Source organism: Chitinophaga sp. 22308 (genome assembly GCF_052045305.1).
Taxonomy (GTDB): Bacteria; Bacteroidota; Bacteroidia; order Chitinophagales; family Chitinophagaceae; genus Chitinophaga; species Chitinophaga varians_A.
The window spans coordinates 350,503-581,188 of sequence record NZ_JBQEOP010000003.1; the positions used below are offsets into that span (position 1 = coordinate 350,503).

Below are 230,686 nucleotides of genomic sequence, written 5' to 3' on the forward strand. Positions count from 1 at the left end.
CCTACCTGCTGGGCTACAAATACGAGACTTCAGACGGACTTTCTGATGCCTACGATTCCACCGGCAAAGCAGGCTTCGATAAAGACGGCTTCCGGCAGCATAGTGTATTCGCCAAACTGGGCCTGCAAGCCACCTCCCGCTGGCGGCTTCAGTATCTGTTCAATTACAGCGACTACCACCATGATCTCGACGAAGGCGCTTTTATTGATGACCGCGATTATACCGGCCAATCCAACAACCTGCTCAATGGTTTCAGCAGCGAGTACCAGTTCAAAAACGGCAGCTGGCATGTGCTGTACAGCTACCAGCGTACCAAACGCCATATTCTGAATGACTCCGGCTATGTTGCTCCCAGCGGCTTCAGTAAATATGACCTATCAGACTTCACCTCCAACATACACCAGGTAGAAAGCTATGTGAACTGGAATGCTTCACATATCGTGCGGCTGGTGGCTGGCGGCGCCTTCTCCGCTGCCAATATGGACCAGTTCAATCAGCGTTTGGGCCAGCCCGCTCCGTGGGACCCCAATCCGCAGATGGAAGTCACCCGCCTGTCCTACGACAGCGCCCATGCCCGTCAGACCAGCGTGTATGCCTCCCTGTTACTGCATAACCTGGGCGGATTTAACCTGGAGGCAGGTGGCCGGTACAATTACCATAACATCTATGGTAACAACCAAACCTTCACCTTCAATCCTTCCTATCTCATCCGTCAAAATCATAAAGTATTTATTAATATATCTTCTGGTTATAAAATTCCCTCCCTGTACCAGCTGTATACTTCGATATATGGCAATAAGGACCTGAAGCCGGAATCCACGGTGAGCTACGAAGCAGGTTACCAGGCTACTGTTGCCAACCAGGCGCTGGATTTCCGGGTGACCGGTTTTGCCCGCCGCACCAAAGACCTGATCCTTTTTACCACCAACTATGTGAATGCCGACAAACAGTGGGCTTATGGCGCGGAGGTGGAAGCAGACTGGCACATTACCCGTCAGCTGGACCTGAATGTCAATTACGGTTATACTGATGGCCGTTTACATACCAGCCAGAACGGGAAAGATACCTCCTGGTATAATCTTTACAGGATTCCCAAACATGCAGTGAATGCCACTTTAGGATATCAGATCACACCGGCCCTCTATACCAGCGCCTCTTTCCGCTATACCGGTGAGCGCTACCAGGGCACGAAGCCGATGGGAGATTATTACACGCTGGACCTCTATGGTGAGTATAAATTTGGTAACTTGCTTAAAATTTACGCCGGGTTTCGAAATATTACCGATTATCAGTATTTTGATATCCTTGGTTATAATTCCCGCCGGTTTAACTGTAACGCCGGTGTTGTGTTGAATTTGTAAACATTAAAACCAACATAATGTCTTTAAAAAATCTTAATCCCCGGTTTGGTATACTGCTGCTGTTTATGCTGGTAGCAGGTATTATACGAGTAGTGTTGGGAGCTGATCAGTCTACTCTCCAACCGATCGCCATGTTTACGCCTGTAGGCGCTATGGCGCTGTTTGGCGGAGCTGCCTTTTCCGAAAGATGGAAATCCTTTGCTTTTCCACTGCTGACTTTATTTCTCAGTGATGTTATCCTGATGCAGGTATTTCACCGGGAGTATGCGCAGGGCCTGTTGTACAAAGGCTGGGCGGCCAACTATATCAGCTTTGTGTTTATCGTGCTGATTGGCCAGCTGGTGATCCGCAAGATGAGCGCAGGCCGTATTGCTGTTGCCTCTGTAGCAGCTGCGCTGACCCACTTCCTGGTTTCCAACTTCGGCGTATGGATCAGCGGTTCCACTAACATCACCACTGGTTTGCCATTTACCAGAGACATGGCTGGCCTGACTGAATGCTATATCCTGGCTATTCCTTTCATGAAGTATTTCCTGATAGGCACCCTGGTATACAGCGCCATCTTCTTCGGCGGCTATGCCATCGTAGCACGTAAGCTGCGTCTGGCCCACTAAAATATTTCCTCACTTTAGTTTAGAGATTTAATTATTGTTACAGAGCACCGGTTGTTTTTATACAGATAAAAATAACCTGCTCTGTAACAGTAGCTAAATCTCTAAATATTTAGACCCAACAAACAACCGTACCATGCGTAGATTTACATGCCATCTGCAACAGCTCTTTCTCCTGGCAGCAGCTGCATTGCTGACTTTTTCCGCCTGTCAGAAAGATAATGTGGCAGAAGTGGTCATTCCTGTTATCAGCAACCCCGGACTTAAAGATGGTAAAGACACTATTGCCGTTGGTGATACCCGTGTATTACGCCCTCAGCTCACCAATGCCAAAGAACCTACTTTCCTCTGGCTGGTAAACGGAGTTGTCGCAGGCACTGATTCCACCTATACCTTTAAGCCCACCGCTTCCGGCAATTATACGATCTCTTTTAAGGTAAGCGCGGGCAACAGTCTCAATTCCTATTTTTACCAGATCAAGGTAATTGACAAGTATGACAATGGTTTCTTCATTGTGAATGAAGGCTGGTTCGGGCATTCAAACGGGGATGTTAATTTCTACCGCTACGGAGAAGACACCCTGTACCAGAACGTCTACTCCCGGGAAAATCCTGGTAAAACACTGGGCACTACTGCCGAATACGGCGTTATTTTCAACAACCGGATTTACCTGGTGTCCAAAGACGCGCCGATGGTAGCCGCCGATGCTCATTCCATGAAAGAGCTGGGCCGTACTGCGCAGCCACCGGCCACCGCCAACGCATTTTGTCCTGTAAACAACAGTACCGGCCTGCTTTCCACCACCGACGGCGTGTACCCGGTAGATCTCGGCTCGCTTGCCATAGGCGCTAAAATTGCCGGTATCACCGGCCAGGTGGGCGGTATGCTGAAAGCCGGCAATTATGTGTTTGTGATGTCTGAGTCAGCCGGTATCGTAGTCCTCAATGCCAGTAATTTCAGCATTGCGGCCACACTGGTAAAGGCAGACATCGGCCTGGCAGCCACTCCTGACGGCACCGTATGGGCAGGCCAGGGCCAGAACCTGTATGCCATCAACTCCACTACGCTGGCGGTCAACACCATCGCGCTGCCCTTCCCGGTATATGGCGCATGGGGCGCATGGAACGGAACAATGATCACTGCCTCCACCATCGAAAATGCGGTCTTCATTGCGAAAACCAATGATTGGGGCATCAATGGTAAAGAAATCTATAAATACCTGCCTGGTAATGCAGCCTCCCTGCAGACGCCTTTCGTTACCCTGCCGGCCGACAGAGAACTGTATGGCGCAGGGTTCCGGTACAACCCGGGTAACAACACGCTGGTGGCTACTGGTGTAGAACCCGGCTATGGTACTCATTTTGAAAAGAATACGCTCTTTATCTATAACGCCACTTCCGGCGCTGTGGTGAAAAGCATTCCATATACCGGCTATTTCTTCCCGGCTATTCCCGTATTCAATTAGAAATTACGAATTACGAATTGAGGGCTCCCATTTGGAAAGGTTAATAAATAACCGCTCGATAAGGGAGCCCTCAATTCGTAATTCATAATTCGCAATTTATCTATATGATCACACTCGTTACAGGTGGCGCCCGTTCCGGTAAGAGCCGGTATGCACAAGATCAGGCGCTGGCTTCCGGCCAGCCGCCGGTGTATGTGGCCACCGCCAAAATATGGGACGAGGATTTTGCGGCCCGTATCCGGCAGCACCAGTCAGAGCGCGGCCCTTTCTGGACCAACTATGAAGAAGAGCTGTATGTAAGCCGGCTGCCGCTGGCAGGACGGACAGTAGTGATAGACTGCGTAACGTTGTGGCTCACTAATTTTTTTACGCTCCACGATTATGACATTGACAAAGCACTGGCATCGCTACAGGCGGAGATCGACGCGCTGCGGGAGCTGCCAGGGCATTTCCTCATTGTAACCAATGAACTGGGAATGGGGCTGCACGCCGAAACAGCCGTCGGCCGCAAGTTCACAGACCTTCAGGGCTGGGCCAACCAATATATTGCACGTATAGCCGATACCGTCATATTAATGGTTTCCGGTATTCCGGTTGTAATAAAGAAAAGAGACCTATAAAACATAACATGATGCAGATTGTCGTCTCCCCTTTGTCCGAAGCGCTGAAAGCTGCCTTACAGGACAAGATCGATCAGAAAACAAAACCGCCCGGTTCCCTGGGCAGGCTGGAACAGCTGGCATTACAGGCCGGATTGATCCAAAACAGCCTTACTCCCGAATTACGCAATCCCCACCTTATTGTTTTTGCCGGCGACCATGGCATTGCCGCCGAAGGGCTGGTCAATCCTTTTCCGCAAGCTGTTACCGCGCAGATGGTATATAATTTCCTGCAGGGCGGCGCGGCCATTAATGTATTCTGCCGGCAGCACCAGTTGCAGCTGACGGTAGTCGATGCCGGCGTGAATCACGAGTTCCCGGCCCATCCGTTGCTGCATGACCGTAAGATAGCCTGCGGCACACAGAACTACCTGCATGGCCCCGCCATGTCGCCGGACCAGTGCCGGCTGGCCATGGCCGCCGGCGCCGAAGAAGTGAAGCTGGCCCACGCGGCGGGCTGCAACATCATCGGGTTTGGTGAAATGGGTATTGGCAACACCTCGTCGGCAGCGTTGCTCATGAGCCACTTTACCGGTATGTCCATTGCCGATTGTGTAGGCACCGGTACCGGCAGCAACGCCCAGCAGCTGGCACAGAAAAAAGCCATCCTGCAACAGGTGCTGGCCCACCATCTGAAACCACCTACCCCCGAGCTGGCACTGGCGACTTATGGCGGTTTTGAAATTGCCATGATCACCGGCGCCATCCTACAGGCCGCGGCCCTGAAAATGATGGTGGTGATTGACGGATTTATTGTTTCGTCCGCGCTGCTGGCCGCCGTAGCCATGCAACCTGCCGTAAAGGATTATTGTGTGTTTGCACATTGCTCAGAAGAAAAAGGCCACAGGGCCATGTTACAGTCTCTCGGCGTAAAACCATTGCTGGAGCTGGACATGCGCCTCGGTGAAGGTACCGGCGCTGCCATGGCTATTCCTGTCATCCAAAGCGCTGTGCTGTTTCTGCAGGAAATGGCCAGCTTCAACAGCGCCCAGGTTTCAAACCGTACGATATGAAGAAACAGTGGCAGCTCCTGCTAACCGCCATCATGTTTTACACACGTATACCCGTTACCGTTAGCGCGCCCTATAGTCCTGAAATGCTCAATAAAGCCACCCGTTATTTGCCCCTGATAGGCTGGATCACCGGCAGCTTCATGCTGGCCGTGTTATATGCTTTCGGCGATATCGCTCCCCGGCTGGTAGCGGTACTGCTGTCTATCATTATCAGCATCTGGGTGACCGGCGCTTTTCATGAAGATGGTTTTGCCGATATGTGTGATGGCTTCGGCGGCGGCTGGACCAAAGAAAAGATACTGGAAATCATGAAAGACAGCCGCATCGGCACTTATGGCATGCTGGGGCTGTTACTGCTGATGACCCTGAAATATATCTGCCTGGTGCCGCTTACGCTAAACAAGGTGATGCTGGCCGTGATCATAGCGCAGCCGTTGAGCCGCTTTGTGGCCGTTAGTATTATCTACACCCATCAGTATGTCAGGGAAAATGAAGACAGTAAAGCCAAGCCCGTATCCAAAGGCATTCAGTTGCCTGACCTGGTACTGGCAGGCGCTTTCGGGCTGCTTCCCCTGCTGGCGGTAATTGCCTTTACAGGCAACTATGCCCTCCTGCTGATACTGCCATCACTATTCCTGGTACGCTGGTACATGGCCCGTCTCATGAGCAAATGGATTGGTGGTTATACCGGCGATTGCCTTGGGGCCGTACAGCAGGTTTCTGAAACAGTCATATATTTGTGTTTTTGCATTCTCGCATGGAAATATACCTCATAAGACATACTACGCCGGCTATCGAAAGCGGCATCTGTTACGGTTTTTCAGATATTGACGTAGCTGACACTTTTGAAACGGAAGCCGCCGCAGTAAAGGCGAAACTGCCGGAAGGCGATTTCGACGTATATAGCAGCCCGTTACTACGTTGTCATAAACTGGCCACCACGCTGTTTGGCGACAAGGTGATTACCGATGAACGGCTGAAGGAAATGAACTTCGGCGCCTGGGAAATGCTGGCCTGGGAAGCCATTGGCAAGGAAGAGCTGCAAACCTGGGCCGATGATTTTGTGCAAGCGAAAGTGCCGCAGGGCGAAAGTTATGAAGAGCTCTATCTCCGGACCATGGCCGTAGTGGAAGAAATCATCGAAAAAGGCAATAATGCGGTGCTGGTCACACATGGCGGCGTCATCCGCTCCATTCTTGCCCACGCCACCAATACGCCCCTGGTGGATTCCTTTGATCTGAAGGTCCAATATGGCCGGATTTCACAACTACAAGTGGAGAACGGAGATATAAAAGTTATTTTTTATAATTCGTAATTTATTGTGTTTATGAGAATTAGATTAAAATTCTCAAATATCTGGGCAAAAGTCGAAAAAACTCTGATTTCGTGCTAACTTTATGTCTGGAATCGCCGTATATTAAAAGCACACAATAAAAAACAGTTTATAATGGCAACATCACTTTTGAATATCCCGTTTTTGTTTCTGCAGGAAATCGGTATCAAAGAATTACTGCTGATCGCACTGGTAGTTCTCCTCTTGTTTGGCGGTAAAAAGATACCTGAGTTAATGCGTGGTTTGGGTAGTGGCATACGCGAGTTCAAAGATGCCAAAGATGAACCTGCAAAAAAAGACTCTAAAGAAGCACCTAAGGCATAAATACGTGCATAAGAAAGCTATTAAAAAAGCGAAACTGAAATTTCAGTTTCGCTTTTTTTATTAGTTCACCATTCCGAGTTTGAGGCTGTCACCGTTATACTTTTTTTTAAAATACCAGGAAGATACCACCATCATTACAATTCCTGTGACACAGACTCCTACTACAGCGTCGCCAAAAAACTGGCTCCATGACAGGGGCAGATGACTGGCGTTCTTGAACAGCATCACCCCTACGCTGCCCAGGTATCCGAAGGAATCAGCCACATACATGATAAAGCCCACATTGCTGGCGTATTTAAATACCGCTATCAGTCGTTCGAAGAATATACAGTTGAAGGGAATATATCCCATATACAATCCCAGTCCTGTCAGTGTCATCCACCACACCGGGTCCAGGCGATGCTGCCGGAAAGCCAGTGTGCTGACGAGCGCTATCAGAAACCCGGAAATCACGATCACATGATTCAGCATAAATGCCTGATAGTTGTTCTTCACAAAAACCAGCATTCCCATGATGGCGATAATAGCCACAGACACGGGTATTTCAGTACGGGTGAAGATACCGGTATCTGCTCCGTAGCCGAGGTCTTTCCAGATGTCGGCAGCGAAGTTGTCACGCATGTCACGCAGCACGGTCAGCAACACATAACTGCCAATCAACAGTACCAGGCCGGGCAGGAACGTTTGCAGAAAACGTCTGCGTTCCTGTTTGTTCATGGGCACTCTTTTCGTACGCATTTGCACATCTTCCGCGCCTGGCGGTGGTATCTGCTCCAGCAGCAGGATGAAAATGAAAATAGGTACCAGAAACAACAGGCCCGTTACAAAAGGCATCCAGGATTCAGATATATGCCAGGATATGATGGTCATCTTACCGGCAGATTTCACAAACCCGGAAGAAAAAATAAAACTGATGGATAATACAGCGCCCATAAACTCTGTGCTCCGCCTGCCTTCCAGGTAGCTGAACACCAGCCCCCAGATCATGCCCAGCGGAAAACCGTTAATAAAGAGAAAGGCTATATTAAACGGCGCCGGCACCAGGGCAAAGCCCAGCAATGCCGCCCATGAAATCAGGATTAGCATCATAATATACTGCGCCCTGTTGCTGCCCTTCATTTCCGCAATAAAACGGATGCCATAGAACTTGCTGCAGGCATACCCGATCGTCTGACTGATCACCAACCAGATCTTATAGTCCACTCCCAAAAAAGAAAGCCCTTCAAATATGCCTGCCGTAAATGGTTTCCTGAAAGCATACATGCAGGAATAGGTCCCAAAGGCCACCAATGCGGCGTACAAAGACAAAACAACATTCGGCGCCCGCTCCAGCCGCTTCTGTATCCAGGGAATAGTCAGCATTTCCATTCAATATTTGGGTCAAAGGTGCCTATCCAATGTAAACTAATTGTTAAGCAATACTGAACTAATTGTTAAGTATTACTAAATAACGGTATAGCCAGACGGCCATAAAAAAGGCCCGGACAGCGATCTGTCCGGGCCATCAGGCTTTATGTTGTTTTTGTTATTGTATGAGCCACATAGCAGCATTAATATCATCGGTGGTGCCGCCGAACTGGCTCTTCAGCGAAGCGGTCCAGTTAACGGTATTGGCAGACCGCTCTGTGTCCGGATATTTGAAACGTTTGGGGAGCACGCCACTGTTGCCCGTGCCTGCGCCCGTCAGGAAGGTAGGCACTCCTGTGCGGCGCCAGTTGAAATACGCCTCCCAACCGGAGTTTTCAAAGAACGCCAGGTATTTCTGTGTCAGGATCTGCGTCAGGCCCTGGGCATTGTTGCCCTGGTACTTAACGGTCGCCTGTTGATAATAACCGTTCTCAAAATCGAAAGGCACGTCATAACGGATACCCTTATACGTTTTGCTGACAGTACCGGCTACTTCAGTAGGAATACTGTAAAAGCCCAGCGATGCTTTGATACCTTTTTTATACCAGGCCTCCGCATCTCCCGTGATCCATCCACGGTTGATAGCTTCCGCCATGTTAAAGCACAGTTCCGGGAAACCGATGATCACACCAGGCTCGGCGGCATAGCTGCTATAGTAACGGCTTCTGCTGCGCAGGGAATAAACGGCCGTATCCACGTTAGACATCTTAGAAGACATATCTTCCTGGCTCTCACCGGAAGAAGCGCCCACATAGGCCGTAATATCAGAAGGCAGCTTATGCAGCTCATTGATCTGTTTGGTGGCCGGCTCGGCGGTCACGTAAGCCCTCGGATCATTAAGCCCCACCAGCGTATTAAGGTAAGTAGCCGACATATTGTATCGGGTAGCGTCAAAGCCGAGGTTATCCGGGTTGGACGGGTACTTGTTGATGTTATTGTAGATGAACTGCATGTTGTGGTCCATCGATTCCATCAGCGGGTATTTGGCAGGATTACCAACGATATTTTTAAATTGTTGCGCCACATTGATATCTGCATCACCGGATTTTTTGCTCAGTGCGATTAACACGCGCAAACGGAACGTGTTTACCGCGCGCTGCCATTTGGTGAGATCGTTGCCATAATAAAAATCACCTTTCAGCACCTGTCCTTCTGCGGTATTGGATTTGTCAGGGTTGGCTATCTGTGCGCCCAGCTGGGTATTGGCATCTTCCAGCCATTGCAGTATCTGTACAAATACGGCTTTCTGCGCGTCGTAAGTTGGGGTGATGTTGTCTTTGCCCAACAGCGCTGATTTCATTGGCACATCCCCTACGAGGCTGGACAGCCGGTAGTAGAAAAAGGCACGGGCAAATTTACCCAAAGCAGTATATGGATTTACGTCCTTTCCTCCCAGCCGGGCAGCTTCTGTTTCCATCTGCTGTATATTGGTCAGAGAGAAATAGCTGGAAAAATCAGCACCGTTCCAGTCGTAGCGCTGATCGCCATAGTAGTTATAGTTACAGCAGTCAAACTGGTTCCAGCGCATCACCGCGCTCCATGGCTTATCTGCGTTCATATCTCCCAAAATGCCTCCCAATACCAGGCTGGGCGGAACTTTGGCGGGTTTATTAGTATTGATGGAATAATCTTCAAACTTTTTATTGCAACTGCTGAAGGCTATACCAGCCAACGCAGCAAAGGCAACTATTTTCAGTGATTTCATACAATTCATGTTTAAGCGGATCAGAAAGTGAGATTAACGTTAAAACCAAACCGGCGCGTGGTAGGCGTTTGCAGTGTGGAAGAGCCCTGATCGGCACCAGGGTACTGGTCCAGGTCCACATCTTTGTTTTTAGCAAAATAGAGCAGGTTTCTTCCTACAAAAGAGACGTTGGCAGAGCGGATAAATGTGCCTCTCAACAGGCTCTCCGGCAATGTGTAGCCTAACGTTACTTCGCGCAGTTTGGCGAAAGTTTTACTGATCAGATTAGCTTCGTTGGTTTTGTAATACACGCTGATATAATCCTGCAGGAAGGTTTTGGTGGTGTTAGGCGCAAACTGCAGTTTGTCTGCGTTGGTGACATTCCCGTTGTTATCGTATTGAATGGGCACATTGTTGGTAATCACCACACCTTCTCCCTGCCATGATTTCACGCCTTTATAGTCCTGGTAGCGGGCATCTCCCATAGCGCCTTCCGTAGTAAGGATGTTGCGGCCGCCACGGAAAGTCTGCTGCTGGATATAGTCTATCATCTGTCCGCCTACGCGGCCGTCGAACTGGAAGCTGAGGTTAAACCCTTTATAGCTGAAGCTGTTGTTGATGCCCCAGGCCCAGTCTGCGCTGGCATTACCGAGGTATTGTTTAGTTGGATTAACGATCGGGCGACCATCAGGACCGTTGATGATCTGGCCATCGGGTGTTCTTACGAATTTGGTACCGAAGAATTTATCGACGCGGTCGCCTACACCGATATAGGCGTCAAGCTTGTTATAGTCACCGTATATGCTTACGTATTTTTCCTGGAAGGTAGACCAGTTGGCGGTTACTGTCCAGGTAAGGCCACGCGGGTTTTTAACGGGCGTAGCATTTACAGATACTTCATAACCGGTTTTACGCGTGTTTACACCATTCACCAGGTAAGCGGAGTCGCCGGTGCTGGGCGCCAACAGCAGGGTATAAATGCGCGGCCCGTTGAGGTTGGTGAAGTAGGTAGCGTCCACGCCTATACGATTTTTCAGGAACCGTACGTCCATTCCCACTTCTGTTACTTTACTGGTAAAGGGTTGCAGGTCGGGGTTGGCGATCACGCGGGCATAATAAGCAGCGGCCTGGTTACCATATACCGGTGATACGCTGTATACCGGCATGTTATAACGGGGACCATCATACGAAGACTGATATTCCGTGCCATATCCCAGCGGGTAGTTGGCCTCCGGCGTAGCGCCGATAGTGGGTACGGTGAAGCCGCCTTTTACGTTGGCGTAGGAGCCACGGAATTTCAGGAAGGAGATGACTTCCGGCAGGTGTACATAATCAGATACCACGGTACTGAGTGAAACAGACGGGTAGGAATAGGTATTATGTGTTACCGGCAGGTTGGAAGCCTTGTCCAGCCTGTCGGTCAGGGACAGCGTGGCGTATTTGCCCAGGTCGATGTCCACATAACCGTAAGCGCTGAGCACCAGCATAGGTGCGCTGTAACTGGTAGCATACAATGGATCGCGGGAGTTTCCGAAGCCATACCATCCCGGAGCGTTCAGGTAGTTGGTGGAAACGAAGCTGGAATTATATTTATACGAACGGGCATTACCGCCAACAGATGCTCTCACACCAATTTTGTGGGGGAACACGTTGGCATAGGACAGCATAACGTCGGTATTGTTTTCGTAGAGGGAGCGTTTGTCTTCGCGGTAGTCGCCTTTTCCTTCCTCGCGGCCGTAGGGGTGCGCGGAGAACGGCATTTTCTCTGTGCGGATAAGGTCGTAGCTGGTCACCTGTGTGCGGGCCATCAGTTCCAGTTTGTTGGACAGTTTGTACGTCAGTTTAGCATAGCCGTTGAGGTCTGTTTTGTGGTGGCCGCGTAACCATTCGTACGCCATGAACCAGGGGTTATGGTAACGCTGGTATTCGGCATAGATGGACTGGATGCCTTCTTTTCCAGGCTGCCAGTAGTTACGCATGTCGTCCATGCTCCAGTCGGCGCCGGCCCAGATAACGGTATTGTAGATAAGGCTGTTGGGGCCGTAGGTCACGTCCGGGAAGTTGTCGCTGGACTGGCGGTTGTAGTTCAGGTACCCATCCAGGCGCAGTTTGGGCGAGAAGCTATATCCTGCGGAGATATTAAAATTAACGATATCGAGCGCTGTGTTAGGCACAATACCTTTCTGGTAGGAATTGGACAGGGAAAAGCGCAGATCGGCTTTATCCGTATGAGCGGACACCGCGAGGTTGTTGGTGCTCAGCATACCTGTGCGAAGGAAACGTTGCAGGTTGTTTTTACCGCGGGCGATCCACGGAGTGCCGGTACGTTTGCCGGTGGCCGGATCGATAGGGCTGTCATACTGCGGGATGAGCTGGCCTTCAAATTTAGGTCCCCATACGTCATAGTCCGCATCGTTCACACCGGCGCCTTTACCGTCCACGAAGGCGTATTTACCATGGTCACCGGGGCCATAGAGGTCCTGCACTTTCGGAATGGCGTTGAAGCCTTTTTCAAACATAGTGCTGGAGTTGAACTCGATGGAGTAACCTCTTTTATCTTTGGAGCCTTTTTTAGTGGTGATCATGATAGCGCCGTTGAGGCCGCGGGAGCCGTAAAGCGCAGAGGCGCTGGCGCCTTTCAGGACAGTATAGCTTTCGATATCGTCCGGTGAGATATTCCAGGTATCGGAGTTGATGGGCACCCCGTCCACCACGTAAAGGTTGATGTTGTTGCCGCGGAGCTGTACCATGGGAGCGGCCAGCAGTTCAGCGGACGCACCTACCGTAAGGCCGGCCACTTTACCTACCAGGCCGTTGATGGGGTTCGGTTCACGGGCTTTTACGAGGTCGGCGCCCTTTACTTCCTGTACGGCGTAGCCTACCCTTTTTACTTCTTTACGTATACCCAGTGCTGTTACCACTACTTCGTCGAGCGCTTTTTTATCCTGTTGGAGGAGCACTGATATAAAGTTGTGATTATTGACCGGATATTTTCCTGTCAGGAAGCCGATAGAGCTTACTTCGAGGATATCAGTACCGTTGGCGGAGATGCTGAAGTTACCATTGGCATCGGTAACAGCGCCTCTATGGGCGCCGGCCACCTTTACAGTAGCGCCTATTACCGGCTGGTTGTCGCCGGCGGAAAGGACTTTTCCGGTGATGGCTTGTTGAGCTGTTGCTGTTGTTACGTTCAGCAAAAGCAGGAGCAGGGCACATAGCTGCGTAAGTGCCTGTCGTAGGTTTGATTGCATGGCAATTTAGATTAAGGGGGTGTTTATTACCATGCAAAGGTTAAGTTCGAATATGATGGGAATGTTAAGTTATACTAAATTTAATGTTAAGTATTTGTATATAATACGTCAAAAAAGTTTACTATCTACTTTTCGTTTTCGAGGAAGAAATAGACGACAAGGATTTGTGCGGTGTCTTCGCCGATATTGGCGGGTTTATGTCCCAGGCGGCCGTCAAAGAAGAGGGAGTCGCCTTCTTCGAGGATATATTTCTCGTTATCGATCAGGTATTCCACTTTGCCTTTGATGATATATTTATATTCATAGGCATCGGTTTTAACGATCTGGGAGCGGCGGGCGCCTTTTTTCAGTTCCAGCATTACGATGTCTACCGGGAAATGTTTGACATTTTTGGTGAGTATTCTTTTGTACTGGAATCCTTTGGCTGGTTCTTTTTCGAATTCCTGGTAGGAGGATTTTTGTTTGATGATGACCCTGGATTGTTGTGACTGCTGGTCTATTTCATTGAAGAATTCATTCAGGTCGAGGTTCAGTGCGCGGATGATATTGATCAGCACCAGCAGGGAGGGCACGGTACGGTTGTTCTCAATCTGAGAGATAAGGCCTTTGCTGACTTCTGCCTTGTCGGCCAGTTCCTGTATGGTGATGCCTTTGGCTTTCCGCTTTTCCTTGATCCTGTTACTGATCTGAATGATAATGTCCTCGGTCATATAGGTCGGTCTTGGGACAAATATAGGGAGAGAAAGCTAATGCATTACGTTATATATTTGTCGCATGTTCAGTATCGACCAAATTCTAGCCATTGCGTTCACGTTATTTGCCGTAATAGACATCGTTGGCTCTATCCCTGTGCTGGTGTCCCTGAAGGAGAAACTGGGGCATATAGACGCCGGCAAAGCGACCCTGGCATCCGGTTTCCTGATGGTATTGTTTCTGCTGGTGGGCGAACAGTTTCTCCGCCTGTTCAGCGTAGACGTGCATTCCTTTGCAGTAGCCGGCTCCATCGTTATCTTTGTCATAGGCCTGGAGATGATCCTGGGGCTTGAACTTTTCAAGAGCGGCCAGGATGTTAAATCCGGCAGTATTGTGCCCATCGCCTTCCCTATGATCGCGGGTTCCGGAACGCTGACCACCATTATGTCGCTCAAAGCCAACTTCGGGGAGTACAATATCCTGGCCGGTATTGTGCTGAACCTGCTGATTGTTTTTCTGGTCCTGAAGAGCCTTAATTACATAGAACGCTTGCTGGGAAAGGCCGGACTGATGGTGTTGCGTAAGTTTTTCGGGGTTATCCTGCTGGCTATAGCGGTAAAAATTTTTAAAAGTAATATCAATCTTTAACGTAATTTGGGATTATTCCGGAGAAAATGTACCTTCGCGTTCCCTTTTGGCCTCGTAGTACAATGGATAGTATAAGAGTTTCCGAAGCTCCAGATTCAAGTTCGATTCTTGACGAGGCTACTAAAAGATTAATCCGCCCAAACTTAGCTTTGCCAGGTTTGGGCGTTTTTCATTTATGGACGTGGGTATTCATCATTTCCGATACAACCTCCCCAGATCAAACCCCATTTCCTTCGCCAGTTCATAGTAGCTTTTGTCAGGATCGATTTTCAGGTCGTGGTAAATTTGTTGTCGTGCCTGGGGATGGTAGTGTAAATCCAGATCTGTCAGGCTTTCGGGATAATACTTCCCCTCAATTAAGTCTTCCCTTCCCTGCAGCCAGAGCGCCGCATCCAAAATAACAACTGGGAACTCTGCGCCTGGCAGTATACCAGGATGTGCAACCGGGTCTTTTATACTGGTTTTAAAATATAACTCTCCTCTCATCAGCCTCACTTCATTGTAAGCATTTCCTACCACCTCGGGAAATTCAACTTTAGTGAAATCTACCGCCATATATCCGGCTTTCCCCCATTGGAGTTTATTGGCCTTTACATCAATACGGAAAACAAACACTCTCGGAATCAGTATTTCCAGTGTATCAGGGACCTCCGGGCAGGTATATATCCCTTTATATATTTCCACAAGCTGACAACCAGTATAACATGTAAAATAACTTTCGCTGTTGCCGATAGGTTTCTCTACCTGCAGGTCCACATCAAATAAAATCCTGCCGAAAATAAACAGGGACTGGCTTTCCAGCTTCCAGTAAAAAATATCACCTGTCTCGATTTTTTTTGCCATTTGAATTGAACATTTTAGACTAACAAATAGATACGAAGAAAATTGCCCGCTCAGAAAATTGAACGGGCGATTTTGCTTTTGGGGCAACGTTACTAACAGTTGGATGATCTTGTGCTTCGGTATTCATGAAGCCTTCGATCAGATATCTTTTGGGGTGTCTTTCAATGAATGTATCCGTAGGTCCTTTTCGGCTGATGATGTAAAAGTACTGCGCCCGCTACGATTATACGTTCCCGTATTAACATCTGCCACAGGTGCTTCAATATTTGCCGTTATCCCTCCAATTTTCGCAGCATGTTCATCTGCGGCTGATATACATCTTCCGTAAACTTTCCTATAACACCAATGTGTTATGCTGAATAGCAGGGTTTTAGCTATATTTGGGATCATGCGACTAGATAACCAAAATCTGATTTAATCCTTATTGCCCAATAACATTTGCTGAATTGTTTGGAACCAAGTCCATTTCATTATTGGCGAAATAATCATAAAGTCTAAAAAAAATTGTGCTGTTGCACCCTCGACGGGAATAGAGAAACTTTTTCAACCTAAAAAATCTAAACAACCTATGATCAAAGCGTTATTAAAAGCATCGTAGAAACACTTGTTTTTCGTTTTTTAAAAGACATACTGTCTAAGATTTATACTGTCATTTCGGGCTATGCCAGGCCTGCGTTATTTTTTTTGCCATTTGCAAACGTACTCGTGAGTAACCCACAGTAATCAAGGGGGAATTTGCCTTTATTCTTTACTGAACTCGGAGCCATGTCCTGTAGATGGTAGGGGAATTCCTGTCTTTAAATGTTATCTCAGAAAATCAAATCTAAATTGCTCATGAAAAATTTGCTACTCTTATGGCTGTTCGTGGCCAGCAGTATTGTGCATAGTTATGCCCAGACACGGACGATCACCGGCAAAGTCTCAGATGGAAAAGACGGAACGCCAATACCAGGTGTGACCGTTAGTATCAGCGGCTCCAGAACAGGTACCATGACTGGTCCCGACGGAGGTTATAAGATCGCGGTAGGAGACAATGCCTCTCTCGTTTTCTCCTATGTAGGTTATCTCAGCCAAACAGTATCCACCAGTGGTAAAAGCCGCGTAGATGTGGCAATGCACGTAGACACCAAAGGCTTACAGGAAATAGTTGTAACCGGTGTGGGCGCAGCCACCGACAGAAGAAAAGTTGCTATCTCGGTCGAATCTCTGTCAGGAAAAGACCTGCCCAAAGTACCAGCAGCTTCTATTGACCAGGCGCTGGTAGGTAAAATAGCCGGCGCTCAGATATCGTCTGTTTCCGGTCAACCAGGCCAGCAGGCACAAATCATCCTGCGTGGTATCAACTCACTTGGTGGCACACAACCGATGATTCTCCTCGATGGTGTGCAAGTTAATGCCGGCAACAGTGAAAACGGCTCTTCCGGCAACCTCTCTTCCAGGCTCGCGGACCTTGACCTGTCCAATATTGAAAGAGTGGAAGTGGTACAGGGTGCGGCTGCCGCTACTATCTATGGTGCACAAGGTGCTAACGGCGTTATCCAGCTATTCTCCAAAAAAGGTTCCCGTACAGGTAAAATAAATGTCAACTTCAGCTCCAGGGCCAGCTTCGACGATGTGCTGAAAGGCAACTTCAAATATCTTAACAAACACTATTATCCCACCGATGCAGAAGGATACATCATCGATCCTTCCGGGAAGCGCATCAAGCCGGACGCCAGGGGTATCTGGACACAACCAAACCGTGATATCACCCCTAACACTGTAACAGATAAAAGCTTTAAGGAACCTACCTATGACCACGTTGACCAGTTGTTTAGAAACAGTGCTCCTACCTATAACAACTCCATCAACATTTCAGGCGGCCGGGAAGGATATGATTTTGCACTCAACCTGTCTAATCTCAAACAGCAGAGTATTATTAACGGAGATTACAGCAGGACAAACCTGTCACTGAACGTAGGCGCAGACATCCTGAAGAACCTCAAGCTCAGGTCCACCACACAGCTCATTACCTCCAAAAACACTACCGGCGCCATCACAGGTCAAAATAACATCTTCAGTGGCCTCGGTACTGCTATGGCCTCCTATCCATATGAGGACCTGCTGTTCAAAGACTCCATTGGCAATTATCCTTTCAATACCAGCCTGACAGACAACTCCGTATATCCCTACTACTCTTTCCAAAACAGAACGTACGAAGCTAAAACAAGCCGTATAGTACAGGGTATTAACCTTAACTATCAACCTATCAAATATTTGGAAATAGACTATAAATACGGTATTGACTATTATCGCTACGACTTCTCCGACTTTATTCATAATCAGGAAAAAACACTGACTCCGGGTAAAGGAATCGATCCATTTACCGGAAAACTCCGTTATGACAGAGATAATGAAACCACTCAGAACTCGCTGTTGACATTGTTTGTAAAAACAGACTTTGAACGCGACTTTAACATGAAAGTGCCCATCACTACTACCACTCAATTCGCATATGACTGGCGTAAACGTGTGTATGGCAACGTAATCATGGAAGGCGTTGGCTTCGCTCCTTTCCCTCCTTTTACGATGGCGAACGCCGCTTCCAAAAGCAATGATGAAACCCGCGAAGAATTCGTTACCTATGGCTATCTGGTCAACCAGCGCGTTGATTATGGCAACCTGTTTGGTATCTCCGGCGGTGTGAGGGTAGACTATTCATCTGCGTTCGGCCGTGGTACCAAACCATTTACTTTTGGTCGTGGTGACGCCTATTTCAGACTGGGCGAATTATTAAAAGTGCCCAGCATTTATGAACTGAAGATCAGAGGCGCTTACGGCGCTGCCGGTATACAACCAGGCGTTTATGACCGCCAGATCACCCTCGAAAAAGGTGCTATCGGCAATTCAAACTACCTTATCCTCAAAGGCACTTTGAACAACCCCGACCTCACCGTGGAAACATCCAAGGAAACAGAGGTGGGCATCGACTTTGGTCTTGAGTTAAGCAAAGGCAGATGGTTCAGAAAAATCTTCATCAATCCCACCTACTGGACCAGAAAATCCAGTAATGTTATCCGCGCTATCGACCTGTCTCCTTCCACCGGAGCAAGCGGCATCCTGACCAATGCGCTGGGTCTTAAATCCGATGGCTTCCAGTTCTCCTTCGATCTGGATGTATTGGAAAGCAAAAAAATGTACTGGAATTTCGGCGTAAAATTCGGCAAACAACGGTCCATTGTTGATTACATCTCTAATCACAAACCTATTACCATCGGCGGTTCCGGTGAAGGTCAATTCGTGTTGAAAGAAGGTGAAAGCATTGGTGCTTTCTTTGGTGTTACTCCGCTCACCAGCCTGGATGAACTACCTGCCACTGCTGTAAAAGGCAACTATGAAGTAGGTCCTAACGGATACGTGGTAAACAAAACTACCAAATCCGTTATGTTCGGTACCGAGAACAAAAAAATCGGCGATCCCACTCCGAAATTCAACATGAGCTTTAACAATACCCTTACCTTCAATGGCCAGCTCACACTGTCATTCCAGCTGGATTGGGTATATGGCGGCCAGGTTTATAACCAGACACGCCAATGGTTATACGCTGACAAAATCAGCAGTGACCTGGAAAAACCAGTTACCATCAACGGTCAGACAGGTGCATTCGTAGCGTACTACAACAGTCTCTACAATACCAATACCACTAACTCTGTATTCGTGGAAGATGGTTCCTTCCTGAGACTGCGCGACCTGACCCTGACCTACAGGCTGGATAAATACCTGACCAATAAATTCATCAACAACGCACAAATCAGCCTTACAGGAAGAAACCTGTTTACTATCAGCAGCTATTCAGGATTGGACCCTGAAGCCAGTGCACGTGTGAACAATCCGATAAGAAGAGGTATCGATGTATATTCCTTCCCTAACTTCAGGTCTATACAGATTGGCGTAACGTTCGGTTTCTAAAAACAAAAAATCACGATCATGAAGAAAATATTCCTTACAATATTATCAGCATCCCTTCTTTTTAGTTGCAGCAAGAGCAGCCTGGACCTGTTGAACCCGAATGAACCAACACCAGCGGTATTGAAAACAGAAGAAGGGCTCATCAGAGGCACCCTTGGCATCTACAATAAATTCGGCCTTGAATTCTGGTGGATAGCCCTGGCCAATCATGATGTCATGGGAGACAGCTATACTATCAGTGCCGGTAACTTTTCATGGAGATGGGTGAACCAGGTCTCCAAAATCACCTTGTCGAACGGCACAGTGCTCACCCCGCCCCAGGGAGGTCCGCAAGGTACAGAGCTCAAAAACCGTAATGACCGCTCCTTCGGCAATGACAATGCATTCTACAACGAATGGGCAGCTCTTTATTTTGTAAATAACCAGGCGAACCTGATCCTTGACATCACGTCAAAAGACGACCTGTCAATGACAGGCGGCGCTGACGAAGTTGCCACCAAAAAAGCCCTTATCCGTGCCTTTGCTTACTGGTGGAAGGGATTTGCCTACTCCCGCATCGGCTCCATCTATATCGCCGGCGTGCAGGCCGATAAGTTTGTGGACGGCACCCTGATGAACAGTGAGTTCGTTACACATGATGCTATCGTAAAATTAGGCAACGACAACTTCGACGCCTGTGTTGCAGAGCTGAACAAAGTAAAAAGCATCAGTGCCTATAATGCGCTGTTCCCACGTCTTATTCCGGACTTTACCGCTACCGGTAAAGGCGGCGTAATAAGCCCCGATGCATGGAAACGGCATATTGCCACCTACAAAGCCAGAAACCTGCTGGTGAACAAAAAAGTGGCGCAAATGACCAATGCGGACTGGACCAACGTGCTGACACTGGCCACTGCCGGTTTAACCAAAGACGATAAGATCTTCACTATGCGCAGCGCAGATGTGAATGACCTGGTTTCCATCACCGCCTGGTCCCCTTATCGCTTACAGATTGGCTGGGCCAATGTCAGCGAACGTCTTGTTCAGGACTTTAAGGCTGGAGACAAGCGTTATGAACGTAATATAGACGGTCCTTACGCACCATATGGCAACGAAAGAAACAGGGGTGCTCAATATGCCACCAGATGGTACCTCTATGAAATTTCTGACGGAGGAGACTGGGCTTCTACTACCACCGGTCTCGCAGAATTGCCTGTTGCCTGCTCTTATGAAGAAAATGAGCTGATGATCGCTGAAGCCAACATCCGCCTGGGTAACATTGAAGAAGGACTGAAACACATTGACAACGTTCGCGACTATCAGAAATCAGAACTGCCACATGTAGCCGGCACCGGTCTTACCCAGGCAGATGCACTGGAAGAATTACGCAGCGAAAGAAGAATTGGCCTCTTCCTCAAAAATGTGGCGTTCTATGATGCCAGAAGGTGGGGCGTTACCGCACCTGCTACACAAGGTGGTGGCCGCCAGCATGCATGGGTGATAAAATCAGACAATAAACTCGATAACGATGCCACTATCGAATATAACTACCTCGATTACTGGGACGTACCACAGAACGAACTGGACTTCAATACCCCCAGTGGCACTTCTGCACCGGTAAAATCCAACTAATCCTCTTTTCTCTTTTAATACAAACGGGGACGGCTATACGCCGTTCCCGTTTTTTATTCTCGGGATAGCGGTGATAATTGCTAGCTTTGTAGCCATTTATATCTTAATTCAACTTATGTCATGAAAAAATCGTTATCCCTTTTCCTGTTCATTCTTTTCTTATCCCCTGTTGCCTATGCCCAGCTGCAAACCGTTACCGATAGCGGCAATACCACCAACAACGCCCTTTTCATTAATGGGTCCGGCAAATACAATATTGGCAACTATACAGGCCTGATGCTCCATTTTTATAATGGAGGCGGTTATATAGATGTCTTGAACCCCAGCACCAGCACCTTTCAGCCGTTGTTTCTGAGAGGGTCCGCCATCTATACCAACAGCAGATTTCTTATCAATAATGCTTCAGATGACGGCATTACCGCCTTACAGGTAAATGGTAATACAATTGCCGACAGATTCCGGAACAACACTTCTTCCTTCAGGAAAGATAATTCGCGCAATTCTTTCAACAACTTTGTCGCCCAGGGCGCTGAAATGTCCTATGGCTGGATCGCAGCCGACTTTGGCAATAACGACAATACCGGCAACCGGGTAGTTATCGGGAATGCGCTTAATGGGAAAGCCATCATAGGCGCGCATGACAGTTCGCTGGACAATTGGGCCAACCTCATACTTCAACCGGAACGGCTATATGGCAACCTGGGCATCGGCACAGTTGAACCTTCAGAAAAACTGACCGTTTCCGGCAATACCGCCTCTGACCGTTTCAGGAATATGGAAGCAAGCTGGTCAGGCAACTCCAGGAATTCATTTACCAATCTGGTTGCGCAGGAAACCAGCAGCATCTCACCAGGATGGATCGCAGCGGATTTTGGCAACAACAAAGACGCCGGCAACCGTGTGGTGATTGGCACCGCAGCCAATGGCAGCGCTATTATAGGCGGGCACAATCATAATCTCACACAATGGCAGGACCTTGTGCTGCAACCAGTAAAAGACGAGGGCAACGTTGGCATCGGAACTACTACGCCACAGTCCAAACTGGCCGTGGCCGGAACTATTACCGCTCAAAGGGTAAAAGTAACCGCTACTGGATGGCCGGATTATGTATTCCATGCCAATTATCAGTTGCCAACATTACAGGAAATAAAACAATACGTCAATACGCATAAACACCTGCCTGATATCCCGGCAGCGGCCGAAGTAGAGAAAAACGGACAAGACCTGGGAGAGATGAATAAACTGCTGCTTCAGAAAGTGGAAGAACTCACCCTTTATATTATTCAGCAACAGGAGCAGATTGCCGCTATGAACGAACGGCTGAAGAAAATTGAAAAGAATTAGTTGCTAAAAGTCCGGCACATCTGATGCCGGACTTTTTCTATGAATGACTAACGATGCCATAACCTTTGCCATCCGTGTTTGAGACGTTGCCACGGAGTAGCTTTCACTACACGCACACCACCGGCTACTACCACATCACCTAACAACAGGGTCTCGTCAGGTTTTAATACCACATCCACGATCGGTTGTGCTGTTACGGGCACCTCCAACCGCTCATATCCTATATAAGAAAAGACCAGCACTACCTGTTGCGACGGAACCACCGTTAATTGATAATGGCCATTTGCGTCTGTTAACACACCTCTATTCGTTCCTTTGATGCTTACTGTTACCGCCGGCACGATACTTCCATTTATATCTGTTACTTTTCCAGTAAGGATACGGGACGTGGTAGTGTCCCTACTTACGTATTGTGGTCTGTTATCTGTTGCTGATGCAACAGCCGGTATGCCGGCTGCCAGCATTAACCCCAGCACAGCTGCTGGTAACAACGATGTCGCCTGCTGCTCCGGCAGGACCAGCCTGTCCAGCTGAGAATTCTTAAAACGGCCACAATACTTTTTGGAGGTATCAGACAACAGCGCCAGGATCTCGCTGTCAGAGAGATCGGAGAAATCGATGACCGACTTTTGGCAGTTGCCGCAGAAACGGCCATGGGCTTCAGGAGTCATGTCTTCCCAGGGTTGCCGGCACGGCTGCGGTATAGAAACAGTAAGGGGGACCTTTCGCATAACTTAACAATATACTTTAAGTTACGCCTTTTGACTGAAAACGTACGACCGGCACCGTGGTAACGGCACCGGTCATATGATTTAGCCACTATTTCTCCAACACCAGCTTATCCAGTTCTGCAGAAATAAAACTGATTTCCTCTGGCGAGAGGTGAATATTGGCAGCTTTAGCGTTTTGCACTGCCTGTTCAGCATTGCGTGCGCCTACCAGGGCAATGGTGATACCCGGTTGTTCGATCGTCCAGCGGATGACCAGCTGTGAAAGCGTAGCATTTTTTGCTAACGCCAACGGGTATATCTTTTCCAGGAACGCATTGGTCCTTTTCAGGTTCTCGTCCCGGTAAAAATAGATGCCGGCCCGGTGATCGCCGGGGGCAAACTGGTGACCGGGTTTCATTTTACCGGTCAGCAAACCACGCTCCAGCGGACTGTAAGCCAGGATGGACAGGTTGTTTTGTATGCAATAAGGCACATCTGTTTTTTCGATGCCGCGTTTCACCATGCTGTACGGCACCTGGTCGGATACCAGCGGCACGTACTTACTGGCTTCTTCCAATTGTTCTGCGTTGTAATTACATACTCCGGCATAACGCACCTTGCCCTGTTTAATAAGCTCCGCCACGGTTTCCATCGATTCGCCGATGGGCGTAGTGGAGTCCGGCCAATGGATCTGGTACAGGTCAATATAATCGGTGCCGAGACGGCGTAGCGTATCTTCACATTCTTTGATAATGCTGGCCTTACCGGCGTATTTGTAAATGTCGATATCCCTGCCCTGGTTGTCCTGGCTCTTAAAAGCAAAATCTCCCCGGGCAAGGTCCCAGCGCATCCCAAACTTGGTCAGGATCTGCACCTTGTCACGTGGAAGGCCTTTGATCGCTTCGCCTACAATTTCTTCGCTGGTGCCCTGTCCATATATCGGAGCGGTATCGATGGCTGTAACGCCTTCATCGTAGGAGGCCCTGATGGCCTTTACAGCGTCTTTACGCTCGGTTCCGCCCCACATCCAGCCACCGGCAGCCCAGGCGCCGAAAGTAACCACAGAAGCTTTTAAATCAGAATTTCCTAATTGCCTGTATTCCATAATAGCGTGCTTTGTTTTTGGTCAAAAATAAAAGAGTCCGGAGACATATTCCCCGGACTCCCTGATATATAACTCTTATTTTATCCATTGAGTTCACTGAGTTCCAGCCACCGCATGCCCTTTTCATCCAGCAGTTGTATCACCTCTCCTATCCGGTGCGTGAGCGGCTCCATTTCCTCATAAGGCAGTGTACCGCTGGCCAGTTTGGCTTCAATTGCCTTTTTCTCTTCCTCCAGGGATTCCATCTCTTTTTCCAGGTTTTCAAACTCCCTTTTTTCCTTGAAGCTCATTTTGCGGGGGCCTTCTGTTGGTGTGGCGGCCGGCGCCTGAATGGCCTCTGCTTTGGCCTCCTTCTTCTCATCTGTCTTCCGTTTGTCTTCTTCCTTTTGCCATTCCCGGTACTGGGTATAGTTGCCGGGGTAGTCCCTTACGACGCCGTCTCCTTCAAATACAAAGAGGTGTTCCACCAGCTTGTCCATGAAGTAACGATCGTGGCTGACGATGATCACGCAGCCCTGGTAGTCCAGCAGGAAATTTTCCAGGATGCTGAGCGTAGGCAGGTCCAGGTCATTGGTAGGCTCATCAAGCACCAGGAAATTGGGGTTGCGGAAAAGGATAGACAGCAGGTGCAGCCTTCTTTTCTCTCCCCCGCTGAGTTTAGAGATATAGGTGTATTGTTTTTCCGCAGGGAACAGGAAGAGCTCCAGGAACTGTGCGGCGCTTACCTTGGTACCATCGGCCAGGGGGAAGTTTTCAGCGATGTTTTTCACAAATTCAATCACCCGCATGTCTTCTTTCACCACCAGTCCGGTCTGGGAATAGTTACCAAATACAATAGTCTCCCCTACGTTGATTTTACCTGAATCCGGCTGTTCAGTGCCCAGCAGCATGTTCAGGAAAGTCGATTTCCCCACGCCGTTTTTACCGACTACGCCTATACGGTCTCCTTTTTTGAAGGTATAGTCGAAGCCTTTGAGGATCGTCAACTCACCATATGCCTTATAGACTTTTTTAAGTTCAAGGATTTTGCCGCCGAGGCGGGTCATTTTCACATTCAGTTCCAGTTGCTGGTCTGCAATTCTGGTGGAAGCCTTGTCCTTTACCTCATAAAAAGCGTCCTGGCGGGCCTTGGATTTGGTGGTGCGGGCTTTAGGCTGCTTACGCATCCATTCCAGCTCTTTACGGTAGGTGTTACGTGCCTTTTCCACGCTGGAACGGTCCATTTCCTCCCGTGCAGCTTTACGTTCGAGGTAATTTTCATAATCCCCCTTGTATATAAAGAGCTGTTCCTGGTCCAGCTCCATGATCTCGTTGCAGACGCTGTCGAGGAAGTAGCGGTCGTGCGTTACCAGCAAGAGGGTTACCCGTTCCTGGTCGAGGTAGTTTTCCAGCCATTCGATCATGCCTACGTCGAGATGGTTAGTAGGCTCGTCCATGATCAGCAGCACGTGTTTGTGTTCGAACCCTATGTCTATCAGCACTTTAGCGAGTGCAACACGTTTTTGCTGGCCACCGGAGAGAGAGCCTACCGGCTGATCGAGGTGGTGTATATTGAGTTTTCCGAGGATCTGTTTTACTTTGGCGTCGAAGTGCCAGGCGTTCAGCTCGTCCATGCGGGCGAAAGCGGCGGTGAGTTTTTCCACGTCCGGCTCGTGGCCTTCTTCGGTCAGGAGTTCATATTCCTTGATAGCGTTGAGGGTGGGATTGTCATGATCGAAGATGTTTTCGATCACGGATTTGGCGGGGTCAAAGTTGGACTGCTGTTCCAGCATTACAACGGTCACATCCTTATGTATCCATACTTTTCCTTCATCGGGGGCTTCTTTGCCCAGGATAATCTTTAGCAGGGTGGATTTGCCTGTTCCATTGAGCGCCACCAGCGCTATTTTATCGCCTTCTTCGATATGAAAAGAGATATTCCGGAATAATGGCTTAACGCCGTATGATTTAGTGAGCCCTTCTACTGTAACGTAATGCATAACTGCGAAGTTATACATATTCAGGAAAACTCCCCCAAATCCGGAATTATGTATTTGATATTATGATTTTTTTCGTATATTCAGTATAGGAATGGATAGCCGGACGGATAATCCTACACCTGATGATAACGATTTTTGTTGTTCGTTTTATTTCGGCCTTTGTCCATTATCCTTGCCCCTCTTTTGCGTAAAATAAAAAGCCCTTGCGCGTGAAGCGGAAGGGCTTGCGTGTTTTTAGCACTTACTTATTTTAAAAATCGTAATAGAACTGCCTGAAGGAGCTACGGAGGCCAAAATTGAATATCAGGTCCGTTTTGGAGCCGGTGATGTCATTTTTGAGCCTGCGGGCGGCCAGGGAAGCCTCCACCCGTAAGTTATACTTTGGGTTCAGGACGTAGGCAACAGTACCTTGTGCGTAAAGCAGATTGGTTTTAATGCCTTGTCCTATCCAGTTGCCGTATTCATTAGGGTGAGTGGTATATGGCTTGGAGATGTCGTGGCCGAAGTTAGTTTGAGCATCCGGATCATCCCCGTATTTGGCATACATGAGCTCCCCGCGGCCATACCAACGTTTATAACGGTAGGTAGCAATACCCAGCACTTCCTGGAAATTGGCGCCTAATGGGTGTGCCAGCGACTGGTTATAGTGTTCATAGTTGATCATGGTACTTCTATAGCTGTAGGTATAAGGTCTTACAGCATTGTATTCCCCCTGCAGGTCAAGGTTCTTCACCTTAAACAGGTCGAAGGAGCGGAAACCCAGCTGCCAACTTTGTTTATTGGCCCACCAGCCTTTTCCGCCGAACACCTCTTTCAGTTTGAATTCATCCAGTACCAATTGCCCATAGATAGTGGTTTTAGGGAGGAGTTTATACTTAAAATTGGCGCCTACCAGGGCGTTATCTGAGGAACCTTCAGAGAACTCAGCAGAGCGGAGAAAAATGATCGGGTTCATGTAACTCCAGTCGAAACCACGTTTACGGCCGGAAGAATCAGCGTCTGGCCAGATCACGGCGTCAAAGAGCCCGATGGTCAGGCGTTTGTTGACGTTCCAGTCGAGGAAATGGAAAACGCCCCATTTTTTATAGTAGCCGAGATCGTTATAGGCAGATGCAAAGCTCTTACTGTGTTTATCCATGAACTGCGCCCACATGGCGGTGTATTGCACGCTGCCCAGGTTGCCGGTCAACCGGAGATAAGGATAGCTGAACTGGATATCAGATAATATCAGGGATCGATAGCCGTCTCCGATGAAATTCTGCCCATAACCGGCGGTGACATTCAGATATTTATTCGGTGTATAGGATAACAAGGCGTTGGCATAATTATAGTCAAAAGCTTTGCCTTCGCTGTAATCCTTGATACCTCCCTGCCCGGGAACGATGTCATTTTTGCGGATATACTGATCGAGATAATAGGGGAACTTACCCTGGTTCTCGTAGAAAGAAGATTCAAAATAGAACTTAGTACCGATATTCGCCTGGATGATGGCGCCACGGGTATTCAGCCAGTTGGTCCTGCTGCCTTCCCGGCTTTTGCCGATCTGGAAGTCCGGAAGAAAATCAATGAAAACATTATACTCCTTATTTCTGAATTCCAACAGATGCTCATTAAACAGCTTACGATGTAATAAACTCCGTTTTGTTGTATCCGGAGACGTATACATTGCTGAGGTATCAACATGCAGGATTGGTTTGAATGCTGTATGATGATTAGATGTATCCAGGTAGAGTTCTCTAATGTTCTGATAATTGTATGGCAGGATTACCGGCAGCTTTTCTTGTGCAAATAATTTATTAGCCCAAAGCAGCAGTAAAGCACAATACAGGTATTTCATATATTAATTGCTATTTGTTTTGCTGGTTAGAAAATAGTCTCCACTACCACATGACATCTTTAACAAACTCATAAAAAAAACAAATATAGTTTATATCCCTGATTTAGTATGCTAAATAAATCAGGAGAAACGGGCATTTTTATTTTGCCTGACTTTTAAATGGGAATCGATTTATGATGTTTCCCAATGGCGAATACTTTTTCTGGCTTGTAAAGGACCGATGATCTTCGGGCATTAAAGAAGACGTATTGATCAGGAGTCAAAACTAACTCTGGTTACGCTTCTTGTTTTACTTTATCACGGAGCTGTCGTTTTCATGGCAACAGCGATGGGCTCTCCCGGGGCAAAATCCAAAACAATTTCCTGATCAGTAGTTGTTCGTGAAACTCCTGTAATCTTTGTCCATGAAGGTTGTGTCAAACTATTTTTATAAACTGAGTGTTGGGCCGAAAGGGACCGGAGCTTCACATGGACGCCTTTCAGGGGTGTTTTGGCTTTATTCACAAAAATGGCATAGTATTCATTCTTCTGTGCCTTAAAGACACCAGTAACAAGCTCCTGAGATCCTATAGAGAGTATATATGGGCTCTGTGCATTCAGCCTGGCAGCTTCGGGCAACGCAACATGGTTATCATAACAATAGGTGGCCACACAGGTATTATTCATCACTATTGGCCCCAAAACATTACCGATATATTTGTTATTTCTGGCAGCAATCGGCAATCTTTCAGTCGTTTCATTAAATTTTGAGATTAATGCAGCATTAAAGTTGTCTTTAACGGTTTCATACGTAAAGTAGATTATCCCTTTTACACCATAAGCAATCGGGCAAAAGGTCATAAAATTTATTTGATATTCATCAGGAAAAGCATATCCGGCATGTTGTGTAGTCAAAACATACGTCCAAACCGGCCTTCCCCCGGCAAGAGATTTCACTATGCTTAAATTATAAAAATATCCGGGCCGAAGGCTTCCCTCCTTCCCTAAAAAAGGGTAGTAGTCAAAAGACACTACATCTGGTGTGACTGTCCGGCTTTGGTTAACCAGGATCTTCCTCAGGTAAGCCTCATAGGCTGCTCTGGTGGGAAAGCCATATTCAGGGAGCAGATTTACATAGGCCAGCTTGCCAGTTTGAGCTTTGACGAGCTTAATTAATTGCTGCATTATTGGCACATGCCTCATTTCGGGCTCATCGCCGACATTATACCCCAGGATGACACGCTGATAATTTAGAGGGAGTTGTTGATAGTAATTGAGAAGTGATCTGACAGCAACCTCAGACACAGCATCATTATGCAGTTCCATCGCTTTGTCTGTAATCAGAATTTTCAAGCCGCTTGCACTTGCTGCCTGCAGATACCGTTGCATCAATTCGCGATCAGTTCCCTTCACGCGTAGTTGATATCCGGTCAATAAATTAAACCCTGCTTGCCGAGCCTTACTGAAAGATGCCCTATCTCCCTGCGGACTATTATTATCGGACAAATTGGGATCTCCAAAAGTCCCAATAACAAACTCCTGCTGCCGCCATTGAGCAACAGACTCAGATAAACCGACAAGAAAAATCAAACTTACTAACAATATGAATCGCATATGCAAATATTTAGCTCCATTCGGATTTTTTTGCATTGTATATTTCAGTTATACCATTTCTCAGGGAGATGTTATGTTTCCAGCCTAAGTTGTGTAAAAATGAAACATCCATAAGTTTTCGTGGAGTACCATCTGGTTTGGAGTGATCGAATTTCAGATCGCCGGTATATCCTACAATTTCCTTAATGAGATTTGCCAGTTCCGCTATTGATAAATCTTCCCCCACACCAATATTAACAAGCTGTTCTCCATTATAGTTTTTCATCAGAAAAATACATGCATCCGCCAGATCGTCTGCATGCATAAACTCTCTTTTGGGGCTACCTGTACCCCATATCTCTACAAATGGAAGCCCTTTTACTTTAGCTTCATGCATTTTCCGCAGAAGGGCAGGCATTACATGTGAGTTCTTCAAATCGTAATTATCATTGGGGCCATACAAGTTGGTAGGCATTACAGAAATAAAGTTGCAGTTATACTGTTTCCGATAAGCCTTACACATCTCAATGCCGGCTATTTTAGCTACTGCGTATGCTTCATTAGTGGGCTCCAGTTTGCCGGTCAGTATGTACTCTTCCTTCATGGGTTGTGGTGCTAATTTAGGATAAATACAGGATGACCCCAGAAACAACAGTTTTTTCACGCCAGCCTTGTATGCTTCATGAATGGTATTGGATTGAATCATCAGGTTATCATAAATAAACTCACCTGGGCGTGTATCATTTGCAATAATCCCTCCAACTTTCGCTGCCGACAGAAACACGTATGCAGGTTTTTCCTGGAGGAAAAATGATTCCACCTGCTGTTTATCCCGAAGATCCAATTGTGTGCTCGATTTCAGAATCAGATTGGAATATCCCAGATACTCCAGCCTCCTTGTAATGGCAGAACCAACCAATCCACGATGTCCTGCGACAAAAATTTTATCTGATTTTTCCATGTTAATCAAACTGGTTTATAATCTTAAAACCGGCATCAGCCAATACCCTTTCTTTTTGAAATAATTCCACGTCTGCCACAACCATCTCCTTTACGAGTCCTGCCAGATCATATGTAGGTTTCCAGCCAAGTATTTCCTGAGCTTTTACAGGATTACCGATAAGCAGCTCTACTTCGGTAGGCCTAAAATATCTTGGATCTACAGATACAACAGTTTGACCGACAGTTAATCTCGACTCAGGATTGTTAATGGATTTCACTTTTGCAACTTCATTAATTCCCTCGCCTTCAAATAATAATTCAGCTCCAACTTCCCTGAATGCCAGTATAATAAATTCTCTTACTGAGCTGGTAACACCGGTAGCAACAACAAAATCCTCAGGTTGCGATTGCTGCAGCATAAGCCACATCGCCACAACATAATCCTTTGCATGCCCCCAATCCCGCTTTGCATCAAGATTCCCAATATAGAGCTTTTCCTGAGTTCCGAGGTGCATCCTGGCAACAGCACGAGTAATCTTCCTGGTAACAAATGTTTCACCTCTTAGTGGGCTTTCATGGTTGAATAGTATTCCATTGCAGGCGTATATACCATAAGCCTCCCGATAATTCACCGTAATCCAGTAAGCGTATTGTTTGGCAACAGCATACGGGGACCTGGGGTAAAACGGTGTTTTCTCGGTCTGGGGAATTTCCTGCACCATGCCATATAACTCAGACGTTGAGGCCTGATAAAATTTTGTCTTTTGGGTTAATCCCAGGATACGTATCGCCTCCAGAATCCGGAGAGTACCCAGTGCATCAACATCTGCAGTATACTCAGGTGTATCAAAGCTCACCTGTACATGGCTCATTGCTCCCAGATTATATATTTCATCCGGCTGTACCTGTTGAATGATGCGGATAATATTTGTACTATCCGATAAATCACCGTAGTGCAATGTCAGATTCACATGTTGTTCGTGTGGGTCCTGATACAGGTGATCAATTCTGTCGGTATTTAATAATGAGGTTCTTCTCTTTATGCCGTGTACTTCATATCCTTTCTTCAGCAATAAATCTGCAAGGTAGGCGCCGTCCTGACCTGTAATACCGGTAATTAATGCGACCATATTTATTTATTTTTATGCACGTGTGCCTCAGATGCATCACATGCCTGGTTTGACAATTGGAAAATCTCTTCAATCCAGCCTGTCAGAGAATACTTATGCCTGATATCAGCAGCAACAGGGACAGACGGAGTAGTAAAGAAATGTGCCGGTACTTCCGGCTTCTTTCTGTCTATCACCCATATATTATCGTTTTCGTAAAAATCATAATTTACGATGTCCGGATTGGTTGTAATCATTTTTTTACCCATACCCAGGATTTCAAAAGTCCTTATGGTAAGCCCGGTCTGATCGTAGTGCTGGATATCAAGCACCGCCACAGATGAATTCACTATTTCTGATATTTCCGTTCTCGTCATCGGGCTAAAGGAAAACTCTTCTATTTTCGCGCCAGGTAAACTTCTTTCAAATAATTTGCGGAAATAAAACACGAATTTCCCCTGAAGGTACATAAATACGAATACTCGCATATTCATCTCACCGGACCTCCGACAGAGATCTCGTATTACACTGTAACGATCACTATGTACAGTACCGAAAAAACACCAGTCATATCGGTTTTGCACAACAGCTTTCTCACCTGCTATATCAAATTCATCAGTAAAAAAAAGAGGCCTGAATTTGATAGATGGGTTAATCAAAGTATCATTCCTGTCAAAGGAATAGATCCGATTAAAATAAGGTAGCAGCTCCCGGGCAACAGGCTTAATACGGAGTGAGTCCCACATATATAGAATAAACCTGGCAGTCTGGAACTTCTCCCTGAATTTTTCTAACAATTCAGGTAATACCGTTTCCGGATTTACAAAAAAGATATAGTCGAATTTTGTTGAGGCCGTTTCAACCAAAATATTATTATAATACTTTGTAATTCTTTTTTTGATACCTCCTCTGAAAAAACGAATTGCAATTTTGGCCGTCGCAGTATTTTTCAGCCGTTCATCATAATAAACAACATCTGCGCCGAGCTCCTCAAGTTTAGCTACGATCTTCTTCTCGTAGCCAAAAAACCGGGGGCAGATCATTAGAATTTTTTTGCCTGCTAAAATCGCCATTACTTAAACATTCCTTTTAAGCGCATCTCTGCAATAGACTTTTCATAATCATCATTTTGAACCTCCTGCTCATTTACCCATGCCACAAACTGTGTGATACCTTTATCGAAATCATATTCAGGAGTAAAATCCAGTAAACGCTGTATCTTGGAAAGATCAGCGTAATTATGCCTGATGTCACCCAGTCTGTAGTTACCGGAGACCGTCACATCCACGACCGACCCATACAGCCTTTTCAGCGTTTCCGCCACAGTGATAACGTTTGTAGCGGTCCCACTTCCAACATTAAAGATCTGATTATTGGCTTCCGGCATTTCCAGTGCCTTAATGGTGGCGGTTACAACGTCATCTATAAATACAAAATCCCTGCTTTCCAAACCATCTTCAAACACATTAATTCCGTTATTGTTTTTTATTCTGGTTGAAAAAATGGAAAGAATACCTGTATATGGATTTGAAAGAGATTGTCCTGGCCCATAAACATTTTGATAACGTAAGGCAACAGGCTGAATATTGATGGTTGGACAAACCGTCATTACCAGTTGTTCCTGCGTTTGTTTTGTAATGCCATACACAGAAGATGGATGTATCTTTGAATCCTCATCTGTAGGCTGCAAAATAAGCGGTGTTTCAACTCCCGGGTATTTCACTTCAAAATCGTGTTTATCCAGGCTTTCAGCAGTACGATGAGAGGGATAAACAACGCGTCCGTCGGCTGTTTTATACTTACCTTCACCGTAAATCGAACGGCTGGATGCCACCAACACTTTTTGGACACTGTTCTTTTTAGCAGAAAGAACATCCAACAACAATGCGGTACCGTTGATGTTTATATCAACATATTTATGAATCTCATACATTGACTGCCCAGTGCCGGTTTCCGCTGCAAAATGCACAATAGCATCCTGACCTTCGACAGCATTTTCAAGAGCAGCCCTGTCATTGATGGATGCATGAATAAAATTGACTTTTCCTGAAATAGACTGAAAGAGCGGGGAGGTCACTTCAGGGTCTGAACCATGAATCTGTGAGGATAACGAATCAAGCACAGTTACGTTGTATCCTTTATTCAGAAGCTTTAAAGAGAGATTAGATCCAATAAATCCTGCACCTCCGGTGATTAATATATTTTTCATGAAAATCAATATTGTTACGGTTTATATTTTTGCCATTCTCTGCTGGATGGGTTAAAAATTTTTATAACTTTTGCCGGAGAGCCTACAGCAATACAATTTGCAGGTATCGACTTTGAAACAACCGACATTGTACCAATAATTGCGCCATCGCCAATGGTCACGCCAGGTAGTATACTTACAAATTCCCCAATCCATACATTCTTCCCAATATGCACCTTTCTGGAAGATAGCGGACGATCTTGTGGCGGCATGTCCGGTGAGTCATGAATATCATTTGTCCCATAAGAACCATGATTCAGATCGGAAATAAAAATTTTCCCGGCAAGCAATGTATTATCTCCGATGGTAACCCCCGAACTTCCCACAATATGTACACTGTCATTTATCTGGACATTATCCCCTATCCAAATGCACACATCCTTTGTTTCCTGATTGGGGTATGCTTCCAGCCTGCAATATTTACCGGTCGTAAACCCCTTTCCAATTCTGATATACTTCCTGTTGCGGATTTCAAAGGGTTGACGGATCAGTTTGGCACCTGGATAGAACATCCGGGTCAATAAAAGGCTGAAAAGAAGCTTAACCCTCTCCAGTATAGTATATTTAGATAATTCCATCAATGCAGCATTTTAGTTAGTCTAGATAAAATCACCGTTTTTCTCTGTTGCTCTCCAGACTGCGGCAGTAGTATCATACCGTTTCACACAAACTCCCGGAGAGCCTACAATCACACTGTAAGGAGGAAAATTCCCCCGGACCACCGCATTAGCTCCTACAATACATTGCTCCCCCAGGACGGTACCGGCAAGAATCATTGCTCCTGCCCCAATCATGCAATTGGGCCCGATATGCGTATCTTTTATCAATAGTTGCTGGTGAATAATAGGAACCCCGATTTCTGTATAGACATGATCGATATTGGTGATTGTTACATTGGCAAGTATGGCGGCATTCTTTTCAATAATAAGCAGTCCACCGGAAGTTATATGTACATTCTGGGCAATAGACACCTCATCTCCGATCTCAATAAAAGACTGCTTCGATGTAGCTTCCATCCGGACGCCAGGAAATATTCTTGTTTTTCGGCCAATGGATATTCTGGACGCACCGCTTAGAAAAACAGGCTTTCCTAAATAGGACAGGCTACCTATTTTCTTAAAAACAAACTTGTATATCATCGCCCTTAAGATCCAAAAGACTTTATAATACATATGTTTTGTTGATTTTTGAAACAACAATACGCCTGATGTATTTTACATAGGAGAATACGTGAAAAAAGATAAATTCCGGCCAGGTTATCTGATGCAAACTGTACATCTCATTGATGTTTTTTCTGACGCCTGCTTCCATTCCATTCAGATTGGCGGACAAACCGGAAACGCCAAAGTTCTTTTTACCTCCTCCTGTAGTAACAAGGCTTTTCTGCAGCACAATCATGCGTCGAACCATGCTAATCCGAAGCCAGTAATTACCATCCTCCGCATACCGTTGCTTTTCATCATAGTATCCAACCTCACTTAAAATTACGCTCTTAAATACAGCTGTGGAGGTTTGTGCAACGGTCTTAAACAGTAACTTCCGCAAAGAAACTTCGATAATGCCATCCTTTTCCTTATAAGGAAACCCTATTACTTCATCATTCCGGTTACAACCAATGAAATCAATTGTCTTGTCTTTCTCAAAGTACTGCATCTGAGTTGCAAGTTTTTCCGGTTTCCATTCATCGTCAGAATCCAGTAATGCGATGTAAGTCCCTCGTGCTGCACGTAACCCCGCATTTCTGGCGGCTGAAACACCGCCATTGGGCTGGTCAATCAGCTTTATATCAATAGCGGTAGTGTTTTCCTTGATTATTTGCTGGATAATGTCTCTGGAGCTGTCTGCTGAGCCATCGTTCACCAGGATGACTTCCGAAATTTTCTTGTAAGTCTGGTTCAGTACAGAATCAATGCAGTTCTTGATGGTTTTTTCGCTATTATAGACAGGTATGACAACAGACACATCCATTATTTAAATATTTTATACCATTTTTCAACTATATCACTATCCTTCCATTCAAGGCTGGTCGTAAAGGCAGCTTCGCTGAACTTTTGCCTCAAGGTGGCATTGGTCATTAATGACAATAGTTTGGAGATAAACGAATTAAGATCGTTCAAAGGTACTAAAAACCCATTACAATTGTCTTCAATAAGATCCCTTGGGCCTGAAGGGCAGTCGAAGGAAATACAGGGCACACCAAAAGACATTGCTTCCAGTAAAACCATTCCAAATCCCTCACTGCTGGATGTCAGTGCAAATATTTCTGCTTTGGCGTATAGTTGCTCAATCTCCCTGGTTGGCGGCAAAAAAGTCACACTATCTATCAAATTGTTGTCTGACACATAACTCTTTAAAACTGATTCTAGTTCTCCTTTCCCCACAATAAGCAGCTTCCAGCCATTGGTTTGGCCTTGATCTGCTATAATGCGCCAGGCTTTCAGCAACATCAGTTGTTGCTTATCCGGCGTGAATCTGCCAATATTCAATACGACTTTGGAACGAACCGGCTTTATTTCATAATTTAGTTCAGATCGGAAATGTGGGACATATACAGCCGGGAAGCCCTCCCGTACATAATCTGCTGTATCTGTTCTGGTGGGTACAACATAAACCAGTGCCTTAGGATACAGCAAGTCTTTTATTTTTCTATAGATAAAGTTATAATTGGTACGCGCACCGTGCTCTGTTATGACCATTTTCTTCATATCCGCACCTGCCAGGCGAAACTCCAGCACACTCAACGGATGAACGAGATAATAGTAGTCAAAATGCCGTCCTTTGAGATATTCCCGAATGCTCTTGGCTGTTGTATAGGTGGCAGAAAAAATACTCAACATCCTGCTGACACGGCTACTCATATTCAGTTTCCTCGGCAGCCCAAGGGAATTTATCACAACATTTTCTGGTAAGGGGTAGAATGATTTAGGCTCATCCTTAACCAGTAAAGTTAACTGATACTCCTTGGAAAACCGGTCAAGCAAGGTGGATATCACCCTCTCAATTCCCCCCGCCGGAGCCATGCTGTTTATGTAAAAAAGGATACTTTTCATTGGGAGAATCTCAGAATTGAAGAAATGTTTTATAAGGGAAAAAGTAATCACCCCTTGACGCAACTTCACTTATAAAGTTGTTCATGCTATATAAATATATTAAGAATAGAAACAAGTAACATACACAAATAGGATAGAACTTATTACTAAAAAGATAATGGATCAGATATACAATAAGGAGAGATTCCGCCCAGAAAAAATACCACTTGAACCGATAAGACAATTCTGGAAGCCCGTTAAAAAGAGTGGCAAACAAAACACCCAAAACAAACAGGTTCACGGTTAAATTCAACATAGGTTTTCCAAATGATGATTTGTCCCGTATGTAAATAAACGCGAAAGCTAATAACAGCTGCTTGGCCGAGACAAATGCAAATTCGCTCTGGCCGCTATACACATTTACTTTAGCGGCGGTTACCTCCGGAATTGGAAGAAACCCCAATAATGTCTGAACTAAAGGTACCTGGTACTTCAGAAGGTTTATTGCCGTACAAATTCCAACAATCAGATACAGCAAGGTCTTATTGTACCTTCTACCAAAAAAGAAATAACCTGGTATCAGGATGTAAGCGGATATATGAATTTGAGCAGCCAGCAGAATCCATAAAAAATAAGGGAAAAACCTGCGTTCCAGAATGTAGGGCAGGCAACACATAAAAATCGACAATGTTACCGCTTGCCTGATAGCAATAAAATCCAGCAGAAAAAAAATAGTACTGTAATATACCAAGACGGAAAACAGATAGTTAGGAGAATACTTCTGAAAGAATACTACCTTGGGAATAACTGATAGTAAGGCCATTACAAATATCACCGCCTGGAACGGAGCACCAAGTATATATAGCAGTTTGTTTAAGTAAAAGTACCCTATTTCAATATTCAAATCAGAGGAATATGCCCCTCCTGCCCAGCTAAAGATATTCTGATAATTTGGATAATCAGGATCAATAGCGCCCCTCAACCCAACAAGTAAGGTCAATGCTAAAACTGTAAAGCAAAAAATAAAAAAATAGAGTGACTTTGACAGCTTTGCAATACCAACAATGCTGAAACTAGCTAATAATGCAAAAAGTAAATAATATACCATTTAATGTAAACTAGGCGTCAGAAGTCAATTCTATTGTCTTTCAATCTATCTGCTGGCTGTGTAAGCGGTTTTCTCCCATTTAAGAAGTTGCTTCCAGTATTCTTCTTTTTCCTTTCTTCCAGTCAACGTAAAAATTCCTATTCGTTGATAGGCCTGCAGCATGAACAAAAAACGGGAAATCTGAATGGCACCTTTTTTATTTGTTTTTCTGAAGAAGATGTATTTACTTTTAAAAGACCGCAAAGCAGTTCTTTCTTTCATTTGTTCCGACCCTCCTTCAAGATGTATAATCTTCGCAGCTGGTACCGAAACGATTTTATATCCCTTTTTTCTAACTCTCCAGGTCAGCTCTGTTTCTTCATAGTACATAAAAAACTCCGGATCAAATCCCCCTACTTCGTCAAATACTGCTTTTCGAATCATCATGTCAGCACCTGAAATATAACCTTCAATTTGAAGAGGAGCCTCTGAATAATTATAAATTATATTTTTACCAAACTTCAGCTTTGAAATCATTCCTCCCAGCAAATAATCAATATCTGACGTTAATCCTGGCATTTGCTGACAAAATGATATAGCCGGTTTATGGTCGGCGGTATACAAATTCCCGCCTGCAATTGCAATTCTCTCATCCGCATCCATATAATCAGCAAGAATTTTCACCGCATTGTTCATACACAAGGTATCGGAATTGAGGAAAAACAGATATTTACCCTGAGCAGCTTTACTACCCAGATTGTTGGCTCTCCCAAATCCAATATTATCACCACTTTCAATCAAAACTACCTGAGGGAAGCCTGCCCGTACCATTTCTCTGGAGTTGTCCCTGGAATCATTATCCACAACTATCACCTCGTATTCAATTCCCGACAGGGTGGAATAGATCGATTCAAGGCACGCTTTTAACAGTGTTGCTGTATTATAGTTTACTATGATAATAGAAACATCCATTTCAATTGTCTTTCGATTAATTAGGTTAATCCTGTATGATTTTCATCAGACGTTGGACTATATTAGGCCAATAAAAGTATTCATATGCAAAATCCTGAATTTGACGACACTTTTCCAATTCTCCATTTTTCTCTTCCATCAGGTCAGACATAGCCGAGGCAAATGTCTCAGGGGTAGCGTCGGTAACTATCACACCCAACCTTCCATTATCTGTCACATCATATGCGGATAACAAGTCTGTTGACAATATTACACAACCACCTTTCAACGCCTCCAGAAAAACAAGTGGGAAGCCCTCTGTTCTTGAACTGAGTGCAAATATTGAAGCAGCCGCATATTCTGCCTCCAGCATATTACGGTCCTGTATCGGACCTGTTAATATTACCCTGTCTTTCAAATGTGGATATTTTTGATAATATTTGTCCAGATATCGGTCAAACCCTTCCGCGACCGGACCCACCAGCTTTACACGCCACTCAGGATGCTTCGCGGCTATTAATGCGAAAGCATCTAACAACAATTCATTGTTCTTCTGGTGCGTTCCTATACGTCCTACAGTCAACAGCACTTTTTGCTTGTCTTCTGGCTTTATAACAACTCTGCTACCTCCATCATAAAAACCATTGGGAATATACTCAACCGATTTACCTAACAAACGGGTTTCATTCAGTATTGTATGATATCTCCTGTTTTCAATAGAAATAACGTCAACATTACCTATCAGCCGCAATCGTAAGACCCCCGAGAGACCTTTATACTTATTCGTGATGATTTGCTCATCGGCATCCAGTTTCAAATAGATTTTTTTCCCTCTGAAAGCATTTATCATTCTAAAAACGCTGGCTAACACTAGCGAGCTGATTGTTAGATGATACAAGATAAGTATATCATACTTCCTTCCATGCCTCAGTAAATACCATACCGAATCAATTGTAGTATTCCGAAAAATCCGTTTTATAAACGATAACTTCAGACCAGGCACTGTCTTGGATAATCCCGGATACTCCCCATTCTTGTAGGTTGCTATCGTGGCATCCCATCCACCTTCCTGATGAAGCATAAACGGAATCATTCCCACATCTTTCGCCAGATGGACGTTCTGACACAAAGAAAACAAATTCAAAACTTTCATACTTACTGTCTAAACAATTTTTGCACAGCCTTTTCAATCATAGATCTTTCATTAAGTCTGAATATAAAAACGCTTATAACAAGTAAAATCAATAGTGATATCCCATTTATAAAAATTCGCCAAACGGAGCTGATTTCCATCGAGATAACATTGTTGAAGATATATAACATTGCAGTAACAAAGCCCAACATTGCAAAATATCTCAACAACGTTTTCAGAAGGTCATTTTTCTCAATCGGCAGCTTCCTGAACATATAAACTCCCATTATAAGGTGGGATATAAGCAAGGACAACGGGAATATATATACATCCGCAAACTTGAATAAAGCCAGATTTACTATGATGGTAATAACCTGGGCCATTACACTGCAACTCGCGTACACCACAGATTTTCCTGCTGACATTAAAGCCAGGCCGGTTATCAGATAAAGAAAAATTCCGAGCGAACTCCAGGCATAGCATGTGGTCAGCCTTGTGATATTCCAGAGGTCCACACCACTTATATCACCTTTATTATATAAAAAATCAACTACAGCACCCGGACAGGCAGTTAGAAAAGCAATGACAAGCGTTAGTATTATTATGCCCGTACTGGAAGTCTGCTCCAGTTGCCGGGCGAACTCTTTTTCATTTTTTTCCAGAAAACACTTAGACAATACCGGAACCATTACCGTAGCCAATACACTGGTTAATACTCCTACTGATATATCAGTAAACTTCCGGGAATAATCCAGCATAGACACCTTACCATCTCCCAACAGGCTGGCCAATGTCTTTTCCAGCATGGTCGATAACTGACCTGTAAAATACGGGATAAAAAATGGCAGTGAATAAACGATAAATGGCCAGGCCATTTTACCATCACGGACAACCGAAAAGGAAAATCCCCAGATGGCGATCCGCTGCTTCCTTATTTGTATTACCAACAATATGCCTAGCAAAAACAAACCAATGTAAGTTGAAACAGCCAATGAGTAAATACCGATTTTTCTGGCAAGCAATAGCAATAATACCACATTGAGCACCGCCGATATCGTACCGGCTATTTCGGGAACGTAAAATACTTCATATGCATTTAGAACACTTGTCCAGATTTTGGTCAATTGAGTAAAAAGAAAAATCGGGGCCGCAATTTGCATCATTAACGCCAAATTCTGTAACTCAACACCACTATAGGATGGAGCTATCAATTTTGAAATAGGAACCGGGAAAATGAGGATTAAAACAACAATGGCTATACTAAGCAGGGTACTGACACTTAGCAGCGAATTAGTACGGCAAATCGCCATTTTCTCTCCCTCTTCCTGCTTCATAAAAAGAAACTTAGGCCTGAAGACTTCGTCAACCGGGCCAAGAAGTGCCAAATTAAGAACGGTAACGAAGTTAAATGCAAGAAGCCATATATCTCTATCCTTTGAAACCCCGAAATATTTTGCCGCCAATGCCAGATTTAAAATTGAAATTGACATCCGAAAAAGCCGCAAAAAGAATAAAATAAATGTAGTTCGTTTCATGATCAAAGATCTATAAGCTGCCCGCTGAAAACAACCAATTCTTACAATTAATTGTAATAAAGCTTATGATATTGCTTTGGATCGAATCAGATGTCAAAATCCCTTAAATAACTTTTTAATAATTTAGATACAGTTAATACTATTACACATAATATACCTCCAAGCAGTCCTCCAATTACCACACCTTTTACTAGTCCAACCTGTATCTTTTTTAACGGCAAAATAGGCGTATCAATTATTTGAATAATCGGAGTTTCCTGGCTTAATGCCACTTTACTCATCTCCAGGTTTTTGATTACCTCACCATACATTGTCTGTAAAATTATCTTATCTCTCCCTGCTACCTCCGCGCTCACCAGTGCCACTCTTCGCGCCGGATTCTGATTCAAATCCTGCATGGTTGCAGCAGCATAAGTTTTTTTATCAAGAAGCACCTCCAGTGAATCCGCCTTTCGCTGTAAGTAGTCAACTGAAGTTTTTGAACGTTTCGTTTTTGTTTGTACATAAAATGAAGTAGCCTGACTTACCAGGTTTTCCACAAATTGTTTTGCAAACAACTGATCTTCAGAAATGAACTTTACTTCTATAAACGCCAGCTTCTTATCAGGCTTTGATGCAGTCAAATGCTTGGCGATAATTACCTGATAAATAACATTTAAGGCACTATCCTGAATGATTGATAGTTTAGCATCACCTTTGACAGGAAAAGTAATGTCTTTAACACCCGGATCTTTCTGCCATTTATTCCGTAACCCGGAAATGTCCAGAAAACGGTCGGCCATACTGACCACCTTCCCGTTTGTATTTATTGGCAACAACAAAGTACGTTGTACCATTAAGCGGGTTTTCAAAAAGGTTAAAATATTGTCTCCTACAAAAACCCCTTCTCCGCTACTACCTCCCAAATCAATACCGAACTGACTCGCGATCCCCGCATAGGAAGCAAGCGGATTTGATTTGGATTCCTCCAAGATGAATGTGAGTGCAGCTTCATATTTGGCTTTGTAAGTCTTTGAATAGATAAATCCAAGAATGGCAAATACGATTACTGCAAGTAAGACAATAAACCACTTTTGTAATATATACCTCAGTAGTCTTATGATATTGATTAAAATATCTCGAAGACTAACTGTTTGCGTAAACGAAGCTTCAATATTAGGATGTTCTGCTGGCATGACACCAATTATAGTTTATGAATTGACTCTTACTTAACCGTATTCAGAATAGTTACAATGACCAACGCTACAGAGGCCAGCGCACTGGCCATACCGACAGCTTCTCCCGTGGTAATTCCTTTATGTTCTCTTTTCGATGGAACATAAATCTCCGCTCCTGGTTTCACTTTCGGATAAGTATTGAAGAGAAACACCTTCTTGGTATTTCTTACCTCTCCATTTGCATACACGATATAACTTCTTCTTTTCATCGCCTGAGTTGTAAACCCACCAGCTCCATATATGTAATCCTTAAAGTTGTACTTATTGTCAAATCTTACTTTTTTCGGAAAATATACCTCTCCAAACAACTGCACCGTCTGCAATTTCTTGGGAACTCTGATCACATCCCCTTCTTCCAGCAACAGGTCATATTTAGATCCGGGATGTTTCATGATATGGTCCAGGTTGATACCCAACAGTTGCTCCTTGCGGTCTACGGCCGCCTGTACGCGTGCAATGTCCGTACTGTCCTGCAACTTATTATAGAATACCTGCAACTTGTTGGCAAGCAGCGAACTGTCGCTTTCATTGATAAACGTCTTACGCATCATTACTGCGCCTTCCGGGTATGCTTCCGGACGGAGGCCACCTGTTCTTTTTATCAAATCAGAAATACGCTCAGAACGGTTGTTGATCGTATAATCACCAGGATATACCACCTCTCCGCTGATCATCACATTGGCTTGTGAGGCATACGCCGGAGAACGCCTTACTACCACTTCATCAAAAGGTTGTAATACAAAAGCCTTTGCTTCCGGATTGTTGCTGAGGTCTGCATTGATATTGAACCGTTCTACAATCGCTTTGGTACTGTCTTTCGGATCATACATCCCACCACGTTTCCTGCGGGAAATTTCTACCTCCTGCAGGGAGGCTGCATCTGTAAGACCACCAGCCATCAGTATGAGGTCTTCCAACCGCATGCTGTCTGCATAGTTAAAATAACCCGGTTTATTCACCTCTCCGTCAATTCTCACTTCATATTCTTCGCGAAGATCAAATTTAGAATAGATCATCACACTGTCTTCCTTCTGTAACCGCATGGCAGACTTACCTGACAGCGCATCCTGTACATTGAAGTTAATAAAGGAGGGTGTATAGTCCGATTGTAAACGACGGATCAGCCCTCTTGACAGAGCAGCATTTTCTTTCACGCCATCGGCCCGTTTGATCAGGTCGCTGATGGTCATATTATCTTCCAGCGCATAGTTGCCAGGGTGAAAAACGGCGCCGGTAATGGTCACCCGGTTGCTGAAACGGTTCAAAATAGAATCAATAAAAAACTGGTCCCCGGATTTTAATTTAAACGAAGCTATTTCACTGGCCGGAACATTCACCACTTCCCGCTCTTTATTGTTTACGCGGTAAGCCCGGATAACATCGCGGAAAGACCTGTCCGTATAGCCGCCGGCGTAATCGAGAATTTGCTGGAGCGTTTCATTGTCCTTCGCTTCAAAGATGGCCTGCCGCTTCACTTCCCCAATCAGTTCCACCCGTGTCTTATAGGGGTTTACCTTCACAATGTCCTGGTCCTGCAACACAATATTATTGCTGAGGTCGCCCCGGGCAAGGAAATCGTACAAGTCAAAAGTAGCTGCGGTTGAGCCATTACGGATCACCTGTATATTACGGAATGAACCATTTTCAGTAGGGCCTCCTGAAACATACAACGCATTTGCCACTGTAGCCAGTGAAGGGATCGTGTAGGAACCAGGGTTCACTACCTCTCCAATCAACAATACCCGGATACTACGGATATTACCCAACGAAATCTGAACGGAAGTGTTGCCAGACTTTATACCACTGTAAATGGTCGCTAATTGCTTGGTAATCCTGTTTTTAGCTTCCTCCATGGTTAATCCGTTCACATACACCGGCCCCAGGTTGGGGATACGGATATAGCCGTCAGGCGTTACTTTCAGACGATGCTGTACCTCGGAATATCCATATACGTCTATGAGAATTTCATCATTGGCAGCCAGACGATAATTGGGCGGCGTTGGCATTTTGAGGTTGGGTTCAAACGTCAGGTTCTTATTGTTAAAAAGTTCCGATCCGAAAATCTTCTTACGACGCTTTTCCCTTTCCCGCTCTTCCCGGGTTTGTGGCTTTTCTTTGCTCCCAGTCGTGGTGTCTTCCGTCATATCATCATCGACCTTGCGGCTACCTTCCTCATCCTCCTTGTCCTTTTTGTTTTTCTCCTTATTCTTCTGGTTCTGGTCCAGCTCTTTGTCCAGGCCCATCTGCTGGATACGGCTTTTCAGCTTGCTCACCTCAATATCAGGAATCCCCTTTTGTTGTGCATAGGTGTCAATATCTGAAAAAGACATATTATTCTTTTTCATCTCAGCCACCAGCTGACGCACCTGATCATCGCTCAGATTGTCAACCTTCATCTGCCGGATTTGTTCTTTGGATAATGCTGGATTCTGCGCGGTCACACAATAGCCAATAAACAGGAAAAGCTGTAGCAGCAATAATTTTCTGAACATGTATTAATAGGATAAAAACTTCTCGAATACCTTTCTGGAAAACACTTGTAAGGTGCCATTCCCCGGAGGGGATAGCCAAACAAGCTGCAAATCTATTAAAAATAACATATAAATGTGACAGGAATCGGTTTAGCTAACCGTTTTGTTTTGAAATCGTTAGATAATTTCCGATAAGCGTTGGAACATATACCCGCTTCCTCCAACAAGGTTAACAAAAATAAAAGTACTTCGGTAAGTTCCCTATTAACTTTAAGTATATTATAATATAAAAAAATTATTAATTCATCACCCTCAATATAACTGAAACATTTTCAATCCATTTTTCCCTTTTTCTCGTTAATACTATCGGAGAGTCATGCTGATCAGACCTGTTGTTTTTTTCAGACCACCCAGAATCAATTTTTAAGGCACCGGACCACTCAAAAAACCATATAGCAACCAATAACATATCCTTAAACCATTGTAAACCAGTTTTTTATTAAATATTCTGTGAAAGCTTGACGCTGTGCGGTTCCGTTCATTTCAGTTAAGCCAAAACCTGAAACATGATGTCATCTGTTGAATTTAACACCTTGCTTGTCGGAAACGCTGATTTCCTGAAACCCTTTGCGTTTACCCTTACCAAAGATGCTGAACAGGCTAAAGACCTATACCAGGAAACCCTGTTCCGGGCCCTCTCCAACCAGGAAAAATACCTGGAAGGCACCAACATCCGCGCCTGGCTGTTTACCATTATGCGTAACATCTTTATCAACCACTACCGGAAAAAAGCCAAAAACCGGATGATAGCCGAACCCAGTGTCAGCGATTTTTTCCTCAATTACCAGCAAAGCCCCACCAGCAACAAAGCAGACACCAACCTCCGGATGAAAGACATACACGTCGCCGTCTATCACCTCCCACAAATCTTTAAACAACCGTTCCTCCTGTATTACGAAGGATACAAATACTTTGAAATAGCAGATATCCTCCAGGAACCGCTCGGGACCATCAAAAGCCGGATCCACTTCGCCCGTAAAATACTCAAGACCCAGGTGCTGCGGCACTAACTTACCTGTTGCGTTCCTTCACTATAATAGTTATCTTGGCGAATTACCAAACAACCAAATAATCCTATAGTGACTGCATCGCAACGTTTCTTATCACTGGACGTCTTCCGCGGACTGACGGTAGCCGCCATGATCCTCGTCAACAATCCCGGTAGCTGGGAGTATGTGTACGCGCCGCTGGAACATGCCAAATGGCACGGCTGTACGCCCACCGACCTGGTATTTCCCTTTTTCCTCTTTGCCGTAGGCAACGCGATGAGCTTTGCCATGAAAAAATACGCCGAAGCGGGCAACGCGGCGGTTATCCGGAAAATACTCACCCGTACCCTGCTGATATTCGGTATCGGCCTGCTGCTCAACTGGTTCCCCTTCGTGAAATGGGCCGATGGCCAGCTCGTCATGAAACCCCTCAGCAACCTGCGCATCCTGGGCGTATTCCCCCGTATCGCGCTTTGCTACGGCGCTGCAGCTTTCATTGTCCACTACCTGAAAGACAAAGGCGCCTTCGTGACAGCCTGCGTTATCCTGCTCGCCTACTGGTTCGTCCTGATAGCTTTCGGCACCGGCGACCCGTATAGCCTCGAAGGTTATGCCGGCCTGCCGCTCGACAAGTTGATCCTCGGAGAAAATCACATGTACAAAGGAGAAGGCGTACCCTTCGATCCGGAAGGCATTCTCAGCACTTTCCCCGCTATCTGCAATGTTATCTTCGGATACCTGGCCGGTAAATTCATCCAGGAAAAAGGTAAAACCTATGAAATGCTCGCCCGCCTGATGATCATGGGATGTATACTCATCTTCGCCGCACTCTGCTGGGACATGGTATTTCCTATCAACAAAAAAATATGGACCAGCTCCTATGTGCTCTACACAGTAGGCATCGCACTGCTGCTGCTCTCCATCCTCATGTATATCGTAGAGTTCCGCGGGCTCACCCGGTGGACGACCTTTTTCACTGTATTCGGTAAAAACCCGCTCTTTATCTACGTGCTGTCCGGCGTAGTGGTAAAGTTATACCTGCTGATACGCCCTGTGCCCGGCCAGAATATGTATTCCTGGCTGTACCAGAACGTCTTTCAGCCCATCGGCGGCAATATGGTAGGCTCCTTCCTGTTTGCCCTCTTCCATGTATGCGCGTTCGCCGCCATAGGCTACTGGATGGACAAAAAGAAAATCTACGTACGGGTATAACCGTATACCAGCCGGTAATACCGCTCTTTCAGCCGCGACTGGAAATAAAGCGCGGTTGTTAATACCAGCGCCGCCAGTGTAAGCAGGGAAGGATGCGGCCAGTAATAGTACAAGGCAAAACACAAAACGCTGTAACGGGCATACTCCAGGTAAAACACCCAGCGTTTCTGCTCCAGGATGGCGCCACAGTTCATCAGCGTAAGCAGGATCAACAGTGAAACACATACCTGTACAAATACCGGCACATAGTGCTCCAGCAATAAAAAAACAAACAATAATGTGAGTGTGGCAGCCATCTGCCACACCACATAATTATTTAGCCTGGGCGTTTCCGTTATAGTACGGTCCCTTACCAGGAACGTTTCTTCCAATACCTCCCGCGCCGCAGGATCTACATAATCAGGCTTTCCGAAAACCACCCGCAGCTTGCTCCGCCATCCGTTCGCCCTCCTGACGGAATACCACATTTCCAGTATAAAATGAAAATGCTGCCAAAGGAAACTGTTGCTCTCGAGCGGCTTGGTAAGACCATATACGGGCTCTTCTTCCTCTTTCTGAAAAGTACCAAACAGCTTGTCCCAGATAATAAATACATCGCCGTAGTTTTTATCCAGGTACTTCGGGTTGCTGGCATGATGCACCCGGTGATGTGACGGCGTTACCAGAATGTATTCCAGGATGCCCAGCTTCCCAATGGTACGGGTATGAATGAAAAAAGGATACAGCCCATGCACCAGCAACATACTGGTGATCATTGCCGGCGGAAATCCGATAACCGGCAATACCGCCCAGAACCCCGTACGGATAAACGCCTGGAAAACCGTGATACGGGCAGATACTGTATAGTTGAACTCCTCGCTTTGATGATGCACCACATGCGCGCACCAGAACAAAGTCACCTCATGTGCCAACCGGTGATACCAATACCAGATAAAATCAGTACAAACCAGCAACGCCACCCATAGCAACACGCCGGGTTTGATATCAAACAAGGCGTAGTTCCGGTGCAGGTACTCATATAGAAAATAAAAAATCCCTACCGTGAAGGTATCGAGCAACCGCTCAGCGATGCCTACACTGATGTTGGCCACGGAATCCTTGAACTTAAAATAACGCTTCCCTTTTTTGTGTGCCACCAGATACTCCAAACCCATGAATGTCAGGAAAAAAGGAACCGCCAATGCCAGAAAATTCAAATGCACTTTGATAAAAATTTTAGCTGCTAAAAATGAAAACACAGGTGTCCCCGCATGGTGCCAGCCCATGTGCAGGGGGTTTTGTAAATCTTGTTATTGGTGGTAACTGGTAACAATATTAGAAAATATATTTCTAATATCCTACTAAATTTGTAGACTATAAAAAACAAAGGGCGGAAAACAGCTGACAGCCGTCTCCCGCCTTTGCGACATTGCATATATCTATTTAGTCATCAACTAGTCTTCCGCTGGTCCGCCATCGGCCATCCGCACCATTTTAGGCTGGAACTGTCCTACAACCTCCACCAGGTCGGCCTGCGCGGCCATCACGGTATGGATGTCCTTGTAAGCCCCTGGCGCTTCGTCCAGTCCACCCCCGATCAGGGTTACGCCATTGTCTTGCAGCATTTTTCTCATTTCCTCGTTGGTGATGGAAGCGATGGCTTTTGTACGCGACATCTGCCGTCCGGCGCCATGCGACGCGGAATGCAGGCTGGTAGTTTCACCTTTTCCCCGAACAATAAAGCCGGGCGCTGTCATAGAGCCGGGAATAATACCCAGCACGCCTTTCCCTGCGGGAGTAGCGCCTTTACGGTGTACGATCAGCTCTTTGCCATGGTGCATTTCCTTCCAGGCGAAGTTATGATGGTTCTCCACCCGCGCCAGCATAGTGGCGCCCATCTCAGCGATCAGCCGTTTATGGATCAGGTGGTGACATGCAGAAGCGTAATCACCGGCCAGGTTCATCGCCAGCCAGTACTCCTGCCCTGCTTCTGTGTTCAGGTCCAGCCACGCCAGGTGTTGTGCGTCTTTTGGCAACACACAAAGCTCTTTGGCCAGCCGGGTATAATGTCCGGCTACCTGTGCACCCAGGCCACGCGACCCGGAATGCGACAACACGGCCACATAATCACCTGGGGCCAGGCCCCATTCGTTGCTGGCATCGGTGATGGTCACCACGCCCCATTCCACAAAGTGGTTGCCGGAACCGGAAGTTCCCAGTTGACCGGCGGCTTTGGCCTGCAGGCTACGCAGTATCTGAATTTCCCTGAACTCGTTTCTTTCCAGTACGGCATCGTCGTCATTCCTTTTCCACTCGGCGCCGGCGCCGAACCTGGTTTTGTTCTTCAGGGCCTTTTCATATTCACCGGCTTTGGTGTTCAGGCTATCTACCGGCAGGTCCAGTATGCTCAAACACATACGGCATCCGATATCCACGCCAACGCCGTAAGGTATCACGGCGTTCTCTGTGGCTAATACACCACCTATCGGCAAACCATAACCCTGATGAGCATCTGGCATCAGTGCGCCGGCAACGGCAACGGGCAAACGCACAGCATTGTTCAGCTGACGGATCGCGCCTTCTTCAATAGCGTCGCTACCAAAAATGGCGTAATCTACCGCCTGCTCGCGCAATGGTATGATTTCAGGACGCTCCTCCGGTATCAGCGCGGTAGCTACCTCCGCCCATACCGCATCTTCGGTATAAGCGGCCGGATCAGCCAGCACCTTGGCCAGTGCGGTTTCGATTTCTTCAGCTGTAGCCGTTGCGTAATGTTGGGCAATAACGTCAATGGCTGTACTAATTACAGGGCCCTGTGGGTAACCTAAGGCGCGTAATTGTTTCCCGGTCATTTTCAATTCAGACATAATGGGGGTTTATTCAATCAATGATATCATAATATTCCTCCTGCATTATCTGCAGCAGGTTTTTATTTTTATACGGGTCTTTGTTTTTCCCGGCAGGGTTCCAACGCTTCCAGCTATTGTGCCTGCTTTGTGTCAGCCAGTGCATGCGAGGCTCCAGCCGACGGCTGGTAATATAGTTGTTCAGTTCCTGTATCTGCGATTCCAGCACGGGATCCACTATACGCTGATGGGTTAATATATGAGGCCGTACACGCAATACGAAACGCCAGGGCTCTTTAAACACCATAACAGGCACTTCTTTGTTACCATACCTCGGCATTTCCATCCGTTCCTCAAAAAGGGCGGCTTCCTCGTGTGTAAACCGGAGCTTTTGAAACTCCGACAGGGAAAGGGTACGCAGAAACTGTCCTTTGTCTACCCATACCTTTTTACCACGCACCCGCTTCTTCTTTTTAAAATCCTTGCGATGAAAATATTCCTTTGTGTTGATTTTAAGAAGAATATTCTCAAAAAATGAAGCCTGTTTTCCACGGGCCACATCATCTCTCAACACAAAGAAACGCACATACCCTTTCTGTACAGGCGGCTTCAGCGGCACATAAAGCGGTTCGCGGGTTTTGCGCCAAAGCGCGCGCTGGTATTTATCCAGCCTCAGCAGCTCTTTATCTCTTGCTGTAATTACTGCACGGCGTTTTTGTCTCGCTGTTTTAAGCCGTGCAGACGCGATATAATATTGTAATTCGTCTGAAAATAACTTGTCCATAACACATGGTCTGGTGAGTTTTTAATCTCGTTCACCGATCGGTGGAAACGATGTACCATCGGGTTGTATACAGACAAGTAATTCTTTTTCATGACTAATAATATTTTTAATGAGATGATGAATGTTTGTTTATACTGTTTCTTCCAGCAGCGTTCTCCTGAAACCGATCACATTCTTCGGACTTTCAAAAGAAGGCTCGTGCTGATTGGCTATTTCTGCGATACTCATGGATTTGTTGATCACGGTATCATAGCCTAAATGTTTGGACAGCTTTTGTGCTTTCGCCGCAGAGAGCTTCTTAAACTCATACTTGGCGATCAGTCTGCCTTTGCGCAACAGCGCGCTGTCAATGGCAGACAGGTCACTGTTGAAGGAGCACACCAACTGTATGTTCAGGCAATCCGCCAATAGTCCGTCGGACAAATTAAGCAGATTGGACACAGATGAATTGCCGCTGAACTTCCTGTCCATGATCACGTTTTCCGCGTCTTCAATAATCACTACGCAATTAGGATTATCAATCAGCAGTTCCATGAATTCCGGGTTCATGATATTGTGCGCCAGGTCGGGCGATACGAACAGGATACGTTTTTTGATTTTGCCGATGAGATAACGCAGATACGTGGTCTTGCCGGTTCCCGGGATGCCATGCAACAGCACAATGCCTTTGTCTTTGTCTTTGCGCAAGCGCTGTTGTATCACCTTGTCCACTTCGCGGAAATCATCTTCATAAAACAGTCCGATGTCCAGCTTGGTGCGTTTGATCTCCATGCTCTTCAATTCCAGTCCTTTGCGACCACTGACGATGAGATTGATTTCATGCGGTTCACGGCGCTGTTTTTCTTTATAGCGTGTAACCGTCTCTGTTATCTTCGCCACAAACGCGGCGTCTTTACCATCGTGCAATATCTCCACCCAGGAATGCCAGAAGGCCACTACACTGTTGTTATTGAGCACCAAGACAGTTTGAGCGTGTTTGTATTTTTTCTTTTTCGTATCATAATCGGTATAGCGGTAGGTATGCAGTATCATGCCTTCAAATGCTTTCACAAATGCAGCTTCTGCTTTTTCTCCGTCTATATCGTAGATGTTATTGATATTGGGTATACTGTTAAAATGAACGGTATACACTCCTTTGGGCGCAAAATATTCTCCATCGGTTATATCTATCTGGTTATTGACCATCGCTTTCATTTACTGTTGCACTTTTAAAATTAGTCTTCCCTGATAGTGATTTACCGGAGCCCTGTGGGCTCCAGGCAAATCATGCTTATCATTTCCGGTACATATAGGTACCTCTTTTGGGGGAAAGTTACAAGTTATCCTCTTGATAACCTGAAGATGGGGGTTAATTCAAACAGAGACGAAAAAAAATATCTTTAAAGGAGATTAGTCAGCGGAGCAGGATTACTCCGCTACCTGTTTATAAAATGTACCTCCTCAAATAATCTTTTTACGGTGAACACAAAAAAACCCGGTCTGTTTTACACGGACCGGGCTACTAACGTCAACGTATATACTACGTTAAGGCATGCCGGGTCCGATTAGCGTCAATGCGATTGATGCTATCTTCAAATCCTTTACTGCGAAGCATTTCAGCGTTCAGTAGCCGGTTTTTTATGGTGTTCCGTGGTGATATCATTATCAAAATCAACATAAAAAAAGCCCGGACCAATTGATCCGGGCTTCTGTTATATGATACAAATATATTTGCACTACCTGTAACTATGAAACGCCCGGAACCCGCCCCGATCTTGCGTGCCGCAAGGGATTGCTGATTCCATATTTAAATTAAAGCGTAGCATTTTTTACAAGTGTTTACCTATTATCAATTTTTAACGATGCAAAGATAATGTGATAAATAGTGATAATGCAAATTTTTAACAGACTTTTTTCAAAAATTTTTTCTATGTAGATAAAAATAGTGTCGGATCCTGACTGCATAAAAAAACCGGAAGTACGCATACTTCCGGTTGCTGTAATCGAATAAGGATAACAAAAACAGATGTTGTCGGTCGACCAAAAAAAATCAGATCAGAACGGCGCTTTCTTCATATTCCTTTTCCAGTCTTTTCATCTGGCGGATATGACGTTCTATATGTTTAGTCAGGAAATAGATGTACTGATAGATATCGAGCTTGCCCAGATGGTTAACGGACATGTTGGTGAATACCAACACTCCTTCTCCGTTTTTAAGCAAAGAAAGATTGTACATGCATTGTGCATACTGTTGTTTCAGCAGCGCTTTTACTTCCTGCATATCTTTAAGGCCTGTAGGCTCCATGTGTTCGGGTCTCACCCATCCGAAAGACTTGCTGCTGATCACATCGATCTGGCTGAATTTCTCCTGGTAATCTGCCGGCAACACAACAGTATGGCCGTTTCTTTTACGGTCAAGCGCCCTGCGGGTACTTTTGTTGATGATCAGTAACAGGAAGTAATTAGTGAGGGTAATATGTTCCAGCACTTCCCGTATGCTCCATTGATCGCGGTCCGGTTTGAAGTCCAGCAATGCTGGTTCTTTGTCAAACCAATTGTCCAATTCTCTGAAATTGGTGAGTAAAGCCTCTCTTACAACTTGAATAACGTTCCTCATATACTAACGTTTTTGGGGTTATGCACTGTACCTGTCTATACGAAATCAAATGGGCTTAGCACATAACATTCATAAAAAAATTGTTTGCCATTTCTGTGCCGGATTTCCCGTGAAATAAAAAACCCGGCCGTATTTACGGACCGGGCAATCATGTAATGGGTTACGTTACATTACTGCATACCATGTCCGTATGGCTTTTTTAAGGCAAAGCCATCCCCTTTACACCAGATGGTGTATTGAATATTTTGACCAGTTATCGTCTGAAGTTCTTTCACTGTCGTCATTTCAGTACTGCTTCAAAAGCAAAAGGTCCCGCCTTTTTAAGTGCGGGACCTTTGTTTATATCGTTTGATAACTATCGTTAACAATCGGTGCAACGTGCCCGCAATCCGTCGTAGACCTGCTTTTGCTTGCAGGCCATCGCAATAATCTTATATGTTGACAGAAGTTGCACTAAGAAATTTGTTGTTTGCTACAAAGGTAGATTTTATTTTTTTTATTACACAATAATATAGCCTACTTTTTTTATAGAGTTAACAATTAGTTTATATTCCCGGGCCGCTCATTTTTTCATTTGCTGCATCTGTTGCAGGATTTGCCGGTTTTGCTGCTGTAATTTTTCAATTTCCTCCTGCTGGCGGATCAGATGCAAGGTCAGCTCCTCTACCTTTTTCAACAGCCGGGCGTTCATATCCCCCAGGTCCAGCCCCGTACTGTCCACCTCTTTGGCGGATGGCATTTCCGGCAGGTGCTTGTGCTGCTGTATAAAGGCAGCAGTGCTTTTCAGCGACGGGAGCGGGTAGTCTTTCTCAAATACATAGTCCGGCCAGGTGCCTTTGGCCTTTACCTTGACACGTTCAGCAATCATGGACCCGGCAACAGCCAGCTGGTAACCCGCCGTCTGATGGGTACCTATGCCAACGGTGTTATCCTGCGCAGATACGAAAAGGGCAGGCTTGGCTGCATATTGTAAAGCGGCATAGCTGTCTGCCTGAGGAGCTGCTTGAAAATACAATCCATACCCAAACCGGTCTATATTAGCGCCTATCTTCACACCATAAGCGTCGTTCAGGGTTGAATGATTCACAAACTCAAGTGCATAAGCACCGTTGTTGCCATCCTTTCCAATGTTAAACCGCTCGAAGTTATAGACCCCCGGAAAGCTGATCAACCCATCCCGCTGCAACACCACCTTTGACCAGGGAGTAGCCGGATCATTATTGGTTTTGCGGAAATACAGGTCCTGGTCGAAGAAACTGCCGGAAAACTGCATCGCAAAATTGTTGCTCAATTCAGAGTGTCGCACGTCCAGCAAATGCCACCAGCTAGTGGCACCTGTAGGGAAATTGACAGGTGCATTGGCCTGGAAGAACCCGGAAACGGCACCATCTTTTCCTTGCAAACCGGCATTATTCCTATAATCAGTACGGGAAGAGGACTCGCCCCACAGTACAGGCGTCTGCGCTACAGCAGCCACAGAACTGCCCACCAACAGGGCTAACAAGCATAATTTCTTCATAGATAAAGGGTTTTATAAACGGGTAAAACAATTTCACCCAAGATACTCAATCCCTTAAAACAAACTCAACTGACTGGTAGGCCTCCGGAAAGACTCCGTATTAAACTCAAACCGCTCCTGGTTTAACCCGTTCTTCTTTACGTGTAGCCGGAACTGTTGGCGTATCAAATCAGCGATATTCCCTTCCCCGCGCATCCGGCGGCCAAACTCACTATCGTTCACATTGCCGCCATGCATGCTCTCTATCTGGTGCCATACTTTATCTGCACGGTCAGGGAAGTTTTTATAAAGCCAGTCATTAAAGATGATCTTCACCGCATCATTCAACCGCACTACGGTATAACCGGCATATTTGGCGCCATTGGCAGCAGCCATCTCCAGCAGCCGGGGTATCTCATGATCATTCAGCCCGGGAATCATAGGTGCGGTCATAACACCAACGGGCACACCAACTTCACTCAGCTCCTTCACAATTTTGAACCGCTGTGCCGCAGTCGTGGTACGGGGCTCCATCTTCTGCCGCAGCTCCTCCTGTAAAGTGGTGACAGACACATACACACATACCAGTTTCTCCTGTGCCAGCTGCTGCAGCAGGTACCGGTCTCTCAGTACCAGCGAATTTTTAGTGATGATGCCCACCGGTTGTTTATATTCCAGCGCTACCTCCAGCAACTGCCGCGTAAGCCACATCTTACGCTCCACCGGCTGGTAACAGTCCGTATTCCCCGAAAGAGAGATAGGCTTGGGCACCCAGTTTTTGTTGTCCAGGAACTTGCGCAGCAGCTCCGGCGCATTATGTTTGACAATAATCTTCCGCTCAAAATCCAGCCCGGCGCTCAGTCCCCAGAACTGGTGGGCGTTACGGGCATAACAATAAATACAGCCATGCTCACAGCCCTGGTAAGGATTCATGGAATACCACATCCCTACGTCCGGACTATCCACTTTGTTGACCAGCGTCTTGGCATGCTCCTCAAATACCTGGGTAGGTACATCTGCCTGCCACCACTCGTCAATCCCCTCCACATGCTCCTGTACATATTCTCCCTTCAGGTATTTGTTCCGCGGATTTAACTGCGCACCACGTCCTTTGTAATAAGGGGTTTCAGATCCTCCTTCCTGGAATGGCAATGTCATACACTAAATATTTTAGTAAAAATACTAAATATTTTGTCATTTCTTTATTTAGGTATTTTATTATTTGATCAAGCCAGGGCTTACTAAAGGCTCCTATCAAAATAATCAAATAACAAAATATCTAAATAATCTCCATCTGTTTCATCAGGAAAGTTGCGTTTTTATTACGCGCAATGCCAGGCCGGATACGGTAATCAAAGAAAAGGTGATTGTCCTGGATAGTGCTTTCAAAGCAATAGTTCCGGATCTTATTCGGGTAATTATCTTCCAGATGCCCCAGCTCGAGGTCATGGGTAGCAATCATGCCCAGACAGTTATAGGAAAGAAAATGTTCTATCAGGCTGCGGGAACCGGACAACTTATCTTCTGAATTGGTGCCCTTCAGGATTTCATCGAGAAGGATAAACACCCGCTCCCCTGTTTTCAGCTGGACAATAATATGCTGCAACCGCAGCAGCTCCGCCTGGAAATAAGAGGTGTGGCTGGCGATGGAATCTTTAATACGCATGGAAGTCATGATACGCATAGGGGTAAATACCAGCCTGTCTGCACATACCGGCGCACCGCACATGGCCAGCAGCAGATTGGCCCCCACACTGCGCAGGAAAGTGCTTTTGCCCGACATGTTGGAACCGGTAATGATCAGGAAACTGGCGTCCCGGCCAATATGGCCGTCGTTTTTTACAGACTCGGTTTCCGGAATCAACGGGTGTCCCAAACCCACTGCTTCCAGCAGCATCGGCTCGGCCTGCGGCTGTGGATAGGCATATGCAGGATGGTTAAAAGCAAAAGTGGCCAGGCTGTTCCATACCTCCAGCTGTGCGACTACGCCGAACCATTTGTCTACGGCCGTTTTATACTGTTCCTTCCAGCGCTCCAACCGCAGGATGCAATGCAGGTCATAGAGAAACAGCGAATTGAGGGCAATACCCACCAACAGGTTCAGACGCTGGTCAAAGGCAGAACTGATGCGGGACAACTGATGCAGCGCCACATCGGCCTCCCGGGCCGTCTCCTGTTGCTGCCGCAGCAGTACTGACTGCTCAAAGGAACCTTTGCGTATCAACCCCAGTAACAGCGCAAACTTCTCCAGGATACGCTCTTTCTGGGAAATCAACTTGTACTGCTCCAGCAGCTTCGGCTGAATGCTGAGCAATACCAGCCAGTTGACCATGATCATACCAATGAAAAGATAATAGTGCCCCAGGTAGGAACCTGTTGCCACTGCCGCGACAGTCAGCAGCGGGAACAGCCACCGCGCTATCCCCATAAATTTGTTATGGATGAACGAGAACGGCATATCGAGCCACAATGCCAGCTCACGGCGATCGCTCGCCTCTTCTTTGGCCAGCATGGCATTGGCGGTAAGATGCTGACGGAAATCTATTTCCGGCGCCAGTACTTTCAGGGCCTCCTGTGTGTCCAGGATCTGCGCTATGTTCAGCATGGGCGCCCCCAGTGAAGCAGCCAGCTGCTGCTTACCGGACAAAGTCCCTGTACGGTTGATCGCCTGAAATATCGACGCCGGGCCAAACACGTCCAGGTCCCCGGAGTAATCATGCTGATCATTGATAAACTCATGGCCGTCCTCAAAAGAGGATGTCCAGGTAGTGGCTTGCTGAAGCTCTTTCTGGTTCAGGTCCAGCAGCGTTTTTAACAGCGCCAGCTGCTGCAGCGACTGGTTATGCCGTTTAAGGAAAAAGCCGAAAGCCACCACACCCACGGCTGCCGCCAGCAACCACACGACTTCCCTCCCCTGGCGGAAATACAGCACCACCCCTGCAACGATCAGCAGGAAACTCAGTAACCGGGACCAGGACAACAGCGATGTCCGCCGCTTCTCCTTATCAATAGCCTGCTGAAATTCGTTGATCCGTTGCTGGTATAGATGAGGGTGTTCCATTACACACATTTTTAAAAGTGAAATGCAGCTGAAGACAACCGTCTCCGCTGCATTCCAAATATCAACATAAAAAAATAATAAAATAAAAAAATGATCAGGCGTACTGTCTTTTCAGCAGGTCCGGATACTCCTGGCTCACCTTCAGGATAAGTTCACCAAACAGTGTACAGGCCCAGGCAAACCACTTACGGGTAAATTTCGTAGGGTCGTCCTTGTGATAAGACTCATGTATGAAACCGGTGTTACCGTCGGTATTACGAAGTGTTTTGATACACTCGGCAATTTCCTCCTTGCTCTGGCTGGTCAAAGCTCTCATGATGATGCTCATAGGCCAGATATAGTTTTCGCCGGTGTGCGGACTGCCCACGCCATCACCATATTTGCCCTTATAGAACCACGGATGGAAACCGCTCCATACAAAATGGCGGGAAGCCTGGTACAGCGGATCATCGGCAGTGGTATAACCGAGGTATGGTATAGACAACAGGCTGGGAACGTTGGTATCGTCAATGAATAAACGATTACCGAAGCCGTCTACCTCAAATCCGTACATATTGCCCAGTTTCGGATGCTCTACGATCGCATAGGCTTTGATGGCGCGGTCCACTTCATCGGCCAGGTCAGCGCACTCTTTTGCGAAAGCAGCGTCTTTATAGATCTCCGTGCTGATTTCCGACAGCTGCCGCAGGGACACCACCGCAAACATGTTGGACGGGATCAGGAAAGGGAATACGGTAGCATCGTCCGAAGGACGGAAAATAGAAACAATCAGGCCTACCGGCAACATCGGCGAGCCGTAACCGGAATTGGGAACGGTGTCCGACTGCCAGGCAGTCACACGCTGAAACTTATAAGGCCCTTTACCTTCCTTACGCTGCTGCTCCTTGAAGGTTTTCACGATCAGCTGGGCAGACTGCTTGTATTTGGCATCAAACACACTGGTATCACCACCATGCTTCCAGTAGTGGTAAGCCAGTCGCACCGGGTAGCAGAGCGAGTCTATCTCCCATTTGCGTTCATGCAGTTCCGGCTTCATGTCTGTCAGGTCTTTTTCCCATTCGCTGCCAGTAGGACCATCATTGAAAGCGTTGGCGTACGGGTCTATCAGGATACATTTTGCCTGACGGTTAATGACACCGGCCACCATCTGCTCCAGCTTCTTGTCTTCCTTAATGAGCGGAATATAAGGCCATACCTGTGCGGAAGAGTCGCGCAGCCACATGGCGTTGATATCACCGGTGATCACGAACGTATCAGGGCGGCCTTCCAGCGTTTTGAAATTAACAGTCGTATCAAGGGTATTTGGGAAACAGTTCTCAAACATCCAGGCCAGTTTGTTGTCGGCAATCTGTTTTTTAACGTTGATGATTGTTTTTTCCACCGCGTCGCTGGTGAACTTACGTTTCGCCAGTGGCGGACGTTGGGACGAATAACCATCCCAGCCCAAAACGGTTTTGGGCATTCCCAGTCCAACAGCACCTGCCAGCAGCGCGCTGTTCCTGATAAAATCTCTCCTTGCTACCATACTGTTTATTACGTTTAAGTAGGGCTAAAATAGAAAAGTTTCCCGGATTTGCTTAAACGATTTATCAATCGTCATCATCTTCCTTTTCCTGCAGCTTCACAAAGGCACTCCGACGCGGGGCCGGCATCACCGCATTTTCGCCACGGACGGCCTTCCACACCACTTCGTTCAGTTCCAGGTCAGGCACCCTGTCTTCATGCGCCAGGTCAAAAGCAGCGGAGCGGCGGGCGCTCTCGTTCCAGGCGGTATTCCGTTCACGGATGTCCACATTGGCTTCCAGTGCCACATAAGGCGTCAGGTCAGGCGTAGCGGTAAACAGTTCCCACATGGGCGTAGCGGCGGCGTCATACTGGCTCATCGGCGGCAGGCCGAGAATCAGCTCCATGGTACGCAGCATGCCGGAAGTAGAATACATATTATGGTTCACCGTATTCCGTTTTACATAGGGACTGATAACATACGCGGTGGAACGGTGCGCATCGATATGGTCAGGACCATTCTGGGCGTCGTCTTCCAGGATAAAAATGGCGCTCTCTTTCCAGATACGGCTATGGGAAATATATTCGATCAGCTTGCCTACCGCCAGATCGTTGTCTGCCACGGAAGCATAGGGAGAATAAGCGCCTTTACGCATACCGCTGGTATGGTCGTTGCCCAGGCGGACAGTATTAAAACGAGGCACCGCATCAGCAGCGAGCAGAGAATCAAAATCACGCTGCCAGATCTGCTGACGGTCCACATCGAGAACGCTCAGGTCAAAAGGCGGATAATCCTTGCAGTAGTGGCCTTCCAGCGTTTTCAGCGTAGCAGAACCTTTGCCGGTAAACTCCCCGTAGCTGCGGAAGCTCACGCCGGCACGGGCACAGTAATCCCAAATGAACCCTTTTTTCGGATAGGCGATTTTACGGCTGCCTTCATAATCATACGTGCCGCCTCTGCCACCGTAACTGGTAGGCCAGGTCTTTTCCGTATAGTCGGTAGCGTAGGCAGCGGTGCTCCAGTTGTGGCCATCGGCGCTTACTTCTGCATCTACGTAAAAATTGTCCAGCAGCACATAATCCTTTACCAGCCTATGCTGATTGGGCGTGATACGCTCGGGGAAAATACAAAGGCTGCTGTCACCATTACCACCTTTGATATCGCCCAGCACCTGGTCGTAGGTACGGTTTTCCTTGATGACATAAAACACGTATTTGATCGGAGACGTTTGTCCGGCTTCCTGTGGAATGGGGTTTCCTTTTTCACCGGGAGCACGCAGCTCTTTGTTTTTCGTATAGGGGGTGTTGTCATACACCAGCTTCGACCACTGGCCCAGCACCTTCTCTTCCGGTTCGCGGAAAATAGACAGCGTGCCTTTGAACAGGCCCGCGATATATTGTACCGGCCGGTCTTTGCGGGTATTGGCCTGGTGCGATCCGCTGGCATCCTTACGGCTGATAGGATTAGGGCCCTCTGGGTTGGCCATGGAAGTGAAACCTTTACCGTTTGCCACCAGTACCTTCTTGCCGGTAACACGCACACAGGTGGGATACCAGCCCACAGGGATAAACCCTTCCGCATGGCTTTTGCCTGGTGTGGCCACATCAAATACCGCCAGGCAGTTATTGTCTGCATTGGCGATGTACAGGGTTTTATTGTCTTCAGACAGCGCCAGCCCATTGGTAGTAGAACCTGCCGGCGCATCGGGATACAGCGCGGCGTGCAGGCTCTCGATCACCTTACCATCTGCAGTGGTAACAACAGATACGGAGTTATCATTGGCATTGGCCACATACAGGTATTTACCGTTCTTCGATAAAATAATTTCATTAGGATGACTACCTGTTTTAATCTCGTTTACTATTTTATCGGACGTAACATCATACACTGCGATAGCGTCGCCTCCCCACAGAGAGATATACAGCGTTTTATTGTCTTTAGACAACAGGCAGGTAAAAGCCTCTGCTGACAATGGAATGCGCTTGATCACTTTTTTCGTTGCCAGGTCCAGCAGGTAAAGACTGTTGTCCTCTTTGGTCACTACGTATAACCTGTTACGTGAGTTATCCATTGCCATGCCGGTAGGACAGATTTTCTCCTTGGGCCAGGACAGGCCAAGGCGGATACTGTCGGTAGCGACCAGCTTGTTCTCCCGCAGCTGGTATTCCCTGATCACGTTGTCATTGGCGCCGGAAGCGTAAAGCGTTTTCTCATCCCTGCTGAAGGCCAGCCCATACCATGATTTGGGGATGGCCACCTCGTCCAGCAGTGTTTCCCGCCGGGCATCTATCAGTTGCAAGGTGTGTTTGCTCTGGCCATTGTTGTTTACGGCGAGGTATTTTCCCGAAGCGGAAAGCACCATATTCAGGGGCAGGTCTCCCAGTGGAAGGGAGTGTCCTACCGGCGTCAGGGACCATCCGTTTGGCAATAGTACCCGTTTGGCCACGGTGTCAGGCGTTTGTGCTGTGGCCTGTAATGAGGCCAGTAACAGCACACTGAAAAGCATCTTTTTCATATGCATGTCGATAATCGCAGATAATAAATCAATAAGACTGATAAAAATAGAACAGGCGTCCAGAGCGACACAATAGCCATACGATTGATAATACTAATATAACATTTCCCGGGGCTAAAGCCCAGGACTAATATGTTGTTCCTGGTTCGTAAAATGAAAGTTTTTTAGCACCGGGAGACTATCCTTAACATATCCCAAAAACAATGGGCCGGCCCAAAAGGCCAGCCCATATAATAAATCAGTGATTATCTTCTTTTTATCTCATCATGTCCATCACAGTTACATGTTGCGGCGGTACTGCCCTCCTACTTCATACAACGCATGGGTAATTTGTCCGAGGGAACAGTGTTTTACTGTTTCCATCAGTTCCGCAAAGAGGTTTCCGTTATTGATGGCCACCTGCTGCAGCTGTTTGAGCGCAGCGGCGTTTTTATGTTGGTGGCGGTGCTGGAAGGCTTCCAGCGTTTTAATCTGGAAATCTTTTTCCTCTGTGGTGGAGCGGATCACCTCTGCCGGGATAATGGTGGGTGAACCGTTTTTATTCAGGAACGTATTTACGCCTACGATAGGATATTCACCGGTATGTTTCAGTGATTCATAGTAGAGGCTTTCTTCCTGGATTTTATTACGCTGGTACATTCTTTCCATTGCGCCGAGGACGCCCCCGCGTTCGGTGATACGTTCAAATTCCGCCAGCACGGCCTCTTCCACGAGGTCGGTCAGTTCTTCGATAAAGAAAGAGCCCTGTACCGGATTTTCGTTTTTAGCGGTGCCCAGTTCGCGGTTGATGATCAGCTGTATGGCCATGGCCCTTCTCACGCTTTCTTCCGTAGGCGTGGTGATAGCTTCGTCATAGGCGTTGGTATGGAGGGAGTTGCAGTTATCGTATATGGCGTACAGTGCCTGCAGCGTGGTGCGGATATCGTTGAAGTCGATCTCCTGTGCGTGGAGGCTTCTGCCGGAAGTCTGAATATGGTATTTCAGCTTCTGGGAACGATCGTTGCCCTTGTATTTGTATTTGATGGCTTTAGCCCAGATACGGCGTGCCACGCGGCCTATGACGGCATATTCAGGGTCCATGCCGTTGCTGAAAAAGAACGACAGGTTAGGCGCAAAATCGTCGATATGCATGCCGCGGCTCAGGTAGTATTCCACATAGGTAAAACCGTTGGCCAGCGTGAAGGCCAGCTGCGTGATCGGATTGGCGCCGGCTTCTGCGATGTGATACCCTGAAATGCTGACAGAGTAGAAGTTGCGGACTTTCTGTGTGATAAAATATTCCTGTACGTCGCCCATGAGTTTGAGGGCAAACTCGGTGGAGAAGATACAGGTGTTTTGGGCCTGGTCTTCTTTCAGGATATCTGCCTGTACGGTACCACGGACGGTGCTGAGAGCATGTGCACGGATTTTCTGGTACACTTCGGCCGGCAGCACCTCTTCGCCGGAGATGCCTAGCAGAGACAGGCCCAGACCGTCGTTTCCGGCAGGCAGGTCGCCGTTATAATGCGGCAGCGGATGGTCTTTGAATTTCTCCCGGATAGTAGCCTGTACCTGTTCGGTCAGTCCATTTTCCCGGATATATTTTTCACACTGCTGATCGATGGCAGCATTCATGAAGAAGGCCAGCAGGATGGGTGCCGGACCGTTGATGGTCATAGACACCGATGTTTTCGGATCGCAGAGATCGAAGCCGCTGTACAGCTTTTTAGCATCATCTACTGTAGCGATGCTTACGCCGGAGTTACCGATTTTTCCGTAGATGTCCGGACGCACGGCAGGGTCCTCTCCATAGAGCGTTACGCTGTCGAATGCGGTGGACAGGCGTTTGGCCGGCTGATCGAGTGATACATAGTGGAAGCGTTTGTTTGTCCTTTCCGGACCGCCTTCACCGGCAAACATACGGGTAGGGTCTTCGCCTTCGCGTTTGAGCGGGAACACGCCGGCGGCATATGGGAATTCTCCCGGCAGGTTTTCAGTGAGCTGCCAACGCAGGATATCTCCCCAGTCGTTGTACTTAGGCAGACTTACCTTCGGAATGCGGCTATGGCTGAGGCTTTCGGTGAACAGTGGTAGTTTAATCACCTTGTCCCTTACCTGGAATTCGTAGTTGTCTGCCGCATATTTTTTCAGCAGCGCCGGCCATTCGTCCACCAGTTTTTTGCATTCCGGATGGAGCGCTTCGGACAGCTTCGTCTGGATATCGGCCAGCAACGGGGCTTTGGCAGCATCGATGGCGATTACGCCGGCAATCTGGTACAGCTGTGTGGCGATTTTACATTGTTCATCCACCCATTTGCTGTAGTCGGCGATAGCTTCGCCGATTTCCGCCAGGTAACGTACCCTGGCAGGCGGAATGATCTGTGATTTGGTAGTGGTGGATTTCAGGCTTTCATGCGCCATCGGGCCGAAGGGGGCGCCGGTTTTCTCCACTACCTTTTCCATCACCCTTTCGAAAAGCAGGTTAATGCCTGCATCGTTGAACTGGGAAGCGATAGAGCCTACCACCGGCAGCTCTTCATCTTTGGCCGTCCACAGGGTGTGGTTGCGTTTATATTGTTTGCGCACATCGTGCAGGGCATCGAGGGCGCCGGCTTTGTCGAACTTGTTGATGGCGATCACATCTGCATAATCCAGCATGTTGATTTTTTCCAGCTGTGAAGCCGCACCATATTCCGGTGTCATCACATAGAGGGACACGTCGCAGTAGTCGGTGATAGCAGTATCGCTTTGACCGATACCGGATGTTTCGAGGATGATAAAATCGAAGCCTGCCAGTTTGCAGATATCGATGGCTTCCTGGATATGTTCGCTGATGGCTTTGTCGCTCTCGCGGGTGGCGAGGGAACGCATATAGGCCCGCGGGTGGTGGATGGCGTTCATCCTGATACGGTCGCCCAACAGGGCGCCGCCGGTCTTTTTCTTGGATGGGTCTACCGAGATAACGGCCACCGTCTTATCTGAAAAATGGGTCAGGTAGCGGCGTACCAGTTCGTCTGTCACGCTGCTTTTACCCGCACCACCGGTGCCGGTGATGCCCAGTACCGGAGAGGTTTTGTCTGCCGGCGTGCTGGTGATATGTGTCCCTTCTTCGGCATCTACGGTCACGGCTCTCCGGGCTTTGGCGCCGCTCAGCAGTGCCACCGGCATGTCGTTTTCCGCGAGGCTGATAGCGCGGGCAATGATTTTCGGGTTTTTACTTTTTTTCAGCTGGGGGATGTCTTCCACGTTGCCGCCGCTGGTCAGTGGGGTAACAGCAATATCGCATTGGCTGATGAGATCTTCAATCATGCCTTCGAGGCCCATCTGGCGGCCATCATCAGGGGAATACAGGCGGGCTATGCCATAGGCGTGCAGTTCCTCTATTTCAGCAGGCAGGATGGTGCCGCCACCGCCACCGAAGATTTTAATGTGTCCGCAGCCTTTCTCCTGCAGCAGGTCATACATGTATTTAAAAAATTCCACGTGCCCGCCCTGGTAGGAGGTTACGGCTATTCCCTGTGCGTCTTCCTGTACCGCACAGTCTACTATTTCCGCAGCGGAGCGGTTATGTCCCAGATGGATCACTTCGGCGCCCTTGGCCTGCATGATACGCCGCATGATGTTGATAGCGGCGTCATGCCCGTCGAACAGTGCTGCTGCGGTTACAATGCGGACCTTATGTTGTGGTGTATATGACATATGAGATTCTTTTTCACACAAAGGAGCTGTCCTTTGCCGGATTACCAATCTTTGCGAGCTATGCAAGTTACGGAAAAACTGCCTGAAATACAGGAGTAACAGGGGTTTAGAAGAGATCAAACGGAAAAAGATTCCTGTTGCAAATTATTTAAGCATATCCGGAATGGGTTAGTTTTTCCCTAAAACAACTTTCCCCTGTACAAACCACTGTACAAGGGAAAGCGTAGAAAATAAGACACTTACAAAAGTGCTCAGCGGCCTTCTTGTTTCATAACGTGGAACTATAAAATCAAACTATTGATAAAATACTTTATTGATTTCTTTCTGGCATACTTGATAAATGGAAAATATCTAACTCCGACTTAATGGCAAAAACGTACAAATACGATTTAAATTCTGGTTTTCATCCCACCCTTATTTTCAAGGTGTGTATATTTTACACAATCTTACTTAAATTTTTGTTAAAAACAAACTTTTTTTCTCTTTTTATGGAGAAATAAGTTCAAACCTCCGCGCCACGGGGCATAACGCGCTTAATCCTTCATGGCAAAGGATTTCATCGACATATATATTAACAGGAATCTGGGTGGATATCCACCGGAGGGCTAAAAAAATATCATGTCAAAATAATGACCGGTATCATGTGTTCACTGACTGTCTGCTGGCTACACCGGGAGCTCAAAAACCAATACCCAGGTAGCGTTTTTTACGCTGGTCATATTTATCAAAGTTGAACTTGTATAGTTTGGCAGGACGGTGCGGCACATCCTCTTCTTCCTCATTGAGGTCCATCAGCAGGTCCATAGACAGGAACTTCTTCCGGAAATTACGACGGTCCAGCTCTACGTCCAGGATAGCTTCATAGAGGTTCTGCAGCTCACGCAGCGAGAACTTTTTGGGCAGCAGGTTAAAACCGACAGGCTGCACCATCACCTGCTGTTTCAGGCGCTCATGGCACGTGTCCAGTATCTGCTTATGGTCAAACGCCATGTTTTGCAGGTCTTTTACCGAATGCCAGTGCAGGTCGTTATTATGTTTTTTCAATTCCACATGTTCGATGTTCACCAGCGAATAATACGCTACTGTGATCACGCGGCCTGCAGGGTGACGATTGATCGCGCCAAATGTCTGCACCTGCTCCATATACAAATCATCCAGCCCTGTACGTGCTTTCAGTACCCGGTAGGCAGCTTCGTCCAGCTCTTCGTCCGGCCGCACCACATCTCCCAGCAATGACCATTTCCCTTTATATTCCTTCAGGTCAGACTCTATCAGCAGCACTTTCAGCTCATTTCCGTTAAACCCGAAAATGACGCAATCTACCGATATGGCAACCTTGAAATAACTCTTAATCTCAACAAGGTGAGTATTGATGTTTTTGGTGTACATAGACATCATAAAAATGCGTGGAATTACTGTTATCGTCTTAAACCTTGTGATAAGGCAATCATAATTCAAATGAAAGAAAAAAACGGGACATTAAAAGCAAAAAGACCGAATTTTTTGCTTTGTTTTAGCGAAGCGGAAAGATAAGTTTATTTTTACAGCTCAGTATCAAGCATTATGTACACAAAGGAAATAGAAATAACCCTGGCACAGCTGGCCAAAGACCTGCTGAAGCACCAACAGCAACAAACATTGCTCCATTCCATTGACGAAACCCTGGAGGCATTACGCCGGGTCATTACCTACAATGACTGGCGTTATTATGTACAGAGTGATCCCATACTCAGCGACTATGAGTACGACCAGCTCTTTGCCTGGCTGAAAAAACTGGAAACAGCACATCCTGATCTGATCAGTCCCGACTCCCCCACCCAGCGTGTGGCCAAAGGCCTTACCAAAGAGTTTGTGACCGTACAGCACCTGGTGCCCATGCTTAGCCTGGAGAACTCCTACAATGCGGACGACCTCATTGACTGGGACCGCAAAGCCAGGGAGGCCGCAGGATTACAGGAAATAGAATACTGTATAGAACCTAAGTTCGACGGCGCCAGCATCTCCCTTATTTACGAGAACAACCGGTTGTCCAGAGGCGCCACCCGCGGCGATGGCATCGCTGGTGAAGACATCACCACCAACATCCGCCAGATCCGCTCCATCCCGCTGTCTGCCAGCTTTTCCAAATATGGTATCCATCAGATAGAAATACGGGGGGAAGTGCTGATCAATAAAAATACCTTCAAAGCGTTCAACGATAAACGTATCGCTGAAAACCTGCCCCCGCTGGCCAATCCACGTAACGCCGCCTCGGGCTCACTGCGCATGGTAGACCCTAACGAAGTGGCCAAACGTGGCCTGGAAGCGTTTCTCTATCACATGAGCTATCATACCATGGAAACCGGCCAACAGGAACCGGATGCCATCAAAACGCATAGCGGTACCCTGGACCTCCTGTCCACCCTCGGTTTCCGCAGCCCTGCCAAAGAGAAAAAAGTAGTGAAAGGCGTTCAGGCTGTCATCGATTACTGTCTTCAGTTTGAAGCAGAACGCGACAACCTGCCCTACGAAATCGACGGTATGGTGATCAAGGTAAATGACTATGCCCTGCAGGACAAACTGGGAATGACCACCCACCACCCCCGCTGGGCCATCGCCTATAAATTCAAAGCCCGTCAGGCTACCAGCCGCCTCCGCGCAGTGGAATTCCAGGTGGGCAGGACCGGCTCCATCACACCGGTGGCCAAGATAGACCCTGTTCATATCGGGGGCGTCACGGTGTCTTCCATCTCTCTTTTTAACGAAGATGTTATACGGGAGAAAGACCTGAAACTGGGCGATATGGTGCTGGTAGAAAGGGCCGGCGACGTAATCCCGTACATCGTTAAGTCCGTGGCCGACCTCCGCACAGGAGAAGAAAAGGATATCGTGTTCCCCACCCAATGCCCTGTTTGTAACGATCAACTCGTAAAACCGGAAGGGGAAAGCGTTTTGCGCTGCACCAATATCAACTGTGAAGCACAGGTAGTGGAACGGATGATCCACTTCGTGAGCAAAGATGCTATGGACATCAAAAGCTTCGGGGAAAGCAACGTCCGTAAGTTCTATGCCCAGGGCCTCATGAAAGATATTCCCGGCATCTATGAACTGGACTTCGAAAAGATTGGCGCCATGGAAGGCTTTGGCAAAAAATCGCTCAGCAACCTGCAAACAGCGATCGAACAATCCAAGTCGCAGCCCCTGCACCGCCTCATTTTCGGCCTCGGTATCCGCTACGTGGGCGAAACAACCGCCAAAACATTGGCCAACGCTGTCACCAACATCATGGACCTGCGCCACTGGACAGAAGAACAAATCCTGGCGCTGGAAGATATCGGCCCTAAAGTTGCGGGCTCCATCCGCGCGTTCTTCACCAATGATGACAACATTCATATGCTGGAGAAACTGGCATCGCTGGGCATCAACATGACCAATACCAAGAGTGAACGCCATACCGGCGGTAATCTCGCTGATCAAACCTTCCTCTTCACCGGTACGCTGCATAAGCTGAAACGCAGTGAGGCAGAAGAAATGGTAGAACAACAGGGCGGCAAAATCATGAGCGGCGTCAGCAGTAAGCTCAACTACCTGGTGGTAGGCGACGACGCCGGCAGCAAACTGGAGAAAGCAAAGAAAATCAACACCATCAGGATTATCACAGAAGATGAGTTCCTCGAGATGATTAAATAGGATTATGATTGACGATACTTACTATATGAAGCAGGCGCTGAAAGAAGCGCACAAGGCTTTTGAAGACGGAGAAGTGCCCATCGGCGCCGTAGTGGTGCTCAATAACCATGTGATTGGCCGCGGACATAACCAGGTAGAGCGGTTAAATGACTGTACCGCTCATGCGGAAATGATCGCGCTGACCGCCGCCTTTAACACGCTGGGCAGCAAGTACCTGATGGAAGCCACGCTCTATGTCACCGTAGAGCCGTGCCTGATGTGTGCCGGCGCCCTGTACTGGAGCAAGATCGGCCGCATCGTTTACGCAGCCGCGGACGATAAGAACAGCTACCGGCGCGCCACCGGCGAACGGTCGCCCTTCCATCCCAAAACAAAGCTGGAAGCAGGCCCCTGCAAAGAAGAAAGCCTGCAACTGATGAAAACCTTTTTTGAACAAAAACGCTAACCATATTTCTGAACCAGACGTTTATTGAGAGACCGGAATTTATGCAAAGAAAAAACATCGTTGTCATCGGCTCCTCCGGCCATGGCAGGGTCGTAGCAGATATCCTTTCATTGATGCCCGGTTACCGGGTAACAGGGTTTATTGATGCCTTCAGGGAAAAAGGGACCGTATGCTTTGATGACCTCACCGTTTTGGGAGGGGAACAAGACCTGCCCGAACTGATGGCCGCACATCAGATAACAGGCGGCATTGTCGGTATCGGTGACAACTGGGTGCGTAGCAAGGTAGTGGCCAAAATACAGGCCATCGTGCCTTCTTTCGAATTCATCAATGCCATTCATCCTTCCGCTGTAATATCCAATACAGCCAACATCGGCCATGGCAATATAATTGCCGCCAATGCTGTGATCAATACCAACACCGTTATCGGTAATCATTGTATTGTCAACACCGCTGCCTCCATAGACCACGATAGCCATATGGACAATTATGCCAGCGTAGCCCCACGGGTAGTGACCGGCGGCAATGTGACCATCGGCGCGTATACAGCTGTCAGCATTGGCGCGGTGGTAAAACATGGTATCAGCATTGGTGAACAGAGCATCGTTGGCGCCGGCGCCGTAGTGCTTAAACCGGTACCGCCTTTCAGTATCTGGTATGGGGTCCCTGCCCGTAACATGGGAGAACGCAAGGCGGGAGACAAATATCTCTGATTCAATTACAAATTACAAATTACGAATTACGAATTGAGGGCTGTCTATTGGCGTAGGTTACTAGTAACTTTTCCAATAAACAGCCCTCAATTCGTAATTCGTAATTCGTAATTTGTAATTATTATTTCTGGTTCTGGTTCTGCATCAGTTTATTCATTGCCATCATCTGTTTCATGGTTTGGTCCATGCCTTCAGACGAACCATCGAGGAAGATAACGTTGCCTTTGGAATTTTCCGCAAAGTTCTTGATGGCTTCTGTCCACATAGAGAAGAGGATCACAGAGGTATCGAGGTTGGCCTGCTGCATCTCTTTGGCAGCGGTGGTCATACCTTTGGCCACTTCCTCCCGGAACAGCGCCACGCCCATACCGCGCAGTTGTGCGGCCTGACGTTCTGCTTCCGCCGCAATTTTGATGGCGTTACCATCTGCCTCGGCAGCTTTGGTTTTAGTGATCAACAGTGCCTGGCCTTCGTTTTCAGCGGCAGCTTTCAGGTTGTTGGACGCTACCACCTGTGCCATGGACTTCATGATCACTTCATCAAATGTAATATCGTTCATCTGGAGGTCCAGCAGGTGGAAGCCCCATTCCTCCAGGGTTTTGTCTATCTGTTCCTTTACGTGTTCTGTAATGTCTTTACGCAGGCCCAGTACTTCCGCCTGCCTTTTGGTAGCCACAAATCCACGGATAGAACCTTCGATGGTGCGTACCAGCGCCTGCATGAAGCTTCTCTCGTCCATGAATTTAAAGGCCACGTTTTTCAGGGTTTCTTCTTCCTGGTTCCAAACGGAATACAACAGCATCGCTTTAAAATAAACGTTGGCCTGGTCTATAGTGATGGCCTGAAACTCCAGCTCCACTGATCTGTTCTGGATGGAAATTTTCTTAAAAACTTTTTCAATCAGGGGTATTTTCCAGTTCAGGCCAGGGAACAAAATCCGGTTATACTTACCGAAAATGGTGGTGATAGCCACATTGCCCTGCTGTACGGTCACAAAAGAAGATAAGATTACTATCAGTGCCAGAAATCCCAGGATCATCAGAAATACATTCATAATGCGTGTTTTTGGTTAGGGTAGGGTTTGATGGCCTAAATATAATCAATTAAAACACAATGTTCGGGAAGGGCAAGGGAATACCGGCAAGCTGAAAGCAGGTTAAATTTTGAGGGTGTTTGTTTGAAGACAAACAATGGATGAAAAACTGAGCTTAAAAAGACAATGAATGAAAATTATAAAAAGCTGCGTTAATCAGATCCGTTGTTTTCTTCTGAAGTATATGAACACATCATCCAGTTCAATTTGTTTCAGCTGGTAGGCCAGCCGTGTCCTCAGATCTTCCGTCTCGTCCTTGATCTTTCTGTACTGGTCCTTCAGATTTTCATAACGCTCCACGATCTCTTCTGCGGTGGCAGTTTGGTCCAGTTGTAAGATATAAAATGCTCTTTCCTCGGTTATCATAGTGATAGGGGGTATTTCAGCCAATAATCATGTCCGGATGTTTAAAAAACATACTTCTTTTTGATTCACTAAATTAGTGGAGATACAAAAGCAAGCAAATACCCAAGCTTGGGTATTTTTATGAAAATTTAGCAAAGTTTAGCAACAAAAAATTTGCACTTTTTGCACCGATAATGGTTGACAATCAATAATATACAATTTAATAATATATTTTTCATCCTTAATGGTAAATGCTGAGGGCCATGAAAAATCAATGCTAAAACAGAAAAAACTGATATTATTTTAACATCAGAGAATATTATTGAAAACCTATCTTCCGGGCAATCGCCACTAGTTCAGTGGTATTACGCACCTTCAGTTTCAGGCGGATATTTTTGCGATGGGTCTCTACGGTATAGCGGCTTAAGTTCAGAGAGTTGGCGATCTCTTTGTTATTAAGGCCCTGCACGGCCAGTCCCAGCACGTCTTTTTCGCGCGGGGTGAGCTTGTTCAGCAGGTTTTCATTCTGCCGGCGCAGTATCTCATTGAGTGCCACTGTCAGTTGGGCATTGGTATCAATGGCATTGGTAAGGTCCAGGAAAGCGCAGATGATTTCTTTCACCTTCCCATGGTTGTCCCACGTAAAAGGCACTTCCATCCCGAGGAGCCAGCGGTAGTCGGTGTCCCCTTTCTTACGGATACGGGCCACGCCGCCGAAATGGCTTTTATTGTCAATAAATGACTGCTGAGCTACGCTCGCCATCTTAAAATCGTCCGGATGCATGATATGCCGGAAAAAATCCATCCCCAAACCGGTCATCTCCGGAGGAGTATAGCCAAATGCCGCTGCCAGGTAATGATTGCACCACGTAATGGTTTTGTTATTGTTATCATAACAATAAAGCATGGCAGGAACACTGTTTACAATGTTCTCCAACCATTGATGACGATCTTTTAGCTGCTCATTTTCCTTTTGCAAGGCGGTGAGGGAAAGGTTTTGCCCTAAGTCCGAGCCTGTATGCATACTATACGTTTTAAACAAACAATAGGTAAACAACTGTCAGGCACATACGAAAAAACATGTCTGATGTTACGTCCTGTTAAACCGAGTCTATGTAAATATAAAATAATTTTCCATATGACACAGCATCGGACGGGGCCTAATTTAGTAATTGAAAATTGAAATTGATTTTTAACGGATTGGCAGTAAATTTGGCGACTATCAGTAAATAATATTTTCAAACCCAATAAAAACAAGAGTTATGGCATTTACACTCCCGAGCTTACCCTACGCTACCGACGCGTTAGAGCCGCATATTGATAAATTGACGATGGAAATTCACCACGGTAAGCACCATCAGGCATATGTTGACAATCTGAACAAAGCGATTGCCGGCACTGAGAATGAGAATAAATCCCTGGAAGAACTGGTGGCAAATGCTGGGAAAATCAGCCCTGCTGTAAGAAACAACGGCGGTGGCCACTGGAACCACAGCTTTTTCTGGACCAGCCTCGCTCCTAATGCAGGTGGCCAGCCTACTGGTAAACTGGCTGAAGCCATCAACAGCACTTTCGGCTCTTTTGACGCCTTCAAGGAGAAGTTCAACACCGCCGGCGCTACCCGCTTCGGTTCCGGCTGGGCATGGCTGCTGGTGAAAGACGGTAAACTGGAAGTTTCTTCCACACCTAACCAGGACAACCCGCTGATGGACGTTGCTGAAGTTAAAGGCACTCCTATCCTGGGTGTTGACGTATGGGAACACGCTTACTACCTGAAATATCAAAACCGCCGTCCGGAATACCTGAATGCTTTCTGGAACGTGGTTGACTGGAACGCTATCAGCAAAAGATACGAAGCTGCTATCTAATAAACGTTTTAGCGCTATAAACAACAAACCCCGCCATCATGTGGCGGGGTTTGTTGTTTATAGCAGGAACTACCTGTTACAGTTCTTTGATTTTAATGTTCTTGAACCAGATCTCGCTGCCATGGTCCTGTAACGCAATGTGGCCTTTTTGGGACATTCCGTAGCCCTTGGCATCTTTCCATTTGCCTTCTGCTTTGTGTTTCTTCCACTCGTCTGTCCAGAGGTCATATTCAGCTGTTTTCTGACCATTCAGCCAATGCTCCACATGTCCTTTGTTCACGATGATTTTGGTGGTATTCCATTGTCCGATAGGATTGGAAGCAGCCACCAGCGGAGGGTTCATAGCATAGTTGGCGCCGGTTTTCTGCCAGTCTTCCAGCTTCTCCGGGAAGTTGTTATCATCAATGATCTGATACTCCGGACCGCTCAGGTAGGGCGCATCAAACTCTTCTGTCACCATGTACAGGATACCGCTGTTGCCTTTAGGCGCCAGCTTCCAGTCGGCAGTCAGTTCAAAGTTTTCGTATTCTTTATTGGTGATCAGGTCGCCACGTTTATCACTTTTATCGGTAGTGCTGCCCAGGCAGTGCAACACGCCGTTTTCCACTATCCATGGTTCTGTGGGTTTGTTTTTGAAACCACGCCAGCCATCTTTGCTGGTGCCGTTGAACAACAGTTGCCAGCCGGCAGCCTTGTCAGCATCGCTGAGAGCAGTAATGGCCGTAGTGTCCACCGCTGTTGAAGAGGGAGTGGCAGTTATCACCGAGTCCTTTACGACTGTTGAATCTTTTGCTTCTTTGGTAGCGCCGCCGCCGCATGACATCACAGTCACGGCCATTACGGACAGGGCAGGTACTAAAAACTTCTTCATATGGTTCACTTTTTTATGGATTATACAACTTTCAGGTTCTGTGGGTCCCACTGAATGATCTTATTGTTGAAATAACTTTCGTTACACAGTAACGCCGGAGCGGCCGCACGGAAACCGAACAACGGATCTTCCGCTACTTTACCGCCGGTGCGCATGGCATTGAACAGGTTGTAGAAGTGATCAAAATGTGCGCCTTTATAGCCTTTGTCCGCCTCATATACCATTTTATCGGGAGGCAACATCTCCGCACGGTGATAGGTATACGATTTGGCCGCATCGGCAGCAGCGTTGGCAGCGGCCAGCGGATCATTCTCGTCTACAGCTATCCGGTTGCGGTACAACGTTACACGGTCCCACTCTACTGTCATGGAGCCTTCGCTGCCTACCATGCGCAGGTAGTTGGTACCACCGGTACCGTCTACGAAGTTAACGCGGAGTGACAGGTTAAACGCAGGGTGGACCGCTGTTTCAGGATAATCGAACATGCCAAGCATGATATCCGGTACTTCACGGCCGTCTTTCCAGTAACGCAGGCCACCGGTAGCCATTACTTTATTAGGCCCGATGGAGCCGGTCACCAGGTGGAGGCTGGAGAACAGGTGTACGAACAGGTCGCCGGAAACGCCGGTACCATAGTCTTTATAATTACGCCAGCGGAAGAAACGCAGCGGGTCAAAAGCGCGCTTAGGGGCGTTTTTGAGGTAAGCGTCCCAGTCAACTGTTTTAGTGGAAGCATCAGCCGGAATAGGATACTGCCAGGCACCCGTGGGTGACATACGTGCCCAGAAACCTTCGGCGTAGTTCAGCTTGCCGATAGCGCCGTCTTTCAGCAGCTGCCGGGCTTTTTCGTTGCCCAGTGAGCTCATGCCCTGACTGCCTACCTGGTACACTACCTTGCCGTTTCTTTTCTGTGCCTCTACTACGGCAGGTCCTTCACTGACGTCGTGTACCATCGGCTTTTCGCAATAAACGGATTTGCCTTTGTTCATGGCTGCCACTGAAATGTCCTTATGCCAGAAGTCCGGCACTGCAATGATGACCGCGTCGATATCTTTACGGTCAAGGATTTCATTGTAGTTACGGGTCGTGAAAATATCATTGCCCCATTTCTTTTTGGCATCCGCCAGACGGCCGTCATACAGGTCACAGGCTGCCACCAGTTTCACACCAGGTACGGTGATAGCGGTGTTGGCATCTGCTGTGCCCATGCCGCCGGCGCCAATCAATGCCACCTGGATCTGGTCATTGGCACTGTACTTTTCGTTTAGTCGTGAGAGTGATTCAACGTTCCGTTTTCTGTCAGCTGCTGTAATGATGTTAGGCAATAAAGAAGCCCCCACCACACCTTTGGCAAATTTGCTGATAAAATGCCGGCGTGAGCTTTCGTTGGAATTTACTGGCATGTATATCTTTTTACTTTAATGGAAGAAATTGATGAATGCGTTTGTTAAAATATAAACAATAAATGGGAAATCATAATTTTAAACATACGAAAGCCTGCTCCGGACAAGGGAAGCAGGCTTTACGGTAATATTTTTATGCAGGCGGATTTACTTGCGGCTGGTGCTGAGTGCCTGTTTATATGCGGCAGGGTCGCGCAGCAGCGCTGCCGCAGTAGTTACCTCACGGTCCCATGCCAGCGACTTGGCAATGCGGCCATGCTGTGAATAATAACGGTTGGTGATCTCTTCTTCCAGCAGGCGTTTGATCTCGGTTTTATTTTTCAGGAGGTCCTGTTTCTTATCATGTTTCATCTTCTGCTCCAGCTGCTCCAGCTCTTTAGACACAGCATCGTAGTACTTTTCACGCTTTGCGGTGTTCTTGAAATTCTCCAAAGCATCTTCACTGCGGGTTTTATAACTGTAGTCCTTGTTGTCCAGGTAACGCTCGAAATCAGCAAACTCCTCGTCGGTAAGTGCGAAATCAGCTGCAGGCGCTATTTTGGGATGACTGTAATAGTAGTTGGTAGCATAGTCGAAGATGAACTGTTTGCGCAACAGGGTGGCAGACACCTGGCTGATATAGGTGGGAGACACCAGACTGTCCGGTTCAATACCGCCGCCGTCTTTTACCGTACGGCCGTTGGCGGTATGAAATGTTTTCTTCAGGGAATCGGGTACATAGTCCACGCTGCCATCATCATTGCGGTGGGAATAGTCGATAGCCTGTATACAGCGGCCGCTGGGCGTATAGTATTTGGCGGTAGTGACTTTCAGTTTGGTGTTATAAGGCAGCTGGCGGGTAGTTTGCACCAGGCCCTTGCCGTAGGAGCGCTGCCCGATCACCAGGCCCCTGTCGAGGTCCTGAACGGCCCCTGCCACGATTTCTGCGGCGGAAGCGGAAGAATGGTTGGTCAGCACAGCCAACGGAATATGTGTGTCCAGCGGTGTTTCAGATGTTTCGTAGTTGCGGTCCCAGTTTTTTACCTTGCCTTTGGTGCTTACTATCAGTTTGCTTTTGTCCACAAAAATATTGGACACTACCACCGCTTCGTCGAGCAGGCCGCCGGGGTTGCCGCGCAGGTCGAGTATCACGCCTTTCAGCCCTGGGTTGGCCTGTTTCAGTTGTTGGAAAGCGCTGCGTACCATGGCGCCGCTGTTTTCGGTGAACTGGGTCATCCGGATATAGGCGATGTCTTTACCTACCAGGCCGGAGTAGCTGACAGGTTTTACATTGATTTCCTCGCGTATGATTTTTTTGGGTGATTCCTTCCCTGATACCGGGTTCCTGAACAGGATATCGAGGGACGTGCCGGGAGCGCCTTTCAGCATTTTGCTGATATCTTCCTGCGGCGTGTCCTTCACTGATTTACCGTCCATGGTGACGATGATGTCGCCGGGCTTTACGCCGGCCTTGTCCATCGGACTGCCTTCATATACATCGGTGATGGTGGTCCACTCCCCGTTTTTATTGATGGAAGCGCCTACCCCGCCGTATTTACCGGTGGCCATGAACTTCAGGTCGTCCAGGTTCTCTTCGGTCACGAAATCGGTGAACGGGTCTGTTTCCTCAAGGATGGCTTCAATGCCACGATGCATTACTTTTTCCGGGGGCAGGTCGTCTACGTAGTAGGTGTTCAGCTCCCGGTAGAAGGCAGCGAAGATGTCCAGGTTTTTGGCGATCTGGAAGTAGCGGTCGCTTTCGTTATAGGCGAAGAGGCCGCCGGCGGTGACCAGCAGCAGCAGGGCCGCCAGTAATTTTTTTCTTTTATTCAAAAAAGCACGCATGCAAAGAGGGTATAAGATGAATGATGATGATCGTTGGCGCGTGGATACGGAACAGTGTCAGGGAACCGGATCATAACCGTGCCCTCCCCAGGGATGGCACGACAAAATACGTTTTATCGTGAGATAGCCACCTTTAAAAACGCCGTATTTCCGGAACGCTTCCAGTCCATATTGGGAGCAGGTGGGCGTATAGCGGCATTTGGCGCCCAGCAGCGGAGAAATCAGCCACTGATATACTTTGATCAGGAAAATAAACGGGTAACTTAACCAGCGCTTCATAGTAGCATCGCTTTTAGGCCAATAACCGGCAGGGGTGTCGGCTTTTAGTAAAACAACTTCCCAGCATTCCCTAAAAGCTAACAGCAACAGGCTAATAGCTATTCTTCAATTTCTCTAAAATTACCGAAATTTTGTGGTGCAGGGTAGAAAAATCCGCGATTTTTTTGTCGGTATAGACGAGGAAAACGGCCAGTTGACGGGATTCAGTGCGCAGGTGATCATATAATCCCTGCTTTTGGAGGCGCCAGGCTTCACGGGCGAGGCGTTTGATGCGGTTACGGTCCACCGCATGGGGAAAACGCCGGGAGGAGGCGCTAAAGCCCACCTGCACCGGATATTTATTTACCGGCAGCTCCTTGACGGGCAGGTAAATGATACGGAACGGGAAAACAGAAAACGCTTTTCCTTCACGAAAAAGCGTTTCAATAAGTTTTCTGCTCTTTAACCTTTCCTCTTTTGTAAAAGAATAAGTTTTTATGGCAAATAGTATTTAGCTACTGGATTATTTCAGCTTACGCTCGTCAGAAACAGTCAGCTTCTTACGACCTTTTGCTCTACGGGAAGCCAGTACCTTACGGCCGTTGGCAGTTTCCATTCTCTTTCTGAAGCCGTGAACGCTCTTTCTGCGTCTGTTATGCGGTTGAAAAGTACGTTTCATTTCTTTTTTATGTTTTTACCTGTACTATACTAAAAGATTCCCCTTGCGGAGACACTATTTTTAAAACGGAAGGCAAAGGTAGCAGAAATAATTCAAAAAGTAAAATAAATCCCAAAATACCTGTCTTCTGAATAAAAAATGGAATACAGCACAAGCCGTATTCCATCTCTTATATTAATAACGTTAATTATTTGATACCGAGTTTGGTTTTTACTGCAGGCAGCAGGTCGTCAGCAGAAGGAGACACCAGCAGCAGACCGGCAGAGCTGTCGATTACATAACCGTAACCTTTTTCTTTGGCAACATCTTCGATCGCTTTGCGGGCTTTATCGTAGATAGGTTTCAGCAGCTCCTGTTGTTTCTGCTGTACTTGCTGTTCAGCTCTTTCACGGTAGTCCTGGATACGTTTCTGAGCGTCCTGGATTTCACGGCCTTTGATTTCTTTCATATTTTCAGTCATGCTGGCCGCTTTGTCGTCGAATTCTTTTACTTTTTTAGTGTACTCGTCCACCATTGTTTTGCCCTCAGCTTCCAGGCTTTGTGCATAAGTCTGGAGATCAGTCTCTGCTTTTTTGGCTTCCGGCATGCTACCTACGAGCGCTTGCGCATTGATATGTGCTACTTTGGACTGGGCCATTGCATTCACGCTGAACAAACCGGTAACTGCTACGAAAGCAATAATTACGAACTTCTTCATGATGTTGTCTGTGTTTAAAAAAATTTTAATACTTATTAGTTAAAAAATAGGTACAAGATAATTATTTCTTTACGCCCAGCGATTTCAGTATTTCCTCGCTTTTATCCAGTTTAGGATCTGAGAAAATCACGGTAGTGCCGCCTGCCTTGTCCAGTACAAAGTCATACATTCTGCTCGCAGAAAGCTTCTGGACAGCATTGTAAATCTTGTCCTGGATCGGTTTTACCAGCTCTTCCCGCTTTTTAAACAGGTCCCCTTCATATCCGAAACGTTTCTTCTGCAGGTCCTTGGCTTCTTTCTCCTTTGCCACAATCTCGTCTTCCCGCTTGCGTTTCAGCTCTTCTGTGAGCATCACCTGCTCCGCCTGGTAAGACTTGTACATTTTATCCACTTCCTGGAACTTGACATCAATTTCTTTCTGCCATTGTTCCGCCACTGCATCCAGCTTTTTCTGGGAGTCCTTGTATTCAGGAATGCTCTCCAGGATATATTTGGTATCTATCACACAATAGCGCTGTGCACTCGCTGCACCTGCCATGGCCAGTACTAAGGCCGCTGTAATAAATATTTTCTTCATGCTACTATAGATTTTTGGCTTCCGGGGAAAACCGGTTAATCTTTGCAATATATAAATTTATTTCACAATTATTCTGGTTCAAAGCCGAGCATGAAGGTAAACTTAGCTGCATCCTTCAGGCCACCGCCGGGCTGGATACGGTCAAATCCTATACCATAATCAAATCCAAGCAGGCCAAACATCGGCAGATAAAAGCGCATACCTATACCAGCAGAGCGACGCAGCCTGAAAGGATTGTAATCCTGCATGTCGCGGTAACCGTTGGCCGCCTCTACGAAAGCCAGGCCAAAAATAGTGGAACTGGGGTTCAGGCTGAACGGATAACGAAGCTCCATCACATATTTGTTGAACACAGTAAACCCGCGGTAATCTGCCGGCTGGCCGGATTCAGGGTTCAGGCTCGGATCGGAGGTATAATACACCGGATAACCCCTCTGGGAGATGATATCACGGTCATAGATCGCAAAGTTGCTCAAACCATCGCCACCCAGCTCAAAGCGACCGAACGGAGACAGTGTTGTGCGGTTATTGTACCGGGAGATATAACCGAATTTGGCAGCTACCTTCAATACGAAAGTTTTGTTGTCGCTACCCATCGGACGGCTCAGGGGAACATACCATTCAGCATTGAAGCGGTATTTCTGGTACTCGATAAAATTAAACTGCTTGGAGATCGGATCTTTCGTATAGTCCTTGCCCGGGTCAAACACGGAGTACGGAGGCGTATACTGGGCAGACAGCATGAAGTTGGAACCACTGCGCGGGAAAATCTGCTGGTCAACAGAAGAACGCGCCAGGGTGAACTTCAGGTTAAGGTTATTGGAAGTACCGTTGTCAAAACCCGGGATACCAAAGTAGTTATAGTTCTTCAGCTTGTATTGTTGGTAGTTGACAGAATAAATCAGCGTGAAGAAGTCATCCGGCCATTTCAGCTGCTTACCGAGTGATACGGAAGCACCCAGCACTTTAAAGTGACCGTCGGTGGTAGTGCTGTTCTGATTATAAATATTCGCGTAGTAGTTGCTGTAGGCGTAAGGGTTCTGATAGCTGCTGTAGAAGCTAACGGAGAACTGGTTACGTTTTTTACCGCCCAGCCAGGGCTCTGTGAAGGAGAAGTTGTAAGAGCGGTATGCTTTACCGTTAGAAGATACGCGGACAGAGAGTTTCTGGCCGTCGCCGCTTGGCAGCGGGTCCCATGTTTCTTTACGGAAGATGTTACGCAGCGAGAAGTTGTTGAACGTTACACCCAGGGTACCGGTCAGACCGATATAACCACCCCAGCCGGCAGACAGCTCCAGCTGGTCATTGGCTTTCTCTTCCACGGTATAATCGATGTCCACTGTACCGTCGGCCACGTTAGGCACTGGGTTCATACCGATCTTCTCCGGGTTGAAGAAGCCAAGGTTGGCAATCTCACGGTTGGAACGGATCAGGTCAGCGCGGCTGAATTTTTCACCTGGGATGGTGCGCAGCTCACGGCGGATAACGTGTTCATTGGTTTTTTCGTTACCGGCAATACGTACTTCCTTGATGGTGGCCTGCGGTCCTTCACGCAAACGGATCTCATAATCGATGGTGTCGCCACGGATGCCGATTTCCACCGGGTCGATCTGGAAGAAGAGATAACCATAGTCCATGTAGTAGCCGGTGATATCGCCGCCTTCCTGGGACATTTGTTTACCCAGTCTCTTTTCCAGCAGTTCGAGGTTGTACACGTCTCCTTTTTTGATGCCGAGGATACGGGTCAGTACGGAGTCGCTGTAACGGGTATTGCCTTTCCAGGTGATATCGCCGAAATAGTATTTTTTACCTTCGGAGACAGCCAGGTCGATATTCAGGTTGCTGGCGCTGGACTTATAGGTAGTGTCCTTGAGAATGAGCGCGTCCCTGTAACCTTTGGAGTTATAGTAGCTTACTACTTTGCCTTTATCTTCGAGGTATTTGGATTCATTGAATTTGGCAGAGCTGAAGAGTTTAAAGCGGAAGTAAGGGTCCAGCTTGTCCAGTGCGCGGGTCGGCTGCAGGAAACCATAGGTTTTCCAGAAGTCGTCCGGCTGGGCCAGAGAATCCACATACACCTGTTTGGTATCAGGGTACAGGGTGAAGCGGGTGCGTTCTTTGGTGCCCTTCATTCTCTTTTTCAGCTTGGAATCGGGGATATTGTAGTTGCCAACGAAGTTAATGTTGTCGATACGTACCTTGTTGCCTTTATTCACGTAAAAAACGAGGCCCATGGAGTTTACCTGGCCGCTGTCCTTTCTTTCTTCTGTTCTTACGGTAGCGTTGCCGAAACCTTTGTCGGCATAAAATTTATGGACCACGCCGATCACGTTCTGTTTCAGGGCGGGAGTTACCACAGTGCCTTTGCGAAGGCCTGCTTTGGTGGCGATATCGTCAGCTTCTGTTTTTTTGATGCCTTTGAACTGAAAGCTGTTCATACGGGGCATTTCCGTCAGGCCGATTTCCAGCCAGATTTTACCATCTTCGATTTTGGTAACGTAGATGGTGACGTCAGCGAAGAGGCGCTGGGACCAGAGGCTTTGGATAGCTTTGGTAAACTGGTCTCCCCCGGGGTATACCACCTTATCGCCTACACTGAGGCCGGAGAGTGACAGCAGTAATGCTTTATCCAGGTATTGGGTACCGGCAACGGTGATATCTGCAATTTCGTACTGTTGCGGATTAGCCATGCTCGGGGAAATTGCCGGCGGATTAGCGGGTGGCTGCACAGGAGGTACGGTATCTTTCTGTTGAGCGGATACACGTATGCCTGCACTGCAACATAATGCTATAGCCAGAAGGCCCTTAGGAAATAATTTCTTCATTCTGCTGAATTTGTTCGCTTGTTTTGCCAAAGCGCCGTTCTCTGGTTTGATAATTTAAGATGGCTTGGTAAAGATGTTCATTGCGGAAGTCCGGCCAACGGGTTTCTGTAAAGTACAGTTCCGCGTAAGCCAGTTGATATAGCAGGAAATTGCTGATCCGGCATTCTCCACTGGTACGGATCATTAATTCCGGGTCGGGCAATCCTGCAGTACAGAGATATTTTTCCCATACATCCGGCGTTACGGAAGCCGGGTCGAGGGTTCCTTTCTTCACATCCAGAGCGATTTTCTGGGCAGCATTCACGATTTCCCAACGGGCACTGTAGCTGAGGGCCATGATAAGATTAAGGCCGGTATTGTGGCTCGTAAGGGCAATAGCCTCTTCCATTTCCTGTTGGGCCTGGGGAGGCAGCATGCTCATGTCTCCGATGACACTCAGTCTGATATTATTTTTGGATAAAGTCCCTACCTCCTTCCGGATGGTATTTACGAGCAATTCCATAATACCGTTCACCTCGTAAACGGGGCGGTCCCAGTTTTCAGTAGAGAAAGCATACAGGGTCAGGTAGCCTATTCCAAGTTCTGCACAGGTTTCTACGATATTGCGCACACTTTCCACGCCTTCGTGATGCCCATACAGCCTGTCTTGTCCACGCTCCTTAGCCCAACGGCCATTACCGTCCATGATGATGGCAATGTGACGGGGTAACCGTTGTAAGTCTAATTTATCCTTCAAGCTCATTTTGTGTCAGGCGTATTATATCAGTTTATACAGATTTACTAAAAGTGTGCAAAGATACAAAAATAGAGCAATGACTTTTTTAGCAAAGCTTGACCCCCTGTTTTAACGTAGTTTTAACAGCGAATTCAATACCAGCGGGGATTTTCGGGAATTTCGGCGGTAGAACCGGGCTATCTGGAGGCAAGAAACGCCGGCCCGTAGAAAGTATTTTAACGGTAAATTAAAATTTACAGTTGTAGGAGGTGAACAGGATGCTAATGGAAAGCTCTATGGTCACAAACTGGTCCTTGTCGCGGCTGTTGCCCCGCTGACGGCCGGTAACCCCAATAGGCTCACCGGTCACGTACGACCGGTCCTGCAGCCGGTAGGCCACACTGGGCTGCCCGTTAGACAATGCCGGAAATGCCCCCGGCCCTGCATAAGTGGTGCTCACGTCATCCAGATAGTCTGTCTGCGTAAAACGGTACAATGCTTCCAGGCCCACATTCACTTTTTTTGAAATATTATACTTGAAGCCTCCACCGATCAGGAAGGCGTAAGAGACAAGGCTGTAAGGCTTACGGTCGGGATAAAGGGCCGTTCCCTGCCCTTCCGTACGCATGGGCTGCAGATAGTATTTAACCCCGTCCATATAGGCGTAGGGGTTAAAATGGAAAATACTGGCGCCGCCGGACAAATACGGGGAAAAACGATGGTCCAGCGACCCCGGCTCAAACTTGAAAAAATTAAAGTCGCCCTGCAGGGCCAGCTCAACTACATTGGTATTAAAACTGAGGTTCCTGCGACGCTCAAATTCATTTTTATTATATGCGTCTGAATAACCCAGTTGCAAAAACCGGGCATGGGCACGCACGCCCACATATTCGTTCAGGTATTTGCGATAGTAAACACCTACTGCCGGCTTGATAGTATTCAAAGCCCCCCTGGTATTCAAATCCCCGAAATATTGCGCCCCCCCGATCGATATTCCCAACTCCCCGACATATTCCAGTTCATTTTGTGCTTTCGCTTCATTGGCCAACAGGCAAATGATCGCCAACAGGAACGATAGCACGAAGTTTTTAGGATATAAAAAAGGTTTCAGCATAAATCAGTTCTACTTAAACGCAATAATGCCGGATTTATTTAATGTGTGACCGATGATTTATGCTAACAGCTTGCTTCTCAAATCACTTCACAGGCACAATTGAATTTACAGTCAACAGGCAATATATTTGTAAATGTAGGAATATATTTAACAAATATTATATCCGGCACTCATATTTTGATACGGTTCCGGGCATCGATACCCCAAAGCAGTTTATTGCGGAGGGTATGGAGGAAATTACTTTCATCGAGCCGTAACAGGCTGATTTTGAACCGCTCTTTTTTAATGGCCAGCTGCACGGAACTGTCAATGGTTTCCATACGGCTGTCGAGCGTACACAGGAACTGGTCGCTCCGGCCTTCCACCTCAAAAGAAATGACGCTTTCATTAGGAACAATAATAGGGCGCACATTGAGGTTATGCGGCGCCACCGGCGTGATCACAAAATTGCCGGCATCCGGAAACACGATCGGACCACCGCAACTCAGGGAATAACCGGTAGACCCGGTGGGTGTGGACACGATCAGTCCATCTGCCCAATAAGTGTTCAGAAACTCGCCGTTCAGGTATGTGTGGATCTTCACCATCGCGGAAGTATCCTTCTTATGGATGGTAAATTCATTTAATGCATACGGAATTTCGCCAAACAGCGGCACATTGGCGTCCAGGTGGATCAGCGACCGCTGGTCTACCATGTACGTACGGTCCAGCAGCGCCTGTACCAGTGCATGAATCTCGTCTTTACCAATGCTGGCTAAAAAGCCCAGCCGTCCGAAGTTGATCCCGATTACCGGGATATTGGTGTCACGCACGTAACACACAGTGTCCAGCAGGGTACCGTCGCCGCCAAGGCTCATCAAAAAGTCTATTTTTCCCGGCAGGTCTTCTGCACAGGAAAACAGGGCAGGTTCCTGATCAAAAGGAATATACTGTACCAGGATGCGGTAAAACGGTTCGTAAAAAGTAGCGGTGATCTCCGCGCGCTGTAATTCATCCAGCAACAACCGGATGTTTGCTATATCTTCTGAAATAAATCCCCTGCTATAAAGAGCAACCTGCATAATGAACACTTTTTTTGACTACATATCTACACTGGTGTGTAAAAATAGTCCTTTTTGCCCTAACTGGTTAACGCTGTACTCTATACGCAGACAGGTGTCATAGAAAGAAACAATATCGAGGCCTATGCCACCGGTATACAGAAAGCGGTTGTTGAGAAAACCGTTGCCCGGGAACTTGGTATAGGCATAACCCGCGTCACCAAAGGTTTTGGCCAGGATACGCACAGGCACGGTATTGAATTTTTTAGGCACAATGGGCAGCTTGATTTTAAAAGACACCAGCTCCTGCCGCAGCGTGGATTTCAGTATGGCAAAACTGGTACCGTCCACCACGTAGTACTCGAGCCCCCGAAGGTAATCATCCCCATATCCCAGTGCCTGCCGGTTAATATAAGGCTGGTCGTCCGAAAGCTTCACCTGTCCGCGCATTCCCAGCGATAAAAAGGTTTTGCGGTGCACCTGCCAGTATTTGGTGAAATTGAGCCGGAAGCGGACATCGTCTATATCGCTCAGTGGCCCGATTCCCCTTTTGCCGGCTTCTCCCAGGATGCTGATACCTTTAAGGGGATATATCCAGCTGTCTGCCTTTATGTAGGTAAAGCGATAGGTCAGATCGATAAAACGTACGCTGGTGCGACCTTTTCCAAGATAATCCGGACTGAGAATGGCTACCGAATCGGCCACCTTTTCATAGTTGTAATTAAGAAATACCTGGTGCCGTGCATTAATGGCCTTGCGGTAACTGTAGCGCAGCCCGATCACGTATGCCTGCCGCAGATATTCATCGTCCTTTTTAAAGAACTGCTGTTTATCATTGCTGGTGGCATTGTTCACCTCACGGTTACGGCTATATGAAAACAGAATTCCCAGTCCGTGACGGAAACCTTTGTCAATATACGGCAGGTTATAGGCGAGTGATATTTTTTGGGTATAGCCGAACTGGAGCGTCGCGTCGAGGCCGTCGTTACGGCCGGTCAGGTTTTCCTGCATGCCTTTCACGCCCAGATTGAGGCGGTTGAACTTATGTCCTTTTTCCACCCACCACTGGTTGAAGTTACGGTCTGCCAGTTTGAAGATGGGGAATGCGAACGTGTACCATCGTTCCCATACTTCAAATACGAGATCTGCACTATGGCCCTCCCAGTTTTTGACGTTGGCAGTGACATTGAGGAAAAGGGAAGTATTGAGTAGCTGTTTGCGGCGCTCTTCCAGCGTTTCAGCCAGATCTTTCAGGTAGATGGTATCTCCCGGCACAGTACTGATTTCCCTGAGTATGATGGAGGTACGGGTTTTCTTGTTACCGATAATAACGATATTTCGGACAACCAGGTAGCCGGAATCCTGCACCAGTGCTGTAGCACCTTCTCCCTCCCCTCTTAGCCGGCCTTCGGCCGTGCCGGATAATCCGATGCCGAGCAGGCATATGATTCCCAGCAAGTAATAACAGCATCTCAGCATTGTAGGCGTCTCTGATTTAGAAAATTCTAAAGTTATTTTAAATGTGTGTCCTTATCATGGAAGATAACGAACCCCTTTAAAATAATCAACAAATAACCGGAAAATTAATGTGACGGCCTTACATACTGATATAATTCATCAGCAGGTCGTAATTCTTTTTGAGCAGGTCTTCTTCCTGTTCTTCAGAAAAGATGTATTTGATGGTGTAGTTAAACCGTTCATAGGTGGCCACGAGGGAGTGCAGCTCCTGACGGTTGGTTTTCAGCAGTACTTCCAGTTTACCGGACGGATCGGTCATCGTGTTCACGCTGAGCAGCGTTACATCATTGGATTCGGCGATACGGGCGATTTCACTGAGGCTATAGTCCCTGGGGTCCATTTCCAGGGCCAGGATGCCACCGGCCTCCTTGACACCGTTATACTGTGCCAGGGCTGCCAACAGGTTATCTTTGGTGATGATGCCCAGGTAGTCGTTTTCTTTCGTAACGACGGGCAGTACAGACAATTTGAATTCGTAAAATAACTTCAGCGCCTCAAAGAGATGGGCGCCTTCCTGGATGGCAGGGCGGTTGGCGCCGTTATATTGTATGGATTCCAGTTTTATTTCCTGCTCCTCCAGGTCCATGATCTGATCTTCCTCTACCAGCGACATGTACTTATTTTCCACTACCATTGGCAATTGCGTAAGATGATATTCATTCATCAGGCGCAATGCCTTGGCACCTGCATCCGAAGGTTGCAGAATTGGCACGGTGGATATGAGTTCTCTGGCGGTCATTTTCGTGTATTCTTACACAATAATAACAAGAATCTTCCAACAGAAAAAGAAATTACGCGTACAGGCTGTCAGCCGCACCTGCAGAGGGCGGTGAATAGGCTTTCACGGCTTAATTTTAAGCGTTTGGCTGTGTTTTCAGTCTTTCCAGGAAAGCGTGCAGAATCTTGTTAAATTCATCAGGGACTTCCATCATGGGCGCATGGCCGCATTTATCGATAAATTCAAGTTCAGAATTAGGTATAAGCTTTTGGAACTCTTCACCTACCATAGGAGGTGTAACGGTATCATTGCGGCCCCAGATCAACAGTGTAGGTTGTTTAATATCCTTCAGTTCATCGCCCAGGTTGTGTCGGATAGCAGATTTCGCGAGCGTAATGATTTTGATTACTTTCAGGCGGTTGTTCACAATTTCAAACATCTCATCTACCAGTTCCTTGGTAGCAATCTTGGGATCATAGAAAGTAAGCTCCGCTTTTTTACGGATGTATTCATAGTCCCCTCTTTTAGGGTAAGTTTCGCCCATTCCGTTTTCAAACAGGCCGGAGCTACCGGTGAGTATCAGCGACTTAACTGGCGCTTCCGGGTGTTTCAGCAGGTATACCAGCGCCACATGGCCACCGAGGGAGTTGCCCAGCAGGTGTATGTTCTGATAGCCTCTGGTTTCAATAAACTTATGCACAAACTTCGCCAGCCCGCCAACAGACGTTTCCAGGATGTTTAAATCATATAAGGGCAACATGGGTATCACGACCTTGTTATATTGCCGGAAATACTCGATCATGTGCGAGAAATTGCTCAAAGCACCAAAAAGTCCATGCAATAATACCAGTGGTTCTCCTTCTCCTTCTTCTATATAGTTAAACTTACCCTGTGTTTTGATTTCGTAATCCATTGCCAAATCTTGAAAGTCAATTTTACGCTAAAATAATTCTTTTTATTAATCTAAATATTGTCAGGCCGGTTGCAACTGCCGGGCAGCCTTATCAAAGAAAGCCTGCAACTGGGAGAAAATGTCTTTAAAAACAGGTATCCAGTCGCCCATGTGGTCCAATACCCACGGGCCAATAGGTTCGATATAAGGATATATTACTGATTGGAGTTTGGTTTCCGGGCTCAACAGATAAATCTGGTTGGCCATCCACAGTACCACACTGTAAATAATCGTAAATATCAGGGCATACAACACGATACCGCCCAGCCGGTTCAGCCATCCCATCATGACCATCTCCACCAGCTTTTGCAGGGCTCCTGCGCCCAACCGTACCAATAATACCACTCCCACAAAAAGACAAACGAAACAAAGTACAGGGACCCACCGGGAATGAACATCCCACCGTTGCTGGACTTGCAGGGCCGTTACCGCGGAAAGTTTGAGGGCTACCGCCATTCCCAGCGTTACGGCGATCAGCGAAAATACCGCCACTATCAATCCCCGGGTATATCCCTTGTAAAGGGCGAATACCATGATAATGGCAAAAACGATATCAATCGACAAACTAATACATTTGATTATTTTAATATTGGTTTACTTAACCATTTTGAAAATGATTAAATAAACCAATATTAAAATTATTTAAGGAGTTCTTTCACCATAGCGGAGATGGCCTTGCCATCAGCTTTACCGGCCAGTTGTTTGGTGGCCGCGCCCATCACCTTGCCCATATCGGCAGGGGAAGAGGCGCCTACAGACGCAATAATGTCTGCCAGGGCAACTCTTAATTCATCTTCGGTCATTTGTTTGGGCAGGAAACGCTCAATTACTTCCAGTTCCTCTTCTTCCTTCTTTGCCAGGTCCTCGCGGTTCTGCTGACGGAAAATCTCGAGAGAATCTTTCCGTTGTTTGGCCAGTTTCTGCAGCAGTTTGCTCTCATCGGCTTCTGTCAGCTCACCGGTGCTGCCTTCTGCCGTCTTGGCCAGCAGGATGGCCGCCTTGATGGCACGCAGCGCACGCAGGTCTGCTTCTTTTTTGCCCAGCATCGCCGTTTTGATCTCGGCATTGATGTTTGTTTCTAAAGACATATGTGGTTACGTTTAATGGATAATCTGATAGATTATTTGGTTTCTGCCTGTTGTTTCTCCTGGAATTTTTTGAAGAAGTCCCTTGCGAAGGTTTTAAACTCCTCACCCTGGTCACGGTAATTGGTAGCGCGAACATAGGTATCGGCCATGGTCATCATCGTCTGAAAGAAGAAATCAGCCATTTCGTCTACCATCATGTCTTTTGTCCACAGGTCGATCCGCAGGGCGGCTTTTTCTGCCGGGTCCCAGAAAGACACCATCATGGCTTTCGCCTTCATCATACGGTCTTCCTTATTATCGGTAGCGCTCCACTCAATCGTTTCCGGCACTTTATTTTCGTCCAGACCCACCTGGATCTGTATGTTTTTCTTACTCATGTTTTTTTATTAAAGCGCAAAAATAACTAATCATCAGGGATTTTGACATCCGGCTTTATTTTAACAGGTTGGCCAGTGCCGCCCCGGCAGCCTCCCAACTGTTGCCTGGCCTCACCGGTGGCTCCATGGCCAGTAACCGGTTACGCAGTTGTTCATCTTTGTACAACAGGCTCATTTTCTCGGCCAGATCATCTACACTGGCAGGATCTGTATATAATACCGTATCTCCGCCAGCTTCACGGGCAGCCATGCTTTCCATCGCAATTCCCGGCACGTTACATTGGCGGGCCATATACAAAGGCAAAGGCAAACCATCGAAGCGGGTGGGATATATCAAGGCATAAGCCCCTCCCATGGCCGATGCCAGTTCTTCCATCGTCATATTCTCCTTCCATACCACATCATGACGGAACTTAAAGCTCTCCAGGGCCTTGACGATTTCCGCTCCCGCCGTGGCCAGGTTACCGGCCAGCACTAGTTTCAGGTTGGTACGCTGCCGTTTTTTCAAAGCCGAGAAAGCTTTGAATACCGGCATGATGTTGTTGCGCGGATGAATACTGCCAGTCACCAGGAAATACTCCACGCCACCGGACCATGTTTTTTTTGCCGCTTCGCGGTCGTCCCACTCCAGCGGCCGGAAAAGGCTGCTGACAGCCGGCGCCAGCGCTACCACCTTATTGGCGGCCCCCGGCGCATAACGCAGCAATTCCTCTTTGGCGGTAGCCGACAGTACAGCGATCCGCGTCGCCCGGTCGAGGTAACGGGTAATATATTTCTTCAGTGATTCCTGCTCCCGGAAGGATTGCAGGCCTGCGTCCTTCAGAAACGACAGGTCCCTCAACAGTATGAGCGCCGGCACCTTGCTGCGTAAAGGCAGCGTGCCGTCCAACCCGATATACCATTGGGCGCCAACTGCTTTCATGGCACGGGGCAACTGCCACTCGCGCCACCAGTAGCGATGCCATCGCTTACCACCTTTCAACGGCAGTACCACCGGGGTAACATTCGCCGGAAAAGTCAGGTGAGCGGGTATCTCCCCATCGAAATAAAAGGTAAAGCGGTGCTCCGGCTGTTGCCGGCAGAGTGCGAATATGATTTCAGTTGCCACCTGTCCGGTATCAGCGGGCAGGTCCCTCCTCAGGCAGGCGGCATTAACAGCAATTTGCATAGTCGTTTCACTTGATGTGACAGCCTGCAAACCTACATTATTTTGCCTTGCCGCAAGACGGATAATTTATGAGCCGGATTTGTTGGTGATGAGGAACTCCAGGGGAGTGGCTATATTAGCCGTATTCCCTAATGATGACAGGGACACGGTCACCTTGTATGTTTTTACCTCCTTCAGATGCTTCAGGGTGACATTGATCGTATTTCCGGTAGCATTGGGCACATCGTCCTGGGCCAGCGGGATGCCTCCGGGGTCTGTTACCACATTGAGCACTATTTTCACGCCTTTGTCCGGCACCCTGGAAGTAACTTTCACCTGGAAAGTGAAAGTGCTGTCCATAGCCACATTGGCCTTACCAGCCACCACGCCGGCCAGCTCCACTTTAAGGGCTTCCTCCTGTGTAACAGGCGCAGGGTCCTCATTCTTCTTGTTCTTTTTGCAGGCTGCCAGTGCTATCAAAGCACCTGTGAGTAGTATGGTTAAATAGTTTCTAAGTGACATGCAACAGGGTATATAGGACTAAAATTATATTTTTTTCATATGTAAATCAAATTTTACTTCTTACATCGAGCGCATCCCGCAGGCCGTTGCCCAACAGATTGAAAGCCAACACCAACAACATGATAGCAACACCAGGGGCCAACGCCAGCAAGGGGTTATGGGTGATAATGAAATTGTAGTTTTCCTTGATCATCAGTCCCCAGGAGGGCTGCGGCGGTTGTACGCCCACCCCGAGAAAACTCAGGCCCGCTTCCACCACAATAGCGGTAGCGAAATTTCCTGCCGCGACCACCATCACTGGCCCGAGGATATTGGGCAGGATATGCCGGACGATAATACGGGTATGTCCGTATCCCAACGCCCTGGCTGCCTCCACAAATTCCAGTTCCCGCAGCGCCAGTATCTGTCCCCGGATAATACGGGCCACGCCCACCCACAAGGTGAGCCCCACTGCAATAAACACCTGCCAGAAACCTTTTCCCATAGCGAGCGTCAGGGCAAACACCAACAACAGCGACGGCATAGACCAGACCACATTGACCAGCCACATCACCATATCATCGGTCGTACCTTTGAAATACCCGGCAATAGCTCCCATAAACACGCCGATGGTCAGGGAGATGATCACGGCGATACAGCCCACTCCGAGGCTGACACGGGTGCCTACCAGCAGGCGGCTCAGGATATCACGGCCAAATTTATCAGTGCCCAGCCAGTAAGTGACCGGGAAAATCCTTTCCCTGGTAATCTTCTGTTGCAGCTCCGGCAAAGGGATGTCTCCTGCCTGCCGGCTACCGTACCATATTTCACGGAGGTCGTATTTTTCTTCACGCGAGAGGCTTTCATCCACATAACGCTGCACGATCAGCGTACTGTCCCTAAACTTCCAGGAATATACCGGTGTCCAGGTAACGTCAGACTCCTGCCCGTACAACAGCTTCCCAAAAAAAGACACCCGGGCCACCGGCTGCGCTTTTTTAACGGCCAGCATATGCACCCGGAAACCAGGATGCTGTCCTCCCACTTCCAGCACCATCCTGTTGGCGTCAGGCGTATTATCCGGCGCTACCAGGTAAGCCAGCAGGCTGGCCACCACGGCCAGCGCAATCACTGTCAGACCAGCCAGCGCACCTTTGTTTTTTCTAAGCCTCTTCCAGGCAGACCGCATACAATTTTTTTATTTGTTTATTTATTCATTCTCATATTGGCTAAAGCAGTAACTCCCCAATAAAAAATAATAAAATGAAGAAATGAAGAAATCAAGTCACCTTCCGGCCTTTCCACTGATAACTGCCAAACTTGCCCAACCAGCCGGCGAGAACAATATAAGGAATATGAAATATTTGCCCCGGTATAAACCATACCAGTAAAGCTGTCTTGTGGAAAAATCCTGCTACCGGCACCAGGAAATACAGCTCAACGGTCACCTTGAATAACATCAGGATCAGGAAGGCAGGCCACCAATGCGGTATAAACAATGCAATGGCCCCCATGGCCAGCAAGGCCACATTGAAAAAATATACCAGCAGGAGCATCCACGTAAGGCGACGGTCCTCATATTTATCAGCCTTGGAAGACCAGCGGATACGCTGGTTCATAAACCCGCGCAGGGTCTCTACCGGTAACGTACGTACGATCACGTCGTCATTTTTCAGGTACATCACGCCATCAGGGAAAGCGTTATAGATTTTGTACATCAACAACATGTCATCGCCGGAGGCGATATTATCAATCCCCGCAAAGCCACCCACTGAATGGAAAACGCTCTTCTCATAAGCCAGATTGGCGCCATTGCACATGGTACCTGACTTCAGCCGGGCTACTGCTCCTGTAATACCCTGCATCGTCATAAAATCGAGCGATTGCAGTTTCATGAAGAAATTACGTTCCCTGAAGAAGCTCACCGGTGCCGCGATAAACTTCGGCCGATGGGTTTCATAAAACCGGACAATGGTTTCTATCCACTTAGGCCCCATAACACAATCCGCGTCGGTAGTCACGATGAGGTCACCCTTGGCCCTTTCAATAGCCATAGAAATGGCCTTCTTCTTATAGGCGTTCAGGCGTTCGTTTTTGGTGAGCATGTCTTCCATCTTCAGCAGACGGACGTTGGTCGCCGGAAAACGGGTAACAATGCCCGCTGTATCATCTGTGGAAAAATCATCTACAACGATCACCTCCAACAGGTCAACGGGATATGTTTGCTGTTGCAGCGCCTTTAACAGCACCGGCAGGTTTTCTTCCTCGTCCCGTGCAGGAATAATAACCGTTACAGTTGTAGTTCCTTTTATGGGCTGCGCCGGCACAAATTCCGGCAGCTTCCTCCAGCCGCGGCTATACCATAACATTAACAATCCATATCCAAATGCCAGTAAGGCTGCAACGATCAAGAAAAAATACATTCAGGTCAGGTTTGTTTTAATAACGGAGGCCAGCTCCTTTGAAATCAGCTGGTGCCCTTTGTCCAGGACCAGCATTTTGCAGGGAAATGAACCATCCATAAACCGGGTACCCAGAACAGGCGGTATTACCCGGTCATATTTTCCAAATATCAGGAGCGTAAAAATGTGATGTTCCCCCAATAGTTGTCTGCACTTTTTTTTATCCGGCATCATCCGGCGCATCAGTGTCCAGATATTATATACCTGCTCTCTTTTGACTTGTTGGTTCATCCGGTGTAACGCGAACTTATACACGCTCTGGTTCAGCAGCCCCAATTTACGCCATAGTTCCAGCAGGGTAAAGAACAGCCGGGGATTATCAGTATTATATTTAAAAATACGGTTCCCTATGCTGGTCTGTGTTACAAACATATGCCAGGGGTTGTTCCGGAGGCCGTCCGCCGCCAGCATGACCAGGTTATCAATGCGGTCAGCCATGATTTCCACCAGGCAAAGCGCCAGCCGCCCTCCCATGCTGTAACCCAGCAGTGAAAAGTGCTCCTTTTCATGTTCCCGCAATACCATCTCCACTACCGCCTTCAGGTCTGACTTTTCAAAGGGGCGGTCTTCCTCCCAGCTGGTGTCCCCATGCAGCGGCATATCCAGCGCCACGATGGTAAACCGGTCGCCCAGGCCTTCCGCCAGTGGTGCAAAGTGGGCGGCACTTTCACCGAACCCGTGCAGGCAGATCAGCAACTGTGGCCCTGTTCCGCTACTGATTCCATGGAACCGGCTTTTAGCATATGGCAGATAAAAATCCATAAGGGGGAACAATGATAGGGAAAAAACCGTAGCCATTTAGATATTTAGATATTTTTTCATTTTTCTATTTGGCGGCAACCAGGTTTCATGAAATGAGAAAATGAAAAAATAAGTACCTGGTTAAATGGGCAACTGTTTCGGTTTTGTTAAAAATTTTTCCCGGGAACGGTTGTCCGGCGGGCAAATGGCCGGCCCACCGGCGCCGGGGAGCAGTGAATAAATCAGGGGGGCGGCCGGCATGGTTATATTTCAGGTTAATTCGGTAAATTACGGAAGTACCAAAAAAATCAGAAAACATGGACGCAACAGTTGACAATAAGCAGGCGCTGAAAGGCGCAGAGTTCCTGATCAGGGAAAGTGTACCGGAGGATGTGTTTACCCCCGAAGATTTTTCGGAAGAGCAGCTGATGATTAAAGACATGGCCGATCAGTTCATCAGCAAGGAAATAACGCCGATCGTTGACCGGATTGATAAGCTGGAAGAAGGTTTGATGCCTTCCCTGCTGGAGAAGGCAGGTGAGCAGGGCCTGCTGGGTGCATCCTTCCCCGAGGAATACGGCGGGCTGGGAAAAGATTTTGTAACAGCCACCATCATCAATGAAGGGCTGGGCGCCGGTCACTCGTTTTCTGTAGCTATGGCCGCCCATACCGGCATTGGCTCACTTCCTATCCTGTATTTTGGTACAGAAGAGCAGAAACAAAAATATATTCCCAAACTGGCCACCGGTGAAATGAAAGGCGCTTATGCCCTCACCGAGCCTGATTCCGGTTCCGATGCCCTCGGCGCCAGAACTACCGCCAAACTCACTGAAGACGGCAAACACTATGTGCTCAATGGCCAGAAGAGCTGGATCACCAACTCCGGCTTTGCTGACGTATTTACCGTATTTGCCAAAATTGACGGTGATAAATTCACCGCCTTTATTGTGGAAAAAGGTACGCCCGGCTTCACATTGGGAGCGGAAGAACATAAAATGGGCATCAAAGGGTCTTCCACCCGCCAGATCTATTTCCAGGATGCTAAAATACCCGTGGAAAACGTGTTGGGCGTGATCGGCAAAGGACACCTGATAGCCTTCAACATCCTCAATATCGGCAGGCTGAAACTCTGTGCCGCCGCCCTGGGCGCCGCCAAAAAGTGTATCACCACTACGGTCCAGTATGCCAACACCCGTCACCAGTTCAAACAACCGATCGCCAATTTCGGCGCCATCAAACATAAACTGGCCGAAATGGCCATCCGTACCTGGACAGCTGAATCAGCCCTCTTCCGTACCGCACAGCTGATCGACGAGAAAGAAAAAGAACTGCTCACTTCCGGCAAACCATTCAATGAAGCCCTGCTGGGCGCCGCAGAGGAATACGCCGTGGAATGCGCTATCCTGAAAGTAAACGGCTCCGAAGTACTGGATTATGTGGTGGATGAAGGCGTTCAGATACATGGAGGTAACGGCTTCAGTGATGAGTACATCATCTCCAAAGCTTACCGCGACTCCCGTATCAACCGCATCTTCGAAGGCACCAACGAAATCAACCGCCTGCTGACACTGGACATGACACTGAAACGTGCCATGAAAGGAAAACTGGACCTCATGAACCCGGCCATGAACGTCATGAAGGAACTGATGAGCATCCCCGACTTCGGCAGCGATGATGAAAGTGCTTTCAGCAAGGAAAGAAAACTCCTCGTCAATTTCAAGAAAGCCATCCTCATGACCGCCGGCGCCGCCGCCCAGAAACTCATGATGAAGCTGGAAACCGAACAGGAAGTACTGATGAACATCGCTGACATGGCCATCGAAACCTTTGTGGCGGAAAGCGCCCTGTTACGCCTGATGAAACTGGTACAACATAAAGGCGAAGCTGCCGCTGCACTGCAGACAGACATCGTTCGTACCTACCTCTACGATGCGGCAGACCGTATCAACAAATCCGGCAAAGACGCCATCAACGCGTTCGCCGAAGGCGACGAACAGCGCATGATGCTGTTGGGCCTTAAACGCTTCACCAAAGCAGAACCTTTTAATGCAAAAGAAGCCCGCAGAAAAATAGCGGACCAGCTCATTGCAGAAAATAAATACATCTTTTAGTATTTAGGGATTTTTTGATTTTCGGATTTGTTGATTTCAGGGATTTTAATCCGCTTTACAGCTCCCCGAAATCAACAAATCCGAAAATCCCTAAATGATTAGATATCAATTGCTTTCTCCTATTTCCCTCTTATCTTTACATGATTACGCAGGGATATGAAGCACGTATCGAGATTAATACTCCAGACATTAATAGCCATTGTAGTTCCCCTTTGGGCCAGCAGCCAGGCGTTTATCCGGCTGAGCCAACCTTCCCGGGAACAAACCAATGTAAGCACCGCCCGGCAATTCATCGCCGGCAGGACCTGCACAGGTTGCAAGGTCACTATCAACAATGAAAAGGTATACGTGTACAGCACCGGCACCTTTGCAGTAAAAAAAGAACTTACAGAAGGCAGCAATACTTTCACCATCGTTGCAGAAGACGATAACGGTAAAACCTACACGAAAAACATCACCTGGTATTATGCACCGGTTCCACCGCCCCGTGTGACCAGCACCTTCCGCATCGACTTTATGGAGATATCCCCCAAAGGCAACCTGGAAATGTCTGTAGGTGATACCCTGCATATAAAAATGAAAGGCTATCCCGGGGCCAGGGCCACCTGGTTCAACAATGTGCCGTTGCGGGAATTGCCAGCCTCCCAAACCGGCGGCGTTGCTGGTTATTACACCGGCATGTACGTGCTCCAGCCTTCCGACTCACTGCTGAACGGGAAAATACAGGTCCGCCTGCATAACGGCAGCGAAACCGCCATCCTGAACAGCACTTACCGCTACAGTATGATGCCGCATGGCATCCCGCTGATGGGACGCACCATCGATAACATGACTTATCTTACTTCCGTTGTGGAAGGCGACCGCCTCGGGCCGGACAAAATAGGTTACCTCGATAAAGATGTGCTGCTGCATGTCATCGGCCGGCAAGGCGATTATTTCAAAGTGCGCCTGTCGTCCAACAGGACCGCCTTTATCCCTGAAGCACTGGTGGATACCGAAATACCGCAGGAGTCCCCTGCCGTGAGCATCGTATCGGACGCTAAAGTGTGGGGCGACGACAAAGCAGATTACGTATCAGTGGAACTGTCGGATAAACTGCCCTACACTTCCACACAGACGGTATCTCCCGGCAAAATCATAGTGGATATACATGGCGCCTATGCGGAACAGGGCATCAGCTCCGTTCTTCAGGGAACAAGGGAAATTAACGGTGTACAGTGGCAACAGCCGGCACATGACGTGTTCCGCATGGCCATCTCCCTGAAACATGCGCCATGGGGTTATCAGATTTATTATGAAGGCAACCGTATAACGGTGAAGGTTAAACGTGTTCCGGAAAATCTTTCCCTGCGCGGCCTTGTCATTGGTGTAGACGCAGGGCATGGCGGCAGTAATATGGGTTCTGTAGGCCTTACCGGTGTTTATGAAAAAACACTGACCCTCAACCTGGCACTGCAACTGAAGACAGCACTGGAAAGAGAAGGCGCCAGTGTGATCATGACCCGCACTACCGAAAAGTTCGTTGCCAATGAAGACCGCCTCTCCCTCTTTCGTCGCGCCAATCCGGACCTGCTGTTGAGCATACACCTCAACTCTTCCGGTAACCCGGTGGATGTTTCGGGTACCGCCACTTACTATAAACATCCTTTCTGCGAGCCGTTGAATGCAGCTATTCACCGGCGACTGCTGGAAACAGGCCTGAACGATTTCAAAAACAACGGCGACTTCAATTTTATCCTGAACAACCCGACCGAATTCCCGGACGCGCTTATAGAAACACTGTTTATCAGTAACCCCGGCGATGAGGAAGAGATACTAAACCCTCAGTTCCAGCAGGAACTGATCAATAAAATTATCCTGGGATTAAAAGATTATCTGAAAATGGCAGAAGGCAGGTAACTGCTCACTATATTCAAACACAAAGGGCTGATCAACTGATCAGCCCTTTGCTATTTTAATTATTGCTTAATGCCTGAAGATATTTGGCCAGCCTGTTGATAGCCGCCGCAGCAGCATCTATCTGCTCACCGGCTTCTTTCCAGCGGCGTTGTTCGAGCGCTTCCCTTACGCCGGGAATGGTTTTCACGCCATAGCCGGTATAGAACCCGGGGGCATATAGCGTGTGTTTGTACCAGGGGCGGGAAGGCAGCCCCTTATCACTGAGCAGCTGTTGTTCTGCCTGATAAAGTTGTTTGTTGAGCTGTGGCCTGCCTGTGGCCAGTTTACCGGAAAAGCCCTGAGTCACGGTGTCCAGCGCCGCGAGCGCATTTTGCAGCGGGCTAAAATCGATGTAAGGCACAGCAGCCCTGGGTGCGGGCGGAGACAGGTGTTTGGCCGTATCTGTTGCCAGCTGGTATTTATTTTCCCGTATCAGCTGGTTTTCCACAGCGGTGGTCTCACGCAGGTCGGAGGCCAGCTCGGTGAGCTCATTCACGTATCCGTTCACTGTTTCATACAGTTTGCGGAAATCAAATGGCAGGGTAACTGCATTGGCTATACGTAAAGCGGTATGGCCGGCAGTCTGTGACAGCGCCACGCCATAGCTGAAAGTAGGATCTTTGAATCGTACATAGTTATCATAGGAATCGTAGATGGAATGGTATTCACCGCCTGCGTCTTCCCCGCCGAAGCCGAGGTCCAGCGAAGGCACACCCAGGTGTTGCAGGAAAGAAGAGTAGTCAGAACCGGAGCCCATGGCGCTGATGGCAATTCCCTGGCGGGACAGCTTTTCCTTCTTTTGTTTGACAGTAGCGGCCCTAAGCACGTCGGCAGCCTGACGGCGGGCGAGTATGCTGACTTTCGTCTGCGGGTCGATGATATCACGGCCCACCTGGTTGATCAGCGTCTCCAGCGCATGAGAGCCGCTGGCATTGAGGAACCCGCGGCCGTTGTTGTCGGAGTTGATGTATACCACGGCTTTCTCCTGCAGTTCAGCTGCATGGTCCTCCACCCATTCAGTGGAGCCGATAAGTCCTGGCTCTTCCCCGTCCCAGGCGCAGTACACCAGGGTGCGGCGGGGTTTGAAGCCTTCCTTGCTCAGTTCACCGATGGCTTTGGCTTCTTCCAGCAATGCCGCCAGACCGCTGACAGGGTCTGCTGCGCCATTAACCCAGGCATCGTGGTGGTTACCGCGTACTACCCACTGGTCCGGCTCTTCAGCGCCTTTCAATTTAGCGATCACGTTATGACAGGGGCGTATCTGCCAGTCGAATGCCAGTTTAAGATGTACTTTGGTTTTTCCCGGTCCTATGTGATAGGTGAAAGGCAGCGCGCCGCGCCATGCATCTGGCGCCACGGGGCCGTCCAGCGCTTTGAGCAAGGGGGCTGCGTCGTGGTAGCTGATAGGCAGTACCGGTATTTTCAGCAGATTGGGTGCCTGCAGGCGGTCCAGCCTTTTAGCATTGGCAGTAGAGCCTACATTGGGCGTGAGCGGGTCTCCGGGATAGATCACCATGTCCATGATAGAGCCGCGTTGTACGCCGTATTCATTTTTGAAGGCGCCCTGTGGATAAACATCGCCGGCAAAGTAGCCGTCATCTTTAGGATCGGAATAGATAATACAGCCAATGGCGCCGTGTTCCTGTGCCACTTTAGGTTTGGTTCCACGCCAGGAGCGGCCGTATTTGGCGATGACGATTTTACCGCGTACATCAACCCCGGCGCGTTCCAGGTATTCATAATCTTCCGGGAGGCCGTAGTTCACAAAAACCAGTGGGGCTGTTACGTCCCCGTCGGCACTCCAGCAGTTATAAGTCGGCAGCTGGCCTTCCTGGCCGGAGGTGCCGTCTTCTTTGAGGGCAGGTTCCTTTAAAACGGCTTTATAGGTGGTAGGACCGGTCATTTCCAGCAGGCGTTCTTTAGGAGTAGGGAATAGTACCTGGTAGGTAACGATTTCCGCGTCCCAGCCATAGCTTTTAAAACGTTGCAGGATATCATCTGCCACGGCTTTTCCCCTTGCAGAGCCAATATGATGTGGCTGGGCAGAAAGGGACTTGATGGCTTCCCCAATATGGCTGCTGCTGAGATGCTGGTCAAAGCGGGCTTCCAGCTGTTGCTGGCGGGCAGCTTCACTGTCGGTATAACCCAGCATTTTTTTGTCCTGCGCTACCAGGGTGCTGCCGGTGCATATGGAAATGGCCAGCAGGCGATAAAAAAGCGTTTTTTTCATAATCGGAGGTTCAGATCTGTTGGTTGACAAAAAGAAAGTTGGTATATCAGACAATATACAAATAGTCCACCATATCGATGGACCTTTTTGATGAAGAAATTATCAACATAACTTTTTGTTATTGTCCATAATCATAGGTTATAGGGCAAACAGTCCACTTAATCAGTAGATTAATCTATATTTGTGAACACTTTCATAGCTTTATCCTGTGAAACCATCCGTTAAACTTTTATAAAGAGGATATATGTCAAATACGATTCAGGAGTTCAACGACTACCGCAGTAAGATGAACGAAGTGATTCTGGGAAAGCAGAACAAAGTGATTAACAGGCTGTTCAACCTCGATACCAACACCTATGCCGAAGGTGCGCTGAGCACGAAGACGAAGGAAATGCTGGGACTGGTAGCCTCTATGGTGCTTCGTTGCGACGACTGCATCAAATACCATCTGGGCAAATGCCATGAACAGGGCATCAGTACCGAAGAGATGTATGAGATCTTTGCGGTAGCCAACATCGTGGGCGGAACAATTGTTATTCCGCATACCCGCCGGGCAGCTGAATATTGGGAAGAGCTGAATAATCAGTAACTTTACAGGATACATATAGACATACTCATATATACTTAACTCATACAAATGTCAACAGCAACTATAGCTCCGCAGGCCTTAACAGCCAAAGATTTTGCAACGGACCAGGAAGTGCGCTGGTGTCCTGGCTGCGGCGACTACTCTATACTTAAACAGGTACAAACCATTATGCCTTCGCTGGGCATTCCCCGCGAAAATATTGTGATCGTTTCCGGTATCGGCTGTTCTTCGCGCTTTCCATACTACATGAACACTTACGGCATGCACTCGATCCACGGGCGTGCTACCGCCATCGCTTCCGGCCTCAAGGCTACCCGCCCTGAGCTGAGCGTATGGATCGTTACCGGCGACGGCGACGGCCTGTCTATTGGTGGTAACCACACCATCCATCTGCTGCGCCGCAACTTCGATGTGAACGTGATGCTGTTCAACAACCAGATTTATGGCCTCACCAAAGGACAATACTCTCCTACTTCCGAAGAGAACAAAGTGACCAAGTCCACTCCTTTCGGCAGTATCGACCATCCGTTCAACCCGCTGGCACTGGCACTGGGCGCTGACGCCACCTTCATTGCCCGCAGTATGGACCGTGACCCGAAACACCTGCAGGAACTGCTGAAACGCAGCCACGCCCACAAAGGCGCTTCCTTCCTGGAAATATACCAGAACTGCAACATCTTCAATGATGGCGCATTTGAGATATTCACTGAAAAATCCAGCAAAGCAGAAGAAACCCTGTTCGTAGAACAAGGACAACCGCTGATCTTCGGCGCCCAGAAAAATAAAGGCATCCGCCTCGACGGCCTCAAACCTGTTGTAGTGGAGCTGGGCAGCGAATACAGCGCCGCCGACCTCTGGATACACGACGAAAGCGACTTCTATAAAGCACAGCTGCTGACACGCCTGTTCGACGACCCGCGTATCGAAGGACATATGCCACGGCCTTTCGGCGTGTTCTATCAGACACAACGTCCGACCTACGAAGCAGTAATGGCCGCTCAACTCGAAGATGCTCTCTCCAGAAAAGGAGCCGGCGATCTGGATAAGTTACTGGCAGGAAATGAAACATGGACAATTACAGCCTAGTTTCATACAACTATTTATAAGAAGCAGGAAGCCCGTTGATAGTACATCAACGGGCTTCCTGCTTCTTATTTAATCTCGTTTATAATCTAGTGGCCTAATGTTCCCAGCTCAAACATCACCTTATACAATAACACCACTCCAAAGATGATCATGCTCACACCGGCTATACGGTTCAGCCATTCCACATTGGTGAGTGTGAGTTTATGGCGGATTTTGTCGGAGATGAACACTTTGAGGATATCAGCGGAGAGCACGAGCGACAGGCATACGCCATACATCACGAACCGGTGGCCAACAGACGTGGCGGCATTGGCCACACATACGCCCAGCCAGAAAATGATTACACCGGGATTAAGGGTGTTCATCAGAAAGCCGGCCAGCCATATCTTCAGATAGTCGTGCGTACGGAACATCTCCGGTTTTTCATCACCGGTACTGATCCTTACCTTTTTGAAGAAAAGGCCGTAAAGGCCCATGCCAATCAGCAGAAAACCGCCTACTACGCCAATAGAACGTTTGTATTCTTCCAGTCCGTTGATAAAGGAGGTTGCCAGGTTTCCGGTCACCACAAAGAAAATATCACTCATAGACACGCCCAGCGCAAAGCTGATACCTGCCTTGAAACCATTATTGATACTGTACTTGATGATGGCGAATATTACAGGCCCCACCGATAACGACAGAAATAATCCCAGTCCTAATCCAGCTACAATTGATGTTATCATGCGTATATATTCGGGGTCACGGGTTATGCCTGATGCTTCACTGTTTTACCGGCCAGGAATTTCTCCCAGTCTTTCAGTTTTTCTCCTTTCATTACCCGTGGGAATTTATTCATCGCGCCTTCTTTGCCTTTGCAACGCAGGTAATCGATAAATACTTCGTTAGGCAGTACTTCCACAAACACCTCTTTCAGCGCGGAAGTTCTTTCCACGGCATAGTCATCGTTCACTTCAGCCAGGGTCTGATCGATGATTTCCCGGATTTTAGCCACATCGGCCACCGGTTGGTCTGTACCAATATACCAGCGGTGCGCGAACAGGTTTTCGTAAGGGAAACCAGCCACGGTAAACTCACGGATGGTAATGCCCATCTTCTTCTGTACCGTGTCGATAGCCTTGTTCATATTGTCAACGCTCATATGCTCACCGGCAAGGCTGAGGAACTGTTTCGTACGGCCTACGATCACGATTTCATGCTCCTTCACGGAAGTGAATTTCACCACGTCACCAATCAGGTAACGCCAGGCTCCTGCGCAGGTAGACAACATCACCGCATACTCCACATCTTCCACCACCTCGTTGATCATGTAAGATTTGGGATTAGGCTTTACTTCCCCGTCTGCGTCGAAGTTTTCCTCATTGAAAGGAATGAATTCGTAGAAGATACCGGCGTTCAGCACCAGTTTGATGCCTCTTACGTTTGGGCGTGCCTGGAAACCGAAAGAGCCTTCAGAGGCCATGTAGGTCTCTATGAAGTTGATCGGCTTGCCCAGCAGTTTCTGGAAACTATCCCGGTAAGGTTCAAAAGACACCCCGCCATGGATATAGATAGCCAGGTTAGGCCATATTTCGTGAATATTTTTTACGCCGTGGTATTTGATGATCTCTTCAAACACGATCTGTACCCAGGCCGGCACACCACAAACGGTGCCTACGTCCCAGGTTGGCGCCTTACGCACGATCAGCTTGATACGCTGTTCCCAGTTGGGCTTACGTGAAATGCTGCCCCCCGGCTTATAAAAACGGCGGAACCACTTCGGGATATTCTTGGCCTGGATGCCACTCATATCTCCTTCATAATAGTCGCCCTTCTCAAACAGGGAGGTAGTACCTCCCAACATCAGGATACCTTTTGTAAAAGACTTTGGCGGAATGTTGAAGTTGACCATGGAGTACAACTGCTTCACTCCTACCTTCTTCACCGTCTTCAACATGGCTTTGGTAACAGGAATATGCTTGCTGGCAGACTCGGACGTACCGGAGCTCAGCGCAAAATACTTGATCTTCTCGGGCCAGCTTACGTTAGCTTCCCCTTCCAGGCAGCGGTACCACCACTCTTTGTGCATCTTACTGTAGTTATGCACAGGTATTTTCTCCCGGTACTGACCGATAAAATTCGGACTGTCCAAAATGTCCTGGAAATCGTAGTGCCGGCCAAACTCAGTATCCTTGGCCTTCTCCAACAGACGGTGCAGCACCTGCAGCTGGTATTGGCGAGGTGTACCTAACTTAAACGTGAACTTCTTCCTGATACGTAGTGACCTGGAAATCAGATTACCTATGATGGCCATTAACTTTCCCTCTCTTTAAATGAACTGCAAAAATAAGTTGAATAATGAATATAAACGCGAATTACCAGTTATAGGTTGCAAGTTAACGAATAACACATGTATTTTTTAATAATAACGCTGTAAAATTGGCAACCGGCAATTGATAATTCGTTTTTACCTTTGCGGCATGCTAAAATCTACTTTACTCAAAGCTACAGAAGCCGGCGGAAAAATACTCCAACAATATTTTAACGGGGCATTTGAAGTGAGCAGCAAAAGCACAGTCAACGACCTCGTAACAGAGGCGGATAAAAAATCTGAAGCGGTAATTATCGAGGTAATACGCCAGACTTACCCTGACCACTTCATTCTCAGTGAGGAAGTGGGCGCCATCCAAACAGATTCTGCTTTTAAGTGGATTATTGACCCGATAGACGGCACGGTCAATTTTGCCAATGGTATTCCCATCTGCTGCGTCTCCATAGGCGTGGAAAAAGAAGGGGAAATGGTGCTGGGAGCGGTATACAATCCTTTTATGAACGAGCTGTTTATCGCCGAAAAAGGTAAGGGCGCCACCCTGAACGATAAACCCATCCATGTGTCTGCCAAAGCAAACGTAGCCACCTCCTGCCTGGTGACCGGATTTCCCTACAAATGGGAAGAAAGTGACAACAACCCTTTACAGGTGCTCACCAGCGTAATTAAGCAGGGTATTCCCGTGCGCCGCCTGGGCTCCGCGGCCATAGACCTCTGCTGGGTGGCCTGCGGTCGGTTCGATGGCTTCTGGGAACATCACCTCCAGGCCTGGGACAGCGCTGCCGGCTACCTCATGGTAGAAGAAGCAGGCGGCAAAGTGACCCACTTCTCCGGTGACAAATATTCTCCCTATCAAAAAGATATACTGGCCACCAACGGCCATATCCATAGTGAATTGCAGCACCTCATTAACGGTAAATAAGTATTGGAAAACATGGAAGAAAGAACAGAAATAAAAGATCTGGGTGAATTTGGCCTTATCGACTATCTCACCAGGAACATAGAAATACAAAATGCCAGCACCGTACTCGGTGTAGGCGACGATGCCGCCGTCATCGACCATTTCGGCAAACAAACCGTTATCAGCACGGACATGCTGGTGGAAGGCATCCACTTCGACCTGATGTATACGCCCCTGAAACACCTCGGCTATAAATCAGTAGTGGTCAACCTCTCCGATATCTATGCCATGAACGCCACTCCCACTCAGATCACCATGAGCGTGGCCTTCTCCAACAAAGTATCACTGGAAGCCCTGAACGAATTTTATGAAGGCGTATATGCCGCCTGCGAAAAATACGGCGTAGACCTCATCGGCGGCGATACCAGCAACTCTCAGAAAGGATTTATCATCAGTGTGACTGCCATCGGCGAAGTTACCCCCGATCAGTTCGTGAAAAGGTCTACCGCCCAGAAAGGCGACCTGCTCTGCGTTACAGGCGATCTGGGCGCTGCATACCTTGGCCTTACCCTGCTGGAAAGAGAAAAGAAAATTTTCCTGGAAAACCCGGACGTTAAACCCGATCTGGAAGACCAGACCTATATCATCGGCCGGCAACTGAAGCCGGAAGCCCGCAAAGACATCATCGAATTCCTGCACGAACAGGAAATTGTGCCCACTTCCATGATGGACGTGAGCGATGGCCTCAGCTCTGAAATACTCCACATCGCCAAACAAAGCAACCTGGGCGTAGTAGTGTATGAAGACAAAATCCCCATTGCACAGGAAAGCAAGGAAATGGCCCTGAAATTCAGCCTGGACCCCACCGCCTGCGCACTCAGCGGCGGAGAAGACTACGAGCTGCTCTTCACCATGAAACAACAGGATTATGATAAAATCGTTCTCAATGAACAAATCAGTGTGATCGGCTATATGGCGGACATCGCCGAAGGCGCTCATATCCACACCAAAGGCGGCAACAAATTCAAGTTGGTGGCACAAGGCTGGAATGCCTTCCAGCAATAGCATTTAGGGATTTTTTGATTTTGCAGAATGATAAAAGAAGAAGACCGAAGCGAATAATTTGATCGCTTCGGTCTTCTTCTTTTATCGGAAAATCAAAATCCCTAAAATTATTTTACGACTGTCACCTTAATCCCCTGACTATTATGGGTAGGCGGTAAATCTCCTGCAAACACACAGAACTTCAGCAGGTATTCACCCGGTTTGTCCGGCATCGTTACCGGCATAGTCACCACCCGGCGCAGCATAGCACGTTCGAGCGTCAGGTCCGATTTTACCACCGGTAAATATTCATCCTTTTGGGAGAAGCCATAACCCAGCATGGGCGGGTTGTCGCGGTTTATTGGAAGCGGCATTTTATACCCGTTGTTCGGCTGCAACAGCACATTTACCTGCTCGCGCGGACGGGCCTTGATACGCTGTAACCCCGCCTTCATCTGCACCAGTGAATAAGAATAGTAAGCCGGCTGTATATTGATGTCCCACGTTCCGCGGATGGTTTTGATACTGTCCGTTACGGGCATATCAATACCCGGCTCAAATACGACCATGGCCGGTTTGCCCCACAGCTGCGTTTCCGTGTCCCAGAAATTATACTGGCTACGCCGGGAATAGCGACTGTTAAGGCTATACGATAAGTTGCCTGTATAGAACATATACTTGGAAGGCAGCTGGTAGCTGTTCACGAACACCACCGGACGGCCTTCCGCACGGGCGGCCAGCGCCGATGTCCATTCTTTGTTGTGATGTATCTCCGGCCTTACTTCCACACCGGGCATAAAATCCCAGACCATGTATATCCGCGTTACCAATACCAGTAACAACGAAACAGGCAACGTATATAACAATGGCTTGCGGGACCAGCCTTTGCGAATGATCGCCTGATGGGCCAGGATCACCACCGGCGTAAACACCATCACCGTCCAGTTGGCCTCTACTCTTCCCTTGAAGGTGCTGATAGCGAAAAACACCAATACCCCGATCAGGCTGAATTTCAGCGCGCGCTCAAAGGTGTTCTGAATAGGGCAACGGAAAGCGTAGTACAACAATAGCCAGCCCAGCAACGGCCCAAACAACAGCAGCTGCCCGCCCAGGTAATCAAGCGTGTACGTGATATCATAAGACGAGGCATTGCGTTCTACCAGGTGGTACTGAAGGGAAGGGAAACCATGTGTGTACTGCCAGTAAATATGCGGGAAAAAGAGAATGGTCGTGATGATACAGGCAGCCCAGAACTTGCCCACCCGCAACAGGTTCATGTTGGACAATACCGTAAAGAACACCAGCAATATGCCATGGTACTTGCTGTAAAACATCAATGCCATGGCAACGCCCAGCAACAGTGTGTTACGCCAGTTCTGGCTGGCCAGGAAATAACGGTAGGCCCAGAAATAAACTGCCGCAAAAAATATCAGCGGAAGGTCCGGCACGGCCAGCATGCCGCCTATCTGCATAGCGCCCATGGCGCCCATGATCAGGTAAAACAGGATATTGTCTTTAGAAGCAATCAGCCGGGAGGTGATCCACAAGGTGGCGGTATTGATCAGCACAATAAACAGCCGGACGCCCAGTTCATTATGAAAAATGCCGTAGCCCATTTTTATGAGGAGGGCTATCATCGGCGGATGATCAAAATATCCCCAGTCCATGTGACGGGAATACACCCAATAATAGGCTTCATCATCCCACAGATCAGAAAAACAGGCTTGTAAGAGGCCCAGGACCAACCAGGTCAACAGGAACAGGTTCTTGTACTGGCGTCTCGTAAAAAAACGGATTATGGCATCCATGCGCTAATGAAATGGTGATTTATCCTGCGAAGATAGTAGTATTAACAGTAAACTGTCATATCCCAGTGGTCCCGCAGCACGATAAAGGCCGCCTCATAGCCTGTTTCGATGCGCCCTAACCGGTTGTGGAGGCGCAAAGCCCGCGCCGGGTAAAGGGACGCCATCTGAAGGGCGGTATGTAATGGTATGCCGGCCTTCTCCACACAGTTGTGTACCGCCTGCAGCATGGTCAGCCGGGAACCGGCCAGTACGCCTGCTGCGTTTACATAGCGGTCTTTCTGTTGTATATAGATATAGTCCCCTTCATGGTTTTCTGCTGCTGCATCAGAGATCAGAAAAAGGCGGCCGTCCATGATCTTGTGGCTGATGCTGACCGTGGCGAAATCCACGTGCACACCGTCTGCCACAATACTGGCGAATATTTTAGGTTGGTTGTATACCGCTCCCACCAGCCCGGGAGCGCGGCTTTCCAGCGGCGACATGGCATTGAACAGGTGCGTTACATGATGAATCCCGTTTTCGAAAGCGGCTATTGCCTCTGCATAGGTAGCATTGCTGTGGCCCGCAAAAATAGTGATGTCAGCATCCTGTAATTCCTTTACCAGTGCGGGATCGCAGCATTCCGGCGCCAGGGTGATCATCTTCACCACGTCTTTGCCGTGATGTAGTATCCAGTTTACATCTTCGCGGGTAAGCGGATGGATGTACTTTTCAAGATGCGCTCCCTTTTTTACCGGATTGATAAAAGGGCCTTCCAGATGCAACCCCAGCACACCTTTCCCGCCTTCCTGCCAGTAGTCCCTGACAGCCTGTATGGCCAGCAACACTTTCTCCGGCGCTATAGTGGCCAGCGTAGGCATAATATGGGCGGCGCCGCCGGCCTTACTGGCTTCATAGGTGGCCCGGAGGCTTTCTACGGACGGGTCCAGGAAGAATACGCTGCCATTACCGCCATACACCTGTAAATCCACGAAAGCCGGCGCCATGAAGCCTCCTTCCAGGTCTGTCACATCAGGATGGCCTTTGTATTCGGAAGCCGGTACGATGCCTGTAATCACATGACCGTCCGTCACCACCGCGTGGTCACTGAGAATCCGGTCGCCGGTGAATATCAGGGCGTTTGTATAAATAGCGGGCATGGCGAAGTGTATTAGGGTTGCTCGTACAACTCTAAAGGTAGGCCATCAGGGTCAGTAAAAAAAGTGAAACGCCTACTGGTGTAAGGGTCTGTGCGAATGGGTTCGGTGGTTACGCCTTTCTGTTGCAGTTGCTGTACCACAGCAGCGATATCGTTCACCGCAAAGGCAAGGTGACGGAGGCCACAGGCTTCGGGCCGGCTGGGGCGCGGAGGCGGATCGGGGAAAGAAAAAAGCTCTATCACGTACTGGTCGCCCAGCGCCAGGTCCAGCTTCCAGGAGTCCCGCTCTTCACGGTATACCTCCCGGATGACCTGCAAGCCCAGCACATCGGTATAAAAGGCTTTGCTACGATGGTAATCAGCACAAATAACAGCGATGTGGTGTACGGCCTGCAGGAGCATCTATGATAAAGGTTAAACGAGTTCGTTACTGAGAATAGTGAAGTTATCGGCATCTTTCAGGAAAGGAATGTTTTTCCTGACTTCTTCCAGCCTGTCACGTTGAAGGGTATACGTAAAAATATCCTCGTCATGTGATTTACGGTAAATGATTTCTCCCATAGGGTCTATCAGGCTGGTTTCTCCGCTGTGGTAGATTTTATTGCCGTCATCGCCGACTCTGTTAACGCCGATAGCGTAACACTGGTTTTCGATGGCGCGGGCCTGCAGCAGTGTGGTCCATGCGGTGCTGCGGCGTTCCGGCCAGTTGGCCACATATACCAGCACATCATAGGCGGGGGTGCCGTCTTCCTGGATGGTATTGCGGGCCCATACCGGGAAACGCATATCATAACAGATATTCAGATTGATTTTCCAGCCTTTCACCTGGGCAATCAGCCGTTTGTTGCCCGGTTGGTAATGCTCATGTTCGCCGGCATAACCAAACAGGTGGCGCTTATCGTAGGTGCCATAGGTGCCGTTGGGCAGCATCCAGATGAGGCGGTTTACATAATGACCATTTTCTTCGATGATCAGGCTGCCGGTGAGTATGATATTTTTTTCCGCAGCCTTTTTCTTCATCCACTGCACAGCGCTTCCGTCCATGGTTTCCGCCAGTTTCTCCGGCTGCATGCTGAAGCCGGTGCTGAACATTTCGGGTAAAAATACCACTTCTGTCCGCTCACCAATGCTGTCGATTTTTTCATCGAACATCTGCAGGTTTGCCGCAATATCCTCCCAGTAAAGCCGGGATTGTATCAGTGTAACTTTTAAATCTGCCATTATCGGGTATTATAGCTACAAATGTACTGCCTGAGGCATTAGAAACTTTTCAAATTATGTTGATTTCAGGCATCATTATTTGCAATTTCTTCAAGCACATCGTTAATCAGGGAGCTTTCAAATCCGCGCTGCAAAAGGTGTTGCGTGGTTTTGTACCGCCGTTTGAGCGCAGTTTCACGGTCTAGTGACTGCCATTTTCTGTCAGCCAGCTTTAACAATGCAGCGTAGTAGTCGTCTTCGTCAATCTCTGCCAGCCCTTTGCGGATGCAGTAGTCAGACACCTGTTTCTGTTTCAGTTCCGCCTTTATCTTATTGCGGCCCCATTGTTTTATCCTGAATTTGCCGCCGGCAAAAGCTTTGGCATATCTTTCCTCATTCAGGAAATTGTCTGCTATCAGTTCCGCAATGGCTTCTTCCACTGCATCGCCCCGTAGTCCCAGCTCCAGGCATTTATATTTCACTTCCTGATGGCACCGCTCCTGATAGGCACAATAGCGGCGCAGCATCTCCAGTTCTTTTCCCATGCAGGTTATCTTACGATCCTCAACTTGGCGTAGTTAAGCATAATTTTCTTTTCGCCGCCGCCTTTAGGGAAAACCACTGTCGCGATCCTGTTGTTGGGAGCGCCTTCCATGCCCATGATGGTGCCGAAGCCAAATTTCTGGTGCTCCACCTGCATACCTGGTTCCATGCCTGCCGGATCATCCGGGGCGAAGCCTGGGGTAGGCACATGGGTGGTGGCGGGAGAAGTCGGCCGTGGTGCCGGCTTGGGAGAAGACGGCTGGGAGGCTGGTTGTCCGGGCGTCTTTTTCTGCATCCGGTCAAACATATTGCCCATATTGCTGCCACCGCCCCATCCGGCGGTGTTGCCGCCACCAAAGGCGTTGCGGACACTTCCGCCGCCGGCATAACTGCGGTCAATGAATTTCTCCGGCATCTCTTCCAGGAAGCGGCTGGGCTCATTCTGTACCAGGTTACCGAAGCGGTAGCGGCTGTTGGCGTGTGTAAGCCACAGCCTTGCTTTAGCGCGGGTAATGGCCACATAGAACAAACGCCTTTCCTCTTCCAGCTCTTCCCGGGTATTGATAGACATCCCGCTGGGGAACAGGGTTTCTTCGAGGCCCACCGTAAATACCACGGGGAACTCCAGCCCTTTGGCCGCATGGATGGTCATCAGTTTCACCACATTGCTGTCTTCGTCGTTGCCCTGGTCTGCATCTGTAAGCAGTGTGATCTGCTGCAGATAGGAGCCCATGCTTTTGTCCAGCAGCTCGCCTTCTTCATCGGGCGTTTCGGTGAACTCCTTGATGGAGTTCAACAATTCCTGCACGTTTTCATAGCGGGCGAGGCCTTCAGTGGTTTTATCGTTGAACAGTTCTTTTACGATATTGGTGGATTTGCCTACTACTACCGCTACATCATAAGCGTTGTGCGTGGTCAGCAGTGCCTGGAAACTTTTAATCATCACCACAAAGGCTTCGATGGCCTCAAGGGTGCCGCCTTTGAAACCAAACTCCCGGGCCCTTTCCAGCACTTCCCACATGGTGATGTTGTGTTCGTTGGCGAGCACAATGGTTTTTTCCAGGGTGGTTTTACCGATGCCACGTACCGGGTAGTTGATAATTCTTTTCAGCGCTTCTTCGTCACGGGTGTTCATGGTTACACGGAGGTAGGCCACAAAGTCCTTGATTTCCTTACGCTGGTAGAACGAAAGACCGCCGAAGATGCGGTAGGGAATGGCTTTCCGCCGCAGGCTTTCCTCGAAGGAACGGCTCTGGGCGTTGGTACGGTAAAGGATAACGAAATCACGGTTTTCGTAGTGGTTGCGCAGTTTTTGTTCCGCGATGGTGTCCGCTACGAATTTCCCCTCTTCATTATCGGTCATGGTGCGTACCAGTTTGATGGTATCACCTTCCGTATTGTCGGTCCACAGGTTTTTTTCGATCTGTCCCTTGTTATGGGCAATCACTTCATTGGCCACGCTCAGGATGGACTTGGTACTGCGGTAGTTTTGTTCCAGTTTCACCACCTTTACATCGTCATAGTCTTTTTCAAACTGGAGGATGTTCTGGATGGTGGCGCCGCGGAAGGAGTAGATACTTTGGGCATCATCACCTACCACGCATATGTTTTCGTTGACAGCGCCCAGCAGTTTGATGATCTCGTACTGAGCAGGGTTGGTATCCTGGTACTCATCGATCATGATATATTTAAACTTATGCTGGTATTTGTGCAGTACTTCGGGGAAGCTTTTGAGCAGCACGTACATTTTAAAGAGGAGATCATCGAAGTCCATCGCGCCGTTTTTAAAGCAGCGTTTGGCGTACATATCGTAGATCTTGCCGATCAGAGGCCTGTTGGCCCGCATGTCTTCCTGTTGTACGAGATGGTCGAGCTGATATTCTTCCGGTCCCATGAGGCTGTTTTTGGCAGCGGAGATCCGGTTGTATAAGAAGTTGGGTTTATAGTGCTTATCGTCGAGGTTAAGCTCGTTCACTATGGTTTTCACCACGCTTTTGGCGTCATCTGCATCGTAGATGGTAAAATCGTTGGGATAGCCCAGCCGGTGTGCTTCTGCACGGAGAAGGCGGGCAAATACGGAGTGGAAGGTACCGATATAGAGGTTGCGGGCTTCGCTGCCTCCCAGGATTTTTTCCACACGCTCCTTCATTTCACGTGCCGCTTTGTTGGTAAAAGTCAGCGACAGAATATTAAACGCGTCGACCCCGTTCCGCATCAGGTGTGCAATACGCGTGGTCAGTACTTTTGTTTTTCCCGAACCGGCGCCTGCAACGATCATCAGGGGGCCATTGATATGTGTTACTGCTTCCCGCTGTTTTTCGTTAAGCTCGTCTAAATAATTTGCCTTCATCACGACTTTTTTGAGACTTTTTTGAGGGTGTAAAAGTACGAAATGAAACTGTGATTCTTCTGATTTTGCAGAGGCAGTTGGACATGCGTCTGACTTTTGCCGGCGGGATATGGCCAGCAGGCTGAAAGGGACGGTTATGGGATATTTTTTAAAATGATGAAAACGGATAGGAAAGTATGTTCACTTTCGGGGCTGCGGCCAGAACCGAAGCCCGCAAACTCAGCACAACAGATACTGGCCATCTGAGCTGCAGTGGGGTTACTGCAACGCGGGTTACTGGCGTATCATAACACATCTCAGCCCATTCCTGGGTATTCATAGAACAGCGGCTTCCGGTATTTTGTCCTGTTTGCCGGGCCTCCGGTTTTCAAAAGCCTCACAACTGGTAAATATTCCTGATCGTATTAGTGCCTGGTAATCCTGGTTTTCAACATTTTCCGCGCAAAATGGATACGGCTTTTTACAGTACCCAGCGGTTCATTGAGGATGGCCGCGATTTCATAATATTTATATCCTTCGAAATAAAGCAAAAAAGGCTGTTTAAAGATAACCGGCAGATTGTAAACGGCCATCTGTACATCTTTCACCCGCAGGTCTGATTCGGCAAAATTGCCGATGGCGGAAGGCTGGTGGCTCAACAGGTAATCGCCGACGGCATTGTCCAGCAATTTATACTGACGGTTGCCTCTCCGGTAGTTATTGATAAAAATATTCCGCATGATGGTATACAACCATGCCCGGATATTGGTGCCGGCGAGATATTTATCACGATTGGACAAAGCTCTGAACAAGGTTTCCTGATAGAGGTCCTTTGCGGATTCAGAGTCTTTGGTTAACGTAACTGCATACGGCCGCAGGAAATCAGCATTTCCCAGTAACAAGTTGTTGAATTCGGTGGATGACATAACGGTTAACTTTAAGTTTTCAAAATAGGCTACAGCATGCTAACCCTTTTGAGGGTCAGGGAGTAAGCGTGCGAAAGTGGGGCAGCAATGGTAGCCACCGGTACTCCGGACCAGTGTACTGCCGGCACCTGTCGGCGGCGGCTCCGCGGCGGTATCAACACCAACGGACAGACGCAGCAACAGGCGCCTCTAACCAGGTGTCCTGATCATCATCGTATAAGCGTTTTAGTTAGAAAATAAGCTTGCATATGGGGATAATTTAGTTGAACAACAACAGGGTCTTCCGTTTCTTATTATTTTTTCCGTAACCGGAACGATAACGATATCAACATGACTCCCGATATCACTGCATAAAAGCCAAACAACCATGTCAGCGTAATAGCAGCCGTTTCGGGGTTAGACAACAGCAGAATGCCGAACAGTATAGACAGCAGTCCGCCCGCGATATACCAACCTTCACCGGTTATTAAAGCTCTTAGCCTGATCGCAATAATGATTTCAAAAATACCGGCCAGCATCGCCCAAAATCCTACCAGAAAAATCAAAGCTGCACCAGTCGCAAAGGGATTGTATAATGTAAGGATGCCTAATACAATACCCATTAAACCGGACAACAGAAATATCCCCCAGTTTTCAGCAGTCCTGCGGGCAGCGATAGCACCTACAACCGCAAAAACGCCGGCGATAAAAAGGTAAGCTCCTAAAAAGACAATCAAAGTGGTGAAGGTAGCCCCCGGCCATACAATAGCCAGCAATCCCAGCACCAGCGCAAATATTCCCCTCAGCAAAAAAATCCACCAATAGGCGCTATAAAAATTACGCATGCGTCCTCGTTTTATAATTTCACAATCAGCCTCCGGCTAAATGAATAGGGTACAAATCGCGTATAAACAACCAGGTATATCTTGAGTTTTCACGGATAAATTATAAAACGATAATAACCTCCCTATGGAATTCCATGACAACAGCAGCGCGGGACTAATGCATACATCCTGCGGGCGTAACAGGTCATCAAAAGAAAGGTGGCAGGTGCTTTCATGATGGTAAATTTATATGGTTATCAAATAGCGGGGCCTAAGTTACCGGTTCAATAAACGATAAGCTTATACACCGCCCTGATACTATAAATACCGACTTCGAACAACAACAGGTTTGTAGAAAATGTTTTAAAGGGTTTTTCCTGACTCTCGAAAAAAATCGTCCATTCACACTCAAATGACACTAGTTACATGCAATCACAAATTCACATAAAATATATGATATATATATCTATTATTTTAAGCTAGGACTCTATACACAATTTATAAAATTTTGTTAAAGAAAACAAAAAAAACTGAACTGTGATGGTCATGACTCCTGCTGATGCGCCTTATTCACGGAGACCACAGCGGGGACTAAAGCCGGAATGAGATAGACAGGAACACTATCAATGCTGACAATACCGGACATAAGGCAATGGACAGATAAAATGACCACCCTGGTAATCATTAAGCCTGTTATATGACAATACCTCATCTCAGAGGTTTAAACGCGTTGTTTTTTCTCTATAAAAAAAGTCTTCATTGATGACCTGCAGGCCATCAATGAAGACTCGTAAACAGTGAGTGATATTATTCGCCGCAGGTAATCGCGGCCATTACAGTTTTGTATCTGTCATCGCAATCTGCCAGGCGGTATAAAAAACCAGCTGCGCTCTCCTGGCCAATAAATCGTAATTGATTTTTTCCACCGTGTCTGTAGGCTGGTGATAATCGGCATGTGTGCCATTGAAATAGAAAATCACCGGAACACCATGACGGGCGAAGTTATAGTGGTCGGAACGATAGTAGAACTGATGCGGGTCATTAGGATCATTAAACTTGTAATCCAGTTTAAAACGAGTGAAGGTATTATTCACCTGCTCACTCAGCGGGCGCAACGCACTGCTGATTTTATCATCCCCGATGATGTAGATATAATTGGTATCCTGCTCATGCTCCGGATCAATACGCCCGATCATATCAATGTTCAGGTCCACAACGGTTTGGGCCAGCGGATATATCGGATTTGACGTATAATAGTCAGATCCCAGCAGTCCCTTTTCTTCACCGGAAACAGTCATAAACACTATGCTTCTGCGGGGCCGGCGGCCTTCACGGGCAGCCTTTCCGAAGGCTTTTGCCATTTCTATCACGGCCGTGGTCCCTGAACCATCATCATCTGCGCCATAATTGATTTTGCCGTTTACAATACCCAGATGATCATAATGCGCGGTAATAAATACCAGCTCATCTTTTTTGTCTGTTCCTTCAAGATACCCCAGCACATTGGACGGCCGGAGGGTAAGATCTTTTTTCTCAAAACGGACCTGCAGCGCTTGTGGTGCCGCAACAGGCAACAACCCTCTCTCGGCCTGCACACTGTCACGTCCCATAATGGCGCCCGCCATCACCGGCGTGATATAATAAACGCCCGGTCTGCTGCTGGTATCGCGTTTTTTGTAGATGTCTGTTTTGCGGAGATATTCCTGGTCCAGCAACCGGAACCGATTAGCACTTCTGCTAATTACCAGCAAGGCAGTGGCACCACGAAAAGCTGCTACAGCTGCCTTTTCCGAGGGATTGGCTTTTTCACGCGGCATACCGGCAGGCACACCTTCCCGCACCATTACAATTTTACCTTTCACATCCAGGCCTTTATAGTCGTTGCGTTCGGGAGTAACGATGCCGTAACCGGCAAATACCACTCCGGCATCCAGAGTGGCGTTCGGTGTTTCCTGCACATTGGCGTAGAAGTCAGTGCCGAAATGGAAAGTACGGTCTCCGGCAGTAATAATACCCGTTTCCAGGCTATCGCGATACAGCGGATAATGCTGCTCCCATTGCCCGTTAGCACCGGGTTGCAGCCCTGCTGCCCTGAACTGTGACAGGATGTAGGCAGCAGCGCGCTCCTGCCCGCGCGTACCGGTTTCCCTTCCTTCCATCTCTTCTCCGGCAATAATGGCCAGTTGCGCTTTCGTTGATGCCGGCGTAATAGTGGCGCCATACCGCAGGGCGGTGGCTTTTTCAAAGACTAACGGGGATTTCCCTTGTGCGAATACAGTGGACAGTGAAAAGATACATACTGCCGTAGCTAACAATCTCATGAACTGTTTTTTGGTGAAACCGGGTACCGGCCTATAAAAAAAGAGCCGGATTTTCATCCGGCTCTTTAAGTTACAAATATTATGAAAAGGTGTTGGCCATCCTTAGTGGGGAATGGTCAAAAACCATTACAGACAAGCCATTTTGCTGACACGGTTCTGGTGACGGCCGCCTTCAAACGGCGTATCGATAAATACGTCCACCATCTGGTTGGCCACGGCTACGTCCACAAAACGGGCAGGAATGCACAATACGTTTGCATTGTTATGGGAGCGCGCCAGCCTGGACAGCTCTTCACCCCAGCAGATAGCGGCGCGGATGCCCTGGTGTTTATTGGCCGTGATGGCCACTCCGTTGGCACTGCCGCAGATCAGGATACCAAACGCTGCCAGTCCTCTTTCAACGGCTGTAGATACCGGATGGGCGTAGTCAGGATAATCCACCGAATCTTTGGTATGTGTGCCAAAATCTTTTACTGTCAGGCCTTTTGCTTCCAGATAGGAGATCACTTCTTCTTTGTATTCAAATCCGGCGTGGTCTGATCCGATGGCTACAGGCAAAGTAGTGTCAAAGGTAGTATGTTGTTGCATAGCGTTACTGTTTACGGTTAATAGTATCCACTGTTAAGACCATTCCTGCACTTCCTGTTTCCGCTCTACTGCTTCTCTGTCACGGAGCGCTTTTTTGGATATAAAGATACTGATTTCGTAAAGACAGTATAACGGCGTGAACACAATAAGCTGGTCTATCAGGTCGGGCGGAGTAATGATAGCCGCCAGGATGAGAATAACCACGATGGCGTGCCTTCTGTAGGCTTTCAGGAAGTCTGGTGTCAGAATGCCCAGTTTGGTCAGGAAAAACACCAATATCGGCAATTCAAACAGTATGCCCATGCCTAGTACGATCTGTGTCATCAGATCAAAATAGTCATCAATAAAGAACTGGTTGACCGCCTTTTCTGTGACCGTGTAAGACGCCAGGAAGTTGATGGTAAAAGGCGCCATCAGGAAATAGGCGAAACAGATACCGAGGAAAAACTGGAAAGACACCCAGAAAATAGCGCCCCTGGCGCCTTTCAGCTCCTTCTCCTTCAGCGCGGGTTTTACAAAGCGCCAGAACTCCCAGAAAATATAAGGGAAGGCACATATAAAACCGATCATAAAAGCCAGTTTGAACTGGAGCATGATCTGGCCTACCATCTTGTAGTTCAGGAACTGTACTTTCACCGGTGTAATACAAAGTTTATCACCCATGCCCACCAGATGGCCCAGTTTACATAAAGCAATGTAGGAGGGGAAGTTAGCATTGGTAGGACCAAATATCACATTGTCCAGGATCTCCTGGGTATAAACAAACCCAAATATACTGAACGCCACTAGTGCCAATGCTGATCTTACGAGGTGCCAGCGGAGATCTTCCAGGTGATCAAAAAAAGACATCTCTGCCTTGTCCTCATTATTGGAAAAAAGTTTCTTTAACATGATACGATCGATCGAAGTTGAATATTTCTTCTACAGGAGCACAAATATAGCGGATGAAGACTAGAATTTACAGCACAGGCTTGAATAAAGTATGCGGTTTTAATAGTCTTTTAAGAAGAAGGAGAAGTACAACGATGTGATGTTGTGGGAGATAGCGGGCTTTGAGTAGGTACAAAAAAAAGAGCCAGCCCGAGAAGAATCAAGAGCCGGCCTTTCATCCATTGTTTGTTAACCCCAAAAAAGTTGAATTCGAGAATGTCTTTTGCTTCCAGTTCAGCTACTTACCTAATTGATGGCAAGCGTTCAGAATAAGTAAGAATCACTGGTCGCTTTTATTTTGTAATACAAAAATAACAAGAATTATTTTATTATCAATGTTGGAACACTTTTTTTACAACCTTTTAACAAAAATCAAATCATTGTGTTACATCATCTACAGCAAATGTATACAATCCGTGTTAAATTCCTACTACTTTTTTTAAAAACGTTTTAGCAAAATTGTTATTATACCGTTAATACAGACATTATAAAAAATTTTATATCATATAAACATCGTATAACACCTGCTGAAAAACGGCTTTTTATCCCAGTATTTTCATCTTCACCATTTCAATCCGTGTATCCGTAACGTTCAGTATATCAAACTCATAGTCTCCGATAATGATACGTTCTTTGATCTTCGGGATGGTTTCATGATGATTGATGATGTAACCGGACAATGTTTCACTTTCATCTTCCGGAAAATCGAGACTATATTTTTCATTTAAGTAATCTAGCTCCAATCTGCCTGAAAAAATATACTCTTTCTCTGCGATCTGTTTTTCCACGAACTCTTCTTCATCGTGTTCATCTTTTATTTCCCCGAAAATTTCTTCGAGTACGTCTTCGATAGTGACGATACCGGCGGTGCCGCCAAACTCATCCACCACCCATGCTATGCTCTTGCGTTCCTTATTGAACTTGCTCAGCAGGTCGATGGCGCTCATAGTCTCTGGTACGGCCAATATCGGATGAATGATGCTTTCAATGTTCTGTGGATTTTTGAACATATCCAGCTGATGAATATATCCGAGAATATTATCGATGGTAGTATCATAGATAATGATCTTGGACAGTTTTGTTTCCATGAATTTTTTCCGGGCGTCGATGATCGGGCTTTTAATATCGAGCGCTTCGATTTCTTTACGCGGGATCAGGCAGCCACGGATTTTTACATGTGCCAGTGAAAGTGCGTTTTCAAACAGTTCAGTGTTCAGCTCCTGGTTTTCTCCCACGTGTTGTTGCGATTGCCGGATGAAGTGCTCTACATCCACACGGGTAAAGGATTCCCGCGTTTCAAGGATACGTACGTTGAAAAGATATTTCAACATCCATTCAGAGATAGATACCAGCAGATTGCCGATAATATACAGTGGCTTGGCCACGATGGAAATAGGCAATGCAAAAAAGCTCAGCAGCGCTTCAGGGCGTGAGCGGAAAATAGCCCGGGGAACAAAAAACCCAAGAAACAACATGGCCAGTGATGCCAGTAATATTTCCAGGAAAATTACCAGCGGCATGGGCACGTTGTCCGGCGTAGCGGTGCTTGCCTGCCATACAGGCTGGAAGAAGCCCGCCAGCAGGATGCTGTAGATCACCACGGTGATAGTAAGCCCAACAAGGCTGGTAGCCAGAAAACGGCTGGGGTGCTCGGTAAAACCGGCCAGTATTTTGCCGGTAGCTCTCCCCTGCTTTCTTTTGAGCTCAATGCTGAGTTTATTCACATTGGCAAAGGCAGCTTCGATGCCCGCAAAGAAGCCTGCCAGCAGTAAGAGAGAAACTAGAATTATAATTGTGTATCCGTCCATCCTAACAAAAATAATGAATTAGGTACACCAACGATCACCCTGCTATTTTATATTTAAAAATTCCTGTACCAGGTTTTTCACTTCTTCGTATGCGCGTTCCAGTTCATCGTTGACAACAATCTTATCAAACTCATGAGCGAACGACAGTTCATACTGTGCTTTAGCCAGCCGTTCGTCGATAGATGCCTGTGTTTCCGTACCCCTGTCACTGAGACGTTCCCGCAGCGCGTCGATGGATGGCGGTTGAATAAAGATCGTCAGGGCTTTATCGTGGTAGTGTTCTTTAATAGAGAGTGCGCCTTTTACGTCGATGTCAACCATCGGTATCCGGTCGTTGGTCCAGATGCGTTCCAGTTCGCTTTTCAGGGTGCCGTAGTATTTGCCGGCATACACCATTTCATACTCTGCGAAAGCATTTTCATCTATTTTGGTGTGGAACTCTTCAGTGGTCATGAAATAATAGTCCCTTCCGTTCACTTCGCCGGCGCGGGCCGTGCGGGTGGCGGCAGATATAGAAAAGGCCAGTACAGGCATGCTGGCCAGCAGTTTCTTTACGATGGTGGTTTTACCCGCTCCGGAGGGGGCGGTGATAATGATGATCTTTTTTTCCATTATGCTAATAAAAAATCGAAAGGTGGCGGTGTCATTCAAATGCAAAACCCAAAATCCGGCAAAAGGTTGTCCGGAATTTGGGTTTTGAGGTAATATTAACCGTTTGTTTTTATACGCGCTTGATATCGGCTCCCAGGTTTCTCAACCGTTCGTCGATGTACTGGTAACCACGGTCTATCTGGTCGATGTTCTGGATAGTGCTCTTTCCTTCTGCGCTGAGGGCAGCGATCAGGAGCGACACGCCGGCACGGATGTCCGGGGAAGACATGGTGATGCCACGCAGCGGGTGCTGGCGGCCCAGGCCTATTACCACGGCACGGTGCGGATCGCACAGTACGATCTGTGCGCCCATGTCAATGAGCTTGTCTACGAAGAACAGGCGGCTCTCGAACATTTTCTGATGGATCATCACGCTGCCTTTGGCTTGTGTGGCCACTACCAGCACGATGCTGAGCAGGTCGGGCGTAAAACCAGGCCATGGATGGTCTGCAATGGTAAGGATAGAGCCGTCCAGGAACGTCTGTATTTCATACGTTTCCTGGGAAGGAATATAAATGTCGTTGCCTTTGATTTCCAGTTGAATGCCCAGGGAGCGGAATTTCTCGGGGATGATGCCCAGGCTTTCCACACCGGCATTTTTGATGGTCAATTCACTCTGCGTCATGGCAGCGAGACCGATGAACGACCCTATTTCGATCATGTCCGGCAGCATGGTATGCTGACAGCCGCCGAGGCTGGTCACCCCTTCGATGGTCAGCAGGTTGGAACCTACGCCGCTGATGCGGGCGCCCATGCTGTTGAGCATTTTGCAAAGCTGCTGCAGATAAGGTTCGCAGGCAGCATTGTAGATGGTGGTGGTGCCCTGCGCCAGTACAGCAGCCATTACGATGTTGGCGGTACCGGTCACGCTGGGCTCGTCCAGCAGCATATAAGTGCCTTTCAGGCCACCGGGGGCTTCGAGGCGGAAATAATTATCGTCAGATTCGTAGTTAAAACGTGCGCCCAGTTTCTCAAAACCGATGATGTGCGTGTCCAGGCGGCGGCGGCCAATTTTATCGCCTCCCGGCTTCGGGATCAGCGCTTTGCCAAACCTTGCCAGCAGCGGACCGGCAATCATCACGGAGCCACGCAGCCTACCGGATTTTTTTTTGAAATCGGCACCCTGCAGATAGGCCAGGTCGATATCATCTGCCTGAAACTCACATTTGTCGCGGCTGATACGGTTTACTTTTACACCGGCATCACCGAGCAGCTCTATCAGCAAATTGACATCTACTATATCGGGAATATTGTGAATGGTGACTTTCTCTGAAGTCAGCATCACTGCACTGATGATCTGTAAAGCCTCGTTTTTGGCACCCTGCGGTATAATTTCACCTTTGAGACGGTTGCCTCCTCTTACTTCAAAAGCACTGCTCACTTGTTCCTGTTTTTGTTGTATTTGTTATTGTGCTTGTTATTATTTTTTCCTCCGCCGCTGTTGCTTTTGAACTGTTTGTTCTGCTGGAAGTTTTTACGTTTGTTGGAACGGAAGTGATCTCCACCGCTGCCGGTATTGCCACCCAGGTTGAAGCTGGGCGTCTGGGCAGATGAAGTGGAGGCGCTGCTGCCGCCGGTCTGGAACTCCAGCTCACCGTTGGTGATAGCTGCCAGTTCCGCCTTGATAGCGTCATCGTGCACACTTTCTTTATGCCAGTTGGAATAGGCCAGTTTCATGTAGTTGCCGATGCACTGGGTAAAACCTTCTTTTTTCTCAGTATTATCTTCATGCAGGGCTTTGTCGATCACCATCTCCAGGTTTTTACCGAAGTGACGGTTGCGCGGGTATTTTTTGGGATAAGGCAAACGGTCCGGTTTTGCCCGCAAAGCTTCCTGTGTAGGCACCGGATAAGGTGATTCCACTTTCAGGGTGAAGCCGGATATATTGAATATGTGGTCCCATAATTTATGCCTGAAGTCTTCCACATTCCTCAGGTGCGGATTCAGCGTACCCATTAATTCTATCACCGCCATCGCATTGCGCTGGCGCTCCTCGTCATCCTCTATGGTCCCCAGGAATTCCACCATTTTCTGGATATTCCGGCCATATTCCTTCATTATCAGGTAATTACGCGTGGTATTATATTCCATTATATGTATTTAAAAGTATTATTGATGTAGGAACATCTTAAAGTGAAGATAGTAAAGTGACAACATCCTTGCAAAAATAACAAAAAAATACGAGGAACATTTAACACGGCAGCATTGTTAAGAGAGCTAAAACGACAGTTATGGAACTTCTGAAAGACAAGGTGGCATTGGTAACAGGTGGCGGCTCAGGTATTGGCCGCAGCGTAGCTGAGCTATATGCCCGCCACGGCGCCAGCGTGATAGTCAGCGATATTGATGAACGGGGCGGACAAGCCGTGGTGGAAGAAATAACGCGTGCCGGCGGCAAAGCGTTTTTCGTAAAGGCCGACGTGAGCAAAGCGGCAGACAATGAGCAGCTGGTGGCTGCCACCATCAAAGAGTACGGCAAACTGGACATCGCCTGCAACAATGCGGGCATCGGCGGCGAATCTGCCTCCATCGGTAGTTACAAGCTCACGGAATGGGAAAAAGTGATCGGTATTAACCTCAACGGTGTGTTTTACGGTATGCGGTACCAGTTGCCCGTCATGGAAAAAGCAGGCAGCGGCGTCATCGTGAACATGGCCTCTATCCTGGGCACGGCAGGTTTCGCAGGTTCCTGTGCCTACGTTGCCGCCAAACATGCGGTAGTAGGCCTTACCAAGACCGCCGCGCTTGAATATTCTGCCAAAGGCATTCGTGTCAATGCCGTAGGCCCCGGATTTATTGAAACACCTTTATTAACCAAACATCTGAGCCAGCAGGCGATGCAGGCATTGGTAGGTTTGCACCCCATAGGCCGGTTAGGCAAGCCGGAGGAAGTGGCGGAACTCGTATTATGGCTAAGCGCTCCCCTCTCTTCCTTCGTAACCGGTGGTTATTACCCGGTAGACGGGGCATACCTGGCTCAGTGATTTAGAAATGCTGGAATTTGGATATTTAGTTATTTGACCGGTATTTGTTTTAGGTGTTTTGTTGTAAAGCGTTTGTTTTTAAAGAGATTTTCCTTTAAATAGCAATCTGTTAATAACAAGACCTCCGGATAAATAACTAAATATCAAAATTTCAAAATGTACAAGTCCCCTCTTCTGCTACTGCACGGCGCCCTCGGCGCTGCCACACAGTTCAAAACGCTGGCAGAGCAACTGGAACCCTACTTCGATGTCCATACCATCAATTTCAGCGGCCACGGCCCGGTGCCTTTTTCAGCCAACGGCTTTAATATACAGGTGTTCGCCGCTGAGGTGCTGGAATACCTCGATCAGCACCAGCTTGACTTTGTACACATCTTTGGATACAGCATGGGAGGCTATGTGGCCATGTACCTGGCCCGGCATTATCCGGAAAAAATAGGCAGGGTGATGACGCTGGCCACCAAATACAACTGGAACGAAGCCACCGCCGGCAAAGAGGTCAAACAATTAAACCCGGCGCTGATAGCCGAAAAAGTACCCGGTTTTGCCAAACTGCTGGAGGAAAGACATACCCCCAACGACTGGAAAGAGGTGGTGACACGGACGGCACAGCTGATTGAAGACCTGGGCCACCAGTCATTGCTGAAGGCACAGGACTACGCACAGGTGGCATCTCCCTGTATGCTGATGATGGGAGACAGGGACAACATGGTATCTTTCACGGAAACGATAGAGGTATACCGGTCCTTGCCGGAAGCGCAGATGACTATTTTACCTGATACGGCACATCCGCTGGAAAAAGCAGATGTACCGTTGCTGGCATATTATATCAAAAGATTCACTACACAGAAAATAGGCTGAGGTTATTCACCCATCGCCAGTTTGCCCCAGTTATTCAGTTCATCTTCCGTCCACAGTTCCGGGAAAAATATAATGCGTTTGTTTTTCGGAGGCAGGAACTGTTGCCAGTTGGTCCCTCCCGTAGCAGCAATATCTTCCGGTTTTTTATGCAGGTACCTGACAGCTGATTTATAGTGCATCAGGGGCCATCTTACGTTGATGTTCAGGTCATACTCCTTCAACAGGGGGATAACGATAGCCTTTTCGGCCTCCGGCAGTTGCTGATAGGCAGCCTGGATATTGGATTGCTCATATCGCGTAGCCAGTTGCAGGAAGGGGCCCATATATTTTTTCTCAAACTGCTGCAGGGTCAGGGTTTTCTTGCCAGTGGCCAGTTCGGTGGCGCCGCTTCTCCAGTAAATGCTGTCCAGTATCGTTTTCAGGTCCGCCTTTTCCACGGCTGGGCGCTGGGGTTCGTATACCAGGTTAGACAGCCGGGTGGAACATATCTCGATCATCCTGAACTGTCCGCTCTGGAAGCCACTGGCCGGTAATAGTGCCATCCTGAACTGCAGGAACTGGTCCTTGTCCATCCCGTCAACCATGATCTCAAAAGAGTTGATCAGGTTGCGGAAATAGTTATTGATCCGTTTTAACTGTGTGGTGAACACAGTCGCGGTCCGCTCCGGCGCAAAGCTGATCTGTTCGATCGCCTGTAGCGTCAGTTTAAAATACAATTCCGTTATCTGGTGATAAATGATGAAGATGTTTTCATCCGGAATCGGCGTGCGCGGATGTTGCAGATTCAGCAACACATCCAGTTGGATATAATCCCAGTATGTCAGATAGTCCGCATATAGCAGCCCGTCAAGATAGGAAGACAGGTTCTGCCCCATGGCGGCATATTTTTCCTCCAGCCGTTTTATTTTATCGGCAATTTCTGTTGTAACCATTGGCGGAAATTAATCATTCCGGATGAAAAAGCAACTGCGGCTATTCCCGGTCCGGCCTGCCTTAATTATTCCACCACGTTGATAGTGCGGTAAAAACTTTCTTCGAGAGAGATGAGGGTTTCTGTTCTTTCGATTCCTTTTATTTTCTGTAATTCATCGTGGAGGATACGGCGTAACTGGGTAATATCTTTACAGATGATTTCAGCGAACATGCTATAGCTGCCGGTGGTATAGTTGAGGCGCACCATTTCCGGGATTTTACGCAATTCTTTGGCTACAGTATCATACATAGAGCTTTTTTCCAGGTAAATACCGATAAAGGCAATTACATCATAGCCGATCATTTTCAAATCTACATGTAATTTAGTACCTTTAACTATACCCAGTTCTTGCAATTTCTTCATTCTCACATGAATAGTGCCGCCGGAAACGAACAGTTTCTTCCCCAGATCGGCGTAGGAGATCTCAGCATTGTTCATCATTTCGCTGATAATCTGCAAATCGAGTTTGTCAATATTCAAATTGTGGCTCATTTTTACAATTTGTTTTTGAATGTTTTAAAGTTATATGCAAATATTTAAAAAATATCGAAAATTCAAAAATTTTTCTTAAAAAATTTGCAAAGAATCGCCCGCGTCTTTAGATTTGCATTATAATCATTACGAAATAAGCCACCGGAAAGAACGTGACAGTAATGATAATAAAAATTGTGGGATGATGAAACTGGCAGACATGCCCCCTTGTCTCGGGGGTGGGGAGCTCGGGATAAACGTAGCATAAATGGGTTGACCACTAATCTTAATTGTGCTATGGCTAACTGCCCCGTGGAGGTTCGACTCCTCCTCCTACAGCCAAATTGGTTTAAAGAGCTCGTGAGCCTATGGCCCATGGGCTTTTTTCATTTTAACATTTGACTATTTTGAAATTTGTTTATTAGTAGGTCCTTCTGAACCTAATAGCTAAATAACCAAATGGCTAAATAAAAAAATAACGTGGTATTTTTGCGCCCAATGGGACAGAAAAAACTACAACGCTTTGCTGAAATTGAGACCTTCCCCAACGTATTGATATACCCGGAAGGCATGCAGGGAAAATGGAACGAATACTTTAAAAACAACCATCCGGTCACTCTGGAACTGGCCTGTGGCAAAGGGGACTATACCCTTGGAATGGGCCGCCTGTTTAAAGACCAGAACTTCATCGGGGTAGACCTGAAAGGCAACCGCATCTGGAGAGGCGCTAAAACCGCCCTTGATGAGTCACTCAATAATGTGGCATTCCTTCGTACACAGATCGAGAAACTGGACAATTATTTTGCGCCCGGAGAGATCAGGGACATCTGGATCACCTTCCCCGATCCTTTTCTCCGTAAATCCAAAGCCAAAAAAAGACTGACCCATCCGCGGTTCCTGCAGTTGTACCAGCCGCTGCTGGCAACAGGCGCTACCATCAACCTGAAAACAGACTCACCGGAATTATATGCCTTCACGCAGGAAGTGATCGCCGCTGCCGGCCTCACCCTTATTGAAGACATCCCGGACGTGTACGCCCTGCCGGAAGTACCGGCACTGCTGAAAATACAGACCTACTACGAAGGTATGCACCTGGCAGACGGCCGCACTATCCGCTACCTGAAATTCCGGCTGCCGGACACACCGCTGAACTGGCGCACCATAAAACTGCCTTCCGATGAAGCAACCGTTGGTGGAGAAGATTGATTTTTATTATAACGCGGAGGGTTATATGGTATTTACCGAAAAATATCACCTGGACCGGGGCTACTGCTGTGGCAACGGCTGTAAACATTGTCCATTTTCATATGAAAAAGTACCCGAACCCAAAAAGTCCATCCTCCTCGAAAAACGCCGCAACGAAGGAAAAGACGGACAGTCCTAAGCCCGTCTCTTTCTTCGATGTGGTGTATAAAATAGCCCGTAAAATACCGAAGGGCCGTGTAACCACCTACGGCGCCATCGCCGAAGCAGCCGATATCAAACTGACGCCCCGCATGGTGGGATGGGCCATGAATGGCGCCGGCAACGCCAAACCGGCCGTGCCCGCCCATCGGGTGGTGAACCGTAACGGCGAACTCAGCGGCCGCCAATTCTTTGCCACCCCTACCCTCATGCAGGAACTGCTGGAACAGGAAGGCGTCACCATCAAAAATGATAAGGTCAGCGACTTTAAAACAGTATTCTGGGACCCGGGCAAAACCAAAGCTGCCACCGCTGGCAAAGCCGTCAAACAAGCTGTCAAAAAGAAAGCCTGAGCACTAATTCCCCCAAATCACCTTATTTTTATATTATGTCGATACTTAAATTAAAACTGGACCAGGAACAGTTGGTAGAGGATTTCTTTGAAAACACCCACCTGATCGGTATCGCCTCTACCGCCCGTGACTACCAGCTCTGTTGGCAGATCAACCGGCAACTGCATACCAATTTCCGGGTCAACAATCTGCTGGAGATCACCCTTTCCAAGAAAAACAGGTCGTTCCATTTTACTGTGATGGAGTTCCATGAGGCGACCAACTCCGTATCCCACTATTTTTATAACAACCATTGCCAGGCTGAGTTCCTGCTCCCTGAGCTCAAACACATTCACTTCCTCTGGATGATCAAAGGCGACTATTACCAGGCTGATGATATTAAAAAATTATTGGAACAATTACGCCTTGTTCCCCTTGTACAATTAGTATCTTTACTGGATACAAGGGAGATCAAAAATAAAATGAACCTCATTTTCTAAGACAGGAAGGCAACCAACAGCTATATTTTGACCAGTAACCTAGTGAATTGCCGCATTTTCACCTTTAAACACTTGCTGTATGTGGGAAGAAAAAGACAATCAACTGCACCGGGCTTTTACCTTTAAAGATTTCCGGGAGGCATTCGGGTTTATGGCCAGAGTGGCGCTGGTCGCAGAAAAAATGGACCACCATCCCTACTGGACCAATGTCTATAACAAAGTGGACATCTACCTCAGTACACACGACGCAGGCAATGTGGTAACTGACAAAGACCGCGCGCTGGCAAAAGCTATCGATCAATTATTATAATTAAATCCATACACCATTTGTGAAGCGCATTATCATCTTAATGCTGTTGTTGTACTGTTACACCACAGGCGCCCTTGCCCTGGACCCCACCCCGGACACCCTGACAGTAAAAGACGGTTTTGCTGCCTCGGCACTGGATTTGCGCCCCTACATAAACAGCCTCTCCGATCCGGAGGGCCATCTGTCCATTCAGCAGGTGGTACACCTGCCTTTTACTGCCGCCCCGCAACTTTTTCACAACTACAAAAAAAATAATGGTCAGGTTAACAACTCCTGGTTCCGGCTACAGGTAAAAAACGAAGGCACCGACACCCTCTCCGCTATTCTTTTTGCCGGCTGGCACGATTTCATGGACTGGTACGAAAAATCGCCCGGCGATACGGCCGCACTGCTGATGCAGACAGGCCTCATGTATGACAAAGGCGGCGTGGAAAGGTGGGACCACTACGGCTTCAGCGTTAATGTGCCCCCACATCAGGCCCGCACTTTCTACCTGCATATCATTAACAAGTCGTACAATGAAAACCCGCTCATGCCCATGCTCTTCAGCGAACAGGCCTTTGCCCGGTTCCATAACCGGGAACAGGACAGCTACCGCAAAGAAGCCGTGATCATACAGGTGGTGCTGGGCATGCTCCTCGTTTTCTTCAGTATTTCCATCATCAACTATATCCAGCTGCCCGACCGGTCGTATATCTACTTCGCCATTTATATCCTCGGGCTGATCCTGTTTTTCGCGCTGCGGCTGGAAAGCAAGCCCTATCAGCTTTCTTTCTTCCACCGCTGGCCTATGCTGAAATATTACTGGGACATACCGGGGCTGCTGTTCTGTTTTTATCTCATGTACCTCATGTTCGGTAATACCTTCCTCAACCTGAAAGAGCGGTATCCTTTCATGGAACAGGTGTTCACCTGGGTAGCCACTGTCGTGGGCGGACTGATCATCGTCTGTATTTATTGTATCCTGATGGAGCAGTACCATCTTCCGGTGATCATTTACAGCTATGTGTATTTCTGCACGCTGCTGCCGTTGCTGGTGGTATTTATAGCGTTGGCACGGCGTTCCCGTCATCACCCGTTGCTGCGGTTTTTCCTGTATGGGTCCGTATGCCTGTACCTGGCCTGCCTCGGCTCCTTCCTTATGCATATCAGGCCCCTGGGGCTGTTGAGCGCATTGGGCGAGCTGGCCGCACCAACCATGCTGCTCATCGGCGGCGTGTTGCTGCAGGCCATGTTCTTCCTGGCCGGCCTCAGTTACCGCAACAAGCTGGTACACCTGGAAAGGACCCGTACCCAGGAGCTGCTGATCAAACAACTCAATAAAAACAAGGAGTTGCAACGCAAGCTCAATGAGCAGCTCGAAGAACTGGTGAAAGAACAGACCACAGAAATATTGCGCAAGAAACATGAGCTGGAAGAGCAGCGAAAAATTCAGCTGGAGACAGAGTATGATAAAAAACTGACAGAGATAGAACTCAAAGCCATCAGGGCGCAGATCAATCCCCACTTTATCTTCAATTGCCTCAACTCCATCCAGTTGTTTGTAATGCAGCGCGACTATGAATACGCCCAGAAATACCTGTCAGACTTTTCCTATCTGATCCGGAAAACGTTGGACTTTTCGCGGCGTAACTTCATCTCCCTGGCAGATGAGATCACGTATCTCAATACTTACCTCGGTCTGGAAAAGATGCGGTTTGAGAACAGGATGGAGTACGAAATTGTAGTAGATCCGGAGATCACCACCGCTGAACTGGAGATCCCCGCCATGCTGCTGCAGCCTTATGTGGAAAACGCCGTGAAACACGGCATGACCAATCCGCAGCAGCCCATTGGCCAGCTATCGATCCGGTTTACGCAGGTGGCCGCAGACATGCTGGAATGTGTTATAGCCGACAATGGTATTGGCATTGCGCGTTCCCGCTCCCTACGCACACTGCCCAAACACCACCAGTCGTCCGGCATGGAGATCAGCCAGAACAGGGCGGAGCTGCTGAATAAAATGTACAATACGGAAATTCATATCGAGATCATAGACCTATCAGCACGGGATGAAGCAGATAGCGGCACGGTAGTGAAGATCCTGATACCTCAACTATAATAATATATACATAAACGTTAGTTAGCAACATACTACTGTCATGATAAAAGCGGTGATCATTGATGATGAGCGAAACAGCCGGGACATTATAGCCCTGATGCTGGAGAAATATTGCCCCGAGGTAACGGTAGCCGCCACGGCTTCCGATTGTGCAGAAGGCATTGTACGGATCAGGGAGCATCAGCCGGAATTGGTGTTCCTGGACCTTGAAATGCCTGATGGCACCGGCTTTGACGTGCTGCTGGGCACAAGGGAAGACGTTCCCTTTGAAGCGGTATTTGTGACCGCATTTGAGAAGAAGTTCCTGCATGTGATCCGTTGCGCTGAAGTAGAGTTGATCCTCAAACCGATTGACAAAGAAAGCCTGTTGCAGGCGGTATCGCTGGTACGGGAGCGGATTGCCGGCAATAGCAGCAAGCAGCGTTACCAGGTGCTGCTGGAGAATTTCCATAACCTGCAGCATGCCTCCTGGAAGCTGCTGGTACAGGATACTAACGGGGACACCCAAACGATATTTCTTCCTTCCGTGGAATGCCTGGAATCACGGCAGGACAACTGCCTGTTCCGGATGGATTCCGGGGCGGAAATTGAGGCGGAGCGGCCTTTCCGGTATTATGCCGATCTCTTTTCCTCACTACAGTTTTACCAGGTAAACAATATGCAGATGGTGCAGCTGTCCAATATCAGCCAGATAGACGCCAACCATGGCCGTGTGATGCTCAAGAGCGGTATGGTGGTGGAGATCACAGAGCGCCGCAGGAAGGACCTGCTGTCGCGCTTGCAGCGGTAGCGCAGCTTAGCAGGGAACAGTATATATGTAAACGTTGATCTGGCTGGCATTTGCCACCTGCATATTTCGCAATTTCAATTTTTTGTTGACCCTCCTTCAATTTCTTTCAAATAAATCACTTCTTTTTTAACGGGCAGAACAACCTGCGCCCTGTTTTTTTTCTTTTCGATGTATTTGCGCGGAGGATACGTAACAATTATTTAACAAAAAAATTTGGTGGAATAGGTTTTGGTCGTACTTTTGACTCGTCAAACAAAATAGTCAGACAGTCAGACTACGAAAATTGACGAACTATCTATGGCAGAATTAGACCAGAAGCGAACACTTATTCTTGAGGCCGCTTTAAAGCGGTTCAAAAGGTTCGGACTGTCTAAAACCACCATGGAAGAGATCGCCAGGGATCTGGACATCTCAAAAGGGTCTTTGTATTATTATTTTTCAGATAAGGAATCCATTTACGTAGCGGTTGTGGAGCGCATGATAGCAGATTGTTTTCTCGACATGTCTGATTTTGTGGACACAGCTACCTCTACCGATGCGATTATTAACCGGTATCTGGAATTGAAGGAAACCATGTTGAAAGAGTATCATTTTCTGTTTGGGATCAACCAATGGATAAAAGATATGCCATCTACGCTGATGCGGCAAACAATCGAGTTGCTACAGACAGTGGAAATTTCCTTCCTTTCCGCCACTATCAAAAAAGGGATTTGCCTGGGTGAACTGAATGAAGACACTGATGCTGATGCAACAGCGCAGTTGTTGATCAACGTATTATTCGGACTATGGGTAATATGGTGTAAATGGCAGGTAACAGGCTTTAACCCGCTGGACCGTGAGGCGCTGCATTGTTTCATGGAAAGAGAGAAAAAGGTATTGGACATTTTTTTTAATGGATTAAGATATAGACCTGCAATCAACCAAGACAGGCTTTAATGTATGTAGAAGAATCAAAGACAAGAGAGAACAGTTTTAATGTATATTTAAATTTTACGAAAGATGAAAAAGTTGATTGTAATGGCCGCAGTAGTACTGTTCGGCACACAAGTAGCTAAGGCACAGTTATCAAAAGGCGATGTTATCCTGGGTGGCAATGTTAATGTAAAAACCACTTCTGCGAAAGTAAAAGACACAGACAACAAAACCACCAATACTTCTTTTGGTGTTAGCCCTAAAGTAGGTTACGCGCTGAATTCTAACTGGGTAATTGGTGTTTTCGCTGAAACTCAGTTTGGCAACAAAAAAGTTGCTACTGCAACCGGTGATGTAAAAACCAAAACCCTGGATATCACTCCTGGTATCTTCGTTCGCAACTACCACATGATTGGCCAGAGCAAATTTGCATTCTTTGCTGAAGCAAATGCTGGTTACGGTTTTGGTAACACTAAAGTAGACGGCAACAAAACTGAAAGCTACACTGGCTTCAACGTAAACGTACTGCCTGGTATCACTTACTTCGTGACTAAACACTTCATGATTGAAGGTGCTTTCGGTGGCCTGGGTTACACTTATGCTCAGCACAAAGCTGAAGGATCCGGTGTTAAAACCAACGTTAGCGACTTCGACTTCAACTTCACTAAACAGTTGAACCTGGGTGTTAACTTCATTTTCTAGTCTGTATTGATTGATGTTTTACATAAGAAAGTCAAAAGGTTAGATAGATTGGATAATCCCGCTGCAGTATTACTGTAGCGGGATTCTTGTTTTAGGTGGTTTTTATTTTGCCTGATACATATTGACACAAAAAAGCCCCGCCATACCGGCGGGGCTTTTCGCATTTGTATAAGTTGGACTCCTGATTATCCGTTCATGGAGATCAGGAATTCTTCGTTGTTTTTAGTACCACGCATATGCTGCAGCATGAAGTGCATGGATTCGTCTGTATTCATATCTGCCAGGTGATTGCGCAGGATGTGGATACGTTTGAGCGCATCTTTGTCCAGCAGCAGATCGTCGCGGCGGGTAGAAGACGCAGACACGTCGATAGCCGGGAAGATACGTTTGTTCGCCAGTTTGCGGTCGAGCGCCAGTTCCATGTTACCGGTACCTTTAAACTCTTCGAAGATCACCTCGTCCATCTTGGAACCTGTATCAATCAGGGCAGTGGCCAGGATGGTGAGGGAACCGCCGTGTTCTATTTTACGGGCGGCGCCGAAGAATTGTTTGGGTTTCTGCATGGCGTTGGCTTCCACACCACCGCTCAGCACCTTGCCGGAGGCAGGGGCAACGGTATTGTGGGCTCTTGCCAGACGGGTAATGGAGTCGAGCAGGATCACTACGTCGTGGCCGCATTCTACCAGTCGTTTTGCTTTCTGCAAAGCGATAGCAGACACTTTCACGTGTTTTTCAGCTGGTTCATCGAAGGTGGACGCGATTACTTCTGCTTTTACACTGCGTTCCATATCGGTCACCTCTTCCGGACGTTCATCGATCAGTACCACCATCAGATAAATTTCGGGGTGGTTGGTAGCGATGGCGTTGGCCACTTCTTTCAGCAGCATGGTTTTACCCACCTTCGGTTGCGCCACGATCAAGCCGCGCTGTCCTTTACCGATAGGGGTAAACATATCCATGATACGGGTGGAGTAGTTATTGGAAGTAGTGGTCAGTCTCAGTTTTTCGAACGGAAACAGCGGTGTCAGATAGTCGAAAGGCACGCGGTCACGTACTTCTTCCGGTGACTTGCCGTTGATCGTTTCTACTTTCAGCAGTGCAAAATATTTCTCTCCTTCTTTCGGCGGACGAACGGAACCGTTCACGGTGTCACCGGTTTTCAGGCCAAACAGTTTGATCTGGGAAGGAGATACATAAATATCATCGGGAGAGCTCAGGTAGTTATAATCAGAGGAGCGCAGGAAACCGTAGCCGTCGGGCATCATTTCCAGCACGCCTTCGCTGAGGATCACGCCGTCGAACTCTATATTGAAAGCAACGTCTTTCTTTGGATAGCGCTGTTTTTGCGCAGCAGGAACAACCGGGTCCAGACCTTCCGGCATCACAAAATCATCGTCCTCTTCTTCTTCCTCTTCCAATGCCGGAACAGGCGCGGTTTCCTCTTCTTCTGCTTCATCTTCCGTGAAAGCAGGAATGATGATATCGTCATCATCATCAAAAGTGAGAGAAGGAATGCTGTCCAGGTCTATATCGAAATCCTTTATTTTAGATTTAGCCGCCGGAGCCGGTGCTGGTTCTGCTTCTACTTCTTTGCTTTTGCTTCCGGAAACTTTTTTGGTAGATTTTTTTGCGGCTGGTTTTTCTTCCGCGGAGGAGGGTTCTTCAGTCTCGTGATGCGCTTCTTCTTTCTTTACAGGTTTGCGTTTGCGTGCTTTTTTCTCTTCTCCGTTGGACTGGTTATCTTCTGAGGCCATCACCGCTTGTTTGTCCAGAATTTTGTAGATCAGGTCCTGTTTGTTCAGTTTTTTTGCGTTGGGAACATCAAGCTTCTCTGCAATGTCAAGCAGCTCAGGAACGAGCATGTCGTTCAATTGTAAGATGTCGTACATCATCTGTGTTGTCAAATTTTAGAAGTGTTGTGAGGCGGGTACCACTGCATACCAACATACACCAATTACAAATAATTGTTTTGTGTCAAGAAATTTAATTGATTATTAAATTTGATAGGGAATGATTGAGTTTAGGAACTGCCGATGAAGATGTGATTTGAACTTAATCAGGCAGATTATACCGCAAGATTAAAACAAGTTTTATTATTATCCAAAAAAAATTTCAGCCCAAATGCCCCGCAGTCACCGCTGTGACGCTATTCCGGCCTCCTCCCCCGCCCTATAAATGCCGAAGGGCGCGGGCCTTAAAACCGGCCCCGGACATATATCCTTTTTTGTATTATATCTATTTTTAACATTTCTTTTGCATCCCGGCAGGAGTAATTATCTTGTAGGGACCGGCATAAGACTATATGGACTATTGCCGGGAAAACTTATTTTTGCACTCCAAAATTTAATTTTTTATGAGCCAAAGACTGAAAGTCAAACAAATCTTGTCCGACGACAAGTCGCATTACGAAGCAACAGTAAAAGGTTGGGTACGGTCTTTCCGTAACAATCAGTTTATAGCTTTAAACGACGGCTCTACCAATAATAATTTACAGATCGTTATCGACGCTGAAAATACCGATGCAGCGCTGCTGAAAAGGATCACCACCGGTGCGGCCATCAGCGCCACCGGCCAGATCATTCCTTCCATGGGGAAAGGCCAGCGCGTGGAACTGAAAGCAGCAACACTCGAAATACTGGGCGACTGCGATCCGGAAAAATTCCCGCTGCAGCTGAAAAACAAGCCCAGCCTGGAATACCTGCGTGAAATCGCACACCTGCGTTTCCGCACCAACACCTTCGGTGCTATTTTCAGAATCCGTCACTCACTGGCATTTGCAGTGCACAAGTTCTTCAACGAACAGGGTTTTGTATACCTGCATACGCCCATCGTCACTGCGTCTGACGCAGAAGGCGCCGGTGAAATGTTTCGGGTGACCACCCTCGACATGCAGAACCCGCCGCGTACCGAAGCCGGCGATATCGATTATAAAGAGGACTTCTTCGGCAGGTCTACTAACCTTACCGTGTCCGGCCAGCTGGAAGGGGAACTGGGAGCCATGGCCCTGGGCGAGATCTACACCTTCGGCCCTACGTTCCGCGCAGAAAACTCCAACACGGCCCGCCACCTCGCTGAGTTCTGGATGATAGAACCAGAAATGGCTTTCTATGCCCTGGAAGATAACATGGACCTCGCTGAAGCATTCATCAAATCACTCATCAGCTACGTCCTGGAGCACAACCGTGAAGACCTCGACTTCCTCGCCAACCGCCTGGCAGAAGAGGAAAAACAAAAGCCGCAACAGGAACGCAGCGAAATGGGGCTGATCGAAAAACTGGAATTTGTGCTGCACAACGAATTCGTTCGCATCACCTATACCGAAGCGATCAGCATCCTGAAAGACAGCAAACCCAATAAGAACAAGAAGTTCCAGTACCTCATCGAAGGATGGGGCGCCGATCTTCAGAGCGAGCATGAACGCTACCTGGTAGAAAAACATTTCAAAAAACCGGTGATCCTGACGGACTACCCGAAAGAAATCAAGTCTTTCTACATGAAGCTCAACGACGATAACAAAACCGTTCGCGCCATGGACATCCTGTTCCCCGGCATCGGTGAAATCGTAGGTGGTTCCCAACGGGAAGAGAACTACGAAAAACTGGTGCAGCGCATGCAGGAAATGCATGTGCCGGTAGAAGAGCTGTCCTGGTACCTCGACACACGCCGCTTCGGTACTGCACCGCACTCCGGTTTCGGCCTCGGCTTCGAACGCATGATGCTGTTCGTTACCGGTATGACCAACATCAGAGACGTCATACCGTTCCCAAGAACACCGAAAAATGCCGAATTCTAACTGTGATGCACCTGATTATCACTGGTCCGCCTGATTGTTTGACACGGCTGTGATTTGATTGCAATTACTTTTATATACCTTCGGGCATTCTCTTTTTAGATATTTAAAACCCGTACAGGCCTGGCTTGTACGGGTTTTTCCTTTTAATGCCTGCCCGATTTTTCCTGCTGAACAACTGCCTTGTATGGAAAATTAATGCTGCTGCATCTTTTATGCAGAAAGCGCTTTCAACCAATTTCGTACATCCCAAACCGTTACTTATGGCTGAAATGAACAACGACGCGCCCGGGGGCCGTCACGGCAATAAAAATGCCCGCTGCAGTAAAAAATCAACCCGCGTGGATATGACGCCCATGGTGGACCTTGGCTTCCTGCTGATCACTTTTTTTATGCTGACCACCACGCTGGCTCAACCTAAAACCATGCAACTGCTCATGCCCCGCAGCGATGGCGATTCTATGTCACTGCCCGCACAAAAAGCATTGACGGTTATCCTGGGGCCGCAGGGCCGCGTTGCCTGGTATGAAGGCATCGGTGATGATATCACCGCACCGCCGCAGGTCAACTACACCAGCTTCGCCAATCATAACGGTATCCGTGATGTGATTATCCGGAAGAAAGAAGCCGTGTACCAGCACACACAAAAGAATGACCTGATGGTATTGATCAAAGCCGTTAAACAGGCCCGTTACGAGAATGTGGTAGATATCATGGATGAAATGCTGATCAACCAGGTGGACCGCTACGCCATCGTAGATATCAGTGAGCAGGAAGAAGGCTACTTTAAATAATTACGATTTACGAATGACGAATTTAGCCATGCAGAATACATTAAATAAAATCTCAATTCGTAATTCGTAATCTGTAATTCGTAATTGGATTCCGTACCTTTACCGCTCCAAAACAATATACGATATGGCAATAACCCATTCCATCCCCTCTGTAGATCTGGCGGACTTTACCTCTGGTGATGCCAGCCGGAAAGCAGCCTTTGTGCAGCAACTGGGAAAAGCTTATGAAGAAGTTGGTTTTGTGGCAGTAAAGAATCATGGCATTCCTGATGAGCTGATCGCGGACCTCTACAAATATGTTCAACAGTTCTTCCAGCTGCCCTTTGACACGAAGCATAACTATGAAATCCCTGAACTGGCGGGGCAGCGCGGTTACACTTCCTTCGGTAAAGAACATGCCAAAGGATATGACGCCCCTGACCTGAAAGAGTTTTTCCAGTTTGGACAAACCGTGGAGGATAACGATCCCATTGGAGCAGAATACCCGCCGAATGTGCAGGTAGACGAAGTGCCGGCATTTACGCCCACCTTCTTTAAAGCATACCGCGGCTTTGAAACTTCCGGTAAATACCTGTTGCAGGCTATCGCCCTGTTCCTCGGACTGGACGAGCATTATTTTGATGACAAAATCCACAATGGCAATTCTATCCTGAGGGCCATTCACTACCCTCCTATCAAAGAGGAGCCTAAATCCGCCATCAGGGCAGAGCAACACGAAGACATCAACCTGATCACCCTGCTGGTAGGCGCGTCTGCCGACGGGTTACAGATCCTCGATAAACAAAACAACTGGGTACCGGTAACGTCCCTCCCGGAACAGATTGTGGTGAACGTAGGCGATATGCTGCAGCGTCTTACCAATAACCGGTTAAAATCCACTACCCACCGTGTGGTAAATCCTCCCCGCGAAATGTGGCACACCTCCCGCTACTCCATTCCTTTCTTCCTGCATCCTAAGTCCGCCATGAGACTGGATTGCCTGGAAAGCTGCGTTACCGCAGAGAATCCGCTGGCATATGAACCCATTTCCGCGGGTGAATATCTGGACGAAAGGCTGCGCGAAATCGGACTGAAAAAATAAACCTGTTATAAGATTTAAAGTCCCGGCAGGACTACCTACCGGGACTTTCCGTTTATCCTGCGCAAGGGCAAACCTGGTTATTTCTGGCTTTTCAGCATGGTTATTTTTTATGCAAGGTTTTTCTGATATGGTCACTTTTTTGGTCCGGGCACTGTTTCATGCCGGTGGGTTATAAGCTTCACAGTACAAACTAGTTACAACGGATAAAAGGCCATATTCGATTACAACAGCCACCCTTATTACAAGTATTGTGCCCTTATTATATTACAGATTAGTATTATTAGCAACACTGTTGTATTTTGTCGGATTATTTTTACTAACTTATTGAATCCTTCGAGCGGAATTCACTTTATCAATAACTGTGTTTCTACGTCATATACCTTTTTTAAAAGCGGTGCTATTACATAGCATAACTGCCTACGGTGGCCCGCAGGGGCACCTGGCAATGATGATGAAAACATTCGTATACCAGCGAAAAGACGTTACCGAGCAGGAACTGATGGAATATAACGCCTTCTGCCAGCTCCTCCCGGGCGCATCCTCCTCTCAAACACTTACCCTTATTGGTTATAAACGTGGCGGTGTAATGCTCGCCATTGTGACCCTGCTGATCTGGATCACTCCTGCCTGCCTGCTGATGGGATCGCTTAGCTTCCTGCTGCAGTATTTCGACAAGCGGGCGCTACAGACCGATATCTTTAAATACGTACAGCCGATGGCGGTAGGCTTCCTGGCTTTTGGAAGCATCAAAGCCTATCGTATCAGTATCAACAACCTGGCGACCTTCGTAATCATGATGGTGTCCATGTTTGCAGCCTTTTACCTGAAATCGCCGTGGACTTTCCCGGCATTGATCATATTGGGGGGCATCGTTTCCAACTTCAGTAACAAACGTATCCCGGACATCCCGGACAAACCCAAAAAAATACAATGGGGAAACATCTGGCTGTTTGTGCTCATCTTTGTGCTGGCCGGTTTTCTCTCTGAATATGCCCGTTCCCATGAATGGATCACCCGTCGTCCTTTCAACCTTTTTGAGAACTTCTACCGTTTCGGCAGCCTGGTCTTTGGCGGCGGCGATATCCTCATCGCCATGATGCTGGAACAGTACGTGACCCGCACAAAGTCCAACTACATGACTGCGGAAGAACTGCTGACAGGCGCCGGTATTATGCGCGCCCTTCCGGGGCCGACTTTTTCCATCTCCGCGTATGTAGGCGGCATGGCGATGCGCAACCTGGGCATGGGCTACCAGTTCCTCGGCTGTATCCTCGCCCCTATCGCGATCTTCCTGCCAAGCCTGTTACTGGTGCTCTTCTTTTTCCCCATCTGGCATAACCTGAAAAAATATGTGGTCATCTACCGGGCACTGGAAGGGATAAACGCTGTGGTGGTAGGTATTATGTGGGCGGCCACCCTCATCCTGTTTTTCGCTATTCCTATCAACTGGTACAACCTGCTGATCATGTTCTCCACACTGGCATTGCTGCTATTCACCAGACTGCCATCGCCATTTATCGTAATTGCCTGCCTGTTAATGGGCTGGCTGCTATAGCTCAGATATTATATTCCCTGATTTTATTGTACAGGGTGGTGAGGCCGATATCCAGCAGCTCCGCCGCCTTGGTTTTATTGCCTTTTACATGGGCCAGCACCCGGATGATATGGCTTCGTTCCATATCCGCCAGCCGCAGGGAAGAAGAGGTGCTGTCCACTCCCTGTTGAAAATCGAAGGGCAGCGACGGCACATCCAGTATATCCGTGTCCGTGAGGATGGCTGCCCGCTCCAGCACATTGCGCAGCTCCCTGATATTCCCTTTCCAGCTATGCTGCTGCAATGCCTGCAGGAAAGCCGGGCTCATACCGGTCAGGCGTTTGTTCAGCTTGGGCGAAAACTGTTGTATAAACCAGGTCGCCAGTAACGGGATATCTTTTTTTCGTTCATTGAGTGAAGGCAAAGCGATCTGAAATACGGAGAGGCGGTAAAACAGGTCTTCCCGGAAGTTGCCGGCGGCTATTTCCTGTTCCAGGTGGCGGTTGGTGGCGGCAATTACCCGTACATCGGTTTTGACCGGTTTGGCTTCCCCCACCTTATAGAACTCCTGCGCTTCCAGTACCCGCAGCAGTTTAGCTTGTAATTCCACCGGCATCTCTCCCATTTCATCCAGGAAAATGGTACCGCCGCGGGCTTCTTCAAAAAAGCCTTTTTTATCCTTTACCGCTCCGGTAAAGGCACCGGCCACATGTCCAAACAGCTCGCTTTCCAGGATATCTTTACCGATAGCGCTGCAGTTGACCGCCACAAATGGCTGCTGGCGCCTGTTACTGCCCTCATGGATAGCGTGGGCAAACACCTCTTTGCCGGAGCCGGTTTCACCCAGTAACAGCACGGTCATGTCCGTAGGCGCCACTTTCCGGGCCAGCTCTTTGGCGGCATTGATTTCAGGGGAATTACCCAGGATGTTGTCAAAATTATATTTACCGGCTATTTTCTTTTCCAGGTCGCGGATGCGGAACTGTAACCGGGCTTTGTCCATTGCCTTGCTGACCAGCGGCAGGATACGGTTGTTATCATCACCTTTGGTGATATAATCAAACGCGCCGTTTTTAATGGCTTGTACCCCGTCGGCGATGTTGCCGTAAGCCGTGAGCACAATGGTTTCCACCTGCGGGAAACGGCTGCGGATTGTTTGTACCAGCTCTACGCCGTTGCCGTCAGGCAGCTTCACGTCAGATAATACCACGCTGATCTCCTCTTTTTCCAGGATTTTCATGGCAGAACGGATATTCCCTGCTTCATGCAGGGTATATCCTTCCAGTGCCAACAACCGGCTCAGGAGCTTCCTCAGCTGGTCTTCATCGTCGATAATAAGTATATGGCCCTTCAAGGTATTTTATTATTTAGTCATTTTGTTATTTAGATATTTATCCAGGGATAAACACAACAAAGTAACTAAATAACCCAATATCCTTCATCAATATCCCGATAACCCCATAGCCAAATGATTATATGTTTTCTGCCGACCGGCTGCGGGAGGTTTTCTGATTGGCTTTAAGTACAAGGGCTGCCAGCACTGCGGCCAATGCGCCCATGGCTAAATTAGCAAACAGGATATTTCCAAGGAACATGATCCAGAACTTCTGTTGCTCTGTGTCCTGGTTGCTGATAACGGTTGTTCCGCCACCTTCTCCCTGCTGGACCATATAGTGCCCTTCCCCGTTGATCACCAGAAAATGAAATACCAATGAAAATACCGCCACCAGGAAAGTGGCCAACAGTGTAGTACGAAAGCCCATGGCAAAAGACGACTTCATCGAGGTCACATTATGGTGCTTGTTGTTGTAATGCACGATCGACAACATGATCCCCAGGAAAAAGACCAGGCTCGTGCAAAAGCCTGTCCAAAAAGCACCGTACTGATTGGTTACATAAAAGATAACTGTCAGTGCCATACAAATAACAGCGATAATGATTCCGTAAACAGGGGATAGCTTCACAGGAACTTGCGATGACTGTTGCATAGCATAGCTTTTTAAACGTACAAAAATCAAGTATCGGCGGACTGTTCCACGTCGCGTATGAATTTCCGCAGATCATTTTTTGTACTTTGAATATCGTGCCAGATATCACCAAGTTCGTTTATCCGTTCCAGTGAGTTAAATATATCAAAATCACTGATCTTCAGTTTCTCATTCACCTCTTTCCATTGCAGCGGCATCGACACGGTGGCGCCGGGTTTGGGCCTTACAGAATAAGGCGACGCTACCGTCTGGCCCCGGCTGTTTTGCAGGAAATCAAGATATACCTTTTTATTGCGGGCGGATTTGGCCCGCGTAACACTGGTGCTCTTCGGCAACTGTTTGTTTACCTGGCGGGCAATATATTCCGCAAATAAACGCCCGGTATCATAACTGTGTTTTCCTCCGGTGGGAATATAAATATGCAGCCCGGTAGAGCCGGAAGTTTTACAGAAAGCGGTTATCTTATAAGGGTCAAGGAAAGCCTTGATATGCAGGGCGGCTTCCACCACATATTTAAAATCGATGTTCTCTGGATCGAGGTCCATCACCACGTAATCAGGGTTGTCCAGCTTACTGGTACGGGACAGCCACGGATTGATCTCGATACAGCCCAGGTTGACCATATAGGCCAACGTAGCTTCGTTGTTGCATAACAGGTAGTCTACGTCTTTTCCTGTAGAAGCAGCGTGCAGCGCAATGCTTTTGATCCATGCCGGCGTCTGTTCCAGGTCCAGGTCTTTCTGATAAAACGAGGGTTTGTCAATCCCGTTCGGGAACCGGTGTAACGACATGGGCCTGTCTTTCAGGTGTGGCAGTATGTACTGCGCCACAGAAAGGTAGTAGTCTACCAGCTGGCCTTTGGTGATTTTCTCTTTGGGCCAGTATATTTTCTGTTGATTGGTCAGGTTTACCTTTTTGCCGTTGAGCGTGATAACGCGGTCTTTCTCCCCGGCAGCGGGAGCGGTAGCAGTAGCCATAGTCTGAACTGTTTTAGGTGTTTCCGGATGTACATCTGCAGGCGGTTTATCTTCTCGCAGTCCCAGGAATATCGGCATACGGAGGATACCATCGCCGGTCCATTCCGAAAATTTCACCTGGCACACCAGTTTAGGCTTCACCCAGGTGACGGGCATGTCTGTTTTTATCCTGCGGCCAAAAGGCGACGCCTGTTGCACCAGTGGCTGCAGCTTTTTATACAGCATATCCAGCGAAGCCTCATTGAGGCCGCCGCCGCAGTTGCCGATATATTTCAGCTGTTTATCATCATACAAACCGAGTACCAGCGCGCCCAGTTTCTTACGGCTGCCTCTGGGCGCCGTAAATCCGCAGATGATGGCTTCCTGTTCGTTCGTGACTTTTATCTTCAGCCAGGAGGCAGAACGGCGGCCTTCTTCATACGTACTGTCTGTTTTTTTGGCGATCATCCCTTCCCACTGCTGGTGCCGGGCTTTCTCAAAAAACGTTTTCCCATTTTTAAGCACATGGCCGGAATACTGCACCCGCTTGTCATTCAGCTGTGCTACAATATCCTTCAGCAGACTTTTGCGTTCCAGCAGCGTCAGTTGCTGAAGCTCCACACCGTTGAGATGCAGCAGGTCAAACACCATGTACACGAGGTTGCCTTTACCGGTAGTTTTGTAATTCTGTAAAGACTGAAAATGGGAATTCTTTTTACTGTCGAGGACGATAATTTCTCCGTCCAGCACCACATTGTGCGCAATATTCTCTACGGCCGCCACTACAGCGGGATAATCTTTTCCGAAGTCTTTTTCATTACGGGAATAGAGTTGCACTTTGTGTTGCTGTACCGCAGCGATAGCGCGGTATCCGTCCCATTTGGTTTCAAAAAGCCAGTCGGCATCATCGAAAGGAGCGTCTACCAATGTGGCCAGCATGGGCTTATAGATCTTTTTGATGGGCTCTTTCTTACGGGATGGAGCCGATTGCTTTACCGGCTCCGCTGCGGGGACGGGGCTTTTTTTTTACGGGCAGATGCTTTTTCACGCAGGCCTTGTGCTTTCACACGTTCCGGCGTATAGTCTTCACTGTCATACTTTTCTTTCACATATTTATCCCGGTGTTTGATCAGCAGCCAGGCGTTATCGTCGGATGCTTTCATCTTCACCAGGGCGAATTCCCCTTTCAGCTTTTTGCCTTTCAGCACTACTTTCAGGTCACCGGCTGCTATTTCTTTCAGGGCTTCTTTATCGAAGTTTTGACCATCATTGCGCAGCAGTTCAAATGTGCCTTTGTCCCAGATATATACCGTACCTGCGCCGTAATTCCCTTTGGGGATGGTACCTTCAAAATCCTTATAGTCGTAAGGGTGGTCTTCGACCTGCATGGCCAGGCGTTTATCGGCGGGGTCCAGCGAGGGCCCTTTGGGCACTGCCCAGCTTTTCAGCACCCCATCCACTTCGAGGCGGAAATCATAGTGCAGCCGGCTGGCATGGTGCCGCTGTACCACAAAGATATGTTGCCCTTTCTCCGGCTTACCGGCCGTAGGCTCTGTGGTTTCATCGAAGTTCCGTTTCTTTTTATATTTGGCAAGACTCATGAGGCGCGTTTTTTAGAAGTCGTCGGTTTGCTGCCCAGGCTGGCTTTCAGCTGATCAAACAGGTCATCGCTTTTCGTATGTACTATCTTCATTTTTTTCACCACTGGTTTTTTACCACCGGCTTTAGCTTTGATGATCTTCATCAGCTCGGACTTGTATTCATCTTTATACTGACTGATATCAAATTCGGCAGAGTACTGTTTAATTAGTTCCATGGCCATGTCCAGTTCCCTTTTCGCTATTTTGACATTGTCAGGGAGACTGAGATCTTCAGCGGAGCGTATCTCTTCTTCATAGCGTAGCTGTTGCAGCATGAGGTAGTTTTCCCGGGGCCTGATGACCGACAGATGTTCCTGTGTGCGCAGCACGAAACGGCTGAGGCCTGCTTTACCTGTTTTTTGTAAGGCTTCCAGCAGCAGTTCATACGCTTTTTCACCTCCTTTGGCCGGTTCTAAAAAGTAGGGGTTTTCGAAATAGATATCATCTATAGAAACCTCATCCACAAATGATTCTATCTCGATGATCTTACTTTTTTTAGGGCTGGCGGCTTCAAAATCTTCATCTTCCAGTATCACATATTCGTCATTGTATAGATATCCTTTCACAATCTGTTCCCAGGGCACCTCTTTCCCGGTATTTTCGTTCACTCTTTTAAACCGGATGTGGGCCAATCCGTGGCTGTCCAGCATATCGAGGTCCAGCCTGCTGTCCTGTGTGGCGCTGTATAATTTGACGGGTATGTTCACCAACCCGAAGCCTATTGATCCTGACCAAATTGCTCGCATGGTGTGAAGTTTTTGGTTATACGTTCATGTTAACACAAATAGTACCAGTGTACGCTATAATGGTTAAACAGCGCGGCATAACTTTTGGTTTTTCCATTGGTAACCAAAAACCCTTATTTTATGGAAAAGCCTGGAGAAATGACAACACTGACACGCGTTTTAGAGCGGTTACATGAAAAAGGATATGACCATGAGCTGAAGATGAGTGACCACGGCAGAATGCAGTCGCCGGACGCAAAGAAAATTTATAATCCGGAAGATCTCACTATCATTAAAACCTATCGTTTTGAAGGGGAATCGGACCCGTCAGATTCTTCCATACTTTATGTGATGGAAGACGCTGAGGGCAATAAAGGGTATGTACTGGACGCTTACGGTGCTTATTCTTCACACGATGAGCCCTGGTTCGATGAGTTTATCAAAAAAATCAAAGTGGAAGACAGAGAAGAGCAGTTGTTATTTGGCTAACTGCTTCAGATAATGCAGCAAAATTTTTTCATCAGCATGCAACCCGTCAGCATTGGCGGGTTGTTTGCGTTGAAGGCGGATTTTCTTCAGCCAGGGTTCCAGGGAGCCGTTTTCATAATCTTCCAGGAGCCGGGGGTGGACATAATATTTCTTGCAAACGGCGCGGGTATTCCCCAGTTTGGCGGCCACACTGTCGATAATCCCCACGACATTGCGTTTACAGGCCGCGGCTGAAGTAAAGTCCTCCAATCCGGCGAGGAGGTTCAGCGCATGTACCGTACCGGCCCAGGTGCGGAAGTCTTTACAGGTAAACTCTTCACCGGTACACTGTTTCAGGTAGTCATTGATCTCTCCGGAATCCAGCGCATGTGTTTCCCCATTTTCATCGTAATACTGAAAGAGTTCCTGTCCGGGGATGTCACGGACTTTTTTGAGCAGGCGTGTTAAGGCGGCATGGCGGAGTTGTATTTTATGCATGATGCCTTTTTTGCCGCTGAACTGAAAAAAAGCAGCAGTACCGTTGATTTTAACATGTTTGTTCCGCAAGGTGGTGAGTCCGTATGAGCCATACAGTTTTTCGTAGGCATTGTTACCCACCCTGATGAGTGTTTCCTCCATTACCGCCAGAGCAATAGCAATCACTTTTCCCTTGTTTAGCTGGCTGCGGTGGAGATCATGTTTTATCTGTTCCCTGATGGCAGGCAGCAGTTCACCGAAATAACGCAGCCGGTCGTATTTCGTTTCATTGCGTACCTGCGACCACGTTGCATGGTAGCGGTATTGTTTCCGTCCTTTCACGTCCACGCCGGTGGCCTGCAGGTGGCCGTTGGGCCATTTGGAGATCCATACTTCTTCCCAGGCCGGCGGCAGTACCAGTTTACGGATACGTTCCAATACGGTTTCGTCGGTGATGAGGGCGCCCTGTTCATCTCTATATAAGAAACCGCCGTCCCGCGTGCGTTCGCGGGAGTAGCCAGGGGCACCGGCTTTGACATAGCGTAGTTTGACGGCTTTCGCCACCGCCTCCGGGTCTGTTATGATCGCAAGGTTATCCATTGACAATTTCCCCTCCGTTAGGATGCAGGATTTGACCGGTGATATAAGAAGATTCGTCACAGGCGAGGAATACATAGCAGTATGCCACTTCCACTGGCTGGCCGGCCCTTTTCAGGGGCACGTCTGATCCGAATTTGGACACTTCTTCCGGTTTGAAAGTGGCCGGTATCAGGGGCGTCCAGATGGGGCCGGGGGCTACGCCGTTGACCCGGATGCCTTTTTCCGTCAGGGAAGCTGACAATGAGCGGACGAAAGAAACGATAGCGCCTTTGGTAGCGCTGTAGTCTATCAGGTGGCTGCTGCCGCGGTAGGCTGTAACCGAAGTGGTACAGATGATACAGCTGCCTTTTTTCAGGTATGGCAATGCCGCTCTGGTGAGGTAAAAATGCGGGTAGATATTTGTCTCGAATGTTTTATGCAATTGCTCCGCGGAGATGTCTTCCAACCCTTTTTGCGGGTATTGGACCGCGGCGTTGTTTACCACAATATCCAATGTTTTAAACTGTTTGATCACCTTTTTGACGATATCCACGCAATGTTTTTCCTGTCGGATATCCCCTGCTATCGTCAGGCACCGGCGGCCATAACTTTCCACTTCTTTAGCGGTGATAGCAGCATCTTCCTGTTCATCATAAAAGGCGATGGCCACATCAGCGCCTTCGCGGGCAAAGGCAACAGCCACGGCCCTGCCGATGCCGCTGTCTCCACCGGTGACCACTGCTACTTTGCCTTGCAGGCGGCCTTCAGGCGCCTGTTTTTTGTCAAATACAGGCTTGGGTTCCATTTCTGTTTCAAGGCCCGGTTGGCGTGGTTGTTTCTGTGCGGGCCGTACGGCTTTCTTCGGATGGGACTTTTGCATGGTATCTCAGTTGATGAAAAAAGGCCCCTGCATACCGGCAGGGACCCTTGCAGTTTGTTTCTATTCAACAATTACAATCTTTTACACAAGCGTGGTTACTCGGCAGCTGCTTCTTCATTAACGGTAGATTCAGCTATCTCTGTGAGCAGGCTGTCGGCGTGTTTTTCCTCTTCAAGTGTTTGTTCCAGCAGATCTGCAGCATCGCTGTGTCCCATAACATTGGCCAAGGTGCGAAGACTGCCGTAAGCTGATATTTCGTAGTGTTCTACTTTCTGGGCGGCGATAATGATGCACGCATCGCGTACCATGGAATCCTCCTCGGTATCTTCCACTCCCTGCTGTGCTTCTGCAATAAGCCCTTCCATCGCTTCGCATTTTTTGCCTGTGGCTTTTTTTCCCATCATTTCAAAAATCTCCTCCAGTCGGCTGACATGGGTTTTGGTTTCTTCCAGGTGATCACCGATAGCGGTTTTAAGTTCTTCAGAGGTAGCTGATTTCTGCATTTTAGGCAGTGCTTTTACCAGTGCTTTCTCTGCCCAGTAGATATCTTTCAGTTCTTCCATGAACAGTTCATGGAATTTGGAATTACTCATTTGCTCCGCTGAATTGGATTTGCGGGCGGGTTTTCTGTTAGTGGAAGCTGTTTTTGCTGTTGTTTTGGACGTAGGCATAAAACGTAAATTTAGTTGCGTGAGGAAATGTTACTTATCTGGTTTTTGTCTCTGAAATGCTTGTTCAGCCTTTGGGTCTGCCGGTTGCCGGGGGACTTCCCTTTCGGGCAATTCTTCCGGAATAGGCTCAGGCTTGTCTGGAGGTGGCTGCACAGGTGTCGGAGCTTCCCTTCCCGGTTGTTCTCTATCCGGCTTAGGTTCTTCGTCTGGCTGCTTTTGTCTTTCCGGGTTCATAGCTTACAGTTTTATGGGTTAAATAACTATCTAAAAAAAATCAAAGTTCATTCCAAGGCCGCAATATCCGTCGCCCACCCATCCCCGCATTGGCCGCAAACATTGTGCAGCAAAGGGTTTCATTCGTTAACAATAAACGCCAACGGTGCCAGCCGCACGCTGTATTTTGGATTCCCCATCAGCCGTAGAAATAAGTAGCACACTGTGGAAATAGTTGCGCAGCGAGGGTTCCAAAAAAAATACACCGCCCGGTCACCTGTTTTTAATGCATAAAATAGTATCTTGAATTGCTTACACAGTAACCACTATTGAAGAGACCAAATGCATTTTCCAGTATATAAAAAAATACGCATCGGATTTTTCATTGCCTTTACGGTTATTATCGCTGCATCCATCTTTTCCTACCTGGTAGCCAAAAACCTGCTGGACAACGCAGGAAGGCTGAATCACGCCATCGAGGTGTCTAAACGGCTGGAAGTAATCACCCGTCAGTTAAAGGAAGCAGAGGCTGCCATCAGAGGCTATAATCTCACGAAAGACAGCTCTTTCCTGGACCCCAGCATGGAAGAAAGAAGCAAACGCATAGAAAGGGAATACCTGTTGTTACGTAAAATCACCGCTGAAAGCCCCCGGCAACAGAAACACCTGGATACCCTGCGGCAGTTGCTGACCATCAAATACCAGCAGCTGATGACCGGCAGCCAGACAGTGACCGTAGCCCGGCAGGAAAGTTCCGTCAAAGAAGGAGAAAAAGCTGCTGACCGGCTGGACCGCAAAGTGCAGGACATGATCCGCATTGAGGAAAACCAGGTACACGAAAAATCCAAGCTGTTTCATTTCTTCTCCGTATTGTGGGTGCCCGTGATCTTTATCTCTTCTATCGTGGCCATCCTGATAGGCATTTATTCCTATGTGACGCTTACCCGTGAATTCAGGCTACAGCTGCATATCGAGAGCAAAATGAAGTCCTATCAGCGCGATCTTCAGCAAAATATCTCCCTGCTCAATAAAACCAACCAGGAACTGGAACAGTTTGCTTACGTTGCTTCTCATGACCTTCAGGAGCCACTGCGTAAGATATCCACCTTCAGTGACAGGTTGCAGATGAAATACAAAGACCAGCTGCCCCCCGACGCCACCCAGCTGATAGACCGTATGGTATCGGCCGTGTCCCGCATGCGGGTGCTGATCAACGATCTCCTGGTATTTTCCCGGGCAGGGCGCATTACGCCCGAAAGCATTACCCTCGTGGATATGAACGTGCTGCTGCAGGAAGTGCTTACCGACCTTGAAGTAACCCTCGAAGAAAAAAATGTGACCGTCACCTATGACAAACTGCCGGAAATAGAAGGCAGCGATACGTCTTTTCACCAGCTGTTTCAGAACATCCTGGCCAACGCCATCAAGTTCGCCAGCCCCGACAGGCCGCTGGTGATCAGTATACGGCAGCAGGTGCTGACCGGTAAAGAGCTGGGCTTCGTGAAAGAAAACCGGTGGGACACGCTTTTCTGCCGTATCAGTATCGCAGACAATGGTATCGGCTTCGACCCTGCCTTCGCCGAACGTATCTTCCTTATCTTCCAGCGCCTCCATGGCATCAGTGAATACACCGGCACCGGCATCGGTCTGGCGATCTGCAAAAAAATTGTTGACAGTCACAACGGTTTCATCTTTGCCGAAGGCGAACCCGGCCAGGGCGCCACTTTTATCGTTGTCTTACCCATTCTACAGGGCAATAAAAACGAAGGATAATACGATAAATAAAAGATTAGCACTTTTCTTGCGGGACAAAAGTTTAGATAACTTTTGCCACACTTTAACTTATCCAGATGAGCGAACGCCCGATACAAATACTCATGATTGATGATGATGAAGATGATTTTTTCCTGGTAACGGAACTATTGCGCGATATTTCCCCTGGTCAATATGTGTTGGAATGGGCCCCCACCTATCAGAAAGGCATTGAAGCCATTGAACGGAAAACCCATGACATATTCCTGGTGGACTACCGGCTGGGACCGCACACCGGTCTGGATATTCTCCATCATTTTCAGGAAATGCAATATAGCATGCCCGTCATTATGCTTACCGGTAAAGGCGACTATGCCATCGACCAGGAAGCCATGAAAGCCGGCGCCTATGACTACCTGGTAAAAGGTGAAATCACCGCCGACCTCCTTGAGCGCTCTATCCGCTATGCGCTCGACGAATATAAACACCTCCGCACCATCGAAGAGAGCGAGAAAAAATATTTCGGCATCTTTGAAAAAGCCCACGACCTCATTATCCTGGCGGATTGTGATAAAAACATCATTGACGCCAATCCGGCCGCACTGCGGAGATTACAGTACCAGAAAGAAGAAATACTGAAACTGCACCTCCGTGATCTCTTTACCATACCAGAGCAAAGCGAACAATTCCTCAGCAACATCTGTAACGATGGCGTTGCCGGCACACAGGAATACGAATTCAAAACACACGACGGCAAAAAACTATTTGTGCTCATTAATGCCGTCATGCTGGACGAGGCAGAACAAATCTTCCTCTGTGTGATACAAGACATCACAGAGAAAAAAAGAGAAGAACAGGAAAAACAACATCAGGAAAAATTCGTGATCACAGGGCGCATCGCCCGGGTGATTGCCCATGAAGTAAGAAACCCGCTCACCAATATATTACTGGCCGTAAGCCAGTTCAAAGAAGAAGACGATATAGCCGCAAACGATGAATCTGACCTGTACACCGATATCATTGAACGCAACTGCACCCGTATTAACCAGCTGATCACCGAACTGCTGGACAGCACGCGTATGATAGAACTGCACACCGCAGAACATGGCATCAATGAAATGATTGAAAATGCGCTGAAGCTATCACAGGACCGTATGCAGCTGCATGAAATACGGCTCAGTAAACAACTGGTTACCCCTGATATCAAAGTGAACGTTGACGACGAAAAAGTGGTGATCGCCTTTCTGAATATTATCATCAATGCCATCGAGGCCATGGCGCCAGGCAAAGGCATGCTCACAGTTGCCACCCGGCGTAGCCAGGACAAGGCACAGGTACAGATTTCCGATAACGGCATCGGCATCCCGGAAGAAAAGCTGTCACGCCTGTTTGACCCGTTCTATACCAACAAAGCCAAAGGAACAGGGCTGGGGCTTACCAGCACGCAAAATATCCTGCTTAATCACAAAGGGACCATCCATGTAGACAGTGAACAGGGCAAAGGAACGACTTTTACCATCACCTTGCCAGCGGTTTAGTTTCTCCAGACCCGCCGCCTTCGGGATATTTCTTACGTCTGCGCAGTTGCTCTTCGTGCTTACTGAGCGCACCGTCAATCGCTTCTTCCACGGAGTGCGATTCATTCATTTTAATCCTTTTTTTGGTTTCTTCCGCCATTACATGGTAGTATTTGTGGAGAACGTCCAGTTCTTCTTCAGAAAGGTTTTCCACGTCAATAAGGCGGTTACTGGCCAGTTGATGCGCAGCAATCAGTTCATTCAGCTTCAGCTGGATGGATTTGGAGTCTTTGTTTTGTGATTTCTGAATGATAAACACCATCAGGAAAGTAATGATGGTAGTACCGGTATTGATCACTAACTGCCAGGTATCAGAGTAGTGGAACACAGGGCCGGTCACACCCCAGATGATAATAACAGCCAATGCGAGGAAGAAGGCCCAGGCGCTGCCGGTTGCAGCAATAACTTTGGCGGCCATGGTTTCAAAAAATCGGGTACCAGACTGGTTTTCGGATAGTGGTTTCATAGCTGCCTCATTTGTTACAATGAGATGCAGGCAAAAAGTCTGCCTGCATCTCATTTATCTAGTAGTTGATATTCAACAAGCGTAATTTATTGTACAGCGTTTTACGGTCGATGTTTAGCAGCTGTGCTGCTTTGGTTTTATTATATTTTACTTCTTTGAGTACGTTGATGATCTTATTGTATTCTGCCTGGAGCGCCACTGTTTTAAGGTCGTTATCGTTAGCCATGATAGCCAGTTCCCCGCTTACCGGCAGTTCATCCTGCGGTTGGGCAAATGATTCTTTCATTTCCAGCGGCAGGGCCGACATGGTGATTTCCTGCATTTCCGGCGTCAGCAGGCAGGCGCGGCGAATGATATTTTTCAGTTCGCGGATATTGCCCGGCCAGTTGTACTCATGGAAACACTTCCACACTTCCGGAGATATTTTACCACAGGACTTCTCCAGTTCTCTTTCCACCTGTTCAACGAAGGCTGCCACAAACAGCGGCAGGTCTTCCCGGCGTTCACGCAGCGGCGGGATGTAGATGGTAAATTCGTTGAACCGGTGGAAGAGGTCTTCCCGGAATTTTCCGCGTTGTACGGACTCCGACAATTTTTCGTTGGAAGCCACAATGATGCGGACGTCTACCGGTATTTCCTTCAGGCTGCCCACGCGGCGGATCACTTTTTCCTGTAATACGCGGAGCATGGCCACCTGGATATCATAAGAGAGATTGGAAATTTCATCGAGGAAAAGCGTGCCTCCCTGCGCCTGCTCAAAGGCACCGATTTTAGTGCCTATAGCGCCGGTAAAAGCGCCTTTCTCGTGCCCGAACAGCTCACTGGCGGCCAGTTCCTTGGAGAGACTGCCACAGTCCAGTGCCACAAACGGTTGCGAAGAACGTTTACTGTGATGGTGTATCAGGTGGGCCACCGATTCCTTACCGGTACCGGTTTCTCCGAAGATGATCACACTATAGTCGGTAGGCGCCACCAGTTTTATCTGGCGGATCAATTCACGGGCGCCTTCACTTTCGCCATAAACGTATTTATCGTTTTTCTCGTTCTGGTTACGGGACAGGAGCGTTTCGCGGGCTTCTGGCGCACTGCCGGCATCTACCGGCTGCACCGCCATGCGTTCCTGTTCGGACTCCTTATGTGCAAAAGCTTTATGCACCAGGTTTAGTATTTCATCGGGATACAGCGGCTTGGACAAATAATCATACGCGCCATTTTTCACCATTTCCACAGCCACACGCACATCGGTATAGCCGGTGATGATAATGACGATCGTCTGCGGATTGATTTGATGGATGTCCTGCAGCAACTGTGCGCCATCTGTATCTTTCAGCCTGTAATCGCACAATACGAGATCAAATGTTTTCTCTTTCATCATTTTGAGCGCAGCAGCGCCCGTCATGGTGGTGTCTACATTGAACCCATGTTTGCTCAGAAATTTACTGAGGAGCGTACAGATATTGATTTCGTCATCTATAATCAGAATATTTTTCATACTTCTCTAATATGTGGTATTTGTCAACAGCTTACTAAAATTACTAAATAAATCTCAGCTGATAGCCGGCCTGATGTTACCTATTAGCTCATCAACATGTTTTACACTGAAGGGTTTGGCAAGGAAAAAGGTAGCTCCTGCGCTCAGCGCCCTTTGTTTCTCCATACCGTTGTCATATGCACTAATGGTGATAACCGGTAAAGTTGGACATTCTTTTCTAATCTCCGGCAGCGCGTCAAGTCCTGACCCGTCCGGCAGGTGGATATCCAGAAACAGCAGGTCCGGCTGCTGGCTACGCAGGTGTGATAGTCCTTCATTTAGTGCATGGACGTATTGAACCTGATAGCCATGCCTGACGAGGGTCAACTGCAGTAATCGACAAATGTCCGGTTCGTCGTCGATAATCAGGATATTAGGTCCGTTTTTTATTTCATCCGTTGAATCCAATCCGGACCGGTTCACGGGTCTCTTTTTTGGTTGTAACATATTTGTGTTTGTTCCATTGCTCCATCAAAAGACGGGCTATCAGATAGCACACAGTCGACTCAGCGCCCTGGTTTTGATTTACATTGTTACGTTCCAGGCCATCATAGCATCCGTAAGTAAGGGGATTATATACCAACTGTTTCAGATGATTATTCCCCAGGTACCAACTAAACGCGACGCGCATCTTTTCGAAGTACAAATGGTTTTTAGTATTGTTATAAAAGGTGTCCAAAGCCAACATGGTATACGCCACTTCGATGGATTGCTCACCACCGGCTTCACTGGCAGGAGGCGTGTTTTTATGGTACCATGTTTTATTGCTGATGACTTTCATATAGCTATCAGTAAAGGTTTTGCTGCAAAGGAATGCCAGGCTTTCTTCCGCTGTTTTGCGATAGGCCGGGTTCCCTGTTACCTGGAAGGCCATCATCATCGCTTCCGGGATGACGGCATTGCCATAGGTAAGGCTGGATTCAAACCATTTCCAGTTATCATCTGCCTCTGCTATATATTGCTCCTGCAATCTGGAGGCCAGTTTATTCAGCAGTTCTGTCGCCTGTTCGGTTTTCCGGTATTGCAGCGAATAAAACAGTCCTTTCATGGCAAACGCCATGGCCCTCGGGGAAGAGAGGCTGTCAATCCAGCGCAGGCAGGGCCTGAAAAGGGACAACAGTTCCTGTGTCATATCAAAAGACAGCACCTGGTGGCAGGACAGGGCATATCCCAGCGCCCATACCGTACGACCGTTAGCATCTTCAAGGTTTACTTCATCGTTCTGGCTGGTGAAATTGCCGTCTTTATCCACATAGTTCAGGAACCTGCCGGAGGGTTTACGGCAACTTGCTATAAAGCGGATATATTTTCGGATCAGGGAATCCGCGAAACTACTGGGTTTGATCGTAGTGATGTACATGCAGAGCGCAATGAGCGCCCGGGCATTGTCATCGAGGGTATATCCGTGGGCCGGGTCCGGCACATCATGACGGGCAAATTGCAGCATGCCCAGTTCATCCGTCAGACGGTCGATATGGTCCAGATAAGGAGCCGGCAGATTGGGCATGGTCACCTTGTTATCATCCAGCACTTCACTGAACATGGCCATATGGGCAATGGCCACGTTGTCCCAGATGGAACTGCGTGTTTTTTCAATAGCATTGCGGCTCATGCGCTGGCGCAGCTCCGGATTGCCCAGCAGGTTCATGGCGGCAGCCGCCAGCTGGTCTGCGTCGTTAAAATCAATCAGGCAGCCGCAACTTTCGTCCAGCATCTCTCTGGCCTGCACAAAGGCGGTGGAAATAACCGCGCAACCTGCGCTCATAGCGTAGACAAAGGTGCCGCTGACAGCCTGATGCGGGTCTTTGGAGGTAAAAAGGTAAATATCTGTCAGTGATAAATAATCCAGTAAAGTATCCAGCGAGAGATAGGTATTAACAAACCGCACATTGTTTTCCAGATGGTATTCCTTCACCATGTCTTCCAGTTGTTGGCGGTAACGCTCTCCCTCGCGTGCGATGATTACCGGATGGGTTTTACCTAAAATAAGATAGATGGCATCGGGATATGTTTTGACGATCTTCTTCATGGCCCTGATACCCGTTTCCAGCCCCTTATTTTCGCTTAACAGGCCAAAGGTGCTAAGTACCAGTTTGCCTTCCAGGTCATACTGTTTTTTAAGGGCGTTCACATCGTCGATGATGTGTGCATGGGTGCCGTGCGGAATATGAACGATCTTATCTGCCGGCAACTGGTAAACGTCGCGGAGCAGGTTTACCGAGGAGCGGGTCATGGCCGTTACCTTAGTCGCCAGGGCGCCTATAAGGCTTACCACCTTCAGGCATTTCTGGTCGGGGAAAGGCAATACGGTATGAAAACGGACGATAAAAGGCTTGTCCAGCAAGGACAACATGGCCAGCAGATTATGTCCGTATTCTCCGCCATAGAGGCCAAACTCATGCTCAAAGCAGAGCAGGTCTATTTTAGGATTATCATTGACTTGCTGCGCAAAGGCGATGCAGCTGTCAATATTGAAAGGATTTACGGTATAAGTGACCGGTGGCTGTTTGTCTGTCCACGGCTTCCCCGACTCTTCCAATGCACAGATTTCGATATTCAGTTTTCCTGCGAAACTCTTGTCCAGCGCGTTGATCAGATCTTGCGCAAATGTAGCGATGCCGCACTCACGGGGCGGAAAAGATGATACAAAAAGCAAGTTTTTAGTCATTGGTCAAAATTTTAAGGCTTTCATTCACTGTGGACCACTCTGCGTCCGGGATGTAGCTTTTCAAATATCAATCCAATGCCTGCCTGTTGCTTTTTAGCGAATTCATCAAACTAAAACTGTGGAAAATATTCCCCATATGTTTATCGCGGTTTCACGGTGTGGACACGTTTTTTAGTGTAAATCGTACACGTTTAGATTTGATTAACACTTAGTATATTTATTTTTGATTATAATTGTAAAATAACTGTTATTGGCAAAGGGATATTGACCAATGGCGGGCGTTATTATATTAATTGCTTAAAACATTGACTATGGCTGGAAACAAAGGCGAATTGAGAGAAAAAACCGAGGGTAAAACATGAGATAAGTATCAATCAAAAAACAATTAAAAAAACAAAAAATGTATACAATTTTGTTAATTGTCCAAACTTGCTTATTTTTAAATTCGTAACCATATCAGACCAAATTAACCAGAGATTAACACACTCCTATCGACACGTTTTAACAAGTATCGGCGATTTAAACAGGATCAAAATCTATCTATTCATTATAAAAACCTTACCGCGCTTATGCGACATATTGCATGTACCCTCAACGTGGATGGAGTCCCCACTAAAATCAACATCCGGAAAGTAGCCAAAGAAAGAAGATTCCTGGCAATTGTAGATCAGACAGTAACAGAATACATCATTTCTGACGAGACAAACGAAGTGGAATATTATGAAGGACCGAAATTAGACGACTATCTCTTTGAGAAAATAGCTGCTCTTATTAAACAGTATTTTCCCAAAGTAAAAGCCATTGTTAAAGTAGGGGAAGATAATTATGAGGACTATGACGACTACTAGTCGTCAGTCCTTTATCAGATAAACCCTTTTTCAAGAGAGAGGAAGGCTTCAGACGGATGCACCTGCTGCCATAATATCGCATATACGGCCTGCGCCACAGGCATTACCGCCCCTATCTGTTTGTTCATCTCATACATGCATTTGCTGGCGTAGTAACCTTCTGCGATCATATTCAGCTCCAATTGGGCCGCCTTTACGGAATATCCTTTCCCAATCATGTTACCAAAAGTCCGGTTCCTGCTGTGCAGGGAATAACAGGTCACCAGCAGATCGCCCAGGTAGGCGCTGGCGCTGTAATTATGGACCATCGGCTCGCTGCCCCGCTGCGCTGCCTTCTGCGCCTCGTACTGCTCCAGAAAAGCCTGCATCTCCCGGAAACAGTTGGTGATATATACACTCAGAAAATTATCACCATATTCCAGTCCATGTGCAATCCCCGCTCCCAGTGCATAGATGTTTTTCATCACCGCCGCCAGCTGCACGCCAATCATATCTGTATTAACGATCGTCTGCAAATAACTTCCGGTAAATTTATCTGCTATTGCCTGCGCCGCCTCCTGATGAACACCGGAAAAAGTAAGATAGGAGAGCTTTTCATTGGCCACCTCCTCCGCATGACATGGGCCGGTGATGGTAAAATAATGCGCCGGCGGAAGCTGGAAGCGCTCTTCCAGGTATTCATTGATCAACTGGTTGTTGCCAGGCACCAATCCTTTAATGGCCGAAATTACTTTTTTACCTTCCAGCGCTGATGATGGCAACTGGTCCAGCACATCTGTCAGGAAAGCAGAAGGGACCGCCAGCACAATCTCATCACACGCCGCCACAACGGCATTTACATCACTGCTGAGCGACAACAGGCTGGTATCAAAGTATACAGAAGTCAGGTAATGTTTGTTATGATGACGCTGTTGCATATGCCGGATCGTCTCTTCATTACGGATCCACCAGTGGATATGCTGTCCATTATCTGTCAGTATTTTTGCCAATGCAGTAGCCCAACTGCCACTGCCGATTATACCAATGCGATTCTCCTTGCTCACAATGCTAATTTTACGCAAGATAGGAAATCCGGCACGCAAAGAGGCAAAGCAGACCTATTTAGTAAGAACGCAGAGAGGGCGAAGACCAACTGTGGTCCCCGCCCTCTCTGCGTTCTTATTATCTAAAAAAGCTTTAGCGCTTTTGCGCGATTATTTATTCTGTCCTTCGAAAAGCTTGTCTTTAGCCACCACTTTCACTTTTTTACCGTTGTTGAGGGTACGGGAAACCGCGCTGTAAGGGGCGCTGATCACCTGGTCTCCTTCCTGTAAGCCTGCCAGTACCTGGATATAGGAATCGTCCTGTACACCGGTTTTTACGGGGACCATTTTCACGGAGTTGTCTTTCTGCAATACAAACACCACTTCATTCATTTCCGCCTTGCTTTTGGCGTCGTCTTTTTTCTTATCTCCGCTGTTGCTCTTGGTGGAATCCGCATCGCGGGTAGTAACGGCATTGATGGGTATTGCCAGTACGTTGTTTTCGTGACGGGTCTGTATATCCACGCTGGCGCTCATGCCCGGGCGGAAAGGAAATGCTTTGTGACGGGCGTTGGTCAGCAGGTCTGCATAGGATTCCGGCAGAATGCGGATATGCACAATGTAGCTGGTCACCTGTTCTGCGGAAGACGCTGTGGTAGCGGTAGCAGTGGCGGCGCCTTTGCTGGAGCTGGCGATTTGTGTCACCACCCCTTTGAAACGGCGGCCATTGTAGGCATCAACCTCAATGAGGGCGGTATCTCCGTATTTCACTTTGGGGATATCATTTTCTCCAACGTCCACCTGTACTTCCATACGGCTCAGGTCCGCGATGCGCAGCATTTCTGTACCGGTCATCTGGGCGGTACCTACCACGCGTTCGCCTTTCTTTACGTTGAGCAGGGAAACGATACCGTTCATGGGAGCGGTAATAGTGGTACGGCCAAGGTTTTTATTGGCTTCTTTCAGGTTGGCCTGTGCGCTTTGCACGCCAAATTTGCTGCTGTTGATTTGCTGTGCCGCCGCGTTATAGTCGGCCTGGGAAGCGAGGTAAGTTGCTTCGCTGGTTTCAAATTCAGAGCGGGAAATTACCTTCTGGGAAAGCAGTTCTTTGTTACGAAGATAAGCGGCCTTGTTTTGGTCCAGGCGGGCTTTGTAGGAATTGAGCGCAGCAGCGGTATTGGCCAGCTGTGCCTGTGACTGGCTTACAGAAGCCATGGCTTTGTCCACCATGGAGCCATAAATATCTCCGTAAATACGGGCCAGTACCTGGCCTTTGGTCACAGTGTCTCCTTCGAGCACCGTCAGCTCTGTAATCTCACCGGATACGTCGGAGCTTACTTTTACTTCAATTTCGGGATAAATTTTTCCGCTGGCAGTCACTACCTCGATGATATTCTTTTTTTCCGCCTTGTCTGCGGCCACGTTCAGCAGTTCTTCCTTACCAATAACACCCGAAGCCTTTAAAACAATGAGCAAAATAACAAGTAAACCTAAGCCCGTGAGCCAAAAAAGGGTCTTTTTCTTCTTCATAAAGCAGTTTATTACCTGGCGTCCTACAGGGATATTCTCTGGTCCCGGTAAAATTCCAGCAATTTCATTTTGAAAATATAGTCGTACTGTGCCGAGACTTTATCAATCTGGGCTTTGAACAATCTGGTTTGCGTTGTGATATAATCAATGGTGTTCATTAATCCGATGTTGAACCGTTTGGTGGCAAAGTCGTACGCTTTCTGGGCTGCCATTACCCCGGTGGTGGAAGCGTTGTATTTCTGCAGGGCGGCCACTGCATTGGCATGGGCGGTATAGATGTCCTGCCGCAGTTTCTGATTGTCCAGGTCGCGGGTCAGCTCCATGTTGTACACATTGACCTTTGCTTTGGAAACAGCGGTCCGTTGCTGGTAACCATTAAAGAGCGGAATCCTCAGGCTCAGCCCTATATTTTTACCAAAGGTGTTGTCCAGCTGTTTGTTGAAAGGTATCAGTTTTCCGTCTATTCCATAGAAGTTATTGGCATAGCTGGTGGAAAGCCCCCCTACCAGGGACAAGGAGGGGAATAACTGTCCCACTGCGGAACGGTAAGATCTGTAGGCCCCTTTGATCCTGAGCTCATCGGACTTCACCAGCGGATAAGTTGTCAGCGCCGCGCTATACACCATTTCCGGGGCCATTTCAGCCAGCGGGGTGATAGGCAGGGATGATATGTTCTCCGGGATTTCCGGTACGAAAGGTATCTCAAAACTCAGGTTCAGATAGGCCTTCATTTGCAGGATAGCCAAAATTACATCGTTCTGGGCGGTCACCAGGTTGGTGCTGTCCTGCGCCAGTTGCGCCTCCAGGTCGGCCTGGTTGCTTTCCGGAACAGAACCGGCGATCACCAGCTTTTTGGTATTGTTGAGGTTAGACAGTGTCTGGTTCACCTGTACTTCATTCACCTTTACCTGTTCGTTTTTCAGCAGGATCTGCAGAAAAGCAGTGGCAACGTTAAAAGCGAGATCATTACGGGCTTTTTGCAGCAGGAAACCATTGGACGCCACATCATACCTGTTGGCGGCAATCAGGTTTTGTTTAGAGAACCAGTTGAACAGATCGCCGCTCATATTGAGCTGGCCGCTGGCATTAAAAATAGACTGGTTAATATAAGCGTTGTCCTGAATGCTCGCGATACGACCATCGGAATACCCTGCGTTAACATTGCCGTTAAAGTTGGGGATCATACTGAGACGGCTTTGCTGCAGAGTAAGTTCTGCCAGCCGTTTTTGCACCTCCTGTTGTTTTACAGTGATGCTGTTTTCCATAGCATAATCCACACAACGTTTCAAACTCCACGTATCCTGCGCCACAGCCGGGGTTATGTTAGCAAAGAAGCAGAAGAGCAGGAAAAAACCTGCGATTTGGGATATTCTCATAACATGCCAAAAATATAATAAATGTAAGGATAGTTTTCCTCGCTTCTTGATAGAAGGCAAAATTTTGTTAGGTATGGTGTCATACCTTACGCCATGCGTATACAACATAGTCTTTTTTTTGGAGATTAATACTGATTAAGAACACCATCTGTGATTATCCCTGTATATGTCCGTCCCGGATCTGAATGATCCGGTTTCCATAGGTTGCATTCAGGTCAGAGTGGGTTACCTGTATGATGGTTATTTTATCCTGTTCATTGAGTTGTTTAAAGAGTTCCATGATAACTTTAGCCTGATCGGAATGGAGGTTGCCGGTAGGTTCATCTGCCAGTATCACCCGGGGCTCCGCCACAATGGCACGGGCTATTCCCACCAGCTGTTGCTGCCCGCCGGAAAGCTGATTAGGGAAAAGGTCTTTCTTGGCAACCATATTAAAACGGTCCAGCACGTCGGCTACTTTGCTTTTCCTTTCGGAGCTGGAGAGGCTTTTATATAACAGCGGGGTCTCAATGTTTTCATAAACAGTCAGCTCATCGATCAGATGGTATGCCTGAAACACAAACCCGATGGCACCGCGGTGCAACTGCGTCCGCTTTTTTTCGTTCATTTTATCCACCCGTTCTCCCTGAAAGAGATATTGTCCGGCAGAAGGTTCTTCCAGCAGCCCCAGAATATGCAGCAGTGTTGACTTACCGGATCCGGAAGGTCCCATAATGGACACAAATTCACCCTCTTCAATAGTCAGGTCTATATCTTTCAGGATCTCGTTTTTACCAAATCCTACCGGGTAATGCTTGGATATTTTCTGCAGTTGTATCATGATAGTTTTTTTGAATTTTGGACTTGCTTACAATTTTCCGGTAAAGCAATATAAGTTCATTTCACCGGATCTTTTTATTCAGTTTTTAAAGTGTTGACCGGGTTACTGAGGGCTGCCCGCACTGTCTTCAGGCTCATCGCAGTCAAAGCCAAGATGGCCATGATCACTCCTCCTGCGGCAAACACCCACCAGGAAAGACCAGTGCGGTAGGCGAAAGTCTGCAACCACCGGTCCATGGCCCACCAGGACACGGGTATTGCCAGTAAGAACGCTACCAGTACCGGCTTCATAAAATCAGTGGTCAACATGCCGACCACCTGCCAGACCGTTGCTCCCAGCACTTTACGGATACCTATTTCTTTTGTACGCTGGTCTGTCATGAAAATAACCAGCCCCAATAATCCGACGATACTGATGAAAATAGCCAGGCCGGCACACCAGTTCAGCAGATTGCCCATCTGCTGCTCTTTCCGGTACAGGTTTTCCACGGTTTTATCCAGGAATTCATAACTGAATTCCTCCCTCGGGTATATTTCTTTCCATACTTTTTCCATGCCGGCGAAGGCATTTTTCCAAACCACCCCGCCTTCCCCCGCATTACGCAACCGCACATGCAGGGTCCGGTGGCTTCTCAATGCATCGCTGCCGATAGCCACTGCGGGGATCTCGCGGCGCATACTGCCCACGTTAAAGTTGCCCACCACTCCTACTACCGGATGCCCTTCTACCAGCTGACCGATGGCATCCTGCGGGCGTTTAAACCCAAAAGCCCTGACAGCGGTTTCATTCAGCAGCCATTCCCGTACTGAGTCGGAGGTAACAATGTTCCGGCCAGCCAGCAACCGAAGGTTGTATACCGGCAAATAAGCACTGTCGCCATAACGCACGTCCACCACCTTTTCTATTTCCTGCCGGCCATTATTGTATTTCATGGAGATAGTCATCCAGCCGCTCATTACAGGTGTTCGTCCTGAAAGGCTCACCCTGTCCACTTCAGGCAGGGTGGCAATCCTGCTCTCCAGCAGCCTGCGCCTGGACGGGTCAGGATCGAGCCTCGGCGTGGTAATGGTAAGGATGGCGTCTTTCCTGAATCCCAGATCTTTATTCAAGGAAAAGTGAATTTGTTTACTGACCACCAACGTGGCGATAACAAAAAACTGCGCTATGGTGAACTGCACCGCGGTCAGCGTCTGACGCACCCATACCTTTCCGCCCTTATGGCCTGTATTGGACTTTAACACGGCCACTGGCTGAAACCGCGCCAGCACATAAGCCGGATAAATACCGGCGGCCAGCGCCACCACTACCGCCAGCGTAAACAGGAACATCAACACCGGCGCAGTGTACAGCTGCGCTACAGGCAGGTCTTCCGGCAGAAAGGCATGAAAGCTGATGATCAGCAACGGCGCCATTAATAAGGAAAGCATCGCCGCCAACAACGTCAGGACCATCGTTTCCCCAAGGAACTGCCTGATCAGCTGCCGGGTAGTTCCCCCGATTGCTTTACGGATACCGGTTTCTTTTGCCCTGCGGGATGCCTGAGCTGTGGTCAGGTTCACAAAGTTGATGACCGCCAGTCCCAATAAAGCCACGGCCACCCAGGTCAGTATATTCAGCTGCTTCCTGTCCGCAGTACGGCGATAAGCCTGAAAGTCCGTGTTAAAATGCAGATCACTCAGTGGCTGCAGTGACAAAACCGTTTTAGAATCCTTTGTGTTGTGTGGCTCGACATAGCTTTTCAATACGGCTGCCGCGTCCTCCGGCCTGGCGAACGGCCTGAGCTTCACCAGCAGTTGTGTGGAAGAACTGGTGCTCGACCAGTCCTGGTCAAGATAAATCTGTTTAAAGCTGCTGTTACTCTCCAGGGTAGACATCGAGATCATCTCCCCAAACCAGAAGTCGGTGGTGTGGGACAGGTCTTTCACAACACCGGTTACAGTAACCCTGATACTATCATCGTAAAGCACCTGTTTTCCCAATACCTGGTCCACCGGCAGACCGGGAAAATACAAACGGGCACGTTCTCTGGTCAGTACCACCGAAAGCGGCTGAGATAATGCCGTGGCGGCATTCCCGCCCAACCACTCATACCCCAGCAAATCCATATAGTTCCTGTCAGCGAAAATGACATCTTCCTTATTAGGAAAGTCCTTTCCATCAACCGTAATACGATCAGTCGTATTGTTAATAAAAAAATGAACGGCCTTTTCTATCTGCGGTATGTTCGTTTCTGCCACAGCTATAACGGGAACGGTTACACCGCTGTTTTTTACGCTGTCGCCGGAGAAGCTGATCGTGGAAACGATCCTGTAAACATCGTTTCCACGGGGTACGGCCTTATTAAAACCCGACTCATAAAACACTACCAGGTATACCACCAGTGCTGCGCTGATACCGGTCACCAGTCCCAGGATATTCAGCAGGGAGAAGACTTTATTGCGCCATATATTTCTGACTGCTACAAGCAAATAGTTTCTAAACATAATTTTCTTTTTATTCCGATCTGAGACTCTTCACCGGGTTCATAGTCGCCGTTTTCACGGACTGCAGGCTGACCGTCAGCAGAGCTACTAAAATAACCAGTGCACCCGCCATCAGGAAAAGCCAGATGCTCAGCGAAGCATGGTAGGCAAAAGCATTCAGCCAGTTATGACCAACAAACCAGGCTACTGGTATGGCTATCACCAGCGCCATCAGCACCAGTTTGATAAAATCTTTTGATAACATGGCCACCACACTGGTCACCGAAGCGCCCAGCACTTTGCGGATGCCAATCTCCCGTGTCCGTTGTTGCGTAGTGAGTGCCGCCAGCCCCAGTAAACCCAGGCAGGACACCACCATTACCAATGTGGCAAAAGTGCCCAGTACAGCGCCTACCCGATATTCCGACTGGTACATCCGGTTAAAATCATCGTCCAGGAAATGATAATCAAACGGCACTGCGGGCAGTTTTTCTTTCCAGAGCGCCTCTATACTAGCAATCACCTGCCGTTTGTCACTTCCGCCTGTTTTAACGTATATCTCATGGAACCAGTCATACTCCGGGAATATGACAACAGGTTCTATCTTGCTTTTCATGGTAGCAAAGTGAAAATCCCTGATAACCCCCTTTACCGTTCCCACACGACCATTGAGCGCTATTCGCTTACCTACCGCCGCTTCCGGCGCCCAGCCCAGTTTTTTGACCGCTGTTTCATTCAGGAAGAAATGATAGGCCCTTTCTTCTGATTTTTCTTTCAGGACATCCGCTATATCAGCCTGGGTAAGGTCTTCCCCTGCCAACAGGGCGATCCCCATGGTTTTCAGAAAATCTTTTTCAATCGGCAAAGCATTGATGTTCAATTCATAATTCGGTTGTCTGCCTTCGATATTGTTAATGCTGTAGCCCCCTTGAATAAAGACGGGTGATTCCGCAGCGGCCGTTACGTTTGTAACACCGGAGAGCTGCAACAGCTGTCCTTTAAGAGATGCCAGTTGCTGCGCATCCCCTTTAAACCCGCTCAGCACCATCACTTCTGAGCGGTCGAGCCCCAGCTTTTTATGCTGGATATATTGCATTTGACGCTGTACAATGAGGGTACATATGATAAAGAAAACAGAAGCAGCAAACTGGAACACCACCAGTGACTGACGGATACCACGTCCTTTGGGAGTGGCCGCCTGCGAGCCTTTCAGCACCTGCACCGGCCTGAAACCGGAAAGGAACAGGGCCGGATAAATCCCTGTCACAAATGAAACCAGCACGAATACGCCGATGAGTATAAAATAAATCCGGTAACCTCCGGCGCCGCCCATCTGCAGCTGTGTGTCCGCCAGCTGATTAAAAGCCGGCAGCAGCAGCTTCGCCAGCAGCAGCCCCACGCCCATTGCAATACCGGTAAGCAGTGCCGACTCCATCATAAACTGCCAGAAGAGCTGTCCCCGATGCGCCCCCAAGGCCTTGCGTACGCCCACTTCCCGGCTTCTCTCGGTAGACCGCGCAGTGGCCAGGTTCATGAAGTTGACGCAGGCGATGATCAGCAACATGCCGCCTATCAGCGCGAATATATAATTGTAGCGTATGTCCCCTCTTTCTTCCATATCTGCCGCCACTGAATACAGATGGATATCTGAAACACGCTCCGGCACGAAATTCAGGACCGCTCCACCATTACGTTCCTCATCACTGAGTTGTTGTTTGCCGATAGCCGTAAGGCTGGCCTGCAGCGTACTCAATTGGGTCGGGTTTTGTACCTGCACATAGGTGTAGTAGTTGGCTGATCCCCAGTATTCGCGCAATTGCAGCGTACTGTAGCTGGCCACAAAATCAAACTTAAGATGTGTATTGGACGGTGCATCGACAGCCACACCGGTCACCTGGAAAGGACGGTCGCCATTGATCATCAGGGTTTTCCCTACCGGGTCGGTATCACCGAAATATTTTTTCGCCATGGAAGCAGAAATGACCACCATATTAGGCCCATTGAGCACCGTTGCGGCATTACCTGTTTTCAGCGGAAAGGAAAACAGCTGAAAAAATGGTGCATCTGCGTAGATGAAGCGGTTTTCGTTTGCGCTTTTGTCTGCATACCGGATACTCACATTCCGGTGATACACGCGCACCACCTTCTGAACTTCCGGCAAACCTTTGATGGTGGTTGCCAGGATATTCGGCGTCACGGCTGTTTGTACCAGCTTCTCCCCTTTTACGCCGTAATCCAGGCGGATACGGTATATCTCCGATACGTTTTTGTACCACTTGTCGTAAGTCCATTCGTTCTCAAGGTACAGGGACAACAATACAAAACAAGCGATGGCGGTAGCCAGCCCGAAAACGTTGATACCTGCGTATAACTTACGTTTCAGGAGATTTTTGACTGCTATTCTAAAATAGTTTTTCCACATCAGGTATTTGTTTATAATCGCTAATCAACTTTCAAACTGGCTGCCGGGTTAGCCAATGCAGCCCGTATGGTTTGCAGTCCGGTAGTAGCCAGGGCGACCACCACTGCCAGCAGGCAAACGCCTGCAAACATCCACCACCGGATCTCCACATGGAAAGCAAATCCATTCAGCCATCGCTGCATGAGGTACCACGACAGCGGCGTGGCGACCAGTACCGCTATCAGCACCAGTTTCAGGAAATCTCCCGACAACAGCACCACTATGCTGCCCACAGAAGCGCCCAGTACCTTGCGGATGCCTATTTCCCTGCGCCGTTGTGCCACTACCATTACGGCAATAGCAAAAAGCCCCATGCAGGAGATGGAAATGGCGAGTATGGCGCCACTCATAAATATCCTGGAGAAACGGCCCTCCTGGCGGTACAGCCGGTCAACATTCTCATCCAGAAAACTGGGTGTGTTCTTTGCCAACGGGTTAACTTCCTTCCAGATAGCGCTGATATGCGCCATCGTTGCGGCCGGATGGTCAGTATTCACCCTCACGAACAAATAATTCATCCGGGACTGCGCGTCCATTGTCAACATCAGCGGCTCTATTTTTTTGTGCAGGGACTCAAAATGATAATCCTTCATCACACCGATGACGTGATAAACCGGGCCACCAGTATTAATCGTTGCGCCCAGCGGGTCTTTTTCGTTCAGTTGTTTGGCCAGTTGCTCATTGATCACCACCCCGGAGGAATCTGTCCCATACTGGCGGGAAAAGTCCCGGCCGGCTACCATCTTCAACCCCAGCGTCTTCACATAATCATAGTCCACCACCATGCACTGCGTGCTGATATGGCCCCCTTTGTGGTCAAAACCACGTGTCCAGTTACCCGAAGATCCGTCCATTCCAATGCCCAGGTTCAGTATACTGCCGGAAACGCTTACTACCGAAGGCTCCGTGGCCAGCCGGTTACCGAAAGCGGTGCGGGATTGCAACGGGGCATTATCTGCCGGGATACTGATGACCTGCGTGGTATTGTAACCTAACGGTGTGGCATGTATGAAATTAATCTGCTGCCAGATAATGGCCGTACAGCTGATTAAGACCGCCGCTACCATGAACTGGAAAACTATCAGGCCGTTCCGCACGCCACTGCTGCGGTTTAAGTTCAGTTTACCTTTCAGCACCTGTATAATATTGACCCTGGCTATTTTCCAGGCAGGGTAACCACCCGCCAGCAGTGTTACAAGGAAGAAACCCAGCGCCGTACCCAGTACTATCCAGCCGTTGCGGAAAAGCTGAAAACTCAGCTGATGCCGGAAGGTGGCATTGTAGTAAGGCAGGAGCAGCACGGCCAGTAACAGGCTCACTATCAGAGATACCAAACAAAGAAGAAAGGCCTCACTCCAAAATTGCAGCATCAGCTGCCTGTCCATGGCACCCAGTGCCTTTCGCAGCCCGATCTCACTGCCACGGGTAAACGATCTGGCGATGGACAGGTTAATAAAATTCACACAGGCAATGCCTATGATCAGGCAGGCCAGCATCAGCATCATCCATGGATAAAAAGGACGCAACCCGCTGCCAAATGAACTATAGGGGGAAAGGTGTATATCTTTCAGCGCAATGGTATTTATGCGCAACAACTCTCCGTCTTTATCGGGTACGCCATCCATGCTTTTCAGGCTGTTGATAAGGTCCGCCAAATACTTATGTGTAATAGGGACCAGGCTTTTGCCAAAGGCCGCGGCACTGACAGAAGGTGCTACTTCTACCATTAACGGATAACTGGAAACATTCCAGTTGTCCCGGATATTGCTGTAATCTTCCACATTCTCAAAGCGGACCAGTGCTTCAAAGGTGATGCTGGAGTTGTCGGGTATATTGTCCGTCACTGCGGAAACAACGAAGGGTTTCCAACGATCGCCGATTTTGACTTCCAGCGCTTTTCCTACGGGGTTCTCTTCGTTGAACAGCGCTTTTGCTGAGTTTTGTGTCAGTACCAGCTGATCGAGGTTTCCCAGGGCTGTTTGTTTGTTGCCCTGCTGTAGGGGAAAAGAAAACATCTCCAGAAAAGGGGCATCTACCATTTCCACGTCCAGGTAAATATTTTTGTCCTTATACCGCACAGGCATATCCCCGCCACCGATGCGGGAAACGTGCTTTACCCCCGGCACTTCCTTTTGCAATACGCCGGCCATCGGTTCTGAGAAGCTCTTGTTGACCCGTATGCCTTTACCGGTATTGTCCTGCCGGTACAACTGGTACACGTGGTCCTTATTTTCCTGGAAATTGTCATAGGACCATTCATGGTAAGCAGTAAGGGATAGCAGCAGTGCCGCGCAGATGGCGATACTCATGCCAGCCATATTGACCGTAGCAAATACCTTCTGTTTCCATAAGTTTCTCCACGCAATCTTAAGGTAGCTTGTAAACATGGGACATCATCTGTTTTAAAAAATTATAAAATAAAACAGGGCGCGTAGAAACACACTCTGATTTGCTGTTCACTTGTTATTCTCTTTATAATAATTTTAGTCATTCCTTAATACATCCACCGGGTTAGACGACGCTGCGCGCCATGTCTGGGAGATGATCGCCAGCAGCGCTATACACAACAATACTGCAAAACTTCCTGCCAGTGTAAAGAACCCGATACTAACACGGTTGGCAAATATGCGCAGGAACAGCTGACTGCCCAGATATCCCAGCGGTAAAGCGATCAGGCCTGCCAGTAAAATCAACCGGAGATAATTGCGGGACAGCAACAGTACCAGTCCGGACACTCCGGCGCCCATCACCTTACGTACCCCAATCTCCCGGCGACGGGTAAACGTAGTATAAGACACCACGCCCAGCAGCCCCAGCGCAGCAATAACTGTAATCATCAATACCAGTATTGCCACTGCGGACACAGGTTCTTTTCCGCTCGTTTTCTCATGCAGCAAATCATTCATCCACTCAGCCGAAAACGTCTCTCCCGGGTGCATTTCCAGCCAGGCCGCTTTAATACCGGCCATCAGTGTTTCTTTATCTTTCGTATTTACCAGTATCTGCAGTTGTTTGAACTCGCCTGGCACAAACCTTATCGCCATTGGAAATATCGGTGCCTCTATAGGTTGATAATTAAAATCTTTTATTACACCGATAATGCTGACCATCGAGGAGTCAGAGAGCCATATCGTCTTGCCAATGGCGTCTGACGGTGATTTGAGGTTCAGGGACTTTACCATTTGTTCATTGACAATAATGTATTGCTCATGCTCCCTTGACATGGTGGCCGGAAAGTTAGATCCTGCCAGCAGCTTCAGCTGCATAATTTTCAGGAAGTCGGCATCGCCCGCATAGTAGCCAATTTGCATACGGTTGCCATTCGTTTCTGTCTTCACCTGCAAAAAACCACTATGACGCGGAACGCCCAGCACGCCGGAACTGGCAGTGATCGCCTCTACGCCTTTCACCTGCATCATGCGGTCTTTCATCAGTTGGAAGTCAGCATCTGCCAGGGGAACATCCAAAATATTATCCCTGGAGAATCCCATGTTAAAATCCTCTTTATAGGCAAACTGCCGGTATACGGTCACAAAAAAGATAATAGCCGTAAGCGATAACGTGAACTGTATCACGATAAGGGTCTTGCGCAAGCCCAGCCCGCCGAATAATTTGATGTCCACCATATTGCGCAGTACTTTGGCCGGCTGAAAGGAAGACAGGGCCCAGGCCGGGATAATACCCGCCAGGATGCCCGTCAGCAGGCTGAAGACCAGGAACCATCCAAACAGCGCAAAGTCGACCGGTTCGCCGGAAAGGAAACCGATACCGACAGAAGTGTAGTTTTCTGCGAGTATCAGTAGCAGTACCGCCAGTACCAGCGAGAGCATGCACATCACAACAGATTCGGTAATAAACTGCATAAACACCTGCCAGCGCAATGCCCCGTTTACCTTGCGAACACCCACTTCCCGTGCCCGTTGCAGGGAACGTACTATAGAAAGGTTGGTATAATTAAAACAAGCGCATATCAACAGCCCCAGCGCAACGGCTATTTCCGCCAGCACCTTGCCCCATGGCGGAGCATTGCCAATATCGTTATATAATTCATTTGAAGGCGAAATGCTGCCAAGAGACTGCTGTTCCAGCCTGATACTGCCGATGCCTTTGGCCGCGGGCTGGTAAAACCGTTGGGAGATAAACGTCAAAGCCGTAGCCAATGAAGATTTGCTGACATCGGGTTTGAGCTTCACATAAGTATACCCGTCCTGCACCTGGTTCCAGTCCGTCAGCCGGCCCGGCAATATGCCCTGCTGTTCCAGTGCCGGTACAGATGACAACGAAGCATAAGCGTCATAATCGATATGGCTCAGACCTGGAGAAGGCGCCATAATACCGGTAACAATATAATCCCCCAGCCGCTCAAAATGCACCACCTTGCCCATGGCAGGCGTGTTTCCGAATATCCTGCCGGCCGTTGCTTCACTCAATACAATGCTGTTGGGCGCAGATAAAGCCGTAGCCGGATCTCCGATCTTCAGCCTGAAACCGAACACATGAAAGAAAGAGGGCTCTGTAAAAGTGCCCTGCACCGGCAATTTCTTTTTCCCCTCCAACACAGTGCCGGATAATACACTATACAAACGCACTACCTCTTCCGCAATAGCATAGTCCTGCCGCAATACCGTTGCCAGGGGCAACGGTGAACTGGCCATGTGATAATGTTTCCCTTCCTGCGTGGTGGCCTGGGAAGTAATGCGCCAGGTGCGGGAAGCAGCAGGATGGAACTTATCGTAGCTGAAATTCTTTTTGGTGGACTTCAACACCATCAAACATACCGTCATGCTTAATGCAAGACCGGCAATATTGATAAAGGCAAACAACCTTTGCCGGCGCAGGTTCCTGAATGCTATTTGTATATAACGGAGAAACATATACGTTAAATTATTCAGTCCTCAATGATTTTACCGGATTCATGAGCGCAGCCTTTACAGACTGAATACTCACGGTAAACAGGGCGATCAGGATAACAATAAGAGCGGTAAGGGCAAACATCCACCAGTACAGGTGTATCCTGAAAGCAAAATGATGCAGCCATTGCTCCATACAGAACCAGGCTACCGGCACGCCAATAACAATACCCGCCAGCACCTGTTTCAGGAAATCCTGCGATAGCAGCGCAGAGACATGTACCACCGACGCCCCCAGTACTTTACGGATGCCTATTTCTTTGGTGCGTTGCCGGGCTATCAGCATAGACAGCCCCAGCAAACCGATACAGGCAATAAACACAGCCAGGCTGGCGAAAATGCCGAAGATCTGTCCCATGGCTCGCTCACTGGTGTATTGCGACTGCAGGTCCTGTTGTACAAAAGAATAGTTGAGAGGGTTATCAGGAACCAGCTTATTCCATACCTTCTCAACACTTGCCAGCTGGGCAAGATGGTTCCCCCGCGCAAGCCTGACAGTCAGCACTTGTGCATCCTGCGGCCTTATCTGATATATCACGGGGTCAATCTGGTAATGAAGGGAACGGAAGTTAAAATCTTCTGTGACGCCGATGATCCTTCCTTGTTTAACCAAATGGCCCGGCCGCCACTCAATACGTTTGCCGATAGGGTCTGTCAACCCCAATCTCCTGACAGCGGCCCGGTTGACAATAAAAGCGTCAGTAGAATCTGTGGCCATCGCAGGATCAAAATCCCTGCCGGCGATCAGCCTGATGCCGGTGGTCTTCAGCAGGTCATGATCTCCGTTGATTACACTGGCTACAAAAGCTTCTTTGTCTGAGCCGCCCGCCATGCCTATAGGGCAATCCACCTGAATACCTGTGCCTATCAGGAAGTTGCTCAGTGATGCCTGCTGCACACCGGGCAACTCCTTCAATGCCTCTTTCAGCAGTTGCGCCCTGGACACCGTATCAAGACCATCGACGTATATATTGACCAAGTGTTCTTTATCAAAACCAAGATTTTTTTGTTGCCAGAAACGTAGCTGTGTATACACTACGGTGGTGGCAATGATCAATATCACAGCTATCGCAAATTGCGATACTACGAGCGCCCGGCGGACGAACGACCTGGTGGCCGCCGCCATAAACCGCCCCTTTAATACCCTGACGGGCATCAATCCCGACAGGTATAAGGCAGGATAACTGCCTGCCAGCAAGCCTACTATAGCTGCCAGCCCCAGCAACCCACCGTAAATAAAACTGTTTGTGGAAGTAAATAACCGCAGGGATTTTCCGGTAATACCGTTGAATAACGGCAGGAAAATCAATACCAGTATCAACGCGGCTACGAGCGACAAAAAGCTGATCAGGACTGACTCTGCCAAAAACTGGAACGCAAGATGTTGCCTTTCTGCTCCCAGCACTTTGCGCAATCCCACTTCCTTTGCCCTTTCATGGCCCCGCGCGGTAGTCAGGTTCATGAAATTGATACAGGCTATTAATACAATAAATACAGCGATAGCGACGTAGAGACGGATTGCCATCATATTGTCGGTTCCCCCCTTGTCACCTTCCGGACGTAAATGAACGTGCTGTAGAGGCTGTAGCTCCAGGGAAAAATGAACGTCGTACTTTTCGATAATACGGCCGATGTGTAGTTTAACAAAGTCTTTCAGCAACGGCTCCATTTTTTTAGGGTCGGTGCCGTCGGCCAGTTGTACATAGGTTACGTTACTACTGAACATGAACCATAGCTTTTCCCATGTTTTATGCCGGCTCATAAGGGTGGAAAAAGACTGAATGATATCCATCCGGAGATCTGTATTGGCCGGCATATCCTGTGCTACGCCGGTAACAGTACAGGTATAGTTATTGTCTACTTTAAGCGTTTTGCCGATAGGCGATTGCTGACCAAAATATCTTTTAGCAGCACTGGCGGTGAGTACTACTGTATAGGGGTCTTTCAGCGCAGTGGCAGGATCACCCTCCAGCAGCGGAAAATCAAACATCTGAAAAAAAGAGGCATCGGCATAACCGGAATGTTCTTCCAGTATCTTCTTGTCTCCCTGGGTAAACAACGTAGTGTTGGAAGTGAATATCCTGACAGCATCCCTGATGCCGCTGATCTCCTTTTTAAGCGCCGGGCCAACGGGAAACTGGATTGACGCCCCGTAGTCCATGGTGCCATTGGCCGTATTAGTTTCTATCTTGGTAAGGCGGTAAATGTTATCCGCTTTGTGATGGAACCGGTCAAAGCTCAGCTCGTCCCGTACATACAGCACGATGATGATACAACAGGCCATTCCCACTGCCAACCCACAAATGTTGATGGCAGTGAGAAATTTATGCCGTTGTAAATGACGAATGGCGATCTTGAAATAGTTCCGGAACATAATGCGGTAATTTTAGAATGGCGGAAGAAAAAAATCACACGTGAAACTGTTCCTTTATATTCTCAGTCACTACCCGTCCGTCAAATAAATTGATGATACGGTGTGCGAACCCGGCATCGTAAGGTGAGTGAGTCACCATGATCAGCGTAGTACCGGCATTATTGAGTTCCTGCAACAGCTTCATCACTTCTTCGCCGTTGGAGGAATCGAGGTTACCGGTGGGCTCATCCGCGAGGATCAGATTGGGTTTGGCCACTACGGCGCGGGCGATGGCCACACGCTGTTGCTGGCCACCAGACAGCTGTTGCGGGAAGTGGTTACGGCGATGCATAATATTCATCCGCTCCAGCACCTCTTCTACTTTCTGTTTTCTTTCTGCCGGCGCCACTTTCAGGTATAACAATGGCAACTCTACATTTTCATAAACCGTCAGTTCATCAATCAGGTTGAAGCTTTGGAACACGAATCCTATAGAGCCTTTGCGCAGCTGTGCACGTTGGCGCTCGCTCATTCTCGCCACTTCTTTTCCCCAGAAATGATACTCACCGTCACTGGGATTGTCCAGTAACCCAAGTATGTTCAACAAGGTTGATTTACCACAACCAGACGGCCCCATGATGGCCACAAACTCTCCGTCCTGCACTTCCATGTTGATCCCATTGAGTGCGGTTGTTTCCACTTCTTCTGTTGTGAACAGCTTTTGTAAGTTAACGGTACGTATCATATCGTTTGATTGTCTTTAATGAATGATGGTTTTTACATTAGTTTATATAAAAATGGATGATCGCTAGAAAGCCAGTACGTCTTTGTTGCCAAAGTTCTCGTAGGAAGAGGTGATCACCTGGTCACCCGGCTGTAGCCCTTCCAGTACTTCAAAATACAAAGGATTTTTTCTTCCAAGGGAGATATTACGCTTAACCGCCTTTTTCCCGCTGCGGTCCACCACATATACCCAGTTGCCGCCGGTGTCGGAAAAGAATCCGCCAAGGGGCAATAACAGCGCTTCCTGTGATTTGCCCAGTACCAGCCGGATGGGGGTGGACTGACCACGGCGGATGCCTTCAGGTGTTTGTTTTTCAAAATTCATATCTGCCTGAAAACGACCGCTTTTAACTTCGGGATATACTTTCGTCACCACCATGTCGTATGATTTGCCGTCAAACTCAAAGGTGGCTTTTAACCCTGCGAATACCTGTGATACGTAGTGTTCGTCAATATCTGCGCGCAACTTAAAACCGTTTAGATCGTCAATCTGGCCGATATTCTGGCCGGCGGTAATGCTGGAGCCAACCTCTACATCAATGGAAGATAACTGGCCAGACACCGGGGCCCGTACGATCAGGCTGTTGAGGTTTTGTTTCATCAGCTCCAGGTTACGCTGTGTGCGGGACAACGTTCCTTCCAGTTGTGAAATCTGCTGCCGGGCGTTATCACGCTGATAGGCCTGGGATTGCAACTGGATCTCACGCTGGCGCTTAAGACCTTCCAGCTCTATCTTGTTTTTGTTGAATTCCTGGCGGGCGACGATCTTTTCGTCTACCAGCTGCTTATTGCGGTCATAAAGGTCCTGCGCGGCATCGATCTTGGCATCAATGTCCGAAATGGTCTGCTGCATCACGAAGTCCTGCTGACGGATATTCAGACGGGTATTCTGCAATTCGTTCCGTAAACGGTAGATCTCTGTTTCATGGTTCACAAATTCCATCATCATATGTTGGTTGTCCAGCTTCAGGATGGAATCCCCTTCTTTTACCATGCTGCCGCCTTCCAGGTACTTACGGCTTACATAACCGCCCTCGATGGCGTCAAGACGGATGGTTTTCAAAGGCATCACCACAGCGGTAACAGCGATATATACATCGAATGTCCCTTTCTTGACAGCGGAGATGGTGATTTTGTCCTTCTCCACGTTCAGTGTGGCCCGGTGGTCCGCAAAGATCAGTGTGTATATTAACAACAGCGCTACCAGACCGCCTCCGCTGATCATCAGGATGCGTTTTTTATTCCAGAACTTCTTTTCTATTTTTCTGTCCATGTTAATTACCAAAAAGTTTGTGCCCATGGAATTCCAATCCATATGCCAAAGGACAAAACACCCTGCCAACAAGCATCATAGCGGATAACCGTACTTAAAAAATGTCCTGTGGCGGACAACCGGTGTTCATAAACGGACACTTTTCGGAAAGCGGGAAATAAAGCGCTTTTGTAAAAAATCTTTCTGTAATATTGTTGCATTCACCTTTTACCCATGACCACCATGCAACCCGGAAAAATTCTGATCGTTGACGACGATGTTGATGTATTGCGCGCAGCCCGTCTGCTGCTGAAACGGCACTTTGAACAGGTGGATTTTGAAAAAAATCCGCAAAAGATACCTTATCTGGTCACCAACTTCGACTACGATGTTATCCTGCTGGATATGAACTTCACCCGTGACCTGAGCAGCGGCAAGGAAGGGTTTGAATGGCTGGACCGTATCCTCGACATCAAGCCGGATACCGCAGTAGTACTGTTTACCGCCTACGGCGATGTGGAAATGGCGGTAAGGGCCATTAAATCCGGTGCAGTGGACTTTGTGCTCAAACCATGGGAAAATGAAAAACTGCTGGCCACCATACAATCAGCCTATAACAAACGCGCGGCCAAGCTGGACAAGCCGCCGGTAGTACATAATACCGGCAACCTGATAGTTGGCAACAGCCCCGCTATGCAGGCCGTGTTTGACACCGTTTCACGGGTGGCCGCCACCGATGCCAACGTGCTCATTCTCGGTGAAAACGGCACCGGCAAAGACATGCTGGCCAGGCATATCCACCAGCAGTCACACCGCAGCAGCAAACCGATCGTCAGCGTTGACCTCGGCGCTATCAGCGAAACACTCTTCGAAAGCGAACTTTTCGGACATGTGAAAGGCGCCTTCACCGACGCCCGCGAAGACAGGGCCGGCCGCTTCGAAGAAGCCTCCGGCGGCACTATCTTCCTCGATGAAATCGGCAATATATCCATCCCCTTTCAGGCCAAACTACTGACCGTACTGCAAAACAGATCAGTGACAAAAGTAGGGTCCAATAAGAGTATACCCATCGACGTTAGACTGATCTGCGCCACCAACCGCAATATCCAGCAACAGGCCGCCCAGCACCTCTTCCGCCAGGACCTGCTGTACCGCATCAATACCATCGAAATACACCTGCCTCCCCTGCGCGAACGCCAGGAAGATATCGTGCCGCTGGCAGAACATTTCCTGCAACTGTACCGCGAAAGGTACAAGCGCCAGGTCAACAGCCTGCATGAATCACTCATTCAGCAACTGGAAAAATATGAATGGCCCGGTAACATCCGCGAATTGCAACACGCCATAGAAAGAGCCGTTATCCTCTCACAGGGCAAAACACTTCAGGCCAAAGACGTGTTCGTGAAAAACAACAACACACAGGACCCGCAGATGGACACCGGCTACAACCTGGAAGAAATGGAACGCACCATCATCACCCAGGCCATGAAGAAGTGCAACGGAAATATCACCGAAGCCGCTAAAGAACTGGGCCTCAGCAGGGCGGCGCTTTACAGAAGGCTTGAGAAATACAATATTTAGTTCCCGTTTGCAGGGCCCGCCCCGGCAAACTACTCTACCATGAACCGTTTCAGCGTCAATATCATCCTTCGCATACTGCTGCTCACCATCTCACTGGCCGCTGCGGTATGGCTGTATATGCGCGGCATGACACCGCTGGCAGTCCTTACCATCCCTTTGATACTGCTGCAGATTTACGGCATCTACTATTACCTCAACAGGATCAATCGAAAACTCACCCTGTTCCTCGAGTCTATCCGGTATGAAGATTTCTCTATCCGCTTCAGCGCTGATAACCAACTCGGCAAAAGCTTCCGTATGCTCAATCATCAGTTCAACGAAGTACTGGAAGCCTTCCGCCAGACCCGCGCTGAAAAAGAAGCCAATCTCAAATACATCGATACCATTATCCAGCATATCAGCATCGGCGTGTTTTCTTTTGATGCCGAAGGACGGATAGAACTGATCAACCCCGCAGCCTTCCGCCTGCTTGGCATCTATCGACTGCGCAATATTTCGGAACTGAAACCGGTACATCCCGGTCTCGCTGAACTATTGACAGAGCTGTCTTCCGGCAACAAAATCCTGTACGCCACCCGCCAGGAACAACAGCTGTCCATCCAGGCCGCTACCGTGCGCTTGCAGGGACGTCTCATCAAACTGATATCTATTCAGAACATCCACTCGGAACTACAGAAAAAAGAGCTGGAAGCCTGGCAGAACCTGACCAAAATACTGCGACATGAGATCATGAACTCCGTCACCCCCATTGTGTCGCTCATTGGCACCATGAAAGAAATCGTGGATCTCGATATTGCTCCCACCGCCGGTAACGGAGAAGGTATTGATGACCTCCGGGAGGCCCTGCTGACAGTGGAAAGCCGCAGTAAAGGCATCATGAACTTTGTAAACGCCTACCGCGATTACACCACCCTTCCGCAGCCACAATTCACGCAGGTCAACATCAAATCGCTCGTATCTACCGTGAGCAGCCTTTTCCAGGCCGACATGAAACAGGCCGACATTCATTTTCAACTCGAAGTGGACGCGGAAAACGTGGAGATACATGCCGATATATCCCAGTTGCAGATGGTATTGATCAACCTGGTAAAAAATGCTATGGACGCACTGGAACAGACAGACAATGCCAGTATCCACATGAAAGTGTACCTCAACAACGTACAACAGGTATGCATTGAAATCACCGACAACGGCCCCGGTATTGACACCGAAGCGATGAACAAAATTTTTATTCCTTTCTTCACAACCAAAAAAACCGGTTCAGGCATCGGCCTCAGTCTGTCTCAACAGATCATTCAAATGCATGGCGGTCAGTTGAAGGTGTTAAGTCCCGGAAATAACGGAAACGGGTCTACGTTTCTTATTCTGCTGAATACCTGATGTTTGTGCAAAAAGTTTGTTATCTTGTAATAACAACCTGCACAACTCATGAACAAATCCGGATGGTTAGCGCTGTATTTCCTGACTTTGTTTGCCGATCTCGTATTGATCAGCCTGAACATGGACAGTCTTCGGTTTGCTACAAAGCCCCTGCTGGTTCCCTTGTTGGCCGTTTACTTTTTGACAGCCGGTGAAGCTATGCCGGCCAAACAAAAAGCCTGGATGTATGGCGCCATGCTGTCGTGCTTACTGGGAGATGTACTGCTGATGTTTGACCACCTGTTCTTATCCGGACTTGGCTGTTTCCTTGTCGGCCATATTTTTTACATCATTTTTTTCCTGACGATCCGATATTCCAACCCACCCGTACCCTTTTGCAAATATCACTGGGTATTTCTGAATGCCGCGGCAGTCATCGGTTATATCCTTTTCCTCATCCCTCACCTCGGTAATATGCTCATCCCGGTGATCATTTATTCGCTGGTGATCTCCATCATGCTGCAAAGCGTGATACATGCCTTCCATTTCCGCTATCAGCGGATGGCCTGGTATTGTGTAGGTGGCGCAGTGCTGTTTGTTCTGTCTGATTCGCTCATTGCCCTGAACCGGTTTTACCATCCCCTGCCGGCAGGCGGACAACTGGTCATGCTAACCTATGGACTGGCGCAGGCCGGACTGGTTTATGGCGCCGTACAGTATTACCGCCGCTGACAAAAATCACCGGTATTGGTAACAAAAAAGCGGTAATTTCGTAGCCTATGCAGCAAACAGATTTTCTTGTCATCGGTTCCGGGATTGCAGGTTTGACCTATGCACTCAAAGTATCTCAGCAATGCCCTGATAAAACGATCACCATTATCACAAAAAGCCGTGAAGATGAGACCAACACCAAGTATGCACAGGGCGGCGTGGCGGTGGTCAATGATTTGGAAAACGACAGCTTTGAAAAACATATAGAAGATACCCTGATCGCAGGTGACGGGCTTTGCAACGAACGTACCGTGGAAATCGTTGTCACGGAAGGCCCGGAAAGAGTGAATGAAATCATTGAATGGGGCGCTAACTTCGACAAAAAACCCGATGGTGATTTTTCTCTCGGCCGTGAAGGCGGGCACTCCGTTTTCAGGGTGATCCATCATAAAGATATTACCGGTAAAGAGATTGAACGCGCATTGCTGGAAGCTATTCACCGCCGTCCCAATATTAAACTGGTCACCCACTGCTTTGTGGTAGACCTGATCACCCAGCACCACCTGGGCTATCTGGTCACCAAATCCACGCCGGATATCGAGTGTTATGGGGTCTATGTACTCAACCTCAACAATAAAAAAATAGAAACCATACTGGCAAAAGTTACCCTGCTGGCCACCGGTGGCAACGGGCAGGTATACCGTAGTACCACCAACCCTACCATCGCCACAGGCGACGGCGTGGCCATGGTGTACCGCGCCAAAGGCCGTATCGAGAACATGGAATTTATCCAGTTCCATCCTACGGCTTTTTATCAGCCGGGTGTCAACCCTTCTTTCCTGATCACGGAAGCTGTACGGGGTGATGGTGGTATTCTCCGTAATATCCACGGCGAAGATTTCATGCACAAGTACGATTCCCGCCTGTCACTGGCGCCTCGTGATATCGTGGCCCGCGCCATCGACAGTGAAATGAAGATCACCGGTACCGAGCATGTGTATCTCGACTGCCGGCATATGGACATCGAAAAGTTCATTCATCATTTTCCCAATATTTACGAGACCTGCAAAGCTGCCGGCATCGACGTACAAAAACAGATGATTCCGGTAGAACCTGCGGCACACTACAGCTGCGGCGGTATCAAAACCAACGAGTGGGGCCAGACCTCCATCCGGAACCTGTATGCCTGCGGCGAATGCGCCAGCACCGGCCTGCATGGCGCCAACCGCCTCGCCTCCAACTCCCTGCTGGAAGCCATGGTGTTCGCCCATCGCTGCTTCATGGACGCTACCAGCAAAATAGATACCCTGGAATACCGGGACAATGTGCCGGACTGGGACGCACGCGGTACTACCGCCCCCCGGGAAATGATCCTTATTACCCAAAGTCTCAAAGAACTGAAACAGATCATGAGCGACTATGTGGGCATTGTACGTACCAACGAACGTTTGGCCCGCGCCCTGCGCCGCCTGGATATGCTGCATGAAGAAACGGAAGCACTCTACGAGAAAACGGAAGTGTCGCCTCAATTGTGCGAACTGCGTAACCTGATCACGGCCGCATACCTGATCGTAAAAGGCGCGTCCTTCCGCAAAGAAAGCAGAGGCCTGCATTACAATACAGACTATCCATACAAATGTGAACTGGTACAAAATATTGTCTTGTAAGCCAACCAACTGGTTTTCATTACCTTTGCGGGGTATTCAAGTTTAGATAGAGAGGAATATGTACTATTTGCTTCTTGTATTTTGTTACGGTATTTCCTTCTTGCCATTCCCGGTACTCTACTTCATCAGTGATATACTGTATACACTGGTGTATCATGTATTTGGCTACCGGAAGCAAGTAGTGCTGGCCAATATGAAACAGGCGTTTCCCGACAAGTCGCCGGAAGAAATCAAACTGCTGGCTAAAAAATACTACCGCAACCTTACCGATATGATGGTGGAAACCATCAAACTGCTCACCATGAGCAAAGCACAGCTGCAAAAGCGCTTCGTATGCGATCTGACGGTACTGCATGAACTGTATGCCAAAGGAAAAAGCTGTCAGCTGCACCTGGGGCATAATTTCAACTGGGAATGGGCCAACCTCTTCTGTATGCAGGGCGTATCCTTCCCCTTTCTGGTGGTATATATGCCGCTCAGCAGCAAACCGGCCGACCGCATGTTCCGCCATTTCCGGGAGAAATTCGGGTCCATCCTTATCCCCGCCAATGATATGGCCAACAGCATGAAGCCATGGCTTGACAAACAATACCTGATTGCACTGGTGGCTGATCAGAACCCCGGTAATCCGAAGAGCTGCCTTTGGTATCCGTTCCTCAACAAGATGACGCCTTTCTACAAAGGCCCTGAAATGGCAGCCCGTAGAAACGATATCCCCGTGGTGTTTGTGGATATCCGCAAAACCAAGCGCGGTTATTATCACGCTACCCTGAAGCTGATGTTTGAAGAGCCGCAAAAGGAACCCGTTGGGAAAATCACCGAAACCTTTGTGCGGTTCCTGGAGAATAATATTCATGAACAACCCGAAGTGTGGGTATGGAGCCACAGAAGATGGAAACATCAATACCCTGGCACCACTGAAACAAGCGTATAAATGAAAAGGCCTGAGCAGTAGCTCAGGCCTTTTCATTTATACGCTCACCCGTTATCATCCGGGTATTTTCAGTTTCTGTCCGGGGAAGATCAGGTTGGGGTCTTTGATCTGATCTTTGTTTGCTTCGAAGATGTCTTTCCAGGAAACGCCGGGATAGTTCTTCGCAATTTTACTCAGACTATCGCCGGATTTTACTTCATAGACCTGTTCACCACCGCCACCATCGGCAACAGCGATATTCATTACTACATCAGCAGAACGCATTTCGGGGTCCAGCTTTTCGTAGGTGCTCCACAGTTGGTCTTTCACCGCTGCAGTGGCCTCTCCGTCGATGTACAGTACATTGTCCTGTTCCCTTACCTGTAAATTGGTAACGCCGGCGCTGTTGGCCTGGCTGATCAGTTCCTGGTATTTATCCTGTAAGCTCATGACAGTAATTTTTTAAAGGGTTATTTCAATTTAAGATTGTTGTTGACTTTCTTAGGCTTTGATTCCTGGGCCGTCTGAATAATTTTACGCAGATCGCTTTTTTTAGCTTCTCCAGTCAGGGTTACTTCACCATTGGCCACGGTAACGGTTACTGTAGAAAATCCGCCTGCGGCATAAGCAGAATCAAGGGTTTTCTTCAGCACGTCGTCGGGGTTAATGGTAACCGGAGCCGGGGCTGGTTCCGGCGCTTTCACCGTGATATTGTTAGTAACAGATTTTACACCGGAAACACCTTTTAAGGCTTCTTCCGCTGCTGCTTTGGCGGCATCGTCTGTTACTTCGCCGTTCAGCGTTACCACACCGCCTTTCACTTCAGCAGTGATACCGGGAATAGTGCTCAGTTTTTCATTAACGGCCTGCTGGATCTTGCTGTCCGAAGGCTTACAGGCGAAGAAGAAGACGCCCATCACCATCAAAAGGGCGAGTGCTAAGGATTTTCTATTCATGGTTAGAAAGTTTTAGTCCCAGAAGATAACAAATAACGTGCTAATAGAAAATTTTTTCTCGTTTAACTTATTGTTAATCAATCAGAAATTGATACAACTATAACGACTGTGTGAAAGAAAGCCCCTGTAAATAAAGGATTTGGGAGAAATATGGCTGCAGTGGTATATATTATTTTATTTATCTATATAAAACAGGCAGGCCGCAAAGGAATCCCTTGCGGCCTGCTGATATTTGATATACTGTAATGGGAAAATGCTTAGTTGAGCACATTTTTTTCCTGCACTACCTCCAGTCCTTTTTCATCTTTCATTTTGGCAAAACCACCATCTACATTACGCAGGTTGTGGATACCTTCTCTCTTCAGGATAGAGCAGGCAATAATGCTGCGGTAACCGCCCTGGCAGTGGACATACAGGTTCTGATGTTCTTCCAGGCCGGCGAGGTTGGCAGGGTCCATCATATCACCCAGCGGCAGGCTGAGGGCATTTTTAATATGTCCGTTGGCGTATTCTACCGGTTTGCGCACGTCCACGATCACGAGGTTTTCATCATGCGGAACGTCCATCGCCAGTTCATCTGCTTCTACGGTGATGATCATGTCTCTTTCTTCACCGGCTGCTTCCCATGCAGGGAAACCACCTTCGAGGTAACCGTTCACGTTTTCGAAACCTACACGCGCCATTCTTACCACTGTTTCTTCCTCTTTACCGGGTGTGGTGACCAGGATAATTTCCTGATCAAAAGGCAACAGGCTGCCGGCCCATTCTGCGAAACGGCCTTCCAGGCCGATGCTGATGGATTCTGGCACAAAACCGTCGCCGAATTCAGCAGCCGGACGGGTATCGAGGATCAGGGCACCGGCCTTGCTCTTTTCTTTGAAAGCAGCCACAGAAAGCGGTTGCAGCGCTTTTGCCATCACAGCCTGCAGGGCATCGTAACCTTCCTTATTGATTTTTGCGTTGATCGGGAAATAAGATGGTGGTGTAGCTAAACCACTGGTCACCTCCTGGATGAACTGGGCCTTGTCAGTCGCCAGCAGCGCATAGTTAGTGCTTTTCTCTTCTCCGATGGTACTGTAGGTGTTCGGACCGAGGTTTTTACCACAGGCTGATCCGGGGCCATGCGCCGGATATACGATCACGTTATCAGGCAGCGTCTTGATCCTGCTATTCAGTGATTCAAACAGATAACCTGCCAGCTCTTCCTTGGTAAGATTGCCGCTGAACAGATCAGGACGGCCTACATCGCCTACGAACAGGGTATCACCGGTGAAAACGGCATGCGGCGCCTTATTAGCGTCCAGCAGCAGGTAACAGGTCGATTCCAGTGTATGGCCAGGGGTATGCAACACTTTAATGGTCACATCACCAATGGCAAATTCTTCGTTATCTTTTGCCACGTACGCATCGAAGCCGGTTTCAGCGTCCGGGCCAAACACGATCTGTGCGCCGGTGGCTTTTGCCAGTTCCAGATGGCCCGACACGAAGTCAGCGTGGAAGTGTGTTTCAAAAATGTACTTGATGGCAGCATTACGCTCTCTGGCAAGGTCCAGGTATACATCGATATCCCTCAGCGGATCTATCACCACGGCCACTCCCCCTGATTCAATGAAGTATGCCGCTTCTGACAGGCAATTGGTGTATAATTGTTTTACGTACATGGATTGGCTTTTTGAATTGTTGGTTTTTGTAATCCTACAAATTTACAAATAAATCACCCCTCGCACGTATGGATAAAATCTATACTAAAATAAAAAAGTAGCCTCGCGGCTACTTTTTCAATAATTCAATTCCGTATTTAAAAATGGCTAATATGCATTAACCAACCAGTTCTTCCACAAATTTTGCCACCTCAGCAATACGCTGCTTGTTGATGGTGTAGTGGATGAACTTACCATCTCTTTCTGTAATTACAATACCAGCCCGTCTTAATATGGCCAGATGCTGCGATGCTACCGATTGTTCCAAACGCAATTTTACATATATCTCTGTCACAGTCATTTTCTTATGGTCCTCCAACAGCTTAATCATCTGCTGGCGCAACTTATGGTTGATAGCACGCAAAACCATAGCGGCCTTTTTAACGGCAATGTAATCCAATTTGATCTGGTCTTTTTCATTGTTACCTCTAGAAATAATAAGAGTATTAGAAGAGGTAGTTAATAATGTTTTTTCCATCGCATAATAGTTTTTAAAAAATGATGAAATGAAAGGGATCAACGGACAGTAATCGCAAAACAGTTAGACAACAAATGCGGTTATCGATTTATACAAAAATATAATATCTGTCACAATAAAAAAAATTTCTATACCTTATTTTATCATATATAACCCGGCGATATGTGCAAATTAGATGTAATTTGACAATATCATGACAAATAATACGAAAGTGTTAGGGTTTTTGGGGGAAATAAAAGCCTTTTAGATAAAATGGGCTGAAATAAGCGAGGTCAGCAAAGGATTTTTGAAGGAATAATTTTTCTGCCAGTGGCGCCATATGCGCAGCACTCATTTCATGGGGAACAAAAACGGCATTATCGATGGAAGGCTGCATGGCAGCCCATTTGGCACTGCCATTGCCAAAAAAATATATCTTTTGCTGCGACAGCCAGGCATCCATTGAGCCCGGCTCCAGTATCAGCGCCTGCGGCTCCAGCACCGGCTGCAACGAGGCATCATAAATAGCGGTGAACACTTCCTGCCGGCGTGCGTCCAGCATAGGGCAATACCAGGCATTATCATCCTGCACGGCATCTTTGGCGCCCTGCGCCATCATCTGCAACGTGGAAACGGCCAACAACGGCTTATTCCAGGCATAACACAGACCTTTGGCGGTAGCCACGCCTACACGTAAACCCGTATAAGATCCCGGCCCCGCGCTCACCGCCACCGCATCCAGCTCTGCAGCGGTAACGCCCTGCTCACGCAATACCTGCTGCACATACAACACCATCGCAGCGGCATGGTCCTGCTGCTGCTCGTTAACAAGCGTCTGTAATGCTTTACCATCGCGTGCCAGGCTCACCGAACCGGTGGTAGTGGCTGTATCTATGCTCAGTATTAATGCCATTGTTATATCGCCTCGTATTCTGTTTGTAATAATGCAGCTACCTCGTAACGGTCATCACCGGTAGCATCGTGTACTGCTTTCAGTACTTCATACACATGTTTCACGCCTATACGCTCACACCACTCAAAAGGCCCAAACGGATAATTGGTGCCCAGCTTCATCGAGGTATCAATATCCGCGCGGGAAGCAGTGCCTTCCTGGGCTGTCAGGTACGCTTCATTAATGATCATGCATACCACCCTTGGCGTCACCATCCCTCTAGCATCCGCCACCAGCGTGTATTCCCAGTGGAGCTGGTACATGATGTCTGCCAACACCTCCTGCTGCCCGTCGTCCATCAGCGTCACTTCCAGCAACGGCAGACTGATAAATCCCGGCAGGAAATTACATCCCATAATATTGAAACCCTGCTCAAACGCATAATCACTCATCACCTGGGACAAGGATGTTTTCACAATCCCCGCAAGCACCGGCACCCCCGGATTACGCGCATATACCGCTGCATGGTCCGGCCGGTCATCGAAAATAAGATCTATCACCAGGTCAAACGCTTTCACAGACAATACTTCTTCCAGACTGGTTCTCCATTGCACCTGATGCCGGGAAAGATCTCTCTGCTGTAATTCATCATACCGCTGCGCATCTGCTATTACGAGGATATTCATGCGTTAAATTTCGGCAAACCTAAGAAAAAAATCCCTTTATCTTCCTGTTAAACCCACCTCCTGCCGGGCAACAGCCGATGCCGGCACCACTTATTTATTTATTTTCGTTATATGGAAAAGCAAATCATCAATACCAATCAGGCGCCCGCTCCTATCGGGCCATACAACCAGGCTGTAAAAGCTGGTAATATTCTCTATGTGTCCGGTCAGATTCCTCTTGACCCCACCACCGGCGAGCTGGTAAAATCAGGCATCACCGATGAAGCCCACATGGCCATGAAAAATCTGCAGGCAGTACTGAAAGAAGCCGGTCTGACTTTCGACGCCGTGGTGAAAACCACCATCTTCCTGACAGACATGAACGATTTCCCTAAAGTAAATGAAGTGTACGGCAGCTACTTCACCGGCAACTATCCTGCCCGCGAAACCGTACAGGTGGCCGGTTTGCCCAAGGGAGTGAATGTGGAAATATCGGTGATAGCACATAGCTAAACCTGTGACGCTCTAAAGAGAGATCACAAAAAAAAGACATGTCCGCGGACATGTCTTTTTTTTTACGCTAGTATTTTTCCTGGCTGCCGGATGAATCAACTTTCTCCGGTTTGGGGGTGCTGTTGCCGAACAAGGTAGCGGCCAGTCTTGTGTCGTGACCATAAACGTCGTCGCGGAAGTTCAGTTTTCCTTTGCTGTCCACGAAGGCGGTGAAGTAAACGATAAACACCGGCACCTTGTCTTTCACGGTGACAAACTTCTCTTTATTGGCATTCAGCGCATCATCGATCTTCTTCTCAGTCCAGCTGGAATCTTTGCGGAGCAGCCATTCCGCCAGATGTTTCGGCTCGGCTATACGAATACAGCCATGGCTGAAGGAACGTTTATTCTCCCCGAAAAGATAGCGTGCAGGCGTATCATGCAGGTAGATGTTATACTCGTTGGGGAACAGGAATTTCACCTTGCCCAGTGAGTTCCTGCCACCAGGCCGTTGCCTCACGATATAGGGGAAATTACCACCGGAATATTTGCTGAAATTGATGGACCCTGGCGGTATCACTTTGCCGCTTGCCCCTACTATCTCCATGTTCTGACGGGCCAGGTAGCCGCTGCCGCTGCGTTTAAGGCCCGGCAACACCTCTTTGGCCAGAATGCCCGGAGGCACGTTCCAGTATGGGCTGAACACCACATAACGCAGGTCTTTGGAGAACACCACCGTATTGGCTCCCGGTTTGCCAACAACCACATTGCAGCTCCAGTCCAGTTTCCCTTTATCATACACATACATGGTAAAGGCCGGGATATTCACCAGGATATAGTCTGTGGCAGGTTCCAGCGGTACCCAGCGGGAACGTTCCATGTTCACCAGTATCTGACGGATACGTTGTTGCAATGGCACATTCAGGGCGTCTACCGTGGTTTGTTTGATGATACCGTCTACTTTCTGGCCCATGCGGGCCTGATAGGAACGCACCGCGCTGTCCAGTTCCGGTGTAAAGCGGCTGCTGCTGTCATTAACAGCCAGGTCGCCCAGTGCTGCCAGCCTGCTTTTTACAGCAACGACCACCCGGGAAGAATCTCCTTTTTTGAACGTCGCTTTCTGGGCGATATGAACGGAGTCCCATTTCGTAGAGGCTTCCAGGTTAGCCAGCTTTTTCAGCTCGTTGCGCAATAGTTTGTATTGGCGGTTCACCGGTTCGTCTTCTTCAAAAGCATTGGATTTCTTGCGGACCACGGAGTCCAGCAGGCTTTCCATATCTATTTTTTTCCGGGGGATGAACCATTCGAGGTCTTTGGCCGAATCAGCGGTGAGGCCGCCCCATACTTTATTGCCGTAGGCAAAGAACTGGGCGGTCAGCAGTACTTCCAGCTGTGGGCGGGCCGTGTCAGCGATGCGTAGTCCGGCGTCGCTTTGCAGCAGGCTATCGGTCAGCTGTTGCAACTGCGGATTGATCAGGCTGCTGTCTTTAATACCATAGGAGGCATCATTTTTCATCATGTTGATGAAGTTGGCCGCCTGCTCTGTCAGCGAGTCTTTGTTGATCCAGGCATAGTGGTACCCCCGCTTCTGATAGAAATTACGGATGTATTCATCATACTGGTCAAAGTTGGTATTCCCTGCCAGGAATTTATTGAGCAGGTTACTGTCCAGCGTCTCTTCAATATACGCCTCTTTGGTATAATGTGTAGTATCTCTGATTTTCAACCTCTTGCGAAAGCCACCGTTTTGTTGGCAGGCAACGAGGATGATCAGGGCCAATAAAGAGAGGGTCGTGTAAAAACGTACGGTCATAAGAGTAATGGATGTGATTAAGAAACAAGAACAAACATGACAACAAACAGTATGGGATTAGCTACTGCTTTATCGCATAAATGTATGAAATATATACAGTTTGAAGGAGGATTTGGGATTTAACAAATGAAAATAAAAATTTGAAAATTTGGATATTGAAAGTTATTTCAGGTCTCCAAATTTTCAAATCTTCAAATAGTTTTATAGTTTGATTTCTTCATCATTAGCGTCGAAGAAACGGTATTCAGTGAGGTGGTAGTTGGTATCTGCTTTGAGTTTGATCCACTTTTTGTATTGGAAATACCATCTCCATTGTTTGGAGGTAAGGAAGCCTTTTGTCAGGTAAGCGTACAGGATCGGGTGTACGCGGATGGTCAGTCCTTTGTGTTGGTGGTTCAGGAGATATTGCAGGTTTTTCTCGATATCTTCCAGTATCAGCATAGAAGCGCCGATTTTACCGGTACCGCGGCAGGTGGGGCAATCTTCGGCCACCGAAATGGTGATTTCCGGTTTTACGCGCTGGCGGGTGATTTGCATCAGCCCGAATTTGGAGATAGGCAGAATGGTATGTTTGGCCCTGTCCTGTGCCATGAATTTCTCCATGGCTTCGAAAACGGTCTTTTTGTTTTCCGGCAGTTTCATATCGATAAAGTCGATGATGATAATGCCGCCAAGGTCACGCAGCCGGAGCTGACGGGCAATTTCTGCAGCAGCTTCCAGGTTGGACGCGAGGGCGTTTTGTTCCTGGTTGTTGCTCGAGCTTTTATAACCGCTGTTAACGTCTATTACATGCAGGGCTTCCGTTGCTTCAATGATGAGGTACACGCCGCTGTCGAGGTTGACGGTTTTCCCGAAGGAAGCCTTTACCTGGCGGGTGATACCAAAGTTGTCGAAGATGGGTGAGCCGTTATTGTAGTAGTTAACGATGTCCTGCTTTTCCGGAGCGATCTTCTGGATATACGTTTTGGTATCTGTATAGATATTTTTATCGTTGATCACGATCCGGTTGAAGCTCTCGTTGAGCAGGTCACGAAGGATACTGGTGGTTTTGGTTTGCTCGCTCAGGATTTTCTGGGGAGCCTGGGCGCCGTTCAGGTTGGACTGGATATTTTTCCAGGTTTGAACGAGCGTGGTCAGATCTTCGTGCAGTTCAGCTGTCTTCTTTCCTTCCGCGGCGGTCCGTACAATCACGCCGAAATTAGGCGGTTTGATGGCTTCCACGATTTTCTGCAATCTTTTTCTTTCTTCGGAAGAGTGGATTTTTTTAGAAACCGCTACAATATCGTTAAAGGGAGTTAACACGATGAATCTTCCGGGAAGAGAAATTTCACAACTCAGGCGGGGGCCTTTGGAAGAAATGGGTTCTTTCAGGATCTGTACGAGGATGTTGGGTTTACCGCCGAGTACGTCAGTGATTTTTCCTGTTTTAACTATTTCCGGTTCATTTTTAAACTTAGTGAAATCAAATCCTTCAGGTGTTTTATCGCTGATGGCAGTTGCAGTAAATTTAAGAATGGAACGGATATAGGGGCTGAGATCCGTATAATGTAAAAAGGCATCCTTCTCGAAGCCTACGTCCACAAATGCAGCATTTAAGCCGGGTATCAGCTTTTTCACTTTGCCCAGGTATAAATCGCCTACTGCAAAGTTAGGGTTGCCGCTTTCGTGATGCAGTTCCACTAACTTTTTATCTTCCAGTAACGCAATTTCCACACCTGTGGGAGCCGCATTTATAATAAGTTCCTTGTTCAAGCGTCCAAAATTTTAACCTTTAAAACTTCACCTTTTATGCTATGCACACAGCTATGTAAGAACAGCTTACTGCATACCAAACAATAGCTCACTATAAAGTTAGCATATTCTTCACCGATGTGATGATGGATTGCTTAAGGGTTCAGCGATCACTGCAGGCAACGTCCGGGGATCTGGTTGCGGGATCTATGGAAACAACCTGCATGACTCAGGCAATTTAAGATTAAATGCCAGAATCATGCAGGGTATATGAAAATTTTTTATCCGACCACCGCGCCGGGAAATACCTGGTTAGTATAAATGGCGGGAAACTGGAGTAATTATTTCTTCTTACTTTTATGCCGGTTCTTTCTCAGTCTTTTTTTACGCTTGTGAGTGGCAATTTTATGTCTTTTTCTTTTCTTACCGCAAGGCATACGCTTATACGTTTTTAAATGATGGAAAAAATAAAATATTATTGAATGCTCTTAATATAGCTGTCTACTTCTTTTTTCAACTCCGGATCGGTCATGGCCTGTTTGCTTTTTTCAAACAGCTCAATCGCTTTCTGTTTGTTGCCTTTACTTCTGTAGGATTCTGCCAGCACAAACAGTACTTTGGCATTGTCCGGGTGTTTCTGCATCACGCCTTCGAGTCTTTCGATAGCTTTATCATACTGGCCTGATGTAATGGCCAGGTTCGCTAAAGTAACCTGTGCGTCGATATTATCAGGATTTTTGGCTACGACTTCCTTCAATTTGGCAACTCCCTTCATCGGTTCGCCGGTGTTCATATACACCATGGCCTGTGATATCTTCAGGGTGTCGTTGGCCGGGTTCAGCTGAATCGCCTGTTCAAACAGTGCGCTAGCTTGGTCGGCTTCCCATTTTGCAATTCGTGGATCCTGAGCATGTTGCAGGTGAGCCAGAAACAAATTGGCTGCAAAGGTGAGGCTTTTTTCGGAATTTTCCAACTTAGCGGCTTCGCCAAGATAATGAGCCGCTACAGGAAGCTGGTTGAGGCTGTCCCAGGTATTATACAACTGTTTGTACGCGGCTATTTGCTGGGCTTTCACGTCCCCGCGTACAACGTTGGTCTCAATCGTGTTGATTAATAATAATTTTTCAGCAGGAATCTTCCCTTTCGCCGTTTCCAGTAGTTCGGAAAAGGCAATAGGCTCTACACCCTGACCGCCCTGCATAGGAGCGGCAGTTGACATAGCTTGCTTATCTGACCGGGGTACAGTACGGCCAAAAGCATATAAAACCACCAATAGTGCTACAGCTGCACCAACCAGGAGAACTTGTGACTTTCGCATCGCCTAAAGATTAGGCTGCAAAACTAAGAACTTTTAAGCTTCTTTACCTCAGCAACAAATTCTTTAGATGGCTTGAACGCCGGAATAAAATGCTCCGGAATCTCCACCGCTACGTTCTTCTTGATGTTGCGGCCAATCTTGGCGGCCCTTTTCTTTGTGATAAAACTGCCAAACCCACGGATGTAGATGTGTTCACCGTTGGCAAGAGCTTCTTTCACCTCTTTAAACATAGCCTCCAGTGTGACTAAAACATCTACTTTGGGGATGCCGGTTTTTTCAGCAATGTTGTTTATTAAATCAGCTTTTCTCATATGAAAGCGAGAGGATTACTTTACTCTCAAAGTTAATTTAAAAATTTTAATTGCTGAATTTTAAGCAAATAAATTTTATCATTTTTTCTTATACCTGTATTGATGATAATTTACATTTATTTGCAGGCCCGGAAACGGTATCTGGTGTACCTCCATAGGGTTTTAGGACAGCTTTTACCATATCAATTTACTAAATAATTTTATTAAAATAATATATAAATGGCCGATTCCCGACTTTTTTTTACAGAAAAATTATTGGAGTGGAACCAGCTCAGCAACACCCGTACCATGCCCTGGAAGGGTGAAAAAGACCCCTACCGGATATGGCTGTCCGAAATTATCCTCCAGCAAACCCGCGTGGAACAAGGATTACCCTACTACCAGAAATTTATTGAACACTATCCCACCGCCACCAAACTGGCTCAGGCCCCGGAAGAGGAAGTATTCCGGCTCTGGCAAGGCCTCGGGTACTATGCCCGCTGCAAAAACATGCTGGCCGCCGCCCGCGAAATTGCCACTACCTATAAAGGCAAATTTCCCGGTACCTACGACCAGATCAAGGCCCTGAAAGGAATAGGCGCCTACACCGCCGCGGCTGTCGCCTCCTTCGGCTTCCATCTCCCGTATGCAGTGCTGGACGGCAACGTATACCGTGTCCTCTCCCGCTACTTCGCCATCGACACGCCGATCGACAGCACCGCCGGTAAAAAACAGTTCGGCGACCTGGCGCAGGAACTGCTGCCTGCTGACCAGTCAGCCGCTTATAATCAAAGCATTATGGACTTCGGCGCAGTGGTCTGCAAACCACAACAACCCAACTGCAAAGAATGTCCGCTCAACCGGAAGTGCCTGGCCCGCCAGCATCAACTGGTAGACGTTCTCCCGGTAAAATCCAAAAAACTCCAGATCAAAAAACGTTATTTCAACCACTTCCTCGTGGAATTCAACGACAAAATCTATATCCGGAAAAGGACCGAAAAAGATATCTGGCAAAACCTGCACGAATTTATCCTGATCGAAACGCCGGAGGCGGCAGAGCTCGACGAACTCCGGAAAAATGACACCTTCCGGCAGCTTTTCGGCAAAACACCTTTTACAGTCATTAATGTCTCCGCTCCGCAAAAACAACAACTTACCCATCAAACCATCCACAGCCGCTTCTTTACCCTCGAAATAAAGCAGCCACTGCCAACCGGCGACTACCAGCTCGTTTCCCGCAAAACACTTGATAAATACGCTTTTCCAAAAACCATCACCGCCTTTTTGCAAAGTAAAAAGCTGCAATTGTTCTAATGTTAAACATATTTTAAAAAATTAAAATGCATTATTTGGTTAGATTACAGGAAGTTATAATACATGTGGCCATTCATGCTTAACACGCTGCCAGCAAGAAATTTTTCACCGTCGATTGGAAAAAAATATTAACTTTAAGAAGGTTGTTTATTTATAAAAGAAGAACCTTTTAACAATAGACTAAAAAAACCTACAACTATGAGAGGTGTTAATAAAGTAATTCTGATAGGCAATTTAGGCAGAGACCCGGACGTGCAGTTTCTCGAAGGTAACATCGCAGTAGCGAAGTTTTCCCTGGCCACCACCGAAACTTTTAAAGACAGGGCGGGAAAACTTATTTCTCAAACAGAATGGCATACAGTAGTGCTTTGGCGCGGACTGGCAGAGCTGGCCCAGAAGTACCTGCACAAAGGCAGCCTGGTCTATATTGAAGGACGCCTGCGCACCCGCAGCTGGGAAGACAAGGAAGGCAACAAAAAATTCGCAACTGAAGTTGTAGGAGACAACCTGGTTATGCTGGACAAACGCATGGACCTCAACAGCTCAGACCACCCCATACCTCACCACAGCAGTTCAGGATCTTCAAGCGGAGACAATTTCGCAAACAATCTGGAAATTCCCCCTTCGCTGAACGAGCCCGCAGACGATCTGCCTTTTTAGTCATCTGATAAAATATTAAGTTTCCGAAAGTACGTAATCCCATATAGGGACATTACTTATATTTGCGTGCAAGGAAATGTAGTTGTGTGAATTACCTTTCCTGTTTTTTTGATTGATTACATCAAAGCTAAATATCTTGGAGATCCTCTCGGCAAGCAACATGTCCTGTTTGTTACAAGTAAATACACCTATCGCAACGCCAAACATGGTGGTATTCCTACTTGTCATTTTTGTAATACTGCTGCTTACCTTTATCGTTTCCGGTGCAGAAGTAGCGTTCTTTTCCCTGAACTACAAGGACCTGAACGTGCTCAAAACAAGACAGAACACCTCCGGCAAACTGATTACCAAACTGCTGGAAAAACCAAAATCACTCCTGGCATCCCTTCAGATCGCCGGCATCATCCTCATGATCGCCTTTATCATGATCACCAATTACCTGGTGACACAAATGGAAGACCTGCAAACCCTGCCGGTAGTGTCCTTTGTGGTGAGGATTTCAATGATCTGCCTCATTCTCCTGTTTTTCGGACAAATACTCCCCCGCGTATGGGCAGCCCAGAACAATATCCGCTTTGCTACCTACTTCGCGTGGTTCGTCAGCCTTATTCATGCCACCCTGGAACCTGTCAGCGACTTTTTCGTTGGCATCAGCGGCAGCATTGAAGCCCGCCTGTTTCACCGCGGCGCCGGCCCCGTCAATTACCACGAAATTGATGAAGCCATCGAAATGAGTGTGGACCCCACCGCATCCCAGGAAGAGAAAAATATCCTCAAAGGCATTCTCAAATTCGGCAATATCACCGTTAAACAGATCATGCGCGGCCGCCTCGATGTAAACGGGATAGAATATGACAGCACCTTTGAAGAAGTGATCAAATACGTGGCAGACCTGCATTACTCCCGCCTCCCGGTATACAAGGGCAACCTCGACAGCATCGTGGGCGTCATCCATACCAAAGACCTGCTCCCCCACCTCGATAAAGGGAATAAATTCGACTGGCACGAAGTAATGCGCCAGCCTTTTTTTGTACACGGTCACAAACTGATCGAAGACCTCCTCTCTGAGTTCCAGAGCAGACGCATGCACTTCGCGGTAGTAGTGGACGAATTCGGCGGCACCTCCGGTATCGTTACCCTCGAAGACATCATGGAAGAAGTGATCGGCGATATCAAAGATGAATTCGATGAGGAAGAATTCAACTACAGCAAACTGGACAACTTCACCTACGTTTTTGAAGGAAAAACCATGCTGAACGACGTTTGCCGCATCATGAACATCCCGCCGGAAACCTTCGAATCAGTAAAAGGCGAAAGCGACTCCCTCGGAGGACTCATCCTCGAACTGGCAGGAAAATTTCCGGAGGAAAACAGCGTTATCAATTACAACAACTACGATTTCACTGTACTGGAAGTCACTAAAATGCGCATCCAGAAAGTACAGGTCACCATACGGCCGGACGCCGCCGAAGAAGCGTAATCCAGCCCTGCTAAACGATTTCAGAAAAAATGCCATACTTCAAAGGAAAGGGCGCCGCCCTCCTGTCCCTGCTGATCACTATCCTGGCCGTTGCCTGCAACACGCCGCCCACGCCAAAGCCCAGGGGCTTCTTCCTGATGAAATTCCCGGAAAAAAAATACCGGACCTTTGATGTGCCTGGCTACCCGTATACCTTTGAATATCCGGTATATGCCAACGTGGTAAAAGATACCTCCTTCTTTGGGGAAAAACCTGAAAATCCTTACTGGATCAATATCGATTTCCCCACCCTGAACGGTAAAATATATCTTAGCTATAAAATCATCGGCAAAGGCAACAGCTTCCAGCAACTGGTGGACGATGCCTATAAAATGACCTACAAACACACCTACAAGGCGGAATACATCGACGAAAACAAAATCCATACGCCCAACCATGTTGCCGGCACCTTCTACGAAGTAGGCGGCAATGCGGCCTCTGCCAAACAATTCTTTGCCACCGACTCTGTACAACACTTTCTGCGGGGCGCTCTCTACTTCTATGCCCCTCCTCAGGCCGACTCTCTGGCGCCTGTGAACGCATTCCTGGAAAAAGATATGTGGCACCTGGTGGAAACCCTCCGCTGGAGATAAGCCGGCAATCACGTAACTTTGTGGTCTTTAAATGCTTGTTCGTCCCCCACAGGACAAACAAAAGACCATAACCCGATGATTATCATTGACGATAAATATATTAGTGACGAAGTAGTTGAAGAGCAGTTCGTATGCAATCTGTCAGCCTGTAAAGGCGCCTGCTGTGTAGCGGGCGACTGCGGCGCTCCCCTTGACAAAGACGAAACTAAAACCCTGAAGAAAATCTACCCGAAGATCAAATCCTACCTGCGGCAGGAAGGTATCGACGAAATTGAACGTACTGGTACCAACACCACCGATAAGGAATATGGATATGTGACGCCTATCGTGAACAAAGGCATCTGCGCCTATGCCTCCATCGATGAACATGGCATCGTAGGCTGCGGCATCGAAAAAGCATACAACGACGGCGTAGTGGATTTTAAAAAGCCCATCTCCTGCCACCTCTATCCCATCCGGATAAAAAAATATGAGTCGTTTGAAGCGGTTAATTATGACCGCTGGGACATCTGCAAACCTGCCTGTAAAAACGGCCGGTCCCTGAAAGTTCCGGTATACCGATTCCTGAAGGATGCTATTATCAGAAAATACGGCACGGAATTTTATGAAGTGCTGGATAAAATCGCCACCAAGAAATACTAAATCACCCGTTGATTTGGATTGTTGAGATTTTGTTATTTAATGATTCAGAAGGAGTTATTTGAGCAGCGGCTATCACGCAATGCTTAAATACGCTATATTTATCAAGGAATTATCGTTTGCTTATGCATCAAACAGCCTCCACTTTCCTCGAAGCAAGTGAAAAGAAAGCATTAGATCTCGGTCACCGCCAGACGATCAACTTCAACATAGGAAAATATAATGCCGCTGTAAAAGTCGGTAAACAGCAGTTTGCAGACCTGCCGGTAGCGCGTGAAAGGGCCAAGAACATCAAGTGGAGAGCTATAGAGCATCTGGACAACCATCTCGAAGAATTTGAGATGAACTTCACAAAACGTGGCGGCAAAGTTATCTGGGCTGAAACAGCCGAACAGGTACAACAGGAAATCCTCGCCATCTGCCAGGCCAAACAATGCAAAAGCATTGTCAAAAGCAAATCCATGGCAACAGAGGAAGTTCACCTGAACGACTTTCTCGCGCAACATAATATTGAATGCGTGGAAACCGACCTGGGAGAATATATCCAACAGCTGGACGGCGAACCGCCTTATCATATTGTAACGCCGGCCATGCATAAAAGCAAGGAAGATGTGGCCCGTCTCTTTGCGGAAAAACTGGGCACGCCGCCGGACCTCACTCCTGAGCAACTGACACTTGTTGCCCGCGAAAAACTCAGACAAAAATACCTGGAAGCGGAAATAGGCATCACCGGCGCCAACTTCATCCTCGCTGATACCGGCTCCGTGGCCGTTACGGAAAATGAAGGCAATGCCCGCCTGAGCACCGCCTTTCCCAAAACACATATTGTACTGGTAGGCATCGAGAAAGTGCTGCCTTCTGTGGCAGACCTGGCGCTGTTCTGGCCACTGCTGGCCACCTATGGCACCGGCCAGAAAGTAACGGCATATAACAGCATCTTCAGCGGTCCGCGCCAGGAAGGCGAAACAGACGGCCCTGAAGAAATGTATGTTATCTTGATGGACAACGGCCGTACCAATATCCTCCAGGACACCGCCGCCCGTGAAAGCCTTTACTGCATCCGTTGCGGCTCCTGCCTCAACGCCTGCCCCGTTTATAAAAACATCGGCGGCCATAGCTACGCCACCACCTACAGCGGTCCAATCGGCTCTGTTATTACGCCCCATCTCAAAGGGATGGACAACTACATGCACCTCAGTTTTGCATCTTCCCTCTGCGGTAATTGCACCGAAGTATGCCCTGTCCGTATCAATCTGCATGAACTGTTGCTTCACAACCGCCAGAAGGCAGTAGAGGAAAACCATACTTCAGGCGGAGAAAAATTTGCCTGGTTTGTATGGAAACAGGGATGCAACAGCCGTAAAATGATGAATATGGCCAGTGGTAAAATGAAAAATTTCTTCTTCCGTAAATTCTTCGCAAAAAGCTGGGGAGAAAACCGTGAGTTGCCGGTGTTTGCTGCCAAATCCTTTAACCAGCAATGGAAAGAAAGGAAAGGCTGATATAATTATTGGTCTGTTTTTTCTTTAAATACCACATCCAATGTTACGTTGGCAGGCTTTCCGTCTGCTGCGGGTTTCCACAAGGGCCCTTCTTTCACCACCCTGATCGCTTCCGCTTCACAGGCTGCGTTCACATGCACGCTCCGCACTACTTTAATGTCCTGCAATGTACTGTCCGGCATAACGGTAAACGATATACGTACTAGGCCATTAAACCCGCCGGGATTAGCGGTATGTTGGGCGAGGTATTGCTGAAAGGCTGTTCTGCCGTTAACCGGCGATGGCAGCGTATCTCCCGGCACAATCGCCGCTTTTCTTTTTCTGGGGGAGGCACCAGTCACGTCCACGCCGGCAGTCCTACCCTGCAAAATGCCGGCTACCTCATAGCCGTCTGCATTAGGATGAACGGAATCATTCTGTCCGGAGACGCCTGCCTTTTTGTTTTGGGCAGCGAAGCCAGTTACTTTCACCTCTTTCAGGTCGGCGCTTTTAGCGTTGTCATAAGCCATAGCAGAGGAGTCCGGATGTGCGATAACTATCTCGCTCAATTGTCTATCCGTTGCAGGAGAAGCGGCAACAGCGGAGGGTGGTGGCACTGGCGCAGAGAACGTGGCCGGTGGCGGCGTTTGTTTTAAAGCTCTGCGTTCCAATGGTCTTTCCGCCAGTCTTTCATCAGCCGCACTGATATCAGCGGCAGGTTCCTCGGCTTTTGCCAGGGCCGGCGCACTTTGTCTTGCAGCAGGAGCAGGTTGCTGATTGCTATTACTATTGGCATCAGCCGGTTTCACCATGGCTATTTCAGGCGTGGCCGGAGCAGCGGGCGCCGGGGCAAATGTATCCGGTACGGCCACATCGGGCCTGGTATCCACCTGTGCGATAGGTGCTGTTGCGCTGCGCTGCTGCTCGCGGAACAGGTACCAGCCGCCGGTAAAGAGCAGAAGCAAAATAGCTGCTGCTGCCGCTAAACGGGGGTACAACGGGCGCACTACAGCTTTAGGGGGAGCCACTCTCTCTGTCAGCCGCGCCATCAGGTCTTCCTGGTGGGCCTGCTGATCAGGGGCATGCAACGCATAACCTTCCAGCGCATCCGCCAGGAACGGGTCATCCAGCGCCTGGCGTTCCAGGTCGTGCATGGCCTTATCATCCAGCTCCCCGGCCAGATACTGGCGGATAAGCTCGGCGCTTACGGCAGGTTTGTTATGTGCGTGCTTATCAGGCATGTTGTTGTTGCTCCATACAAATTTTAAGATTCCGCTTTCCGTTCTGGATATAGCTTTTCACCTTATTCATCTCATATCCGGTGAGCGCAGCTACCTCCCGGTAGCTTTTTTCCTCCAGGTAAAACAGGTTCACGCTGCGTTTTTGTTCTTCCGGCAAGGTCTCCAGGCATTTTTCCATGGACTGGAGATTGTCTTCCAGCGTGACTTCGTGGTCATGATGCGCCAATTCTCCGTTTTCCATAAGGGGGGAATCATCTTCAATGGTTACCTGCAGCGATTCCTTGTTTTTCATGGACCGGAGCTTCATCAGGCAGTGGTTCCTCGACAAAACATGCAGCCAGCTTTTAAAGTTCTGTACTTCATGCCGCTTCAGCTTGTCGATCAGCTCCTCGAAGATCTGCATGACGGCGTCCTTACTGCCTTCTTCATCAAAATATTGCAGGCATACACCATATACCAGGTTCATATAACGCTGGTAGAGGGCAGCCAGCAGCTCCAGATTGCCGGAAGTCTGGTACTCCCGGACAAGGTCCGCATCTGCTGTATCCTGCATGATATTTTGCTTGATAAAGGCCATGAATAACAATACTAGCTATTTTCAGGCAATGGCGCCAATTTTTCTTAAAAAAAAGCGGAGGTCATTTCTGGAAATGATCTCCGCTTTTATCTTTTGTATGTAAACGGGATTAGTGGCGGAAATGACGCATACCGGTCATTACCATGGCCATACCGTGTTGTTTGCAGAATTCTACGGAATCGTTGTCGCGAACGGAGCCACCGGGCTGGATAACAGCTTCAATTCCCTGTTCATGCGCAATGCGTACGCAATCATCGAATGGGAAGAAGGCGTCGGAAGCCATCACAGCACCTTTCAGCCCGAAGCTGAACTGGCCGGCTTTTTCAATAGCATGACGCAGCGCATCGATACGGGAAGTCTGGCCACAGCCTTTACCAATCAGTTGTTTGTCTTTCACCAGCGCGATAGCGTTGGACTTCAGGTGCTTGCACACGATATTGGCAAACTCCAGATCGGCTCTTTGTGCAGCGGTAGCAGCCTGGGCGCCTACATCATTCCACTCTTTATAGTTCCCGTTGTCACTGTCCTGCAGGAGTACGCCGTTCAGTACATTTTTGAACATGTACTTGCTTTTCACCGGCTGTTTTTGTTCCAGCAGGATTCGGTTTTTCTTGGCCTGCAATACTGTGAGGGCTTCTGCATCAAAACCGGGAGCGATCAGGATTTCAAAGAAGATTTCGTTGATGGCTTCCGCTGTAGTTTTGTCAATGGGCTGGTTGCATACCAGTACGCCCCCAAAAGCACTTTCCTTATCACCGGCCAATGCTGCGTCCCAGGCTTCTTTCAGGGTAGGGCGGGAAGCGATGCCACATACGTTGGTATGTTTGATAACGGCAAAGGTGGTTTCAGTAAACTCCTGGATCAGCTGGCAGGCCGCATCTACGTCTACCAGGTTGTTGAAGGAAAGCTCCTTGCCATGCAGTTTGTTGAAAATATCGTTCAGGTTACCGTAGAAAATACCACGCTGATGCGGGTTTTCACCATAACGGTTCACCTGGCCCTGCGGAACGGACACCTGGAAGTAATTACCAGGTTCGTTGTTCAGGAAATATTGGGAGATGGCCACGTCATAGTGGGCACATACTTCAAATGCCTTAGCAGCAAAGTTTCTGCGGTCCTGCAGGGAAGTGGCTCCGTTGTTTTCTGTCAGCACTTTTTCCAGGTCAGCGTACTGATCTTTGGAAGCCACAATCACCACATCTTTGAAATTCTTACCGGCAGCACGGATCAGTGATACGCCGCCAATGTCGATCTTTTCGATGATGGCCTGTTCTTCAGTCGTGTTTTTCACAGTTTCTTCAAACGGGTACAGATCAACGATCACCAGGTCAATTTCCGGGATCTCGTATTGTTTCAGCTGTTCCAGGTCCTGGGGATTTTCGCGGCGGGCCAGGATACCACCAAATACTTTAGGGTGCAGTGTTTTCACACGGCCGCCCAGGATAGACGGATAAGCGGTCAGATCTTCTACTGCCACACATTTTACACCTTGTTCCTCAATGAATTTTTGGGTACCACCGGTAGAATAGATGGTCACACCTTGTTCACCTAATTTTTTAACAATGTTCTCCAGGTTATCTTTATAGAAAACGGAGATCAACGCTGATTTAATTTGCTTTTGCATGAAGGAAACATTAGAAATTTTAATAACATAGGCCCCTGGTCCGGAACCGAAAAGCTGCGCAAAGTTAACACGTAAGGATCACTTTTCCACTTCCGGTTAATGGGGAATAATGAGGAAAGGCCCTGAATCCGGCATTAGCCGACCAAAAAAATTAATTTCCCATCTAAATTATTTAACCAACTTTAAAAAATCACCTGAGAAATGTCTGTCCCTCCTATGTTTTTACAGGGAGAAATCCGAAGCGTTTATCCGCACACATCAGCATGTTCCTGAAGTTCCTTCCGCCGCTGAAGTGGCCGCCGATGGTATTGACCTGGGAGAAATGAACCAGCAGTTACTGAAAAAGCCGGAAGAAATGACGCTTCACATGATCGGGATGAAAAAACAGATCAAAGCACTGGAAGCCCGTTTGCCCCAACAATAACTTATCAGAAAGGCATAATGAATGCTCCTTCTTCCGGGATATTGTAAAACGGTATCCCGGAAGAAGTGCAGGCTTCAGCCCAGCGTCGGATACGAAAGGGCGGGCAGGCGCCGCCGAAAATAACAGTGTCGGCGTTATACCATGCCAGTACCTGGTCCATCTTCATATTGAGATTCCCGTTCAGCAACAGATAGTTGACCCGCAACCGTTGTACAGGTACCGATGTTGGCAATATGTTGTCCAGCACCACCAGTTGTTTCCGGCCCACGCAGAGATAGCGGCCACGCTGTTCTATGTCTGCCACCATTCCCGGTTGTACGTCCATGGCAGCCCGGGCAGCCTGTAGTTGTTTTGCTGCCGGCATTTTCCAGATGCTGTCATGGCCCATGAACTGCACTTTTCCCTGACTGATGCAGTCTATTGCCGTATAGCCGGGAACGTTATAGATGATGAGCTGCCTCCGCTGCAGGTTGATGATATGCCGGGCAGCCTGGTCCCCCACCATTATCCAGCAGGCAGACAATGCCAGCCAAAAGCCACGCCGGTAGCGGCCCGACAGCCATACCGCCATCCCTGTGATCAGCAGATAACAACAGCCTGTTTGCAACAGGCTCCATTGCAGGCCCTCTACCAGGGCAAAAGGTAGTTGTCCCAACCATGCCACAACCGTATTCATCGTGTATATCAACCAGCGCAGGGCCATTCCCACCCATCCGGCCAAAGTATCAAAAGGAGCCAGGAACAACAGCAGTATTTCCCCGTATATCACGACTGTAGAAAGCGGCACCGCTATCAGATTGGCCGGCAGGAAATAAACCGGGAACTGGTGAAAATAGTAGACCGATACCGGTAATGTGAGTATCTGCGCAGCGAGCGAGAGTGCGGCCAGCTGCCAGACAGCCTTGGCCCACCACGATTGCAATCCCCATAGTTTGTATATCGTATCATAAAATAACAGGATACTAAGCACTGCCAGATAGGACAGCTGGAAACCGGCATCCATCAACAGCCACGGATGATAACACAGCAGCACAAACGCCGAGGCGGCCAGCATGTTGTATGTACTGGCTTTCCTGCCAAGCAACAGGCTGCCGGCCGTAATACCGGAGAACATCACCGCCGCCCGGAGCACGGAAGCAGAGGCGCCTGTCAACAGGGCAAAGCCCCATAAAACAGTTAACAATAGCAGCGCCCGTACGATGTTCGCGCCCCTGTGGGACGGGAGCCAGCGCAGCAGCCATAGCAGGGAGCCATACAGCAACGCCAGATGCATCCCGGAGATCGCAATAATATGCACAATGCCGGTATTGCTATAGGCATTTACCACCTCCGGGTCCAGGTCCTGCCGGTAGCCTATCAGCAAGGCTTCCGCCATACCTGCTTCAGTGCCTTTCCCGATGCGGTTTTTCAGTTGCCCCAGGCAAAAATCCCTCGCCTGTAGCAGGCAGGCTGTAAGGTCTCGCGGCTGCGGACGGGGCAGCTGCCGGTAGTCGCGTTCTTTCAGGAACACCTGATGGTACAGCTGCTGCGCAGCACAATACTGCCGGTAATCGAATGCGCCGGGATTGCCGCTGTTTGTGATTTTAACCGGCCTTTTTGACAACAATACCACTGAACCATACGTTAATCCCGCTGACAGGCTATCCTTGCTGAAATAGGCCAATAAACGTCCTCCGGACGTCCTCCAGCGGCCCTGAGCATATACAGCAGTAACTGTCAGCAGTGTTTTCCGGGAGCGGGGTTTTTCCTGTAAAGGTTCTTCTACCTTTGCCAACCAGTACTGCGTGCTGGCAGGCCATGCGGAAACGTCCCTGTCCGTCTGCCTGATACCGGCAGAAACCAGCAACATCGCCCCGCTGCCATATAGCAGTATAAAAACAGGAATACCACTCGCCCACGAGTAATGGTAACGGTATGCAACCGGTAGCAAACGTATGAACAACAAAGCTGCAAATGCAGACAGGACAAGGATATACAGCGACACCGCCGGGAGGGGCGCATTATACTGTATGCTGATGCCGGCCATAAATGGGACCGTCAATCGCAGAAAGGGCGCACGTTTCCAACATGCGGCGACAAACATGGATGATTCAAATTGCATAAAAAGGGGTCAACTTTAACGTCTTTAAATGTAAGAATTAAACCGTCTGAAAAACGCAAAAACAGCACATGCGAAAAAGATATGATAACTAGGTAATTTTTGGTTCAGGACATGTTAACGGAATTAACAAATTATTTTTTAATAATATTTATAATATTGAATATTAATATATTAAATATAAGCACTTCGCAAATCTGTTATTGATTAGTTAACATCTTCTTTAAATATAATATTATTTGTAAAATGCATTACCGGTCACGCTATTTGTGTCGTATCAAGATTCAATAGTCGTGTCTTTAATGGTTATTTTGAGGGAAAAGAAGGAGCCTGATCTTTATCAGGCTCTGTTTTTTTTATCGCTGTCACATATTAAAACATAAAAAGAAAAAGCCCGTCAGCATTATACTGACGGGCTTTTTCTTTTTTATGTTGTCACCTGTTTTATTTAGACAGGTACATGCTCTTCTCTTTATACAACTGACGGAAGTAAGGGTCCCTCAGGTCTTTGATAAAGCGGATAGCCTCACCGGTGGACTTCATTTCAGGGCCTAACTCTTTGTTTACGCCCGGGAATTTATTGAAGGAGAACACTGGTTCTTTGATGGCAAAGCCAGTCAGTTTCTTTTCAATTTTGAAGTCTTTCAGTTTCTTATCACCGATCATCACTTTGGTAGCGATGTTCAGGTAAGGCACCTGGTAGGCTTTGGCGATGAACGGCGTAGTACGGGAAGCACGTGGGTTGGCTTCAATTACATATACCTGTCCGCCTTTAATCGCAAACTGGATGTTGATCAAACCACGGATATTCAGCGCGCGGGCAATCTTCTCTGCGTAGTACTCCATGGTAGTCACTTCAATCGGTGTGAGGTTGAAGGCTGGCAACAGCGCATGGCTGTCACCACTGTGGATACCGGCAGGCTCAATATGTTCCATCACGCCCATTACGTGGAAGTCTGTACCGTCGAAGATACCGTCAATTTCTGCCTCCTGGCAACGGTCCAGGAAGTGGTCGATCAGGATCTTGTTGCCCGGCAGGTGACGCAGCAGGCTTAATACTGACTGTTCCAGTTCTTCTTCGTTGATCACGATACGCATACGCTGGCCGCCCAATACGTAGGACGGACGCACCAGTACCGGATAACCTACTTCTTTCGCTACTTCGATAGCGTCGTCAGTATTGTAGGCGGTACCATATTTCGGATAAGGAATACCCAGGTCTTTCAGCATGTCGGAGAAACGGCCACGGTCTTCTGCGATATCCATGTTATCGAAGGAAGTACCAATGATCTTAACCCCTTTTTCTTCCAGGCGTTTCGCCAGTTTCAGCGCTGTCTGGCCACCCAGCTGAACGATCACCCCTTCAGGTTTTTCCAGCTCGATGATTTCCCACAGGTGCTCCCAGAATACCGGCTCGAAGTACAGTTTGTCTGCCATGTCGAAGTCGGTAGATACAGTTTCAGGGTTACAGTTTACCATGATTGCTTCATAGCCGCAATCCTGGATAGCCTGCAGACCATGGGTACAGCAGTAGTCGAACTCGATACCCTGGCCAATCCTGTTCGGACCAGAACCCAGTACGATGATTTTTTTGCGGTCGGTTACCTTGCTTTCGTTCTCTGTATCGAAAGTGGAATAGAAGTACGGTGTTTTCGCTTCAAACTCAGCACTGCAGGTATCTACCATTTTATAGGTACGTACAATGTTGTTCGCTTTTCTCTTTTCGTATACTTCGTGTTCTTCACAGTTGCCGAAGATCACCGCCAGCTGGGCATCTGAGAAGCCCATTTTTTTGGCGTCTCTCAGCATATCAGCCGGAACGCTTTCCAGGTCATGTTCTCCGAGTTGTTTTTCCAGATTCACGATATCCTGTATCTGGTGCAGGAACCAGCGGTCAATGTAAGTCTGCTGGTGAATATGTTTTACAGAAGCGCCGGCCATCAGGGCATCTTTAATACGGAAGATGCGGTCCCAGGTTGGACGTTTCAGTTTTTCGATGAGTTGTTCAGACTTCATCAGCGACTTGCCATAGTAGCCGAGGCCGAGCGCATCGTTCTCGAGGCTCTGGCAGGCTTTCTGCAAGGCTTCAGGGAAAGTGCGGCCGATAGCCATTACTTCACCTACTGATTTCATCTGCAGGCCCAGTGTGTCGTCTGCGCCTTTGAATTTATCGAAGTTCCAGCGTGGCATTTTTACGATCACGTAGTCCAGTGCTGGCTCAAAGAAAGCGGAAGTGGTTTTGGTGATCTGGTTTTCCAGCTCGTCGAGAGTATAACCGATAGCCAGTTTGGCAGCGATTTTCGCGATAGGATAACCGGTTGCTTTGGATGCCAGTGCGGAAGAGCGGCTTACGCGCGGGTTGATTTCAATCGCGATCAGTTCTTCTGTTTCAGGATTGAGGGAGAACTGTACGTTACAACCACCGGCGAAGTTGCCCAGGTCACGCATCATCAGCATGGCTTTGTTACGCATATCCTGGAAAGCGGTATCGCTCAGGGTCATGGCTGGAGCCACTGTAATGGAGTCTCCTGTATGGATACCCATCGGGTCCAGGTTTTCCACGGTACAGATGATAACGACGTTGTCATTTTTATCACGCAGCAGTTCCAGTTCGTATTCCTTCCAGCCCAATACTGCTTTCTCAACCAGCACTTCGTGGATGGGAGAAGCTTTCAGGCCACGGTCCAGCGCTTCGTCCAGCTCGTCTTTGCTGTGTACGAAACCGCCACCGGTACCGCCGAGGGTAAAAGAAGGACGGATTACCAGCGGGAAACCGATTTCCTGTGCAAACTCCTTACCTTCCAGGAAAGAGTTAGCTGTTTTCGCAGGCGCTACAGGGATACCGATTTGGATCATCCACTGGCGGAACTGTTCACGGTCTTCCGCTTTGTCGATCGCTTTAATGTCTACCCCGATCAGGCGAACATTATACTTTTCCCAAACTCCCAGCTCATCTACCTCTTTACAAAGGTTCAGTGCTGTTTGACCACCCATGGTAGGTAATACGGCATCAATCTGGTTTTCTTCCAGAATCTGCTCAATGCTTTCCACAGTTAATGGGAGCAAATAAACCTTATCGGCCATCATAGGGTCCGTCATGATGGTAGCCGGGTTGGAATTAATCAAAATCACTTTAATTCCTTCTTCCCGCAACGAACGTGCTGCCTGGGAACCAGAATAGTCAAATTCGCAAGCCTGACCAATGATAATGGGACCAGATCCGATAATGAGGACAGATTTGATAGATGAGTCTTTTGGCATTTTTGTAATCTATTGAAAATGAAAAACCACATTGATTTTAATGCCGTACGAGGGACCAAAAAAATCGTGCAAAGTTACGTCATTTGAAATTTAATAATGGAATAAAATTTCATTTTTTAGGAAAGAATTTTCCGGAGCAGATAATAGAATGCTTTTTTCACATACAATAATTGTTTTATAAAACGCCACGGCAGAGGCGGATTCCAGGAGAAATACGGCCTGTATTTTTCCGTATAATTACGTTGTGCTATCATAGTAGAATATCCTACCTTTAGGTCCTGTTAGTACACCAACCCCAAATGACCGGCAATCGATCGAGCAGCTTTTTTTTCATTAGTATATCTGTCATTTCATATCTATCATTTATCACCCCAAAAACCACATGTCATGCGTACAGCAGAAGTTCACTATGGAAGTGATGGCCAGGTAAACCTTACCGTGCCCAAAGGCACCAAGATGGCCGATATCGCCAAACTACAGGAAATGGTGATTTCAAAAATTAACCCCCGTGGCTGTCAGGCTTGCCTGTCAGGCGTCCACTTCAACATCCGGGAAGAACTGGAACATGTTATGAAAGTAGACCTCGACAAAATGGCGACCATCAAAGGAACCGCCGTTGGCCACTAACGTATCACCGCCCCGCTCTCCGGAGCGGGGCCTTTTAAAACACCGCTCCCATGTACCCCTTCACACTTACCGGCCACACCAGCCGGTTATACGAAAAAACCATCCCCAGGCTGGGCGTAGGTTTGTTGTATAATCCTTCCCTGGAGCTATACCTCGACAGCCAGCCTTCCTGCTGCGACTATGTGGAAATCATCCCCGATATGTTCTGGTCAGACCTCGGCAACGGCCACCCTCACCGCTTTGAAGAAATAGACAGCTGGATGGCCGTACTCCAAAAACTAGCCGACAGTTATCCGCTCACCGCCCACAATATCTCCTATTCACTGGGCAGCGCCGGCGTCTTCGATATGGCCTACCTGCACAAAATGGAAAAATGGCACCAGCGCTACTCCTTTGTGTGGCACAGCGACCATCTCTCTTTCGTGAAAGTACACGATGAAAACGGGCAGGAACACAATGCCGGCATGGCCGTACCCGTGCCATACGACTACGAAGTGCTGGATATGATCGATGGCCGTATCAACGCCATCAGCCGCAGCATCAGAGCCCCTTTCCTGGTAGAGAACAACGTCTGCTTCATTGACCTCCCCGATCAGGAACTTTCCGAAACAGCTTTCCTCAATGAATTATCGAAAGACACCTCCTGCGGACTGTTGCTCGATATCCATAACGTATATACGAACGCCGTAAACCACGGCTTTGATGCCCGCAGCTTCATCACCGGACTGGACCTCGACAAAGTGGTGGAAATTCATATCGCCGGCGGCAATGAAATGGCGGGCATGTACACCGATTCTCACGCAGGGCCCTGCCCCGAAGCGGTATGGGAACTGCTCGGGTATACGTTACCGTTAGTACCCAATCTTTGCGGCATCACCTTTGAATTTCATGAATCCTATTTTCACCTGCTACAGTTCGAGGGCGTTACACGCGAATTAAACAGGGCAAAAGCAGTGTGGAATCAATATCATATATAAACGATCATGTCACTCCTCTCCTTTCAGCGGGCACTGGCCGCACTGATCGCATCCCCGGAATTATGCGTGGAGGCCAGGCAGCAACCGGATAAAGTATTCTCTCCTTATGATCTTACCGATCGCGAAAGAAAACGGTTAGAGACCGTTGTGTTCCAACGTGGCATGTCAGTGAATTGCACGCTGTACCGCGTTAACCGTATCACGCCTATCTATACACTGCTGCCTTATACCTGCCTGTTACTGGGCGACAGGCTGATGCCGCTGGCCACGGCTTTCTGGGAGGCATGCCGGCAATCTGACCTCCAGTTCAAACGGGAGATTGAGCTCTTTACAGACTACCTGGAAAAACAAATAAACGATGGCCGCCTGCAGTTATTATACCTGCCGGAAATACTGCGGATGGAGACTGCTATCAATGCCTTGAAGTTTCTGCCGAAGCAACAGGACGCCGCTTCACAAGTGAGATATATTCCTTTTGACCATGAACCAGGCCCGCTGCTGGAAGCCTTGTCAGCCCTGCGATTGCCCGCAGAAATGCCGGCCGCCGGCGACTGGCTGCTGATCATCGATTACAGCGGCGAAGAAATGGCTTTCAGCACCGCCACACTGCATTCGGTGTAGCCCGGAACCAAGGTACGTCCCGGGCTACACGCCATTTATACTTTGATACGGGTGGACATAACGGCGATAGTGGCGCCCATCACAGCGATCAGCGAGAAGGATACCGCCAGGCTGGTGGCCTGCGCCACAAAACCAATCAACGGCGGACCAAACAGGAAGCCGAGATAACCAATCGTGGAAACCGCTGCCAGCGCCATCCCCGGCGACAATACTTTTGACTTGCCGGCGGCGCTGTATACCAGCGGTACGACCGCTGAAACACCTGCGCCCACCAGCATGAAGCCCAGCAAGGCACTTACCAGGTAAGGAAAAACCACTGCTATCAGCAACCCGCCGGCAGTAAGCGCCCCGCTGATGATCAGCACTTTTCGTGTACCCAACCGCGTTATCACCCAGTCAGCCACAAAACGGCCCGATGCCATCGTGCCCATAAAGGCTGCATAGCCGGCGCCGCCCAGTCCTTCCTCAACTTTCACGACCCGGCGGAAATACACACCGCTCCAGTCAAACATAGTCCCCTCGCATATCATGGAGCACATGGCAATAATGCCCAGTGTCAACAGGAAAAGATCTGGCTTGACAAACAGTGGCTGATTGGCCTGTACATTGGTGTCCTGTTGCACAATATGCCGCATGGTCAGCAACACCAGTGTCCATGAAATACCGGTGATCAGCAGAAAATGATATACCGGCGGAACATGCAGTCCGCTCATAGTGGCGCCAATAGCAGCACCGGTAAAACCGGCCACGCTCCATAGCCCGTGAAAGGAAGCCATAATAGAACGGCCATACATCGCTTCCACTGCCACTGCCTGCGTGTTGACCGCGATATTGGCCAGGTTGCCGCAGAAACCGAAAAACACGAGGAAGGAGATCAGCTCCCAGGGAGCCTTCGCCAGTCCTAGTACCGGTAAAATAGCGGCATAGGCCACCGCGGCGATCAGCAGCACCTGTTTGCTGCCGAAGCGCGATACCAGGATACCTGCCACCGGCAGTGAAATCAGCGATCCGACAGGCAATGCCAGCAAAACGCTGCCCAGCCCTGCATCATTTAAACGCATGGACTGCTGTATGTCCGGGATACGGGATGCCCAACTGGCAAAACACAAACCGGTCAGAAAAAACAATGCGCTTACCGCAATGCGGGCGCCTCTCTTATGTATAACCGGTACTGACAAATTCTGTAACATCGTTGTGTAATTCAGAGTGTGGTTTCCGTTTAACGTTATATCACCTGGATGCCCAGGTCCTGATAAGGTTTAAATAAAGGCAGTTCGGGCTTGTCGGTTACGATCACGTCGATGCCGGTGATCTCACAGACCTTGAACGGTTCCGCCGTATCCATTTTATCGCTGGTGGCCAACGCCACAATTTTGTTGGCCGCTTCCACCATTACACTTTTCACATCTGCTTCCTCAAGGTCCAGGCCAGTTACGCCAGCTTCCGGGTGCAGGCTGCAGATACCCACAAATGCCAGGTCTGCCCGTATCTTCTGTAAAGTGCGGATGGTGTCCATGCCCGTGGCGGTCTGTGAGTTTTTACCGATGCGGCCACCGGTAAATATCACTTCGATGGTGGGATGCTCTATTAAATGGGTAACGATGGGAACACTGTTAGTGATGATGGTCAGCCGCAAATTGGGGGGTAATATTTTCACTAATGCCAGTGTGGAAGTACCACCGTCCATCAGTACCGTTTGCCCGTCATGCAGCAATCTCAGGGCTTTAACGGCCATATGTTGTTTATCGGCCGCATGCCGCTCGATCCTCTCTTTGAAAGAATAGGGATTGGGGGAGTGCGGGATAGCGCCACCTCTCACCTTGATCAACTGTCCGCTTTGTGCCAGCGATTCCAGGTCACGCCTAACCGTATCTTCCGATACCTGCAGGTCAGAACTCAGTTCTGTCTGCAATACCTTCTGGTCCGTCTGCAGCTTCTTTAATATATAATCAAGTCTTTCCTCTTTCAGCATGCTTGCTATTTTATGCAATATTATGAAACATTTTGCAATATTCTGCTAGAATTTGCATATATTTGCAATAAATCGCAAAATATGGCAAGAATAGCAATAGACATGGACAATGTAATGGCGGACATCTACAGCCATTATTTATCATATTACGAAGCGGCGAACGGAATTAAGCTGGACCCGCAGTCGTTACACGGGATACCGGAAGGCGAAATACTGCCCGATGGTAGCGTACGGAAGTTTTTACTTACGCCGGGATTTTTCCGGACTGCGCCGGTGATGCCAGGTAGCCAGGAGGTGATCAGGGCCCTAATGGAGAAATACGAGGTATTTATTGTATCAGCGGCGATGGAGTTTCCACAGTCGCTTAGAGAAAAGCTGGAATGGCTGCATGAACATTTTCCATTCATCAGCTGGCACAATATTGTGCTCTGCGGTTCCAAAACCATTGTCAATGCCGATATCATGATTGATGATTACGACAAGAATCTGCGTCATTTTAAAGGAAGACAGTTGTTGTTTACTGCTCCGCACAATGTTCATCTGACAGATTACGAGCGGGTACACAACTGGGAAGAAGTAGCAGCAGCTTTGGAAGTAGAAGTACCGGCTGCCCGGGTATAACCACAATGGGGGATAACAATACCGGCTGGTCACAGAAGCTCATCACCCCTTCTTCGTTTTTCCTTTACGGAGGGTGGCCAGCTCCTTCTTCATTTTGAGCACATCATCTTTCAGGGCAGTATAGTTCTTCAGCAGCTGGGTGTGCTCTTCCAGGATTTTATAATATTTCTCCCGCAGCATCATCATTTCTTCGCTGTCTGTTTGCCTTGTTTCCTGGGTTGTGCCGGGATTCAGAAAGGCTTCCGTTGTGATGTCCAGTCCACGGGCCACACGGTCCAGTTCATCCGGAGAAAATGTTTCTTTCTCGAAGACGTTGTACATGGTCCGCCGGCTCATGTTCAGGCGTTCCGCAAGTTTGCTTTTGTTAAGTCCTTTCTCCGCAATCAGGTGCTGGAGGCGGTTGCCATGATGTATGCTTTTCCCGTTGGCCAGTTGCATAGTGCCGTTCCACCGGATGAATTCATCAGGCGTGATACCGATAATGTCACAGAACCGTTCCAGGTTGACCCGCTTCATATCACTGTTCCGCAGGTGGTAATGGGCTATTTGGTTGGTGAAGCCGGCCATTTTTGCAAAATCGATGATTTTGATTTTTTTCTGCTTCAGTATCTGCTTTAATCGCTGGCCCATATGTATCAAACTCGACTGCATCATTTATCCTTTTTTATAAATAATGGTATAATATAACAATTAATCTTTCATTTCGTAAATAAAATTATCAAATCGAGTTAAAAAATAATAAAATGATCACAGGAAGTGGCATAATGATCAGAAAGGCTAACTTTTATGCATATACGTAGGCAAAAAAAATTATTTTTCGATCATTTTGATCGAAATCATGATAAAATGATAGGAAAAGCTGAAGAACAAATGATCGATTATCAGGATGATAATTATCCGTTGAAATTGATCGGAAATTTGTCCACAGGACAACCCAAAATCAATACCACAAAGGATTGCCGGTGAATCATAACAACAAATAGTGTATTTTTATGCTGATAAATTTCACAGTTATAACTGTATTTGCTGATAGCTATAATTAATCTCATTTTGCGACCGGCAGTACAGCATAATTGGTGTCACTGTTCATCATAAAAGTCTGTTGCTATGAGTAAGGAAACACCCAACCTTTTATTTTCCATTCATGAAAAGTTTTCGGGCATGGCTGCCCTCTTCCGGGAAAGAGTATGTCAGGATTGTAACTGGAGCACGCCTACCTTTTACCGGAAAATGCGCGCCAAAGAAGGACGCGGCCCGGCCGACAAAACCAAACAAAGCTCTTTTCTGAGCAGCGCGGAGAAAAAGCGCATCGTGGAAATCATGGACGAAGTGTACAACACTTTCTGGAAGTCTGCGATCAAGTTCCGCAATCCGAGATAAACAGGCCCTTGCAGCCCCATTGGCCCGTCCGGCAAATAACCTACCAACCTTCCTTCTTTTTTTCAACACCTTTAGTGGCACACAATTACCTGTCCGCAACCGGCAGCGGCTATTGCTTTGCCCTAAAGGTGCTTGATCATGGCCCGTCTTCCGGACCGTTTTGAAAAATAATCTGGTTTTAACATGTTTTTTTAGATTTTTTCTAGCATACCGTCGGGTTTTTCTTAAATTTAAAGCCCGTTAGGAAAAAGTTGTACTTAACCAATAAACAATCATGGTGCTATGTCGTACCCATACCAGATCAAGACTTTAGAAGATTATCAACAGGCTTATCAGCAGAGCGTTATGGACCCCGAAGGCTTTTGGGCCAACGTAGCAGACCACTTCATGTGGCGTCGTAAGTGGGACAAGGTATTGGACTGGAATTTTAAGGACCCCGAAATCAAATGGTTCTCCGGTGCTAAAATGAATATCACCGAAAACTGTCTGGACCGCCACCTTGCCACCCTCGGCAATTCCCCGGCCATCATCTGGGAACCGAATGACCCCGAAGAACGCCATCGCATCATCACCTATCGTGACTTATACAACAAAGTATGTCAGTTCGCCAACGTCCTGAAAAACAACGGCGTTAAAAAAGGCGACCGCGTATGTATTTATATGGGCATGATCCCGGAACTGGCTATCGCGGTATTGGCCTGCGCCCGCATTGGCGCCATCCATTCCGTCGTGTTTGGCGGTTTCAGCGCCCAGTCCATCGCTGATAGGATCCAGGACGCAGAAGCCAGCCTCGTTATCACCTGCGACGGCGCTTACCGCGGCAACAAGGACATTCCCCTGAAATCGGTGATCGATGACGCCCTCATGGCCTGCCCTACTGTGAAAAAAGTAATCGTATGTACCCGTACCCGCACTCCGGTGAGCATGCTCAAAGGAAGAGACGTATGGTGGGAAGATGAGATCAAACAGGTGGAAACCATGGGCAACCCCTCCTGCCCTGCGGAAGAAATGGACGCGGAAGACATGCTCTTCATCCTCTATACTTCCGGTTCTACCGGCAAACCCAAAGGCGTGGTACATACCTGCGGCGGATATATGGTGTATGCCAACTACAGCTTCGTTAATACCTTCCAATACAAACCAGGAGAAGTATTCTTCTGTACTGCCGACATCGGCTGGATCACCGGTCATAGCTATATCGTATACGGCCCGCTCAGCGCAGGCGCTACCACGCTCATGTTTGAAGGGGTGCCTACCTATCCCGACGCCGGCAGGCTTTGGGAAATCGTGGACAAATTCCGCGTCGATACCCTTTATACCGCTCCCACCGCTATCCGCAGCCTGATGGGTTATGGCCTCGGCCCTGTCAACCACAAAGACCTCAGCTCCCTCAAAAAGCTGGGCAGCGTGGGTGAACCTATCAACGAAGAAGCATGGCACTGGTTTAAGGATAATATCGGTAAAGGCCGTTGCCCGATCGTAGATACCTGGTGGCAAACAGAAACCGGTGGTATCATGATCACGCCCATAGCAGGCATCACCAAAGAAAAACCCGGCTTTGCCACCTTACCGCTGCCTGGGGTACAACCCATCCTGGTAGATGAAAACGGCCAGGAAGTGAAAGGCAACGGCGTGAGCGGCAACCTCTGTATTAAATTCCCGTGGCCCGGCATGCTCCGTACTACCTACGGTGATCACGACCGCTTCCGCAAAACATATTTCTCTACCTACGAGAACCTCTACTTCACCGGCGACGGCTGTACCCGCGATGAAGAAGGCTTCTATCGTATCACCGGCCGCGTAGACGACGTGCTCAACGTGAGCGGTCACCGCATCGGCACCGCTGAAGTGGAAAACGCCATCAACATGCACGCCGGCGTTATTGAAAGCGCAGTGGTAGGCTACCCGCACGATATCAAAGGCCAGGGCATCTACGCCTACGTGATCATGGAAAGAATGACACATGAACCGGAGCTGTCTAAAAAAGATATCGCACAAACGGTGTCCCGCATCATCGGTCCTATCGCCAAACCGGATAAGATCCAGTTTGTAAGCGGCCTGCCTAAAACACGTTCCGGTAAAATCATGCGCCGTATTCTGCGGAAAATAGCGGAAAACGACCTCGATAACCTCGGAGATACCTCTACCCTCCTCGACCCGGCCGTGGTAGATGAAATCAAAAAAGGTAAACTGTAGTCATCTACGAATTTTCTGATTTTGATATTTAAAAATGCAGCGGAGATCACATGATATTGTGTGATATTCGCTGCATTTAAATTTATAAATCAAAAAATCGTAAATCCGTAAATTCCCATGCGGCGTTTCTTCAAAAAAGCCCTCTATGCCCTCCTGTTTCTTGTGCTGTTGTTCAATTGCATCACGGCTTTTCATGCCTATAAATTCACCCACTTCTCCGAAAACAACCGCCATCGCAACAAGCGGCCGGAAGAGATGAGCATCGGTGAAAAATTAAACATGATATTCTTCGGCGTCAGGCTCTCCAAGTCCATTACCAGCGCACGCCCCAATATTGCTTATGACACCGTACAGCTGCTGACGGCCAACGGGCTGCACCTGGAAGGATGGTGGATGCCCGTAACACAGGCCAAAGGCACCGTTATTCTCTTTCATGGATATGGCGGCAACAAAGGTTCACACCTGCCGGAAGCATATTGGTTCCGGCAACTGGGCTACAACACTTTTTTGATAGATTTCCGTGGTCATGGTAACAGTGACGGCACTGCCTGCACTATCGGATACAAAGAAGCGGAAGATGTGAAACTGGCATGGGACTATGTGCTGTCCCGTTCCAACAAGCCTGTCACCCTCTGGGGAATGAGCATGGGTGCGGCAGCCATCATGAAAGCAGTGCCGGAATTTCACCTCACTCCGCAGAAAATTATCCTCGAATCGCCATTCGCCACCCTTCTCGATGCCGTTAAAAGCCGTATGCGGGCCGTGCATCTGCCGGCAACACCGCTATCCCAGATGCTCACCTTCTGGGGCGGCCTGGAACTGGGCTTCTGGGGCTTCGGCCATAACCCGCAGGATTATGCCCGCCACATTCAGGCGCCGGTGCTTTACTGCTGGGGGCAACAGGACATCAGGGTTACATCCGATGAAACGAGACGGGTGTTCGGCCACCTGGCTGCCCAACAAAAACAACTGCATATTTTTAAGGATGCCGGGCATCAGTCCTTCTGTCAGAAAGATGGCGCTGTATGGAAACAGCTGGTGAAAGATTTCATGGCACAATAAAAAAGCGCGCACCATCCGAGTGGAGCGCGCTCTTCACAGGATCTGACCCGCCGTATATATTGGAGTCATGGTACATTGAACCTGTACCACTAGATGCCGTACACAATGACCGCAGTATAAAGTTACTCCCTTACGCTGCCATTGGAAAACACCTGCTACTCTCCGCAAAAACCTTTCCTTTTTAAGGACGGATCACTACGGGCGTACCTACTTTAACAATTTCATATAATTCATTTACATCGCCATTCTTCATGCTTACACAGCCCAATGTCCAGTTGATACGGCTATCCACGTAATTATCCCGGATACCGGCGCCATATTCCACGCCGTGTATGCCAATACCTCCTCCCATACTCGCTCCCTGGGACAAGCTCCCTTCGTTCTGGCGTTGAAAAAATTTCTGTTTTGAATCTTCATTGGGATAATCCAGCAACATGAAGCGGCTCCATCGGTTGTCGATCCTTTTGGCCTGGATATGGAACGTTCCTTCCGGTGTTTTGCGATCGCCCTCCACCAGCTTATCTCCCTGGTCTTTGTTGCCAAAAACCACTTTGTAAATTTTTCTCAGTGTTACATCTTCATACAGATACATCCGGTAATCACTTTTGTCTACCAGCAGGAAAATTTTGTCCGGATTAATATTGGTGGTGGTTAACCGTACATTGTACAGATCAACGCTGCTCCCAACAAACCCTGACAACGGCAGCAGCAACAGTATTACTGCGTACCCGTAAATTCGGCACTTTTTCATAGGGTGGTTAAATAATCCTGATAACGTCGCAGGGTAGTTATTTATTGCAGTGTTACAAAAAAAAGCGCAGCATACAAATGAGCTGTATGCTGCGCTGGCATTGCCTTTAAATGATATTAATAACCAAAGATATCTTCCAGGGAAAGTGTTTTCACTTCACCGATTTTTTTCAGATCGTCCATGTTGACTTTCTTGCCGGAAGCCACCACACAGTATGTATAAGGTTTGTGTGCGATGTTGGTATCGTGGAATTTCTTCACATCATCGAAATTCATTTTATCAATAGACTCGTACACCTGTTTGCGGATATCTGTGCTGAGGCCCAGTTTCTGCGCAGCCAAATAACTGAAGATAATACCATCATTGGTGATACGTTCTGTTTCGATATCCTGCTTCATGGATTCCTTGGCGGTTTCCAGCAGTTTATCAGAACGCGGAATATCGTTCAACAGGTCGTTCATACCCTTAATAGCGTCGTTCATTTTATCCGCCTGGCTGCCTACATAGGCAATCTGGGAATAACGTTCTCCTTTTTTGTCCGGAGATACGAACATTGCATAGGTAGAGTATGCCAGTGCTTTTGATTCACGAATGGTCTGGAATACGATAGATCCCATGCCTCCGCCGAAATAGTTATTGAACAGGGAAATAATACCTGTATTGGCCGGATCATAAACTGATTCATTGCCAACCCAGTTTACTTCTGTCTGCACCATATCATAGTCGGCAAACAACACCTGGTTAGCTGTCTGTGAAGTTTTGCTGAATTTCACGGCAGCTGGTGCTTCTTTAAAGCTGGCCGGCAGCGCATGTAATTTCTGTACATCGGCTGCAGCAGTAGCCAGCGGCTGAGGGCCATAATAGATAATAGTATGCTTGTAAGAAGGCAGTTCGTGCAGCAGACCTGTCAGTTCCGTAGCGGAAACAGCGTCCAGGTCTGCCTGGCTCAATTGATTGTTGAACGGATTGTTGGCGCCGTACATAGCGTAGTTCACCACCCCTTTCATGATGGCAGACTTGTTCAGTTTGGCATCAGAGCGGGACTTCTGTAACCGTCCCTTCAGGGCAGCCAGCGCCTGGTCGTTAGGTTTACAGCTGGTCAATATGTGTTCAAACAAAGAAACTGCTTTATCAAAATTCTCCTGCAAACCACTGATAGTAATAGTGGTGTTTTCTGGAGAAGTGCTCACGTTAAAGTTGCACGCAATATTGTAAAACTCTTTGCTGATTTGTTCGGTAGTATACTTGTCTGTACCCAGGAACTGCAGGTATTGTGCTGCCAGGGCCAGTTTCTTGTTGTTCCAGGAGCCCATGTCAAAACGGTAGTACAAACGGAACAGGCCATTGTCCTTGTTCTGCACGTACATCATGTTGGTGGTGCCTACCGGGGCAGTCTGAATATCTTTCTCATAATCCAGCCATTGTGGTTTTACCGGTGTGGCAGGGATGGCAGATACTTTCTGCAGGAAAGCGGATTGCGCCTCACGGTTTACTTCTACCGGGGTGATCGCAGGTTTTTCCACTTTCTGGATGTTTTTATCCTCGCCTTTGCGCTTGTATACCGCCACATAGTTGTTGGCGAGGTATTTATTAGCGTAATCAACGATCTGCTTTTTAGTGATCTTACCCATGTCATCTACATAAGACACATCATGTACCCAGTTGGTACCACGGCTTTTAATGAAAGCGTCCATGATGGAAGTAGCGCGATTGTTGTTGCTTTCCAGACCTTGCAGTTCAGCCAGTTTGGAGTTGTTCACGATCGCTTTTACCAGGGACTCGTCGAAAGATCCTTTTTTCAGGATGTCCAGTTGTCCGAGCAAAAGGTTTTTTACATCGTCCAGTGTCTGGCCCTGTTTGGCTTTACCGGACAAAATCAGGATGGAATAGTCTTTCAGTCCCAATACCTGCGCGCCGGCGCTCAGTGCTTTCTGTTGTTTGTTAAGGTTCAGGTCCAGCAGGCCGGCTTTACCGTTCTGCAGGATGCTGGAAAGTACGCCCAGGACCAGGCTGGACTGGGTGTCGAGTGCGCCGGGCAGACGGAAGGCGATATCAATGCTTTCAGCGTCCGGGCCAAACACTTCTTTCACAACAGGAGCTTTGAAGGGAGCTTCCAGAGCTGGTTTATATTCCGCTACCGGTTTCGCTTTCATATAACCGAACTGCTGGTCGATGGTTTTGATCACGTAGTCCGGATCAAAGTCACCTGCCATGACAATGGCCATGTTATTAGGCACATAGTAAGTGTTATAGAAATTGCGGATAGCTTTGAGATTAGGGTTTTTCAGGTGTTCTACCGTGCCGATGGTTGATTGCTGACCATAGTTGTGGGTAGGGAACAGGGCAGCCAGCAAGGTTTCGTATACTTTACGGCCATCGTTGTCCAGTCCGCGGTTTTTTTCCTCGTACACCGCTTCCAGTTCTGTGTGGAAGAGACGGAACACGGGATCGCGGAACCTTTCCGCCTGTACGGTCAGGTATTTGTCGATCGCATTGGAGGGGATATCTTCCTCGTAAATGGTTTCTTCCACCCAGGTATGCGCGTTGGTGCCCTGAGCGCCCATGGCGGTCATCATTTTATCGTATTCGTTGGCGATCGCATATTTGGCCGCGATGCCGGAAACGCTGTCGATTTGATGATACACCACTTTCCGGGCTTCCTGGCCAGTGGTTTTATTGTATTTGTCATACAGGCTTTCGATCTGGTCGATATAGGGTTTTTCCTTTGCCCAGTCGAGAGAGCCATACTGCTGGGTACCTTTAAAGAGCAGGTGCTCCAGGTAGTGGGCCAGGCCGGTATGGTCCTTCGGGTCGTTGTTGCTGCCGGCGCGGGTGCCGATCAGTGTCTGAATACGGGGTTCCTTTTTGTTGACACTTAAAATAACGGTGAGGCCATTTTTCAGGGTATAAAAACGGGCTTTCATGGGGTCGTCTGTTACGTACCGGTAGGGATACCCGCCGGAGGTAGCTTCTTTCCACTGAAATTTTCCCTGAGCCATGGCCGTTGGCAGACTTCCTGCAAACAACAACAGCGATACAGCTAGTTTACGCAGCTTCATAGAAATTTGTTAGGTTGGTTTGAAAATAGTCACCAAATATAACGGAAGGAAAAAAAATACAGCGGGCTCACAAAAGATAATTCTATGAGCGGTAACACAAGACAAGGTTCAACCGATTGAAAACCGGAAGGGGCAACAAGGTGACAAAGTCAATTATTTAATTAAATATCAGGGAGTTAGGTTGTTCATTAAAAAAGCGGCGCGCTTTCCTATCACGAGGCTGTTCCAGAGGGAATCCGCCTGGACAACGGCAGTATGGTGTTTTTTGGCCACTGCCGGCTTTACCATTGGTTTATGAACGGCAGAAACCTGCCGGATAGTGGCGGGAATTACCTTCTGCGGTACCGCAACAGGAATACTGCTGAAGGAAGGCATATCAACCGGAAGCTGGCCTTCGGCAGATATTGCCGAAGCCTTTACACCGAGCAGGCGTTTATCACAGGAATGCACCCACGCAATACAACCAATGCATGCGAGCAGGGCGACAAAAGAGCGCATAGATAGAATTTTGGTCAGGTCAAAAAATTTAAAACCCGTTTAACCGCAACCCGATAGAAAACGGATATTGTTGTAATCCGTAATCATGCAAAGGCGTAAGGGCGAAGTTGCCGTACAGCTTTACCGGGCCATAACCCAGTTCGCTGGTCAGTCCGAAACGCCATTTGTTAAGGTTGAAATCATCGGTTTTCCTTACTTTTCCTCTCTCCTCACTGATCTGTTTGGTCCTGGATTTGATCAGATATCCGCCAGAGACGCCCAAGCTCACCTGAAACGCGCGATTAGGGCGGGCCGGGTTAGAATTAAAGTTTAGCATTACCGGGATCGATATATATTCGGCAAACAACTTATTCTTTGAGAATTCTACTGTATCCCTGATTATCCTGGTGATATAACCGGGTTGATAAGTAATATTCCGGGCGTATCTGAAATTATTCATTTCCAATCCCAGAGCATATAACAAGTTAAGTTTGTGTTTTGTTATATTAAGCCGCTGTTCAAATAACCAGATATTAAAATTGATCGATTTTCCGGTGATAAGTTTAAATTCAGCGGGTGTTAAAGGTTCACTTCCTTCTCTTGGCGCAAAGGTGGCCAGCCCCACAGCGGAGTAGTCATATGCTTTACCTGCGGGCATTGCACCATTGTAAAAGCTGGTAGTATTGGGGTAGTAAGAAATGTAGCTGGCGCCGCCATACTCACTCCTGTCGATGTAATTGTTAAATCCGATATCGAAAACAAACCACCTGGTCTGCAGGTTTTTCTTCAGCCTTGCGCGGGCGTAGGCGGTGTCACTGTATATTTTGTAGGAATTGCGACCTTTTTCGTTCTTCCCTTTGATCAGGATGAGCCCCTTGATCCAGAAAGTGTCCGGAACGGGAGCAGCTGCCGGCGCTGTGGCCATATTGCCCTGATGGCTGGTATCAACGTTTTGCCCCTGCGCCCATCCTACACATAACATCAATATTAAACAGAGTAAAACTTTATGCTTCATAGTTTTATTTATTCCTTTTACGGGAGAAAAGTTTAGCAACATTCGTCACCTTGTCCAGAATACGGCTATCGCTTCCACTGACGGACAGGATCAGTTCCCCTTTCACAGTGGCAGGAGCTGCAGCCGCCGGGGCGGACACCTTAGCAGGCGAAGCCGGCATATTGGCTGCAATAACGGTTTCCCTGGCATGACTGGCTGAAGGTGTATTATCAGCTGGAGATGCCGCGGCCAGCGTTGTATTCTGCAAGTGCTTTTCCACCACTTCATCTGAAGTGTTGCGAGGCGATGGCAGGGTGGAAATTACCGGCACATCGGCTGGTACAGGGACTACGGCTATGGTATTGTTATTTTGTGACTGCGGGGATGCCGGGGAGGGTTTCACCGGAACAACTTCCTTCTTCCTGGTGGCGGTGCGGTTAACCGGTGTATGCGCCACTTCCGGTGGAGCAGGGGTTGCACGCGCTTCAGCAGGTGTTTCTGTTTTCGCTGGGGCAGGCTGGGCTACAGGTGCCAGTGCAGGCTGGGCTACCGGCGGCTTCACCGCCTCATGCGTTACTGTACCTGCAATAGGCTGACTATCATGGTGATTACCAGCGGGCAACAACCAGATAAGCAGGCCCGCTAATACAGCGGCAGCGGTAGCACCCCACCAGTAAGGGCCCATTTTAATGGTTTTACGGGAGCTGCGATACAGGCTGGCTTTGTTTTCAAATATGATGGTATTGTCCGGTTCCAGCTTAACCACCTGCAGCAGTGCCATTTCCTGACGGGCTTCCGGATGTTCCTTCAGCCAGGATTTTAACCGGACAGTTTCTTCCTCAGACAACTCTCCATCTACATAACTCAGCATCATAGAGGCATAATCATCTGCGGCAGCTGACGGGGAGTAACGGTACAAGGCTGCCTTCTGATCAAATATCACGTGCTCGTCAGGCACCACACGGGCGCCTTTCAGCAGGTCCAGCTCGGCCTGTATATGAGGATGTTTTTGCAGAAACTGTTCGAGCGCAGCTTGTTCCGCGTCGTTCAGTTCGTCATCCACGTAACTGAGCAGGTAAGACTCGTAATTTGATATGTTGATCTCTACAGCCAAAAAAATGCTTATTATTAATCAATTAACAATTATAAAAATTTATATGACGTTTTCCATCTTTACAAGATAATTTTTTAAATGTATCCTGGCCCGATGGAGGTAAACCTTTACCTGGGAAGGATTGAGCTGCATGATTTCACCAATTTCCTCATAGCTGTAACCCTCGTAATCTTTTAGCAGCACCAATGACCGTTGTACCTCACTCAGATTGGCCAACGCTTTGGCAATCACCTCTTTAGCATTATTGATCCGGTGGTCGGACACTTTCATCTCATCCTTGAATTCGTCTACCAGCGTCACCCGCTTTGTCTTACGTACATGGTCGATCATATTATGGTACGCCACTGTAAACAGGTACGACTTAGCCTTTTCAAAAGGCACGTCCTGGCAGTGCTTCCACAATATTTCGAATGCGTTCTGTACTACGTCCCTGGCGTCTTCCGCGTGATCCAGATTTTTGATGATAAAGCGGAATATATTGTCCGAATACAGATCCACACATTTATTGTACTCCTTTTCCGTCATTCCGGTGGTGCGGGATTTTAGTGCTAAGTTCCGACTTTTACTTTAATACCTATCATGGTCCCCATCCAGCTTACCCACACCTAATTGTCAGTAACATCCGATTTTTCGATTTGCACAGCAGGAACAGTTTCTTTTAAACTGATCATCAACCTATTACTTAATACACTATTTTTATATCTCTTTCACACAGGTTAAATTTTCAGTTTTCCACTACATGGCATCTTCAGGCATGATAGTATTATGACGGAATGCTGTTGGTAAATGTTACACCTTGGTCAAACTTTTTACTCCCCGGGCCGTTAACTGTGGATGCGACGGAGATTCGTAATACTTTTATCATCTATAACTTTGCAAAAGCGTTATTATCAAACATCGTACTTACTATGAATAAGAAGTTTACGTCCCGCTTACGGGAAGAACTGGAAGAAATCAACAAAGCCGGCCTGTACAAGAGAGAGCGTATCATTACATCTGAGCAGGGAGCTGAAATACAGGTGGGCGGTAAGACTGTCATAAATTTTTGCGCCAATAACTATCTGGGACTGTCTTCTCATCCGGCCGTGGTCAAAGCGGCAAAAGACGCCATCGACACGCATGGTTACGGAATGAGCAGTGTCCGCTTTATTTGCGGTACCCAGGACATTCACCGGGAACTGGAAGAAAAGATCTCCAAATTTTTGGGGACCGAAGACACGATCCTGTACGTAGCAGCCTTCGACGCCAATGGTGGCGTATTTGAGCCGCTGTTCGGCGAAGACGACGCCATCATTTCCGACGCCCTGAACCACGCTTCCATCATCGACGGCGTACGTTTGTGCAAAGCCAAACGTTTCCGTTACGAGCATAACAATATGGCCGACCTGGAAGCTAAACTGAAAGAAGCCCAGGACTGCCGTAGCCGTATCATTGTTACAGACGGTTCGTTCAGCATGGACGGCACCATTGCCCAGCTGGACAAAATCTGCGACCTGGCGGATAAATATGACGCCATCGTTATGTCTGATGAGAGCCATTCTTCTGGCTTCCTCGGCAAAACCGGCCGTGGCACCCATGAGTACCGCAACGTTATGGGCCGTGTAGACATCATCACCGGCACACTTGGTAAAGCTCTGGGCGGCGCTTCCGGCGGCTTCACCAGTGGTCCCAAAGAAGTTATCGACATACTGCGCCAGCGCAGCCGTCCTTATCTGTTCTCCAACTCCGTGGCCCCAAGCATTGTCGGCGCTTCCATCGCCGTACTTGATATGCTGAGCGAAACCACTGAGCTGCGTGACAAACTTGAGTACAATACCCAGTATTTCCGCAACAAAATGACGGAAGCCGGTTTCGATATCAAACCCGGTGATCACCCGATTGTACCTGTTATGTTGTACGATGCAGTACTAAGCCAGCAAATGGCGGAAAAACTGCTGGCAGAAGGTATCTACGTGATCGGTTTCTTCTTCCCTGTAGTGCCTAAAGGCCAGGCCCGTATCCGTGTACAGCTCAGCGCTGCCCACGAACAGGCCCATCTCGATAAAGCTATCGCCGCCTTCACCAAAGTGGGAAGGGAACTGGGCGTGATCAAATAATTACGAATTAGGAATTACGAATTACGAATTGAGGGCTGTTTTATAGATCGGTTATTCAGTAACCTTTCCATGAAGCAGCCCTCAATTCGTAATTCGTAATTCCTAATTCGTAATTTCGCACCTGATTATTTACTAAATCATGATACTGATGAAACGATTTGGCTGGATACTGTTAGCACTGTGCCTTTTCATGGCCGCCTGCGCACCGAATAATGTCAAGGAAGAAAAAGGCTGGGAGAAATATTTCACCCAATACAAGGTGGAAGGCACCTTTATGTTATTCAACAATGCACAGGGTACATTCAGGGTGTATAACCTGGACCGCGCCAAAGAACGTTTTCTGCCCGCATCCACCTTCAAAATTTTCAACTCGCTGGTAGGCCTGCAGACCGGCGTCATCAAAGATACCGGCATGGTTATTCCGTGGGACGGCGTTACCCGCAAATACCCCGCATGGAACCAGGACCTGAGCATGCAACAGGCCTTTAAAGTGTCTGCTGTGCCCTACTTCCAGGAAGTGGCCCGCCGGATTGGAAAAACCAATATGCAGGCATGGCTTGACTCTGTCAAATATGGCAACATGAAAATCAGCCGTATCGACACTTTCTGGCTGGATAACTCGCTACAGATCTCTCCTGATGAGGAACTGGGCTTTGTCAAAAAACTTTATTTCGACCAGCTGCCCTTTGCCAAAACCAATATGCAGAGCGTGCGTGACGTGATGCTGATGGAAAAAACACCTAAGTATGAGCTGTCCTACAAAACCGGCTGGGGCACTAACGGCGCCAAACAAATTGGCTGGATAGTAGGCTGGGTGGAAGAAAACAGGCATCCCTCCTTCTTCGTGCTGAACATAGAAACAGAAGATCCTAACTTCGACATGGTCAAAAACCGGATGGATATTCTCCGTAATATTCTCACCGAAGCCGGCTATTTCAAAGGAGAAATGTAATTGTCCCGCTATTTAAGATAATTTGGCCATTCAGTTATTTCAACCGGTACCTGAATGGCCAAACGATTTTAAATACCTGCCTGTATTTGGTTAAAAAAAACCTAAACCCCTCTTCCCGCTCTTGTAATACGTGACAAAAAAATTATTTTTGAGATCTTGCCAACGCAAGCGATCTTAAAACTGCATATGTTACGTTTTCAGCATAGTGAATATTTATGGGCACTGACGCTGTTACTGGTGCTGCAGCTGGCTTTCCTGGGTATATCCTGGTGGAAACGCCGCTCCATACGCCGTATCGGTGATCCGGCCCTTGTAGAAAAACTGTTTGCCGGTTATTCCCGTAAACTGTTCGTATTCAAGTTCCTTTTGATTTTCCTCGCCTTTTTCTTTGGCGTACTTGGGCTCGCCAATCTGCAAAAGGGCAGCCGCATGGAAAAAATCACCAGGAAAGGCGTGGACGTTGTGATCGCGCTGGACGTAAGCAAGAGTATGCTGGCCAATGATATCCAGCCAGACAGGCTTACCCGTGCCAAACAGCTCATCAGCAAACTGATGGACAAACTCGACAATGACCGTGTAGGCCTTGTGGTATTTGCCGGTAATGCCTACCTGCAGATGCCGCTCACCATCGATTACTCCGCCGCCAAAATGTACCTGAGCACTGTATCTCCGGACATGATCCCTACGCAGGGCACCGCCATCGGCCAGGCCATACAGGTGTCTGATGAAGCCTTCAACAAAAAAGAACGCAAACATAAAGCGCTGGTAGTTATCTCTGATGGGGAAGACCACGACGAAACAGCCTTGCAAAAAACCCGGACAGCCTTTGATAACGGCGTGGTTACCAATACAATCGGTATTGGTTCCGTAGCCGGCTCCCCGCTTCCTGACCCGGAAACAGGCAGTTACAAAAAAGACCGCGAAGGCAATACCGTGATTTCCAAACTCAATGAAAATGAGCTGAAAGGAATCGCCGCCGCCGGGAAAGGCATATACCAGCACCTGGACAACAATACAGACGATGTAGTGAATACACTGGTGAACAAGATCGACAGCATGGAGCAGAAAGAATTCGGAGAAAATGTATTCACAGACTATAACAGCTATTTTCAATATTTCCTGGGCATCTGC

At 48.0% G+C, this 230,686-nt stretch carries 196 protein-coding genes and 1 tRNA gene (2 of these 197 running past the window's edge); 67 read left to right on the top strand and 130 right to left on the bottom strand.

All coding sequences use genetic code 11. The features are described from left to right. The 8 genes from ACTJJS_RS13150 to tatA form a co-directional block, all read left to right on the top strand. On the top strand, positions 1 to 1,361 hold the 3' portion of the coding sequence (locus ACTJJS_RS13150) for a TonB-dependent receptor (RefSeq protein ID WP_440664025.1). Its footprint begins 580 nt before the window's first position; only the last 1,361 of its 1,941 coding nucleotides appear in the window; the start codon falls outside the window, past its left edge; it ends in the stop codon at positions 1,359 to 1,361. 17 nt (positions 1,362 to 1,378) lie between these two features. Next, the gene (locus tag ACTJJS_RS13155) at positions 1,379 to 1,975 is read left to right on the top strand and encodes a DUF6580 family putative transport protein (RefSeq protein ID WP_168871214.1); all 597 of its coding nucleotides are present in this window, start codon (positions 1,379 to 1,381) and stop codon (positions 1,973 to 1,975) included. A gap of 133 nt (positions 1,976 to 2,108) precedes the next feature. After that, positions 2,109 to 3,437, top strand: a complete 1,329-nt coding sequence (locus ACTJJS_RS13160; protein WP_440664027.1) for a DUF5074 domain-containing protein — start codon at positions 2,109 to 2,111, stop codon at positions 3,435 to 3,437. 104 nt (positions 3,438 to 3,541) lie between these two features. Then, entirely contained in the window at positions 3,542 to 4,057 is a 516-nt protein-coding gene (locus ACTJJS_RS13165; RefSeq protein WP_440664029.1) for a bifunctional adenosylcobinamide kinase/adenosylcobinamide-phosphate guanylyltransferase, read from the top strand. 8 nt (positions 4,058 to 4,065) lie between these two features. After that, on the top strand, positions 4,066 to 5,109 hold the full coding sequence (gene cobT / locus ACTJJS_RS13170; protein ID WP_440664031.1) for a nicotinate-nucleotide--dimethylbenzimidazole phosphoribosyltransferase: 1,044 nt from the start codon (positions 4,066 to 4,068) through the stop codon (positions 5,107 to 5,109). Beyond that, a complete protein-coding gene (locus tag ACTJJS_RS13175; protein ID WP_343744756.1) occupies positions 5,106 to 5,885 on the top strand; it encodes an adenosylcobinamide-GDP ribazoletransferase in 780 nt (259 codons plus the stop codon). Before cobT ends, ACTJJS_RS13175 begins: the two co-directional genes overlap by 4 nt. Beyond that, positions 5,867 to 6,424, top strand: a complete 558-nt coding sequence (gene cobC, locus ACTJJS_RS13180; protein WP_168871209.1) for an alpha-ribazole phosphatase — start codon at positions 5,867 to 5,869, stop codon at positions 6,422 to 6,424. The genes ACTJJS_RS13175 and cobC overlap by 19 nt, the downstream gene beginning before the upstream one ends. A 132-nt stretch (positions 6,425 to 6,556) precedes the next feature. Then, entirely contained in the window at positions 6,557 to 6,766 is a 210-nt protein-coding gene (tatA, locus tag ACTJJS_RS13185) for a twin-arginine translocase TatA/TatE family subunit (protein WP_168871208.1), read from the top strand. A 60-nt stretch (positions 6,767 to 6,826) separates the two neighbouring features. On the opposite strand, the gene ACTJJS_RS13190 is transcribed toward tatA, so the two are convergent. From ACTJJS_RS13190 to ACTJJS_RS13205, 4 genes are all read right to left on the bottom strand, one after another. After that, positions 6,827 to 8,128, bottom strand: coding sequence for a DUF5690 family protein (locus ACTJJS_RS13190; RefSeq protein ID WP_440664034.1), 1,302 nt, complete (start codon positions 8,126 to 8,128; stop codon positions 6,827 to 6,829). A gap of 163 nt (positions 8,129 to 8,291) precedes the next feature. Then, on the bottom strand, positions 8,292 to 9,878 hold the full coding sequence (locus tag ACTJJS_RS13195) for a SusD/RagB family nutrient-binding outer membrane lipoprotein (RefSeq protein ID WP_440664036.1): 1,587 nt from the start codon (positions 9,876 to 9,878) through the stop codon (positions 8,292 to 8,294). A gap of 20 nt (positions 9,879 to 9,898) precedes the next feature. Beyond that, positions 9,899 to 13,108 carry a SusC/RagA family TonB-linked outer membrane protein gene (locus ACTJJS_RS13200; protein WP_440664038.1) on the bottom strand — a complete coding sequence of 1,070 codons (3,210 nt, stop codon included), beginning with the start codon at positions 13,106 to 13,108 and terminating at the stop codon, positions 9,899 to 9,901. Between the two features lie 125 nt (positions 13,109 to 13,233). Then, positions 13,234 to 13,818, bottom strand: a complete 585-nt coding sequence (locus ACTJJS_RS13205; RefSeq protein ID WP_343744752.1) for a helix-turn-helix domain-containing protein — start codon at positions 13,816 to 13,818, stop codon at positions 13,234 to 13,236. 64 nt (positions 13,819 to 13,882) lie between these two features. On the opposite strand from ACTJJS_RS13205, the gene ACTJJS_RS13210 reads away from it, so the two are divergent. Next, positions 13,883 to 14,449, top strand: coding sequence for a MarC family protein (locus ACTJJS_RS13210; RefSeq protein WP_168871203.1), 567 nt, complete (start codon positions 13,883 to 13,885; stop codon positions 14,447 to 14,449). 48 nt (positions 14,450 to 14,497) lie between these two features. Beyond that, a tRNA-Arg gene (locus ACTJJS_RS13215) sits at positions 14,498 to 14,569 on the top strand. Between the two features lie 72 nt (positions 14,570 to 14,641). Here the strand turns inward: ACTJJS_RS13215 and ACTJJS_RS13220 are convergent. Then, positions 14,642 to 15,379 carry a hypothetical protein gene (locus ACTJJS_RS13220; RefSeq protein WP_440664041.1) on the bottom strand — a complete coding sequence of 246 codons (738 nt, stop codon included), beginning with the start codon at positions 15,377 to 15,379 and terminating at the stop codon, positions 14,642 to 14,644. A 747-nt stretch (positions 15,380 to 16,126) separates the two neighbouring features. Between ACTJJS_RS13220 and ACTJJS_RS13225 the strand changes: the two genes are divergently transcribed. The 3 genes from ACTJJS_RS13225 to ACTJJS_RS13235 all read left to right on the top strand — a co-directional run bounded on the left by ACTJJS_RS13225 (position 16,127) and on the right by ACTJJS_RS13235 (position 22,195). After that, on the top strand, positions 16,127 to 19,240 hold the full coding sequence (locus ACTJJS_RS13225) for a SusC/RagA family TonB-linked outer membrane protein (RefSeq protein ID WP_440664043.1): 3,114 nt from the start codon (positions 16,127 to 16,129) through the stop codon (positions 19,238 to 19,240). A gap of 18 nt (positions 19,241 to 19,258) precedes the next feature. Continuing rightward, positions 19,259 to 20,851 carry a RagB/SusD family nutrient uptake outer membrane protein gene (locus tag ACTJJS_RS13230; protein ID WP_440664045.1) on the top strand — a complete coding sequence of 531 codons (1,593 nt, stop codon included), beginning with the start codon at positions 19,259 to 19,261 and terminating at the stop codon, positions 20,849 to 20,851. Between the two features lie 120 nt (positions 20,852 to 20,971). Further along, positions 20,972 to 22,195 (top strand): hypothetical protein, encoded by a 1,224-nt coding sequence (locus tag ACTJJS_RS13235; RefSeq protein ID WP_440664047.1) that lies wholly within the window; start codon positions 20,972 to 20,974, stop codon positions 22,193 to 22,195. A 47-nt stretch (positions 22,196 to 22,242) separates the two neighbouring features. Here ACTJJS_RS13235 and ACTJJS_RS13240 read toward each other — a convergent pair whose 3' ends face one another. The 19 genes from ACTJJS_RS13240 to ACTJJS_RS13330 form a co-directional block, all read right to left on the bottom strand. Next, the gene (locus ACTJJS_RS13240; protein ID WP_440664049.1) at positions 22,243 to 22,926 is read right to left on the bottom strand and encodes a carboxypeptidase-like regulatory domain-containing protein; all 684 of its coding nucleotides are present in this window, start codon (positions 22,924 to 22,926) and stop codon (positions 22,243 to 22,245) included. A gap of 88 nt (positions 22,927 to 23,014) precedes the next feature. Beyond that, the gene (locus ACTJJS_RS13245) at positions 23,015 to 24,010 is read right to left on the bottom strand and encodes an aldo/keto reductase (protein WP_168871196.1); all 996 of its coding nucleotides are present in this window, start codon (positions 24,008 to 24,010) and stop codon (positions 23,015 to 23,017) included. Positions 24,011 to 24,090: 80 nt separating this feature from the next. Then, complete coding sequence (locus ACTJJS_RS13250; protein ID WP_440664051.1) at positions 24,091 to 25,989, bottom strand: ABC-F family ATP-binding cassette domain-containing protein; 1,899 nt, start codon at positions 25,987 to 25,989, stop codon at positions 24,091 to 24,093. Between the two features lie 250 nt (positions 25,990 to 26,239). After that, a complete protein-coding gene (locus tag ACTJJS_RS13255) occupies positions 26,240 to 27,589 on the bottom strand; it encodes a hypothetical protein (protein WP_440664053.1) in 1,350 nt (449 codons plus the stop codon). 534 nt (positions 27,590 to 28,123) lie between these two features. After that, complete coding sequence (locus tag ACTJJS_RS13260) at positions 28,124 to 29,419, bottom strand: hypothetical protein (RefSeq protein WP_440664055.1); 1,296 nt, start codon at positions 29,417 to 29,419, stop codon at positions 28,124 to 28,126. A 10-nt stretch (positions 29,420 to 29,429) separates the two neighbouring features. Beyond that, positions 29,430 to 30,359 (bottom strand): GDP-L-fucose synthase family protein, encoded by a 930-nt coding sequence (locus ACTJJS_RS13265; RefSeq protein ID WP_440664057.1) that lies wholly within the window; start codon positions 30,357 to 30,359, stop codon positions 29,430 to 29,432. 1 nt (position 30,360) lies between these two features. Next, on the bottom strand, positions 30,361 to 31,470 hold the full coding sequence (gene gmd, locus ACTJJS_RS13270) for a GDP-mannose 4,6-dehydratase (protein WP_440664059.1): 1,110 nt from the start codon (positions 31,468 to 31,470) through the stop codon (positions 30,361 to 30,363). A 2-nt stretch (positions 31,471 to 31,472) separates the two neighbouring features. Continuing rightward, the gene (locus ACTJJS_RS13275; protein WP_440664061.1) at positions 31,473 to 32,522 is read right to left on the bottom strand and encodes a hypothetical protein; all 1,050 of its coding nucleotides are present in this window, start codon (positions 32,520 to 32,522) and stop codon (positions 31,473 to 31,475) included. Further along, the gene (locus ACTJJS_RS13280) at positions 32,522 to 33,658 is read right to left on the bottom strand and encodes an NAD-dependent epimerase/dehydratase family protein (RefSeq protein WP_440664063.1); all 1,137 of its coding nucleotides are present in this window, start codon (positions 33,656 to 33,658) and stop codon (positions 32,522 to 32,524) included. The genes ACTJJS_RS13275 and ACTJJS_RS13280 overlap by 1 nt, the downstream gene beginning before the upstream one ends. A 14-nt stretch (positions 33,659 to 33,672) precedes the next feature. Further along, positions 33,673 to 34,275 (bottom strand): hypothetical protein, encoded by a 603-nt coding sequence (locus ACTJJS_RS13285; RefSeq protein WP_440664065.1) that lies wholly within the window; start codon positions 34,273 to 34,275, stop codon positions 33,673 to 33,675. Positions 34,276 to 34,296: 21 nt separating this feature from the next. After that, positions 34,297 to 34,869: an acyltransferase gene (locus ACTJJS_RS13290; protein WP_440664066.1), complete on the bottom strand. Its 573-nt coding sequence runs from the start codon at positions 34,867 to 34,869 to the stop codon at positions 34,297 to 34,299. Continuing rightward, positions 34,859 to 35,665, bottom strand: coding sequence for a glycosyltransferase family 2 protein (locus tag ACTJJS_RS13295; RefSeq protein ID WP_440664067.1), 807 nt, complete (start codon positions 35,663 to 35,665; stop codon positions 34,859 to 34,861). The genes ACTJJS_RS13290 and ACTJJS_RS13295 overlap by 11 nt, the downstream gene beginning before the upstream one ends. Further along, on the bottom strand, positions 35,665 to 36,747 hold the full coding sequence (locus ACTJJS_RS13300; RefSeq protein WP_440664068.1) for a glycosyltransferase family 4 protein: 1,083 nt from the start codon (positions 36,745 to 36,747) through the stop codon (positions 35,665 to 35,667). Before ACTJJS_RS13300 ends, ACTJJS_RS13295 begins: the two co-directional genes overlap by 1 nt. A 10-nt stretch (positions 36,748 to 36,757) precedes the next feature. Further along, positions 36,758 to 37,834, bottom strand: a complete 1,077-nt coding sequence (locus ACTJJS_RS13305) for an EpsG family protein (RefSeq protein WP_440664069.1) — start codon at positions 37,832 to 37,834, stop codon at positions 36,758 to 36,760. A 45-nt stretch (positions 37,835 to 37,879) separates the two neighbouring features. Further along, positions 37,880 to 38,785, bottom strand: a complete 906-nt coding sequence (locus ACTJJS_RS13310; RefSeq protein WP_440664070.1) for a glycosyltransferase family 2 protein — start codon at positions 38,783 to 38,785, stop codon at positions 37,880 to 37,882. Positions 38,786 to 38,810: 25 nt separating this feature from the next. Beyond that, positions 38,811 to 39,917 (bottom strand): glycosyltransferase, encoded by a 1,107-nt coding sequence (locus ACTJJS_RS13315; protein WP_440664071.1) that lies wholly within the window; start codon positions 39,915 to 39,917, stop codon positions 38,811 to 38,813. Positions 39,918 to 39,919: 2 nt separating this feature from the next. Further along, the gene (locus ACTJJS_RS13320; protein WP_440664072.1) at positions 39,920 to 41,431 is read right to left on the bottom strand and encodes a lipid II flippase MurJ; all 1,512 of its coding nucleotides are present in this window, start codon (positions 41,429 to 41,431) and stop codon (positions 39,920 to 39,922) included. A gap of 86 nt (positions 41,432 to 41,517) precedes the next feature. Next, complete coding sequence (locus tag ACTJJS_RS13325) at positions 41,518 to 42,606, bottom strand: Wzz/FepE/Etk N-terminal domain-containing protein (RefSeq protein WP_440664073.1); 1,089 nt, start codon at positions 42,604 to 42,606, stop codon at positions 41,518 to 41,520. A gap of 29 nt (positions 42,607 to 42,635) precedes the next feature. Beyond that, positions 42,636 to 45,140 carry an SLBB domain-containing protein gene (locus tag ACTJJS_RS13330; protein WP_440664074.1) on the bottom strand — a complete coding sequence of 835 codons (2,505 nt, stop codon included), beginning with the start codon at positions 45,138 to 45,140 and terminating at the stop codon, positions 42,636 to 42,638. Positions 45,141 to 45,688: 548 nt separating this feature from the next. Between ACTJJS_RS13330 and ACTJJS_RS13335 the strand changes: the two genes are divergently transcribed. Both ACTJJS_RS13335 and ACTJJS_RS13340 read left to right on the top strand, forming a co-directional pair. Continuing rightward, positions 45,689 to 46,189 (top strand): RNA polymerase sigma factor, encoded by a 501-nt coding sequence (locus ACTJJS_RS13335; protein WP_168871542.1) that lies wholly within the window; start codon positions 45,689 to 45,691, stop codon positions 46,187 to 46,189. A 69-nt stretch (positions 46,190 to 46,258) separates the two neighbouring features. After that, positions 46,259 to 47,380: an acyltransferase family protein gene (locus tag ACTJJS_RS13340; protein ID WP_440664075.1), complete on the top strand. Its 1,122-nt coding sequence runs from the start codon at positions 46,259 to 46,261 to the stop codon at positions 47,378 to 47,380. Here the strand turns inward: ACTJJS_RS13340 and ACTJJS_RS13345 are convergent. The 12 genes from ACTJJS_RS13345 to ACTJJS_RS13400 all read right to left on the bottom strand — a co-directional run bounded on the left by ACTJJS_RS13345 (position 47,365) and on the right by ACTJJS_RS13400 (position 67,239). Next, the gene (locus tag ACTJJS_RS13345) at positions 47,365 to 48,582 is read right to left on the bottom strand and encodes a sterol desaturase family protein (protein WP_440664076.1); all 1,218 of its coding nucleotides are present in this window, start codon (positions 48,580 to 48,582) and stop codon (positions 47,365 to 47,367) included. The genes ACTJJS_RS13340 and ACTJJS_RS13345 overlap by 16 nt on opposite strands. Positions 48,583 to 48,813: 231 nt before the next feature. Next, positions 48,814 to 50,226 carry an RtcB family protein gene (locus ACTJJS_RS13350; protein ID WP_440664077.1) on the bottom strand — a complete coding sequence of 471 codons (1,413 nt, stop codon included), beginning with the start codon at positions 50,224 to 50,226 and terminating at the stop codon, positions 48,814 to 48,816. 13 nt (positions 50,227 to 50,239) lie between these two features. Then, complete coding sequence (locus ACTJJS_RS13355) at positions 50,240 to 50,989, bottom strand: hypothetical protein (protein ID WP_440664078.1); 750 nt, start codon at positions 50,987 to 50,989, stop codon at positions 50,240 to 50,242. 129 nt (positions 50,990 to 51,118) lie between these two features. Then, positions 51,119 to 52,183 carry an AAA family ATPase gene (locus ACTJJS_RS13360; protein ID WP_440664079.1) on the bottom strand — a complete coding sequence of 355 codons (1,065 nt, stop codon included), beginning with the start codon at positions 52,181 to 52,183 and terminating at the stop codon, positions 51,119 to 51,121. 835 nt (positions 52,184 to 53,018) lie between these two features. Continuing rightward, entirely contained in the window at positions 53,019 to 53,585 is a 567-nt protein-coding gene (locus ACTJJS_RS13365) for a DinB family protein (RefSeq protein WP_440664080.1), read from the bottom strand. Positions 53,586 to 54,147: 562 nt separating this feature from the next. Next, positions 54,148 to 55,104, bottom strand: a complete 957-nt coding sequence (locus ACTJJS_RS13370) for a hypothetical protein (protein ID WP_440664081.1) — start codon at positions 55,102 to 55,104, stop codon at positions 54,148 to 54,150. A 54-nt stretch (positions 55,105 to 55,158) separates the two neighbouring features. Continuing rightward, positions 55,159 to 56,241 carry a PA0069 family radical SAM protein gene (locus tag ACTJJS_RS13375; protein ID WP_440664082.1) on the bottom strand — a complete coding sequence of 361 codons (1,083 nt, stop codon included), beginning with the start codon at positions 56,239 to 56,241 and terminating at the stop codon, positions 55,159 to 55,161. Between the two features lie 121 nt (positions 56,242 to 56,362). Then, positions 56,363 to 58,144 carry a MutS-related protein gene (locus ACTJJS_RS13380; protein ID WP_440664083.1) on the bottom strand — a complete coding sequence of 594 codons (1,782 nt, stop codon included), beginning with the start codon at positions 58,142 to 58,144 and terminating at the stop codon, positions 56,363 to 56,365. Between the two features lie 94 nt (positions 58,145 to 58,238). Continuing rightward, entirely contained in the window at positions 58,239 to 59,669 is a 1,431-nt protein-coding gene (locus tag ACTJJS_RS13385) for a glycoside hydrolase family 125 protein (protein ID WP_440664084.1), read from the bottom strand. A gap of 64 nt (positions 59,670 to 59,733) precedes the next feature. Further along, complete coding sequence (locus tag ACTJJS_RS13390; RefSeq protein WP_440664085.1) at positions 59,734 to 62,163, bottom strand: beta-propeller fold lactonase family protein; 2,430 nt, start codon at positions 62,161 to 62,163, stop codon at positions 59,734 to 59,736. Positions 62,164 to 62,442: 279 nt separating this feature from the next. Continuing rightward, entirely contained in the window at positions 62,443 to 65,841 is a 3,399-nt protein-coding gene (locus ACTJJS_RS13395) for a methylmalonyl-CoA mutase family protein (protein ID WP_168871169.1), read from the bottom strand. 678 nt (positions 65,842 to 66,519) lie between these two features. Then, entirely contained in the window at positions 66,520 to 67,239 is a 720-nt protein-coding gene (locus tag ACTJJS_RS13400) for an NUDIX hydrolase (protein WP_168871168.1), read from the bottom strand. 165 nt (positions 67,240 to 67,404) lie between these two features. Between ACTJJS_RS13400 and ligA the strand changes: the two genes are divergently transcribed. Genes ligA through ACTJJS_RS13415 form a run of 3 tightly spaced genes read left to right on the top strand, consistent with a single transcriptional unit; the run spans position 67,405 to position 70,668 of the window. Then, a complete protein-coding gene (gene ligA / locus ACTJJS_RS13405; RefSeq protein ID WP_440664087.1) occupies positions 67,405 to 69,510 on the top strand; it encodes an NAD-dependent DNA ligase LigA in 2,106 nt (701 codons plus the stop codon). Between the two features lie 4 nt (positions 69,511 to 69,514). Beyond that, complete coding sequence (locus ACTJJS_RS13410) at positions 69,515 to 69,955, top strand: nucleoside deaminase (RefSeq protein ID WP_440664088.1); 441 nt, start codon at positions 69,515 to 69,517, stop codon at positions 69,953 to 69,955. Between the two features lie 41 nt (positions 69,956 to 69,996). Further along, complete coding sequence (locus tag ACTJJS_RS13415) at positions 69,997 to 70,668, top strand: acetyltransferase (protein WP_440664089.1); 672 nt, start codon at positions 69,997 to 69,999, stop codon at positions 70,666 to 70,668. Between the two features lie 121 nt (positions 70,669 to 70,789). Here ACTJJS_RS13415 and ACTJJS_RS13420 read toward each other — a convergent pair whose 3' ends face one another. The 3 genes from ACTJJS_RS13420 to ACTJJS_RS13430 form a co-directional block, all read right to left on the bottom strand. Further along, positions 70,790 to 71,722 carry an SPFH domain-containing protein gene (locus tag ACTJJS_RS13420; protein WP_168871164.1) on the bottom strand — a complete coding sequence of 311 codons (933 nt, stop codon included), beginning with the start codon at positions 71,720 to 71,722 and terminating at the stop codon, positions 70,790 to 70,792. 195 nt (positions 71,723 to 71,917) lie between these two features. After that, positions 71,918 to 72,127, bottom strand: coding sequence for a hypothetical protein (locus tag ACTJJS_RS13425; protein ID WP_168871163.1), 210 nt, complete (start codon positions 72,125 to 72,127; stop codon positions 71,918 to 71,920). Between the two features lie 298 nt (positions 72,128 to 72,425). Next, positions 72,426 to 73,130, bottom strand: coding sequence for a LuxR C-terminal-related transcriptional regulator (locus ACTJJS_RS13430; RefSeq protein WP_168871162.1), 705 nt, complete (start codon positions 73,128 to 73,130; stop codon positions 72,426 to 72,428). 238 nt (positions 73,131 to 73,368) lie between these two features. Between ACTJJS_RS13430 and ACTJJS_RS13435 the strand changes: the two genes are divergently transcribed. Continuing rightward, a complete protein-coding gene (locus tag ACTJJS_RS13435) occupies positions 73,369 to 73,974 on the top strand; it encodes a superoxide dismutase (protein WP_440664091.1) in 606 nt (201 codons plus the stop codon). A 76-nt stretch (positions 73,975 to 74,050) separates the two neighbouring features. Here ACTJJS_RS13435 and ACTJJS_RS13440 read toward each other — a convergent pair whose 3' ends face one another. The 23 genes from ACTJJS_RS13440 to ACTJJS_RS13550 form a co-directional block, all read right to left on the bottom strand. Further along, the gene (locus ACTJJS_RS13440) at positions 74,051 to 74,845 is read right to left on the bottom strand and encodes a 3-keto-disaccharide hydrolase (RefSeq protein WP_440664092.1); all 795 of its coding nucleotides are present in this window, start codon (positions 74,843 to 74,845) and stop codon (positions 74,051 to 74,053) included. A 20-nt stretch (positions 74,846 to 74,865) separates the two neighbouring features. After that, the gene (locus tag ACTJJS_RS13445; protein ID WP_168871159.1) at positions 74,866 to 76,248 is read right to left on the bottom strand and encodes a Gfo/Idh/MocA family protein; all 1,383 of its coding nucleotides are present in this window, start codon (positions 76,246 to 76,248) and stop codon (positions 74,866 to 74,868) included. 147 nt (positions 76,249 to 76,395) lie between these two features. Next, positions 76,396 to 78,072 carry a S41 family peptidase gene (locus ACTJJS_RS13450; RefSeq protein ID WP_440664093.1) on the bottom strand — a complete coding sequence of 559 codons (1,677 nt, stop codon included), beginning with the start codon at positions 78,070 to 78,072 and terminating at the stop codon, positions 76,396 to 76,398. Between the two features lie 57 nt (positions 78,073 to 78,129). Next, positions 78,130 to 78,351, bottom strand: coding sequence for a membrane protein insertion efficiency factor YidD (gene yidD, locus ACTJJS_RS13455; protein WP_078669980.1), 222 nt, complete (start codon positions 78,349 to 78,351; stop codon positions 78,130 to 78,132). A 91-nt stretch (positions 78,352 to 78,442) separates the two neighbouring features. After that, on the bottom strand, positions 78,443 to 78,841 hold the full coding sequence (locus ACTJJS_RS13460) for a ribonuclease P protein component (protein WP_440664454.1): 399 nt from the start codon (positions 78,839 to 78,841) through the stop codon (positions 78,443 to 78,445). A 12-nt stretch (positions 78,842 to 78,853) separates the two neighbouring features. Further along, complete coding sequence (rpmH, locus tag ACTJJS_RS13465) at positions 78,854 to 79,009, bottom strand: 50S ribosomal protein L34 (RefSeq protein WP_012788729.1); 156 nt, start codon at positions 79,007 to 79,009, stop codon at positions 78,854 to 78,856. Positions 79,010 to 79,196: 187 nt separating this feature from the next. Then, positions 79,197 to 79,706: an OmpH family outer membrane protein gene (locus tag ACTJJS_RS13470; RefSeq protein ID WP_168871157.1), complete on the bottom strand. Its 510-nt coding sequence runs from the start codon at positions 79,704 to 79,706 to the stop codon at positions 79,197 to 79,199. A 61-nt stretch (positions 79,707 to 79,767) separates the two neighbouring features. Further along, entirely contained in the window at positions 79,768 to 80,283 is a 516-nt protein-coding gene (locus tag ACTJJS_RS13475; protein WP_168871156.1) for an OmpH family outer membrane protein, read from the bottom strand. Positions 80,284 to 80,351: 68 nt separating this feature from the next. Further along, the gene (locus ACTJJS_RS13480; protein ID WP_168871155.1) at positions 80,352 to 83,108 is read right to left on the bottom strand and encodes a BamA/OMP85 family outer membrane protein; all 2,757 of its coding nucleotides are present in this window, start codon (positions 83,106 to 83,108) and stop codon (positions 80,352 to 80,354) included. Continuing rightward, positions 83,089 to 83,850: an isoprenyl transferase gene (locus ACTJJS_RS13485; protein ID WP_343744732.1), complete on the bottom strand. Its 762-nt coding sequence runs from the start codon at positions 83,848 to 83,850 to the stop codon at positions 83,089 to 83,091. The genes ACTJJS_RS13480 and ACTJJS_RS13485 overlap by 20 nt, the downstream gene beginning before the upstream one ends. 220 nt (positions 83,851 to 84,070) lie before the next feature. After that, positions 84,071 to 84,937, bottom strand: a complete 867-nt coding sequence (locus ACTJJS_RS13490) for a DUF6089 family protein (RefSeq protein ID WP_440664095.1) — start codon at positions 84,935 to 84,937, stop codon at positions 84,071 to 84,073. Positions 84,938 to 85,107: 170 nt separating this feature from the next. Beyond that, positions 85,108 to 85,998 (bottom strand): NAD kinase, encoded by an 891-nt coding sequence (locus ACTJJS_RS13495; RefSeq protein ID WP_440664096.1) that lies wholly within the window; start codon positions 85,996 to 85,998, stop codon positions 85,108 to 85,110. An 18-nt stretch (positions 85,999 to 86,016) separates the two neighbouring features. Further along, entirely contained in the window at positions 86,017 to 87,456 is a 1,440-nt protein-coding gene (locus tag ACTJJS_RS13500; protein ID WP_343744731.1) for a POTRA domain-containing protein, read from the bottom strand. A 118-nt stretch (positions 87,457 to 87,574) separates the two neighbouring features. Beyond that, positions 87,575 to 88,234 (bottom strand): CBS domain-containing protein, encoded by a 660-nt coding sequence (locus ACTJJS_RS13505; RefSeq protein WP_440664097.1) that lies wholly within the window; start codon positions 88,232 to 88,234, stop codon positions 87,575 to 87,577. A 115-nt stretch (positions 88,235 to 88,349) separates the two neighbouring features. Continuing rightward, entirely contained in the window at positions 88,350 to 89,126 is a 777-nt protein-coding gene (locus tag ACTJJS_RS13510) for an alpha/beta fold hydrolase (RefSeq protein ID WP_168871149.1), read from the bottom strand. A gap of 60 nt (positions 89,127 to 89,186) precedes the next feature. Next, on the bottom strand, positions 89,187 to 89,729 hold the full coding sequence (locus ACTJJS_RS13515) for a CvpA family protein (protein ID WP_440664098.1): 543 nt from the start codon (positions 89,727 to 89,729) through the stop codon (positions 89,187 to 89,189). A gap of 74 nt (positions 89,730 to 89,803) precedes the next feature. Next, positions 89,804 to 90,253 carry a GatB/YqeY domain-containing protein gene (locus tag ACTJJS_RS13520; RefSeq protein WP_168871147.1) on the bottom strand — a complete coding sequence of 150 codons (450 nt, stop codon included), beginning with the start codon at positions 90,251 to 90,253 and terminating at the stop codon, positions 89,804 to 89,806. A gap of 32 nt (positions 90,254 to 90,285) precedes the next feature. Beyond that, positions 90,286 to 90,630 (bottom strand): gliding motility protein GldC, encoded by a 345-nt coding sequence (gene gldC / locus ACTJJS_RS13525; RefSeq protein ID WP_168871146.1) that lies wholly within the window; start codon positions 90,628 to 90,630, stop codon positions 90,286 to 90,288. Between the two features lie 55 nt (positions 90,631 to 90,685). Further along, positions 90,686 to 91,798 (bottom strand): glycosyltransferase, encoded by a 1,113-nt coding sequence (locus tag ACTJJS_RS13530; protein ID WP_440664099.1) that lies wholly within the window; start codon positions 91,796 to 91,798, stop codon positions 90,686 to 90,688. A 66-nt stretch (positions 91,799 to 91,864) separates the two neighbouring features. Then, positions 91,865 to 92,299, bottom strand: coding sequence for a hypothetical protein (locus tag ACTJJS_RS13535; RefSeq protein WP_168871144.1), 435 nt, complete (start codon positions 92,297 to 92,299; stop codon positions 91,865 to 91,867). Positions 92,300 to 92,345: 46 nt separating this feature from the next. After that, positions 92,346 to 93,467: an ABC transporter permease gene (locus tag ACTJJS_RS13540; protein ID WP_440664100.1), complete on the bottom strand. Its 1,122-nt coding sequence runs from the start codon at positions 93,465 to 93,467 to the stop codon at positions 92,346 to 92,348. Positions 93,468 to 93,558: 91 nt separating this feature from the next. Continuing rightward, a complete protein-coding gene (locus ACTJJS_RS13545) occupies positions 93,559 to 94,701 on the bottom strand; it encodes a glycosyltransferase (RefSeq protein WP_440664101.1) in 1,143 nt (380 codons plus the stop codon). Then, positions 94,702 to 95,502, bottom strand: coding sequence for an alpha/beta hydrolase (locus ACTJJS_RS13550; protein WP_440664102.1), 801 nt, complete (start codon positions 95,500 to 95,502; stop codon positions 94,702 to 94,704). 296 nt (positions 95,503 to 95,798) lie between these two features. Between ACTJJS_RS13550 and ACTJJS_RS13555 the strand changes: the two genes are divergently transcribed. After that, positions 95,799 to 97,592: an acyl-CoA dehydrogenase family protein gene (locus ACTJJS_RS13555; protein ID WP_343744726.1), complete on the top strand. Its 1,794-nt coding sequence runs from the start codon at positions 95,799 to 95,801 to the stop codon at positions 97,590 to 97,592. Positions 97,593 to 97,748: 156 nt separating this feature from the next. Continuing rightward, the gene (locus ACTJJS_RS13560) at positions 97,749 to 99,491 is read left to right on the top strand and encodes an N-acetylmuramoyl-L-alanine amidase (RefSeq protein WP_440664103.1); all 1,743 of its coding nucleotides are present in this window, start codon (positions 97,749 to 97,751) and stop codon (positions 99,489 to 99,491) included. A gap of 55 nt (positions 99,492 to 99,546) precedes the next feature. On the opposite strand, the gene ACTJJS_RS13565 is transcribed toward ACTJJS_RS13560, so the two are convergent. Further along, positions 99,547 to 101,760: a transferrin receptor-like dimerization domain-containing protein gene (locus ACTJJS_RS13565; protein ID WP_440664104.1), complete on the bottom strand. Its 2,214-nt coding sequence runs from the start codon at positions 101,758 to 101,760 to the stop codon at positions 99,547 to 99,549. A 244-nt stretch (positions 101,761 to 102,004) separates the two neighbouring features. Here ACTJJS_RS13565 and ACTJJS_RS13570 point away from each other — a divergent pair, with 244 nt between their 5' ends. Together ACTJJS_RS13570 and ACTJJS_RS13575 are read left to right on the top strand one after the other, a co-directional pair. Further along, positions 102,005 to 102,349 (top strand): carboxymuconolactone decarboxylase family protein, encoded by a 345-nt coding sequence (locus tag ACTJJS_RS13570; protein WP_168871137.1) that lies wholly within the window; start codon positions 102,005 to 102,007, stop codon positions 102,347 to 102,349. Between the two features lie 48 nt (positions 102,350 to 102,397). Next, the gene (locus ACTJJS_RS13575; protein WP_168871136.1) at positions 102,398 to 103,435 is read left to right on the top strand and encodes a 2-oxoacid:ferredoxin oxidoreductase subunit beta; all 1,038 of its coding nucleotides are present in this window, start codon (positions 102,398 to 102,400) and stop codon (positions 103,433 to 103,435) included. An 86-nt stretch (positions 103,436 to 103,521) separates the two neighbouring features. On the opposite strand, the gene ACTJJS_RS13580 is transcribed toward ACTJJS_RS13575, so the two are convergent. Both ACTJJS_RS13580 and ACTJJS_RS13585 read right to left on the bottom strand, forming a co-directional pair. Next, positions 103,522 to 104,160: a LysE family translocator gene (locus tag ACTJJS_RS13580; RefSeq protein ID WP_168871135.1), complete on the bottom strand. Its 639-nt coding sequence runs from the start codon at positions 104,158 to 104,160 to the stop codon at positions 103,522 to 103,524. 23 nt (positions 104,161 to 104,183) lie between these two features. Next, positions 104,184 to 105,728, bottom strand: coding sequence for a GH3 family domain-containing protein (locus tag ACTJJS_RS13585; RefSeq protein ID WP_168871134.1), 1,545 nt, complete (start codon positions 105,726 to 105,728; stop codon positions 104,184 to 104,186). A 166-nt stretch (positions 105,729 to 105,894) separates the two neighbouring features. Between ACTJJS_RS13585 and ACTJJS_RS13590 the strand changes: the two genes are divergently transcribed. Next, positions 105,895 to 106,665 (top strand): inositol monophosphatase family protein, encoded by a 771-nt coding sequence (locus ACTJJS_RS13590; protein ID WP_440664105.1) that lies wholly within the window; start codon positions 105,895 to 105,897, stop codon positions 106,663 to 106,665. Positions 106,666 to 106,677: 12 nt separating this feature from the next. Beyond that, positions 106,678 to 107,709: a thiamine-phosphate kinase gene (thiL, locus tag ACTJJS_RS13595; protein ID WP_168871132.1), complete on the top strand. Its 1,032-nt coding sequence runs from the start codon at positions 106,678 to 106,680 to the stop codon at positions 107,707 to 107,709. A gap of 107 nt (positions 107,710 to 107,816) precedes the next feature. Here the strand turns inward: thiL and ACTJJS_RS13600 are convergent, their stop codons facing one another. The 15 genes from ACTJJS_RS13600 to ACTJJS_RS13670 all read right to left on the bottom strand — a co-directional run bounded on the left by ACTJJS_RS13600 (position 107,817) and on the right by ACTJJS_RS13670 (position 124,824). Further along, a complete protein-coding gene (locus ACTJJS_RS13600) occupies positions 107,817 to 109,496 on the bottom strand; it encodes an ArnT family glycosyltransferase (protein WP_343744721.1) in 1,680 nt (559 codons plus the stop codon). A gap of 41 nt (positions 109,497 to 109,537) precedes the next feature. Further along, positions 109,538 to 110,635 carry an N-acetylglucosamine-6-phosphate deacetylase gene (gene nagA, locus ACTJJS_RS13605; RefSeq protein ID WP_440664106.1) on the bottom strand — a complete coding sequence of 366 codons (1,098 nt, stop codon included), beginning with the start codon at positions 110,633 to 110,635 and terminating at the stop codon, positions 109,538 to 109,540. An 11-nt stretch (positions 110,636 to 110,646) separates the two neighbouring features. Then, positions 110,647 to 111,036 carry a VOC family protein gene (locus tag ACTJJS_RS13610; RefSeq protein WP_440664107.1) on the bottom strand — a complete coding sequence of 130 codons (390 nt, stop codon included), beginning with the start codon at positions 111,034 to 111,036 and terminating at the stop codon, positions 110,647 to 110,649. A 12-nt stretch (positions 111,037 to 111,048) separates the two neighbouring features. After that, positions 111,049 to 111,855, bottom strand: a complete 807-nt coding sequence (locus ACTJJS_RS13615; protein ID WP_343744718.1) for an amidohydrolase — start codon at positions 111,853 to 111,855, stop codon at positions 111,049 to 111,051. Between the two features lie 65 nt (positions 111,856 to 111,920). Then, positions 111,921 to 112,379, bottom strand: a complete 459-nt coding sequence (locus ACTJJS_RS13620) for a regulatory protein RecX (RefSeq protein WP_440664108.1) — start codon at positions 112,377 to 112,379, stop codon at positions 111,921 to 111,923. Positions 112,380 to 112,384: 5 nt separating this feature from the next. Then, positions 112,385 to 114,727 carry an ATP-dependent helicase gene (locus tag ACTJJS_RS13625; RefSeq protein WP_440664109.1) on the bottom strand — a complete coding sequence of 781 codons (2,343 nt, stop codon included), beginning with the start codon at positions 114,725 to 114,727 and terminating at the stop codon, positions 112,385 to 112,387. A gap of 404 nt (positions 114,728 to 115,131) precedes the next feature. Beyond that, positions 115,132 to 115,632: an RNA polymerase sigma factor gene (locus ACTJJS_RS13630; protein ID WP_078669945.1), complete on the bottom strand. Its 501-nt coding sequence runs from the start codon at positions 115,630 to 115,632 to the stop codon at positions 115,132 to 115,134. Positions 115,633 to 115,925: 293 nt separating this feature from the next. After that, positions 115,926 to 116,456 (bottom strand): HdeD family acid-resistance protein, encoded by a 531-nt coding sequence (locus tag ACTJJS_RS13635; protein ID WP_440664110.1) that lies wholly within the window; start codon positions 116,454 to 116,456, stop codon positions 115,926 to 115,928. 812 nt (positions 116,457 to 117,268) lie between these two features. Beyond that, positions 117,269 to 118,756, bottom strand: coding sequence for a M28 family peptidase (locus tag ACTJJS_RS13640; RefSeq protein WP_440664111.1), 1,488 nt, complete (start codon positions 118,754 to 118,756; stop codon positions 117,269 to 117,271). A gap of 126 nt (positions 118,757 to 118,882) precedes the next feature. Further along, entirely contained in the window at positions 118,883 to 119,344 is a 462-nt protein-coding gene (gene rpiB / locus ACTJJS_RS13645; protein WP_168871123.1) for a ribose 5-phosphate isomerase B, read from the bottom strand. Between the two features lie 33 nt (positions 119,345 to 119,377). Continuing rightward, complete coding sequence (tatC, locus tag ACTJJS_RS13650; RefSeq protein WP_168871122.1) at positions 119,378 to 120,235, bottom strand: twin-arginine translocase subunit TatC; 858 nt, start codon at positions 120,233 to 120,235, stop codon at positions 119,378 to 119,380. A 581-nt stretch (positions 120,236 to 120,816) separates the two neighbouring features. Continuing rightward, complete coding sequence (locus tag ACTJJS_RS13655) at positions 120,817 to 122,082, bottom strand: hemolysin family protein (protein WP_440664112.1); 1,266 nt, start codon at positions 122,080 to 122,082, stop codon at positions 120,817 to 120,819. 42 nt (positions 122,083 to 122,124) lie between these two features. Continuing rightward, a complete protein-coding gene (gene gmk, locus ACTJJS_RS13660; protein WP_168871120.1) occupies positions 122,125 to 122,694 on the bottom strand; it encodes a guanylate kinase in 570 nt (189 codons plus the stop codon). 109 nt (positions 122,695 to 122,803) lie between these two features. Continuing rightward, positions 122,804 to 124,114, bottom strand: a complete 1,311-nt coding sequence (murA, locus tag ACTJJS_RS13665) for a UDP-N-acetylglucosamine 1-carboxyvinyltransferase (RefSeq protein WP_168807999.1) — start codon at positions 124,112 to 124,114, stop codon at positions 122,804 to 122,806. Further along, positions 124,111 to 124,824, bottom strand: a complete 714-nt coding sequence (locus ACTJJS_RS13670) for a DUF4290 domain-containing protein (protein ID WP_440664113.1) — start codon at positions 124,822 to 124,824, stop codon at positions 124,111 to 124,113. The genes murA and ACTJJS_RS13670 overlap by 4 nt, the downstream gene beginning before the upstream one ends. A gap of 140 nt (positions 124,825 to 124,964) precedes the next feature. Between ACTJJS_RS13670 and ACTJJS_RS13675 the strand changes: the two genes are divergently transcribed. Beyond that, positions 124,965 to 125,717 carry an SDR family NAD(P)-dependent oxidoreductase gene (locus ACTJJS_RS13675; protein WP_440664114.1) on the top strand — a complete coding sequence of 251 codons (753 nt, stop codon included), beginning with the start codon at positions 124,965 to 124,967 and terminating at the stop codon, positions 125,715 to 125,717. A gap of 156 nt (positions 125,718 to 125,873) precedes the next feature. After that, on the top strand, positions 125,874 to 126,578 hold the full coding sequence (locus tag ACTJJS_RS13680) for an alpha/beta fold hydrolase (protein WP_440664115.1): 705 nt from the start codon (positions 125,874 to 125,876) through the stop codon (positions 126,576 to 126,578). A 2-nt stretch (positions 126,579 to 126,580) separates the two neighbouring features. Here ACTJJS_RS13680 and ACTJJS_RS13685 read toward each other — a convergent pair whose 3' ends face one another. Next, a complete protein-coding gene (locus ACTJJS_RS13685; RefSeq protein ID WP_440664116.1) occupies positions 126,581 to 127,510 on the bottom strand; it encodes a tryptophan 2,3-dioxygenase family protein in 930 nt (309 codons plus the stop codon). A 65-nt stretch (positions 127,511 to 127,575) separates the two neighbouring features. Further along, entirely contained in the window at positions 127,576 to 128,043 is a 468-nt protein-coding gene (locus tag ACTJJS_RS13690; protein WP_029465139.1) for an Lrp/AsnC ligand binding domain-containing protein, read from the bottom strand. A gap of 477 nt (positions 128,044 to 128,520) precedes the next feature. Here ACTJJS_RS13690 and trmB point away from each other — a divergent pair, with 477 nt between their 5' ends. The 9 genes from trmB (at position 128,521) to ACTJJS_RS13735 (ending at position 135,073) form a co-directional block, all read left to right on the top strand. Continuing rightward, positions 128,521 to 129,228 (top strand): tRNA (guanosine(46)-N7)-methyltransferase TrmB, encoded by a 708-nt coding sequence (gene trmB, locus ACTJJS_RS13695; RefSeq protein ID WP_440664118.1) that lies wholly within the window; start codon positions 128,521 to 128,523, stop codon positions 129,226 to 129,228. Continuing rightward, entirely contained in the window at positions 129,200 to 129,406 is a 207-nt protein-coding gene (locus tag ACTJJS_RS13700; RefSeq protein WP_168871114.1) for a DUF5522 domain-containing protein, read from the top strand. The genes trmB and ACTJJS_RS13700 overlap by 29 nt, the downstream gene beginning before the upstream one ends. Continuing rightward, positions 129,330 to 129,779: an MGMT family protein gene (locus ACTJJS_RS13705; RefSeq protein WP_343744709.1), complete on the top strand. Its 450-nt coding sequence runs from the start codon at positions 129,330 to 129,332 to the stop codon at positions 129,777 to 129,779. Before ACTJJS_RS13700 ends, ACTJJS_RS13705 begins: the two co-directional genes overlap by 77 nt. Before the next feature lie 35 nt (positions 129,780 to 129,814). After that, positions 129,815 to 130,258, top strand: a complete 444-nt coding sequence (locus ACTJJS_RS13710; RefSeq protein ID WP_168871112.1) for an IPExxxVDY family protein — start codon at positions 129,815 to 129,817, stop codon at positions 130,256 to 130,258. Between the two features lie 79 nt (positions 130,259 to 130,337). After that, positions 130,338 to 130,568 carry a 4a-hydroxytetrahydrobiopterin dehydratase gene (locus ACTJJS_RS13715; protein WP_168871111.1) on the top strand — a complete coding sequence of 77 codons (231 nt, stop codon included), beginning with the start codon at positions 130,338 to 130,340 and terminating at the stop codon, positions 130,566 to 130,568. A gap of 19 nt (positions 130,569 to 130,587) precedes the next feature. Next, a complete protein-coding gene (locus ACTJJS_RS13720; protein WP_440664119.1) occupies positions 130,588 to 132,669 on the top strand; it encodes a histidine kinase in 2,082 nt (693 codons plus the stop codon). Positions 132,670 to 132,709: 40 nt separating this feature from the next. Then, positions 132,710 to 133,459, top strand: a complete 750-nt coding sequence (locus ACTJJS_RS13725) for a LytR/AlgR family response regulator transcription factor (RefSeq protein ID WP_440664120.1) — start codon at positions 132,710 to 132,712, stop codon at positions 133,457 to 133,459. A 297-nt stretch (positions 133,460 to 133,756) separates the two neighbouring features. Then, positions 133,757 to 134,395 (top strand): TetR/AcrR family transcriptional regulator, encoded by a 639-nt coding sequence (locus tag ACTJJS_RS13730; protein ID WP_168871108.1) that lies wholly within the window; start codon positions 133,757 to 133,759, stop codon positions 134,393 to 134,395. A 63-nt stretch (positions 134,396 to 134,458) separates the two neighbouring features. Further along, complete coding sequence (locus ACTJJS_RS13735) at positions 134,459 to 135,073, top strand: outer membrane beta-barrel protein (protein ID WP_168871107.1); 615 nt, start codon at positions 134,459 to 134,461, stop codon at positions 135,071 to 135,073. A 185-nt stretch (positions 135,074 to 135,258) separates the two neighbouring features. Here the strand turns inward: ACTJJS_RS13735 and rho are convergent, their stop codons facing one another. Beyond that, positions 135,259 to 136,962: a transcription termination factor Rho gene (gene rho / locus ACTJJS_RS13740; protein WP_168871539.1), complete on the bottom strand. Its 1,704-nt coding sequence runs from the start codon at positions 136,960 to 136,962 to the stop codon at positions 135,259 to 135,261. A 464-nt stretch (positions 136,963 to 137,426) separates the two neighbouring features. On the opposite strand from rho, the gene asnS reads away from it, so the two are divergent. The 4 genes from asnS to chrA all read left to right on the top strand — a co-directional run bounded on the left by asnS (position 137,427) and on the right by chrA (position 142,293). Next, entirely contained in the window at positions 137,427 to 138,866 is a 1,440-nt protein-coding gene (gene asnS / locus ACTJJS_RS13745; RefSeq protein WP_440664121.1) for an asparagine--tRNA ligase, read from the top strand. Positions 138,867 to 139,126: 260 nt separating this feature from the next. Beyond that, positions 139,127 to 139,657: an ExbD/TolR family protein gene (locus ACTJJS_RS13750; RefSeq protein WP_440664122.1), complete on the top strand. Its 531-nt coding sequence runs from the start codon at positions 139,127 to 139,129 to the stop codon at positions 139,655 to 139,657. 124 nt (positions 139,658 to 139,781) lie between these two features. Beyond that, positions 139,782 to 140,738, top strand: coding sequence for an isopenicillin N synthase family dioxygenase (locus ACTJJS_RS13755; RefSeq protein ID WP_440664123.1), 957 nt, complete (start codon positions 139,782 to 139,784; stop codon positions 140,736 to 140,738). Between the two features lie 394 nt (positions 140,739 to 141,132). Then, positions 141,133 to 142,293, top strand: a complete 1,161-nt coding sequence (chrA, locus tag ACTJJS_RS13760; protein WP_317166396.1) for a chromate efflux transporter — start codon at positions 141,133 to 141,135, stop codon at positions 142,291 to 142,293. 1 nt (position 142,294) lies between these two features. Here chrA and ACTJJS_RS13765 read toward each other — a convergent pair whose 3' ends face one another. The 5 genes from ACTJJS_RS13765 to ku all read right to left on the bottom strand — a co-directional run bounded on the left by ACTJJS_RS13765 (position 142,295) and on the right by ku (position 147,602). Continuing rightward, positions 142,295 to 143,626: a sigma-54-dependent transcriptional regulator gene (locus tag ACTJJS_RS13765; RefSeq protein ID WP_440664124.1), complete on the bottom strand. Its 1,332-nt coding sequence runs from the start codon at positions 143,624 to 143,626 to the stop codon at positions 142,295 to 142,297. 118 nt (positions 143,627 to 143,744) lie between these two features. Continuing rightward, positions 143,745 to 144,260 (bottom strand): DUF4199 domain-containing protein, encoded by a 516-nt coding sequence (locus ACTJJS_RS13770; RefSeq protein WP_440664125.1) that lies wholly within the window; start codon positions 144,258 to 144,260, stop codon positions 143,745 to 143,747. A gap of 26 nt (positions 144,261 to 144,286) precedes the next feature. Then, positions 144,287 to 146,155: a DNA ligase D gene (gene ligD, locus ACTJJS_RS13775; RefSeq protein ID WP_440664126.1), complete on the bottom strand. Its 1,869-nt coding sequence runs from the start codon at positions 146,153 to 146,155 to the stop codon at positions 144,287 to 144,289. A 53-nt stretch (positions 146,156 to 146,208) separates the two neighbouring features. Continuing rightward, positions 146,209 to 146,817, bottom strand: a complete 609-nt coding sequence (locus ACTJJS_RS13780; RefSeq protein WP_440664127.1) for a DNA polymerase ligase N-terminal domain-containing protein — start codon at positions 146,815 to 146,817, stop codon at positions 146,209 to 146,211. Continuing rightward, positions 146,814 to 147,602 carry a non-homologous end joining protein Ku gene (gene ku, locus ACTJJS_RS13785; RefSeq protein WP_440664128.1) on the bottom strand — a complete coding sequence of 263 codons (789 nt, stop codon included), beginning with the start codon at positions 147,600 to 147,602 and terminating at the stop codon, positions 146,814 to 146,816. The genes ACTJJS_RS13780 and ku overlap by 4 nt, the downstream gene beginning before the upstream one ends. Before the next feature lie 120 nt (positions 147,603 to 147,722). Here ku and ACTJJS_RS13790 point away from each other — a divergent pair, with 120 nt between their 5' ends. Beyond that, on the top strand, positions 147,723 to 148,070 hold the full coding sequence (locus ACTJJS_RS13790; RefSeq protein WP_168871097.1) for a hypothetical protein: 348 nt from the start codon (positions 147,723 to 147,725) through the stop codon (positions 148,068 to 148,070). Here the strand turns inward: ACTJJS_RS13790 and ACTJJS_RS13795 are convergent. The 3 genes from ACTJJS_RS13795 to ACTJJS_RS13805 form a co-directional block, all read right to left on the bottom strand. Next, a complete protein-coding gene (locus ACTJJS_RS13795) occupies positions 148,059 to 149,126 on the bottom strand; it encodes a DNA topoisomerase IB (RefSeq protein ID WP_440664129.1) in 1,068 nt (355 codons plus the stop codon). The genes ACTJJS_RS13790 and ACTJJS_RS13795 overlap by 12 nt on opposite strands. Continuing rightward, complete coding sequence (locus tag ACTJJS_RS13800) at positions 149,119 to 149,985, bottom strand: SDR family oxidoreductase (RefSeq protein ID WP_440664130.1); 867 nt, start codon at positions 149,983 to 149,985, stop codon at positions 149,119 to 149,121. The genes ACTJJS_RS13795 and ACTJJS_RS13800 overlap by 8 nt, the downstream gene beginning before the upstream one ends. A 95-nt stretch (positions 149,986 to 150,080) precedes the next feature. Continuing rightward, on the bottom strand, positions 150,081 to 150,656 hold the full coding sequence (locus ACTJJS_RS13805; protein WP_168871094.1) for a YciE/YciF ferroxidase family protein: 576 nt from the start codon (positions 150,654 to 150,656) through the stop codon (positions 150,081 to 150,083). A gap of 555 nt (positions 150,657 to 151,211) precedes the next feature. Between ACTJJS_RS13805 and ACTJJS_RS13810 the strand changes: the two genes are divergently transcribed. Both ACTJJS_RS13810 and ACTJJS_RS13815 read left to right on the top strand, forming a co-directional pair. Further along, the gene (locus ACTJJS_RS13810) at positions 151,212 to 152,642 is read left to right on the top strand and encodes a sensor histidine kinase (protein ID WP_440664131.1); all 1,431 of its coding nucleotides are present in this window, start codon (positions 151,212 to 151,214) and stop codon (positions 152,640 to 152,642) included. Positions 152,643 to 152,719: 77 nt separating this feature from the next. After that, a complete protein-coding gene (locus ACTJJS_RS13815) occupies positions 152,720 to 154,159 on the top strand; it encodes an ATP-binding protein (RefSeq protein ID WP_440664132.1) in 1,440 nt (479 codons plus the stop codon). Here ACTJJS_RS13815 and ACTJJS_RS13820 read toward each other — a convergent pair. From ACTJJS_RS13820 to ACTJJS_RS13835, 4 genes are read right to left on the bottom strand one after another with little or no spacing between them, the layout of a single operon-like run. Then, entirely contained in the window at positions 154,140 to 154,664 is a 525-nt protein-coding gene (locus ACTJJS_RS13820; RefSeq protein ID WP_168871090.1) for a low affinity iron permease family protein, read from the bottom strand. The two genes, ACTJJS_RS13815 and ACTJJS_RS13820, sit on opposite strands and share 20 nt — an antisense overlap. Before the next feature lie 58 nt (positions 154,665 to 154,722). Further along, positions 154,723 to 156,156: a sigma-54-dependent transcriptional regulator gene (locus tag ACTJJS_RS13825; protein ID WP_168871089.1), complete on the bottom strand. Its 1,434-nt coding sequence runs from the start codon at positions 156,154 to 156,156 to the stop codon at positions 154,723 to 154,725. Positions 156,157 to 156,210: 54 nt separating this feature from the next. Then, positions 156,211 to 156,603 (bottom strand): response regulator, encoded by a 393-nt coding sequence (locus tag ACTJJS_RS13830; RefSeq protein WP_247654876.1) that lies wholly within the window; start codon positions 156,601 to 156,603, stop codon positions 156,211 to 156,213. Beyond that, entirely contained in the window at positions 156,587 to 158,863 is a 2,277-nt protein-coding gene (locus tag ACTJJS_RS13835) for a glycosyltransferase (RefSeq protein ID WP_440664133.1), read from the bottom strand. The genes ACTJJS_RS13830 and ACTJJS_RS13835 overlap by 17 nt, the downstream gene beginning before the upstream one ends. Before the next feature lie 569 nt (positions 158,864 to 159,432). Between ACTJJS_RS13835 and ACTJJS_RS13840 the strand changes: the two genes are divergently transcribed. Beyond that, positions 159,433 to 159,711, top strand: coding sequence for a hypothetical protein (locus tag ACTJJS_RS13840; protein WP_078669906.1), 279 nt, complete (start codon positions 159,433 to 159,435; stop codon positions 159,709 to 159,711). 14 nt (positions 159,712 to 159,725) lie between these two features. Here ACTJJS_RS13840 and ACTJJS_RS13845 read toward each other — a convergent pair whose 3' ends face one another. The 11 genes from ACTJJS_RS13845 to ACTJJS_RS13895 form a co-directional block, all read right to left on the bottom strand. After that, positions 159,726 to 160,754 carry an NAD(P)H-dependent glycerol-3-phosphate dehydrogenase gene (locus ACTJJS_RS13845; protein WP_440664134.1) on the bottom strand — a complete coding sequence of 343 codons (1,029 nt, stop codon included), beginning with the start codon at positions 160,752 to 160,754 and terminating at the stop codon, positions 159,726 to 159,728. A gap of 150 nt (positions 160,755 to 160,904) precedes the next feature. Beyond that, the gene (locus tag ACTJJS_RS13850) at positions 160,905 to 162,263 is read right to left on the bottom strand and encodes an efflux RND transporter periplasmic adaptor subunit (protein ID WP_168871086.1); all 1,359 of its coding nucleotides are present in this window, start codon (positions 162,261 to 162,263) and stop codon (positions 160,905 to 160,907) included. Between the two features lie 23 nt (positions 162,264 to 162,286). Further along, positions 162,287 to 163,639 carry a TolC family protein gene (locus ACTJJS_RS13855; RefSeq protein WP_440664135.1) on the bottom strand — a complete coding sequence of 451 codons (1,353 nt, stop codon included), beginning with the start codon at positions 163,637 to 163,639 and terminating at the stop codon, positions 162,287 to 162,289. A gap of 154 nt (positions 163,640 to 163,793) precedes the next feature. After that, positions 163,794 to 164,459, bottom strand: a complete 666-nt coding sequence (locus ACTJJS_RS13860) for an ABC transporter ATP-binding protein (protein WP_168871084.1) — start codon at positions 164,457 to 164,459, stop codon at positions 163,794 to 163,796. A 74-nt stretch (positions 164,460 to 164,533) separates the two neighbouring features. Further along, positions 164,534 to 166,942, bottom strand: a complete 2,409-nt coding sequence (locus ACTJJS_RS13865) for an ABC transporter permease (protein WP_440664136.1) — start codon at positions 166,940 to 166,942, stop codon at positions 164,534 to 164,536. Between the two features lie 10 nt (positions 166,943 to 166,952). Continuing rightward, complete coding sequence (locus tag ACTJJS_RS13870; RefSeq protein WP_440664137.1) at positions 166,953 to 169,343, bottom strand: ABC transporter permease; 2,391 nt, start codon at positions 169,341 to 169,343, stop codon at positions 166,953 to 166,955. Positions 169,344 to 169,363: 20 nt separating this feature from the next. Then, positions 169,364 to 171,769, bottom strand: a complete 2,406-nt coding sequence (locus ACTJJS_RS13875; RefSeq protein ID WP_440664138.1) for an ABC transporter permease — start codon at positions 171,767 to 171,769, stop codon at positions 169,364 to 169,366. A 96-nt stretch (positions 171,770 to 171,865) separates the two neighbouring features. Further along, positions 171,866 to 174,256 carry an ABC transporter permease gene (locus tag ACTJJS_RS13880; RefSeq protein ID WP_440664139.1) on the bottom strand — a complete coding sequence of 797 codons (2,391 nt, stop codon included), beginning with the start codon at positions 174,254 to 174,256 and terminating at the stop codon, positions 171,866 to 171,868. Between the two features lie 10 nt (positions 174,257 to 174,266). Continuing rightward, a complete protein-coding gene (locus ACTJJS_RS13885) occupies positions 174,267 to 176,666 on the bottom strand; it encodes an ABC transporter permease (RefSeq protein ID WP_440664140.1) in 2,400 nt (799 codons plus the stop codon). Between the two features lie 34 nt (positions 176,667 to 176,700). Then, entirely contained in the window at positions 176,701 to 177,390 is a 690-nt protein-coding gene (locus ACTJJS_RS13890; RefSeq protein ID WP_168808079.1) for an ABC transporter ATP-binding protein, read from the bottom strand. Between the two features lie 63 nt (positions 177,391 to 177,453). Beyond that, positions 177,454 to 178,701 carry an efflux RND transporter periplasmic adaptor subunit gene (locus ACTJJS_RS13895; protein ID WP_168871078.1) on the bottom strand — a complete coding sequence of 416 codons (1,248 nt, stop codon included), beginning with the start codon at positions 178,699 to 178,701 and terminating at the stop codon, positions 177,454 to 177,456. Positions 178,702 to 178,914: 213 nt separating this feature from the next. Between ACTJJS_RS13895 and ACTJJS_RS13900 the strand changes: the two genes are divergently transcribed. From ACTJJS_RS13900 to ACTJJS_RS13920, 5 genes are read left to right on the top strand one after another with little or no spacing between them, the layout of a single operon-like run. Beyond that, on the top strand, positions 178,915 to 180,261 hold the full coding sequence (locus tag ACTJJS_RS13900) for a sigma-54-dependent transcriptional regulator (protein ID WP_211092583.1): 1,347 nt from the start codon (positions 178,915 to 178,917) through the stop codon (positions 180,259 to 180,261). A gap of 39 nt (positions 180,262 to 180,300) precedes the next feature. Next, entirely contained in the window at positions 180,301 to 181,641 is a 1,341-nt protein-coding gene (locus tag ACTJJS_RS13905; RefSeq protein ID WP_168871077.1) for a sensor histidine kinase, read from the top strand. A 48-nt stretch (positions 181,642 to 181,689) separates the two neighbouring features. Continuing rightward, positions 181,690 to 182,352, top strand: coding sequence for a lysoplasmalogenase (locus tag ACTJJS_RS13910; protein ID WP_440664142.1), 663 nt, complete (start codon positions 181,690 to 181,692; stop codon positions 182,350 to 182,352). 47 nt (positions 182,353 to 182,399) lie between these two features. Then, entirely contained in the window at positions 182,400 to 183,998 is a 1,599-nt protein-coding gene (nadB, locus tag ACTJJS_RS13915) for an L-aspartate oxidase (RefSeq protein WP_440664143.1), read from the top strand. A 58-nt stretch (positions 183,999 to 184,056) separates the two neighbouring features. Continuing rightward, positions 184,057 to 184,932 carry a lysophospholipid acyltransferase family protein gene (locus ACTJJS_RS13920; protein ID WP_440664145.1) on the top strand — a complete coding sequence of 292 codons (876 nt, stop codon included), beginning with the start codon at positions 184,057 to 184,059 and terminating at the stop codon, positions 184,930 to 184,932. Between the two features lie 54 nt (positions 184,933 to 184,986). Here ACTJJS_RS13920 and ACTJJS_RS13925 read toward each other — a convergent pair whose 3' ends face one another. The 6 genes from ACTJJS_RS13925 to ACTJJS_RS13950 form a co-directional block, all read right to left on the bottom strand. Continuing rightward, positions 184,987 to 185,361, bottom strand: coding sequence for a LysM peptidoglycan-binding domain-containing protein (locus tag ACTJJS_RS13925; RefSeq protein ID WP_168871073.1), 375 nt, complete (start codon positions 185,359 to 185,361; stop codon positions 184,987 to 184,989). A gap of 20 nt (positions 185,362 to 185,381) precedes the next feature. Beyond that, positions 185,382 to 185,867, bottom strand: a complete 486-nt coding sequence (locus ACTJJS_RS13930) for a BON domain-containing protein (protein WP_168871072.1) — start codon at positions 185,865 to 185,867, stop codon at positions 185,382 to 185,384. A gap of 257 nt (positions 185,868 to 186,124) precedes the next feature. Beyond that, on the bottom strand, positions 186,125 to 187,528 hold the full coding sequence (locus ACTJJS_RS13935) for an MBL fold metallo-hydrolase (RefSeq protein ID WP_440664147.1): 1,404 nt from the start codon (positions 187,526 to 187,528) through the stop codon (positions 186,125 to 186,127). Between the two features lie 157 nt (positions 187,529 to 187,685). Next, a complete protein-coding gene (locus tag ACTJJS_RS13940) occupies positions 187,686 to 188,045 on the bottom strand; it encodes an ArsR/SmtB family transcription factor (protein ID WP_073084462.1) in 360 nt (119 codons plus the stop codon). A gap of 214 nt (positions 188,046 to 188,259) precedes the next feature. Then, complete coding sequence (tsaB, locus tag ACTJJS_RS13945) at positions 188,260 to 188,937, bottom strand: tRNA (adenosine(37)-N6)-threonylcarbamoyltransferase complex dimerization subunit type 1 TsaB (RefSeq protein WP_440664149.1); 678 nt, start codon at positions 188,935 to 188,937, stop codon at positions 188,260 to 188,262. A gap of 2 nt (positions 188,938 to 188,939) precedes the next feature. Beyond that, positions 188,940 to 189,602 (bottom strand): 3-hydroxyacyl-CoA dehydrogenase family protein, encoded by a 663-nt coding sequence (locus tag ACTJJS_RS13950; RefSeq protein ID WP_440664150.1) that lies wholly within the window; start codon positions 189,600 to 189,602, stop codon positions 188,940 to 188,942. Between the two features lie 111 nt (positions 189,603 to 189,713). Here ACTJJS_RS13950 and ACTJJS_RS13955 point away from each other — a divergent pair, with 111 nt between their 5' ends. Beyond that, entirely contained in the window at positions 189,714 to 190,094 is a 381-nt protein-coding gene (locus ACTJJS_RS13955; RefSeq protein ID WP_440664152.1) for a RidA family protein, read from the top strand. Positions 190,095 to 190,161: 67 nt separating this feature from the next. On the opposite strand, the gene ACTJJS_RS13960 is transcribed toward ACTJJS_RS13955, so the two are convergent. From ACTJJS_RS13960 to ACTJJS_RS13975, 4 genes are all read right to left on the bottom strand, one after another. Next, on the bottom strand, positions 190,162 to 191,886 hold the full coding sequence (locus tag ACTJJS_RS13960) for a L,D-transpeptidase family protein (RefSeq protein ID WP_440664153.1): 1,725 nt from the start codon (positions 191,884 to 191,886) through the stop codon (positions 190,162 to 190,164). 201 nt (positions 191,887 to 192,087) lie between these two features. Then, on the bottom strand, positions 192,088 to 193,638 hold the full coding sequence (locus ACTJJS_RS13965; protein ID WP_168871066.1) for an Rne/Rng family ribonuclease: 1,551 nt from the start codon (positions 193,636 to 193,638) through the stop codon (positions 192,088 to 192,090). A gap of 454 nt (positions 193,639 to 194,092) precedes the next feature. Continuing rightward, positions 194,093 to 194,935, bottom strand: a complete 843-nt coding sequence (locus ACTJJS_RS13970) for a tetratricopeptide repeat protein (RefSeq protein ID WP_168871065.1) — start codon at positions 194,933 to 194,935, stop codon at positions 194,093 to 194,095. A gap of 23 nt (positions 194,936 to 194,958) precedes the next feature. Next, on the bottom strand, positions 194,959 to 195,246 hold the full coding sequence (locus ACTJJS_RS13975; RefSeq protein ID WP_073084475.1) for an HU family DNA-binding protein: 288 nt from the start codon (positions 195,244 to 195,246) through the stop codon (positions 194,959 to 194,961). Between the two features lie 219 nt (positions 195,247 to 195,465). Here ACTJJS_RS13975 and mutY point away from each other — a divergent pair, with 219 nt between their 5' ends. The 6 genes from mutY to ACTJJS_RS14005 all read left to right on the top strand — a co-directional run bounded on the left by mutY (position 195,466) and on the right by ACTJJS_RS14005 (position 201,452). After that, complete coding sequence (gene mutY / locus ACTJJS_RS13980) at positions 195,466 to 196,539, top strand: A/G-specific adenine glycosylase (protein WP_440664155.1); 1,074 nt, start codon at positions 195,466 to 195,468, stop codon at positions 196,537 to 196,539. Positions 196,540 to 196,737: 198 nt separating this feature from the next. Beyond that, entirely contained in the window at positions 196,738 to 197,199 is a 462-nt protein-coding gene (locus tag ACTJJS_RS13985; protein WP_440664156.1) for a single-stranded DNA-binding protein, read from the top strand. Between the two features lie 205 nt (positions 197,200 to 197,404). Continuing rightward, the gene (gene gldE, locus ACTJJS_RS13990) at positions 197,405 to 198,679 is read left to right on the top strand and encodes a gliding motility-associated protein GldE (protein ID WP_343744690.1); all 1,275 of its coding nucleotides are present in this window, start codon (positions 197,405 to 197,407) and stop codon (positions 198,677 to 198,679) included. Positions 198,680 to 198,708: 29 nt separating this feature from the next. Then, positions 198,709 to 199,311 carry a hypothetical protein gene (locus tag ACTJJS_RS13995; RefSeq protein ID WP_168871062.1) on the top strand — a complete coding sequence of 201 codons (603 nt, stop codon included), beginning with the start codon at positions 198,709 to 198,711 and terminating at the stop codon, positions 199,309 to 199,311. 75 nt (positions 199,312 to 199,386) lie between these two features. Then, complete coding sequence (locus ACTJJS_RS14000) at positions 199,387 to 199,953, top strand: DUF3109 family protein (RefSeq protein ID WP_168871061.1); 567 nt, start codon at positions 199,387 to 199,389, stop codon at positions 199,951 to 199,953. Positions 199,954 to 200,075: 122 nt separating this feature from the next. Continuing rightward, complete coding sequence (locus tag ACTJJS_RS14005; protein WP_168871060.1) at positions 200,076 to 201,452, top strand: LutB/LldF family L-lactate oxidation iron-sulfur protein; 1,377 nt, start codon at positions 200,076 to 200,078, stop codon at positions 201,450 to 201,452. Between the two features lie 5 nt (positions 201,453 to 201,457). Here ACTJJS_RS14005 and ACTJJS_RS14010 read toward each other — a convergent pair whose 3' ends face one another. From ACTJJS_RS14010 to purH, 3 genes are all read right to left on the bottom strand, one after another. Next, positions 201,458 to 202,672: an energy transducer TonB gene (locus ACTJJS_RS14010; protein WP_440664157.1), complete on the bottom strand. Its 1,215-nt coding sequence runs from the start codon at positions 202,670 to 202,672 to the stop codon at positions 201,458 to 201,460. Continuing rightward, positions 202,665 to 203,225, bottom strand: a complete 561-nt coding sequence (locus ACTJJS_RS14015; RefSeq protein WP_247654875.1) for an RNA polymerase sigma factor — start codon at positions 203,223 to 203,225, stop codon at positions 202,665 to 202,667. The genes ACTJJS_RS14010 and ACTJJS_RS14015 overlap by 8 nt, the downstream gene beginning before the upstream one ends. A gap of 133 nt (positions 203,226 to 203,358) precedes the next feature. Next, positions 203,359 to 204,873, bottom strand: a complete 1,515-nt coding sequence (gene purH / locus ACTJJS_RS14020; RefSeq protein WP_440664158.1) for a bifunctional phosphoribosylaminoimidazolecarboxamide formyltransferase/IMP cyclohydrolase — start codon at positions 204,871 to 204,873, stop codon at positions 203,359 to 203,361. 109 nt (positions 204,874 to 204,982) lie between these two features. Here purH and ACTJJS_RS14025 point away from each other — a divergent pair, with 109 nt between their 5' ends. After that, positions 204,983 to 205,297: a hypothetical protein gene (locus tag ACTJJS_RS14025; RefSeq protein WP_440664159.1), complete on the top strand. Its 315-nt coding sequence runs from the start codon at positions 204,983 to 204,985 to the stop codon at positions 205,295 to 205,297. Positions 205,298 to 205,301: 4 nt separating this feature from the next. Here ACTJJS_RS14025 and ACTJJS_RS14030 read toward each other — a convergent pair whose 3' ends face one another. Next, positions 205,302 to 207,398, bottom strand: a complete 2,097-nt coding sequence (locus ACTJJS_RS14030) for a ComEC/Rec2 family competence protein (protein ID WP_440664160.1) — start codon at positions 207,396 to 207,398, stop codon at positions 205,302 to 205,304. 441 nt (positions 207,399 to 207,839) lie between these two features. Continuing rightward, positions 207,840 to 210,656, bottom strand: a complete 2,817-nt coding sequence (gene carB, locus ACTJJS_RS14035; protein WP_168871055.1) for a carbamoyl-phosphate synthase large subunit — start codon at positions 210,654 to 210,656, stop codon at positions 207,840 to 207,842. A gap of 387 nt (positions 210,657 to 211,043) precedes the next feature. Between carB and ACTJJS_RS14040 the strand changes: the two genes are divergently transcribed. The 3 genes from ACTJJS_RS14040 to ACTJJS_RS14050 are packed head-to-tail and all read left to right on the top strand — an operon-like array spanning position 211,044 to position 212,881. After that, a complete protein-coding gene (locus ACTJJS_RS14040; RefSeq protein WP_440664161.1) occupies positions 211,044 to 211,283 on the top strand; it encodes a hypothetical protein in 240 nt (79 codons plus the stop codon). 50 nt (positions 211,284 to 211,333) lie between these two features. Continuing rightward, positions 211,334 to 212,260 carry a DUF692 domain-containing protein gene (locus tag ACTJJS_RS14045; RefSeq protein ID WP_440664162.1) on the top strand — a complete coding sequence of 309 codons (927 nt, stop codon included), beginning with the start codon at positions 211,334 to 211,336 and terminating at the stop codon, positions 212,258 to 212,260. Positions 212,261 to 212,266: 6 nt separating this feature from the next. After that, positions 212,267 to 212,881, top strand: coding sequence for a hypothetical protein (locus ACTJJS_RS14050; RefSeq protein WP_440664163.1), 615 nt, complete (start codon positions 212,267 to 212,269; stop codon positions 212,879 to 212,881). Between the two features lie 35 nt (positions 212,882 to 212,916). Here the strand turns inward: ACTJJS_RS14050 and ACTJJS_RS14055 are convergent, their stop codons facing one another. Next, entirely contained in the window at positions 212,917 to 214,071 is a 1,155-nt protein-coding gene (locus ACTJJS_RS14055; RefSeq protein ID WP_440664164.1) for an MFS transporter, read from the bottom strand. Positions 214,072 to 214,106: 35 nt separating this feature from the next. Next, positions 214,107 to 214,853: a DeoR/GlpR family DNA-binding transcription regulator gene (locus ACTJJS_RS14060; protein WP_168871050.1), complete on the bottom strand. Its 747-nt coding sequence runs from the start codon at positions 214,851 to 214,853 to the stop codon at positions 214,107 to 214,109. An 81-nt stretch (positions 214,854 to 214,934) separates the two neighbouring features. On the opposite strand from ACTJJS_RS14060, the gene ACTJJS_RS14065 reads away from it, so the two are divergent. Further along, positions 214,935 to 215,474, top strand: a complete 540-nt coding sequence (locus ACTJJS_RS14065; RefSeq protein ID WP_440664165.1) for a 5' nucleotidase, NT5C type — start codon at positions 214,935 to 214,937, stop codon at positions 215,472 to 215,474. 42 nt (positions 215,475 to 215,516) lie between these two features. On the opposite strand, the gene ACTJJS_RS14070 is transcribed toward ACTJJS_RS14065, so the two are convergent. Next, entirely contained in the window at positions 215,517 to 216,128 is a 612-nt protein-coding gene (locus tag ACTJJS_RS14070; protein WP_168871048.1) for a helix-turn-helix domain-containing protein, read from the bottom strand. Positions 216,129 to 216,581: 453 nt separating this feature from the next. On the opposite strand from ACTJJS_RS14070, the gene ACTJJS_RS14075 reads away from it, so the two are divergent. The 3 genes from ACTJJS_RS14075 to ACTJJS_RS14085 all read left to right on the top strand — a co-directional run bounded on the left by ACTJJS_RS14075 (position 216,582) and on the right by ACTJJS_RS14085 (position 220,112). Next, a complete protein-coding gene (locus tag ACTJJS_RS14075; RefSeq protein WP_168871047.1) occupies positions 216,582 to 216,854 on the top strand; it encodes a hypothetical protein in 273 nt (90 codons plus the stop codon). A gap of 282 nt (positions 216,855 to 217,136) precedes the next feature. Next, on the top strand, positions 217,137 to 219,050 hold the full coding sequence (acs, locus tag ACTJJS_RS14080) for an acetate--CoA ligase (protein WP_440664166.1): 1,914 nt from the start codon (positions 217,137 to 217,139) through the stop codon (positions 219,048 to 219,050). 117 nt (positions 219,051 to 219,167) lie between these two features. Beyond that, complete coding sequence (locus tag ACTJJS_RS14085; protein ID WP_440664168.1) at positions 219,168 to 220,112, top strand: alpha/beta hydrolase; 945 nt, start codon at positions 219,168 to 219,170, stop codon at positions 220,110 to 220,112. Between the two features lie 181 nt (positions 220,113 to 220,293). Here the strand turns inward: ACTJJS_RS14085 and ACTJJS_RS14090 are convergent, their stop codons facing one another. The 6 genes from ACTJJS_RS14090 to ACTJJS_RS14115 all read right to left on the bottom strand — a co-directional run bounded on the left by ACTJJS_RS14090 (position 220,294) and on the right by ACTJJS_RS14115 (position 227,032). Then, complete coding sequence (locus ACTJJS_RS14090; RefSeq protein WP_440664169.1) at positions 220,294 to 220,863, bottom strand: L,D-transpeptidase family protein; 570 nt, start codon at positions 220,861 to 220,863, stop codon at positions 220,294 to 220,296. 116 nt (positions 220,864 to 220,979) lie between these two features. Further along, complete coding sequence (locus tag ACTJJS_RS14095) at positions 220,980 to 223,922, bottom strand: M16 family metallopeptidase (protein WP_440664171.1); 2,943 nt, start codon at positions 223,920 to 223,922, stop codon at positions 220,980 to 220,982. A gap of 168 nt (positions 223,923 to 224,090) precedes the next feature. Continuing rightward, on the bottom strand, positions 224,091 to 224,420 hold the full coding sequence (locus ACTJJS_RS14100) for a hypothetical protein (protein WP_440664173.1): 330 nt from the start codon (positions 224,418 to 224,420) through the stop codon (positions 224,091 to 224,093). 28 nt (positions 224,421 to 224,448) lie between these two features. After that, positions 224,449 to 225,414, bottom strand: a complete 966-nt coding sequence (locus ACTJJS_RS14105; protein WP_168871041.1) for an outer membrane beta-barrel protein — start codon at positions 225,412 to 225,414, stop codon at positions 224,449 to 224,451. Between the two features lie 4 nt (positions 225,415 to 225,418). Then, the gene (locus tag ACTJJS_RS14110; protein ID WP_440664175.1) at positions 225,419 to 226,507 is read right to left on the bottom strand and encodes a hypothetical protein; all 1,089 of its coding nucleotides are present in this window, start codon (positions 226,505 to 226,507) and stop codon (positions 225,419 to 225,421) included. 39 nt (positions 226,508 to 226,546) lie between these two features. Further along, positions 226,547 to 227,032 (bottom strand): RNA polymerase sigma factor, encoded by a 486-nt coding sequence (locus tag ACTJJS_RS14115; protein WP_168871039.1) that lies wholly within the window; start codon positions 227,030 to 227,032, stop codon positions 226,547 to 226,549. Positions 227,033 to 227,415: 383 nt separating this feature from the next. Between ACTJJS_RS14115 and kbl the strand changes: the two genes are divergently transcribed. From kbl to ACTJJS_RS14130, 3 genes are all read left to right on the top strand, one after another. Then, the gene (kbl, locus tag ACTJJS_RS14120; RefSeq protein WP_168871038.1) at positions 227,416 to 228,603 is read left to right on the top strand and encodes a glycine C-acetyltransferase; all 1,188 of its coding nucleotides are present in this window, start codon (positions 227,416 to 227,418) and stop codon (positions 228,601 to 228,603) included. Between the two features lie 148 nt (positions 228,604 to 228,751). Next, positions 228,752 to 229,555: a class D beta-lactamase gene (gene blaOXA / locus ACTJJS_RS14125; RefSeq protein ID WP_168871037.1), complete on the top strand. Its 804-nt coding sequence runs from the start codon at positions 228,752 to 228,754 to the stop codon at positions 229,553 to 229,555. A gap of 186 nt (positions 229,556 to 229,741) precedes the next feature. After that, positions 229,742 to 230,686 carry the 5' portion of a VWA domain-containing protein gene (locus tag ACTJJS_RS14130; RefSeq protein ID WP_168871036.1) on the top strand. 78 nt of this gene lie beyond the right edge of the window, so only the first 945 of its 1,023 coding nucleotides appear in the window; the start codon lies at positions 229,742 to 229,744; its stop codon lies off the right edge, out of view.

What these genes read in the sequence shown, in the direction of transcription:
- ACTJJS_RS13155 (WP_168871214.1), top strand. Translation starts at nt 1,379, where the DNA reads ATGTCTTTAAAAAATCTTAATCCCCGGTTTGGTATACTGCTGCTGTTT.
- ACTJJS_RS13160 (WP_440664027.1), top strand. Translation starts at nt 2,109, where the DNA reads ATGCGTAGATTTACATGCCATCTGCAACAGCTCTTTCTCCTGGCAGCA.
- ACTJJS_RS13165 (WP_440664029.1), top strand. Translation starts at nt 3,542, where the DNA reads ATGATCACACTCGTTACAGGTGGCGCCCGTTCCGGTAAGAGCCGGTAT.
- cobT (WP_440664031.1), top strand. Translation starts at nt 4,066, where the DNA reads ATGATGCAGATTGTCGTCTCCCCTTTGTCCGAAGCGCTGAAAGCTGCC.
- ACTJJS_RS13175 (WP_343744756.1), top strand. Translation starts at nt 5,106, where the DNA reads ATGAAGAAACAGTGGCAGCTCCTGCTAACCGCCATCATGTTTTACACA.
- cobC (WP_168871209.1), top strand. Translation starts at nt 5,867, where the DNA reads ATGGAAATATACCTCATAAGACATACTACGCCGGCTATCGAAAGCGGC.
- tatA (WP_168871208.1), top strand. Translation starts at nt 6,557, where the DNA reads ATGGCAACATCACTTTTGAATATCCCGTTTTTGTTTCTGCAGGAAATC.
- ACTJJS_RS13190 (WP_440664034.1), bottom strand. Translation starts at nt 8,128, where the DNA reads ATGCTGACTATTCCCTGGATACAGAAGCGGCTGGAGCGGGCGCCGAAT.
- ACTJJS_RS13195 (WP_440664036.1), bottom strand. Translation starts at nt 9,878, where the DNA reads ATGAAATCACTGAAAATAGTTGCCTTTGCTGCGTTGGCTGGTATAGCC.
- ACTJJS_RS13200 (WP_440664038.1), bottom strand. Translation starts at nt 13,108, where the DNA reads ATGCAATCAAACCTACGACAGGCACTTACGCAGCTATGTGCCCTGCTC.
- ACTJJS_RS13205 (WP_343744752.1), bottom strand. Translation starts at nt 13,818, where the DNA reads ATGACCGAGGACATTATCATTCAGATCAGTAACAGGATCAAGGAAAAG.
- ACTJJS_RS13210 (WP_168871203.1), top strand. Translation starts at nt 13,883, where the DNA reads ATGTTCAGTATCGACCAAATTCTAGCCATTGCGTTCACGTTATTTGCC.
- ACTJJS_RS13225 (WP_440664043.1), top strand. Translation starts at nt 16,127, where the DNA reads ATGAAAAATTTGCTACTCTTATGGCTGTTCGTGGCCAGCAGTATTGTG.
- ACTJJS_RS13230 (WP_440664045.1), top strand. Translation starts at nt 19,259, where the DNA reads ATGAAGAAAATATTCCTTACAATATTATCAGCATCCCTTCTTTTTAGT.
- ACTJJS_RS13235 (WP_440664047.1), top strand. Translation starts at nt 20,972, where the DNA reads ATGAAAAAATCGTTATCCCTTTTCCTGTTCATTCTTTTCTTATCCCCT.
- ACTJJS_RS13240 (WP_440664049.1), bottom strand. Translation starts at nt 22,926, where the DNA reads ATGCGAAAGGTCCCCCTTACTGTTTCTATACCGCAGCCGTGCCGGCAA.
- ACTJJS_RS13245 (WP_168871196.1), bottom strand. Translation starts at nt 24,010, where the DNA reads ATGGAATACAGGCAATTAGGAAATTCTGATTTAAAAGCTTCTGTGGTT.
- ACTJJS_RS13250 (WP_440664051.1), bottom strand. Translation starts at nt 25,989, where the DNA reads ATGCATTACGTTACAGTAGAAGGGCTCACTAAATCATACGGCGTTAAG.
- ACTJJS_RS13260 (WP_440664055.1), bottom strand. Translation starts at nt 29,419, where the DNA reads ATGCGATTCATATTGTTAGTAAGTTTGATTTTTCTTGTCGGTTTATCT.
- ACTJJS_RS13265 (WP_440664057.1), bottom strand. Translation starts at nt 30,359, where the DNA reads ATGGAAAAATCAGATAAAATTTTTGTCGCAGGACATCGTGGATTGGTT.
- gmd (WP_440664059.1), bottom strand. Translation starts at nt 31,470, where the DNA reads ATGGTCGCATTAATTACCGGTATTACAGGTCAGGACGGCGCCTACCTT.
- ACTJJS_RS13275 (WP_440664061.1), bottom strand. Translation starts at nt 32,522, where the DNA reads ATGGCGATTTTAGCAGGCAAAAAAATTCTAATGATCTGCCCCCGGTTT.
- ACTJJS_RS13280 (WP_440664063.1), bottom strand. Translation starts at nt 33,658, where the DNA reads ATGAAAAATATATTAATCACCGGAGGTGCAGGATTTATTGGATCTAAT.
- ACTJJS_RS13285 (WP_440664065.1), bottom strand. Translation starts at nt 34,275, where the DNA reads ATGGAATTATCTAAATATACTATACTGGAGAGGGTTAAGCTTCTTTTC.
- ACTJJS_RS13290 (WP_440664066.1), bottom strand. Translation starts at nt 34,869, where the DNA reads ATGTATTATAAAGTCTTTTGGATCTTAAGGGCGATGATATACAAGTTT.
- ACTJJS_RS13295 (WP_440664067.1), bottom strand. Translation starts at nt 35,665, where the DNA reads ATGGATGTGTCTGTTGTCATACCTGTCTATAATAGCGAAAAAACCATC.
- ACTJJS_RS13300 (WP_440664068.1), bottom strand. Translation starts at nt 36,747, where the DNA reads ATGAAAAGTATCCTTTTTTACATAAACAGCATGGCTCCGGCGGGGGGA.
- ACTJJS_RS13305 (WP_440664069.1), bottom strand. Translation starts at nt 37,834, where the DNA reads ATGGTATATTATTTACTTTTTGCATTATTAGCTAGTTTCAGCATTGTT.
- ACTJJS_RS13310 (WP_440664070.1), bottom strand. Translation starts at nt 38,785, where the DNA reads ATGGATGTTTCTATTATCATAGTAAACTATAATACAGCAACACTGTTA.
- ACTJJS_RS13315 (WP_440664071.1), bottom strand. Translation starts at nt 39,917, where the DNA reads ATGAAAGTTTTGAATTTGTTTTCTTTGTGTCAGAACGTCCATCTGGCG.
- ACTJJS_RS13320 (WP_440664072.1), bottom strand. Translation starts at nt 41,431, where the DNA reads ATGAAACGAACTACATTTATTTTATTCTTTTTGCGGCTTTTTCGGATG.
- ACTJJS_RS13325 (WP_440664073.1), bottom strand. Translation starts at nt 42,606, where the DNA reads ATGCCAGCAGAACATCCTAATATTGAAGCTTCGTTTACGCAAACAGTT.
- ACTJJS_RS13330 (WP_440664074.1), bottom strand. Translation starts at nt 45,140, where the DNA reads ATGTTCAGAAAATTATTGCTGCTACAGCTTTTCCTGTTTATTGGCTAT.
- ACTJJS_RS13335 (WP_168871542.1), top strand. Translation starts at nt 45,689, where the DNA reads ATGTCATCTGTTGAATTTAACACCTTGCTTGTCGGAAACGCTGATTTC.
- ACTJJS_RS13350 (WP_440664077.1), bottom strand. Translation starts at nt 50,226, where the DNA reads ATGTCTGAATTGAAAATGACCGGGAAACAATTACGCGCCTTAGGTTAC.
- ACTJJS_RS13355 (WP_440664078.1), bottom strand. Translation starts at nt 50,989, where the DNA reads ATGGACAAGTTATTTTCAGACGAATTACAATATTATATCGCGTCTGCA.
- ACTJJS_RS13360 (WP_440664079.1), bottom strand. Translation starts at nt 52,183, where the DNA reads ATGAAAGCGATGGTCAATAACCAGATAGATATAACCGATGGAGAATAT.
- ACTJJS_RS13365 (WP_440664080.1), bottom strand. Translation starts at nt 53,585, where the DNA reads ATGAGGAACGTTATTCAAGTTGTAAGAGAGGCTTTACTCACCAATTTC.
- ACTJJS_RS13370 (WP_440664081.1), bottom strand. Translation starts at nt 55,104, where the DNA reads ATGAAGAAATTATGCTTGTTAGCCCTGTTGGTGGGCAGTTCTGTGGCT.
- ACTJJS_RS13375 (WP_440664082.1), bottom strand. Translation starts at nt 56,241, where the DNA reads ATGACATTGCCATTCCAGGAAGGAGGATCTGAAACCCCTTATTACAAA.
- ACTJJS_RS13380 (WP_440664083.1), bottom strand. Translation starts at nt 58,144, where the DNA reads ATGGAACACCCTCATCTATACCAGCAACGGATCAACGAATTTCAGCAG.
- ACTJJS_RS13385 (WP_440664084.1), bottom strand. Translation starts at nt 59,669, where the DNA reads ATGGTAGCAAGGAGAGATTTTATCAGGAACAGCGCGCTGCTGGCAGGT.
- ACTJJS_RS13390 (WP_440664085.1), bottom strand. Translation starts at nt 62,163, where the DNA reads ATGAAAAAGATGCTTTTCAGTGTGCTGTTACTGGCCTCATTACAGGCC.
- ACTJJS_RS13395 (WP_168871169.1), bottom strand. Translation starts at nt 65,841, where the DNA reads ATGTCATATACACCACAACATAAGGTCCGCATTGTAACCGCAGCAGCA.
- ACTJJS_RS13400 (WP_168871168.1), bottom strand. Translation starts at nt 67,239, where the DNA reads ATGATGTCTATGTACACCAAAAACATCAATACTCACCTTGTTGAGATT.
- ligA (WP_440664087.1), top strand. Translation starts at nt 67,405, where the DNA reads ATGTACACAAAGGAAATAGAAATAACCCTGGCACAGCTGGCCAAAGAC.
- ACTJJS_RS13410 (WP_440664088.1), top strand. Translation starts at nt 69,515, where the DNA reads ATGATTGACGATACTTACTATATGAAGCAGGCGCTGAAAGAAGCGCAC.
- ACTJJS_RS13415 (WP_440664089.1), top strand. Translation starts at nt 69,997, where the DNA reads ATGCAAAGAAAAAACATCGTTGTCATCGGCTCCTCCGGCCATGGCAGG.
- ACTJJS_RS13420 (WP_168871164.1), bottom strand. Translation starts at nt 71,722, where the DNA reads ATGAATGTATTTCTGATGATCCTGGGATTTCTGGCACTGATAGTAATC.
- ACTJJS_RS13425 (WP_168871163.1), bottom strand. Translation starts at nt 72,127, where the DNA reads ATGATAACCGAGGAAAGAGCATTTTATATCTTACAACTGGACCAAACT.
- ACTJJS_RS13430 (WP_168871162.1), bottom strand. Translation starts at nt 73,130, where the DNA reads ATGCATACAGGCTCGGACTTAGGGCAAAACCTTTCCCTCACCGCCTTG.
- ACTJJS_RS13435 (WP_440664091.1), top strand. Translation starts at nt 73,369, where the DNA reads ATGGCATTTACACTCCCGAGCTTACCCTACGCTACCGACGCGTTAGAG.
- ACTJJS_RS13440 (WP_440664092.1), bottom strand. Translation starts at nt 74,845, where the DNA reads ATGAAGAAGTTTTTAGTACCTGCCCTGTCCGTAATGGCCGTGACTGTG.
- ACTJJS_RS13445 (WP_168871159.1), bottom strand. Translation starts at nt 76,248, where the DNA reads ATGCCAGTAAATTCCAACGAAAGCTCACGCCGGCATTTTATCAGCAAA.
- ACTJJS_RS13450 (WP_440664093.1), bottom strand. Translation starts at nt 78,072, where the DNA reads ATGCGTGCTTTTTTGAATAAAAGAAAAAAATTACTGGCGGCCCTGCTG.
- yidD (WP_078669980.1), bottom strand. Translation starts at nt 78,351, where the DNA reads ATGAAGCGCTGGTTAAGTTACCCGTTTATTTTCCTGATCAAAGTATAT.
- rpmH (WP_012788729.1), bottom strand. Translation starts at nt 79,009, where the DNA reads ATGAAACGTACTTTTCAACCGCATAACAGACGCAGAAAGAGCGTTCAC.
- ACTJJS_RS13470 (WP_168871157.1), bottom strand. Translation starts at nt 79,706, where the DNA reads ATGAAGAAGTTCGTAATTATTGCTTTCGTAGCAGTTACCGGTTTGTTC.
- ACTJJS_RS13475 (WP_168871156.1), bottom strand. Translation starts at nt 80,283, where the DNA reads ATGAAGAAAATATTTATTACAGCGGCCTTAGTACTGGCCATGGCAGGT.
- ACTJJS_RS13480 (WP_168871155.1), bottom strand. Translation starts at nt 83,108, where the DNA reads ATGAAGAAATTATTTCCTAAGGGCCTTCTGGCTATAGCATTATGTTGC.
- ACTJJS_RS13485 (WP_343744732.1), bottom strand. Translation starts at nt 83,850, where the DNA reads ATGAGCTTGAAGGATAAATTAGACTTACAACGGTTACCCCGTCACATT.
- ACTJJS_RS13490 (WP_440664095.1), bottom strand. Translation starts at nt 84,937, where the DNA reads ATGCTGAAACCTTTTTTATATCCTAAAAACTTCGTGCTATCGTTCCTG.
- ACTJJS_RS13495 (WP_440664096.1), bottom strand. Translation starts at nt 85,998, where the DNA reads ATGCAGGTTGCTCTTTATAGCAGGGGATTTATTTCAGAAGATATAGCA.
- ACTJJS_RS13500 (WP_343744731.1), bottom strand. Translation starts at nt 87,456, where the DNA reads ATGCTGAGATGCTGTTATTACTTGCTGGGAATCATATGCCTGCTCGGC.
- ACTJJS_RS13505 (WP_440664097.1), bottom strand. Translation starts at nt 88,234, where the DNA reads ATGACCGCCAGAGAACTCATATCCACCGTGCCAATTCTGCAACCTTCG.
- ACTJJS_RS13510 (WP_168871149.1), bottom strand. Translation starts at nt 89,126, where the DNA reads ATGGATTACGAAATCAAAACACAGGGTAAGTTTAACTATATAGAAGAA.
- ACTJJS_RS13520 (WP_168871147.1), bottom strand. Translation starts at nt 90,253, where the DNA reads ATGTCTTTAGAAACAAACATCAATGCCGAGATCAAAACGGCGATGCTG.
- gldC (WP_168871146.1), bottom strand. Translation starts at nt 90,630, where the DNA reads ATGAGTAAGAAAAACATACAGATCCAGGTGGGTCTGGACGAAAATAAA.
- ACTJJS_RS13530 (WP_440664099.1), bottom strand. Translation starts at nt 91,798, where the DNA reads ATGCAAATTGCTGTTAATGCCGCCTGCCTGAGGAGGGACCTGCCCGCT.
- ACTJJS_RS13535 (WP_168871144.1), bottom strand. Translation starts at nt 92,299, where the DNA reads ATGTCACTTAGAAACTATTTAACCATACTACTCACAGGTGCTTTGATA.
- ACTJJS_RS13540 (WP_440664100.1), bottom strand. Translation starts at nt 93,467, where the DNA reads ATGCGGTCTGCCTGGAAGAGGCTTAGAAAAAACAAAGGTGCGCTGGCT.
- ACTJJS_RS13545 (WP_440664101.1), bottom strand. Translation starts at nt 94,701, where the DNA reads ATGTATTTTTTCTTGATCGTTGCAGCCTTACTGGCATTTGGATATGGA.
- ACTJJS_RS13550 (WP_440664102.1), bottom strand. Translation starts at nt 95,502, where the DNA reads ATGGATTTTTATCTGCCATATGCTAAAAGCCGGTTCCATGGAATCAGT.
- ACTJJS_RS13555 (WP_343744726.1), top strand. Translation starts at nt 95,799, where the DNA reads ATGGACGCAACAGTTGACAATAAGCAGGCGCTGAAAGGCGCAGAGTTC.
- ACTJJS_RS13560 (WP_440664103.1), top strand. Translation starts at nt 97,749, where the DNA reads ATGAAGCACGTATCGAGATTAATACTCCAGACATTAATAGCCATTGTA.
- ACTJJS_RS13565 (WP_440664104.1), bottom strand. Translation starts at nt 101,760, where the DNA reads ATGAAAAAAACGCTTTTTTATCGCCTGCTGGCCATTTCCATATGCACC.
- ACTJJS_RS13570 (WP_168871137.1), top strand. Translation starts at nt 102,005, where the DNA reads ATGTCAAATACGATTCAGGAGTTCAACGACTACCGCAGTAAGATGAAC.
- ACTJJS_RS13575 (WP_168871136.1), top strand. Translation starts at nt 102,398, where the DNA reads ATGTCAACAGCAACTATAGCTCCGCAGGCCTTAACAGCCAAAGATTTT.
- ACTJJS_RS13580 (WP_168871135.1), bottom strand. Translation starts at nt 104,160, where the DNA reads ATGATAACATCAATTGTAGCTGGATTAGGACTGGGATTATTTCTGTCG.
- ACTJJS_RS13585 (WP_168871134.1), bottom strand. Translation starts at nt 105,728, where the DNA reads ATGGCCATCATAGGTAATCTGATTTCCAGGTCACTACGTATCAGGAAG.
- ACTJJS_RS13590 (WP_440664105.1), top strand. Translation starts at nt 105,895, where the DNA reads ATGCTAAAATCTACTTTACTCAAAGCTACAGAAGCCGGCGGAAAAATA.
- thiL (WP_168871132.1), top strand. Translation starts at nt 106,678, where the DNA reads ATGGAAGAAAGAACAGAAATAAAAGATCTGGGTGAATTTGGCCTTATC.
- ACTJJS_RS13600 (WP_343744721.1), bottom strand. Translation starts at nt 109,496, where the DNA reads ATGGATGCCATAATCCGTTTTTTTACGAGACGCCAGTACAAGAACCTG.
- nagA (WP_440664106.1), bottom strand. Translation starts at nt 110,635, where the DNA reads ATGCCCGCTATTTATACAAACGCCCTGATATTCACCGGCGACCGGATT.
- ACTJJS_RS13610 (WP_440664107.1), bottom strand. Translation starts at nt 111,036, where the DNA reads ATGCTCCTGCAGGCCGTACACCACATCGCTGTTATTTGTGCTGATTAC.
- ACTJJS_RS13615 (WP_343744718.1), bottom strand. Translation starts at nt 111,855, where the DNA reads ATGGCAGATTTAAAAGTTACACTGATACAATCCCGGCTTTACTGGGAG.
- ACTJJS_RS13620 (WP_440664108.1), bottom strand. Translation starts at nt 112,379, where the DNA reads ATGGGAAAAGAACTGGAGATGCTGCGCCGCTATTGTGCCTATCAGGAG.
- ACTJJS_RS13625 (WP_440664109.1), bottom strand. Translation starts at nt 114,727, where the DNA reads ATGAAGGCAAATTATTTAGACGAGCTTAACGAAAAACAGCGGGAAGCA.
- ACTJJS_RS13630 (WP_078669945.1), bottom strand. Translation starts at nt 115,632, where the DNA reads ATGTCATCCACCGAATTCAACAACTTGTTACTGGGAAATGCTGATTTC.
- ACTJJS_RS13635 (WP_440664110.1), bottom strand. Translation starts at nt 116,456, where the DNA reads ATGCGTAATTTTTATAGCGCCTATTGGTGGATTTTTTTGCTGAGGGGA.
- ACTJJS_RS13640 (WP_440664111.1), bottom strand. Translation starts at nt 118,756, where the DNA reads ATGAGATTGTTAGCTACGGCAGTATGTATCTTTTCACTGTCCACTGTA.
- rpiB (WP_168871123.1), bottom strand. Translation starts at nt 119,344, where the DNA reads ATGCAACAACATACTACCTTTGACACTACTTTGCCTGTAGCCATCGGA.
- tatC (WP_168871122.1), bottom strand. Translation starts at nt 120,235, where the DNA reads ATGTTAAAGAAACTTTTTTCCAATAATGAGGACAAGGCAGAGATGTCT.
- ACTJJS_RS13655 (WP_440664112.1), bottom strand. Translation starts at nt 122,082, where the DNA reads ATGGACGGATACACAATTATAATTCTAGTTTCTCTCTTACTGCTGGCA.
- gmk (WP_168871120.1), bottom strand. Translation starts at nt 122,694, where the DNA reads ATGGAAAAAAAGATCATCATTATCACCGCCCCCTCCGGAGCGGGTAAA.
- ACTJJS_RS13670 (WP_440664113.1), bottom strand. Translation starts at nt 124,824, where the DNA reads ATGGAATATAATACCACGCGTAATTACCTGATAATGAAGGAATATGGC.
- ACTJJS_RS13675 (WP_440664114.1), top strand. Translation starts at nt 124,965, where the DNA reads ATGGAACTTCTGAAAGACAAGGTGGCATTGGTAACAGGTGGCGGCTCA.
- ACTJJS_RS13680 (WP_440664115.1), top strand. Translation starts at nt 125,874, where the DNA reads ATGTACAAGTCCCCTCTTCTGCTACTGCACGGCGCCCTCGGCGCTGCC.
- ACTJJS_RS13685 (WP_440664116.1), bottom strand. Translation starts at nt 127,510, where the DNA reads ATGGTTACAACAGAAATTGCCGATAAAATAAAACGGCTGGAGGAAAAA.
- ACTJJS_RS13690 (WP_029465139.1), bottom strand. Translation starts at nt 128,043, where the DNA reads ATGAGCCACAATTTGAATATTGACAAACTCGATTTGCAGATTATCAGC.
- trmB (WP_440664118.1), top strand. Translation starts at nt 128,521, where the DNA reads ATGGGACAGAAAAAACTACAACGCTTTGCTGAAATTGAGACCTTCCCC.
- ACTJJS_RS13700 (WP_168871114.1), top strand. Translation starts at nt 129,200, where the DNA reads ATGAAGCAACCGTTGGTGGAGAAGATTGATTTTTATTATAACGCGGAG.
- ACTJJS_RS13705 (WP_343744709.1), top strand. Translation starts at nt 129,330, where the DNA reads ATGAAAAAGTACCCGAACCCAAAAAGTCCATCCTCCTCGAAAAACGCC.
- ACTJJS_RS13710 (WP_168871112.1), top strand. Translation starts at nt 129,815, where the DNA reads ATGTCGATACTTAAATTAAAACTGGACCAGGAACAGTTGGTAGAGGAT.
- ACTJJS_RS13715 (WP_168871111.1), top strand. Translation starts at nt 130,338, where the DNA reads ATGTGGGAAGAAAAAGACAATCAACTGCACCGGGCTTTTACCTTTAAA.
- ACTJJS_RS13725 (WP_440664120.1), top strand. Translation starts at nt 132,710, where the DNA reads ATGATAAAAGCGGTGATCATTGATGATGAGCGAAACAGCCGGGACATT.
- ACTJJS_RS13730 (WP_168871108.1), top strand. Translation starts at nt 133,757, where the DNA reads ATGGCAGAATTAGACCAGAAGCGAACACTTATTCTTGAGGCCGCTTTA.
- ACTJJS_RS13735 (WP_168871107.1), top strand. Translation starts at nt 134,459, where the DNA reads ATGAAAAAGTTGATTGTAATGGCCGCAGTAGTACTGTTCGGCACACAA.
- rho (WP_168871539.1), bottom strand. Translation starts at nt 136,962, where the DNA reads ATGTACGACATCTTACAATTGAACGACATGCTCGTTCCTGAGCTGCTT.
- asnS (WP_440664121.1), top strand. Translation starts at nt 137,427, where the DNA reads ATGAGCCAAAGACTGAAAGTCAAACAAATCTTGTCCGACGACAAGTCG.
- ACTJJS_RS13750 (WP_440664122.1), top strand. Translation starts at nt 139,127, where the DNA reads ATGGCTGAAATGAACAACGACGCGCCCGGGGGCCGTCACGGCAATAAA.
- ACTJJS_RS13755 (WP_440664123.1), top strand. Translation starts at nt 139,782, where the DNA reads ATGGCAATAACCCATTCCATCCCCTCTGTAGATCTGGCGGACTTTACC.
- ACTJJS_RS13770 (WP_440664125.1), bottom strand. Translation starts at nt 144,260, where the DNA reads ATGCAACAGTCATCGCAAGTTCCTGTGAAGCTATCCCCTGTTTACGGA.
- ligD (WP_440664126.1), bottom strand. Translation starts at nt 146,155, where the DNA reads ATGCTGGCCACATTGGTAGACGCTCCTTTCGATGATGCCGACTGGCTT.
- ACTJJS_RS13780 (WP_440664127.1), bottom strand. Translation starts at nt 146,817, where the DNA reads ATGAGTCTTGCCAAATATAAAAAGAAACGGAACTTCGATGAAACCACA.
- ku (WP_440664128.1), bottom strand. Translation starts at nt 147,602, where the DNA reads ATGCGAGCAATTTGGTCAGGATCAATAGGCTTCGGGTTGGTGAACATA.
- ACTJJS_RS13790 (WP_168871097.1), top strand. Translation starts at nt 147,723, where the DNA reads ATGGAAAAGCCTGGAGAAATGACAACACTGACACGCGTTTTAGAGCGG.
- ACTJJS_RS13795 (WP_440664129.1), bottom strand. Translation starts at nt 149,126, where the DNA reads ATGGATAACCTTGCGATCATAACAGACCCGGAGGCGGTGGCGAAAGCC.
- ACTJJS_RS13800 (WP_440664130.1), bottom strand. Translation starts at nt 149,985, where the DNA reads ATGCAAAAGTCCCATCCGAAGAAAGCCGTACGGCCCGCACAGAAACAA.
- ACTJJS_RS13805 (WP_168871094.1), bottom strand. Translation starts at nt 150,656, where the DNA reads ATGCCTACGTCCAAAACAACAGCAAAAACAGCTTCCACTAACAGAAAA.
- ACTJJS_RS13810 (WP_440664131.1), top strand. Translation starts at nt 151,212, where the DNA reads ATGCATTTTCCAGTATATAAAAAAATACGCATCGGATTTTTCATTGCC.
- ACTJJS_RS13815 (WP_440664132.1), top strand. Translation starts at nt 152,720, where the DNA reads ATGAGCGAACGCCCGATACAAATACTCATGATTGATGATGATGAAGAT.
- ACTJJS_RS13820 (WP_168871090.1), bottom strand. Translation starts at nt 154,664, where the DNA reads ATGAAACCACTATCCGAAAACCAGTCTGGTACCCGATTTTTTGAAACC.
- ACTJJS_RS13825 (WP_168871089.1), bottom strand. Translation starts at nt 156,156, where the DNA reads ATGAAAAATATTCTGATTATAGATGACGAAATCAATATCTGTACGCTC.
- ACTJJS_RS13835 (WP_440664133.1), bottom strand. Translation starts at nt 158,863, where the DNA reads ATGACTAAAAACTTGCTTTTTGTATCATCTTTTCCGCCCCGTGAGTGC.
- ACTJJS_RS13840 (WP_078669906.1), top strand. Translation starts at nt 159,433, where the DNA reads ATGCGACATATTGCATGTACCCTCAACGTGGATGGAGTCCCCACTAAA.
- ACTJJS_RS13850 (WP_168871086.1), bottom strand. Translation starts at nt 162,263, where the DNA reads ATGAAGAAGAAAAAGACCCTTTTTTGGCTCACGGGCTTAGGTTTACTT.
- ACTJJS_RS13855 (WP_440664135.1), bottom strand. Translation starts at nt 163,639, where the DNA reads ATGAGAATATCCCAAATCGCAGGTTTTTTCCTGCTCTTCTGCTTCTTT.
- ACTJJS_RS13860 (WP_168871084.1), bottom strand. Translation starts at nt 164,459, where the DNA reads ATGATACAACTGCAGAAAATATCCAAGCATTACCCGGTAGGATTTGGT.
- ACTJJS_RS13865 (WP_440664136.1), bottom strand. Translation starts at nt 166,942, where the DNA reads ATGTTTAGAAACTATTTGCTTGTAGCAGTCAGAAATATATGGCGCAAT.
- ACTJJS_RS13870 (WP_440664137.1), bottom strand. Translation starts at nt 169,343, where the DNA reads ATGTGGAAAAACTATTTTAGAATAGCAGTCAAAAATCTCCTGAAACGT.
- ACTJJS_RS13875 (WP_440664138.1), bottom strand. Translation starts at nt 171,769, where the DNA reads ATGTTTACAAGCTACCTTAAGATTGCGTGGAGAAACTTATGGAAACAG.
- ACTJJS_RS13880 (WP_440664139.1), bottom strand. Translation starts at nt 174,256, where the DNA reads ATGTTTCTCCGTTATATACAAATAGCATTCAGGAACCTGCGCCGGCAA.
- ACTJJS_RS13885 (WP_440664140.1), bottom strand. Translation starts at nt 176,666, where the DNA reads ATGTTCCGGAACTATTTCAAGATCGCCATTCGTCATTTACAACGGCAT.
- ACTJJS_RS13890 (WP_168808079.1), bottom strand. Translation starts at nt 177,390, where the DNA reads ATGATACGTACCGTTAACTTACAAAAGCTGTTCACAACAGAAGAAGTG.
- ACTJJS_RS13895 (WP_168871078.1), bottom strand. Translation starts at nt 178,701, where the DNA reads ATGGACAGAAAAATAGAAAAGAAGTTCTGGAATAAAAAACGCATCCTG.
- ACTJJS_RS13900 (WP_211092583.1), top strand. Translation starts at nt 178,915, where the DNA reads ATGACCACCATGCAACCCGGAAAAATTCTGATCGTTGACGACGATGTT.
- ACTJJS_RS13905 (WP_168871077.1), top strand. Translation starts at nt 180,301, where the DNA reads ATGAACCGTTTCAGCGTCAATATCATCCTTCGCATACTGCTGCTCACC.
- ACTJJS_RS13910 (WP_440664142.1), top strand. Translation starts at nt 181,690, where the DNA reads ATGAACAAATCCGGATGGTTAGCGCTGTATTTCCTGACTTTGTTTGCC.
- nadB (WP_440664143.1), top strand. Translation starts at nt 182,400, where the DNA reads ATGCAGCAAACAGATTTTCTTGTCATCGGTTCCGGGATTGCAGGTTTG.
- ACTJJS_RS13920 (WP_440664145.1), top strand. Translation starts at nt 184,057, where the DNA reads ATGTACTATTTGCTTCTTGTATTTTGTTACGGTATTTCCTTCTTGCCA.
- ACTJJS_RS13925 (WP_168871073.1), bottom strand. Translation starts at nt 185,361, where the DNA reads ATGAGCTTACAGGATAAATACCAGGAACTGATCAGCCAGGCCAACAGC.
- ACTJJS_RS13930 (WP_168871072.1), bottom strand. Translation starts at nt 185,867, where the DNA reads ATGAATAGAAAATCCTTAGCACTCGCCCTTTTGATGGTGATGGGCGTC.
- ACTJJS_RS13935 (WP_440664147.1), bottom strand. Translation starts at nt 187,528, where the DNA reads ATGTACGTAAAACAATTATACACCAATTGCCTGTCAGAAGCGGCATAC.
- ACTJJS_RS13940 (WP_073084462.1), bottom strand. Translation starts at nt 188,045, where the DNA reads ATGGAAAAAACATTATTAACTACCTCTTCTAATACTCTTATTATTTCT.
- tsaB (WP_440664149.1), bottom strand. Translation starts at nt 188,937, where the DNA reads ATGGCATTAATACTGAGCATAGATACAGCCACTACCACCGGTTCGGTG.
- ACTJJS_RS13950 (WP_440664150.1), bottom strand. Translation starts at nt 189,602, where the DNA reads ATGAATATCCTCGTAATAGCAGATGCGCAGCGGTATGATGAATTACAG.
- ACTJJS_RS13955 (WP_440664152.1), top strand. Translation starts at nt 189,714, where the DNA reads ATGGAAAAGCAAATCATCAATACCAATCAGGCGCCCGCTCCTATCGGG.
- ACTJJS_RS13960 (WP_440664153.1), bottom strand. Translation starts at nt 191,886, where the DNA reads ATGACCGTACGTTTTTACACGACCCTCTCTTTATTGGCCCTGATCATC.
- ACTJJS_RS13970 (WP_168871065.1), bottom strand. Translation starts at nt 194,935, where the DNA reads ATGCGAAAGTCACAAGTTCTCCTGGTTGGTGCAGCTGTAGCACTATTG.
- ACTJJS_RS13975 (WP_073084475.1), bottom strand. Translation starts at nt 195,246, where the DNA reads ATGAGAAAAGCTGATTTAATAAACAACATTGCTGAAAAAACCGGCATC.
- mutY (WP_440664155.1), top strand. Translation starts at nt 195,466, where the DNA reads ATGGCCGATTCCCGACTTTTTTTTACAGAAAAATTATTGGAGTGGAAC.
- ACTJJS_RS13985 (WP_440664156.1), top strand. Translation starts at nt 196,738, where the DNA reads ATGAGAGGTGTTAATAAAGTAATTCTGATAGGCAATTTAGGCAGAGAC.
- gldE (WP_343744690.1), top strand. Translation starts at nt 197,405, where the DNA reads ATGGTGGTATTCCTACTTGTCATTTTTGTAATACTGCTGCTTACCTTT.
- ACTJJS_RS13995 (WP_168871062.1), top strand. Translation starts at nt 198,709, where the DNA reads ATGCCATACTTCAAAGGAAAGGGCGCCGCCCTCCTGTCCCTGCTGATC.
- ACTJJS_RS14000 (WP_168871061.1), top strand. Translation starts at nt 199,387, where the DNA reads ATGATTATCATTGACGATAAATATATTAGTGACGAAGTAGTTGAAGAG.
- ACTJJS_RS14005 (WP_168871060.1), top strand. Translation starts at nt 200,076, where the DNA reads ATGCATCAAACAGCCTCCACTTTCCTCGAAGCAAGTGAAAAGAAAGCA.
- ACTJJS_RS14010 (WP_440664157.1), bottom strand. Translation starts at nt 202,672, where the DNA reads ATGCCTGATAAGCACGCACATAACAAACCTGCCGTAAGCGCCGAGCTT.
- ACTJJS_RS14015 (WP_247654875.1), bottom strand. Translation starts at nt 203,225, where the DNA reads ATGCAGGATACAGCAGATGCGGACCTTGTCCGGGAGTACCAGACTTCC.
- purH (WP_440664158.1), bottom strand. Translation starts at nt 204,873, where the DNA reads ATGCAAAAGCAAATTAAATCAGCGTTGATCTCCGTTTTCTATAAAGAT.
- ACTJJS_RS14025 (WP_440664159.1), top strand. Translation starts at nt 204,983, where the DNA reads ATGAGGAAAGGCCCTGAATCCGGCATTAGCCGACCAAAAAAATTAATT.
- ACTJJS_RS14030 (WP_440664160.1), bottom strand. Translation starts at nt 207,398, where the DNA reads ATGCAATTTGAATCATCCATGTTTGTCGCCGCATGTTGGAAACGTGCG.
- carB (WP_168871055.1), bottom strand. Translation starts at nt 210,656, where the DNA reads ATGCCAAAAGACTCATCTATCAAATCTGTCCTCATTATCGGATCTGGT.
- ACTJJS_RS14040 (WP_440664161.1), top strand. Translation starts at nt 211,044, where the DNA reads ATGCGTACAGCAGAAGTTCACTATGGAAGTGATGGCCAGGTAAACCTT.
- ACTJJS_RS14045 (WP_440664162.1), top strand. Translation starts at nt 211,334, where the DNA reads ATGTACCCCTTCACACTTACCGGCCACACCAGCCGGTTATACGAAAAA.
- ACTJJS_RS14050 (WP_440664163.1), top strand. Translation starts at nt 212,267, where the DNA reads ATGTCACTCCTCTCCTTTCAGCGGGCACTGGCCGCACTGATCGCATCC.
- ACTJJS_RS14055 (WP_440664164.1), bottom strand. Translation starts at nt 214,071, where the DNA reads ATGTTACAGAATTTGTCAGTACCGGTTATACATAAGAGAGGCGCCCGC.
- ACTJJS_RS14060 (WP_168871050.1), bottom strand. Translation starts at nt 214,853, where the DNA reads ATGCTGAAAGAGGAAAGACTTGATTATATATTAAAGAAGCTGCAGACG.
- ACTJJS_RS14065 (WP_440664165.1), top strand. Translation starts at nt 214,935, where the DNA reads ATGGCAAGAATAGCAATAGACATGGACAATGTAATGGCGGACATCTAC.
- ACTJJS_RS14070 (WP_168871048.1), bottom strand. Translation starts at nt 216,128, where the DNA reads ATGATGCAGTCGAGTTTGATACATATGGGCCAGCGATTAAAGCAGATA.
- ACTJJS_RS14075 (WP_168871047.1), top strand. Translation starts at nt 216,582, where the DNA reads ATGAGTAAGGAAACACCCAACCTTTTATTTTCCATTCATGAAAAGTTT.
- acs (WP_440664166.1), top strand. Translation starts at nt 217,137, where the DNA reads ATGTCGTACCCATACCAGATCAAGACTTTAGAAGATTATCAACAGGCT.
- ACTJJS_RS14085 (WP_440664168.1), top strand. Translation starts at nt 219,168, where the DNA reads ATGCGGCGTTTCTTCAAAAAAGCCCTCTATGCCCTCCTGTTTCTTGTG.
- ACTJJS_RS14090 (WP_440664169.1), bottom strand. Translation starts at nt 220,863, where the DNA reads ATGAAAAAGTGCCGAATTTACGGGTACGCAGTAATACTGTTGCTGCTG.
- ACTJJS_RS14095 (WP_440664171.1), bottom strand. Translation starts at nt 223,922, where the DNA reads ATGAAGCTGCGTAAACTAGCTGTATCGCTGTTGTTGTTTGCAGGAAGT.
- ACTJJS_RS14100 (WP_440664173.1), bottom strand. Translation starts at nt 224,420, where the DNA reads ATGCGCTCTTTTGTCGCCCTGCTCGCATGCATTGGTTGTATTGCGTGG.
- ACTJJS_RS14105 (WP_168871041.1), bottom strand. Translation starts at nt 225,414, where the DNA reads ATGAAGCATAAAGTTTTACTCTGTTTAATATTGATGTTATGTGTAGGA.
- ACTJJS_RS14115 (WP_168871039.1), bottom strand. Translation starts at nt 227,032, where the DNA reads ATGACGGAAAAGGAGTACAATAAATGTGTGGATCTGTATTCGGACAAT.
- kbl (WP_168871038.1), top strand. Translation starts at nt 227,416, where the DNA reads ATGAATAAGAAGTTTACGTCCCGCTTACGGGAAGAACTGGAAGAAATC.
- blaOXA (WP_168871037.1), top strand. Translation starts at nt 228,752, where the DNA reads ATGAAACGATTTGGCTGGATACTGTTAGCACTGTGCCTTTTCATGGCC.